The sequence below is a fragment of the Paenibacillus lignilyticus genome, assembly GCF_017942085.1.
GTDB classification, from domain to species: Bacteria; Bacillota; Bacilli; order Paenibacillales; family Paenibacillaceae; genus Paenibacillus_Z; species Paenibacillus_Z lignilyticus.
Genome location: NZ_JAGKSP010000011.1, coordinates 1 through 212695, shown reverse-complemented (window position 1 = coordinate 212695; position 212695 = coordinate 1). Strand labels below are relative to the sequence as shown.

The 212695-nt window shown below is 51.9% G+C and carries 172 protein-coding genes and 2 pseudogenes; 154 read left to right on the top strand and 20 right to left on the bottom strand.

The genetic code is table 11. The features are described from left to right. The 10 genes from I8J30_RS23230 to I8J30_RS23185 form a co-directional block, all read left to right on the top strand. The coding region (locus I8J30_RS23230; RefSeq protein ID WP_240548303.1) for a thiamine-phosphate kinase at positions 1 to 474 on the top strand (474 nt) is incomplete at its 5' end. A 13-nt stretch (positions 475 to 487) separates the two neighbouring features. Then, positions 488 to 970, top strand: coding sequence for a tRNA (adenosine(37)-N6)-threonylcarbamoyltransferase complex ATPase subunit type 1 TsaE (gene tsaE / locus I8J30_RS23225; protein WP_210662183.1), 483 nt, complete (start codon positions 488 to 490; stop codon positions 968 to 970). 13 nt (positions 971 to 983) lie between these two features. After that, the gene (tsaB, locus tag I8J30_RS23220; protein WP_210662181.1) at positions 984 to 1859 is read left to right on the top strand and encodes a tRNA (adenosine(37)-N6)-threonylcarbamoyltransferase complex dimerization subunit type 1 TsaB; all 876 of its coding nucleotides are present in this window, start codon (positions 984 to 986) and stop codon (positions 1857 to 1859) included. Then, a complete protein-coding gene (gene rimI / locus I8J30_RS23215) occupies positions 1846 to 2349 on the top strand; it encodes a ribosomal protein S18-alanine N-acetyltransferase (RefSeq protein WP_091223612.1) in 504 nt (167 codons plus the stop codon). Before tsaB ends, rimI begins: the two co-directional genes overlap by 14 nt. Beyond that, positions 2333 to 3364, top strand: coding sequence for a tRNA (adenosine(37)-N6)-threonylcarbamoyltransferase complex transferase subunit TsaD (gene tsaD / locus I8J30_RS23210; RefSeq protein ID WP_240548302.1), 1032 nt, complete (start codon positions 2333 to 2335; stop codon positions 3362 to 3364). The genes rimI and tsaD overlap by 17 nt, the downstream gene beginning before the upstream one ends. Positions 3365 to 3442: 78 nt before the next feature. Beyond that, positions 3443 to 3634, top strand: a complete 192-nt coding sequence (locus tag I8J30_RS23205; protein ID WP_210662177.1) for a hypothetical protein — start codon at positions 3443 to 3445, stop codon at positions 3632 to 3634. Positions 3635 to 4827: 1193 nt separating this feature from the next. Beyond that, complete coding sequence (locus I8J30_RS23200) at positions 4828 to 6417, top strand: 2-isopropylmalate synthase (protein ID WP_210662175.1); 1590 nt, start codon at positions 4828 to 4830, stop codon at positions 6415 to 6417. 91 nt (positions 6418 to 6508) lie between these two features. Further along, positions 6509 to 6970 (top strand): HIT family protein, encoded by a 462-nt coding sequence (locus tag I8J30_RS23195; RefSeq protein WP_210662173.1) that lies wholly within the window; start codon positions 6509 to 6511, stop codon positions 6968 to 6970. Between the two features lie 28 nt (positions 6971 to 6998). Continuing rightward, on the top strand, positions 6999 to 7847 hold the full coding sequence (locus tag I8J30_RS23190; RefSeq protein ID WP_210662171.1) for a class I SAM-dependent methyltransferase: 849 nt from the start codon (positions 6999 to 7001) through the stop codon (positions 7845 to 7847). 810 nt (positions 7848 to 8657) lie between these two features. Further along, positions 8658 to 10883, top strand: coding sequence for a YhgE/Pip domain-containing protein (locus tag I8J30_RS23185; protein WP_210662169.1), 2226 nt, complete (start codon positions 8658 to 8660; stop codon positions 10881 to 10883). A gap of 8 nt (positions 10884 to 10891) precedes the next feature. On the opposite strand, the gene abc-f is transcribed toward I8J30_RS23185, so the two are convergent. Then, complete coding sequence (gene abc-f / locus I8J30_RS23180; protein ID WP_210662167.1) at positions 10892 to 12832, bottom strand: ribosomal protection-like ABC-F family protein; 1941 nt, start codon at positions 12830 to 12832, stop codon at positions 10892 to 10894. A 210-nt stretch (positions 12833 to 13042) separates the two neighbouring features. Here abc-f and I8J30_RS23175 point away from each other — a divergent pair, with 210 nt between their 5' ends. From I8J30_RS23175 to I8J30_RS23125, 11 genes are all read left to right on the top strand, one after another. Then, positions 13043 to 13666, top strand: coding sequence for a 5-formyltetrahydrofolate cyclo-ligase (locus I8J30_RS23175; RefSeq protein WP_210662165.1), 624 nt, complete (start codon positions 13043 to 13045; stop codon positions 13664 to 13666). 4 nt (positions 13667 to 13670) lie between these two features. Beyond that, on the top strand, positions 13671 to 14138 hold the full coding sequence (moaC, locus tag I8J30_RS23170; RefSeq protein WP_091223630.1) for a cyclic pyranopterin monophosphate synthase MoaC: 468 nt from the start codon (positions 13671 to 13673) through the stop codon (positions 14136 to 14138). A gap of 100 nt (positions 14139 to 14238) precedes the next feature. Further along, positions 14239 to 14733, top strand: coding sequence for a MogA/MoaB family molybdenum cofactor biosynthesis protein (locus tag I8J30_RS23165; protein ID WP_090983463.1), 495 nt, complete (start codon positions 14239 to 14241; stop codon positions 14731 to 14733). Then, positions 14730 to 15761, top strand: coding sequence for a molybdopterin-binding protein (locus I8J30_RS23160; RefSeq protein WP_210662164.1), 1032 nt, complete (start codon positions 14730 to 14732; stop codon positions 15759 to 15761). The genes I8J30_RS23165 and I8J30_RS23160 overlap by 4 nt, the downstream gene beginning before the upstream one ends. A 116-nt stretch (positions 15762 to 15877) precedes the next feature. Further along, entirely contained in the window at positions 15878 to 16111 is a 234-nt protein-coding gene (gene tatA / locus I8J30_RS23155; RefSeq protein WP_210662162.1) for a twin-arginine translocase TatA/TatE family subunit, read from the top strand. A 135-nt stretch (positions 16112 to 16246) separates the two neighbouring features. Beyond that, on the top strand, positions 16247 to 16987 hold the full coding sequence (gene tatC, locus I8J30_RS23150; RefSeq protein WP_210662217.1) for a twin-arginine translocase subunit TatC: 741 nt from the start codon (positions 16247 to 16249) through the stop codon (positions 16985 to 16987). A 217-nt stretch (positions 16988 to 17204) separates the two neighbouring features. Beyond that, positions 17205 to 17486, top strand: coding sequence for a co-chaperone GroES (gene groES, locus I8J30_RS23145; protein WP_090983460.1), 282 nt, complete (start codon positions 17205 to 17207; stop codon positions 17484 to 17486). A gap of 72 nt (positions 17487 to 17558) precedes the next feature. Beyond that, a complete protein-coding gene (groL, locus tag I8J30_RS23140) occupies positions 17559 to 19196 on the top strand; it encodes a chaperonin GroEL (protein ID WP_210662160.1) in 1638 nt (545 codons plus the stop codon). Positions 19197 to 19469: 273 nt separating this feature from the next. Further along, positions 19470 to 20951, top strand: coding sequence for a stalk domain-containing protein (locus I8J30_RS23135; protein ID WP_210662158.1), 1482 nt, complete (start codon positions 19470 to 19472; stop codon positions 20949 to 20951). Positions 20952 to 21412: 461 nt separating this feature from the next. Beyond that, a complete protein-coding gene (locus I8J30_RS23130; RefSeq protein WP_210662156.1) occupies positions 21413 to 21904 on the top strand; it encodes a YfbM family protein in 492 nt (163 codons plus the stop codon). 118 nt (positions 21905 to 22022) lie between these two features. Next, positions 22023 to 23243 carry an MFS transporter gene (locus I8J30_RS23125; protein WP_210662154.1) on the top strand — a complete coding sequence of 407 codons (1221 nt, stop codon included), beginning with the start codon at positions 22023 to 22025 and terminating at the stop codon, positions 23241 to 23243. Positions 23244 to 23259: 16 nt separating this feature from the next. Here I8J30_RS23125 and I8J30_RS23120 read toward each other — a convergent pair whose 3' ends face one another. Then, entirely contained in the window at positions 23260 to 23664 is a 405-nt protein-coding gene (locus tag I8J30_RS23120) for a DUF6691 family protein (RefSeq protein ID WP_210662152.1), read from the bottom strand. Further along, the gene (locus tag I8J30_RS23115) at positions 23661 to 24134 is read right to left on the bottom strand and encodes a YeeE/YedE family protein (RefSeq protein WP_210662150.1); all 474 of its coding nucleotides are present in this window, start codon (positions 24132 to 24134) and stop codon (positions 23661 to 23663) included. Before I8J30_RS23115 ends, I8J30_RS23120 begins: the two co-directional genes overlap by 4 nt. 125 nt (positions 24135 to 24259) lie before the next feature. Between I8J30_RS23115 and I8J30_RS23110 the strand changes: the two genes are divergently transcribed. From I8J30_RS23110 to I8J30_RS23090, 5 genes are all read left to right on the top strand, one after another. Then, a complete protein-coding gene (locus tag I8J30_RS23110; protein ID WP_210662149.1) occupies positions 24260 to 24865 on the top strand; it encodes an MSMEG_1061 family FMN-dependent PPOX-type flavoprotein in 606 nt (201 codons plus the stop codon). A 77-nt stretch (positions 24866 to 24942) separates the two neighbouring features. After that, the gene (locus I8J30_RS23105; protein ID WP_210662147.1) at positions 24943 to 25851 is read left to right on the top strand and encodes an ATP-dependent DNA ligase; all 909 of its coding nucleotides are present in this window, start codon (positions 24943 to 24945) and stop codon (positions 25849 to 25851) included. Positions 25852 to 26368: 517 nt separating this feature from the next. After that, the gene (locus tag I8J30_RS23100; protein ID WP_210662145.1) at positions 26369 to 27646 is read left to right on the top strand and encodes an FAD-binding protein; all 1278 of its coding nucleotides are present in this window, start codon (positions 26369 to 26371) and stop codon (positions 27644 to 27646) included. 601 nt (positions 27647 to 28247) lie between these two features. Then, positions 28248 to 30269: a GxGYxYP domain-containing protein gene (locus I8J30_RS23095; protein ID WP_210662142.1), complete on the top strand. Its 2022-nt coding sequence runs from the start codon at positions 28248 to 28250 to the stop codon at positions 30267 to 30269. 80 nt (positions 30270 to 30349) lie between these two features. Then, the gene (locus I8J30_RS23090; RefSeq protein ID WP_240548301.1) at positions 30350 to 31546 is read left to right on the top strand and encodes a GntR family transcriptional regulator; all 1197 of its coding nucleotides are present in this window, start codon (positions 30350 to 30352) and stop codon (positions 31544 to 31546) included. 115 nt (positions 31547 to 31661) lie between these two features. Here the strand turns inward: I8J30_RS23090 and I8J30_RS23085 are convergent, their stop codons facing one another. Beyond that, positions 31662 to 32645, bottom strand: a complete 984-nt coding sequence (locus I8J30_RS23085) for a hypothetical protein (RefSeq protein ID WP_210662140.1) — start codon at positions 32643 to 32645, stop codon at positions 31662 to 31664. Between the two features lie 320 nt (positions 32646 to 32965). On the opposite strand from I8J30_RS23085, the gene I8J30_RS23080 reads away from it, so the two are divergent. The 8 genes from I8J30_RS23080 (at position 32966) to I8J30_RS23045 (ending at position 45858) form a co-directional block, all read left to right on the top strand. Continuing rightward, a complete protein-coding gene (locus I8J30_RS23080) occupies positions 32966 to 34144 on the top strand; it encodes a GntR family transcriptional regulator (RefSeq protein ID WP_210662138.1) in 1179 nt (392 codons plus the stop codon). 161 nt (positions 34145 to 34305) lie between these two features. Further along, entirely contained in the window at positions 34306 to 34611 is a 306-nt protein-coding gene (locus tag I8J30_RS23075; protein ID WP_210662136.1) for a hypothetical protein, read from the top strand. Positions 34612 to 34634: 23 nt separating this feature from the next. Beyond that, positions 34635 to 35621, top strand: coding sequence for a carbohydrate ABC transporter permease (locus I8J30_RS23070; RefSeq protein WP_210662135.1), 987 nt, complete (start codon positions 34635 to 34637; stop codon positions 35619 to 35621). Between the two features lie 3 nt (positions 35622 to 35624). Beyond that, a complete protein-coding gene (locus I8J30_RS23065; RefSeq protein ID WP_210662133.1) occupies positions 35625 to 36557 on the top strand; it encodes a carbohydrate ABC transporter permease in 933 nt (310 codons plus the stop codon). 89 nt (positions 36558 to 36646) lie between these two features. Continuing rightward, positions 36647 to 38113 (top strand): extracellular solute-binding protein, encoded by a 1467-nt coding sequence (locus tag I8J30_RS23060; RefSeq protein WP_210662131.1) that lies wholly within the window; start codon positions 36647 to 36649, stop codon positions 38111 to 38113. Positions 38114 to 38191: 78 nt separating this feature from the next. Beyond that, a complete protein-coding gene (locus I8J30_RS23055; RefSeq protein WP_210662130.1) occupies positions 38192 to 41206 on the top strand; it encodes an alpha-mannosidase in 3015 nt (1004 codons plus the stop codon). Between the two features lie 60 nt (positions 41207 to 41266). After that, positions 41267 to 43474, top strand: coding sequence for a hypothetical protein (locus I8J30_RS23050; protein WP_338044925.1), 2208 nt, complete (start codon positions 41267 to 41269; stop codon positions 43472 to 43474). A 296-nt stretch (positions 43475 to 43770) separates the two neighbouring features. Further along, a complete protein-coding gene (locus I8J30_RS23045) occupies positions 43771 to 45858 on the top strand; it encodes a GxGYxYP domain-containing protein (RefSeq protein ID WP_210662128.1) in 2088 nt (695 codons plus the stop codon). A 606-nt stretch (positions 45859 to 46464) separates the two neighbouring features. On the opposite strand, the gene I8J30_RS23040 is transcribed toward I8J30_RS23045, so the two are convergent. Continuing rightward, complete coding sequence (locus I8J30_RS23040; RefSeq protein ID WP_210662126.1) at positions 46465 to 46809, bottom strand: helix-turn-helix domain-containing protein; 345 nt, start codon at positions 46807 to 46809, stop codon at positions 46465 to 46467. Positions 46810 to 46983: 174 nt separating this feature from the next. On the opposite strand from I8J30_RS23040, the gene I8J30_RS23035 reads away from it, so the two are divergent. Next, the gene (locus I8J30_RS23035) at positions 46984 to 47400 is read left to right on the top strand and encodes a hypothetical protein (RefSeq protein ID WP_210662124.1); all 417 of its coding nucleotides are present in this window, start codon (positions 46984 to 46986) and stop codon (positions 47398 to 47400) included. Positions 47401 to 47491: 91 nt separating this feature from the next. Here I8J30_RS23035 and I8J30_RS23030 read toward each other — a convergent pair whose 3' ends face one another. Continuing rightward, positions 47492 to 48538, bottom strand: a complete 1047-nt coding sequence (locus I8J30_RS23030) for a LacI family DNA-binding transcriptional regulator (RefSeq protein WP_210662122.1) — start codon at positions 48536 to 48538, stop codon at positions 47492 to 47494. Positions 48539 to 48940: 402 nt separating this feature from the next. Here I8J30_RS23030 and I8J30_RS23025 point away from each other — a divergent pair, with 402 nt between their 5' ends. The 18 genes from I8J30_RS23025 to I8J30_RS22940 all read left to right on the top strand — a co-directional run bounded on the left by I8J30_RS23025 (position 48941) and on the right by I8J30_RS22940 (position 76001). Continuing rightward, positions 48941 to 51556 (top strand): cadherin-like beta sandwich domain-containing protein, encoded by a 2616-nt coding sequence (locus I8J30_RS23025; protein ID WP_210662120.1) that lies wholly within the window; start codon positions 48941 to 48943, stop codon positions 51554 to 51556. A 183-nt stretch (positions 51557 to 51739) separates the two neighbouring features. Beyond that, the gene (locus I8J30_RS23020; protein WP_210662118.1) at positions 51740 to 52846 is read left to right on the top strand and encodes a glycoside hydrolase 5 family protein; all 1107 of its coding nucleotides are present in this window, start codon (positions 51740 to 51742) and stop codon (positions 52844 to 52846) included. A gap of 191 nt (positions 52847 to 53037) precedes the next feature. Further along, positions 53038 to 54786, top strand: coding sequence for a sensor histidine kinase (locus I8J30_RS23015; protein ID WP_210662117.1), 1749 nt, complete (start codon positions 53038 to 53040; stop codon positions 54784 to 54786). Then, positions 54783 to 55556: a response regulator transcription factor gene (locus I8J30_RS23010; RefSeq protein ID WP_091223674.1), complete on the top strand. Its 774-nt coding sequence runs from the start codon at positions 54783 to 54785 to the stop codon at positions 55554 to 55556. Before I8J30_RS23015 ends, I8J30_RS23010 begins: the two co-directional genes overlap by 4 nt. Positions 55557 to 55757: 201 nt before the next feature. Continuing rightward, positions 55758 to 57488, top strand: coding sequence for a type 2 periplasmic-binding domain-containing protein (locus I8J30_RS23005; protein WP_210662115.1), 1731 nt, complete (start codon positions 55758 to 55760; stop codon positions 57486 to 57488). Positions 57489 to 57570: 82 nt separating this feature from the next. After that, positions 57571 to 58476, top strand: coding sequence for an ABC transporter permease (locus I8J30_RS23000; protein ID WP_240548300.1), 906 nt, complete (start codon positions 57571 to 57573; stop codon positions 58474 to 58476). 18 nt (positions 58477 to 58494) lie between these two features. Next, positions 58495 to 59379: a carbohydrate ABC transporter permease gene (locus tag I8J30_RS22995; protein WP_091223678.1), complete on the top strand. Its 885-nt coding sequence runs from the start codon at positions 58495 to 58497 to the stop codon at positions 59377 to 59379. A 145-nt stretch (positions 59380 to 59524) separates the two neighbouring features. Further along, positions 59525 to 60631 carry a glycoside hydrolase family 172 protein gene (locus I8J30_RS22990; RefSeq protein WP_210662113.1) on the top strand — a complete coding sequence of 369 codons (1107 nt, stop codon included), beginning with the start codon at positions 59525 to 59527 and terminating at the stop codon, positions 60629 to 60631. Positions 60632 to 60819: 188 nt separating this feature from the next. Further along, positions 60820 to 61578, top strand: a complete 759-nt coding sequence (locus tag I8J30_RS22985; protein WP_210662111.1) for a phytanoyl-CoA dioxygenase family protein — start codon at positions 60820 to 60822, stop codon at positions 61576 to 61578. A 13-nt stretch (positions 61579 to 61591) separates the two neighbouring features. Continuing rightward, on the top strand, positions 61592 to 62908 hold the full coding sequence (locus I8J30_RS22980) for an NAD(P)H-dependent oxidoreductase (RefSeq protein ID WP_210662109.1): 1317 nt from the start codon (positions 61592 to 61594) through the stop codon (positions 62906 to 62908). 288 nt (positions 62909 to 63196) lie between these two features. Beyond that, positions 63197 to 64060, top strand: a complete 864-nt coding sequence (locus tag I8J30_RS22975; protein ID WP_210662209.1) for an ABC transporter permease — start codon at positions 63197 to 63199, stop codon at positions 64058 to 64060. A 48-nt stretch (positions 64061 to 64108) separates the two neighbouring features. Beyond that, positions 64109 to 65011, top strand: a complete 903-nt coding sequence (locus I8J30_RS22970) for a carbohydrate ABC transporter permease (RefSeq protein ID WP_210662208.1) — start codon at positions 64109 to 64111, stop codon at positions 65009 to 65011. Between the two features lie 81 nt (positions 65012 to 65092). After that, positions 65093 to 66745: an extracellular solute-binding protein gene (locus I8J30_RS22965; protein ID WP_338044924.1), complete on the top strand. Its 1653-nt coding sequence runs from the start codon at positions 65093 to 65095 to the stop codon at positions 66743 to 66745. A 34-nt stretch (positions 66746 to 66779) separates the two neighbouring features. Continuing rightward, positions 66780 to 68411, top strand: a complete 1632-nt coding sequence (locus tag I8J30_RS22960; protein ID WP_210662107.1) for a response regulator — start codon at positions 66780 to 66782, stop codon at positions 68409 to 68411. A gap of 26 nt (positions 68412 to 68437) precedes the next feature. Next, the gene (locus I8J30_RS22955) at positions 68438 to 70201 is read left to right on the top strand and encodes a sensor histidine kinase (RefSeq protein WP_210662106.1); all 1764 of its coding nucleotides are present in this window, start codon (positions 68438 to 68440) and stop codon (positions 70199 to 70201) included. A 209-nt stretch (positions 70202 to 70410) separates the two neighbouring features. Further along, entirely contained in the window at positions 70411 to 72945 is a 2535-nt protein-coding gene (locus tag I8J30_RS33260; RefSeq protein WP_240548299.1) for a glycosyl hydrolase, read from the top strand. A gap of 103 nt (positions 72946 to 73048) precedes the next feature. Then, positions 73049 to 73969, top strand: coding sequence for a helix-turn-helix domain-containing protein (locus tag I8J30_RS22945; protein WP_210662104.1), 921 nt, complete (start codon positions 73049 to 73051; stop codon positions 73967 to 73969). Positions 73970 to 73988: 19 nt separating this feature from the next. Next, entirely contained in the window at positions 73989 to 76001 is a 2013-nt protein-coding gene (locus tag I8J30_RS22940; protein ID WP_210662102.1) for a hypothetical protein, read from the top strand. 15 nt (positions 76002 to 76016) lie between these two features. Here the strand turns inward: I8J30_RS22940 and I8J30_RS22935 are convergent, their stop codons facing one another. The 4 genes from I8J30_RS22935 to I8J30_RS22920 all read right to left on the bottom strand — a co-directional run bounded on the left by I8J30_RS22935 (position 76017) and on the right by I8J30_RS22920 (position 78446). Then, positions 76017 to 76229 (bottom strand): helix-turn-helix transcriptional regulator, encoded by a 213-nt coding sequence (locus I8J30_RS22935; RefSeq protein WP_338044923.1) that lies wholly within the window; start codon positions 76227 to 76229, stop codon positions 76017 to 76019. Positions 76230 to 76256: 27 nt separating this feature from the next. Further along, on the bottom strand, positions 76257 to 77156 hold the full coding sequence (locus tag I8J30_RS22930; RefSeq protein ID WP_210662100.1) for a hypothetical protein: 900 nt from the start codon (positions 77154 to 77156) through the stop codon (positions 76257 to 76259). Positions 77157 to 77248: 92 nt separating this feature from the next. Next, positions 77249 to 77707 carry a Calx-beta domain-containing protein gene (locus tag I8J30_RS22925; protein WP_091223688.1) on the bottom strand — a complete coding sequence of 153 codons (459 nt, stop codon included), beginning with the start codon at positions 77705 to 77707 and terminating at the stop codon, positions 77249 to 77251. Positions 77708 to 78287: 580 nt separating this feature from the next. Next, on the bottom strand, positions 78288 to 78446 hold the full coding sequence (locus tag I8J30_RS22920) for a hypothetical protein (RefSeq protein WP_210662098.1): 159 nt from the start codon (positions 78444 to 78446) through the stop codon (positions 78288 to 78290). A 156-nt stretch (positions 78447 to 78602) separates the two neighbouring features. On the opposite strand from I8J30_RS22920, the gene I8J30_RS22915 reads away from it, so the two are divergent. The 16 genes from I8J30_RS22915 (at position 78603) to I8J30_RS22840 (ending at position 100174) form a co-directional block, all read left to right on the top strand. Continuing rightward, complete coding sequence (locus tag I8J30_RS22915; RefSeq protein ID WP_091223690.1) at positions 78603 to 78962, top strand: VOC family protein; 360 nt, start codon at positions 78603 to 78605, stop codon at positions 78960 to 78962. Between the two features lie 11 nt (positions 78963 to 78973). Continuing rightward, the gene (locus tag I8J30_RS22910; protein ID WP_210662096.1) at positions 78974 to 79876 is read left to right on the top strand and encodes a stalk domain-containing protein; all 903 of its coding nucleotides are present in this window, start codon (positions 78974 to 78976) and stop codon (positions 79874 to 79876) included. A gap of 22 nt (positions 79877 to 79898) precedes the next feature. Next, positions 79899 to 80477, top strand: a complete 579-nt coding sequence (locus I8J30_RS22905; protein WP_210662094.1) for a GNAT family N-acetyltransferase — start codon at positions 79899 to 79901, stop codon at positions 80475 to 80477. Positions 80478 to 81135: 658 nt separating this feature from the next. Then, positions 81136 to 82023, top strand: coding sequence for an ABC transporter permease (locus I8J30_RS22900; protein WP_420831252.1), 888 nt, complete (start codon positions 81136 to 81138; stop codon positions 82021 to 82023). A 24-nt stretch (positions 82024 to 82047) separates the two neighbouring features. Further along, entirely contained in the window at positions 82048 to 82941 is an 894-nt protein-coding gene (locus I8J30_RS22895; protein WP_210662090.1) for a carbohydrate ABC transporter permease, read from the top strand. A gap of 73 nt (positions 82942 to 83014) precedes the next feature. Beyond that, positions 83015 to 84730: a type 2 periplasmic-binding domain-containing protein gene (locus I8J30_RS22890; protein WP_210662088.1), complete on the top strand. Its 1716-nt coding sequence runs from the start codon at positions 83015 to 83017 to the stop codon at positions 84728 to 84730. Positions 84731 to 84910: 180 nt separating this feature from the next. Continuing rightward, entirely contained in the window at positions 84911 to 86821 is a 1911-nt protein-coding gene (locus I8J30_RS22885; protein WP_240548298.1) for a cache domain-containing sensor histidine kinase, read from the top strand. 1 nt (position 86822) lies between these two features. Continuing rightward, the gene (locus I8J30_RS22880) at positions 86823 to 88421 is read left to right on the top strand and encodes a response regulator (protein ID WP_210662086.1); all 1599 of its coding nucleotides are present in this window, start codon (positions 86823 to 86825) and stop codon (positions 88419 to 88421) included. A 341-nt stretch (positions 88422 to 88762) separates the two neighbouring features. Next, complete coding sequence (locus I8J30_RS22875; RefSeq protein WP_210662084.1) at positions 88763 to 90256, top strand: glycoside hydrolase family 32 protein; 1494 nt, start codon at positions 88763 to 88765, stop codon at positions 90254 to 90256. A 1-nt stretch (position 90257) separates the two neighbouring features. Next, on the top strand, positions 90258 to 90530 hold the full coding sequence (locus I8J30_RS22870; protein WP_210662082.1) for a protein kinase family protein: 273 nt from the start codon (positions 90258 to 90260) through the stop codon (positions 90528 to 90530). 317 nt (positions 90531 to 90847) lie between these two features. Then, the gene (locus tag I8J30_RS22865; RefSeq protein WP_210662079.1) at positions 90848 to 92863 is read left to right on the top strand and encodes a beta-galactosidase; all 2016 of its coding nucleotides are present in this window, start codon (positions 90848 to 90850) and stop codon (positions 92861 to 92863) included. A 98-nt stretch (positions 92864 to 92961) separates the two neighbouring features. Then, entirely contained in the window at positions 92962 to 93915 is a 954-nt protein-coding gene (locus I8J30_RS22860; RefSeq protein ID WP_338044922.1) for an ABC transporter permease, read from the top strand. 34 nt (positions 93916 to 93949) lie between these two features. Beyond that, positions 93950 to 94837, top strand: a complete 888-nt coding sequence (locus tag I8J30_RS22855) for a carbohydrate ABC transporter permease (RefSeq protein WP_210662077.1) — start codon at positions 93950 to 93952, stop codon at positions 94835 to 94837. Between the two features lie 78 nt (positions 94838 to 94915). Continuing rightward, positions 94916 to 96664 (top strand): extracellular solute-binding protein, encoded by a 1749-nt coding sequence (locus I8J30_RS22850; RefSeq protein ID WP_210662075.1) that lies wholly within the window; start codon positions 94916 to 94918, stop codon positions 96662 to 96664. 140 nt (positions 96665 to 96804) lie between these two features. Then, positions 96805 to 98586 (top strand): sensor histidine kinase, encoded by a 1782-nt coding sequence (locus I8J30_RS22845; protein WP_210662073.1) that lies wholly within the window; start codon positions 96805 to 96807, stop codon positions 98584 to 98586. After that, positions 98579 to 100174, top strand: a complete 1596-nt coding sequence (locus I8J30_RS22840) for a response regulator transcription factor (RefSeq protein WP_210662071.1) — start codon at positions 98579 to 98581, stop codon at positions 100172 to 100174. The genes I8J30_RS22845 and I8J30_RS22840 overlap by 8 nt, the downstream gene beginning before the upstream one ends. Positions 100175 to 100221: 47 nt before the next feature. On the opposite strand, the gene I8J30_RS22835 is transcribed toward I8J30_RS22840, so the two are convergent. Next, positions 100222 to 101085, bottom strand: a complete 864-nt coding sequence (locus I8J30_RS22835) for a helix-turn-helix domain-containing protein (RefSeq protein WP_210662069.1) — start codon at positions 101083 to 101085, stop codon at positions 100222 to 100224. Positions 101086 to 101245: 160 nt separating this feature from the next. Here I8J30_RS22835 and uxaC point away from each other — a divergent pair, with 160 nt between their 5' ends. Next, positions 101246 to 102655 carry a glucuronate isomerase gene (gene uxaC, locus I8J30_RS22830; protein ID WP_210662067.1) on the top strand — a complete coding sequence of 470 codons (1410 nt, stop codon included), beginning with the start codon at positions 101246 to 101248 and terminating at the stop codon, positions 102653 to 102655. Positions 102656 to 102700: 45 nt separating this feature from the next. Continuing rightward, the gene (locus I8J30_RS22825; protein WP_210662065.1) at positions 102701 to 103531 is read left to right on the top strand and encodes a phytanoyl-CoA dioxygenase family protein; all 831 of its coding nucleotides are present in this window, start codon (positions 102701 to 102703) and stop codon (positions 103529 to 103531) included. A 68-nt stretch (positions 103532 to 103599) separates the two neighbouring features. On the opposite strand, the gene I8J30_RS22820 is transcribed toward I8J30_RS22825, so the two are convergent. Next, on the bottom strand, positions 103600 to 104694 hold the full coding sequence (locus I8J30_RS22820; protein ID WP_210662063.1) for a CobW family GTP-binding protein: 1095 nt from the start codon (positions 104692 to 104694) through the stop codon (positions 103600 to 103602). 249 nt (positions 104695 to 104943) lie between these two features. Here I8J30_RS22820 and I8J30_RS22815 point away from each other — a divergent pair, with 249 nt between their 5' ends. Beyond that, a complete protein-coding gene (locus tag I8J30_RS22815; protein ID WP_210662061.1) occupies positions 104944 to 105978 on the top strand; it encodes a CobW family GTP-binding protein in 1035 nt (344 codons plus the stop codon). 83 nt (positions 105979 to 106061) lie between these two features. Then, positions 106062 to 106565 (top strand): hypothetical protein, encoded by a 504-nt coding sequence (locus I8J30_RS22810; RefSeq protein WP_210662058.1) that lies wholly within the window; start codon positions 106062 to 106064, stop codon positions 106563 to 106565. Between the two features lie 416 nt (positions 106566 to 106981). Here I8J30_RS22810 and I8J30_RS22805 read toward each other — a convergent pair whose 3' ends face one another. Together I8J30_RS22805 and I8J30_RS22800 are read right to left on the bottom strand one after the other, a co-directional pair. Next, positions 106982 to 108403 carry an ADP-ribosylglycohydrolase family protein gene (locus I8J30_RS22805; RefSeq protein WP_210662056.1) on the bottom strand — a complete coding sequence of 474 codons (1422 nt, stop codon included), beginning with the start codon at positions 108401 to 108403 and terminating at the stop codon, positions 106982 to 106984. A 65-nt stretch (positions 108404 to 108468) separates the two neighbouring features. Continuing rightward, on the bottom strand, positions 108469 to 109359 hold the full coding sequence (locus I8J30_RS22800; protein WP_210662054.1) for a helix-turn-helix transcriptional regulator: 891 nt from the start codon (positions 109357 to 109359) through the stop codon (positions 108469 to 108471). Positions 109360 to 109756: 397 nt separating this feature from the next. Here I8J30_RS22800 and I8J30_RS22795 point away from each other — a divergent pair, with 397 nt between their 5' ends. Next, the gene (locus I8J30_RS22795) at positions 109757 to 111109 is read left to right on the top strand and encodes an MFS transporter (protein ID WP_210662051.1); all 1353 of its coding nucleotides are present in this window, start codon (positions 109757 to 109759) and stop codon (positions 111107 to 111109) included. Positions 111110 to 111177: 68 nt separating this feature from the next. Then, positions 111178 to 111561 (top strand): hypothetical protein, encoded by a 384-nt coding sequence (locus I8J30_RS22790; RefSeq protein WP_210662049.1) that lies wholly within the window; start codon positions 111178 to 111180, stop codon positions 111559 to 111561. A 124-nt stretch (positions 111562 to 111685) separates the two neighbouring features. Here the strand turns inward: I8J30_RS22790 and I8J30_RS22785 are convergent, their stop codons facing one another. Further along, positions 111686 to 112810, bottom strand: coding sequence for an undecaprenyldiphospho-muramoylpentapeptide beta-N-acetylglucosaminyltransferase (locus I8J30_RS22785; RefSeq protein WP_210662047.1), 1125 nt, complete (start codon positions 112808 to 112810; stop codon positions 111686 to 111688). 128 nt (positions 112811 to 112938) lie between these two features. On the opposite strand from I8J30_RS22785, the gene I8J30_RS22780 reads away from it, so the two are divergent. The 27 genes from I8J30_RS22780 to I8J30_RS22650 all read left to right on the top strand — a co-directional run bounded on the left by I8J30_RS22780 (position 112939) and on the right by I8J30_RS22650 (position 158878). Then, positions 112939 to 114099 (top strand): iron-hydroxamate ABC transporter substrate-binding protein, encoded by a 1161-nt coding sequence (locus I8J30_RS22780; protein ID WP_240548297.1) that lies wholly within the window; start codon positions 112939 to 112941, stop codon positions 114097 to 114099. A gap of 167 nt (positions 114100 to 114266) precedes the next feature. After that, positions 114267 to 116042: a sensor histidine kinase gene (locus I8J30_RS22775; RefSeq protein WP_210662045.1), complete on the top strand. Its 1776-nt coding sequence runs from the start codon at positions 114267 to 114269 to the stop codon at positions 116040 to 116042. Beyond that, the gene (locus I8J30_RS22770) at positions 116035 to 117450 is read left to right on the top strand and encodes a response regulator (RefSeq protein ID WP_210662043.1); all 1416 of its coding nucleotides are present in this window, start codon (positions 116035 to 116037) and stop codon (positions 117448 to 117450) included. Before I8J30_RS22775 ends, I8J30_RS22770 begins: the two co-directional genes overlap by 8 nt. Positions 117451 to 117689: 239 nt before the next feature. Next, on the top strand, positions 117690 to 118607 hold the full coding sequence (locus tag I8J30_RS22765) for an ABC transporter permease (RefSeq protein WP_240548296.1): 918 nt from the start codon (positions 117690 to 117692) through the stop codon (positions 118605 to 118607). Then, entirely contained in the window at positions 118608 to 119522 is a 915-nt protein-coding gene (locus I8J30_RS22760; RefSeq protein WP_210662041.1) for a carbohydrate ABC transporter permease, read from the top strand. A 71-nt stretch (positions 119523 to 119593) separates the two neighbouring features. Further along, positions 119594 to 121201, top strand: a complete 1608-nt coding sequence (locus tag I8J30_RS22755) for an extracellular solute-binding protein (protein ID WP_210662039.1) — start codon at positions 119594 to 119596, stop codon at positions 121199 to 121201. A gap of 217 nt (positions 121202 to 121418) precedes the next feature. Then, the gene (locus I8J30_RS22750; protein ID WP_210662037.1) at positions 121419 to 122426 is read left to right on the top strand and encodes a LacI family DNA-binding transcriptional regulator; all 1008 of its coding nucleotides are present in this window, start codon (positions 121419 to 121421) and stop codon (positions 122424 to 122426) included. Positions 122427 to 122618: 192 nt separating this feature from the next. Then, positions 122619 to 124046 (top strand): ABC transporter substrate-binding protein, encoded by a 1428-nt coding sequence (locus tag I8J30_RS22745; protein WP_210662035.1) that lies wholly within the window; start codon positions 122619 to 122621, stop codon positions 124044 to 124046. Between the two features lie 85 nt (positions 124047 to 124131). Beyond that, positions 124132 to 127107: an extracellular solute-binding protein gene (locus I8J30_RS22740; protein ID WP_210662033.1), complete on the top strand. Its 2976-nt coding sequence runs from the start codon at positions 124132 to 124134 to the stop codon at positions 127105 to 127107. Further along, entirely contained in the window at positions 127104 to 127991 is an 888-nt protein-coding gene (locus tag I8J30_RS22735; protein ID WP_210662031.1) for a carbohydrate ABC transporter permease, read from the top strand. Before I8J30_RS22740 ends, I8J30_RS22735 begins: the two co-directional genes overlap by 4 nt. Positions 127992 to 128006: 15 nt before the next feature. Further along, positions 128007 to 128879 carry a carbohydrate ABC transporter permease gene (locus I8J30_RS22730; protein ID WP_210662029.1) on the top strand — a complete coding sequence of 291 codons (873 nt, stop codon included), beginning with the start codon at positions 128007 to 128009 and terminating at the stop codon, positions 128877 to 128879. 13 nt (positions 128880 to 128892) lie between these two features. Further along, the gene (locus I8J30_RS22725; RefSeq protein ID WP_210662027.1) at positions 128893 to 130923 is read left to right on the top strand and encodes a YIP1 family protein; all 2031 of its coding nucleotides are present in this window, start codon (positions 128893 to 128895) and stop codon (positions 130921 to 130923) included. After that, entirely contained in the window at positions 130910 to 133177 is a 2268-nt protein-coding gene (locus I8J30_RS22720) for a DUF5696 domain-containing protein (protein ID WP_210662025.1), read from the top strand. Before I8J30_RS22725 ends, I8J30_RS22720 begins: the two co-directional genes overlap by 14 nt. Continuing rightward, complete coding sequence (locus I8J30_RS22715; protein ID WP_210662023.1) at positions 133177 to 134037, top strand: carbohydrate ABC transporter permease; 861 nt, start codon at positions 133177 to 133179, stop codon at positions 134035 to 134037. Before I8J30_RS22720 ends, I8J30_RS22715 begins: the two co-directional genes overlap by 1 nt. Positions 134038 to 134049: 12 nt before the next feature. Continuing rightward, positions 134050 to 134985: a carbohydrate ABC transporter permease gene (locus I8J30_RS22710; RefSeq protein ID WP_210662021.1), complete on the top strand. Its 936-nt coding sequence runs from the start codon at positions 134050 to 134052 to the stop codon at positions 134983 to 134985. Positions 134986 to 135054: 69 nt separating this feature from the next. Further along, positions 135055 to 135846 (top strand): glycoside hydrolase family 16 protein, encoded by a 792-nt coding sequence (locus tag I8J30_RS22705; protein ID WP_210662019.1) that lies wholly within the window; start codon positions 135055 to 135057, stop codon positions 135844 to 135846. 23 nt (positions 135847 to 135869) lie between these two features. After that, on the top strand, positions 135870 to 137870 hold the full coding sequence (locus tag I8J30_RS22700) for a glycoside hydrolase family 2 TIM barrel-domain containing protein (RefSeq protein WP_210662017.1): 2001 nt from the start codon (positions 135870 to 135872) through the stop codon (positions 137868 to 137870). A gap of 26 nt (positions 137871 to 137896) precedes the next feature. Further along, the gene (locus I8J30_RS22695; RefSeq protein ID WP_210662015.1) at positions 137897 to 139483 is read left to right on the top strand and encodes a DUF4091 domain-containing protein; all 1587 of its coding nucleotides are present in this window, start codon (positions 137897 to 137899) and stop codon (positions 139481 to 139483) included. Position 139484: 1 nt separating this feature from the next. Next, the gene (locus tag I8J30_RS22690; RefSeq protein WP_210662013.1) at positions 139485 to 141173 is read left to right on the top strand and encodes a DUF4091 domain-containing protein; all 1689 of its coding nucleotides are present in this window, start codon (positions 139485 to 139487) and stop codon (positions 141171 to 141173) included. After that, the gene (locus I8J30_RS22685; protein ID WP_210662010.1) at positions 141167 to 142927 is read left to right on the top strand and encodes a DUF5107 domain-containing protein; all 1761 of its coding nucleotides are present in this window, start codon (positions 141167 to 141169) and stop codon (positions 142925 to 142927) included. The genes I8J30_RS22690 and I8J30_RS22685 overlap by 7 nt, the downstream gene beginning before the upstream one ends. A 118-nt stretch (positions 142928 to 143045) precedes the next feature. Continuing rightward, complete coding sequence (icmF, locus tag I8J30_RS22680) at positions 143046 to 146366, top strand: fused isobutyryl-CoA mutase/GTPase IcmF (protein ID WP_210662008.1); 3321 nt, start codon at positions 143046 to 143048, stop codon at positions 146364 to 146366. Positions 146367 to 146568: 202 nt separating this feature from the next. After that, on the top strand, positions 146569 to 148338 hold the full coding sequence (locus I8J30_RS22675; protein WP_210662007.1) for a cache domain-containing sensor histidine kinase: 1770 nt from the start codon (positions 146569 to 146571) through the stop codon (positions 148336 to 148338). A gap of 2 nt (positions 148339 to 148340) precedes the next feature. Next, positions 148341 to 149909 carry a response regulator gene (locus tag I8J30_RS22670; RefSeq protein WP_210662005.1) on the top strand — a complete coding sequence of 523 codons (1569 nt, stop codon included), beginning with the start codon at positions 148341 to 148343 and terminating at the stop codon, positions 149907 to 149909. Between the two features lie 127 nt (positions 149910 to 150036). Next, positions 150037 to 151377 carry an ABC transporter substrate-binding protein gene (locus tag I8J30_RS22665; RefSeq protein WP_091223789.1) on the top strand — a complete coding sequence of 447 codons (1341 nt, stop codon included), beginning with the start codon at positions 150037 to 150039 and terminating at the stop codon, positions 151375 to 151377. Between the two features lie 76 nt (positions 151378 to 151453). Then, positions 151454 to 152341, top strand: coding sequence for a carbohydrate ABC transporter permease (locus tag I8J30_RS22660; protein ID WP_210662003.1), 888 nt, complete (start codon positions 151454 to 151456; stop codon positions 152339 to 152341). A gap of 9 nt (positions 152342 to 152350) precedes the next feature. Next, positions 152351 to 153190, top strand: a complete 840-nt coding sequence (locus I8J30_RS22655) for a carbohydrate ABC transporter permease (RefSeq protein WP_210662001.1) — start codon at positions 152351 to 152353, stop codon at positions 153188 to 153190. 42 nt (positions 153191 to 153232) lie between these two features. Further along, a complete protein-coding gene (locus I8J30_RS22650) occupies positions 153233 to 158878 on the top strand; it encodes a CIA30 family protein (RefSeq protein WP_210661998.1) in 5646 nt (1881 codons plus the stop codon). Between the two features lie 103 nt (positions 158879 to 158981). Here the strand turns inward: I8J30_RS22650 and I8J30_RS22645 are convergent, their stop codons facing one another. Then, positions 158982 to 160553 carry a methyl-accepting chemotaxis protein gene (locus I8J30_RS22645; RefSeq protein WP_210661996.1) on the bottom strand — a complete coding sequence of 524 codons (1572 nt, stop codon included), beginning with the start codon at positions 160551 to 160553 and terminating at the stop codon, positions 158982 to 158984. 405 nt (positions 160554 to 160958) lie between these two features. Between I8J30_RS22645 and I8J30_RS22640 the strand changes: the two genes are divergently transcribed. The 5 genes and pseudogenes from I8J30_RS22640 to I8J30_RS33250 all read left to right on the top strand — a co-directional run bounded on the left by I8J30_RS22640 (position 160959) and on the right by I8J30_RS33250 (position 164959). Next, the gene (locus I8J30_RS22640; RefSeq protein ID WP_210661994.1) at positions 160959 to 162230 is read left to right on the top strand and encodes an ABC transporter substrate-binding protein; all 1272 of its coding nucleotides are present in this window, start codon (positions 160959 to 160961) and stop codon (positions 162228 to 162230) included. Between the two features lie 4 nt (positions 162231 to 162234). Further along, positions 162235 to 163263, top strand: coding sequence for a FecCD family ABC transporter permease (locus tag I8J30_RS22635; protein ID WP_091223801.1), 1029 nt, complete (start codon positions 162235 to 162237; stop codon positions 163261 to 163263). Next, complete coding sequence (locus tag I8J30_RS22630; RefSeq protein ID WP_210661992.1) at positions 163260 to 164069, top strand: ABC transporter ATP-binding protein; 810 nt, start codon at positions 163260 to 163262, stop codon at positions 164067 to 164069. Before I8J30_RS22635 ends, I8J30_RS22630 begins: the two co-directional genes overlap by 4 nt. Positions 164070 to 164098: 29 nt before the next feature. Further along, positions 164099 to 164485, top strand: a pseudogene (locus I8J30_RS33255) (ankyrin repeat domain-containing protein); the annotation flags it as partial. Positions 164486 to 164515: 30 nt separating this feature from the next. Then, on the top strand, positions 164516 to 164959 hold the full coding sequence (locus I8J30_RS33250; RefSeq protein WP_240548308.1) for an antibiotic biosynthesis monooxygenase: 444 nt from the start codon (positions 164516 to 164518) through the stop codon (positions 164957 to 164959). A 935-nt stretch (positions 164960 to 165894) separates the two neighbouring features. Here the strand turns inward: I8J30_RS33250 and I8J30_RS22620 are convergent. After that, on the bottom strand, positions 165895 to 167370 hold the full coding sequence (locus tag I8J30_RS22620) for an esterase-like activity of phytase family protein (protein ID WP_240548294.1): 1476 nt from the start codon (positions 167368 to 167370) through the stop codon (positions 165895 to 165897). A gap of 229 nt (positions 167371 to 167599) precedes the next feature. Between I8J30_RS22620 and I8J30_RS22615 the strand changes: the two genes are divergently transcribed. The 37 genes and pseudogenes from I8J30_RS22615 (at position 167600) to I8J30_RS22435 (ending at position 199037) form a co-directional block, all read left to right on the top strand. After that, positions 167600 to 168004, top strand: a complete 405-nt coding sequence (locus I8J30_RS22615; protein WP_210661989.1) for a DUF4259 domain-containing protein — start codon at positions 167600 to 167602, stop codon at positions 168002 to 168004. 190 nt (positions 168005 to 168194) lie between these two features. Beyond that, positions 168195 to 169361: an outer membrane lipoprotein-sorting protein gene (locus tag I8J30_RS22610; RefSeq protein ID WP_210661987.1), complete on the top strand. Its 1167-nt coding sequence runs from the start codon at positions 168195 to 168197 to the stop codon at positions 169359 to 169361. 171 nt (positions 169362 to 169532) lie between these two features. Further along, positions 169533 to 170708, top strand: a complete 1176-nt coding sequence (gene alr, locus I8J30_RS22605) for an alanine racemase (RefSeq protein WP_210662195.1) — start codon at positions 169533 to 169535, stop codon at positions 170706 to 170708. Positions 170709 to 170944: 236 nt separating this feature from the next. Continuing rightward, the gene (locus tag I8J30_RS22600; RefSeq protein WP_090644307.1) at positions 170945 to 171226 is read left to right on the top strand and encodes a CopG family ribbon-helix-helix protein; all 282 of its coding nucleotides are present in this window, start codon (positions 170945 to 170947) and stop codon (positions 171224 to 171226) included. A gap of 3 nt (positions 171227 to 171229) precedes the next feature. Next, complete coding sequence (locus I8J30_RS22595) at positions 171230 to 171580, top strand: type II toxin-antitoxin system PemK/MazF family toxin (RefSeq protein WP_090581240.1); 351 nt, start codon at positions 171230 to 171232, stop codon at positions 171578 to 171580. A gap of 169 nt (positions 171581 to 171749) precedes the next feature. After that, positions 171750 to 172448, top strand: a complete 699-nt coding sequence (locus I8J30_RS22590) for a hypothetical protein (RefSeq protein WP_210661985.1) — start codon at positions 171750 to 171752, stop codon at positions 172446 to 172448. A 14-nt stretch (positions 172449 to 172462) separates the two neighbouring features. Further along, positions 172463 to 173140 (top strand): hypothetical protein, encoded by a 678-nt coding sequence (locus I8J30_RS22585; RefSeq protein ID WP_210661983.1) that lies wholly within the window; start codon positions 172463 to 172465, stop codon positions 173138 to 173140. 181 nt (positions 173141 to 173321) lie between these two features. Then, positions 173322 to 174044, top strand: coding sequence for a CpaB family protein (locus I8J30_RS22580; RefSeq protein ID WP_210661981.1), 723 nt, complete (start codon positions 173322 to 173324; stop codon positions 174042 to 174044). After that, positions 174041 to 174886: a CpaE/TadZ family protein gene (locus tag I8J30_RS22575; protein ID WP_210661978.1), complete on the top strand. Its 846-nt coding sequence runs from the start codon at positions 174041 to 174043 to the stop codon at positions 174884 to 174886. Before I8J30_RS22580 ends, I8J30_RS22575 begins: the two co-directional genes overlap by 4 nt. Beyond that, positions 174886 to 176301 carry an ATPase, T2SS/T4P/T4SS family gene (locus I8J30_RS22570; RefSeq protein ID WP_210661976.1) on the top strand — a complete coding sequence of 472 codons (1416 nt, stop codon included), beginning with the start codon at positions 174886 to 174888 and terminating at the stop codon, positions 176299 to 176301. Before I8J30_RS22575 ends, I8J30_RS22570 begins: the two co-directional genes overlap by 1 nt. Next, positions 176298 to 177236, top strand: a complete 939-nt coding sequence (locus tag I8J30_RS22565; protein WP_210661974.1) for a type II secretion system F family protein — start codon at positions 176298 to 176300, stop codon at positions 177234 to 177236. Before I8J30_RS22570 ends, I8J30_RS22565 begins: the two co-directional genes overlap by 4 nt. An 18-nt stretch (positions 177237 to 177254) precedes the next feature. Beyond that, the gene (locus I8J30_RS22560; protein WP_240548292.1) at positions 177255 to 178145 is read left to right on the top strand and encodes a hypothetical protein; all 891 of its coding nucleotides are present in this window, start codon (positions 177255 to 177257) and stop codon (positions 178143 to 178145) included. 29 nt (positions 178146 to 178174) lie between these two features. Beyond that, positions 178175 to 178327 (top strand): hypothetical protein, encoded by a 153-nt coding sequence (locus I8J30_RS22555; RefSeq protein WP_177246046.1) that lies wholly within the window; start codon positions 178175 to 178177, stop codon positions 178325 to 178327. 12 nt (positions 178328 to 178339) lie between these two features. Beyond that, positions 178340 to 178486 carry a hypothetical protein gene (locus tag I8J30_RS22550; RefSeq protein ID WP_177246048.1) on the top strand — a complete coding sequence of 49 codons (147 nt, stop codon included), beginning with the start codon at positions 178340 to 178342 and terminating at the stop codon, positions 178484 to 178486. Next, entirely contained in the window at positions 178483 to 178908 is a 426-nt protein-coding gene (locus I8J30_RS22545) for a hypothetical protein (RefSeq protein WP_210661970.1), read from the top strand. Before I8J30_RS22550 ends, I8J30_RS22545 begins: the two co-directional genes overlap by 4 nt. Positions 178909 to 178934: 26 nt before the next feature. Beyond that, positions 178935 to 179423 (top strand): hypothetical protein, encoded by a 489-nt coding sequence (locus tag I8J30_RS22540; RefSeq protein WP_210661968.1) that lies wholly within the window; start codon positions 178935 to 178937, stop codon positions 179421 to 179423. A gap of 162 nt (positions 179424 to 179585) precedes the next feature. Then, a complete protein-coding gene (locus tag I8J30_RS22535) occupies positions 179586 to 180557 on the top strand; it encodes an ABC transporter permease (RefSeq protein WP_210661966.1) in 972 nt (323 codons plus the stop codon). Between the two features lie 15 nt (positions 180558 to 180572). Then, on the top strand, positions 180573 to 181454 hold the full coding sequence (locus I8J30_RS33245; RefSeq protein WP_210661964.1) for a carbohydrate ABC transporter permease: 882 nt from the start codon (positions 180573 to 180575) through the stop codon (positions 181452 to 181454). Positions 181455 to 181545: 91 nt separating this feature from the next. Beyond that, a complete protein-coding gene (locus I8J30_RS22525) occupies positions 181546 to 183255 on the top strand; it encodes a type 2 periplasmic-binding domain-containing protein (protein ID WP_210661962.1) in 1710 nt (569 codons plus the stop codon). Positions 183256 to 183357: 102 nt separating this feature from the next. Beyond that, positions 183358 to 185085 carry a sensor histidine kinase gene (locus I8J30_RS22520; protein ID WP_210661960.1) on the top strand — a complete coding sequence of 576 codons (1728 nt, stop codon included), beginning with the start codon at positions 183358 to 183360 and terminating at the stop codon, positions 185083 to 185085. 82 nt (positions 185086 to 185167) lie between these two features. Further along, positions 185168 to 186718, top strand: a complete 1551-nt coding sequence (locus I8J30_RS22515; protein ID WP_210661958.1) for a response regulator — start codon at positions 185168 to 185170, stop codon at positions 186716 to 186718. Positions 186719 to 186865: 147 nt separating this feature from the next. Next, positions 186866 to 188101, top strand: coding sequence for a M24 family metallopeptidase (locus I8J30_RS22510; RefSeq protein WP_210661956.1), 1236 nt, complete (start codon positions 186866 to 186868; stop codon positions 188099 to 188101). 230 nt (positions 188102 to 188331) lie between these two features. Next, positions 188332 to 189378, top strand: a complete 1047-nt coding sequence (gene uxuA, locus I8J30_RS22505; RefSeq protein ID WP_210661954.1) for a mannonate dehydratase — start codon at positions 188332 to 188334, stop codon at positions 189376 to 189378. A gap of 14 nt (positions 189379 to 189392) precedes the next feature. Next, entirely contained in the window at positions 189393 to 190262 is an 870-nt protein-coding gene (locus I8J30_RS22500) for a sugar phosphate isomerase/epimerase family protein (protein ID WP_210662193.1), read from the top strand. After that, on the top strand, positions 190259 to 191431 hold the full coding sequence (locus I8J30_RS22495) for a Gfo/Idh/MocA family protein (protein ID WP_210661952.1): 1173 nt from the start codon (positions 190259 to 190261) through the stop codon (positions 191429 to 191431). Before I8J30_RS22500 ends, I8J30_RS22495 begins: the two co-directional genes overlap by 4 nt. A gap of 37 nt (positions 191432 to 191468) precedes the next feature. Further along, complete coding sequence (locus tag I8J30_RS22490) at positions 191469 to 192272, top strand: sugar phosphate isomerase/epimerase family protein (protein WP_210661950.1); 804 nt, start codon at positions 191469 to 191471, stop codon at positions 192270 to 192272. After that, entirely contained in the window at positions 192259 to 193344 is a 1086-nt protein-coding gene (locus I8J30_RS22485) for a Gfo/Idh/MocA family protein (RefSeq protein ID WP_210661948.1), read from the top strand. Before I8J30_RS22490 ends, I8J30_RS22485 begins: the two co-directional genes overlap by 14 nt. Before the next feature lie 89 nt (positions 193345 to 193433). Beyond that, on the top strand, positions 193434 to 194303 hold the full coding sequence (locus I8J30_RS22480; RefSeq protein WP_338044921.1) for a helix-turn-helix domain-containing protein: 870 nt from the start codon (positions 193434 to 193436) through the stop codon (positions 194301 to 194303). Between the two features lie 39 nt (positions 194304 to 194342). Further along, positions 194343 to 195119 carry an SDR family oxidoreductase gene (locus tag I8J30_RS22475; RefSeq protein ID WP_210662189.1) on the top strand — a complete coding sequence of 259 codons (777 nt, stop codon included), beginning with the start codon at positions 194343 to 194345 and terminating at the stop codon, positions 195117 to 195119. 44 nt (positions 195120 to 195163) lie between these two features. After that, positions 195164 to 195319: pseudogene (locus I8J30_RS22470) on the top strand (LLM class flavin-dependent oxidoreductase); the annotation flags it as partial. A gap of 39 nt (positions 195320 to 195358) precedes the next feature. Further along, on the top strand, positions 195359 to 196045 hold the full coding sequence (gene sigY / locus I8J30_RS22465; RefSeq protein WP_240548290.1) for an RNA polymerase sigma factor SigY: 687 nt from the start codon (positions 195359 to 195361) through the stop codon (positions 196043 to 196045). Further along, positions 196038 to 196424 (top strand): DUF5345 family protein, encoded by a 387-nt coding sequence (locus tag I8J30_RS22460; protein ID WP_210661946.1) that lies wholly within the window; start codon positions 196038 to 196040, stop codon positions 196422 to 196424. Before sigY ends, I8J30_RS22460 begins: the two co-directional genes overlap by 8 nt. Continuing rightward, the gene (locus I8J30_RS22455) at positions 196406 to 196606 is read left to right on the top strand and encodes a hypothetical protein (RefSeq protein WP_210661944.1); all 201 of its coding nucleotides are present in this window, start codon (positions 196406 to 196408) and stop codon (positions 196604 to 196606) included. Before I8J30_RS22460 ends, I8J30_RS22455 begins: the two co-directional genes overlap by 19 nt. A gap of 16 nt (positions 196607 to 196622) precedes the next feature. Continuing rightward, entirely contained in the window at positions 196623 to 196826 is a 204-nt protein-coding gene (locus I8J30_RS22450; RefSeq protein WP_210661942.1) for a PLD nuclease N-terminal domain-containing protein, read from the top strand. Then, positions 196826 to 197773, top strand: coding sequence for an ABC transporter ATP-binding protein (locus I8J30_RS22445; RefSeq protein ID WP_338044920.1), 948 nt, complete (start codon positions 196826 to 196828; stop codon positions 197771 to 197773). The genes I8J30_RS22450 and I8J30_RS22445 overlap by 1 nt, the downstream gene beginning before the upstream one ends. Further along, positions 197770 to 198558, top strand: coding sequence for an ABC transporter permease (locus tag I8J30_RS22440; protein ID WP_210661940.1), 789 nt, complete (start codon positions 197770 to 197772; stop codon positions 198556 to 198558). Before I8J30_RS22445 ends, I8J30_RS22440 begins: the two co-directional genes overlap by 4 nt. A gap of 98 nt (positions 198559 to 198656) precedes the next feature. Further along, positions 198657 to 199037: an ATPase gene (locus I8J30_RS22435; protein WP_210661938.1), complete on the top strand. Its 381-nt coding sequence runs from the start codon at positions 198657 to 198659 to the stop codon at positions 199035 to 199037. Between the two features lie 339 nt (positions 199038 to 199376). Here I8J30_RS22435 and I8J30_RS22430 read toward each other — a convergent pair whose 3' ends face one another. Then, positions 199377 to 200246, bottom strand: a complete 870-nt coding sequence (locus I8J30_RS22430; protein ID WP_210661936.1) for a hypothetical protein — start codon at positions 200244 to 200246, stop codon at positions 199377 to 199379. Positions 200247 to 200453: 207 nt separating this feature from the next. Here I8J30_RS22430 and I8J30_RS22425 point away from each other — a divergent pair, with 207 nt between their 5' ends. From I8J30_RS22425 to I8J30_RS22385, 9 genes are all read left to right on the top strand, one after another. Continuing rightward, positions 200454 to 201245 carry an ABC transporter permease gene (locus I8J30_RS22425; RefSeq protein WP_210661934.1) on the top strand — a complete coding sequence of 264 codons (792 nt, stop codon included), beginning with the start codon at positions 200454 to 200456 and terminating at the stop codon, positions 201243 to 201245. A gap of 6 nt (positions 201246 to 201251) precedes the next feature. Then, positions 201252 to 202067 (top strand): ABC transporter permease, encoded by an 816-nt coding sequence (locus I8J30_RS22420; RefSeq protein ID WP_210661931.1) that lies wholly within the window; start codon positions 201252 to 201254, stop codon positions 202065 to 202067. 33 nt (positions 202068 to 202100) lie between these two features. Beyond that, positions 202101 to 203087: an ABC transporter ATP-binding protein gene (locus I8J30_RS22415; protein ID WP_210661929.1), complete on the top strand. Its 987-nt coding sequence runs from the start codon at positions 202101 to 202103 to the stop codon at positions 203085 to 203087. A gap of 100 nt (positions 203088 to 203187) precedes the next feature. Next, positions 203188 to 203475, top strand: a complete 288-nt coding sequence (gatC, locus tag I8J30_RS22410; protein WP_091223885.1) for an Asp-tRNA(Asn)/Glu-tRNA(Gln) amidotransferase subunit GatC — start codon at positions 203188 to 203190, stop codon at positions 203473 to 203475. Positions 203476 to 203511: 36 nt separating this feature from the next. After that, positions 203512 to 204969 (top strand): Asp-tRNA(Asn)/Glu-tRNA(Gln) amidotransferase subunit GatA, encoded by a 1458-nt coding sequence (gatA, locus tag I8J30_RS22405; RefSeq protein ID WP_210661927.1) that lies wholly within the window; start codon positions 203512 to 203514, stop codon positions 204967 to 204969. Between the two features lie 34 nt (positions 204970 to 205003). Further along, positions 205004 to 206446 carry an Asp-tRNA(Asn)/Glu-tRNA(Gln) amidotransferase subunit GatB gene (gene gatB, locus I8J30_RS22400; protein WP_210661925.1) on the top strand — a complete coding sequence of 481 codons (1443 nt, stop codon included), beginning with the start codon at positions 205004 to 205006 and terminating at the stop codon, positions 206444 to 206446. A 104-nt stretch (positions 206447 to 206550) separates the two neighbouring features. Then, the gene (locus I8J30_RS22395) at positions 206551 to 208455 is read left to right on the top strand and encodes a DUF4097 family beta strand repeat-containing protein (protein ID WP_210661923.1); all 1905 of its coding nucleotides are present in this window, start codon (positions 206551 to 206553) and stop codon (positions 208453 to 208455) included. Between the two features lie 83 nt (positions 208456 to 208538). Next, positions 208539 to 208973, top strand: a complete 435-nt coding sequence (locus I8J30_RS22390; RefSeq protein WP_090983210.1) for a Fur family transcriptional regulator — start codon at positions 208539 to 208541, stop codon at positions 208971 to 208973. 124 nt (positions 208974 to 209097) lie between these two features. Further along, the gene (locus I8J30_RS22385) at positions 209098 to 210822 is read left to right on the top strand and encodes a glycosyl hydrolase family 18 protein (protein WP_210661921.1); all 1725 of its coding nucleotides are present in this window, start codon (positions 209098 to 209100) and stop codon (positions 210820 to 210822) included. Between the two features lie 63 nt (positions 210823 to 210885). On the opposite strand, the gene I8J30_RS22380 is transcribed toward I8J30_RS22385, so the two are convergent. Further along, positions 210886 to 211260, bottom strand: a complete 375-nt coding sequence (locus tag I8J30_RS22380; protein ID WP_210661920.1) for a YgzB family protein — start codon at positions 211258 to 211260, stop codon at positions 210886 to 210888. Between the two features lie 143 nt (positions 211261 to 211403). On the opposite strand from I8J30_RS22380, the gene I8J30_RS22375 reads away from it, so the two are divergent. Next, positions 211404 to 212279: a nucleotidyltransferase-like protein gene (locus I8J30_RS22375; RefSeq protein WP_210661918.1), complete on the top strand. Its 876-nt coding sequence runs from the start codon at positions 211404 to 211406 to the stop codon at positions 212277 to 212279. Positions 212280 to 212394: 115 nt separating this feature from the next. On the opposite strand, the gene I8J30_RS22370 is transcribed toward I8J30_RS22375, so the two are convergent. Then, positions 212395 to 212695: hypothetical protein (locus I8J30_RS22370; RefSeq protein WP_210661915.1), on the bottom strand; the 301-nt coding region annotated here is incomplete at its 5' end.

Below are 212695 nucleotides of genomic sequence, written 5' to 3'. Positions count from 1 at the left end.
CAAGCGCACCGCCGGCCGGCGCCTTCGGTGCGCGCGGCGCTGCTGCTTGCCGCGCGCGGAACCGTGACGTCGCTGAATGACGTCAGCGACGGGCTGGCCAGCGAAGCCTGGGAAATCGCCGAGGCTTCGGGCGTAACCCTCGCGCTCCGCGACTCGGACTTGCCGCGCAGCGGCAGCATGGCCGCTTACGCGAACAGCTGCGGCGTGAATCCATTGGAGTGGATGCTATACGGCGGCGAAGACTACGTGCTGCTCGGCACGATTGCTGCCGCGGATGCGGAGCCAGCGAAAGCCGAGCTGGCCGAAGCCGGCTTGCCGATGTTCATCATCGGCGAGGTCGAAGCCGGCGGTGCAGGCGTGGAGCTGCTCCGCGACTTGGACGGCGGCAGCGGCAGAAGCGGTGGCGGCACAGGGCGCTATGAGGTGCTGAGAGAGCAGATTGCGAAGCGCGGGTATAATCATTTTGGAAATTAGGAGCGGCCGAAGCATGAACGAAAGCTACGAAATGATATGGACGGCAGAGACCGAAGAAGACACGGTACGATTGGCGGAGAAGCTTGCAGAGCTGGCGGTTCCGGGCACGGTGCTGGCGCTCGACGGTGACCTGGGAGCAGGCAAAACGCGGTTTTCCAAAGCTTTTGCAGCCGGAATCGGTGTACCGGGCGTTGTGAACAGTCCGACGTTTACCATCATTAAAGAATATCAAGGGGCGCAATTGCCGCTTTATCATATGGATGTGTACCGGCTCTCCGAGCAGGAAGCGGACGAGCTTGGATTGGACGATTATTTCTTCGGTGAAGGCGTAACGATCGTCGAGTGGGCAAGCCTCATCGAAGCGCTGCTTCCGGCGGATCGACTTCAGCTGTACATTGCGCATCTGGGCGGAGAAGCGCGCCGGATAACGATTACTGGCATTGGGGCGCCGTATGCGGCTTGGTGTCAACAATTACAGGCAATAGATCATAGATAGGAGCACGTAACAGATGAGTGAAACTACTACGCCGGGCAGCCGGGAAGGCCAGCTGGTGCTTGCGCTGGATACATCAACCGCATCGCTTGCCGCCGCACTCGTGCGCGGCGATGAGGTGCTGCGCGACATTCAGTCGCTTGCGGAACGCAATCATTCCGTCCATACGGTGTCGGTCGTCAAGGAACTGCTAAGTGAATGCGGGATTGCGCCGGAGGAGCTAGCAGGCATTGCAATCGGTCGCGGACCGGGCTCGTACACAGGGATGAGAATCGCGGTATCCGTCGGCAAAACCTTAGCATGGGTCTGGCAAAAACCGCTCGTTGGCGTGTCCAGCCTGGAAGCCCTCGCATATGGAGCATGGCAAACGGGAACAGACAACGCCTCATCCGTAACGGCGAATCGTCCGGTTTGGATCGTGCCAATCATGGATGCGCGGCGCGGGCAAGTATATACGGGAGCGTTCGAGGCTTCAGCTGCGGACGCTTCGACATCTTCTTTCCCTGCAGCCTGGAAGCGGCTCGCCAAAGACGGCATACGACAGATGCACGACTGGGTAGACCGACTCGACGCAGATGTGAAGGAGATGGACGCCGCTTCAAGACCTGCCGCGATTTGGATTGTCGGGGAATTACAGCTCCATGAAGCGGAAGCTGAGCGGTTGCGGAATCTATGCCCCGAGGTGGAGGTCGCGGCATTCCCTTATATTTTAGAAGGCCGCTCCGTTGCTGCACTGGGACTCTCGCGTCTTGCAGCCGGAGAATCCGATGATGTGCATACTTTCATTCCGAACTACACGCAGTTGACGGAAGCGGAAGTAAAGTTGCAGGAACGGACGGCTTCGCAGCAGCAAAACGCGGTGGAAGGAGCGGGTAAACATGACGGTCATTGATGTGAACCGACTTGTTTTTCGACTGATGACGATGAGCGACGTGAAGACGATCGTCGCTATTGAGCAGGAGAGCTTCACTTCGCCGTGGACAGAGGAAGCGTTCGTTAACGAGCTGACTAACAATCATTTTGCCCGCTATATGGTCATGGATTACGAGGGTGAAGTCATTGGCTACGGCGGCATGTGGACCATTATGGATGAGGCTCATGTGACCAACGTGGCCGTGCGCGAGCAGTATCGCGGACGTGGACTTGGTGAAATGCTGATGGTGGAGCTGCAGCGTGCGGCGGTCATGTTTGGCGCCAAGAGGATGACGCTTGAAGTGCGTGTATCCAACGAAGTGGCGCAGCGGTTGTATAGAAAACTTGGCTTTGAACCGTCGGGAGTCCGGCCCGGCTATTATTCCGACAATAAAGAGGATGCGCTCATCATGTGGGCTGAACTGGATGCCTCAGGTGAAGTGGAGAACATGTATGACGACTACAAATGAACTTATTCTCGCTGTTGAAACAAGCTGTGACGAAACAGCGGTTGCGCTTATTCGCGGCGGCAAAGAGATTGTAACGAGCATTATTTCGAGCCAAATCGAGACGCACCAGCGGTTCGGCGGCGTTGTGCCGGAAATTGCCTCACGTAAGCATGTGGAATCGATCACGCTCATTATGGAGCAGGCGATGAGAGAGGCCGGCGCGGGGTTCCGCGACCTGTCCGCGATTGCGGTTACGCAAGGGCCGGGACTTGTAGGCGCGCTTCTGGTTGGCATCGTAGCTGCGAAGAGCTTAGCAATGGCGCTTGACCTCCCGCTGATCGGCACCCATCACATAGCCGGGCATATCTATGCCAACCAGCTGGTGCATGAGATTGAATATCCATGCCTGGCGCTTGTAGCGTCTGGCGGACATACGGAACTCGTCGTGCTGGAGAGCGAAGGCAAGTTCCGGATTATCGGCAGGACTCGCGATGATGCTGTCGGCGAAGCGTACGACAAAGTGGCGCGCACGCTGAATTTTCCTTACCCCGGCGGGCCTTACATCGATAGGCTGGCGCAACAGTCGGAGGAAGAGTTCCAGCTGCCTCGGGCATGGCTGGAGCCGGACTCCTACGATTTCAGCTTCAGCGGTTTGAAATCTGCCGTTCTTGCGGCCATCAATTCGGCCAAAATGAAAGGCGAAACGCCGCGCGAGGCTGCGCTTGCCCGCGGATTCCAAGCGTCCGTCATCGACGTGCTTGTGACAAAGTCGCTGCGTGCCGTTCGCGAAGTCGGTGCCAAGCAGCTGCTGCTCTGCGGCGGCGTTGCGGCTAACGGCGGGCTGCGCGCAGCCTTGACAGCGCGTTGCCAAGAGGCGGGCATCCCGCTGCTCATTCCGCCGCTTAAGCTGTGCACGGACAATGCGGCGATGATCGGCGCGGCGGCGCACTTGAAGTGGAAGCGCGGCGAGTTTACGCCGCTCGACATGAAGGCGGAGCCGGGCTTGTCGCTGGAAGAATGGTCGGTTCGGAGCTAGCTCTCCGGCCGCGCTGTTCCTTGTTGCAGTTGCTGCAAGTACGTACACGTATGTAGTCGTATGGGGGAGCTGGTTGTCGTGAATTCGAAGCCTTATTTCTACGGCACGATATTCGTATTATTTGTCTTTATCTTTATCTGTGCGATGGTTGGCGGAGGGGACGAATTCTTCGGAGGCGAGCGGCTGGTCCATGCTTTCGAGTGGGTGACCCGGTATGTCTTACCGTGGGGAATCCTCTGGCTGTTGTATAAGATCTACAAAAAGAAATGATCATACGAGGCTGCCTCAAAAACCGTAGATGATACGGTTTTGCTAGGCAGCTTTTTTGTATTGTGGCATCGAATCCCCAGCCACACCGAATCGGGGATTTTCGGCATTGTCTCACCGCATCCAAAGCGGCACCTATTACCTCACTTTGGCCAAAAAACACTATTGCCGGACCGTAAGCGGAACTCATTACCTCTCTTTCGCCTAAACCCACTATTGCCCGATAATGAGAAGTACCTAGTACTTCTCATAAGCATAGAGTACGAAAATCGAACGCCCAGCCCTCAAACTCCCCTCAATCCAATCGCATCCCCAGCCGTGAATCCCCAAATATTCATCCGGTAAATTTTCAAATCGAATTGACAGACGATTCCGACAGGCATATAATAGGCAACAACACTTCAAACATCTGACAAACGCGACGAACAGGAGCAGTAAAGCGTATAGCCGGGATTAGAGAGCTGCGGGTTGGTGCAACGCAGTCGAAGGCCGCTTGAAAACTCGCCTGGGAGCGGATTTACGGAAATGAGCTTCGCTGTCGGCCGAAGGCCAAGGCTAACGGAATGCTCACGTACGTCTTTACGGTTGACCTCCGTGATCGGGTGCATGGCTTCGACTTCTAGAATCGTCGTCATGCTTAAGCGGACGTTCATTGCTTCCTTACGGGAAGGAACGTCAACAAGGGTGGTACCGCGCCGGACCTAACAGTCTGTCGTCTCTTGAACAAGAGACGTCAGGCTTTTTTTGTTTTCCGAAATAGCGGTTTGAAGAGAAATGAAGAAACAGTCACTGGATGATCGACACACACATGAACGACCAATAGATCAAACGCGAAGAACAGGAGCAGTAGGAACAATCCGGGAAAAGCAGAGAGCTGCGGGGTGGTGCGACGCAGCCGAAGGATATCCGAAACTCGCCTGGGAGCGGAACGAGGGAATGTGACGAAGTTTGAACTGCGACTTCGCATACCCTACCTCAGTTACGGTTAACCTCCGTCATCAGGTGCAGCAGCTGCCCGGCATCCATAGCCGGTGGCGGCTAATGCTGCATAAGCGGGTCCGGCCTCGATAAGGCCGGGCAACTAGAGTGGTACCGCGGCAAGCTCACGAAGCCTGTCGTCTCTTGATTCATCAGGAGACGTCGGGCTTTTTCTGTTTTCACCAACCCAAAACCAATCCTTTAGGAGGCTAACCCTTATGACCATTAACCATCCATCACAAACCCAATCCGCTAACAAAATCATCCGTATCTTCGACACCACCCTTCGTGACGGTGAGCAATCACCTGGCGCGACGCTGCGTCCCGAGCAGAAGATCGTACTTGCCCGCCAGCTGGCGAAGCTTGGCATCGACGTCATTGAGCCGGGCTTTCCGATCTCGAGTCCGGGGGAGTTTGCGGCGGTACAGCAAATTTCACGAGAGCTGCAAGGGGTTGAAATCGTCGGTTTTGCGCGTGCGATCAAAGGCGATATCGATGCAGCGGTCCGCTCCACGATGGATGCCGCCCGCCGCCGTCTGCATCTGTTCATCTCGTCCTCGGACATCCACTTGGATTTCCAGCTGAAAAAATCCCGCGAGCAAGTGCTGGCCATTGCCCGTGAGATGGTTGCTTACGGCAAGCAGTTCGTCGATGAAATAGAGTTCTCCCCGATGGATGCCAGCCGTTCGGGGCGCGACTTCGTAATCGAGATGGTCGAAGCGGTCATTGCTGAAGGCGCGACCGTCATCAATCTGCCGGATACGCTCGGTTATGCGCTTCCGGAAGAATACGGCGAGCTGTTCCGCAGCGTGAGAGCAGGAGCGCGAGGCGGGGATAAAGTACAGTACAGCGCACATTGCCATAATGATCTTGGTCTTGCGGTAGCCAACAGCTTAGCGGCGATTAACGCAGGGGCGACGCAGGTGGAAGTGACGGTGAACGGAATCGGCGAGCGTGCCGGAAACTGTTCGCTGGAGGAGCTTGTGATGGCGATCGAGACACGCAAATCGGCGATCGGCGCGGAAACGGGCATCGTCATGAGCGAGATTTACGAAACGTCGCGGATGGTGAGCCGGGCGATGAACTTCCCGATCGCGTACAACAAGCCGATCGTGGGGCGGAACGCTTTTCAGCACGAGTCGGGTATCCACCAGGATGGACTGCTTAAGAACCGGAACACGTACGAAATTATGGATCCGGAAGCGATGGGCATTCCGCGCAGCATGATCGTGCTCGGCAAACATTCCGGCCGTCATGCGATCAAGCATCGTCTGGCTGGTTACGGCATTGAACTGAACGAGGAGCAATTGCTGGATGTGTATAACCGTTTCATTGAAAAAGCGGATGAGATGAAAATCGTGCCCGACGATGTGCTGGTTCGGTTGGCAAGCGAATCGACGGACACGCAGCATGATCCGTACACGCTGGTTGACTTGCAGGTGCTTGCGGGGACGCAGCGTTCCCGTATCGCTTCGGTAACCATTCGCGAGCGTGATTCGCAAGAGGAACGCACGCTGACAGGTACGGGCAAAGGGCCGCTTGAAGCCGTCATTCACTGCCTGCAGCAGGCGATTCCGGTAACGGCGGAGTTCGAGGATCTGGAGCTGCATTCGTTATCGACAGGCGAGGATGCACGCGGGGAAGCGATCGTCGCGATTGTGCATAACAATCGGCGCTATACGGGGACGGCTGTGCATAACGATATTATTTTGGCGGCGGCTGAGGCTTATGTGAGTGCTTGCAATCAACTGCTGATGAGCGCGCAGGAGGATGCAGCGGAAGAACTCGTTCAGAAGAAGAGCAGCTGATGCAGCGAAATTCAAGCTTTAAGATCCGAGCTTTGAGATCCAAGTTCCGAGCTTCAAGGTTCCGGGCTCGTTCGTGAGGGGGCGACAACAGGTGTCTAAGTACGTTCAAGACTGCTTTATTTGCCGCAAGCATCGTGGTGACGTCCGGTCAGTAGGGAGCACCATTTATGAGGATGGGCATGTCCATGTGGGCCATATAGGGTTTCGGGGTGAAGAGCAAACCGCGTACTTAGGCTATGTCATGGTGGAATTAAAACGCCATACACCGGGGCTTGGCGATCTGTCCGTGCAGGAAGCTGCGGCAGTGGGGGTTATTGTGAACGAGGTGAGCCGAGCGCTCAAGGATGTGCTGCGTGCGGAGCATATTTACAGCTTCGTTCAAGGGGATGGCGTACCTCATTTCCATATGCACCTCATCCCGAGGTATGCGGGTACGCCGGATCATTACCGGAATCCAACGAACCTCATCAACTGGCCGGACGCTCCAAATGGCGGTGAAGCGGAAGTGGAGAAAATTTGCTCAAAGCTGCGCGCGTATTTGCAAGCAATCTAAAGGGTTCGCACGGGAAGGTGGAATCGCGATGGAGCAACCGGCAGATCAGGGGAACAAGGAACGTGTGCTGGCGTATTATACCGGCTTCGGCGAGCGAGAGTGGAGCCGGCTTGACCGGGAACCGCTGGAGTTCACGGTTAACATGCATTATCTCAAACAGTATTTGCCGTCCGCCGGCAAAGTGCTGGATAACGGAGCCGGTCCGGGCAAATATGCGATGGCGCTGGCAGCTGAGGGCTATGAACTGACACTGACTGACCTTACGCCTGCTCTTGTCGAGCTTGCTGAGGCTAAAGCCGAGGAGCTTAAGCTGACCGAGCGTTTCACCGGCGGCTTCCATGTCCGCGATGCATGCGAGCTTGCTCCGCTGGCCGATAACAGCTATGATGCCGCGCTTCTAATGGGCCCGCTGTACCATTTGCAGCATGCAGAGGATCGGGCGAAAGCCATACGCGAGCTTCACCGAGTTGTTAAGCCGGGTGGCATCGTTTTCGTAGCTTTTCGCAGCCGAGTCAACCAAGTGATGAATGCGCTGCTTAATCCGGAGCATTGGAAGCCGCTTCATCGCTTGGATGCCATTGAGGCGTTTGCAGCGGACGGGATTTTCGATCATACAGATGAAGGGCGTTACACGGGAGCTTACTTTTATGAGCTTGAGGCTATTCGACCGTTCATGGAAGCGCATGGCTTTCAGACGTTGGAGTTGATCGGGTCCACGAACATGGGGGCAGTTCTCGGAGCGGAGCATTGGCGCTATTGGTCGGAGCAAGGTGAGGAAACGTATCAGCAGCTCGTTCAACTGCTCATTCGGATGGCGAGGGAATCGTCGGTACTGGGGATGTCCTCGCATTTACTCTACATCGGAAGACGAGTATAGGCGTGAGTTTTTTGTGACCGTATTGCTTTATAAGGGGCAATCTCAAAAGTATGCAGTGCAGCTTTTGAGGTGCCTCTTTTTGCGGTGTGGATAAACGGTGACGTTAACGAATGTTGCTCAAAATGCAAGAATTGTAACGTTTCATCGTTCTAGCCTTGTTAATGTTGCCCGAAATCCATCATTTCCGTAGAAAATGAGCTCCTTTGGCTTATATTGAGGAAAAATATTGCACAAATCGCAGCAATTTCACCTGTTCAACCGTACAGCTCCTCAAATGTTGCCTGTTATGCAACAAATCAAGACCGCGGGCCACGGAACACGGACCACGAACCGCAGAACGGGGCTTGTCGAAAACCAATTCCCAACCGCCGATAGCAAGACTGGCAGTTCCAAATATCGATATTAAGGTGTCTAAGTATAGTAACTATAGGACTTATCCCCAGGGTTACCCACAATTACAGCGAGGAATGTGTATAAACATGGGAAACCCGCATAAATCGGGCATTTACAATGTGAACAAAATCGGGATAAGTTTTTCACAGCCTAACTGTGGATAATGTTGATAATGTGGGTAAAATGCCACCGACTGTATCCACATCCGATCAATTGTTAAAGAAACGTTAAATTTATTATTGTTTTACGTCGTTAATAGTGCCAGAATTGCCGCACAATTCATCCAGTGTTGTGGATATGTCTGTGGACAAGGGGGATAGATTGCTCAGTTGTCCCCTTCGAGCCGAAATCGCGGAATGTTTCCTATCTTTGGGGAGAATGCTAGTTCTCAGAAGATGCCGAAAGGGCGGTAACAACATGAGCGAGAGTAAAAGCGGCGGACTGAGACTGGCTTGGCTTGATGTGAAGACGATGTGGATTTCCAGAGCTGTTCGCATTTCGCTGTTAGGACTGCTGGTTCTGCCGCTGTTGTATAGCTTCATCTATTTGTGGGCGTTCTGGGACCCGACCGGACGAACCGATCAGCTCCCGCTGGCTGTGGTGAATGAGGATACCGGGGCAAAACGCAGCGGTGAGCAGCGTAATCTGGGACAAGAGCTTACGGACAAACTAGTAAAGAGCGACGAAACGTATTGGATCGCGACGAATCGCAAGCAAGCTCATAACGGATTAATGGATGGCAAGTATGCGATGGTGCTGTACCTGCCGGCGGATTTCTCCAAGCTGGCTTTCAGTGTGAGCGGCGAGGATCCGAAGCCAACTACGTTGGACGTGGAGTTAAATGAAGGGGCGAATGCTTTATCTGCGAAGATTGTCCGTGCCATAGCGGGAAAGGTTCAAGAAAATTTGCGCAAGGAGCTGCAGGGTAATTATTTGAGCGTGATTTTCGAACAGGTGCTTAATGGGGCGGAAGGCTTGCAAGAGGCCGCTGACGGTGCTGCTAAATTATCGGATGCTTCGGAACGGGCCTATCAAGGTGCGACTCAATTGACAGATGGGCTGCGCCAAACGGAAGGAGGCCTCAAGAAGCTCGCGGGTGGGGTACAAGCTCTTACAGCCGGCGCAGATGAGCTGAACAAAGGAATCGGTATGATGAATACCTATGCAGAGCGCGCAGCTTCGGAATGGAAGAATTGGAGCGGTAAGCTGACGGCTGTAAATCAGTCACTGGCTGCGCTGCTCGGCGCTTCGAAGCCTGATTTCACTGCCTCATTAGAGGATTTACTGGGAGATCTGGCTGGCCTGGAGAGCGAACTTAACGCGATTAAGGAATCGTCGGGTCAATTAGGGGACTTAACTACCCAATTGCAAAATGTGAAGAAGTCGCTTGGCGCGGGGACCGGCAGCCTTGATTCGGCATCCGGGCTATTGCAGGACCTGGGGGACAAGTTCCCCGCTCTCGCTGCAGATGACAAGTTCAAGCAGCTTTCGGAAGAGCTGGTGGATGCGCAGCAGGCCGGAACCTCGGCAATGGCCAAGCTAAACCAAATCGCACAGACGATCGATGCGCTCGCAGCTTCGCTTGATGGATCGATAACCAAGTTAACGAAAAGAATCTCGCAGCTGAGCCCCGGTCTCGAACAGTTCCGTGCACAGCTTAGCGAGCTTCAGTCGGCTGTGGACAAAGCAGCCGGAGAGCTGGATCAGCAGCATCTTGCACTAAGCACTGTTGATGAGCGGGTCAAAGATATAACTGACGGCGTGGATCGATTGCAGACGGGGAGCGGTAAGCTGAAGTCCGGGTTAGCGGAACTGGGAGTCGGAGTGAGTGCTCTGCAAACAGGCAATGCCAAGCTGGTGGCCGGTGCGGAGTCCTTGACGGGAGGGCTCGCGCAAATCCACAAAGGCCAAGCCGAGCTGGCCGATAAGCTGACAGATGCAGCCGGGCTTGCCTCCGAAGACGGACAAGCCGATGCCCGCCAAGCCATCATCAATGATCCGGTGAAGTTGGAGGAGCATAACTTGCATCCCGTGCCGAACAACGGTGTCGGATTTGCGCCGTATTTTATCGCGCTGTCCCTGTGGGTGGGCGCACTGGTGCTGTTCTTCGTGATCGATATTTGGCAGGTGTTGGAGCGGCCGCACGGGCCTTTGTCCTACATCGTGAGCAAATATATCGCACTTGCTACTATTAGTGTCTGTCAGGCGCTGCTGTCTGTTTTTATCCTGCATGTAGGTCTCGGTATTCCGACTGTCGTACCGTCGATTGCGATGTACGGCTACGCGGCGCTGGTCGGGATCGTGTTCACGGCGATCTTGTACATGCTGATCGCAGTGCTTGGCAGCGACAAAGGACGCTTCGCGGCTGTGCTGATCCTCATGCTTCAGCTGACATCAAGCTCCGGTTCGTATCCGGTTAAGCTGGAACCGCCTTTCTTCCAATACATCCACCCGCTGCTGCCAATGACTTATGCGGTGGAAGGCTTGCGCCATCTGATCTCGATTGGCGGCTGGAATGCAATAATCCGGACAGCGGGTGTGCTGTCCGGATTCGGATTGGGGTCGCTTCTTCTATTTTATCTGCTGAAACGCCGTAAAATCATGAGTGAAATCAGGCTGACCGGGGAGCAGCCTTCCAGGTAGCCCTTGGGTTAGGCAAGCAGCTCTTCCCATGATTCGTAAACGGTTTGCAGCTGCGCTTTGAGTGCATCCAAGTCCGTTTGGATACTCTGCACGCGCACATAATCGTTATAGATTTCAGGGTCGACAAGCTGCTCCTCAAATGCCGTAATTTCGCCTTCAAGTCGGGCGATTTCTTTCTCCAGCTGCTCTTGTTTACGCTGGCGATTGCGTTCGTCACGCTTCGCCTGTTTGTCGGCTTCATAGGAGGAAACAGGGGCCGGATCCGGCGCTGCCGTAGGCTTTCCCTGTTTTCCTTGGGAAAATGACAGCGTTTCCAGTTGCAGTTCATCGTTTTCACGTTTTTTCTGGATCATTTCGTCATAATTTCCCAGGAAATGCTGAGTGCCCTGGGGCTCCAGTTCGACAATCCGTTCCGCCATTTTGTTAAGGAAGTACCGGTCATGGGAGATGAACAGCAGCGTGCCGTCGTAATCCATAAGCGCGGACTCCAGCACCTCTTTGCTATAGAGGTCCAAATGGTTGGTAGGCTCATCGAGAATGAGCATGTTGGCACGAGCGAGCATGAGCTTCGACAACGAGACGCGCGCACGTTCTCCGCCGCTTAGCGAGCTGATTCGTTTCTTCACATCGTCACCGCTGAAGAGGAAGTTGCCAAGCACGGTGCGGATACGCGCTTCTTCTATAGAAGGATAAGTGCCCCACAGCTCTTCAAGCACCGTATTGGCGTGGTTTAATCCGGTATGCTCCTGATCGTAATAACCGATCTTCACATTGGTCCCCCAGCGGATCGTACCGTGCTCGTAGGCCTGTTGGCCGACAAGCGATTTAAGCAATGTCGATTTGCCGATTCCGTTAGGTCCGATAAGCGCAACATTCTCGCCGCGTTCCAGACGGAATGATACATTTTGGAACAAAGGGTCGGATTTCTCTTGGAACGTAATCGACAAATCACGGACATCCAGCACGTCATTGCCGCTTTGGCGTTCAATTTCAAAGGAGAAATGCGCCTTCTTCAAGTCGCCGAGCGGCTTGTCGATGCGGTCCATTTTCTCCAGCGCTTTGCGCCTGCTCTGGGCACGCTTCGTGGTGGAGGCGCGCACGATGTTGCGCTGAACGAAGTCCTCCAGCTTGGCAATCTCATCTTGCTGCTTGTCGAATTGCTTCATTTGCGCTTCGTACTCCGCTGCTTTGATTTCGATATAACGGGAGTAATTGCCGGTGTAGCGCTTGGCCGTATGGCGTTCGATTTCGACGATCGTCTGCACGACCGCATCGAGAAAATACCGGTCATGGGATACGACCAGAATGCCGCCATCATAGCCGCGAAGGTAATCCTCCAGCCAAGTGAGCGTTTCAATGTCGAGATAGTTCGTAGGCTCATCGAGCATCAGCAGGTCTGGGGATTGCAGCAAAATGCGCGCGAGCGCAAGCCGTGTCTTCTGCCCGCCGCTTAATGTCGAGATAATCGTATCGGGAGGGAATTGACCAAAGCCCATTCCGTGCAAAATGCCGCGAATTTTCGTCTCAACCTCAAAGCCGCCCTTCTCGCGGAACCAATCGGAGAGCGTGGAATACCGATTCAGCACGGCCTCATATTGTTTGGCATCCTCGTGCAGCTTGGGATCGGCGATTTGCTGCTCCAGTGCGCGAAGCTCCTGTTCGGCTTCCGTCAAATGAGCAAATACGGCATGCATCTCCGCATCGATCGTTTGATCCGACTGCAGGCCGCTGGATTGCGCGAGATAGCCGATGGTTGTTTCTTTGGATTTATAGATGGTGCCGGAATCGGCAGACATCTCGCCGGCGATAATACGAAGCAGCGTCGATTTGCCTGCGCCGTTGACTCCGACAAGCCCAACCCGCTCGCGAGGCTGCACTTGGAAGGTAATGGACGAGAGCACACTGCTTACTCCGTAGCTTTTGGATATATCGGATACTTGAAGAAGCATGATACGTGAAACCTCCAAATAAGTTGAATTCCTATACGTTTAAGTGTACATGAAAAAGCCGCATAACGCGACAAGGTTCATGCCTTTAGACACCGATTTGGGATGCCTTCGCCTTATTGGCGAAATCTGGGCAACAGTGGTAAACTAAATAACAACTATGACTGAAACTTACGCCATTGCGGCCAATAAGAGGCAAAGCGGTGACCATGAATGAGTCAATCGGAGAAGAAAACAGCAAGGTTATCGGCGATCAAGAAACGAGACGGTTACCCTGAGCAGCTGCGTTTGGCATGGTCCGACACAGCTTGCCAGCTTGCGGTAGAGTGGCTGCAGGCCAGACCGGGCAAACCGGTCCGCAGCGTGATGATTTATGTTCCTTTTCGCTCGGAGCTTGATCCTACCTTGCTCGTTGAATGGTGCTGGCGCAAAGGAATTGAAGTTGCCGTGCCGCGGTGCATTCAAGCAAGCCGAGGGATGGAGCTGTACCGGCTGCGGGCTTGGGATGAACTTATGCCGGGCGCTTATGGCATTAAAGAACCTGACCCCGGGGCTGCAGAGCGCTGCGAACCGGATTTTATGCCGGACATCGTGTTTGTACCGGGACTTGCTTTTGATAAGCGGGGCGGTCGTTTAGGTTATGGAGGCGGTTATTACGATCGGTTCCATGAGCGAATGAGAGGGCTCGCGGCGGCGTCCGGCAGACCGATGCCCGAGTGGATCGGATTAGGTTATGAGGCGCAGTGGATGGAGAATGAAACTCTTGTTCCAATGGATAACCATGATGCCTATGTGGATGCCGTTATTACGGAGCATGGGCTAACAAGGAGGCGCTAGGCGCGTGGATTTGACGCATTTCAACGAACAAGGGCGCGCACGGATGGTGGACGTGTCCGATAAGGAGATCACCTCCCGCATTGCGGTCGCGCGAACGACGGTGACTATGGCGCCGGATACATTATCTCGCATTAAAGCGGGCACAATCGGCAAGGGGGATGTGCTGGCTGTTGCGCAGGTGGCCGGTATTATGGCGGCGAAGAATACATCAAACTGGATTCCAATGTGTCATCCGCTACCGCTGACCGGCGTTAATCTGGCTTTTGCGGATAATGGCACGGATGAACTGTACATAGAAGGAACCGTTAAGACCACCGGCAAAACCGGTGTGGAAATGGAAGCTCTAACGGCTGTTTCGGCGGCTGCGCTGACCGTATACGATATGTGCAAGGCGCTGCAGAAGGATATGGTGATCGGGCCAACCCTGCTGACAGAGAAGAGCGGCGGCAAGAACGGCGATTATAAACGATAGAGCGTGAAGCGATGGGCCAAGGAGTATAACGTTAATGGCATTTAGGTTTCATGCGGTTCATGACATATCTTTTTCGAAAATGTGAACGGGGGAGAAGCTCATGCGGTGGAAAGTGGCGTTGTTGACAGCCAGCGACAAAGGATCGCGCGGCGAGCGGGAAGATACCAGTGCACAGGTAATCCGGGAACTGGTGGAAGAGGAGCTTAGCGGCGAGATTGTCGATTACCGAATTGTACCTGACGAACAGGATGAAATAATGGCTGCTCTTATAGAAATGACGGATTATTTTCAAGCGGATCTCGTGATTACGACAGGCGGAACGGGACTTGCTCCGCGCGATCTGACGCCGGAAGCCACGATGAAGGTCATTGATCGTTTCGTACCCGGACTCGCGGAAGCGATGCGGATGGGGGCTATGCAGCGTACGCGCCGAGCCATGCTCTCGCGCGGTGTGTGCGGCATTCGCGGCCGATCCCTCATTATCAATTTGCCCGGCAGTCCCAAAGGCGTACACGAGAACCTGATGGCCATTATGGACCAGCTGCCTCATGCGCTTAACATTCTCTCGGGACGAATGGGGGAGCACAACGAATGACGAAGCCGAAGAACGGAACGATTCTCAAGGAAGTGCCGGTCCAAGAAGCGATCGGCCTGCGGCTCGCCCATGACCTCACTCAGATTATTCCCGGGCAATTTAAAGGCAGATTGTTCAAAAAGGGACATGTCATTGAAGAAACTGACATTTCGAAGCTCCTTGATATAGGCAAGGAGCATATTTATATTATGGAGCTTGGCGAAGGCGAGCTCCATGAAGACGATGCGGCGAAGCGAATGGCCGTTGCCCTTCAGAGCGAAGGGCTGAAGCTGTCTGAGCCGCATGAGGGGAAAGTCGCGGTGAAGTCTGCGCTGGATGTGCCGGCGATCGCGGAGATCGATCCGGCCATCGTTCATGCGATTAATGATTTAGGCGAAATCGCCCTGGCTACGCTGCGCACGCATGCAGTCGTTATGCCCGGCGGTCAGCTGGCTGCGACGCGGGTCATTCCGCTCGTTGTGCCCGAGTCGAAGGTCCAGGCGGTAGAGGAGCTGATCAGCAGCTACCGCGCGCAGCATGAAGGGCAGTCGCCGCTGCGGCTCAAACCGCTTCGCAAGTTTAGAATCGGGCTCTTAACGACAGGTGGCGAGGTGTTCTCCGGCCGCATTGAAGATAAGTTCGGGCCTGCTGTTCGGCGAATTGTAGAAGCGCTCGGCTCCGAAGTGATGGAGCAGCGTTTCGCGCCGGACGAGCGCCATATAATTGTCAAGGAAATACACTACTTGCTGCACCAGTCCTATGATATGATAGTGGTAACGGGCGGGATGTCAGTGGATCCCGACGACCGAACACCTGCAGCAATTGCAGAGTCCGGTGCAGAGATTGTCAGCTACGGAACACCGATGCTGCCGGGATCGATGCTGCTTATGGGTTATTTGAACGGCGTTCCCATTATGGGACTCCCAGGCTGCGTCATGCATGATCCTTATACTTCGTTTAATGTGCTATTGCCGCGCATCTTGGCGGGCGATATCATCACCAGAGAGGACATTGTCTCCATGGGTTATGGCGGCTTAAACAGCTGCTAATCCTATTAAGCGAGAGGTGTACCCGGGCGAAGCGTATGATTCCTTTCTGCTCGTAAGAGCGGATTTCCGTGTATGTACAACTCGTCAACTCGTTATTTAAAGGAGGCTACCCAACCATGTTTAGTGGAATTGGCGTGACAGGATTTTTACTTATTGCCCTTGTCGCTTTATTGTTGTTCGGACCGAATAAGCTGCCGGAGCTCGGACGCGCTTTCGGCCGTACGCTGAAGGAATTTAAAGCCGGTGCGAAGGATATCATGGATGATGATGATGATCGCAACCGCAAGCCAGTGAGTCGGGTTGAAATTAACCGCGATGAGCAAAAAGACGAAAAGCGGCTCCCAGAGTAAGTGGGGCCCGCTTTTTTTATGACCGTCAGAGGGCAGGGCGGTACAAGCTGATTTCAGGCGTGAGAAGAGGTGAGCATAGCGGTGGTTGAGAAAGATGAAGCAGCCGAGAAGGAAGCCGCTCGCGGCGATCAATTAATGACCTTGTTCGACCATATCGGCGAGCTTAGGCGCAGAATTATTTTTATACTGGTCATCCTCGTCATTGGGATGGTTATCGGGCTGATCTTGGCCAATCCGGTTTATCAGTTCTTGCTGGACCAAGAACCGGTTAAGGGCATGAAATTTTATGCGTTCTCCTTGTGGGACGGTATTGGCATGTATATGAAGTTTGCCCTTGTCATTGCCCTCATCTTCGCCTTGCCGGCAACTGCTTTTCAGCTGTGGGCTTTCGTTAGACCTGCGCTTGGCCGCAAGGAACAACGGGCGGCGCTTATGTTCGTCCCGTTCGTGCTGATTATGTTCTTGATCGGATTAGCGTTTTCGTATTACGTAGTGTTCCCGATGGCGTTTAATTTTACGACCGATGTGGCGAAGCATTTGAACCTCGAAGAGAACTACGGGATCATTCAGTACTTTACGTTTCTGTTTAACATCGTCATTCCGATTTCGCTGCTCTTCGAGCTGCCGATCGTCATTATGTTTCTGACGCAGCTGCGCATTGTGAATCCGAAACGGCTTAAGAAAATGAGACGACTGGCGTATTTCTTGCTGATTATTGTGGGGATCGTCGTGACGCCGCCGGATTTCATTTCCGATTCGTTAGTGGCTGTTCCGCTCATCCTGCTCTACGAAGTTAGCGTCATGCTTTCGAGCGTTGTCTACGGCAAACAATTAAAGGCCGCTCAAGCATGGGAAGAAGAATACGGTGACAAATAAGAAAGTCGGCGAAAGCCGGCTTTTTTGGTCTGTTGCGCAGGGATGATGGCAGCATTCCAACGGGAATGGAATGTAAAAATCATATAAATTGAGCGCGAGAGACTTGAAATCTGCATTCAAAATCGGTATGATTAGAAATGTTATTAGCACTTGATGATTGCGAGTGCTAACGGGACAAACAATTTGCAGCATTAATATCAAAAGGAGGCTATTTTTCATGATCAGACCTTTGGGTGAGCGCGTATTGATCGAACCAATCGCGAAAGAAGAAACGACTGCTAGCGGCATTCTGTTGCCGGAAACAGCTAAAGAAAAGCCGCAAGAAGGCAAAGTAATCGCTGTAGGCAGCGGAGCGGTTAAGGACGGCGTACGTATTGCGCTTGAAGTTAAGGAAGGCGACCGCGTATTGTTCTCCAAATATGCAGGTACCGAAGTGAAATACGAAGGTAAAGAGCTTTTGATTATGAAAGAAAGCGACATTCACGCGATCCTGGGTTAAGCCTACGTGCTGACTCCACATACATGCAACGCTTTTTACTTAAACTAATGATTAACTGGGAGGTTATCTACGATGGCGAAGGAAATTAAATTCGGCGAAGACGCTCGTCGCGCAATGCTGCGCGGTGTTGATGCACTTGCAAATGCCGTTAAAGTCACACTTGGTCCTAAAGGCCGCAACGTGGTGCTCGAGAAGAAATTCGGCAGCCCATTGATCACGAACGATGGTGTATCCATCGCGAAAGAAATCGAGCTTGACGATGCATTCGAGAACATGGGTGCTCAGCTCGTTAAAGAAGTTGCTACAAAAACGAACGATGTTGCCGGTGACGGTACAACTACAGCTACCGTTCTTGCACAAGCGATGATTCGCGAAGGCTTGAAAAACGTAACTGCAGGCGCTAACCCGATGGTTATCCGCAAAGGTATCGAGAAAGCAGTTCGCGCTGCAATCGAAGAACTGAAAGTCATCGCTAAACCAATCGCAGGTACAGAATCGATCGCACAAGTTGCTTCGATCTCCTCTGCTGATGAAGAAGTAGGCCAACTGATTGCTGAAGCAATGGACAAAGTCGGCAACGACGGCGTTATCACTGTTGAAGAATCCAAAGGCTTCGTTACTGAGCTTGAAGTGGTTGAAGGTATGCAGTTTGACCGCGGTTACCTCTCCCCTTACATGATCACAGATACAGATAAAATGGAAGCTGTCCTGGACAACCCATTCATTCTGATCACGGATAAAAAAATCTCCAACATTCAAGAGATCCTTCCGGTTCTTGAGAAAGTGGTACAATCCGGCAAGCAATTGCTGATCATCGCTGAAGATGTTGAAGGCGAAGCACTGGCAACATTGCTCGTTAACCGTCTGCGCGGTACATTCACTTGCGTAGCTGTTAAAGCTCCTGGCTTCGGCGACCGTCGTAAAGCAATGCTTGGCGATATCGCTGCTCTGACTGGCGGCCAAGTGATCACAGAAGAGCTGGGCCTTGAGCTTAAAGCGACTACTGTTGACCAACTGGGTACAGCTCGTCAAATCCGCGTTACCAAAGAAAACACAATCCTTGTTGACGGTGCCGGCGACAAGAAAGACATCGACGTTCGCATCGGCCAAATCCGTGCGCAGCTGGAAGAAACGACTTCCGACTTCGACCGTGAGAAACTGCAAGAGCGTCTGGCTAAACTTGCTGGCGGCGTAGCTGTCATCAAAGTTGGCGCAGCGACTGAAACCGAATTGAAAGAGCGCAAACTTCGCATCGAAGATGCCCTGAACTCGACTCGCGCAGCAGTTGAAGAAGGTATCGTATCCGGTGGCGGTACTGCACTCGTGAACGTATACGCAGCAGTTGCGGCAGTTAACGCTGTCGGCGACGAGAAAACAGGCGTTAACATCGTGCTTCGCGCTCTTGAAGAGCCTGTTCGCACAATCGCGGCTAACGCGGGTCAAGAAGGCTCCGTTATCGTTGAGCGTCTGAAAAAAGAAGAAATCGGCGTAGGCTACAACGCAGCTACAGGCGAGTGGGTTAACATGTTCCAAGCAGGTATCGTTGACCCTGCTAAAGTAACACGTTCCGCTCTTCAAAACGCAGCATCCGTTGCGGCGATGTTCCTGACAACTGAAGCTGTTGTTGCCGACAAACCGGAGAAAGACAAACCAGGCATGCCTGACATGGGCGGCATGGGTGGCATGGGCGGAATGGGCGGCATGATGTAATATGCGCCCTTAGCCCTTGATTTATAAGGGTTTTGGAGACGGGGTACCCTGAGGGTAACTAAAGGGTAACATCGGCAGAAAACTAGAGGCATCTCATGAGTTCACTGAACTTGTGGGATGCCTCTTTTTTCATGACAAAGACGGTCATCATCGTTTTCCAGGCACTGCTAAATAGCATTTCCATACGTACAAAAATACTAATTTTAGGTATTCAAAAAAGACTAAAACTTATATAATTTGGTAGATGTGAAGGAGAAAAGGAGATCATAATAAATGAAGATTAAATCGATATTGGCTGCCATTGTGCTAGTCGGTGCTATGTCCGTAGGAACGATAGTCCCGTTATCCGGAGCGCAAGCGGAACCGATGTCCGAGAAGGGCTGGAGCTCCATCGCGGTTGGAGTCAGTCACAGCTTGGGAATCAAAAAAGATGGAACAGTCTGGCAGTGGGGCGATACCACGACCTACAGAGGAACAGAAGTCGGCGAGACCAACCTGTCTTCACTCGTACCCGTGAAGGTCCCGGGTTTGACAGGAGTAATCGCAGTTACTGGAGGCCAAACTCATTCTCTGGCTCTTCGAGATGACGGTACGGTATGGGCTTGGGGTGGCAACCATGACGGCGAGCTCGGCGACGGGACCGATAAGAGCCGAGCACTGCCGGCCCAAGTGACCGGCCTTACTGACGTCGTAGCAATCGAAAGCGATTGGACGCGAAGTTTCGCCGTGAAGAAGGACGGCACCGTATGGGGATGGGGCGGAATCTACTACCAGGATTCAGATGGCACAATTCATAATGCCAGTGTTCCCATGCAATTTAACGGGCTGAGCGACGTGGTTTCGATCTCGTCTGGCTACGGTAGTTTCGTCGCGCTTAAGAAGGACGGTACCGTGTGGCAGTACCTAGATCAGCTGACGCAAATCCCAGATGTCGAAGACATTGTGCAAGTCGCCGTCGGTTCTCAGTATACTTACGGGCTCGATACAGATGGGACTGTATGGTATTGGGGATCTAGCGGAGTAGGTATGTCGAATGGAGTATCCGTGGACGACGGCTCAACCGCAAGAAAGTTGGATGGAGCAACGGGCGTCGCCGCCGTTCAGGCTTCAGCAGGCGGGCCTCTGCTTCTTAAAAAGGACGGTACGGTCTGGGCGAGCGGAACCAATTCGGGAGGGCAACTGGGGAATGGCTCTTTCCAGTCGAGCGATAAGCTCGTCCAAGTTATCGGCTTGAAGAAGATGACGAAGATCGCAGCACACGGCGTCGGCTTCCGTTCGATGGCCATTCGTGCGGACGGAACGCTTTGGTCGTGGGGAGCTCCATATCTAGGGAACGGATCGAAATGGAACGGCAAAATCCCTGCAGCAATTCCAAGCTATCCGAATGAAACGATTGAGAAGGATCCTTACTTCGTCGAAGTGAACGGGAACTATTTGCAGATGGACCAGTCTCCAGTTAATCAGGCAGGACGGATCTTGGTACCTTTACGAGCCATCTTTGAAGCGATGAACGCAAAAGTCCAATGGAATTCCGCCTCCTCGACCATTACGGCAGAGAAAGGAAACCTGTCGATCCGTTTAACCGTCGGAGAAAAGACAGCTTGGGTGAACGGACAGAAGCTGGCAATAGACGTTCCTCCGGCTATCGTAAACAATTCCGCTCTCGTTCCCGTCCGCTTCATCAGCGAGTCTCTCGGCGCTAAGGTCGCATGGGACGTGAGCAACAAGACGATTGCCATAATCAGTACTCAATAACTCGACCTACGAACAAACGGAGTCTCTGTGAACTAAAAGGCTTCTCACAAGTTCGATTTTGAACTGTGAGAAGCTTTTTTTGATTTCGGAGTGAATCATTATGGTCATTATTCTTGTGAGGTGCATAAAGCGAAATGCTCTAACGAATCGTACAGGGCTTATTTGCCCCAAAATAGCTCGAAAAAATTCTAACGAATCGTAGAAGCCTTATTTGATGGTTTATGGGCAATTCAGAGTCGATTTTCTCGAAATAAGACCTGTATGATTCGTTAGATATTCGGAGAAGTGAAATCCGGCCAAATAAGACCAGTACGATTCGTTAGCCTTTCGCGGCGACAGGCCGAAAACGAGATGTATAGTGCAGAAATTTATTATTGGATAATTATGTAATTTTCTGTAATGTTGTAATATACGGACTACTGGATTTCACGCATGTCACTACTGTGAGAGGGAGATTCACTATGAGCATGGTTGCAAATTTACAGCGAATTTCGTCCGAGCTGCTTCATGATCTGCTTCAAGGGGAAGCGGAGTTGGAGGATGTGATTTATAGCGACGATGGTAATGAGAACGAGCCATTATATCTGGATAAGTCATGGCACGCCATTCATTATTTGCTCAATGGGGCTGCTTGGGAAGGAACTGAACCGCTTGTACATACCGTTCTTGGAGGCACGCCGATCGGCGAGGAGGCGGATGAGGAAGATCAGCCCACACGTTACTTGACCGTTGAGCAAGTGAAACAGATTTACGCAGCTCTCGTGATTATCTCTGAGGAAGAACTGTTAAAGCGCTACAATCCCGAGCAAATGAGGAAGGTGGACATCTATCCTTCACTTGAGTGGGATGACGACGGAGATCGTGAATATGTAATGGATTATTATCAAGAGTTGGTTGATTATTATCGGCTGGCAGCGGCGAGCGATCAGGCTATGCTGTTGTATATTAGCTAGTAGAGCGGCGTGAAGACTACTTCCTTGTTTCAAGGAGGTAGTCTTTTTTACGAATATCGAGTACAATTCCCATGACTAGTATGGAAATAAGCAATCAAAAAAGGGCGTGAAATGCATCGTGTTGGAAACGGAAACGGAATCTACACTCCGGCAGCCTTCTTTTACGAAATTTTGGGTCTCGCGTACGTTATCCTCGACTTCCTTCCAGATGCTTTCCGTTGCGATTGGCTGGCAGATGTATGTGCTGACGCATGATGCATACAGCCTCGGACTTGTGGGACTGGCACAGTTTCTGCCGATGATGCTGCTAACGTTGGTTGTCGGCCAAGTCGCGGATCGGTTCGACAGAAGGAAAATCGTTTTCTTGTGCCAAATCATCGAAAGCGGTATCGCTGCGCTGCTGCTTGTTGGGAACTTGGCAGGATGGCTAGGGCGAAATGAAATTCTGGTGGCTGCAGCGATACTCGGTGCTTGCCGGGCATTTGAAGGGCCGTCGTCTTCGTCGTTGCTGCCGATGCTGGTGCCGAAGGAACTCATGCAGAAAGCAATTGCGTGGACAACCTCGACCGGACAAACCTCTCAGATTATAGGACCGACCTTAGGCGGTGTGCTTATTGCGGCGGGGCCGGTATTCGTCTATGTTACAGCAGCAGTGGCGCTATTCGTTGCGGGGATTCTTACTTTCCTCATCCGCATGGAGAGAATCGTTAGGAAACCCGAGCCGCTCACGGCAAGGTCCATCTTCTCCGGCTTGGTGTTTGTCAGACGCAATCCGGTCATCTTGGGGACGATATCGCTTGATTTGTTTGCCGTTCTTCTTGGTGGCGCAACAGCTCTGCTGCCTATTTTCGCGGAGGACATTTTACATACAGGTCCACTAGGATTAGGTGTGATGCGGACCGCACCTGCCGTCGGTGCATTGTTAATGTCCATTGCACTCGTCTATTTCCCGCTTAAGAAAGCGCTTGGTCCGATATTGTTCGGAGCGCTTGGCGTTTTTGGATTAGCTACCATGCTCTTTGCGGTATCGACGAATTTGATCATTTCGCTGGTCGCCTTACTGCTTATCGGAGGTTCGGATGTCATCAGCGTGGTGATTCGTTCTTCCCTTGTACAACTGCAAACGCCGGATGAGATGAGGGGCCGCGTAAATGCGGTAAACTCGCTGTTCATCGGAACCTCCAATCAGTTGGGAGAGTTTGAGTCGGGTACGCTTGCCGGGATGATTGGACCTGTTCAGGCTGCATTCGTCGGTGGCATCGGAACAGTCGTAGTAGCAGGTTTGTGGATGTTCTTGTTCCCGTCGCTTAGACGTCTGCGATCATTATCTAATGAATAAGAGGCTTCTCATGATATCACGGTTTACGATTGCTCCAAACATCCTTTAGCAATACCCCAACGAGCAGGCCGGCCATTACGCTCAGTCCCAGAAGTTTCCCTGTGCCAAGCATGGCCGCCGAAACGGTAGGGCAAGTTCCCGTAATCGCCCAACCTGCTCCAAAGAGTGCGCCGCCCCAGATGTGATGCTTGCGGATGGGGAGTTTCGGCAGTTTAAGCGGACCGCCCAGCAGAGTGCGCCATTTAAGCTTCGTTAACAGCCAGAGCAGAATCATCGATACGATGACGGATGAAGCCATGACGAGATAAATATAAGCCTGCTTCATTAACAGCCCCTGATGAATCACATTGTAATCCGTAAATTGGGCCAGAGCGATCAAGAAACCAAAACATAGTCCGAATAGAAATCCCGTACGTTTCATAGAGCACCTCCTGTTATCGCATGAAGGATGAAGGTTACGATTACAGCTACACCGAAAAAAACGATAGTCGATACGATACTGGCGGGAGATAACGTGGATGTTCCGCATAAGGCATGTCCGGAGGTGCAACCGCCGGCGAATCTGGCACCGATTCCCATAAGCAGGCCGCCAATGAACAAAATAGGAATAAGAGCTTGTATCGGGAGCAGTTCTCCCATTTTTCCGTAATAAGAGACAGGGCCTGAATCCCCGCCGATCCAGGCGGCTGCTGAACCGCCTAACATTACGCCTAACAAGTACCAAAGACGCCATGCCTCTTTCATTGGGCGACCTAGGATCATGTCCGTAAGTTGAGCATAAAATCCAGTGGCACCGAGCGGTTTATTTGAAACCGCGTACATAGCCGCCACTGTTATGCCAAATAAAGGGCCGAGGATATACCACTCTGGATGGTCTAGAAATAAGGTCATGAATAAAACCTCCGATTCAACGTATTAATTCAGTGTATGCGCTGAAAGGATAAGGCCATGCGGAGGAAGCTGTTTTCCTGTACAATGGATACAAAGATTCAATAGAGGAAGGAAAATCATTCATTATGATTTATAACCATCAAGAAGACGAAATTATTGATTCCATTGCGCGTTTGCGAGAGGTGGTCGGCGTACCGCACGAGGCCGTTGTGAAGAAAACCATCGATCATATCGATGATCATGTCCGTGCCTATTTGGCAAAGTGTCCGCTGTTCTTCCTATCTACCGCGAATGCCAAAGGCCAATGCGATGTATCGCCGCGCGGCGATCAGCCCGGGTTCGTGAAGGTATTGGATGACCACACCTTAGCGTTTCCTGAGCGAATGGGAAACAGGCGGGTCGATTCGATGATGAACCTGCTGGAAAATCCGCGGCTCGGCATGATCTGCATTTTGCCTGGGATGAACGAGGTGCTTCGCATTAACGGAACTGCGCGGATGGTCTATAACGAGACTTTGCAGCAGAGCATGACACTGAATGGCAGACCTCCGCAATTCGCGGTTAAGGTAACCGTGGAAGAGTGTTTCGTGCATTGCCCGCGTGCGCTGAATACGTCGAGCGTATGGAAAACGGATACGTGGCTTGAGCGCGAGGAGTTCCCTGATATACAGCGAATGTTCGAGGATCATATTACGAAGAACGGCTATGTGATCGAAAGTGAATCGAAATAACGGCAGGAGATAGAGTCAGCTGGTTTGCTCTCTATTTATTGCGGCCACAATAGAGTGTAGGGGGAGGGATGCCGCCTATGCTCTTTTCTGCATTAAAGCCCATGATCGTGAGTGTTGGGAAGGAAGCCTTCGATGATGAAGGGTATATTTTCGAGCCCAAATATGACGGCTGGCGTTTGCTCATTCATAAGCAAAACGAACGTATGGAAGCTTATACACGGTACGGAGCCATTGTTACACCCAAGTTTCCCGAGTTAACGGAAGCCGCAGCCGCAATCAAGGCGGACTCGGCTATTTTGGACTGCGAAGGGATATGCATGCGCGGGGGAAGACCGGTGTTCGATGACTTCTTGCATCGCGGGAGGCTGAGCCACTCCTCTAGAATTGCACAAGCGACGCGTACGCATCCGGTGACTTTCGTGGTGTTTGATCTTTTGTATACGGATCGTGAGCATTTGCACGAGCCATTGATGCAGCGGAAGGAACGCTTATCTGAACTGGTGTCCGATTCATCGGTTCTTACGAAAACGATGTTTGTCGATGGGAAGAGCAAGGCGTTGTTCGCGATGACGAAGGAGAAAGGGTTGGAAGGCATTGTCGCGAAACGGAAGGATTCCATCTATCAACTGGATAAGTTATCGGCGGATTGGTTGAAAATCAAACACTTCAAGTCCATTGACACGGTTATCCTGGGCTACCGGACAGAACCGTTCGCGCTTGTCATAGGTCTTCATTTTAGGACGATGAAGAATAAGCCGGTAGGGACCGTTGAAGTCGGCATCAAGCCAGAGGAAAAGCAAGCATTTCTCGCAATCGCACAGCAGCTCCATACCGGAGAAGATCAGAAAACGAAATGGATCGAGCCGCGCTTATGCTGCCGGATCGAATACCGGGAACGAACGGATATGCATCAGTTGAGCACTACGATATTCAAAGGGTTCCTGCCGGATAAACGCCCGAAGGATTGTGTCTGGGCTTATGAGTGAAATGGTTATTAATCAATTTTTATTGATTTAATATTGACCATCAGAGAAAATCATGGTAAATTGAATCCAAGAAGATTAATCAAAATAATTTGATTATAGAAGGTGCTTTTGATGAAAATCGAAATTCCGGTAAATGCACATCAGTCGCCTCAAAATTTGGGTAACGGATCCGGAAGGTAACCCGTGGGAAGTTTTTTACACGAAGCATGACAGTGAATTTGAAGCAGCCGAGGATCGCGCGAGCATGCCAAGTAGTTGCTGTACCACGCCGGTTGCTCCGAATCGAGAGATTAAGCCGGATTGAGCAGTTTGTGAAAGAAGGAAAATAAACAGCAGGTCGTTAAAGAGGCTTCCGTGAGTTTAACTACTCACAGAAGCCTCTTCTTTATTCTTTAGCTATTCCGAGAGAGAAGGCGCGATATATGGCGAGAAACCTTCCATGATAGGCAGGGATATCCCCAACTGAAGGCGAAGCAAGTATTAATACTACCGATACATGCAGGAAGGATGTCTTGCTATGGGAACACTTGAAAATCATCGTAACTGGGCAGGGAACTACAGATATAACGCCTTGGAGATTCATACGCCTGAAACAGTTGAGCAAGTACAAGAATTAGTCGCTCGCAGCAATCGAATAAAGGTGCTTGGTACACGTCATTCATTCAATGGTATCGCCGATACTGGCGGATCTCATCTCTCGCTCCAGAAGCTGAACCGGGTAATCGCATTAGATCGCACGCATAATCGTGTAACGGTGGAAGCGGGAATCCGGTACGGAGAGCTGTGCCACTATCTTCATAGCAACGGCTATGCGCTGCATAACTTGGCATCGCTGCCCCATATCTCGGTTGGTGGTGCGATAGCGACAGCGACGCATGGTTCCGGTGATTTGAATGGCAATTTAGCTACAGCGGTTCATTCCCTGGAGATTGTCAAAGCGGACGGGGAGACGATTATGCTCTCTCGCGATCAAGAAGATGGAGCATTTACCGGTGTTGTTGTGGGACTTGGAGCTTTAGGCGTAGTCACCAAACTTACGCTAGACGTGGTTCCGGCTTTCCAAATGAGTCAGTTTATATACGAAAACTTACCGCTAACGCAGCTTGAGGACCACTTCGACGCGATCTTCTCCAGTGCCTACAGCGTGAGTTTGTTTACGGATTGGAAGTCCACGTCGTTCAATCAAGTGTGGGTGAAGACGCGTCTATCGGATGCAGCCACAGCGACTCAAGCAGAAGCCGAGTTTTACGGCGCTACACCAGCACCTTCGCATCTGCATCCGGTGCCTGGCGTGTCTCCGGAGAATTGCAGCCAACAGATGGGAATTGCCGGACCTTGGTATGAACGACTGCCGCATTTCCGCATGGACTTCATGCCGAGTGCGGGGGAGGAGCTGCAAAGTGAGTATTTTGTGCCGCGTCGGGACGCGTATTCGGCTTTGTGTGCGATAAACCGTCTGCGTGATCAAATATCGCCGTTTCTTCATGTTTCGGAGATTCGCACCATTGCCGCAGATGATCTATGGATGAGCCCTTGTTTCAAGCAGGAGATGGTAGCCATTCATTTTACGTGGAGGGATAATTGGGAGGCTGTTCAACAACTGCTGCCCGTTATCGAGGAGCAGCTTGAGCCCTTCCATGCTCGTCCTCACTGGGGGAAGCTATTCACCATGTCGCCGGCCCGGGTACAATCGCACTATGAGAATCTGCCCGGCTTCCAGCAACTTCTTCGTCTCTATGACCCGGAAGGGAAATTCGGCAATGATTTTATAACGCAATATATAATGGGGGAATAACGCGGTTGTTCCTACCTCGAGGATGTGAAGCTGCCGGCTTAGTCGGCGGCTTTTTTTTGCGGATGCTCTAACGAATCGTACAGGTCTTATTTGCCCGAAATTAGCTCTAAAAAAATTCTAACGAATCGTACGAGCCTTATTTGATGCTTTTTAGGTGTTTTGGTGCTGATTCTCCCACAATAAGACCTCTACGATTCGTTAGAATTTCAAAGCCTCGATATTCGGCCAAATAAGGCTTCTACGATTCGTTAGATTTTTTCGGCGAGAGAAATGCGAGTACTGGCATGTGGCAGGTGGGTTGTGAGGGGGATGCGATTGCGGCGAGTGTGCGAGCGGCTAGCGGAATGCGTTGCGTGGCATACGGCATCCGGCATGAGAGATGCTAGTTTCTGGCAGTGTGGATTGTGAGGGTGAGTTGCAGCAAGCGGCATGCAAGTCCAGCTCGGTGATGGCGAGTGGTGCAGGGGAGGCTCCTGTACGACCTTTTCATCCTAGATATTATTTATTATATATATTATAGTAAATATTAAGAACTTTGACAACACGGGAACAGCCATCAACCAACCATCACCCAACCATCACCCCAATAGGAGGAGATCCATTGAAAGGCAGATTTATTCTACTCGGTTCCTTAGTTGTTGTAGCTGCTGCAGCCGTCACCGCTTATTTTGCCTGGCCTGCGAAGAGTGAGGGAGTCCATTGGCCGGAGGGGCAAGCATTGCCCACGTTCGAGGAACCGGCTTCGACGCTCGATCTGATGTACACTACAGACAACTTCTACTATCAGGCGGAGGATGCCTCGTTCGCGCATAAGACCGGCAAAGCGGATGGAGATGGCTGGCTTGCCGCTGCAGGCAGCGATGCGCCAAATGTTCCGATGCTGGACATTACGGATCAAACGAACATTCCGGCCGGCGAGAACAAGGCGATCGTGAACATGCAGGTGGACAGCTTTGCGAATGAGAATGGGGTTGTGGCGAAACTGGAAGTGCTCGATCAAGAAGCGGGTATGACTCTCGCGTCGCTTGATGTATCGAACTGGGATTTCAAGCTGCCGAATGCGTCTCAAAGCTTCGAGCTTCCTTTTACCGTCCCGGAAGGTGGGCATTCACTTGAGTTTCGGGTTCAGTGGACGGGCAAATCGACCTTGAAACTATTCGATGTCGGCATCTCCTGGGCGCTTCGCAAGGAGGAGAATCTCGTATTCACTTCGTTGAAAGGCGTGGTCAACAAAACCCAACCTCGCTTGTACGCGTTCACGGATAATGTGAATGGCAGCACGGGAACTTCATGGCTGGCTTCGCTCGGACTTGCCTATAAAGAAGAGAAGGATAACTGGAAGCTGCTGGACAAATATCGCTCGGAAGTAAAAGGCATCGTGGTCTATGATGACAGCCAGCCGGATACCGTCAATCTGGCAACGACGATTGCAGGCCTTAAGGACGGGATTGTTGCACCTCCGGCACTGGTGGAGAAGCTGACGGGAGATCCTTACAACCTGCCTATTCTGGAAGATTTGCGCGGGGATTTCACATCCAAGCTGGAAGTCTACGAATTTATGCTGTCGAATTATTGGCCTAAAGTGACGCACCGCGTGATCATCGGCCTCGATCCTTCGCTCAAGTCTTATCTCAGAGATTACGCGATGAATCTCACGGCAGCCGTCGTGTGGCTCAATCCGAAAGAGCCGAAGGAAAGCGAGCTGCTGGATAAATTTCTGACGGATATGCCTTACGGAAGCGGACTCTATATGGGGTGGTGGCCGGATGAGGGAGAAGGGGTAAAGAAGACATCCGATTTCGGATTAGCTACCGTCGCGAGCGATTATTCCTCTAATCTAAGCGTATTTAGCGGAACCTCGCGCGAAATTACCGTACCTGAACTGCCGAAGAAACCGCCGCTGGAAAATAAAATCTACGTGTCGTTCATCCTGAGCGATGGCGATAACTTGCAGTATATGGAGCATTCGTTCAAGAAATTCTGGGATACGCCTGACCGCGGTGAGGTGCCGCTGGGCTGGACGGTTTCGCCGTTAATGGTGGATACGATGCCGGGGATCCTCAATTTCTTGTACAAAACCGCAACGCCGAACGATGCGTTAATTTCCGGTCCTTCGGGAATGGGCTATACGTACCCGAACTTCTGGAAGGACGGAGAGGGGCTGGACAACTTTGTCACTCGCACCAATGATTATATGTCGCGAGCGGGACTTCGGGTCTTGACCATTTGGAACTACGTGAAAGGGGAAATTACGCCGGAGGCTGCCAATCGTTTCGCTGAGCATGCACCTTCGCTGCTTGGGTTTACCTCCCAATTTGGCACAGGCAAGATTGAGGTTTACAAGAATGAGCTTCCGGGTCAAGAGTTGAATGTCTCTTATGGCAGCACGGAAGGCGACCTGACCAATGGCATCGAGGCGGCGATTAAGAAATGGGATGGCAAATCCCCTGCTTTCGTCGCCATTCAAGCCAATCCTTGGCAGGTTTCCTATCAGAATTTCGTGAACGCAAGGGACCATTACTTGTCGAATACAGATGTTGTTTTCGTACGTCCGGACACGTATTTTCAGCTGGTTCGCGAAAGCAAAGGTCTGCCGATTGAACCTAATTCATCGACTAAATAATCCGTTGACAACATATAATATATCAAAGTATTGTATTTATTATATTAAATAAGTTATTAACTATGGGTTGGGAGCAATTGATGATGCAGAAAGAGCGACAGCCGCTTTATCTCCAAGTGCAGGAGCATTTCAAGAAGCTGATTGGTTCCGGAGCGCTGACGATCGACGAGAAAATTCCTTCCGAGAAGGAATTGATGGTCGATTTCAATGTGAGCCGGATCACAATTGCCAATGCATTAACCCAGCTTGCCAAGGAAGGCTGGATTTATCGGATCCCGGGCAGGGGCAGCTTTGTCAGCAAGGATATGCCTTTCGTTCCCGAGGTACCTCCTTCACCATCTGAGAATCTGCCGGTAGTAACGGAGCAAATACGCGAGAAGCGGGAAATCGTGCAACGTGAGCGTCCGGTCGGCAAAAGAATGATCGGATTTATCATTCCATCGCTGGATGACTATTTTGCCCTTCGTTTGATTGAGGGAATGAACAAGATAATGAAACACAGCGATTATTACCTGGCCGTCATCTTAACGAATCATTCCAAAGAATTCGAGAAAGAAGCGATAGTTCAGCTGCTCCAGAAGGATGTAGCGGGTCTGATCATCTTCCCGATCGATGCCGAGACGTACAATGAGGAGATCCTGTCGCTCAAAATGAGCCATTTCCCATTCGTGCTCATAGATCGCTATTTACCGGGGGTAGAAACGCATTTCGTCTGCTCGGACAGCAGGCTGGGAGCGCAATTGGCGGTCTCCCATCTATGGGAGCTTGGCCATCGGAATATTGCAATCTGCTCGGACTCGCCGCTTCCGACAGTTACGGTTGAGGAGCGGATTGCCGGTTATGTTGAAGCGCTCAAGCAAAGGGGCGCGATGATTGATCCGGCGCTCATTCTGACGGAGCTTGTGATCGATTATGATCAGAAGGACGATGCCCATGCACTGGCTCGCTGCCTCAAGAACGGTCAAGCAACCGCGTATATTACGTTGAACGCGAAGCTCGCTCTCTACATCTCCGGGTTTGCCCGCAGCATGAAGCTGCATGTCCCCGGACAACTATCGATTCTGTCGTTCGATGACCCGTCTTCGGAGGTCGACAGCCAGGAATGGTATACGCATATCGCACAATCGGAAGAGGAGATCGGCAGCCGCGCCGCTAGTATTTTGACGGATTTGCTGGATCGTCCGAGCGATGAGGAAGGGTATCACAAAATCGTGCTCGAACCTAAGCTGGTCGTCGGTCAGTCGACCGGTCCTGTCTTTCAGTACGTCAAGGGCTAGAAGCTGCTTGCATCTGATAACGATTAAATAATCGGACATATAAGAGAGAAACCCATGGTTAATGAAACCGTGGGTTTCTCTTTTGTTGCTTTGAGATTGTAATCCGTTCGGACTGCTATTGGTAGAAATAATAAATCAATTGACCGCCTTCGCTGCCTTGCGCGCCTTCTGAGAAAATAATCATCGAGACAACGACGGCAGCTTGCCCGTTTATTGTGACGGTAGTGAAGGACGGATTGCCGAAGGCTGTCGATCCTGCCGGCGTCGTCATAGCAAGCGGCTCCGCGTTGCCCGTTGCGTAGTCATAGATAAAAGGACGGAAAGAGCCGAAGTCGTTTTTCGTAAATTGGCCTTCCATGAGTCCGAAAGTATAGCCTTTGTAGGCCATCGAGTCACGGTCGCCGATGTTGCCGAGCACACCCCAATACAAGAGGGCATTATCCATATTCGGTTGCGTGCTGCTTGACCACGAGTTAAAGTTCGTTAGTGTGCCCCGCGCTTGGCGATCGACGTCGCCGTTCTTGAAGTAATGGAAGCCGATATCAACGCTCGTGCTGCTCGCGGAGTAAATATTCGGCGTACCTTCAGCATAACTGGACAGCTGTCTTGGGCAGTTGTAGGTTTTGGAGGCGATACCGTTCTGCAGATTGCTCCAGCTGCTGTAATAAGCAACCTTCAAATGATTGTTCGGTTCCTGTTCCCAAGCGACGACGAAACCGCCATCTGATGCGGCTTTAATTGCACCTTGCGTAGCGTTGTTGCCGGATGAGCCAGCGAGTGCGCGGATGAACGTCCAATTGAGCAGATCAGTTGATTTAGCGAGATTTAGTTTCGCTACGCCGGTCGTATAAGTATGATAAACGGCGAGAAATTGACCGGATACATAAGGGTTTGCGATGATTTTGGCCGTATCCATGTTGTTGCCCAGATTGTCTTTGGCATTGAACTTCTTAGCGACGGCGCCGGTGACGTTCGCAATTTTACCTTTGAGCTCTGCTCTGATTGGATCTGATGGAGGGGCGGCGAATACCTGTGTTGCGAATACAGCGCTAATCAATGCGACGGCTAACAGGAGACTGCCTAGTTTGCTTGTTCTCACCTTATCATCCCGCTTTCTTGGTTATGAAATGAATGAACTAATGATACACGGTTGCTGAGCTTTGCACGCCTTAATTGCGGTCTCCGTAATCCACCTCCTGCCAAGCATGTATTTAAATGATTTAACATGATCATTATATTGTTTAAAGCAACGCCTTAGAAGGTAAAATAACTAATAAAATGCATAAATGTTTGGTTGTGGGCAGGGGAGCATTTTTATTGCGTGCACCATGTTAGGTTGCTTTATAATCCAAGATGTTTATGATATATTTGATATAAAGGTACGTGCGGTGAAATAAATAGATAATGGGGGATTGGCTCATGAGTCAGGATAGAGAGCCTCTATATATTCAGATTCAAAATTATTTTAAGGACCTGATTATAACCAGGAAGCTGGTAGAGGATGATAAAATTCCGACGGAGAAGGACCTAATGGATCAGTTCGAGGTCAGTCGGATCACGGTTGTTAATGCATTGGCGGAGCTGGCGAAGGACGGCTGGATCTATCGCATACCGGGTAGAGGAAGCTTCATCAAAGGCATTCCGGAGACGCATATTGCGACTAGCGCAATTATTGAGGCCGCTGTACCGGAGCGGACAAGCTACCGGGCGAAGATTGGCCTGGTCTTTCCGTTCATCAACGATTACTTCGCGATCCGTCTTCTTCATGGGATCACGGAAATGCTGGAAGCGAGCAAGTATTCCGTGGTAGTGATGTTCACCTACAACTCCAAGGAGATGGAGAAGGAAGTCATTCGCGAACTGAAGAACAGCGTTGACGGATTGATTATTTTCCCGGTGGATGCGGAAGTGTACAACGAAGAAATTATCGCGCTGAAGATGCAGAACTACCCGTTCGTGCTGATTGATCGTCATCTGCCGGGCGTAGAAACGAATGTCGTATCCTCTGACAGTGTCCAAGCTTCGATATTGGCGGTTGATCATCTATGGAGTCTGGGTCACCGGAACATTGCGATCTGCTCGGACTCTCCGCTTATGACAGTATCGGTGGAGGAGCGGATTCAAGGCTATAACGAAGCGCTTAAGCAGAAAGGCGCACTCATTAACCCGGCACTGATTCTGACGGACTTCCATGTCAATGCTTCGCAAGAGATTGTAAATACACTATTCACGACATCAAGTGAGAACCAAACGGTATTGAACCAGGCTCACCCGCTGTACCGGTTTATTAAGAACCGGATGGCGACGGCTTACATTGCACTGAATTGTGCGCTTGGCGTCCACATCTTGTCGATTGCCAAGCAAGTCGGGCTGCGCGTGCCGGAGGATATCTCGATTATTACCTTCGATAACCCGAGTCCGCTGCTGGAGGAATTCAGCCTGCTGACGTACATCGACCAATCCGAGCAAGAAATCGGCAGAGAAGCCGCACGCTTGTTGTTGCAAGTGATAGACAATAGAGGCAAACAGCCAAGCTATAAGAAGATCAACCTGCAACCAAGCCTTGTCATTCGCAAAACAACAGGTCAGTTAAACTAAGCGGGCACAATATTCAAAATGAAGGACCGATAGCGCTGTGGATGCACCATTCACAGTACTGTCGGTTTTTTTTTGTAAAAATCAATTGACTACAATGATATAATTAATATAATTTATATTATAGTGATTAATAGGTGGAATGTTACGAATAAGACGAGGGGGTGACTGTCGCGACATCACTGGCCGGAATTGAGCATGCGATCGCTGTGGATGCCACGTTAATTGATAAAGCAAAGCAGATCGGATTGAAACAAATCCAAGATGGAAGTGATAAAAATGACAGTCGAATGTTTAATGAATATGGAACGAAGTCGTGCATGTATAACAGCGCTTCCACGGAAGACTGTTCCGCCATTATGAATGCGATATCAAGCTGGATGCACCGCGACTTGGCGCATGTCAAAGTCATTTCACTTGAAAAGTTATTCCAGCGAGTAAACCGTGATTTGAAACGAGAAGACAAATAAAGCGACATGGGAGGCGTGTGAATATGGAGAAGAGCAGTTTAACTGTGAGCGGCCAAGCTTCGCTGCAAAACAGCGTAAATGTGAGCAGTCAGTCAGCGCTGAAGAAATTCACCAAGAAACACCGAGATGCGATTATTGCCACGGTTATTTTAGGGCCAATGATATTGTGGTGGCTTGTGCTGTCGGGTTTTCCGATTCTATTCGGCTTCTTGCTTGGATTCTTTGAATGGATCGGCATTGCCGGCAGTCCGAAGTTCGTTGGCATCGATAACTACATTCGTTTCTTCCAAGATCCGCTGTATTACAATGCGCTCTGGAGATCGATATGGATGGGCGGCTTGGTGACGGTAGTGACCTTAACGGCCGGGTTCGGAGCAGCGCTGCTGATGAACATGCCCTTGTTCGGTAAAGGGGTCTATCGCTCCGTTTGGTACATTCCGGCCGTCACCTCCGCGGTTGCAACGACTCAAATTTTCAACATTCTTCTGGATACCAATAACGGCGTTATTAATAACTTTCTGAAATCGATTGGCAAGGAACCGATTATTTGGCAGTACTCCGTATTCTGGGGCGTGTTCTGGATCGTGGTGTACTCGGTATGGAAGGGCGTAGGCGGAGCTGCGCTCATCTGGCTTGCCGGTCTTCAATCCGTGGACCCGACATTGTACGAAGCGGCGGAAATCGACGGTGCCGGCCGCTGGGGCAAATTAATGAATGTCACGCTGCCCGGTTTGAAACCGATCGCAACCTACATCGTCATCACCAGCTTGATCGGAGCGATTCAAATTTACGAACAGGTCTTGTTCATGACAAACGGTGGTCCGTACGGACAGACTGAAGTGCTCGTGTTCCGGATTTACCGGGATGCCTTCTGGGATTTCAACATGGGAATGGCGGGAGCCTCATCGCTTGTCATGGCAGTTGTTGTATTCGCGGTAACGGTGCTCTATTATCGCTGGTCTACGAATTCGGACAGAAGCAATACAATCCCGTTGAAAAGGAGGAAGTAAACGATGGCAACAACAGCAGCAGAGATTCGGAAACAAGTCGCCGTTCAATTTAAGCCAACTCATCTATTCGCGCATATCGTTTTGTTCGGTGTCGGCCTTATATTGTTATATCCTTTAGTATTTATGGTATTGGCGGGTTTCTTTAGCAGAGCTGAGTTTACTTCATCCGTATTGGGACTGCTCCCGATACCGAAGGAGCCGACGCTGCGAAATTACTTAGTGCTGTTCTATGGATCGACTGAAGCGGGGGTACAGAAGTATTTCATTAACTCCTCGATTCGAACGGTTTATAACACCTTCTGGGCCTTATTGACCTCCTTCCTGGCGGGTTATGTATTCGCAAGGTTGAAATTTAAAGGGAAAGATCAGTTATTCTTGTTCTTGCTCGGTACGCAAATGATTCCGGGTACGATTGCCTTGATTCCCACTTATTTGGAGTATGCGAGATTTCCGTTTGCCGGAGGCAACCATATCTTTAATGGCGGTACAGGTATTCTGGACACATGGTGGGTATACCTCATCGGGGGGCCGAGCATTAATATCATGGGCGCTTTCCTGGTGAAGCAATCCATTGAGAAAATTCCGTTTGAATTGGATGAAGCGGCTAAAGTGGACGGTGCGAGTACGATCCGGATTATCTTTCAGCTGTTGTTACCGCTCCAGCTGCCGATTATGGCCTATATAGCAATTACGACCGCGCTTGGGACATGGAATGACTTTGCTACACCGTTCTTCTATACCTCAACAGACTCCTTGCAGACGCTTCCCGCCGCGATTACGAGGTTGTCGTCGGCTGCTGCGGGCCCGGCCGGAATACCGAACTGGCCGCTCATTATTACACTTGGACTAGGGGCAACCATTCCCGCGCTATTAATGTTCTTCTTTTTCCAAAAGTACATTGTGCAAGGCTTGGCCAACACAGGTATAAAAGGTTAAAATGTTTCTAAATAACATATTGAATATATTATATTAATATGTTATATTTCAGATGTAGCAAATAGTCGTCCACAAATGGAGGGGTTCATGTGAAATTAAAAAAGACCACAGCCTTGATGGGAACAGCGCTATTGATGGTTGCTCTGACGGCATGCGGCGCGAATAACAACAAAACCGCGGCAGAGAATGAGAAGCCAAGCAACACAGCGACAACGGAAACAAATGATGCAACGAATGAGGCGGCAAACTCAACGGAGAATACGCCTGCTGCTGCAGAACCTGTTACGCTTACTGTATTGAATGAAGGCGCTGTCGGCATTGGCGTGGGCTTAGTGGATGATTTGCTGGTTACGAAAGAGAAAGAACTGAAGGACGGCGGCACGGATATTGCCTATACGCCCGGCAGCCAATTTGAAGGCGCGGCATTCGGTCTTTATTATCAAAAATTCATCAGTACGAAATTGAAAGAAAAGAATATAAGCGTCAAAACCGAAGACTGGGGCTGGGGCGAGCCGCTGATCCAGAAAGAAACGGCAGGTTTCCTGGCTAAGAACATTCCGGATATCATCGTAGGCGAAACGCAAATGCCAGGTTTTGCTCAACAAGGTTTGCTCGAGGCGTTCCCGGACGATATGGCAGCGGAGATTCGCGAGAAGCTTGCTCCTGCGGCATGGAAACCGATGGAGATCGACGGTAAAATCTACGGATTGGCTTCCCAGCCGGGTGTAAGCAGCTTGTTCTGGAATAAGAAATTGGTGAAAGAAGCAGGCTTGGATCCCGAGAAAGCAATCACGACTTGGGCTGAGCTTGTAGATAACGCGAAGAAAGTAACGGATGCGGGCAAAGGCAAATTCTACGGCGGCGGCGTATATGGCGCTCCTAACTTCGGCGGTTACCTTCGCTATGGTGCACTGGTTGCCATCAACGGCGGAACGTTTGCCGATGCGAATGGACTACCGACATTCAATTCCGATGCTAACGTTGAAGTAATCGAGCTTCTGAGAGCGCTGAACGCTAACCATCCTGCCGGTTTGATGCTGAACAACAACGAAGGTACATACTTCGATGCTTGGAATAAAGGTCAATTGGCATACCTGATTGACGGCCCATGGCGTGCGCAAGAATGTAAGAACGTTGGCTTGGAGTGCGGTATGGCGCCGATTCCGTTGTCGCCTAACGGCAAGCCGGGTAACGTGACGATCGGAGCTGCTTTCCACTCCGTTCCTGTAGATGCTAAGAATAAAGAAGCGGCATTTGATTACATCAGAGCGATGTACAGCACGGAAGTGCAGCAGCTGATTGCAGATTCCAACACTCGCTCGCCGATTCTGAAAGAAATCGCGGAGACGGATGACTATAAAACGAAGCATCCGGAAATGTATCTGCACTATCAAGCGATGGTCGGCAACGTTCAAGGTCTTCCAACCTTTGCGAAAGACAACTCGAAGGCTTGGCAAATCTTCGGTGATGCAGCAGTGAAATCGCTTATGACGGATGGCGACATCAAAGCCATTATGGATGACGCTCAGAAGAGAGCTGAACTGGTAACCAAATAAATAGAAACAAAGACGAAGAGGACTGTTTTTGTCAGTCCTCTTTCTCCATAAACTTTCAGGAAATTGGGAGGGACCGTAATGCCCTACGAAACAAAGAAGATAATGCTGGATAAGGCAAAAGGGCTCTTGCCGAGAATTCGAAACGCCATCTATGAACCAATTGCAGCTTTGACGGTTTCAGCATGGGTGACTAAGGAGCCTGTACCTTATTCAGAGCGTACGTCCGGAGTATACATGAATGTGAAGCCGGGCGATAAATGGGGAAATTTATGGGATTGCGCTTGGTTCCGCTTCGAAGGCTGCGTACCTGAGAGTGCTGCAGGGAAAAAGGTTGTTCTGCTTATTGATGTGAACGGTGAGCTGTGCTTGGTCGATAACGAAGGATCGCCGTATCAAGGGCTTACCAACATTAACTCCGAATTTGATTTCAGCCTGGGACTGCCGGGCAAACGCGTGGTGGATGTCAGTGAATCTGCTGCCGGAGAATCGATCCATCTGTGGGCCGATGCAGGCTGCAACGACTTATTCGGCAAGTATCGCAGCGGTACGCTCAAAGAAGCGGATATTGCGATATGCAACGACGAAACACGCCGCCTCTATTATGACTTTGAGGTGCTGCTGGAGCTGGCTGAGCAAGTGCCCGATGCCAGCGCAAGGAAAGACCGGGTCATTCAGAGCTTGTACGAATCTGCGCTTGTGCTTGAAGTCATTAATGAAGAAACCGTTGCGACAGCTAGGGAGATTCTGGGCAAGCAGCTTGCCAAGCGCGGAGGAGATCCGACCGTGACGGTTAGCGCTATCGGGCATGCGCATATGGACTTGGCATGGCTATGGCCGATTCGGGAGACGATTCGCAAAGGAGCGAGGACGTTCTCGACCGTTCTTCGCAACATGGAGAAGTATCCCGATTATGTATTCGGCGCGAGCCAGCCGCAGCTGTATCAATGGATGAAAGAGTATTATCCGACACTCTACGAACAGATCAAGGAGAGAGTGAAGGAAGGGCGCTGGGAAGTGCAAGGCGCGATGTGGGTGGAGCCGGATACGAATATTTCCGGCGGTGAAGCCCTGGTTAGGCAGATTCTGTATGGAAAGAAGTTTTTCCAAGAAGAGTTCGGCCAGGAGATGAAAGTGCTGTGGCTTCCGGATGTATTCGGCTATAACGCGAGTCTTCCTCAGCTTCTGAAGAAGTCCGGCGTGGACTATATGATGACGCAGAAGCTGTCATGGAGCGTATACAATACGCATCCGCATCATAGTTTTCATTGGGAAGGTATTGACGGCAGCAAAGTGCTTGCCCATCTGCCGCCCGAAGATACCTATAACAGCCCCGGGGCACCGAGATCGCTTGCCAAGATTGAGAGCCACTATCTGGACCGCAACGTTTCCGAGCATGCGTTAATGTTATTTGGCATCGGCGATGGCGGCGGCGGCCCCGGTGAAGAGCACTTGGAACGTTTGGCGCGCGAGCATAATCTGCTCGGACTGCCGCCGGTCGTGCAGGAATCTTCGCTATCCTTCTTCGAGAAGCTGGCGCAGGAAGGGCCGCGGTTCCAAACCTACCGGGGTGAGCTGTATCTGGAGAAGCATCAAGGGACGCTGACGTCGCAAGCGAGAAACAAATGGTATAACCGCAAAATGGAAAAGTCGCTGCGTGAGCTGGAATTTGCCGCATCACTGGCACTGGCGCTCGGCGAGCAGGCGTATCCTTCGGAGGAATTGGATGAAATATGGAAAGAAGTTTTGTTATATCAATTCCATGATATCCTGCCGGGCTCTTCGATTACGCGTGTATTCGATGAATCGCTGGCCCGTTATGAAATCCTTCATACCCGAGTGGCCGAGATGATCGAGCAAACCTATGCGAATGTTGCGGGGCTGTCCGGCATAGCCGGCGGACAGGCGGTCGTTGTCAATTCGCTGCCATGGGAACGTGAGGAACGGGTGGAACGAAACGGCGTCCAATACGCCGTGAAGGTGCCGTCAATGGGCTTTATCGCGCTCTCGGAAGAGCTGCGCAGCAACGAGAACGACAACCGGGAGCTGCATGCAGATGAAGCTTCCCTCGAGAACCGTAATCTGCGCGTCGCGTTTGCTCCGGATGGAAGCATTCTATCGATCTATGACAAAGTCGCGGGCAGAGAATCCATTGAAGCCGGCAAGAAGGCTAATGTGCTGACCATCTATCATGACAAAGGCGATGCATGGGATTTCCCGCGCGATTACCGAGATACAATAGCGGGCACGATGCAGCTTGAAAGCGCCGCGGCCTCCATTCAAGGCTCGAATGCGGTGCTTGTGCAAACCTATCGGTATGGCGAATCTTCCATGGAGCAGCGCATCGTATTAGCTGAAGACGGCACGACGATTCGGTTTGAAACGAAAGTGGATTGGCAGGAGTCGGAGAAAATGCTTCGCACTTCCTTCCCGGTCAGCGTGATGTCGGAGCAAGTCAATTGCGAGATTCAGTTCGGCTATTTGAAACGGCCAACAACGCGCAATACGATGGTAGAGTTCGTTAGGGATGAAATTTGCGCACATCAATATATAGATTTATCGCAGCCTGATTATGGTGTCGCGCTGCTTAGCGACAGCAAGTACGGCTACAGTGCGGAGAGAAATGTGCTGGATATGAATTTGCTGCGCAGCCCCGGTTACCCGGATCCTGCCTGCGACCGCGCCGAGCATAAGTTCGTTTATGCGATCTATCCGCATCAGGGAGATTTCGTACAGGCGAAGGTTTACCGTAAAGGCTATGAATTGAATACGCCGCTTACCGTTGTGCAATCGGATAGTGCGGAGACAGCAACAGGTCGTTCGGATCTCCGTTCCCTGATTCAAATCGATAATCCGGACGTGATGGTCGAGGCGGTGAAGAAAGCGGAGGATAGCGAGCATCTGATCATTCGGTTGTACGAGGCTTCAGGCACACGGGCTAAGGCGAAGGTGAATTTCGGTTTGACTTGTGCAGCTATCGAGGAGACCGATCTGCTGGAGAATCCGATTGCTCTGTTGCAGGAGAAGTCTAGTTCGGCAGCGTTAACCTTCCAGCCTTTTGAGATTAAGACGCTTCGCATAAAGTGGAATGCATAACCGGAAAGGGAAGGGCGGACCTTCCCTTTTATTTTTACTTTTAAAAGGAGGCATGCAGCCGTGTCCTTGATTTCAAGAGATCGTTCGAACGAAGTAACCGGTTTTCAGGAGGGAGGACCGTACCATCCGTCGTATGATTTGCAGACTGACTTTGTTATGGTGTATGGGATTCGCGGGGACTTGAAGGAACGCATTCGCGCGTGGAAGGACAAGAGTTATGTCGTACATTTGATGACCGGTGTCTCTTGGGGCGGCTATCAGCATTATTTGAACGGCGAAGTGGACGGCAGGACGCACTGGGATGAAGCGCAGAAGAATCGCAGAAACGAGCACATCATTCACGGGACCTCCGTGGATATTCCTTATATGGTGCCGACCATTGCGTATGCGGATTTCCTAACGGAGCAGATTCGCGTAGCGGTTGATGCAGGCGTAGAAGCGATCCATCTGGAGGAGCCGGAGTTCTGGGTGGAAGGCGGTTATTCGGACGCGTTCAAACGGGAGTGGGAAATCTACTATCGGGAGCCATGGCAGCCCCCGCATGCGACGGTAGATGCGCAGTATCGGGCCTCGAAGCTGAAAGTGCATCTCTATGCCCGTACGCTGGATCGGATTTGCAATACGCTGAAGGAATATGCGAAGGTCAAATATGACCGGAATATACGTTTCTATGTGCCCACGCATAGCCTGATTAACTATACGCAGTGGCGGATTGTCAGTCCGGAGTCGAAGCTGCTCGAGCTGCCGGGCGTTGATGGTTACATTGCGCAGGTGTGGACGGGAACGGCTCAGACGCCGAATGTCTATAACGGCGTGCGCAAGGAACGTACCTTCGAGACGGCTTTTCTGGAATACGGCATTATGCAGGAGCTTGTTCGCGGCACGGACCGCCGGATGTGGTTCTTGCATGATCCGATTGCCGATGATCCGAAGCATACTTGGGAGGACTACCGCCAGAATTATATCCGGACCTTGGTGGCTTCGCTTCTCCATCCGCATGTGAGCCGCTATGAGGTGTGTCCTTGGCCGAGACGAATCTATCAAGGTACATATCCGAAGCAAGGCGAAGAGGGGCGCGTGAACATTCCGGCTGCTTATGCGACAGAACTGCAGGTGGTGCTGAATACGCTGGCGGACATGGATCAGCCGGATACGGAATGGTTGACCTCGAATTTGCAAATCGGCGTGCTGCTGGCGGATTCCGCCATGTTCCAGCGCAATCATCCGGATTGGAGCGAAGAGGCGACCGCATTCAAATATGACGGTACGGAAGTGGCTTCGGCGCTCGGAAGCGAGTTTATGGAGCTGCTCGATTGGTCGCCCTTCTATGGGTTGACCTTGCCTTTGTTGAAACACGGAGCGGCCGTGCGTCCTGTTCAGCTTGATAATGCCGGTCGGTTCGCGGGTTATCTCGATGACTACAAAGCGCTTGTGCTTAGCTATGAATATATGAAGCCGGAATCAGCGGGTCTTCATAACGTATTGGCTGAATGGGTAAAAGATGGAGGAGCCCTCGTCTATGTAGGGGACGGAAGCGACGACTTCCATCGGGTTCGTGAATGGTGGAACCAGGGAACGAAGAAATATGCCTCCCCAATGGAGCATCTATTCACGTGTCTGGGCTTGGAAGCCTCCTTGCAGCCCGGTGTTTATTCCGTTGGCCAAGGAAGTTTGGCTTATTTGAACGTTCATCCTGCGCAGTGTGCTCTTCAAGCCGACGTGGCCGACCAGCTGCGTTCGACGGTCAGGGAGGCGCTTGCGGCAGCGGGAAGCTCGCAAGGGCAGGATGCTGTTGCTTCGCAGCAATGGGATACGATGAACAGCATGGCGCTGCGCCGCGGCCCTTATGTCGTAGCTGCCGTGCTGGAAGAATCGGTCGACGCGCTGCCGTTCGTGCTGAACGGCATGTATGTGGATTTGCTGAACGCCGACCTCCCTGTGCTTCATGAGGTTGCGATAGCGCCTGGGCAGCAAGCGCTGCTCTATGATCTGAGCAGAGCCGGAAATGGCGTGCGGCTCGTTGCGGCGGCATCCAGAATCGATGCCGTCGAGGAGCGGGACAACGGGTTTGCGTTCGTGGCTCGAGGACCGGAAGGGATTCAAGCTTCTGCGCGCTTCCGCTGCCCGCGTAAGCCGGAGCAGGTTGTTCTGGGTGCTGCGGATGGTTCGAAGTCGCAAGGCGCTTACGTCTGGGATGAGGCGAGCGAGACGGTGCTGCTTCGTTATGATAACAGCCCTAACGGCGTTCAGGTGGAGATATTGTGGTAGACGCTTTATGAAATAATCTAGTGTATTCATTGTACATGGAAAAGACCGATGCCTCTTGTGGCTCGGTCTTTTTTTTGGTGTTTGTCGTTTAGGGGGACGGGGAGTCCTGAATGTAGGGCTTGCTGTTTATTTTTATGGGAAATTTTGTCGAAACGATTGTGTTATTATAAAAGATATATTAAATATATACATGAGGTTAAAGTTCTGGTTCGCTACGAGCTGCTGCTGTTAAGGAGGTGTGACTGCTAGCGTCTAGGACGGTTTTACAATCCCATTATGGAGAGGTGTAAGTAAATATGATCCGAAAGCTAACCGCAATCAGTCTGGCTTTAGTTTGCACAATGTCATTCTCATCCGGCACTTTTGCCGAGTCTCCTCAGGACAAATCTGCGGAGCCCCAGAATGCTGCAAACCAATCTGCGAGCAATTCATCCATCTCTTGGCCGAAGGATCAAATGCTCCCCAATTTCAAACAGGCGAAGCAACTGGATGTTGCTGATATTTATGACGCTCCGGGAGACATTAAGCTGTTGTTCAGTACGTTGCAGGGCATTGTGAATCGGCAGCAGCCGCGGATTTACCTGCTTGAGAACAAAGAAGAAGGTAAATTCAAATGGCTTAACGACCTGGATGTAAACTACCGTGTTTATGACAGCTACTGGGATATTCTGAAGCGCTATAAAGGCGAAGTCAAAGGCATCATTATTTACGATCCAGCCGTCCCGGATTCAATTAACGTTGCTACTACGCTGGCGGGGCTAAAAGGCGGCGTGGCTGTAAGCCCAGAGCTTGCCGAACAGTTGAAAGCTGCTCCATATAACCTAAGTGTGATTGAGGATCTGCAGGGGAAATTTAAAGACCGGTTAGATGCTTACACGTGGCAGTATGAGAACCTATGGAAAGATGCGACGCACAGGATGATCGTCGGACTTAGTCCGGATACAACCGCGCGCGTACCGGTTGAACAGCCGGATCGTTTCGAAACAGTCGCGCAGGAGCCGACGGAAGAGCGTGATGCAGCGAATCGCAAAGTATACGACCTTGATTTGAGCAAATATTTGAGCAAGCCTGATGTTTATGTGAAATTCGGGGATGCTTTCCCGGCTGACGGATGGGGTGCTGCGGTGCATGAGATCACCGTGAAAGCGGATGGCCAAGTCATCGCGCATTTCCTTCCGGGTAAGCCTGAGGAAGAGCCGTTCCTCTACGATCCGCAAAGCTCGCAAGTTTCGGATGGCAGCGGCGGTCATCGTTTTGCCGATAACGGACGTTACTTCACGTATAAATTCACGCCGCCGGCCGGAACGAAGGAGCTGGTTGTATCCGCGGACATGTGGAACCAATACAAAGTAAGTGCCAGCAATGAGAAGCCGTTCACTTCGCTGACGAAGGAGCCGTATGGATACCTGCGCGACTACGCGGTTGCTAATAAAGCAATGGTGTTCTGGCTCGATTCCAATGTTCCGGAGCAGAAGGCGCTCTTTGAGAAAATTCTCTCGGATGTGAAACCGGGCACGCCTTACCTGGGTTGGTTCAACAATGATGTGGAAGGCGAGTTCAACGGCGTTGAAATCACTTCCAACCACGGTGTTTATGTCTTAGCGGCAGACTGGTTCAGCAATTTGACCGTGTTCTCCGGTTCCAAGCCGAAGGACGTGAAGTCGAAAGAGCCGGCTCCGGTGAAGCTGGAGAACAAAATCTATGTCTCTTATACGTTCAGTGAAGGGGACAACCTTCAATATAACCAACACCGGATGCGCATTCTGTGGGACGACCCAAGCCGCGGCCAAGTGCCGATCAACTGGACATCCAGCCCGCTGTTATACGATGCTGCTCCCGTAATGCTGAACTACTTCCAGAGTACGGCGACAGCGAATGATCAAATTATCGCCGGACCTTCCGGTGCCGGATACTTCTACCCGGATGCTTGGCCGGACAGCTCTTTCGCGGATTTCCTGAAGAGCAGCAAGAAGTATCTGAAACAGACCGGAATGGACATTCCTTATATCCTTAACCGCGTAGACGGGCAGAATATTCCGCTCAGCGATGCTAAGAGCACGGCATACCGCAAGGAGTACAATCCATCAGGGGTATTCTTAAGCTGGGGAGATACTACCGAAGTGCAAATCAGCAATGGATTGCCGGTTTCGACAATCCGAGGCATTAGCGCCGTGAGCGAAGGCAAGAAGATTCTCGCCGATGCCAAAGCGAAATGGGATGGCAAATCGCCGCTCTTCATCTCGCTTGGTCTGCTGGCTTGGAGCTTGACGCCTACGGACGTTGTTGCCATTACCGATTCTCTCGGACCGGAATATGACGTCGTCCTGGCGGACCAGTACTTCTCGCTGATTCGTCAAGCGAACAAAATGCCTAGCAAGCCGTAGCGCGTGAGGACCACTGCAGAAGCAGTGGTCCTTTTTTATGCTTCATGAACAAAACTTTAACGGTTGCCAGTGTGGTTATTTTATGAATAATAGCCTTCTTGAAAGGCTAACGGTTGCGACGGACGTTATTTGCAGCAAAATCGTCGATTGCCAGTGGAAAACGTTCCAATAAGCGCTCTGGCAACCGTTAGCATATAAAAAAGGTCGGTATAGGCCAAATAACCGCTGCCACAACCGTTAGCGTTAGACTTGGAAAGCGACAAAGCATACACTCATCGCCAAATAGGATTTTCCCTATGGAGATTTCGTTTACCGATAAGCGGTTGAACTATAAAAGGCTTCCCGCCACCGTTCATCCGAACGTGAGGGAAGCCTCTTTTATTACCATGTTTTACTAGTTTATGTCAACAATAATCTACCAATTTGAATCGATATTTCAAATTTGGCAAATCGATTTATACTAATACTATAAGAACAGCTGCCAAAGGGGTAAGCCGAGGTCCATGGACGACGTTCAGCGCATGATCGAAGAATTGAAGAAGGAAATACCGGAATTACGTGAGGTGCCGACTGAGGAATTGATTGCGTTCATTCAGAATGCGATCATCATGTCGTTTCTTCAAAAACCAACTGAATGATCTTCTCCAGCTTCTCTCGGGTTCGCTCTCTGGTCAGATCAATGTTGTAGCGCTGCACGAGGTCCTTAATGATGATCTCCTCTTGGGTAGAAGCCATCGGCGTATGAGCGAATTCTTTGCCGGTCGTGAGCCAATCCACGCTAACCTCGAAGAATGCTGCTATATGGGATGTCATATCATGGCCGGGCTCACGTTTATTCGTCTCGTACATCCCTAACGTGCTTTTCCCGATCGATAATAACTTCGAAAACTCCTCTTGCGACAACCCCTTACGATGCCTCAAGTAAGACAGGCGTTCTCCGAACGTACGCATCCGTTCACCTCCATGACGTCATCCAATCATTTGCTATTATAGCTTACAACCTATTGTCGAGGAAAATCGGACTCGAAAAGAGTCTTTTGTTATTTACAATCACGTAATGTGAACATATACTAATAGCTATAAAAGTCGCATTATGTGATTGTGATAGGAGGTAGAATGCAATAGGTGGTCAACAAAAGCAACGAGAGAACGGATTCCATTTATGTCTACTGCGTCAAAATGGAACCGGTCAACAACCAGGTGATTTGCCGAAATTTGAATTTGGCCACAGAAGTACTATACATGGGGGTAACGCCGCAATTAAGGGGGAAGTCGAGCTATAAGCCCGGAATTCCGATGTTTGTCACGATGGATGGCGTCTACCTGCAATTAGTCAATGTGGAACACTATAAGCGGGTATTGACCCCGCTTGGCTATGATTTGTTCCATCCATCCTGTCTCGTTAATGTACCGCTCGTGGACCGAATTGAGGTAGGGTTGTACGGCAACGATGCCTTTTTCAAGGGAGATGCGGGAATAAGCGTGCCGATTTCGAAAGCAAAGATTAAGAAATACTCTCATCTGCTGGTTAAGGTGAACTGATGGTTTCCATGCATGACACAAAACAATACAAAGGCTTCTCACCCGCGTTCACCGGAACGTTGGAAGTGGGAAGCCTTTGTTTGCTATATCGTTATCTCGACGATGAACTCTCGCCAAGGACGACCTTGGTCGCCAGTCGCACCGTTTCGAACGCTCGGTCAGGCTTGCTCATGCGGGTGAGCAGCTGCTCGGTTGCCCGCTGCCCGAGCTGGTACTCGTCGAGTGCGACGGTGGTAAGGGTGAAGCCGAGAAACTCGGCTTCGCTAATCTGATCGAATCCCGTAACCGCGATATCGCGAGGGACCGCCTTGCCGATTTCCTTGAGGTATTTGATGACATGAAGGGCGATTTTATCATTCGCGCAAACGAAGGCGGTCGGCAGCTTCGGCAAATCCTTCATAGAACGTGCTATTCCTTCGTAGTTCTGATAGCTCTCCGCGTTCGGCACCGTAATGCAGAAGGATGGCTGGATAGGCAAATTGCCATCGAAATGTGCACGCTGGAATCCAAACCATCGCTCCATGAAGCTGCGGCAGGAGTGAATTTCGCCGATAAATCCAATCTCCGTATGGCCGAGATTCATCAGATGCCTTGTAATCTGGTAGATGCTGTCTTCATTCTCCATAAAGACGACATCGGCCCGTAAATCGGACAGCCGTGTATCAGGATGGATGTTAATGAACGCCTTCGGATGCGGAAGAGCCATCAGTTTCTCTGTATAAGGCTTGTCGAAGCTGCCTGCTACGATAAATCCGGCAATGTCACTTGCGAGCAGGGCCGGCAGCTCAAGCGCTTCAATATCTTCATTTTTAATAAAACTAAGCTTCATCTCATAGCCGCTATGGCTGATCATCTGCTCGACGCCGCTTAAGACATTCAACCAGAAGCCTGTCCCATGATTAATCTGGCTCTTGGTGATATACGCGATGCTCCGGGCCTTGCCTGCGGATTCGGCAGCAGCAGTACCACCGCCGACGGACAGCTTGACCTTCTTATAACCCATGGCGATGGCGTGGTCCACCACCCGCTTTCGCGTTTCGACGGTAATGCTGGGATGACCGTTAAGCGCCTTGGAAACCGTGTTCCGGGAAAGGCCGAGTGCTAGGGAAATATCGCTGGTCGTAATTTTTCTACTCACGGCAATCCATCCTTCGAAGTTGAGATCTCTCTTTTTATTGTAAGTTAGCCATGTTTTTTGTCAATAAACAAAACATCATTTTTGTAACTAAACAAATATTTGGACAAACATAGGCTTAACAATTGGTAAATTCGAAAATTGCATATTTACAGCCATATTTTATATCGCCTATAATCGGAATCACGAAAGAGTCGATTGATGAAAATAGAAATTGTAACGTTATGTGTTACAAAATTAAATGAAATGTAACCTACTAAGTTACAAAGTGGATTCCTTGACGGAGTCTCTATTTCCCACAATAATGTAAGCGCTTCACGTTAGCGAGAGGGGGAGTTCTAGCGAGAATGTCAATGCTGGGCTTAAGGAATTTACTAAAACTACATTAGTTGGGGTGAATGAAGAATGATCAAGCTTCGTAAACAAATCGCCTTATTCCTCATCATGTCTATGCTGGCAGCCTTGCTTATCGTACCTGTTAGCGCAGACGCGGCGGCAGATACGGCACAATTCAATTTCGAGACCAATACACAAGGTTTTGTAGGAACAACAGGGGCGACGCTGGCCGTCAGCACGGAGAAAGCCTACCAAGGCAATCAATCCATGAAAATGACACTGAACGTTACAGGCTCCCAAGGACCCTTCGCGAAACTGAGCTCACCTACCGGACTAACTGCAGGAAGCACGTATGAATTTCATATTTGGGTACCGAGCGGTGCAAGCATCGCAGGCGTTCAGCCTTATATGATGGACAGCACCTGGTCATGGACAGGCAACTTCGTACCGTACAACAATTTGACGAAGGATGCATGGAACACGCTGACACTGACCATTCCTGCAGGTGCCAAGACGCCTTTCAATGAGTTTGGCGTGCAAGTGCAATCCAGCGGCGACTTTGCGGGCAGCGTATATATCGACAGCATCGGTATTCTCGGCGGAACGCCTATTGAAGTTCCGAATCCCGCGGGCTTAAGCGATCTTCGCATCAATGGCACTACTGTAGCCGGCTTCACCAGCAAAGACCTCTCTTATATCGCACACGTTCCGAACGGTACAACTTCAGCTGCTGTAACGGCAACAACTATCGCCGCTGATGCAACTGTAACAATTACCGGAGGCAGCAATCTTGCCGTTGGCGAGAATGCGGTTACGGTAGAGGTAACGGCGAAGGATCTAACCAAGCAGACGTATACGGTTAAACTGATCCGCGATCTTCCTTCAAGCCAAGGCAACCGGATTACGGTACAAGGCACGGAGTTCTATGCCGGCCATGAGCGCATTTGGTTTAACGGAGCCAATACGCCTTGGGATAACTGGAATGATTTTGGCGGCGATTTCGACTACGACTTCTGGGATACCCACTTTGCGCTGCTGCATGCTAACGGCGTGAATGCCTCCCGCGTTTGGATTACTTCCAATGGAGAAGTCGGCATCAACATCGATGCTGAAGGGCATGTGTCAGGCGCGACTGCGGCACATTGGAATGACCTGGACAGCTTGTTCTACCTGGCTCAGAAGCATGGCGTCTACATCATGGCGACACTGCTTTCTTTCGACCATATGAAGAACTCCCATCCGAGCTACGACAGCTGGAGAAAGATGCTGATGAGCGAGGCTAATATCGACTCCTACGTCAGCAACTACGTTATTCCGTTCACGAACCGGTACAAAGACAACCCTTATCTGTGGTCGATCGACTTTATGAACGAGCCGGATTGGGTGTTCGAGGAAAGCAAGCTCCCTTGGGAGAATCTGCAGTCCCTCTTCGCCAAAATGAGCGTAGGCGTTCACGCTAACAGCAATGTGCTTACAACAGTAGGCGTCGCGATGATCAAATACAACAGCGACACCTGTACCGAAGGATGCCAAGGCAATAAAGTCGGCGACAACGCGTTGATGGCCAGAGTCGGCGGCAACCCGCAGGCTAAGCTTGATTTCTGGTCGCCGCATTACTACGACTGGATGGGTCAATATTGGGGAAACCCGATGTACATGACGCCGGAGCAGTTCGGATTGTCAGCGGATCGTCCCGCAGTTATTGGCGAGACCGCTGCACTTGGCACGGCAGGACATACGCTCACGCAAGATTATGCCAGTGCCTATGCGAATGGCTGGCAAGGCATGATGCCATGGACCTCCAACGGCGTGGACGGACTTGGTGATATTACAAGAGTTGGTCCGGCAGCAAGCAGCTTCTACAATCAACATCCTGACTTGGTGTTCCCGTCCGGCATTTCCAAGAACGCTAACCTCAGTGACCTGAAAGTCGATGGTGTCACGGTTGCAGATTTCTCGGCGGATACGCTGTCTTATTCCGTGCAGGTGCCGAACGAAACGATTTCCGTAGAAGTGACGGCTGCTGCAGCAGATGCTTATGCAACCGTTGCTGTTAGCGGCGGATCGGCGCTCGCGATTGGCGACAACACAGTTACCGTAACGGTTACAGCGGAGAACGGCAGTACGAAGGTGTATTCACTGACCGTGAACCGTCCTAAATCCAGCAACGCAAAGCTAAGCGACCTGCGCTTGAACGGCAATACGATAGCAGGCTTCACGCCTGGGCAGCAGACCTATTCGATCACGGTGCCGTTTGACACGCTAGCGGTATATGCAACGGCAAAAGCGTCCGATTCGAAGGCGAAGGTTGTAATCGACAAGCCGCTCACGCTGGTCATTGGCACGAACCTAGTCATGGTTCATGTAACGGCCGAAGACGGCACAAAGCAAACCTACACGATTACGGTTACGCGCGCTAAATCAAGCAACGCAAACCTAAGCTTGCTATTCATTGACGGGAAACCGGTTCCCGGCTTCTCGCCCGACAAGCTCACTTACAAGGTAAACGTTTCTAAGGGCACGAAGTCGGTTAAAGTTACCGCGCTGCCGACATTCCCTACGGCCAAAGTAGCTATTACCGGCGGCAGCGGCTTGGTGAAAGGCAACAATACGGTGACGGTGAAAGTAACGGCACCGGACGGGACAACGCAGCAAACCTACACGTTAACCGTCGTCCGCGGTTAATCCGAATCCATCAAAGTTTTATTTTCCGGGAGGTATCGAACAGTCAGCATAGAGCCGGTTTAAAGACGGAGGCCTTTCTTTGAGAGGGGGGATGTCTGATGAAACTGCCAGCATTGCCATACTAGCCGTTTAGCTAACGCAAGAGATGACTACCCAATTCTAATGAACATGGGAGTGATTGGAATGCAGTTAACGACTCGTCGGACTTTATCCTTGCTTATGGTTATGTGTATGCTCGCAACGTTGCTGACGCTCGTACCGAAGAGGGCCAACGCTGCATTCGGGGACCGGATTACGGTTTCCGGAACGCAGTTTATGGCCGGCGGCAAGCGCATCTGGATGAATGCCGCGAATACGCCATGGAATTCCTGGAATGATTTTGGCGGCAGCTTCAATGCCACCTGGTGGGGCAATCATTTCAAGGCGCTGCACGATAACGGCGTCAACGCAACGCGGGTTTGGATTACATGCGACGGTGAAGTCGGCATTAACATCGCGGCGGACGGCACCGTATCCGGCGCTACGGCGGCGCATTGGAGCAACCTCGATACGCTGTTCCAGCTGGCGCAGCAGAACGGCATCTATATTATGGCAACGCTCATCTCGTTCGACCATTTCAAGAACACCCACTCGGGCCATACGAAATGGCGGAACATGATTAACAGCAGCAGCAAGACGGACACTTTTGTCAATAACTACATCATTCCGTTCGTGAACCGCTACAAAAACAATCCGTACCTCTGGTCGATCGATCTTACCAATGAGCCGGACTGGATCTATGAGGATGCCGCGGCAGGACAGCTGCCTTGGAATGTGCTTCAGCGTTACTTTGCCAAAGCTGCGGTGGCGATTCACAACAACAGCCAAATTCTCGTGACGGTCGGCATGGCGATGATCAAGTATAACAGCGATACCGTATCCGGCGCACAAGGCAACAAAATCAGCAATGCGGCGCTGCAGGCCCAAGTGAACAACACAAAGGCGAAGGTCGACTTCTACTCGGTGCACTATTACGACTGGATGGGTCAGTATTGGGGCAATCCGTTCTACATGTCGCCTGCATCCTACGGCCTCGAAACTAGCAAGCCGGCGATGCTTGGCGAAACGCCGGGAGTAGGAACATCCGGGCATACGCTGACGCAGGATTACGAGAACGGCTACTTGAACGGCTGGCAGGGAGCGCAGGCTTGGACCTCGAACGGGGTTGATTCGGCCGGCAACTTCAGCACGCTAACGCCTGCGACGAATGCGTTCCGCAACAACCATACCGCATTGGTATTCCCGTCATAAGCGCATTACAGCAGCATCAATCAAAGGCTGGCCCTTGGTCCGAATGGACCAAGGCCAGCCTTGCTTCTTAGGAGGGAACGCGAAAGCTGTAAAATTATGTATGATCGTGGCGGATTGACGGTTCCCTTTTACATTCCTTACAATAATAACAATCAATGGAAACTAATCATCAGGAGCGGGGGAACCACAAATTGCTGCCGAAATCATCGTACTCTTTAAAGAACAGGGCGTATTTTTTCCTAATCCTCAGCTCAATCATTCCGTTATCGCTAATCGGCTATATCTCCTATGTATCTATGATTTCCTTGCTGAACACGAATATCGATGATGGCATTCACAGCAATATGAAGCAGTTTCAAATTAGCGTTGACCATGTGTTCTCGAATTTAGAAGATTCGGCGCTCCAGCTTGCGATGTATAACGGACGAGTGGCGGATGATATTGAGACTTTTATCGATACCAAAGATATCTTGACCAAATACGAGAAGAAGAAAGCGGTCATTGAAAGCATCTCGCTCATTAATGCCGCGAAGCCGGACCTTGGGCTCATTTTCTTCTATTATGCCAACAAGAATCAGGTCATGTTCGAGAATCAGAGCGTGACGGAGGGATTTAGCCTAGAGCTGCTGCCCAAGCTTGCGGATGGCATTAACGCCAACTTCTATGGTCCCCATATGACGGTAAAATCGGCGAAGGATATGCAGGTTTTCTCCATCGCACGCAAGGTGAACCTCATTGAGGGAGCCGATTTATACGTTTATGTCGAGACCGGCATTAAGCTGTTTGAAGATCTCTTGAAATCGCAGCAGTACAAGCTGGATGTATCCTCCATTCTGCTGAACGATAAGGGACAGGTCATGTACAGCCAGCGTCCGGAGGATTTCGCGATCGGCGAGCGAATCGATGTCAAGCAGCTCAGCAGTACGAGCAAATCCGATACGATCAAGCAAGGCTATTATGTCTTCTCGCAGAAGGGCGAGCAGGGATGGTATATTCTCTCCGCCGTGAAGACGAAAGCCTACAGCGCGGACGTCAAGAAGTGGATCGGCAAATTCGCGCTGTTCGCCGCACTGTCGATTGTCATCAGCTTGTTTCTGGGGCTCTCCATATGGAGAATTGTCTCGCGGCCGCTGCGGACCATTAACAGAGAGATTATTTTGCTGGCGCACAACAAATTTAATTCCAAGGTGAAGATGACCGGAATCGTAGAGTTCGATCGTTTGCTGGAGCAGTTTAACGATATGAAAATCAAAATTTCGGACTTGTTCAAGGAGCTGGAGGAGAAGGAGCGCAAGAAGCGAGTCATTGAGGTGGAGAAGATCCTGCATCAAATTAATCCTCACTTCTTGCATAATACGCTGAACACCGTCCAGTGGCTGGCCAGAATGAACGGGCAGGACGAGATTGACCGTCTGGTCGCCTTATTCACGAGGGTGCTTCACTATAATCTGGGCAAGGAAGGCGGCATCGTCTCCTTGAACGAGGAAGTGGAGGCGCTTCAGAACTATGTGGATTTGCAGCGAATTCGGTATGCCTATCATTTTGACGTGCAAATTGTCGTAGATCCTGCGCTCGGTGACGTCAGTATCCCGCGGTTTATCATGCAGCCGATTGTCGAGAATGCCATCTACCATGGACTCAAAGATGAAAGCGGATCCATTAAGATCGCCGTATATGAGCAGGACAAGCAGTTGATTATTACCGTTGAGGACAGCGGGGAAGGTATGACCGACGCGGACATTGCCAGAATGCTGGAGCCGCAATCCGAGGAGCACAAGAAGGTTGGTATGGGAATCGGACTAAGTTATGTCAAATACATGCTGGAAGTGAATTACGGTCAAGAGGCCGAAATGGACATCAAGGGCGAGAAGGGCAAAGGCACCGTATTCAAGCTCCGCCTACCCATCAACCGCAGAGAGCATAAGGAGGAATTACAATGATCAGAACTTTAATCGTAGATGATGAAATCTATGTGAGAAAAGGGCTTATTTCCGTACTTCCGTGGGAGAAATTCAGCTTCAAGATCGTCGGCGACGTCAGCAGCGGCGACAAAGCGCTTGAGTTTCTGAAAGGCAACGGTGTCGATGTCATGTTTATGGATCTGACGATGCCGGGCATGTCGGGGTTCGAGCTCATGAAGGAAACGCAAAACAGCTTCCCCGATCTGAAGGTGGTCGTGCTGACCTGCCATCAAGACTTTGAGTTCATTCAAGAGACGATGCGCCTTGGCGCGATTGATTATATTGTGAAAACACAGCTGGAAAAGGAGAAGCTCGAGGATGTGCTGGCGCGAATCGAGAGCCGCATCCGCCGCGAGAACAAAGACCGGAGCGGGAGCGAGTATGCGCCGATCTTTAAGAACGAACAAGGGAAACGCTACTCCGAGGAAGTGGTCTCTTGTATTAATAATGCGGTCAAATTCATGAACGAGCATTTATTCCATGGCATCAACCAAGAAGAGGTCGCCAAAGCCGTCAACATGAGCAGAGGGTATTTCAGCCTGTGCTTCAAGGATATCGTGGGAACCCCGTTCAGCGACTATTTGAAAAACCTGAAGATCCAATCCGCCGAATCGCTGCTGCGCAAAACGAGCAAGCCCGTCTACTTGATCGCGGACCAGCTCGGCTTCCAAGATGAGAAGTATTTCAGCAAGCTGTTCCGCGAGCATTGCGGCATGACGCCCACGGAGTTCCGGGAACGGAATCGATAATGATTGAATTGGAAAATTAAGCGCTTTCAACAACAAGGGAAGATTATGCTGAAATAGTACGAAATTTGTATTGGAAACGCGTATAGTTGATAACCGGATTCCCAGTTGCTGATGATGATTGTCTATCTCGTCCTTCCGCAATTCAGGCTTACTATAGAGATACGCAATACAACAAATTCACAGAGGTCAAGGGGGATTCAAGTGAACAACAAAGTAAAGGCAGCAGCATCGATTTCACTGATCGCGGCGTTAATGTTGACAAGCGCGGCATGCGGCAATTCGAACAATACAAGCGAGAACGGCAACACTGCAGCAGCTAACAATGCGGCAGCAACGAATGAGTCCGGTACGAATAACGCGGCAGCAGAAAACACTGCGCCTGCTGAGAAGCCTGATCCGTTTGCCAAGATGGACGAGTTGGTTGAATTCACTACAGGGATTTCGATTTCCGCGGAAGCGAAACCGCCTGCAGGAGAGAGCTTTGAGAATAACGATGTACAGAAATGGTTTGAAGAGAATTTGAATGTGAAGCCGAAGATGGCTTGGTCGACAAGCGACCAGAACTTTGCTTTCGAGCAAAAGGTCAGCTTGCTGATTGCGGCAAACAACATTCCGGACGTGCTTTCGATCAGCGTGGATCCGAACGGTCTGAGCATCTTGAAGAAACTGATTAAAGCAGACATGATCGAGGATCTGTCTAAGGTATACGAAGATTATGCATCGCCATTCCTCAAAGAAAGCATTGCATTAGGTGGACCTGATGCGCTGAACGCGGTTTCCTCCGACGGCAAGCTCTATGCGATTCCATCGATCGCAGACGTTGAAACGGCAATCCCGGTTATATGGACACGGAAGGATTGGCTGGATCAAGTAGGTCTTCCTGAACCGAAAACGCTTGATGATGTCGAGACTGCGCTTAAAGCGTTCAAAGACAAATTCGGTGCAGGCGTGCTTCCTGCCCAACAAAATATTTACGGCGCAGACACAAACTCCTTTGACTTCGTATTCGGAGCGTACAATTCCTATCCGGGCCAATGGGTGAAAACAGCAGACGGAAGCGTAGGTTACGGTTCCGTTCAGCCTGAAATGAAAGGCGCGCTGGAAAGATTGGCGAAATGGTACAAAGAAGGCATGATCGCGCCGGATTTCATCATGAATGACAGCAACAAATCGGTTGAAATGATTGCCAAAGGCAAAGCAGGTGTCTTCCAAGGCGCTTGGTGGTCTACTTGGTATCCGCTTCCCGACTCCATCAAGAACGATCACAACGCGAACTGGCAGGCGACTGTACTGCAAGGCGTAGACGGCGTTGCTCATGCTAAAGGTTACGGCGCCGTTAGATCGTTTGTTGTCGTGAAGAAAGGCTTCAGTCACCCGGAAGCCATCATGAAAATGCTGAACTATGCGCAAGAAGCAAACACGAAACATCTGGATTGGTACAATAAGCTGACTATCGACGAAGGCGCTAAATATTTGAATGCGAAAATGCCTTTGCTGCCGGTTGGCGTAAGTGCGAAGGACCCGCATGAAATTACGGTTCGTTACAAAGCGATTCAAGATGTCCTAAACGGCACAACGCCTATGGACAAAGCAGATCCGGAGTCGAAAGCGCAGGCAACGGCGATTCAGAACTACGAGAAAGCTACGGATAAGTTTGCGGATATGGGGCTGTGGAGCCTTGCTAACCAATTCGCGGTCGGCGCAGCGGGTCTTGTTAAAAACCCGGTTCAACAAACACTTCCGGCATTTATCGGTTCGACCGATTTGATGCAGAAGAAGAAAGCTTCCATGGATGACCTGGAGAAGAAGACGTTCCTTGAAATCATTACAGGCAAGAAATCGATTGACGAATTCGATAGCTTCGTTAAGCTCTGGAACGACATGGGCGGTAAAGATATCACGGCCGAAGTGAATGATATCGTAGGTAAATAATTCAGATTTCTTACTCTTTAACAAGTGCTGAGCTGCCCCCCAGCCTCGGCACTTGTTTCATCCGAATTGAGGTGGAATGATGTTGAAGACGAACAGAGTGCGTAGCAAGGAAGCCATCCACTATCACTTCATGTTGTTTCCGAGTATTGTCCTATTGGCTATTTTCAGCATTTATCCAACGCTTGGATCTATCATGGCTTTCAAATATTTTGATCCGATCGCCGGCATATGGGGATCGCCCTGGGCGGGGCTGGACCATTTCAAAATGCTGTTTCAAATACCGGAGTTTAAACAAATTACCATGAATACGATTACGATCTCCATTATCAAAATCATCCTCAATATTTCCTGCGCGCTTGCTTTCGCTTTGCTGCTGCACGAAATTAAGAAAAAGTGGTTCAAGAGATCGGTACAGACGATCGTGTATCTGCCGTTCTTTCTATCGTGGGTTATTATGGCCGGTATTTTCAAAGACTTCTTCTCGATTGACGGTTTGATCAACGGCTTGGTTCACAAAATCTCCGGCGGCGAGCCGACCATGTTCTTCAATAATAACACCTGGTTTATGATCATCATTTATTTAACGGATGTGTGGAAGGGCTTCGGATTTAATGCCATCGTCTTCTTGGCGGCGCTAACGGCTATTAATCCGAATCTGTATGAAGCAGCTGATGTGGATGGCGCTTCAAGATGGGCGAAGTTGGTGAATATTACGCTGCCGAGTATCAAGGGTACGGTTATCTTGATTCTGATCCTGAGCCTTCAAGGTATTCTAAGCGGAGGCTTTGACCAAATCTTCAACTTGTACAATCCGCTGGTCTATCAAGTGGCGGATATCTATGACACGTATATTTACCGGATGGGTTTCCAGAGCAATCAATATGAATTCGCTACTGCAGTAGGGCTGTTCCGATCGGCAGTTGCCTTTATATTTATTCTAATCTCGCAATGGCTGGCAGAAAAATACGGCGAATATAAAGTGTTCTAGACGATTGGGGTGAAACGGATGGGAATTCGGTTAACGAAAAGCGATATTATCACCAACACGATCATATACGGTATTCTGACCTTGTTGGCCGTCATTACACTTGTTCCGCTGCTCAACATCCTGGCTATTTCATTGAGCGACAGCGCCAAAGCGACGGCAGGTCTCGTAACGATTTATCCGCTCGGCCTGAGCTGGAAGACATACACGACGATTTTCCAAGATCACGCCATTCTGACTGCCGCCGGCGTATCGATCAAACGGGTAATCCTTGCATTGATCATTAATATGGTACTGGTTGTCCTGGCTGCTTATCCGCTGTCCAGAAGTAAGAAGGCATTTCGTTCCAGAGGCGTGTACATGTGGATTATTATCGCCACGATGCTGTTTGGACCGAGCGTTGTCCCGATGTTCTTTACAGTGAAGGATATGCACATGCTTGGGACGATCTGGGCGCTTGTCATTCCCGGTGCCGTCGGTCAATTCAATATTATCCTCATGCTTAACTATTTCAGGAATATTCCTTCTGAGCTTGAAGAATCCGCGAGCATTGACGGCGCAGGGCCGTGGCGCAGATTGCTGCAGATCTATATTCCGCTGTCCATGCCGATTATGGCGACTATTGCGCTCTTCGTCGTTGTCGGTAACTGGAACGCTTATTATGATGGCTTAATTTATTCCATGACAACGGACGATTTTCCGCTGCAAACTTACATCCAGCAGCTTGTCGTCAAATTCGATACGACGGTTCGCGATGTAGAGCAGATCAAGAGCATGGCTTCGGTATCCAACCGCAGCTTGACCGCCGCGAAGCTCGTCATCACCATGATTCCGATTCTGGTTGTGTATCCGTTCATGCAGAAGTACTTCATTAGCGGCATCATGCTGGGTTCGGTGAAAGAGTAGTAGTCGCAAGGAAGGAGAGTCCTCGAAGCGTGTTCGCAGAACCGGTTCGGGGTCTTTTTTATTTTACTAGACAACGGGGTATAGGTAGTGGCATTAATAGGTAGAGGACCAATTATATCCCTATATAGACGGAGGTAGCTGCAGCATGCTGTATGAGTTGAAGAACATAGAGAGCCGTGCGTTTACGTCGGAAAATAAAACAGGAGCAATCGGCGCCGGCGGTCAATCGCAGAATGGCCGGAAGGGTTCACCGTGCATCGAAGGGTTCCGGAAAGGTCAGACGATCGAGCTGGTCAATTGCGACGGACCGGGCATGATTCGTCATATATGGATCACGCTTCCGCCTGGCAACATCGATCATATGCGTAACGTCATCATTCGGATGTATTGGGATGGTCAGACACACCCGAGCGTGGAAGCGCCTATCGGTGACTTCTTCGGCGTGGCGCATGGCAGGCAGAAAGTGATGTTATCCGACTGCGTCACGATGCAGAGCGGGAAAGGGCTGAACTGCTGGATTCCGATGCCCTTCAAGGAGAAGGCGATCGTAACCATCGAGAATGACTCCGGCTCTGATGTATCTCATTTGTTCTATCAATTCGACGTGACGCGCGGCGATGAGTTGGACGAGTCGACCGGTTATTTTCATGCGCAATTTAGACGCAGTAATCCTTGCCCGATGCACGAGGATTTCGTCATCGCAGACAACATTAAAGGGCGGGGCGTTTATCTCGGAACGACGCTTGGCGTACGCAGCATCTACCGGGACTGCTGGTGGGGAGAGGGAGAAGTGAAGTTCTATATCGATGGCGATTCGGATTATCCGACCATCTGCGGAACAGGCGCCGAGGACTATATGGGCTCCGCTTGGGGACTCGATGAGGTGCTGACACCGTATCAAGGGGCACCGCTCGTTGATCATGACAACGGCCTTTATTCCATCTATCGTTTCCATGTCCGCGATCCAATCTATTTCCAAGACAGCTTGAAGGTGACGGTACAGCAAATCGGCTACGGCTCCGGCGCCAAAGCACAGGCCTATTGGGGAGATGACTTTACGAGGTATCGGGCAGCGGGTAATGGGCCAGATGCGGATGATTGTTATTTTGAGCTGAGCGATGATTATTGTGCGGTTGCCTACTGGTATCAGTCGCTGCCTTCGCAGCCGTTTGCCGGCTTTCCGTCCAGGGAGGATCGGATAAAGGATTTGCTGGGTGGCGAAACGGACGGCCCGAAACGCAGCGACGTGTAAGGGAAAGGCATTTAGCGAGGCGTTATCCGACAAGTACCATCGAATGCGATGGCTTGTCGGATAGCGCTTTTTTAATGGATCAAAACAGCAAAATGTCACGGAAACGGAGCAAACGATCCTCTATAATCCTGCCTCTATCCGACTTAACATAAGGTCATGGATAAACATTTCGGTAGGAGGTCGAATCGATGCATTTGCATGAGTTGACGATGGAGCAGTATCTTTCCTGGGAGCGAGACGGCTACTTAGCCATTGAAGATTTTCTAAGCGAAGGGGAGCTGCATACCTACAACACGGCGATGGATGCAACACTTGCCGCCTGGAAGGCTAAAGGGAGTATCATGCCGCCTAACATCGATAAGGTGAGCAGCGTCATTGAGCATGGAGAGATTTATCTTGCGCTGATGGAGCATCCGCGGATGATGGGCATTATGCGGGACGTGATTGGCGATGCGTTCACGATGATCGACAATGAGCTGTTTATTAAGCATCCGGGACAAGCAACGCATGCGAATTGGCATAGAGATACCGCAACGACGATGCTGATCGGCGGGAAACGGGTACCGTTTATGGTGAAGGTGTTTTACTTTACGGCCGACGTGCCTTACGACGGAGGCTGCCTTTCCTTCTTGCCGGGCAGCCGGCACATGCGCGATGAAGTGCTGCCTGCTGCGGAAGCGGGAGGACAGATGCCCGGCCATGTGCGGATGAATGTGAGGGCCGGAACGGCAGTCTTGTTCGATGGGGCTACCTATCACGCCGCAATGGATAACACCTCTTCCGAGCAGCGGAGGTCGCTGATTTACAATTACGGTCCGCTGTTTCTCAAGCAATGGCCGGGCTATGAACCGAGCGCTACGCTGCTCGGCAATAAGGAGAACACGCCGCTGCGAAATATGCTGCTCGGCGCCTGCCCGTGGCCGCGCGATCCGCATGTATTCCAGTAGAGAAGGTGATGGAATGGATAATCTTTTGCTCCGGCTGCTGACAAGCCGAGTAAGACCGATTCGTGTAGGCGTTGCCGGCGCCGGCAGATTCAGCACCGGACTCGTCATTCAGGCTGCGCGAATGAAGGGGATGCGGATTTCGGTCGTCTATGACGTTAATCCGTCCTACGCAGCTGACATGTATATGGCAGCCGGATTCGACAGAAACGAGATCAAGACAGCGGATTCTAGGCCAGATATTCAAGCGGGCATTGAGGCAGGCAAGCCCGTCATCGCGATGAATCCATACGATATGCTGTCCTGTGATCTTGATGTTATTGTGGATGCAACGGGCTTGCCCGTATTCGGTGCGCAGTTCGCCTATGAGGCTCTTCGGCACAAGAAGCATGTGGTGATGGTCAATATCGAGGCAGACGTTGGCATTGGCGCTGCACTTCGCAGCGTTGCCGAACAGGAAGGCGTCGTTTACACACTTGCCGACGGAGATCAACCAAGTCTGGCCAAGGGGTTGTACGACTGGGCGCGGACCTTAGGGTTTGACGTGCCCGTGCTAGGCAAATGGATGACTGTTCATTCACAGGAGGAAATCGAACGCAGATTAAATGATCGAGATGCGATGCGCGACACCGATATTGCGTATTGGGACGGCTCCAAATACCAGATCGAGATGGCGTGTATCGCTAACATGACGGGATACGTGCCGGACATTCCCGGTATGCACAAGCCGCAGGTGCAACTCTCGCAAATCCCGGAGGTGTTCCGCTTGCGGAAAGAAGGGGGCGTTCTTCACCGCCATGGGGTCGTCGATGTTGTTGATTTTCGCGAGAACGGCGATGTCAGCCATGATCATCTGAACGGCGGCGTCTTTGTCGTCACCGGCAGTTCTGATCCTTTCGTACAACGCCAGCTGCGAGATAAGGGGATACCGATGTCATCGGATGGTTCCCAAGGGATCATATATCGCGCTCATCATTTTGTAGGTATGGAGACGCCGATATCGATTGCGAAAGCCGTTCTGCTCGGTGAAGCAACGGGAAGCCCGCAGCTTAAGGCGACGAGCGACGTCGTGGCTGTGGCCAAGCGACATATCAAGGCAGGGGAAGCGCTGGATGGAATGGGCGGCGATAGGGTCCGCGCTCATCTGGTTGCGGCAGTAGGCTCTACTCCGGAGGACGGTCTGCCTTATGCGCTCGCTCAGAACGTGATCGCCGGGGTAGACATCCCTAAGGGGGCGATCATAACGTATGGCATGCTGCGTGAACGCGGCTCTGATTTTATTTGGCGGCTAAGGGACATGCAAGATGGTCGGCAGCAAACTGCGGGGCCATAAGAAATCGTATTGGTTAGATCATCAACAATCCTTACGCCTGGAGGCGGAGTGGATTGTTTTTTTGTTTGCACAATTGCCGCAAGACTGTTCATTGATATGTGCAAGTTTTCATTGCTTACTCTCATAGGAAAGGTTTCTCGTTACTTTTATACTAAATGTAACAAATCAGGAGGGGGTAACAAGTTGGAAGCGCAGCAATCCATCAGTGCGACGACGGCACCTTCAAAACAGCGGAAAGCAAAGCCGAAGCTGATCGAGACGTTAAGAAACCAATGGGACTTGCAGCTTATGATCATCCCTTCCATCGCGTTCATCTTTGTATTTAGTTACATACCGATGTACGGCGTTCTGATGGCGTTTCAGGACTACAACATGTTTGAAGGCTTCTGGGCAAGTCCTTGGGTAGGGTTTAAGCACTTTAAGATGTTTGTTGAGGCGCCTGAATTTTGGCAAATCATGCGCAACACGATTATGATCAGCCTGCTTAAGCTGTTCTTCGGATTTCCGGCTCCGATCATTCTGGCACTGCTTCTCAATGAGGTCAGAAGCATGGTGTTTAAGCGAATTGTACAAACCGTAAGTTACTTGCCTCACTTCCTCTCTTGGGTTATCGTGGCCGGATTTGCGATGTCCATGCTTTCCACGGATAACGGGAGCATCAACATTCTGCTGCAGAAGCTTCATCTGATAGAGGAGCCGATCAATTTCTTGTCCATGCCGGAATACTTCTGGACAATTGTGGTCACGACGGGAATCTGGAAGGATATCGGATTCGCGACGATTGTTTACCTTGCGGCGATTGCAGGGGTTGACCCGCATCTGTACGAATCGGCCTCCATTGACGGGGCCAGCCGCTTTAGGATGATGATTCTCATTACGCTTCCTTGCATTATGCCGGTCGTAATCATCTTTCTGATCCTGGCGGTAGGCGGGATATTGAATGCGGGCTTCGATGATCTGCTGCTGCTCGGCAACAATCCCATTCTAAGAGATGTTTCCGATGTCATTGATACCTATGTGTATCGCATCGGGATCTTGAGCAATCGGTACTCTTATGCGACGGCAGCCGGGTTATTCAAAGCGGTTATTAGCGTCGGGATGCTCGTACTGGCAAACCGTGTTGCACGCCGCCTCGGTTCCAGTTTGTGGTAAACCGCGGGAGATCGGCAGCATGGAATAAGAAGGAAAGGGGTGCCAGTTATGCATTTAAGCGGTGGAGACCGCGTCATGCATCTGTTGATTTATAGCTTTCTCGTCATTCTTGCATTCGTTACCTTGTATCCGTTCTGGAACAGTCTGGTCATCTCCCTGAATTCCGGGACCGATACTACGCTGGGCGGCATCACCTTTTGGCCGCGTGATTTTACGCTGGTTAACTATCAAATCGTATTCAAGGATGAGCGTCTGCTGCAAGCTTTCTCGGTATCTGTTCTGCGCACAGTCATCGGCACAATAATGGCGATTTTCTGCACGGCGATCTTTGCCTATGCGATGTCTCGAAGGGGAGTAGCGGGTAAGAAATTTTACATGGTCTTCTGTATTATCACGATGTATTTCAGCGGCGGATTAATCCCATTCTTTCTGCTTTGCCGCGCCTTGGGCATGATGAACTCCTTCTGGGTCATGATTATTCCGGGTCTAATCAGCGTTTGGAATATGATTATTTTCCGGACCTTCTTCATGGAGCTGCCGGACGGGCTGGAGGAGTCGGCCAAAATCGACGGAGCGAATCACTTTAGCATCTTTTTCCGCATCTTTCTTCCCTTGTCCGGTCCTGTCGTTGCCACATTGTCGCTGTTTACGGCCGTAGGCCATTGGAATGACTGGTTCACGGCGACGATCTTCATTAATAATCCGGATCTGGTTCCGATACAAACGCTGCTCAATCAAATTCTGAATTCCAACATCGTATCGGAACAGCTGGCTCAAGCTGCAGGCGGAAACGCTTCTGCGCTGGACGCTATGGACCGGTTAAAAACGGTCACGACAAAATCGCTCTCGTCGGCAACGATGATGGTAGCTACGCTGCCGATTATTATGGTGTATCCGTTCGTACAGAAATATTTTGTCAAAGGCGTGCTGGTCGGCTCGCTGAAGGGCTAATCGAATCGCAGGATTGGTGATAAGCTTGAGAAGAGCTTGCACATACATGATTTACATTAATCGTTATCAGGGGGAATCCACTTGAAGGCCAGAAGAATGCTCTCGGTAATTCTTGTAAGCATGCTCAGCTCGGCACTGTTGCTTTCTGCATGCAGCAGCGGCAACAACAGCTCGAATAATGTGAAGTCGACAACCGGCAATACGACAAGCAAGGCGGAAGGCAACGGCGATGATGTGAAACCTGCCAAGGAGGAGCCGCTGACCTTTACTTACTTCGGAAATTATGACTGGTGGGGACTTGATGCATGGGGTGACAATGCCATCTCGAAATGGATCATGGACAACAAAGGCGTAACGGTTAAGGAAGTAGCTACAGGAGGCGCGTCGCAGGCTAAGCTTAATACGATGATCGCGTCCAACGAGCTGCCGGATCTCATCTTGATGGATCGCGGACCTGGCGTGGAACGGCTTCGTGCCGCGGGAGCTCTCGTGCCGCTCGATGAGTATTTAGACAAATATCCGAACTTTAAGCAATATGTCGGGGATGCGACGCTCAATCTGCTCCGGTCATCGGACGGCAAGCTCTATCAGCTTCCTAACTACTATACGTCTACGCCGAACGGGAACTCCGGCTGGCTGATCGAGAAGAAGATTTACAAGGAACTCGGTTCGCCCGCACTGGAAACCTTCGATGATTTACATGCTTACCTGAAGCTTGTCAAAGAGAAATACCCGAATGTCATCCCGCTGGAAATTGATACATCAGGCTGGGGACATCGCATGATATATACCGGCTTTAAAGAGAATAACCCGCCGATGCTGGTCGACCATTCCGTATATACCGACGGCGATGCGCTTAAACCGATTTGGGGCGATCCGGCTTATGCCGAAGCGCTGAAATACACGAGCATGCTTTTCAGAGAGAAGCTTATCTCGCAAGATGCGCTTACACAAACAGGAGATCAGCTTTCAGAGAAGTTGGTCAACGGACGCGTTGCCGTCATCGCGGCAGGCGACGCAGCGAACCTCGGGCGCTCACCGGACGAAGAATTGAAGAAGAAAGATCCGGAAGACGGCTATATGGCCATCTGGCCGATTCATAAAGCCGGTCTGGATAAAAACAAAATCACGCCGAATAACTGGAATTCTCTGGGCTGGAACGTAAACGTCATTACGAAGAATGCGAAAGATCCGGAGGCGATCTTCCGATTCCTGGATTGGATGACAGGGCCGGAAGGACAGCAGGTCGTGTGGTTCGGGCCGCAAGGCGTGCTGTGGGATTCGGTTGACGGAGACGGCATTCCGATTCCGAACGACAAGTGGACATCGATGCCTCCGGAGGAGAAAGATAAGATCGGTTTGCAATCGTATAACTTCGTCGGCAACACCACCTTCATCGATGGCGCCAAAGTGAAGATCGAGATGACGCTGCCTGAAGATAAACGGAACTGGTCGACGGTTCAGCAAACCAATGTGTTCTGGAAAACATCGATGAACGCGACCCAATTCGTCAATCTGGATCCTTTGCCGGATACTGCGGAGGGGATTGCGGCGCAAAGCGTAGGCGAAATTGCCAAGGAAGCGCTGGCTAAAGCGATCTTTGCAAAGAACGACGCGGAGGTCGATGAAGTGTTGGCGCAGGCGGAGAAAGACGCACTCAAAGTCGGATTCGACAGCGTGCTGAAATTTAAAGAAAATGCTTGGCACAACAATCAGACCATCGTGGGTCAATAATTGTATCTTGCCGGGTGTAAGAAGGAGAGTATACTTGAAATTAGGTATACTCTCTTTTTTTGCCAAATTTGAGATGGAAGGGAGAATTGCTGTGTACACCGTATTGCTGGCCGATGATGAACGACTCGATCTGGAAGGACTAAGGCGGCTTGTCCCCTGGGAAAGAATGAACATGCAGGTCATTGCAGCTGTAAACAGCGGCTTCGCAGCCCTTGATTTTCTTAACCGGCAGAAGGTCGATATATTGGTCACGGATGTGCGCATGCCGCGGATGACGGGGCTGGAACTCGCACGCGCCGCGCTTGATTTGCATCCCGCGCTAAAGATCGTTTTTGTAAGCGGCTTTGAAGATTTTCACTATGCCAAAACAGCGCTTGAAATGGGTGCCAGCAATTATGTGCTGAAACCGGTGGATGACGAGGAATTCAATCAGGTAATGAGCGCGGTAGGGCGCCAGCTGGACGAGGAACGGGAGAAGGAGTCGTGGATTGAATCCTACACCCAGTCGATCCCGTATTTGCGCAACGAGTTCATTCGTCAATGGCTGGAAGGGACGGGAGCAGGTGATCGAGAAGGGCTCTTCATGAAATTGGAACGGCTTGGCATGAGCAGCCTAGATACCTCGTACGCAGCAGCATTACTTGAAGTCGACGACGTGTCCTGGAAGCTGGTTACAAGCCAAAGCGAGCCGCACCATGGTTTGGTAGGAGAGCTTCAAGCCTTTATTACCAAAGCATGCGCGGATGATGCCATTGGTTATCCGTGTAAGGTGGAGGCCCATCGAATGGGTATAGTAGTAAGCGGCGATGATTGTGCAATGAAATTGAGCAGGTTGATTCAGCAGGTGAAGCAGCAGTTTCAGGCTTCTATTACGATCGGTATTGGAAGCGTTGTCATGCTTCCGGAAGAGATTCCGATCTCCTACCTGCAAGCGCGCAAGGCTCTGCATGCCAAGCTGTTCAGCGGAAAAGGAAAGGTCATTACCTATGAAGAACTTGAGGATCAACCCATTGCGGACAGCCGTAATTTGGATCATATCTTATCGGAGCTATTCAAGGCGGCAACCGACTATGACCTTGTAAAGGTCGACGATTGTTTGCTGGATTTGTTTGCGTTCGCCTCTAAGCTGGAGCAGAAGAGCACCGTGTACAACTTCCTGCTTCATTTAATATCGAAGCTGGAGCATTATTTGCTGGGCATGAATGAAGACCTCTATCAAATGATCGGACTGGATTATCAAAGTTTGGACATTCTGCACCGGTACGAGACGATCGACGATATTGTGTCATGGTTCCGGCGTAAATTGTTCGAAGTGTCAGAGAAGCTTCATCTGAAGGGGCAGAAGAAGAACCGAAAATTGATCGAAGAGGTACGGATGTACATCGAGCAGCGTTTGGGTACGGATGTGACGCTGAGGGAGGTAGCGGACCGCTTCTCCTTCTCACCGAATCATCTGGGCTTATTATTCAAGGAAGAGACGGGAGAAACCTTCAGCAACTATTTAATTGGAGCTAGAATGAGCGCTGCTAGGAACCATCTGCAGGATCCGAAGCTGAAAATATACGAGGTCGCGCATATGGCGGGCTATCAGAACATTGCATACTTCAGTCGGCAGTTTAAAGAATGGTCGGGCATGACGCCCGGGGATTTCCGCAAGCAATGCTGATGTCGTTTCAATAGAGGGAGGGTCATATGGGGAATAAGCTGTCGTTCCGGTTCAAGCTAATGGTATCCTACATTATTCTGATCATGACGCCTGTTATGATCATTGGCGCATTCTCCTATCATTCCTCGGTTGAATCGGCCAAGAGGCAATCCCGTCAGAATATTCAAGGAACGCTGCTTCAAATGAAAGATAACGTCATGTATCGAATCAAGGATGTTGGACGCGTGTCTGACCAGCTTTATATGGATCAGCAGCTGCAGGGCAACTTGAGCATCGAAGAGGACGCTTGGAGCAGCTATGAGACGTTGACTAAGCATCTGAAGCCTACCTTTCAGAACGCGATTGACTTATCGACGCTGCATATTAACATGCAGGTGTATATCAAGAACAGGGCGATACCGGAGTATTATTTTACGGCGGAAGATGAGGATCCGCTTGCGCTGGGTAAGCGGTACAACCTTTATCGGCTTGATCGGCTTGATAGCGAAGCATGGTATGAACCTTGGAAAGTTCCGACGATTTACGGGGCCAATCAAGAGGTGAAATGGCTGCAAGTCGCGGAGGATCAACAGTACGGGAATATCTCGCTGCTTCGGAATTTAAACGATTATGCCAAAATCAATCAGATTGGCTTTATTCGCATTACCGCGAAGCTGAGTGAAATATTCGATGCCATCGATTATATGAAAATCGGCGATTATGCGACATTGGTAGTTTACGATGGGCAGAATCGACCGCTCTTTTCCTCTGGGGACAAGAATACAGCACTGCTTGAGCAGGGGGCAGACAGCGGGAAATCGGATTATCTCCGGATAGATGAACCGCTGGATAGCGGACTAAACTGGCGAATCGTCGCCTATATCCCGACGCAGCTGCTTGCTGCAACCGCGGATTCCGTTCGCCAAATAACGGTGCTCGTCTGCTTGGCAAGCTTCCTCGTTTTAACGGCAGTGAGCGTCATGGTATCGCGCATTTTCACGATCCGCATCACCAAAATCATTGCTTCCTTAAATGCCTTTCGAGGCGGGGATTTCCGCAAGCGTATCTCGTATAAAGGAAACGACGAATTTGCCCAAATTGCCGAAGCCTTCAATGACATGGGCAAGAACATCGACGAGCTGATCCGAGAGGTATACTTATCGAATTTGAAGAAGAAGGAAGCGGAGCTTACACTGCTGCAGGAGCAAATTAATCCGCACTTCCTGTACAATACGTTGTCCTCGATCAGCAGGCTTGCCCGGTTCGGGGAAATCGAGCGTCTGCATCAAATGGTCATGGGACTTGCCAAGTTCTATCGGTTGTCTCTTAACGAAGGGAAAACGATTATTTCCGTCGATCGGGAAATCCAGCAGATTCAAACGTATATCGATATTCAGAAAATCAAATTCGCGGATGGTCTCGATGTGACCACCGAAATCGATCCTGACGTCCTGCCATACAGCACCGTAAAGATGATTCTGCAGCCTTTCGTGGAAAATGCGCTGCAGCACGCTTGGAACGGCGATCACATCCATATCCATATTCACGCTTATAAGGACAATGATCGAATTGTATTCACGATTTCCGATGATGGCGTCGGAATGTCCAAGGAAACGATCGATCACGTGCTCAATCGGGAATTGTCAGGCGGATACGGTATTCGCAACGTGGACGATCGAATCAAGCTGCAATGCGGCAGCGCGTACGGGGTGCAAATTCAAAGCGTGTTCGGCGAGGGAACGTCGATACAGATTGAAATTCCATGTTTTTATGATCAAGAAGGAGAGACTTCCGTCGTGAGGGCGGGCTGATCGGTCGGAATCGGTTCAAAGTGCTAGAATTCGTTGAGCAGTCACATTGTTTGCGAGGTGTTCTGAACCTATCATTGGGATTAACGGAAGACCTTGGGGGTGAATCATGATCCATGGATGAACGTATGCGATGATTGGCAGCTTGAGTGTACACGATACGATGGGATGATTGGCAACGCTGGTTGGCAAAAACATTCATTGGGGGGAAAATGATGATTCCTAGTGTTTCACGATGGTTGAAGAAGACGCTGCACGTATTCATGATTACCGCACTTGCGCTTCCTGTTATGTATGCGGCCGGTACCGATAAGGCTTCTGCCGCCTCCGCGCCTATCAATGCGAATGCATCGCAAGCGGCGAGAGACCTGCTCGCCTACTTATACAGTATTGAAGATACAAATATATTATCCGGTCAGCATAATTTTCTCGAGAGTCCGGATTATTGGACGAATCAGGTTTATGCCATAACGGGCAAATATCCTGCCGTTCACGGCTATGAGATGGGGGCCATTTCGGGCCAGACGGAAGCCCAATTGGACGATCAGCGACAAGCCGTCGTCGACAGTGCGATAGACTGGTACGAGAACGGCGGAATCGTAACGATGATGTATCACGCGAATAAGCCGGGAACGGGCTACTGCTGGGCGGAATGCGTGCAGGCAGGTACCAGTGAAACCGAGTTTAATCAAATCGTTACACCGGGAACCACGGCGTACAATCAGTTGATCGCCAACATCGATCTTGTCGCAAGCTACCTGGAACAGCTAAGGGATGCGGGCGTGCCGGTTCTGTGGAGGCCATTCCATGAAATGAACGGCGGCTGGTTCTGGTGGGGGCAGCAGCCCAATTATTATAAGCTGTGGGACATTATGTATGATCGTTTCACGAACTATCACGGCCTTAATAATTTGATCTGGGTGTGGAATGCCAATACGCCGAACACTCCTTGGGGTGCTCCGTATTCGACCTACTTCCCTGGCATCGATAAAGTCGATGTGCTCGCCGTTGACGTGTATAACAACGATTATCAGCAGAGCTATCATGACGATCTGCAGACGCTATCGCAAGGAAAAATCATTTCGATCGGTGAGTGCGGCGAACATCCAAGTCCTTCTACGCTTGCCACGTCGCAGACGAAATACCGCTGGTTCATGACCTGGGGCGAATTCTTAACGAACGGCAATACAACTGCGCAAACCCAAGCGCTCTATAGCAATTCCCGCGTGCTGACACTCGATGAGGTAAACATTGTACCCGGTTCCGGCGGTGTTGGCGGAGGTGGACCGGGTACGGTTGACGACTCTGTCACAGGTACGGGCTTGAACCAATTCGAATATGTCGGAACGTGGACGGCAACCTCCGGCAGCAGCGTGAAATACAACGGCGGCGACCATTATTCGCTGACGACAAACAGCTACTATCAGGTGGATTTCAATGGCACAGGCATTAAGCTCTACGGAACGAAAGACGCTCATCATGGCATTGCGGCGGTTTCCATCGATGGAGGAACGGAGGTCGACTCCGATTTCTATGCGGGGACCCGCGCTGACAACACGTTGATCTGGACCAGTCCGACATTAGCGGCAGGCGCTCATACGTTGAAGGTAAGGGTGAAGGGCACGAAGAACGCAAGCTCCGCCGGTTACGTCGTGACCGCAGATCGTGTCGTCATCGATACGGATACCCAAGCACCGACGGCGCCGGCTAGCTTAACGTCTCCATCGCAGACGCAAACGTCCATTAATCTGGCCTGGAGTGCCTCAACCGACAACGTCGGCGTCACCGGCTATGATGTCTATCGAGGTTCGACCTTGGCGGGATCGACGACAAATACATCCTTCAGCGTAACAGGTTTAACGGCCGGCACGGCATACGCCTTCACCGTGAAGGCGAAGGATGGTGCAGGCAATGTCTCTGCAGCCAGCAGCACATTGAATGTGAGCACGGCATCCGCGGGCAGCGAAGTTATCGTCAACGATGCCACAACAGGTACCGGGTTGAATCAATTCGAGTATGTCGGCACATGGAATACGTCGACAGGAGCGGGCACTTATAATGGCGACGATCATTATTCGCAGACGACAAACAGCTACTATCAAGTCGATTTCAATGGCAAGCAAATTAAACTCTATGGCAGCAGAGATGCCCATCACGGTATCGCAGCCGTATCCATCGACGGAGGAGCCGAAGTTGATGTCGACTTCTACGCAGCTTCAAGGACCGATAACACGCTGCTCTGGACCAGCTCGGTGCTGACTAGCGGAACGCATACGTTGAAAGTGCGCGTGAAAGGAACGAAGAATGCCGGTTCATCCGGCTATGTCGTGACAGCGGATAGAGTCGCTGTTATTTCCGAGACGGTCGTGACGACGGATGATCGCGATTCCGCTATTACGTACAGCGGCAGCTGGACGCTCGATAACTGGACCGGGGATTACGCGGATACCGAGAAATACTCGAAAACGACCAATGATTATGCGCAGTTTACATTCACGGGAAACAAAATCCAAGTGATTGGCTACAAGCAGCACAACTTGGGCAAGGTCGGGATCTACATTGATGGCGCGCTCGATTCGACGGTGGATCTCTATACCTCGGGAACAGGTCCGCAGCAGACGGTGCTGTACGAGAAATCAGGCTTAAGCAGCGGGGCGCATACGATTAAGCTGGTCGTAACCGGTACGAAAAACGCGGCATCCTCCGATTACTATGTCGTACTTGATGCGTTCAAAGTCTTTAATTGATAGAACAGCGTTACACGCAGTGATGATAGGAGGGACGCCACTAAATGATGTGGCGTCCCTTTGCGCTGGTAATCTTCTACCTTTATGAGCCGGAGGGATGACTGTGAATAAGTCAGGTATGGCCGCATCGTTTGTTGAAGAAACACCTCTTGAAAGCAGCGGGCTGCACGCGGTCCATCCCAATGTGGAATGGATCGCTTCGCCCGGCGAATTCACAAGATCCCGTTTATTATATGCCATGCTCTCCGGCGTTTACGGTGCCAAGAGCAATTATAAACTCGTTCGCGACTTCTATCCGGCATGCGAAGTTATCCATGTGGTTTCGGGCAAAGGCTGGTACTTGAAAGGCAAGGATTGGATCGAGATTCATGAAGGAGACAGCGTTATTCAGGATTTGCGATATCCGCACGGCTATAAGGCGCATCCGGATGATCCATTCGTAATCAAATATGTTGTATTTGACGGCATGCCGCTCGTCGAGCTGTGGCATTTGTATTTCACGGATCGGACCATTATCTTGACCTCTCCCTGCCCGAAGCATTCGTTGCTGCCGAGTATGGATGCCATTATCGCGTTTATGCAGGAGCCGGAACCGGCCTTGGAACAAGATTATGAAATATCGAAGCTGCTTTATGGGTTGCTGCTTCAGGCTCTTGCCTATAGAAGAGGGAGAGATGGAGACGTATCGGGAGACGAATATCCTGCTGCGCTTCAGCATGCAAAGCGATATATGGACGAAGCGCTTGACAGCATCCGGGACATCAAGGAGGTTTCGGACCGGAGCGGGCTCAGTTATTTTCACTTTAATCGTTCATTTAAGCGATATTTCCAATGCACACCAAGGGAATATCTGCTCTTAAATAGAATTCATCATGCGAAGCGATTGCTGCTGCTGTCTCGACATTCGGTTACGGAGATTGCTTATCGCTCGGGATTCGATAGTTACAGCACGTTTCTGCAAAGCTTTCAGAAGGTTGAACGGTGTTCTCCTACGGCCTATCGAAAAAATGGGCGGCAGGACTAATGACGAGGGGGCGACTTGGATGGTGCACGGTTGGATCGGAAATCATCTCCGTTATAAATGGTATGGGATTGATGGCTGGAGCGAGTATGAGCTTGTCCAAGAACAGGCGACGATCGGTGTTTGGAGAGGTGAATCCGACGATGGCGGTCAAGTCAGTGTAACCGTTCTTGATGAACAGAGCTTAACGTCGGAATACCGCTGCAGTCGTGTGGAAGTGCTCCTAATCCCGAGTAGTGATGGCCTGCTTGGCGGATTTCAATTCGTGATGCCGGTCGATCCGGCGCTTGAGCTTAGCTGGAAGACTCATCTTACGCCGCTTGAGGGGATGACGATTGGAGATACCGTTTTTCGGTCACCGGCTATTATTCTGGAGAACGAGTCGAGAATGTGCGCGTTAATTCCGGATATCACACATATATCGGCAGCGAATCGGGTGATTCCTCACATCATGGATTATGAGCTGTCCACTCACTCGCTTTATTATGGTGTCTCGGATTATCGTGAAACCGGACATGTGTACTACCAACTGGAGCCGAAGCCGCGCGCAGTTCAGGGGCCGATTGCGCTTCGCTTCTATCTGGTGGAGTGGGCCAAGTCGGAAACGAGCGTGCCGCGGGATTATAGACCGGTCGAGCAATTCCTGTGGGAACGGTTTGCTTCGGCCGTTATGACTGCCGTAGAACCTGATAGCGGCCTCCGGGAACTGGAGCGCTATACCAAATACGCCTATGAATGGGCATTCGAACGGTGGGAATCGGTTACCTGGCAGCAATTCGAGCTGGACGGCCGGGAAGTCGGCGGTGTTGTTTTCATTGTCACGACTCGGCAGCAGCCGGGTTATGGACAGGAAGAGGCTTGGCGCGAGAAGAAGAGCATCTGGAATCAAGCTTGGTTCTGCAGTCTTCGCAGCGCATATGGCTACTGGATGTGGGGGAAGGCATGGGGGAAACAGGACTGGATGCAGAAGGCGGAGAAGTCGCTGGCCTTCGCGCTTGCAGCGCCGCAGACGAACGGGTTGTTCCCGGCTTGTTATATGGCAGGACCGGATAATCGTTGGGAGGATGGACGCTGGATCATGTCCCATTCCCGTGTACCTAAGGGGCAGAATGATTTTGCGCATTTGCTCGATTGTTCATGGACAAGCATCTGGCTCCTGAAGTGGTACGGGGATATCGACAAGGATGAACGGATCATGAACTATGTGGATCGTTATGTAAAGACACTGCTGGAGCTGCAAGAAGAGGACGGCAGCTTCCCGGCATGGGTTCACCCGCAGACTTTGGAACGTTCCGAGTATCTCAGGGTCAGCTCGGAAACGGCAGCACATATTATGCTGCTATGCAGCTTGTACCGGCTGCGGCCGGAGCCGGAGTATCTTGAAGCAGCCGAACGCGCAGCGGCTTTCCTTGAGAAGCATATCATCGCGGAAGGACGCTGGGAGGATTTCGAGACGTATTGGTCATGCGCCGGAATGTGGGAGCAGAAGCAGCCGGGTGTTCGCGATGCAAGGAGCGGCTTGTACAGCCAATGTAATTTCGGCATGTACTGGACTGCTGAAGCGATGCGCGATCTGTATCTGCTGACGGGCAGAGCGCATTATCTGGAGCAAGGCCGGATCGTGCTGGCTGAAGCATCGCTGTACCAGCAAATTTGGCAGCCGCCTTTCCACAGTGTGCCTACGGTTGGCGGCTTCGGTGTGATGAACTGCGACTCGGAATGGAACGACGCCAGACAAAGCTTATTTGCCGGCATCTACATGGGCTACTTTGAAACGACAGGCGATGAAGCCTATCGATACCGCGCCTATTGGGCGATGAAGGCATCGTTCTATATGATGTACTGCCCGGAGAACATGGATGTGAAGGCAAAGTACGAGCAAGTCCACCCCCATATGAAGGAATGCGATTATGGCTTTCATATGGAGAATGTCAATCATTCCGATGGTAAGGCGGTCGGTGAATTTACGATCTTCGATTGGGGCTGCGGAGCGGCGTCCACGGCACTGTATGAGCTGAGCAAGAAGCAGCTGTAAGTGCGGAACGTCGATCTATGCCTCCTGTTTCGGAGCGTTGATAATTTGCTCTACCGGAATATTAAACGTTGCCGCCAATAGAACGATAATGTCGAGTGGGGGTTTCCTTCTGTTCTTCTCGTAATGCGAGAGCGTAGATCTGGAAATCCCCAGTGTTCGGGCTAAGTCTTCTTGCTTCATTGCCCGGGATTCCCTTAACTCCGCAATGGTATTACCAAGGTGTAACACCAATTTAATCCCTCCATTAGTCTAGCATCACATATTCGTTACTTTAATGGTTCCATACACACTGCTTGAAGCATTGCCGACGATTTGAATGGATAAATTCTCTTCCTCCGTAAGATCGGAAATCGGAGTGAAGGAGAGAATTCCCGTTTCGCTGTAGGTTACATTTTGTAACGCGATAAGTTTATTATTGCGTGTTGCCGTAATGATGAAATCACGCAGCGACAGCTCCCGATCCGCTTCCATTTGAAGGGTAAGCTGAATAGTACCGGCAGTCAGATCCGGCTTGGCGCCGGTAAGCTGGACCGAAATGGGACGCCAGCTGTAGACGGTATTTGAAATAACGATCGGTTTAGCAAACGTGATCGCGTAATTTACGGAAGGTTTTGCATTCGGAATGGCAATGATCCAGTGAAATCCATCATTCTCCGCAGCGGGCTCTACATTGACGGGGCCGTTGTTTGCTTTAATGTACTTCTCGAGCTGTTCCGGACTTGTTTTCTGGGTAGATGTTAATTCGAACATACCGATATCCAGGAAGAAACCCAGTTCTCCATCAATATAATCGCTGCGCCACAGCAGACTGAGATCAACCGTTTTGGCTCGATCAAGCTCTTTGCCAAGCTTTACGGGGTAGCCATGCCCTTTGACGGCTTTGTCGATAACCCCGTAGTAGGACTTGTTGGACCCGCCGTACTGCTCGGTAAACCACTTGATTTTCTTGTTCGGGATCGCGAAATTCGCTTCAAGCTGCTTTAGCGTGATCGGTTTGGACAAGGTGACTGTAAATTGTCCGGGCTGGAGCTGCTCTTCCAACGTCAGAATAGTAGATTTAGCGGATGCGTTATTCGTTTGAGCATGGACCGCTGTTCCGGCAGATAGCGCAATTAACAGCGAAATCAGGAGAGCAATACTTCGTTTGATGAGCATGAACGATGCCCCTTTCGATCCGGATAGTTTAAGATGAGGCGGCTTGCAGCCTCTGCCGTAAGCTAATGCATACAGCCGCCTCATTTCGAAGCTTATTTGTCGTTATCCCAAATAGTAACGAAGGAGATGAAGAGCCCTAACGTTGCACCGCCGGTTGGTTCTTTCAAATAGACGTTGAAGGCTTCCAGAAACTCTTTCTTGGAATCGTCAACAATTGGCACCGTGAATGTTTTCCTTGTTTCGCCGTCTCCGAATACGAGAGTGCCTGAAACATGATTGAAGTCTTCACCGGCTTTGGCTGTAAAGCTGCAATTGCAGTAGTTCACTGTCACTACACCGTCTTTACCGCCAATTCGATCCACGGTAATCGTAACGGACCCTTTGTTTTCGGAAACATCGTAACTCAGCTCAGTCAGAGTTAGTTTCCCGGGCTTTTTCGGTTCATCGCGCGGCTTTGCCGATGCTTGAAGCGGTGCTGCGAGCAGGAAGATCATGCAGAATGCGAGAAACAGGAAAGATAGCTTTTTGAAGCTTGGTGTCGAACGAAGCATGAAAAAACCTCCATATCCAGTTATTTTGATACAAATTGTAGCCAAATATATTGTATGATACTGATTGTAACGTGTCAATCGTATTTTAGTAGATTCCGTGCTGCGTGCAGCCATCCGAAAAAAGCCCGGCGCTTGTTGCAAAATGTACTCATATACCCGGCCGCCTACTCCCAGCCCACTGCTTAGGAAGCTGAGCGTTCCGAAACGGAACTCTCAGTGGTCAAACCGCGTGAAAAAGTAGCTGAGCGTTCAGAAATGGAACTCTCCAATATAAACCAGCTAGCTCAACCTCAACAACCACCTCAAGCCAACCGCCTAATCGAACCGCCAAACTGACGCCTCGACCAATCAGCCTAATGATCCCCCCGAACCACCTAAGCCACTCCAACCTTGCGAGAAAAGGCGATTACTTGGGTTTGGGCGATTGAGCTACTTCGTAAGCGGAACAATCGCTTATGTGCAGCAATTCGACCACGTTTCGCTGCTGTAAGCGGCATATCCGCTAACGCTGTATCAACTCCAATAAAAAAGCTGAGCGTGCAATAATCGCACGCTCAGCTTCGCCTCTGCTATAACCTTGCTACTTCTTCAGCTCACGGCGCTTTTTGATGGCCGTGTAGTTCATGTAGATACCGATAAGCAGCAGCACAACGCCAAGCACCCAATTGACGAACAAAATATCAATAATGCCGTAACCGATAAAGAAAATGCTCACAACCTGCAGTAATCGCGGACTCATTTTCATAGGTGCACCCCATCCATCATCGCTAGATTTCTTTTGCCCAAGTATAGCGTACAAGATGTTGAAATACTAGACGCAGAAGGAGATTGCGGGGTTATCGCGAATAGGGTTGTAATGCTAATTAGCACAAACGACAGGGAGGCAAGCAATGACATGAAAGCGACGAAATTAAGACCTTTTGTTCCATCCGGCGCGGACTATGAGCTGGCACAGCGATTTTTCAAGGAACTTGGCTTCGAATGCATCCTTTCCGTACAAGACATCAGCATCTTCCGACTATCCGAACAGGAGTTTATTCTTCAAAATTACAGCAACCAGTCGTTCCAGGACAATTATATGATGGACCTGATTGTAGACGATCTGGATGCCTGGTGGACCCATATCCAAGCCATTATGGAGAGCGGTCAATTCCCGACGATCCGCGCCAAAGAGCCAACCGTATTCCCCTGGGGCCGTCGCGAGCTCCATCTGATTGATCCGGCAGGCGTATGCTGGCATCTCGCAGAGGGATGAGGATCAGTTAGATGAAGACGCTGGAAAAACTGATTTTCGCGTGCATTGCACTTCTGCTGCTCGGAGCAGGTATGAGCCACACTACCGTATCCGCAGCGGCAGGAACTACCGTAAAAGAATTTCCGTACACACTCTCGATTAATGGGAAAAAAGTCGATTTTGCTGCGAGCAGCCAGCCTTTGATCATGAACGGGACAGCGCTTGTACCGTTCCGGCCGATTTTTGAACAGTTAGGGTTAACGATCACCTGGAAATCCGCCGAGAAGCGGATTATCGGAGAGAGCAACCAGCTGGATCTGGCTATGACGCTTGGTTCGAAGAAAGCAACGGTCAACGGCAAAATCATGGATATGCCGGCTGCACCCAGCAGCATCAACGGTACGACTTATGTACCGCTCCGTTTTATCGGTGAGGCAAGCGGCGGGGAGTTACAACTATACGGTGCGGAAGGAGGCCACAACGCGTGGTTTCTTTCTAAGAAGCAGCTTGATTTATTCCACGCTGTAGCAGGCGAGGATATGAGCGCGGTCGAGAAACTTTTGCAGCAAGGAGCCGACCCAACAATAGGAGTTGGCCCGCTCGGGCCAACCGTCGCCGCGTTTGCTCCTTTCAATAGCGATAATGTAGAGATGCTAGCGCTTTTCTTGAAATACGGGATGGACATTAATTATGCCGAACCCTTCATCGGTACAACTATTCTGCATAATGCTGTCTCGGATGGCCGATACAATATGGTGAAATTTTTACTGGAAAATGGCGCTGATCCGACACTCCAATCTCGTTTAGGCACTCCGCTTGAAATTGCTCAAAGAGGGAGCATGGCGCTATCAGACGATTTTACGATTACATACAACGTCGATGATGCAATGATCACACTACTAACTTCTTACATTGAGAACTATGAAACAAAATGATTACAGCAAGGGGAGAGTCACCATGGACATACAACCACTTACATTATCCGGCACTAAAGTAGAGCTGGTTCCGCTGTCAGTCGAGCATATCGACGGTATCTATGAAGCGGGCCGATATCCCGAGATTTGGACGCTTACCGCAGGAGCCATAGCTACACTGGACGATGCCAAAGCGGATGTGCGCAAGGCGCTGTCGCAACCGGCGGCGCTGCCGTTTGTCATCATCGATAAGACCACGGGGCGTATCGTTGGCAGCACGAAGCTTTTCGATATCTCCATCGCGAACAAAGGGCTGGAGATTGGTTCGACGTGGCTGACCCCATCGGTTTGGCGCACTTCAATTAATACGGAGTGCAAGTATTTGCTGCTGAAGCATTGCTTCGAAACGCTGGGTACGATCCGAGTCCAGCTCAAGACGGATTCGCGGAACACGCGCTCCCAGCAGGCGATTGAACGCCTCGGTGCCGTAAAGGAAGGCGTGCTTCGCAACCACATGATCTATCCGAACGGCTATGTAAGAGACTCCGTCTATTACAGCATTCTCGATAGGGAGTGGCCGGTCATCAAGGAGCGGCTGCACAGCCTGCTGAATCCTCAGTAACCAGCGCAATGACCCATAGCGCGCGCAGATTCCATAAAACAGTCCGGCGAGCATGATTTCATCATGCGCCTGGGCTGTTTTTTTGCTGCTGGAAGCGGATCAACACGCTAAAAGCGGGATCCGCGAAATTCTAACGAATCGTACAGCGCTTAATTGCCCGAAAATAGCTCCAAAAATAGTCTAACGAATCGTAGAAGCGCTATTTGACGGTTTATGCTTGTTTTGGAGTCCAAATTCCCCAAATAAGACCTCTACGATTCGTTAGATTCTCTAAGCCCCGAAATCCGGCCAAATAAGACCTCCAAGGTTCGTTAGAATTTCGCACATGTGGAAAAAGGGGTGCTGGCGCGGAATCGGCGGAAGAGTAGCTCAAGGAGCAACACAACGTCGGAAAAGTGGCGGAATGGGTGGAAGAGTAGCACTGGGAGCGACACGCGGGGAGGTTACCTGAAATTTTGCGACCGAATGCAAAATTTGAGACCTTATATTGCCACTGCCCGGCGGCTTACAATAAGTCCAGAAGAATGAAAGCACTTACATTCAATCACAAATCGATCCCTGGAGGTCTGCCAGCATGAGCGCCAATCTGAGCTATGAGCTGTCTACGAGGCAGCAGCCGGCAAGCCGGAAGGATAAGGCCGTCAAAGTGATCCGCAAGATGATCGGCCAGAGGTATTTACAGGTGATGGCGCTGCTGGGCGTAGCCTGGATGATTATTTTCAACTACATTCCCATGTACAGCGTCATAATCGCCTTTAAGGAATACAACATCATCCATTCCGTTCACGATGCGCCTTGGGTTGGATTGCAGCATTTCCGCGAATTTCTCGAGGATGATGAGCTGCCCAATGTCATCTGGAACACCGTCGGCATGAGTTTGATCAAGCTGATTATCGCATTCCCGCTGCCCATCATCTTCGCCCTCTTCCTCAACGAGCTGCGCTCGCTGAAGCTGAAGAAGTTCGTCCAGACGATCTCCTACCTGCCTCACTTTCTCTCGTGGGTCATTCTCGGAGGCATTCTGACCACATGGCTCGCCGATGTCGGCATCATCAACAATATGCTTATCGCACTGGGCTTCATCGAGGAACCGATCAGCTACTTGGCGGAGCCGAGCTACTTCTGGTCAATCGTCATCACATCCGACATCTGGAAGGAACTTGGTTGGTCGGCCATCATCTACTTAGCTGCAATCGCAGGCGTTTCGCCGGAGTTGTACGAGGCCGCAACGATTGACGGAGCAGGACGTTTTCAGAAAATGTGGTTTGTGACGCTCCCGAGCATCAACGGTACGATCGCGATCCTGTTCATCCTTGCGGTCAGCGGCATTCTGAATTCGAACTTCGATCAAATCCTCGTCCTGCGCAATTCGCTCAACGAGAGCGCGAGCAACGTGATCGACGTGTATGTCTATCAGACCGGTCTCTTAAGCGGGCGTTATTCCTACTCGGCCGCAGTCGGATTGTTTAAATCGATTATCGCGCTGATTCTGCTGATCATGGCAAACCAAGTGTCGAAGAAACTCAACGATACGTCACTATTTTAAAAGATAAGGTGGTTGCGCCGACCGATGTATACATCCCTACTCCGAAGAAAAACTGCCGGCGAGGCACTATTCGATGCCGTGAATACGATCGGCATGCTGCTTGTCTGCTTCGTGACGATCTATCCGATCTGGTACGTGCTCGTCAATGCCTTCAATGAAGGGCAGGACGCCATGCGCGGCGGCATCTACTGGTGGCCTCGAGTGGTCAGTCTCGATAACTTCCAAGCGGTGTTCAACAACCCCGGCATTATGCTGGCCATGGGCGTAACGGTGGCGAAGACGGTTATCGGAACACCCGCACATGTATTTTTTACGGCAATGGTTGCGTACGCTTTCTCCAGAAGAGAGCTGGTTGGACGCAAAATCTACATGCTGCTCGGTACGATTACGATGTTTTTCAACGGCGGTCTCATTCCGTTCTACTTGCTTATTCGCGACTTGCATATGCTCGATAACTTCTTAGTCTACATCATTCCGGCCATGTTCAACTTCTTTGATCTCATCATCTTCTTGGCCTTCTTCCGCGAAATTCCCGCGGGGCTCGAGGAAGCCGCGAGGATCGACGGAGCCAATGACTTCTCCATCTTCGTCCGCGTCGTCATTCCGGTATCCATGCCCGTTATCGCCACGATCGCCTTGTTCCACGGGGTGTATCAATGGAACGATTATTTTACCGGGATGATCTATATCAACAATATGGATTTGCAGCCGATTCAGACCTACCTGTACCGGGTTATCGCACTGTCGAGCTCGAACATTATGATGGCGGCGATGCCGGGCGGCATTACGAAGAGCGTCACCTCGCAGTCGATTAAGCTCGCCACGATGGTGGTCACTACATTGCCAATTGTGCTGGTGTATCCGTTCCTGCAGAAATATTTTGTCAAAGGCATGATGATCGGTTCGATCAAGGGTTAGGTTATTCGTCCTAGCGGGCTGGATTCCAAGTCGGCAAAGACATTATAATAAGCGAAGCAAAGGGGTAGAACACATGAGAAAAGGTAAGGTTCAGCGCTTAATTGCTTTAACGACAGTGTTTGCGCTTGTCTTCACGCTGGCGGCTTGCTCCGGCGGCAACAACAACAAGAACAATGAAGCGGCAGCGGGCAATAACAAAGCTGCGAATGCTGCGGACAACACAGCGGCAGCAGACAACACTGCAGCAGAGAACAAACCCGCCGTATCTGCGGATGAGCCGGGCTGGAAAGCCGACACGTCGCCCATCACGTTCGACTGGTATCTTAACTTCTCTTGGTTCCCGAATAAGTGGGGCGTAGACGCAACTTCCCAATACATCACGAAGAAAACCGGCGTAAACGTCAACTTCATCGTGCCGGCAGGCAACGAGAACGAGAAGCTCAATACGATGATCGCTTCCGGCTCGCTACCGGATTTCATCACGCTTGGCTGGTATGAGGACGGCGTGAAGAAGATGATCGAAGGCGGATTGGTTGAACCGCTGAACAAGCTGGCAGATCAGTATGATCCGTACTTCTTCAAGGTTGCCGACCCTGCGAAGACATCTTGGTACACCCAAGAAGACGGCAATGTGTACGGGTATCCGAACGCATCGTCCTCGCCGAAGGATTTCGAGAAATATGCACGCGATTACACGTCGAACCAAACATTCGTCGTACGCAAAGATATGTATGAAGCGCTTGGCAAACCAGACATGCGTACCAAGGAAGGTTTCCTGAACGCGCTCAAAGCTGCGAAGGAGAAATTCCCGGAAGTAAACGGACAGCCGCTTATTCCGCTTGGCCTGCATGAGTTTGGCGAAACCGGCAACAGCTCGCTCGAAGGTTACTTGCAGAACTTCCTTGCTGTTCCGTATGAGAAAGACGGCAAGCTGTACGACCGTGTAACCGATCCGGAGTATGTAAGCTGGCTCAAAACCTTCCGCAAAGCCAATGAAATGGATTTGCTGGCGAAGGATATTTTCATCGACAAACGTCCGCAAATGGAAGAGAAAATCGCGCAAGGCCGTTACTTCGCGATGCTGTACCAGCGCAGTGATTTTGCCGCACAACAGAACGCCCTTTATGCCAAAGATCCGAATTCCGTCTACATCGCCATCGATGGCCCTGGTAATGATGCCGGCGATCAACCGACATTAAGCGGCCCCGGCATCTCCGGCTGGACGGTAACGCTTATCTCGAAGAACGTGAAAGACAAAGCTAGAGCGATTCGTTTCCTCAGCTACCTTGTAAGTGAAGAAGGCAACAAAGACTTGTTCATGGGCGAGCCGGGCGTTACGTATGACACGGCTGACGGCAAAGACGTATTCAAACCGGAAGTACTCGAGCTGTTGAACAAAGACCGCTCTTCCTTCGATAAGAAATATGGCGCGTCGTACACCTTCTGGATGCTGATGGATACCAATATGAACCTGAAGTGGGCACCGCCGAGCGTGGAGCCGTCCAAACAAATGGAAGATTGGACGAAAGGCAAAACGCACAGCTTCTCGCAATACGACCAAATCAATCCGACGGGCAACTCCGAGGAAGGAATTGCAAATACGAAGATCGCCCAAACATGGGGCAAAACGCTTCCGAAGCTGCTGCTGAGCAAGTCCGATGAGGACTTCGACAAAACGTTCGCAGAGTTCTTAGAGAAACGTAAAGACGCAGGCTTCGATAAAGTGCAGGCGTTCCAACAGAAGAAATACGAAGAGAACGTAGCGAAGCTGAAAGAATTTCTGAAATAGAAGACGAAATCCATTTCGAAATCGGGTAATCGAACAGCCGGCGGTGCAAGCCTCGGCCAAGAAGCGCGGTGAAGTCTGCCGCCCTTCTTGGCTGCGGGCTTCCGCCCGGCTGTTCATGCTCGTTTTCTGCGTTATACTGGAGACCAGGCATTCATCCCACTCTATGGACGTGATCCCCAATTGTTAAACAGACCGCGCATGATCAGCCGTGAAACGATCATTTATAAGCTGGAACAGCTGTCCTTGCAGAAGCGACTGTTTATTTCGTACATTCTCATCCTGCTGCTGCCGAGTGTCTTGATTTCGCTGTATATTTTCCAAGAGCTGAACGACAATTATATGAAAGACATTATTAAGAAGTACGAGAACACGCTGGAGATCGAGCGGGTCAATATGAACAACAACATCGAGACGATGGAGCGTGCCGCGCAGCTGTCGATTTCGGATAAAGAGGTCCTCTATTATTTGGAGCGGACCAGTGAACCCAACGCCACGGAGCTGATTGAGTTCGATACGACCGTGGTCTCGAATATATTGCGCCTTCAGTTCAACAATCCCAATATCGAGCATATCCGGCTGTTCTCGAATAATAAGCGCATTAACGAGCTGTGGCCCGTCATTATGCTCGAGCGGCGTATTCAAGGCGACCCTTGGTATGCGAAGGTGAACAGCTTGGACGGTCAGGAATTGTGGTACTTTGACCGAATGGATCGCGAGCCGATCCGCTCGCTTGTTCCCGATGCGAAGGAATCCAGGCCGAAGCTCTCGCTGCTGCGCGAGATCGAATATCCGGCAGGCCGCCATGTCGGCATCATGCAGGTCGATATGCTGCTGACGAATTTTTTTCAAGGCGTATTTCACGGCACCGATACGAGCCAGTCGGAGATGTTCGTAATTGATGGGGAAGGCAAAATGTTCCGCAATGACGCCAGCCCGTTTCTGGCAAACACGGGCCTTACGGAGCCGGACATCCGCAGCGCGCTGAATCAGCAGGTCACGCAAGGAAATGGCCACTTCCTGTTTAACCACGATAAAACGCCGTTTCTGGGCAACTACATGTATATCGAGAAGCTGGACGCCTACGTCGTTAATGTCGTGTCGCTGAAGAACGTATTCGCGGATATCAATAAGACGCGCAACAAACTCATCATGGTCAACGTTATTTTGCTGGCGATTTTGTCGGTTTCGACCTACTTTCTGAATGCGCTTATTCTGAAGAAATTACATACGCTCGCTCATTTCATGAAGCGGGTGCGCCAGGGTGATTTCAACTTTGATTTCACGATCCGCGGCGGAGGCGAGGTCGGAGAGCTGGCCCATCATTTTCGCAAAATGTTAAAGAAAATCAATTCGCTCATCGCCGAAGCCGTCACGAAACAGGCCGCTTCCAAGGAAGCGGAGCTGCGAACGCTGAAGAACCAGATCGATGCCCATTTCCTCTACAACACCCTTGAGAATATCAAGATGCTGGCAGAAATCGAGAACCAGCCCGTCATCTCGGATGCGCTGACTTCGCTTGGCGGCATGATGCGCTACAACTTGAAGTGGACCAGTGAGTACGTGCGGCTAAAGGATGAGCTTGGACATATTACGAACTACATTGCCATTATGAACGTTCGGTTTGATCATACGGTCAGCTTGCAGATCAACATTCCGCCGGATTACTTGGATCAGGAGCTGCTCAAGATGTCCCTGCAGCCGATTGTAGAGAACTCCGTCAAGCACGGCATGAAGTTTAAGCCATCGGAAGCGCGTGACGTGATCATCTCGATTAAAGCTGAGGTCATCGACTCCACGATCGTCATCGAAATTGAAGATAACGGGATTGGCATGACAGCGGAGATGGCGGAGGAGCTGAACCGTAAGATCAGCCAAGAAGATGCAGGCAGCTCCATTGTCGGTAAGCGGGATGTTTATGCGCAGCAGGAGAAGCAAACGGAAGGCAGCGGGATCGGTCTTCGCAATGTGCATCAGCGCATTCAATTGTTTTATGGCACGGAATACGGCTTGTTCGTCGAGAGCAGGGAAGGTGCTTATACGCGCGTTATTATGCGCGTACCTTATTTCATATTAAGCGGAGGGGTGACCTGACATGCGTACGCTGCTGATTGTGGACGATGAACGTAATATCAGGCTCGGGCTGAAGGCGATCATTGAACGAGGCTATCCCGAACGTTATGAGATGTTATTTGCGGCTGACGGGGAAGAAGCGCTTGGGCTGATTCAAAGCGGCCAAGTGGAGATCGTCATCACGGATATTCGGATGCCGGGAATGGATGGCCTGACGCTTATTCGCGAATTGGCTCTGCTGGAGCAGAAGCCGGTCGTCATGATACTCAGCGGCCATGATGATTTCCACTATGCGAAAGAAGCGATGCTCTACGATGTGAGGGAATATCTGCTCAAGCCGATTGTAAGGGATGAGCTGTTCGCGTCGCTTGAGCGGGTGGAGCGGGAGCTGGAGCGGCAAGCGGCGTTATCCGAGCGGCTGGGAGAGGTGCATCACTATCGCGATGAGCTGCTTGCGACCCAGCTGAACTACATCTTCCTGCATCCGGATTTGAGCGAAAATGAAATCGCTGAACGGTGCGCGAAGGCAGGCTGGGATGCGCTTGTTGAAGCTCTGGATTCATCGGAAGCGGGGGCCGAATCTGGTGAGACGCGTGGTTACGTGATCGCTCTGCTTCAGCTTCGGGGCGGATTGTCCTCCGGGAAAGCGGGCCAGCTGGAGGCGCTGCTGGCGTCTCGGCCTGGCGGAGTTCGGTTTTATTTTAAAGATAAGGATGATCGGCTGGTCGTTATTTGCGAGGAGATTAAGGGACCCAGCAGCCTGCTGGCGTTCATGAAAGAGCATCAGGTTTCGGGGCAAATCGGAGTGAGTCAGCGGTTGAATGGTGCCAGCGGGGTCAAACTTGCCTATGCCGAGGCACTTGAAGCGCTGAGGTACGGCTTCTTGCAGGCGATCACTGCAGAGCCGGTGCTGCTGCATTACGACCGGAAGAGAGCTCGCCATCAGGAGAACCATCTGCCGATGGAAGACATCCGGCGTCTGGCGAATATGCTCGGAACCGAGCGGGATAAGGAAATGAAGCAGATTCTCGCGGAGCTTCTTGATCCGAAGAAGCTGACCAGCTTCGATATCGCGTCGATCGAGGAGATCAGCAAGCAGCTGAACGAGCTTGTGTTTGACCGGGTCTTTAACCAGTACGGCGAGGAATCCGTGGAGATTCTGCGCATCTATAAGAAGGTCGGCTGCATGTATAACTTCGAGACGATTCATGATTATTTTCGCAGCGTCGAGGATTTGCTGCTGCGGCTGAACGATTATGTGAAAGGCCTGCGCCTTGTGCATGCCGAGCATAAGGAGATGAAGAAGGCGGTCAGCTACATTCACGACAATTATCATCGGGACCTGAATATGGCGACGGTATCGAACCATGTTTCGCTGAACTACTCGTATTTCAGCCAGGCATTCAAGGAGTTTACCGGCGAGAGCTTTGTCGTCTACTTAAAGCGCGTGCGCATCCAGAAAGCCAAGTCGCTGCTGGAGGAAACGGAGCACAAAATCTACGAGATCAGCGAGCAAGTCGGCTTCGAGAATTCGAAGCAGTTCAATCGCGTTTTCCGCGAGATGGAAGGCATCTCGGCGATGGAATATCGGACGAAACATGCGGTGCAGCATCGCGTGTGAGAGGAAGGGCAGCCGCTGGCGGGCTGCCCTTTTTATATGGCTCCGGTGATGCGGCAGCTATCCACTGAGCCGCGGTGGGATGTACGGAAGCTGCTGCTGAATTTCACAGTCGGAGCGGCAGGCACTGGCCGAAATGTTCCGCGATAGGCAACATTTCCATAGATGGTTAACCCCGATGAGCCCAATCGAGGGCTAACTAATACTCCTTTGGCGCCATGATTTATTTCCATTTTGCATGTGCAAAAATAGGAAAATGATAGGTTAATAGTATGCTATAATCCGGTTAAAAGTTGCTGTTGTACATGCACGGAGTCCAATTCGAGCAGGAGGCTGTCAGGGTCATGGAAACCAATCAAGCTAAGAGCCATGAAGAGCACATTGAAAAGGCCAATCAAGCAACGGAGGAAGGAAGCTCGCGGATCTCCGAGGAGCGCTTTCGACTTCGGTATCATCTAATGCCGAGAACCGGCTGGATGAACGATCCGAATGGACTTGTCTACTTCAAGGGCAGCTATCATGCCTTCTATCAGTACTATCCGTACGAGCCGAGTTGGGGACCGATGCACTGGGGGCATGCCAAGAGCGAGGATCTCGTCAATTGGACCCATCTTCCGGTCGCACTGGCCCCTTCAGAACCTTATGATCAAGGGGAAAGCGGCGGTTACGGCTGTTTCTCCGGAAGCGCTGTCGCGGATGGCGATTCGCTTGTTCTGCTGTACACCGGGCATGTTTCCGGCAAATCGCCGGTAGAGGTGCAGTGTTTGGCTGTCAGTTCAGACGAGGGCATCACCTTCCGGAAGAGCGAAGCCAATCCGGTCATCCCGGGGCCACCGGAAGAGGGCTTGCTCGGCTTCCGCGATCCGAAGGTATGGAAGCATGAAGATACTTGGTACATGGTGATCGGTAGCGGAAAAGAAGGCCGAGGCAATGTGCGGCTGTATGCTTCTTCGGATTTGCGCGAATGGCGCAATAGGGGGATTGCCGCTGACAGCGATGGCTCGAAGGGCGATATGTGGGAATGTCCGGATCTGTTCCCGCTTGGCGGAGGAGAACATCATGTGCTGATCGTCTCCCCAATGAACATGGGGGCAACGAAGACGATGTATCTGTCCGGCACGTTCGATTACGAAGCCGGCAGGCTTACGACTGCGCATGCGGAACGACTCGATTACGGTTTCGACTTCTATGCGCCGCAGACGCTGGAGGATGATCAAGGGAGACGCATCCTGTTCGGATGGATGAATATGTGGGGGGCGAAGATGCCGGAGCAGCAAGATGGATGGGCCGGCGCAATGACCATTCCGCGCGAGCTGAGCTTGCAGCCGGACGGCAGCATCCGTATGGTTCCCGTGCCGGAGCTGGAGAAGCTTCGCGAAGAGCGATACGAGGTGGAAGCGCAGGTAATCGAAGCAGATACGGAAGTCGCTCTGCCGGGCACCGCATCGGATGCGGCAGAAATTATCGCTGTGTTCGACGCGAGTCATTCCGATGCTGCCGAATTCGGCTTGCGGCTGCGCTGCTCGGCAGACGGGGGCGAATACACCGAAGTCGGGTACCGCGCCGCGGACCGCACGGTTTATGTGAACCGCGATCATGCCGGTCTGGGCGATGGCGGAATCAGTGAGGTGCAGCTTGCAACTCAGGATGGCGGGCTGCTGAAGCTCCATCTGTTCCTCGACCGTTCGTCGCTGGAGCTGTTCGCGAATGATGGGGAGAAAACGATGACGAACCGAATCTATCCCCAGCCGGATAGTTTGGGGGCATCTCTGTTCAGTCGTGGGGGAAATGCGGTTCTTCGCTCATTTGAAGCCTATGAATTGAAGTCGATTCACTAGTTTGATTGCGCAGCATGATCCGGATTATGCGGTCACGGCATTTATCGAAGGCCGCATGCTTGAGAAAGATGATCTCAAGAACGAATCGATCCGAAATATGATCATGGAGCGCCTCAAACGGATCCATCGGATGGAAGGTCAAGGCAGAATCTGCTCGCCGTACACCTGTTCCGCTTGGCGTTGGAGTCTGCCCCGGCCGGATCGCGGCTTGACGGAGTCGGCGACGAAAGCGTGCCCTTCCACGATATCGCAAGCGTTATCGGTAAGCATTTGAATCTGCCGGCGGTTAGCCTTTCACGAAAAGAAGCGAATGCCCACTTCGGCTTTCTTGGCACCCTCGCGGCGCTTGACATTCCGAGGACGAGCGCGCAGACGCAAGCATTATTGGGATGGCGTCCGGTACACTCCGCATTAATAGAGGACCTCGAACAAGGACACTATTTCGCCCTTTAAAAGGCTTCTGGCACAAAAACAGACCAATCCAACCCCGGATTGGTCTATTTTCTATGGTCAAAAGGTTGAATCTATCAGGTTTTGACCTTGCCGCGCTTCCTCCATAATGAGGTAGACAACCGAGGGGGAGGAAAGCCGATGAAATTTGGCGCTTGTTATTATCCGGAGCATTGGCCGGAGGAACGCTGGGAGCTGGACGTGAAGCTCATGAAGGAAGCGGGGCTGAACGTGCTGCGCATCGGCGAATTTGCTTGGTCGAAGCTTGAGCGCTATGAGGGCAGCTACGATTTCTCATGGATGGATCGCATGATTGAGCTGCTGGCGGCACACGGAATCGAGGTCATCTTAGGAACGCCAACCGCTGCGCCGCCTAAGTGGCTCATGGACAAACACCCCGACATCTATATGCGGGACAACAAAGGCATAGCGCGAGGCTTCGGCAACCGAAGGCATTACTGCTACAACAATCCCAACTACATGGCAGCCTCGGATCGCATTGTAACCGCAGTCGCGAAGCAATATGGCGAGCATCCGAACGTGATTGCCTGGCAGACTGACAATGAATTTGGCTGCAACGATACGGTGTATTGCTATTGCGATTATTGCAGAGCCGCCTTTCAGGCTTGGCTTCGCCAAACTTATACAAGCATCGATCAGCTCAATGAAAGCTGGGGAACGGTGTTCTGGAGCCAAACCTACAACGAGTGGGAGCAAATTGTGCTTCCGGCTTATACCGTCTTCCATCTGCATAACCCGGGGCTCGAGCTCGATTACCGCCGGTTTGCTTCCGATTCCGTCATCGCGTATCAGAAACGGCAGATCGACCTGCTGAAGCAGCTTGCCCCAGGTCAGCCCGTTACCCATAACATGTGGTCGGAGATGAACGAGATAAACAGCTTCGAGCTGTCCAAGGACCTGGATTTTGCTTCGTGGGACATCTATCCCAATCTCTGTTTTACGGATCAGCCGGACCCTCGCGCAAGCGCGATTCAGCTGGATATGGCCCGCGGCGTGAAGCAAGCTCCCTTCTGGGTGCTGGAGCATCAAAGCGGCGCGCCGGGCGGCAACATCATGTTTCCGACGCCGCGGCCGGGGGAGCTTCGCAGATGGACATATCATTCGGTCGCACATGGCGCCGATGCAATCGTCTATTTCCGCTGGCGGACATGTCTTTTCGGCGCGGAGCAGTTCTGGCATGGCATTCTGCCCCATGACGGCATTCCGGGCAGGCGGTATGACGAAGTCAAACATGTTGGTGAGGAGCTGAACCGATTGATGCCGCTAATCGAAGGCAGCAGCGCAGGAGCAGAAGTCGCCATCATTCGTTCCTACGAGAATGAATGGGTCATGGACATACAGCCTCAGGTGATGGGCCACCGGTATATCCGTCATTTCAAAAGCTATTACCGTTATTTCTATGATCATCATATTCCGGTGGATCTCCTTTCCGACGAAGCGGATTTCAGCCGATATCGCCTCGTCGTCCTGCCGCACTATATGCTGTCCAAGCCGGAGGCCAAGCAGCGTATCTACGATTATGCGGCGCAAGGCGGCACGGTGCTGCTCGATTTCCGTTCCGGCTCGCGGCTGTGGGACAACCGGATGTCGGATCAAACGCTGCCCGGCATCTACCGGGAGCTTCTTGGCATCTCGATTACCGACTACGGCATCCTTCGTGAAGGTCAAACGCGCAGCGTCCAGCTATCCCAAGACACACACAGCTACAACGCTCAGACCTGGTATGACGTCATTCATCCCGAGACGGCGGAGCCGATCGCCTGGTTCGGCGAAGATTACTACACCGGATCGCCTGCCGCAACATGCAACCGGTATGGCCAAGGCGCCGCCTACTACTTGGGCATGGAGCCGCAGCCTGCCCTAATGAATGCACTTATGGATCGCATCTGCGCGGACGCAGGAGCAGCGCCGATTCAAGGTATACAGGTGCCGGACAGCATCGAACTCACGCGAAGGGTCAGCGGCGAAGGCCGGGAATATATTTTCGCCATCAATCACGGTACGGACCTTCAATCCATTACGCTCGCAGAGCCGCTGTACGAACTGACAACGGAGCAAACGATAGCAGCGGGCACGATCGAATTACCGGGCAACGGCGTGTTTCTCTTCCGCAAGGATCACCCGCTACTGGGGTGATAAGTTGCAGTTTATCAGGTTGTTGGCGTTCCCAGCCCCCTGCATAATAAAACTAGAACAACACGGATGAGAGATAGGGTAGAAAGGAGTACGGCAGTGTGAAATCAATCGTTTCAACCAAGCAAGACAACGCGCCAAATAAACGAAGCTTCGGCAGAAAAGTCATCATGCAAAGACAGCTGATCTACATGTCTGTTCCGTTCGTCCTCCTGATCGTCCTGTTCTCCTACGTCCCGCTCTGGGGATGGATTATGGCGTTTCAGCGGTACACGCTCGGCAAAGGGATTAAACACAGTCCCTTCGTCGGCTTCGATAATTTCGTCGCGCTCTTCCAAGATGAACAGTTCTACCACGTGCTTCGCAACACGCTCGCCATGGGGCTGCTGCAGCTGATCGCCGGTTTCGTTTGCGCCATCGCGCTGGCACTGCTGCTGAATGAAGTCAGGTTCGTCTGGTTCAAGCGGGTGATCCAAACGATCACCTACATTCCTCATTTTGTCTCATGGGTCGTCATTGCGAACATCACGCTCACGATGCTGTCTCCGGACGACGGTATGCTGAACCGCATTCTGATGAAGCTCGGCATCATCCAAGAACCGCTCTACTTTATGGGCGAGGAAAAATGGTTCTGGTTCATCCATACGACGGTCAGCTTGTGGAAGGAGCTGGGCTGGAGCACCATTATCTACTTGGCGGTATTGGTGGGACTGAATCCCGAGCAATATGAAGCGGCCGAAGTCGACGGCGCAAGCCGCTTTCAGAAAATGTGGTACATCTCCATTCCCGGCATCATGCCGACCGCTATTCTGCTGCTCATCTTGAATGTGGGCTGGATCATACAAGGCGGCTTCGAGTCGCAGTATTTGCTCGGCAATCCAATCGTCGTTGATTATTCCGAGGTCCTTGATCTCTATGCGCTGCGCTACTCGACACAGCTCGGAGATTTCTCGTTCGGGGTCGCGATCAGCATGTTTAAATCGGTGGTCAGTGTAGTGATGGTGCTGGCCGTTAATTATTTGGCCAAGAAAACGAATCAAAGCCGATTAATCTAGTACAGCGCCGACAAGAAAAGGAGGGTGGTCAAGAATGGACCGCAATCAGGCGTGGGGCGCGCTCGCGTTCAACACCTTTAACTATACGCTGCTGCTTCTCATCGGCATGGCAACCTTGTTTCCCTTCTTGAACCTCATTGCGGTGTCGCTGAACGATCCGCTCGATTCCTTGAAGGGAGGCATTACGCTCCTGCCAAGAGAATGGACATTAATGAATTACCGTGCGATATTGAGTGATGATGCGCTCGCGTGGTCGGCTGTCCGTTCCGTTATTCGGACCTTGCTAGGCACGGTGCTCGGCGTAACGGGTACCGTCATGATTGCCTATACGCTCAGCCGCAAGCAATTTATCTTCCGCAAAGCGTTTAATGTCATCTTGGTCATTACCCTCTACGTGAACGGCGGCCTCATTCCAACGTACCTGCTGATCAAGAACCTAGGGTTAATGAATCATTTTGCCGTCTATATCATTCCCGGTCTAATCGGGGTGTTTAATGTTATCATTATTCGCAGCTACTTCGATCAGCTTCCGGAAGGACTGGTAGAATCGGCGCATATCGACGGAGCGACCGACTTTCAGACGCTGTTTCGGATTGTGGTGCCAATCAGCCTGCCGGTTATTTCGACCATCACGTTATTCATCGCGGTTGGCCACTGGAATTCCTGGTTCGACAACAATCTCTATGCCAGCCGCAATCCCGATTTGAGCCTGCTGCAGTTTGAATTACAGAAGATTCTGCTGCAAAGCGTCAGCCAAGTGGCCAATGCCAATGAGCATGTGGACGGCAAAGCCATACAGTCCAATCCCGATACGATTCGGGCGGCACTGACCATTGTGGTTACGATGCCGATCCTGCTTGTTTATCCGTTTCTGCAAAGGTATTTCGTCAAAGGCGTTACACTCGCTGCGATTAAGGAGTAACGAAGGGTTCGCACGATATCAAACGGAGCGATCGATCCGTTGATATATACAAAACGAGGATTGAAAGGGAGTCTAACGATGAAAGGTAAAAGGCTAAAGCGCAGTTTTACATTCGGACTCATCATTACCGTACTGGCAGTGCTTATCACAGGCTGCGGTTCCTCCAATAACAACAATAACGAAGGGGCAACGAACGTAAACGAACCGGCCAAGAACACGGCTGCAAATGAAGCCAATACAGGCAATAATGCCGCTGCGGAGGCAGAGCCGGCACCGGATTTAAGTCCGATCGAGTTTACGATCAACACGGCAGACGACAAGCTGAAATGGGATACGCCAATTACGAAAGCGATTACAGAGAAAACAGGCGTATCGCTCAAATACGACCTCTCCGTCGGCGATCAATTTCAGAAATGGGATCTGTGGCTGGCAGCCGGCGACTATCCGGATGTCGTTGTCCTCGATGCCAACTACACCCAGAAATTCAAAGATGCAGGCGCCATTATTCCGCTAAACGATCTGATCGATAAATACGGTCCGAACATTAAAGAGAAGTACGGCAAATACTTCAACCTGCTCAAAGGCAAAGACGGCAATATCTACTCGTTGTCCGGCGTCAACAAGAGCGAAGAAGCGGCAGCTAACTCGACTGCCAACTTTATCGTGCAATATGACGTGCTGAAGGAAGCCGGGTATCCGGAAATCAAAACGTTCGATCAGCTCTACGATGTTATCAAAGCGTATGCCGATAAACACCCGCAAATCGACGGGAAAGATACGATTGGCTTCGCCGCTTCCATGGCCAGCTGGACGATGAAGATCGAGTTCAACAATCCGGTCATCAATGCATTGGGATTGCCTGACCATGACCGTTCCCGAATCGATGCCAACGGCAACGTCACGTACAACCCGGTTTCCGAGGAATCCAAGGCTTACCTGAAGTTCCTGAACAAGCTGTACAACAACGGGCTGTTTGACAAAGAAGCCTTCTCGCTCGACAACATTGCCACGAAAGCCGCGCAAGGCCGCGTCCTTGCCGCTTATTCGCCGGGCTGGTTCTTAGGCGACGCTGAAGCTTCCCTGCGTAACTCCGGCCATCCGGAACGCGCCTATGCCCATATTCCGATTTATTTTTCGGAAGGCACGGAGGATCATTCCAACACGCTGACGCCGACGCAAGCGGGAAGCTACCAATGGACGATCAGCAAGAACGCGAAGAATCCGGAGCGGATGATTCAGATGATTGATTTCCTCTTCTCCGATGAAGGTCAAATTCTGACGCAATGGGGCATTGAAGGCACTCACTTCGATGTGAAGGACGGCCGCCGCGTACTGAAGCCGGAGCTGATTCAGCAGCGTCTAGCGGATCCGGATACGGATTACAAGGAAGGCTTCCACGGCATCGGAACAGGAAACTTCTCGTGGTTCGGTATCGGCAACGGCGCGAAGCTGGCGGATGGCGACTACTCCACACCGCTTACCAAAGACATGGTTATCGCCAACTACGATGACATGACCAAGGAAGTACTGGCGAAGTACGGCAAGCAGGTATGGGCAGATTTCTTGCCGCCGGTCGAATATGTTCCGGGCTACATCTGGCAGCTTACGCCTCCGGAGTCGACCAAGGTAGAAGAGCAGAAGATCGATGATACATGGCGCAAGTACTTGCCGAAAATCATCATGTCGAAGGATGATGCCGCGTTCGATTCCAATTGGAAGGATATGCAGGATGCCATCAACAAGAATGGCCTGGAGAAAGTAGAAGCGGCTTATACGCAGCTATGGGCGGACTTTAATGACAAGTACAACAGCATCTTAGGCCAATAATCGGTTGTAGGTAAGGTACTCCTTGTTCGCGGCACTTGCGGGCAAGGAGTATGTTTCGTGCCGCAGGGGAAGGAAATGCATGCAGATAAAGCGAATGAGTGAGAAACGTACAGCCACGAAAGGTGCGAGGTCGCCGCGACATGAAAATACGGACAAAGCTGATCGTAGCCAACTTATTCGTTGTTTTGCTTCTGCTGGGCTCCCTTACGTATGTGCTCATGAAACGCAGCAGCGATTTGGTCTACGAGCATATCATCGAGAATGCCGAACTCTCGCTGTCACAAGTAAGCGCGAACTTCGATAATAAGCTGAGCTCCTACGAGGAGAATGCGAACACGCTATTTTTGAACTCTTCCTTGAATGAGAAGCTCCAGAAGAAATATAAGGACCAGCAAGAAGCGTATGATACGTATTTCGACTATTACCAGCCTTTTATTTCGGCGGTTCAGGCGACCAAGGCGATCTCTCATCTCAACTTATATACCGACAATCCGACCTTTCTATTCGCGAATGTGTTTCTGATTGATGAAGAGACGCGGCAAAGCGATTGGTATCGCAAGGTCTTCAATAATCGCATCGGCGGCTACTGGACCGGTCCCTATACGCCGCTGCTTGAGCATAAACCGGTGTTCAGCTTCCGCAAACGGATGAACAATTTCGATCCGGCCTCCCCAAACGTCGTCTCGATCGAAATCCAGCTTCGCGTATTGTCGGAGCTTATTAATGTAGAGAGTAAAAGTAAGCGTTTTATTTTCTCGCTGGCAGACGGTACGGTGCTGATTGACAGTGCGCAGACAGGCGGGATTACGCAGTTAAAGGAACTGCCTTTTTATTCGGAAATCATGAAGGAAACAGAGGGAAGCTTCAGCTACGAGGATGAGCATAACAGCTATCAAATTATGTTCCAGACGCTCGAATCTCACAACTCGGTGCGAGGGATGAAGGTGCTGACCTTTATTCCGATAAACGAGCTGATGCCGAAGATCGAACAGCTTCGATCGCTCTCGATTGTCTTGTTCCTGCTGGCCATCGTCGTTTCCGCGCTCTTCATCTCGACGATCTCCGTCGGGCTGACGCGCCGATTAACGGAGCTGTCGTTTCGGATGAAGCGGGTGCACAAGGATAATTTTCAAAGCTTCGTCGAGGTCAAAGGCAAGGATGAGGTTGCGCAGCTTGGCCAGATGTTCAATCTGATGGTGCAGCGGGTGGGGCAGCTCATTCAAGAGGTGTACCAATCGGAAATCGATCAGAAGGAGCAGGCACTGCGGACGAAGGAAGTGGAGCTGTACGCGCTGCAGACCCAAATCAATCCGCATTTTCTGTTCAATGTGCTGAATATGATCCGAGGCAAGCTGCTGATTGCAGGCGAACGGGATACGGCCAAAGTCGTCGGGCTGCTGGCGAAGTCGTTCCGGATGATGCTGCGAAATGGCGGTCCAACGATCACGCTGAGCGAAGAAATGGAGTTTATCTCGATTTATTTGCAAATCCAGCAGCATCGGTTCGGCGATAAATTCACCTTTACCATTGCGATTCCCCCGGAAGCCCTTGCTGTGAATTTGCCGAAATTGTGCATTCAGCCGCTGGTCGAAAATGCGATCACCCATGGGGTGGAACTGAGCCCTACGCAATCCCGCATTCAGATTAGAGGCAAGCTGGCGGAGGACACGCTGCAAATTACGGTGGAGGACGATGGTCTCGGCATGACGCCGGAGCGCCTAACCGAAATCCAAGCCGGCTTGCAGCAGGATTCACTTGAGGTCACCTCCAATATCGGACTTCGTAACGTGAATCGGCGATTGAAGGTCCGATATGGGGACAGCTATGGGCTGGACGTGCAGAGTGAGCAAGGCGAAGGAACAAAAGTGACGATATTCATTCCCATGCAGCAGGCGGATAATGGAGGCGAAACAGATGTATAGCGTACTGATCGTGGAAGACGAGCCGCTCGCGAGAGAATCGCTTAAATATGTGATTGATTGGGAGAGCTGCGGGTTCCAAATCCGAGCGGAGGCGGAAGACGGCAAACGGGCGCTTGAGCTTATGCAGCGAAACCATTATTCGCTTGTGCTTACGGATATTCGCATGCCGACGATGAACGGGCTCGAACTGATTGCCACGCTGCGGGAATTTACGGATGTCCCCGTCATTATTCTCAGCGGGTACGAGGACTTTGAATATGCACGGCAAGCACTCAAGATGGGTGTTCATGATTACTTGCTAAAGCCTGTCGAGGAAGAAGACTTAATCGCGATCTTGGAGCGAATCGGCCGGAGCATAGCGGAGAAGAGATCGTTTCAGAGGCAGCATCATTTGGGTTTATCTGCCCTTCGCGATCAGGTGCTGCGGAAGCTTGCGCATGGTCCCGTCAGCCGAAACGAGTACGAGGAGGCCATTCGCACGATTGGCCGCGGAATCGGGGAAGGACCGCTGCGTACGCTGCTCGTGGAGATGGACTCCCTCTCGTCGCCGAGTCCGGCGCTGACCGAGCATGATGCCGAGCTGAAGCGTTATGCGGTACGCAATATTTTGGAGGAGCTGTGCGGCGGGGTGGGTCTCGTGTTCGAGCTGACCGAGGAACGGTACGGTATCGTATTGACGGGGCAGCCTGACGGGGCGGATGATGAAGAATTGTATCTATTCGCTGGGCGACTGAGAGATGCGGTAGCCGAGAATGCCAAAGAAACAATCAGTATCGGCTTCGGCAGTTTGGCCGCTGGCGGAAGAGAGCTGGCGGGGTCCTTTGCTGCCGCGGAGGAAGCGCTCGACGGGAAATTTCTGGTGGGCAGCGGGTCGATTCTGGTTGGCAGAGACGCGCTTAAGCATTCGGGCGGAAGTGGAAGCGTAGGCTTAGGTGGTTATCCAAGTACCGCGAAACTGCAGGCCGGCGTGCTTGAGGCGATTTCTAATTTGCAGGATGAACAGCAGGTTGAAGCTGCCATTGACCGGTTATGGGAAGGCTTCAAGGCGGAACAAGCGCCGGGAAGCGTCGTTCGCAAGAGCGTGCTGGAGCTGCTCGTCCAATTGCAGCAGCTTGTCAGAGAGCTCGGCGCAAGCGCAGACGGCCTCTTCGAATATGAGCTTGGCGATTACGAGCGGGTCATGAAATGCAAGACGATGGAAGAGCTGCAGCATCTCGCAAGCCGGAAGGCGAAGGACGTGCGAGCGCGGGTATGCGGGATGAAACAGCTGCAGCCGAGCACGCTGGTTACAACGGTGAAGAAACTCGTTCAGGAGCAGTATCACACGAACATCAGCTTACGGAGTATCGCACAGCAGGTATTTTTGAATCCGAACTACTTGGGGAAGGTGTTCAAGGCCGGAACAGACGAATCGTTCAACGATTATTTGCTTAAGGTGCGGATGGAGAAGGCGAAGGAGCTGCTCAGGCAGTCGGATAAGAAGGTGTACGAGATTGCCGAAGCTGTCGGGTACGGCGAGCTGGACTGGTTCTATAAGCGGTTTAAGAGCTATGCCGGCATGAGCGCCGGGGAGTATCGGATGAAATGACAGCTTTAGCGGAGCGATGGAGAAAGTTCTTCCATCGCTTTTTTGGCTTACAGCAGGTTCATTTTGCGATAGGCAAGCGGCGTCATGCTCGTCATTTTCTTGAAGATGCGGTCAAAATGCCCCGTGTTCTCGAACCCGGTCCGTTCCGCGACGACGATGACTTTAAGATCCGTGTTCTTGAGCAGACGCTGCGCCTCGCGAATTCGCGTCAGATGAACGTATTCAGTAAGCGTGAAACCGGTGACCGCCTTGAAGCTTCGGCTGAGATAATAAGGGCTCATGAAGAATTGTTTGGCTAACTCTGTAAGCGCAAGCTTAGTGTCATAGTGCTCGTTGATGTGCAAGGCGACCTCGGATATTTTCTGATGGAGAGCGGTTGGCTGTTCGGGTACGGCAGATTCAGAGTGCGCCGGAGCGGGATGCCTTGCCGCAAACAGCAGCAGCTCGGTCAGCAGCAGCCGGAGGTAGGACTCGAAGCCGGGCCGCTGCTCGGACGCTTCGGCGATCATTTTGCCAAGCAGCTGGCGGACGAATAGCTGCTCTTGCGGCGTAAGATGCAGCAGAAGCGCATTATGCCCGAAGGGTTGCAGCAGCAGCGGATCGTGGAAGGGATGCTCCGTTCCCACGAAGGCATCGCTGAAATTGATGACGATCCGTTCATGCTCCGGAGGACCAAGCTCAGAGGAGTTGTGGACGACCTGTTTGTTCACCAGCACCAAGTCGCCTGATGTAATCGAGTAGGAACGGTCCTCGATGAAATGCACGCGCTGGCCCGACACCAAATAATAGATTTCATAGGTAGGGTGAAAGTGATTGTTGCGTCCAAACGGCTTTGTCCGATGCACATGCTGAATATAGAAATCGCCTTCCTCATCGCCATAGGAGAGCGGTTCGTCGACGGTGAGCCTCATCTGGTATCCTCCTTACGATCTTAGAAAACAGATAACTCTACTTTAGCGCAAGATAGGTGAATAAACTATCACTTTGAGCAAAATATGTCACGATAATCGGCAAATATTGCGTTATGCTGAGAAGAGATATGGACTTTAGAGGAAGGCGGTACATCCGACCATGCGTAATTTTATGGATGATGATTTTCTCCTACATAACGAGACAGCAAAACGGCTTTATCATGAATATGCGAAAGCAATGCCGATCTTGGATTATCATTGCCACTTGAGTCAGCAGGACATCTATGAGAATAAAAGCTATAACAACCTGACGGAAGTTTGGCTGTATGGCGATCATTATAAGTGGCGGGCGATGCGTGCGAACGGCATCGAAGAGAAGTACATCACCGGCGGCGAAGGGGTCAGCGATTACGACCGTTTCCTCGCCTGGGCACGCACCGTGCCGATGACGCTAGGCAATCCGCTCTATCATTGGTCGCATCTGGAGCTGCGCCGATTGTTCGGCATCGACGAGCTGATCAATGAGAAGAATGCGCCGGTCATCTGGGAGAAGGCCAATGCCAAGCTGCGCGGCGGCGGTTATGCCGTACGGGATTTCATTCGCGACGCAGGCGTGGAAGTGGTCTGTACGACGGATGATCCGATCGATTCGCTGGAGCATCATGCGCTGCTGGCACAGGAGCCGGATTTGGGCTTCCGCGTACTGCCTTCGTTCCGTCCGGATAAGGTGCTGGAGATTAACCGCGCACCGTTCGTTGGCTATATTGCGAAGCTGGCTGAAGCTTCGGGGCGAAGCCGTATCGAGAGCTACGATGAGCTGCTGCTTGCGCTGAAGGAACGGGTTCAGTTCTTCCATTCCGTTGGCGGACGAGTGTCCGATCATGCGCTTGATTACGTGCCTTGGGCGGAGACGACACGCGAGGAGGCGGCGGGTATTTTCTCCAGAGCGCTTCAAGGCGGCGGCGTAACGCTCGAGGAGGAGAAGAAATACAAATCCTACACGCTGGTTTACTTAGGCGAGCTCTATGCGGAGCTTGGCTGGTCGATGCAGCTGCATATGAACGCGCATCGCAACAACAATGCGCGTACCCTTCGCGAGCTGGGCGTGGACACGGGGTTTGATTCCATGAACGACAGTCCGGTCGCGGTGCCGCTTGTCCGGCTGTTAAGTAAGCTGGATGAGCAGGATAAGCTGCCGCGGACGATTGTGTATTCGCTTAATCCGGCGGATAACAACGTGTTGGCGTCGCTGATCGGCAGCTTCCAGGGCGGCGGCATTCCGGGCAAAATCCAGCTGGGCGCTGCTTGGTGGTTCAACGATACGAAGGACGGCATGCTGGAGCAGCTAAAGTCGCTTGCGAATATCGGGCTGCTCAGCCGGTTTGTCGGCATGCTGACAGACTCGCGCAGCTTCCTCTCGTATACGCGGCATGAATATTTCCGCCGTATATTCTGCAACTTAATCGGCGAATGGGCGGAGAACGGGGAAGTGCCTGCGGATGCGGAGCTGCTTGGCGGGCTTGTGCAGGCGGTATGCTACGAGAATGCGAAGGGGTATTTCCGTTTCTAGCTTTCCGTAAAACGACAAGGTAGAAGACCATTCAGGAGGGATACCATGAGCGGCAAACTGACATCACCCGATGAGATCAACAAGCAGTTGTATCCGCACGGCGAGGTTCATCAGGCTGTTCACCGCGTTGCCGATGTTGGGGAGGAGCAGGTTCAGTCCTATCGGCAGCAAGGGTACGCGACGGTATTGGATTTGTTGTCGGAAGCGGAAATTGGCGCTGCGATCGAAGCTGTCATGGCGCATATTGCCGATGATCAGACGGCTGTGAAGGTGCAGTTCGTGAAGCCTCGGAGCGAGCTTCGCAGCGATGAAGAGCGCGAGCTCGCCGTCCGCAAATTGTATGAATTTGTGGAGGTCGACGATCGGCTGAAGGCCGTTGCCTATCATCCGAACGTATTGGCCGTCGTGGAGAAGCTGCTCGGCGCGAAGCCGAAGCTGGTGCAGGATATTGCGCTGCTCAAGCCGCCGAAAGGCGGGGGCGAGAAGCCCTGGCATCAAGACATGGCCTACGGCAATCTCGCGTATGATCGTCCCGTCATCGGCGTTTGGATTGCCCTCGATGAAGCGGGGCTCGATAACGGCTGCATGCAAATTATCCCTCGTTCGCATATGAACGGCGGCATTCCGCATTATGCGGAGCGGGATTGGCAGCTATGCGATACGGTTGTGCCTGTCGAGCGCAATGTCGCTGTGCCGCTCGCACCGGGCAGCGCGCTGTTCTTCCATGGGCTGCTCATGCACGGCACCGCGTTCAATTTCTCGCAGAAGCGCCGCCGCGCGCTGCAGTTTCATTATGCGCCGGATACCGCGGAGAAGATCAGCCCGAGAGAGTATAAGCGGATGTTTACGAGCGAGATGACGGGGGCGGACTGCTAGACCGGTATGAAAAAAAGGGATATCTCATCCTGGCCGTTTGTGGAGACGGCCGGTGAGAGATCCCTTCTTTATTTGCGGGCCGTGAACCGCGCCCATTCTTGCTTGACCTTGCTCTCATCGAGTTCGATGCCGATCATGACAAAATACGGCTCGCCCTTATAGCTGCTCGGCGACCATTCCAGCCGTTTGCCCGCCAGCTGGAACAGCAGGAGGCTGCCATCCTTGCCGAAAGGCAAATAACCCTTGGCGCGCATGCAGTTATTGCCCCGCCCGCCAATGAAGGCTTCGAACTGGCGCCGCGTGAGCCCGGCCGCATCTGCGCCGGGGTAAATCGCTGCCGTTCGAATGCGCGAATACGAGCTCGGCGCTTTGGTGGCGGTGTGAGCAGCGCCCGGCTGCATGGCCGCGGCTGGCTTGCCGGCCGCCGCCGGCGGCTTGCCTCCGCCGCTGCCCGGCAGCTTCTCCGGAAGCACGCGACCGCCGGTTGCGACGGCCGTCCGCGTGCCGGAGATGACAGGCTGCCGCCTCGCCCCCGAAGGCGAGATTCCCGCGAACACGAGCGCGGAATCGATCTCGCAGCGCGTGGCCGTGATGAAGTCGGCGGCCGGGTTGCGGTCTCGAATCAGCTGCTTCACTTTATCCGCGGTTCGATTGGAAATGAGGTCGTATTTATTGGCGATGATAAAGTCCGCCGCCTCGATCTGCTTGCGCAGCGTACGAATCAGCTCGCGGTCCGAGGAGAAGATGCTGTTATAGTCGAGCGCATGCTCGGCATCCAGCACGGTAACGATCCGGTGCAGCCGCACCTTGCCGATAATGGTCGGCTCTGTAATCGCTTCTGCAATTTCCTCCGGGTTCGCCACACCGGTTAATTCCATCACGATCACATCCGGCTGCATCAGCGCCAGCCGCTCCAAGCAGGAGGCCAGCTCGCTCTTCTTGCTGCAGCACAAGCAGCCCTCCGTAATTCGCTCCAGCATCTGCGCTGCAGATGCACTGCTCACCATCGTTCCATCCACGTCAACGGCTCCGATTTCATTCATCAGCACGGATGCGCGTAAACCGTTAGCCTTGGCATGCTGCAGCAGCCTCAGAAGCAGTGTTGTTTTTCCGCTGCCCAGAAAACCGCTTAATACGATTACCGGAATTGCTGATTGTTCCATGTTCGAGCGCTCACACTCCCTCCAAGGTCCACATTCAAAGAAGGATATGCGGCATTCGGCCAAAATAAAACCTCTTCGACATAATCTCCAACGCGCGCAGCAGTGAACGTAAATAGGGATACGGTTAGACGCACATGCTGTTAAAATCGTAAAAATAACGGTATAATTTAGCCAACTTCATTCAAAGAACAAATCAGCAATGGAAGTGATTTGTTCTCTGAACAATTAACGAGAGGACGTACATGAACCATGCATGCTATTCCAATTCATCTGCTGTCAGGCTTCCTGGGCAGCGGCAAAACAACGCTCCTAAACCAAGTCGTAGATTACTATAAAGCACAGGATGTGAAGGTCGCGATCATCATGAATGAGCTCGGCGACGTCAACTTAGACGGTCAATTCGTCGATCAGGACGTGCCGATGGCAGAAATGTTGAGCGGCTGCATCTGCTGCACCATTCGCGGCGATCTCAGCATGGAGCTGAAAGAGCTGATCGAGGAACATCAGCCTGACGTCGTGCTGATCGAATCCACGGGCGCTGCCAATCCGATGGAAATCATCGATGCGATTACGGAGGCGGCTTTGTTCATGCGCATCGATCTGCGCACGATCGCAACGGTCGTGGACGGACCGGAGCTGCTCGCTCGCAGCCGCCGGGGCGGCAAAACCTTCAAGCTCATGCAGGATCAAATTCGCTGTGCGACGGATTTGATCGTGAACAAAGCCGACAAGCTTGCGCCGGAGGAGCTCGTAGAGGTTCAGCAGCTGGTGCGCGAGCTGAATGCCTATGCCCCGCTGACGGTAACGGTTCGCTGCGTCGTCGACCTGGGGATGTTTGATCAAGCTGCCGCGGACAAAACGAAGCCGGTGATCAGCGCAGCTCAGCCGTCGCAGACCGGCAATCATGTCTGCGGGGCCAACTGCCAGCATGACCATGAACACGAGCATGGTCATGACCACGATCACGACCATGACGGCGGGCCGAACCATTCGCATGCGCATGTCATGGCGCTAACGCATTATTTGACCGGTCCCGTTGACAGCCATGCTTTCGAAGCCCTCATTAAGCGGCTGCCGAAGGAAGTCTATCGGGCCAAAGGAATCGTCACCTTCAGCGATACGAACAGCCGGTTTCTCTTCCAATACGCGTATGGCGAGGTAGAGTTTATTCGGATAACCCCGCAGGGGACCGTGAATGATGTTGCGGTGTTCATCGGGGAGCATTTTGCCAAGGATGTCTTGGAGAGAGAATTGGCAGAGCTGACAGGCGCCAATCAAGGATAGAAAATTTGGAATAATTTAGGGGATGCCGGGGATACTATCGCAGAATGGGCAGATTCACAGCCCGCGAAAGGGAGCTGATGTACATGACAACGAATCGTTTGCGTACGCGGCTGGCCATCCTCGGCACAGCTGCCGCGCTGATTCTGACGACAGGAACGGTATGCGCGAATAGCGCTGAAAGTGCGATACCTTCCTCCGACCAGCTGCAGGCGCAGCATGAACAGAAGCAAGAGCACTGGAAGCACGGCGACCATGGCAAAGGCCGTGAGCACCGCGAAGCCCGCAAGCTGGAGCATCTGCAGAAAGCAGCCGTTTACTTTGGGATCTCAACCGAAGGAAAAACAGCGGAGCAGTTACAAGAAGAGCTGAAAGCTGCCATTAAGAAAAATCCTACGAAGTGGGAGAAATTCAAAGCAGAGAAGAAAGCGGAGCGATTGGCGCGACTGCAGGAGAAAGCGACGCGTCTGGGTATCCAGACACAAGGCAAAACGGCCAAGCAGCTTCGCGAGGAAATCCACGCGGCCTGCAAGGAACATGGCATGAAGAAGGACCAGAAGGAGAAGTCTAAGTCCTATTCTGCTTCCTAGTAAGCCACCGAGAACAAGGGCCGTCTCAACAGTCGCAATTCGACCGTGAGACTGCCCTTTTTTATAGTAGTCGCATGGCTCGTCCCGCACCCACAATACCCCCACACCGACACCACCAACTTGCACCTGCACCCTCACCTCACATCCCGCACACACACACCTCTCACCAATATTCTAACGAACCGAACAGGCTTTAATCGGCCGAATTTGAGACGCTCAGGTGGCGGAAGTAGCGGTGGGAGGGGCTTTCCTCGGTTGAGCGTTCAATTTTCGAACTTTCAGCTTGGTATTTTCGCGATTTCCCCTCTGAGCGTCTCGCTTTGAGACGCTCAAGTAGCGGAGTCGCCGGATAGAACCGCCCTAGGGTAGCAACAAAAAGAGCTAAGCGGATGTCAGCCGCGCTTAGCTCTTTTCCATTACACCTCTACCGCCGCCGCCGACGATTGTGCTTGAAGCTTCCGGAACACCTCATAGCTTCTCCGAGCGCATTCCGAAATCGCAATCGGATGGAAGCCGGTCACTTCCGCGTACAGCTTATCGTTCAGCGGTGCCGTCCAAGAGGCAGGCAGGGCGCCGGCTCCCAGCATCGCGCCAAGGATGGAGCCGACAGTCGCGCCGTTGCAGTCCGTATCCCAGCCGCCGAGAACGGCCGTCGTAATGCCCTTCTCGAAATCGCCGCCGGAGTAGATAAGTGCAGCCGCGCAGAGCGCCGCATTATTGTTCGTATGCACGGCGTCGTAATGCTTGAATGCTTCCCAGATGCGGCTGACCAGCTCGACTTGATCTGTCGTCGAATCCGCAATCTCCACGGCGAGCCGCACATCATGGGCGAGCCGGCTTCCCGCAGGGATAACGCTGAGCCCGATCTCTACGATGCGGCGAACGTCAGTTTCTACGAAAGCAGCGGCTATCATCGCCGAGCAGAACATCGCACCGTAAATGCCGTTCTTCACATGGGAGAACGAGGCATCCTTCCAGGCGAGCTCCGCCGCCAGCTCGGGATTGCCGGCAGCACCGTACGCGTAGCCGTCGACGCGGATTTGCGCGCCAATCCATTCCCGGTAAGGATTCAGGTAGGTGCGCACCCAATCCTTGGAGGCAAGGCGCTCCTCGGGACTGTGGCTGCCGATATGAGAGGTTACTTGGGCGAAGTTCAGATAGGCCTGCGTTTCCGCCGTACAGACCTGTGCGTAGCTGAGCTTGCTGTGCCACATTTTGCCGACATCCCACGAGTCGAAGTCAGTTCCGCGCTCTTCCAGCATATGAAGGCCGAGCACGGTGTAGCGGATATCGTCATCCGTTTCCATATAAGCGATATGCTCGCGCGTGCTCGCTTTGCACCACAGCGAAATGTGCAGATCCGGGTAGTCCGCGATACTGGCGGACTCAACAGGCGTATACCCTTGGATCGGCCACGCATCGGCGCCTTCGAACCACAGCTTCACGTTCGCCCAGCCGGGTCTGCCGCCGGAACCGTTCATGTACGGACCTGCTTCGAGGGGCTTGCCGAGCGCGCAGCCGACGGAACGGCCGAGCCATGCGCCGTTAAACTTGTCGAGCCATTCGCCATCGCTTAACGAGGGCGTCGCAATTGCCGGCCCTGCCGGGCTTTCGGCACGGATCGTCTCCAGATCGGAGGGCTCCGAGTAAGGGAAATCCGCTCGAATCGGCAGTGCCATCAATTCGCTGTAGATGCCCATCAATGAGGATTCGTTATGGCCATCCGCTTTAGCCGCCGCCTCCAGTTTTTCTGCGAAACCGGTCACGTCGCAGCCTTCTTCGCCGCGCTGTTTCATCTCTTCTTGGATCAATGAAAATAAGGGAGCCCAACCTGCCATATAGCATTCACCAGTCCTCTCTAACGTATATATTTATTGTAACGGACAATGATAGAGGCATCTTCTCATGGTGCAGGCGGGAAACTCTCATTTTTTGCGGGAACGGCATCCGTGTCGAGGCCGAGCGTTTGTCGGTAATGAACCGGTGAAATGCCCGTCGACTCCTTGAATACACGGTAAAAGGTAGCCAGACTCTGGAAGCCGCATTCGAAACCGATGTGAGCTACCTGCTCGTCGGTGCCGGCAAGCAGCCGTTTCGCTTCTTGCACCCGGAGCATAGCCACATAGTCGGCGAAGCGGCGACCCGTTGTTTCATGAAACACGCGGCTGGCGCGCGAGACGCTGATGCCAAGCTCCTGCGCAATATCCCGGAGACTGATCGATTCGCGGTACCGCTGCTCCACCAGCGAAGCCAGCGCCTTGGTCTGATTGACCGATTGCACCATCATTCGCTGCCGCGAGGCGCTAAGTCCGCTATGGTAATGCCGCAGGAGCAAGCCGCACAGCTGGATGAGCGCACTCTTGGCCAGCGCGATATAGCCGGGCTTTCTTTCGCGCAGCTCCCGTTCAATCGTGATCATCCATGGCGCGATGGCCGCAGCAAGCGCGGTATCTGCTGCAATAAGGTTGCTGAAATGCTCCGAGTGGTACGAGAAAGGAAGCAGCAGGCTCGGATCTTCCCTCATGAGCAAGTCGCTGTCGAAATTCAGAAACAGGTAATGACTGGGATGAAGAGGATCGGACTGCGCGATATGCAGCTCCTCATTGTTTACGAGAAAGAAGTCGCCTTCCCGAACATGATACTGCTTATTTCCAAAATAAAACGTACCCGTACCCGACAAACATAGCCCCATTTCCAAACTTGTATGCGCATGCAAAGGCTGTCGATAGGCTTTAGGTGTCCAATAGAAGGCGTTAATCGGAATTTCATGCTCATAAGTGATCGTAAGCTTCATTGCCGGCGGGATCCTCCTTCTTACAAAGCGATGATAGCTGGATCCCCTGAAAGGCTCTCCTTTTAGGGGCAAACCAATTGTGCAGAATCGGTTTTGACGATACTATTGGGATAGATAAGAGGTGAAACATGCATCATATGCGCTTCAAATGGAGTTATCTTGCAGCAATAGCCGTTTCACTCGCGCTTTGGGCGGCCATCATCCTGGGCGTGAGGCAGCTGCTGCGCTAGAAAGATGTCAATCGCACGGGGGTTCCCGGGGCGAATGGCATCTTTTTATTTTCCGTAGAATTAAAGCATACCATCTTGCAACAATCGGTCAACCAAATTACACTGATAGGCGAGTAGTACTAGGACCTATAGCAGCAAGGATAGAATGAACCGGAGGAGACAGTGGGATGAAGGCATTAAGCGCAACGGAAAAATGGTCTTACGGATTAGGCGCACTTGGGCAAAACCTGATTTATGGGCTCGTAACTACATTCCTCATGGTTTTCTACACGGATGAGTTTGGCATCAATGCCGCGATTGTCGGTACGTTGTTTCTGATTGCAAGGATTTGGGACGCCGTGCTTGACCCGGTTGTTGCTGTATTTATCGACCGCGTCAATACGAGATGGGGCAAATTCAAACCGTTCGTCCTGCTCGGAGGCATGATCGTCGCATTGCTAACCGTAATGTGCTTCTATGCCCCCGACTTCAGCATGCCAATGAAAATTGTCTACATCTATGTCACGTACATGCTCTGGAACACCGCGTATTCGCTATTCGACGTACCGTACTGGTCCATTGCGCCAACGCTGACGAACGACCCGGCGGAACGCACCAAAATTATTGCCTTTCCCAAAATTCTCGGTGCGGTCGGCATCATCATTGCCAGCGGTGCGGTCAGTCCGCTCGTGAAGGCGCTTGGCGGCGACAATGATGCAAACGGTTACTTGTGGACGGCCATTATATTTGCATTAATCTGCGTGCTGCTTATTATGCTGATGTTCCGCAACACGCACGAGCGATTGGTCGGAACAAGAGCGGAGCATGAGACGCTGAGAGCCAGCGTCAACGTGGTCATTCGCAACAAACCGCTGCTTATTGTGACGCTTGCGAGTTTCTTCGCCACAACGCCGCTCGTGCTGAAGAATACGATGGCGATTTATTTTATGAAATATAATGCAGGTGACGAGGACAAGCTTCCGCTGTTTCTGTTAAGCGCGATGCTTCTGATGCTCGTGGCAATGGGCATTACGCCGAAGATAGCGGCGAAGAGAGGGAAGAAAACGACCTTTATCATCGGCGGTATCATTGGCATTGCGGCGAATACAGCGCTCTTCTTTATCCAACCGGAGAATACGGCCGTCCTGTTCGCGGTGAATGCGATCAGTATGTTCGGTCTCGGTTTTATTCTTGTCCTGATCACATCCATGCAGGCGGATACGATTGAGTATGCCGAGTGGAAGACAGGGAAGCGTTCGGAGAGCATTGTAACCTCAGTCGGAACGTTCAATGCGAAGCTTTGCTCTGCGATCGCGGGGGCGATAGCGGGATACGGACTATCGCTATCCGGTTATGTGGCTGATCGAGACCAAACCGATTCCGTGCTGACAGGTATTCATCTGATGATGTCCATCTTACCGGCGATCGGCTTGCTGCTTTGTGTCCTCTGTATCTCGTTCTATCAGCTGTCTGAACGTCGTTACGCGGAAATGATGATAAGCTTGAACGCGAGGAAGAAAGGTTCAAAGATAATTACATAAAACCCCAGTCAATGTAGACGGCTTGTCATATAATACAGCATGTCTACTTGAAAGGAGTTGATGTGAGTATGGCTTATTCAACAGGCGTAGTTACTAATACGAGAGCGTTCGGAACCGCAGCTTCCAATATTGTCGTGAACACGAGAAATCTGGACAGCGAGGAATCGGTATGGATTATCGTACAAATATTCGCTTCTGTCGATTCCAGTGATTTCTATACGGCGTACTACTCCATGTATGAAGTACTCGCTGATTCATACGATGTACGGGAATTCTACATTGCAGGCAATGTCACGTATGAAGTGCAATTGTCGTTGACTGTAGAAGCAGGGGTTCCGAATGCGCTGATGTCTGTAACCGGACTCGACGAATTTGGAAACTTGGTCGAAGACCAACGCTTCACACAAGCGGATCTGACGTTCATTTCCAACCTTAGCCCGGTAATGCTCTAACCACACATTAAGATGGCTCGTTTGCAGAAAGCTGCGAACGAGCCATTTTTCAATTTCTAAGCATGTATAAGGTTCGCATCTATAAATGAGCTTAGAAATCTCCGGAATGAAACGCGCTACACCGTCAAAGGACGGCGTCAGCCGATTCACCTTGTTCCATAATAAGCGCGATTAATCGGCTGACGGCATCTTCCTGCCCATGCTGCCGCATGCGATCTTTGATCGCATCCCGATTGCCGTACAGCCTGGCAAGCCGCGATAAGAATACTTCATCGGTCAGCTCTTCCTCCTGCAGCACCTCGCAGTAGCCGGATTGCCGGAACGACTCGGCATTCAGAATCTGATCGCCGCGGCTGGCCTCCTTCGAAAGCGGAATGAGCAGCATCGGCTTGCAGAGCGCGAGAAACTCGAAGATCGAATTCGAACCGGCCCGCGAAATGACCAGATCCGTACAAGCGAGCGCATCAGCGAGCTCATCATGGATATATTCATATTGCCGGTAGCCCGGAATGCCTTCGCAGCTTGCATCGAGCTCCCCTTTGCCGCAAATATGAATGATTTGATACGCCCGCGTAAGCTCGGCAACATTGCGCCGAATGGTTTCGTTGATGCGCTGGGACCCGAGACTTCCGCCCATTATGAGAAGGACGGGCTTGCCCGGCGTGAACTTGCACCACTTGATGCCTTTCCACGCGCTTCCATTGCGCAGCTCATTGCGAATGATCGGCCCGACATGAACGGCTTTATCGCCTTTAATATGCTTGGCCGTCTCCGCGAAGGTGATGCAGATCCGTTTGGCGAACGGTCCTGCTATCCGGTTGGCAAGGCCGGGGGTCAAATCCGATTCATGGATGATGACCGGCACTCGGTTCAGCCAAGCGCCAATGACGACCGGGACGGAGACGAAGCCGCCTTTGGAGAAGAGCACGTCCGGCTTCAATCCTCGGATTAGGCGGTAAGCCTGGAAGACCCCTTTGACGACACGGAAGGGATCTTTCACATTCTCCAAATCGATGTAGCGGCGCAGCTTGCCTGTCGAGATGCCGTAATAATCGACGCCTGTGAGTCGGCTCACAAGCTGCTTCTCAATCCCGTTCTTAGAGCCGATATACGAGACCTTCCAGCCTCGTTCGAGCAGTGTGGGGATTAGTGCCGTATTTACGGTCACATGTCCTGCTGAGCCGCCGCCGGTAAACAGAATATGGCGCGGCTTCGTTTCCCGCGGCGGGGAAAGGGTTTGATTTGGCATGAAGGGCACTCCTTGATAAAATCATTATGATAAGCGTACCACAAGTTTCTATAAGTAGGGAGAAGGAAAAGAACGTGACATGACCGTTTCCAATATCTTAAAACACTATGCGCGTAAGCAGGGAGAACATGACAATATATTGTCGCCGGATGAAGCAGCCGTTCATTTTGGACAACGGTTTGCTTGACAATGATAATGAGATTCATTATCATGCATGTAGTGGAGAAATCTTTTATCATCAGGGGGCAGTTACATTGTTTAAGACAGGTACGGTTAGAAAGTTTAGTTTGATCATGACCGGATTGCTGGCATTGATGCTGGTTTTATCCGCATGCGGTAACAAATCCGAGAACAACAGCGGCAACGCAGCTACTGAGAACGCTGGCAACGCTACTGAGAACGCTGGCAACGCTACTGAGAACGCCGGCAACAATACGGCAGCTGAGCCTCCAACCGAGAAAGTGGTTAAGGATGCAATGGGCCACGATGTTACAATTCCTGCTGAACCGAAGCGTATCCTCGCTTCTTACTTAGAAGATCCGGTAGTAACGCTTGGCAAGACACCTGTTGCTCAGTGGTCTGTAGCAAACGGCATTCAGGATTACCTGGCACCGCAATTGAAAGATGTGCCTACGATCGGCTGGGATTTGCCGGTTGAGAATGTACTGAGCTTAGCGCCTGATCTGATCATTGTTGGTTCCGAGTCCGCAGTACAGAAAGGGCTTTACGAGCAATATGCGAAGATCGCTCCTACTTACGTGCTTGGCGACAAAGTAAACAACGACTGGCGCGAAACGCTCAAAACAATCGGCGGTCTGCTCAATGAGAGCGAAGATGCAGACAAAGCAATTGCCGAATACGATCAGAAGGCAGCTGACACGAAAGCGAAGCTCGCCGGTGCGATCGATAAGCAATCCGTAGCTGTACTATGGCTCGTAGCCAAGAACTTCTACATTGTAGACGAAACGAAATCAAGCGGCGCGGTTCTGTACAAGGATCTGGGTCTAACGCCTCCGAACCTGGTTAACGAAATTCCGGAGAAATCCAAAGCTTCTTGGAATCCGGTAGCGATGGAGAAACTTGCCGGGTTGACAGCCGATCACATCATCCTGGTGAACAGCGACAAAACAGATGCGGCCGAAACCTTGAAAAACCCGGTATGGAAGAACATTCCTGCCGTGAAAAACAACCATGTCTACGAAGTTCCGGCTTCGAGCGCATGGCTGTACTCCGGCAAAATCGCCGGTGAGCAAATGATGGACGATGCAGTTAAGCTGCTCGTGAAATAAGAAGCTTGAATAGAAGCGTGCAATTCCTTTCATTCCCAATGAATAGGAACTGCACGCTTTTTTTTGTGCCTCGGCATTAAGGACACTGACAGCGGTTTCATCATATGTGCTATAATCGGAATTGGAGTTGAAACGTTTCAATATCGATCGAGGCAGGATGACAGACTATGAATGTGTTGCGCAAGCTGCCCATCAGAGGGCAGATGTTTCTCATTGCTACCTTAACAATGGGCTTAATTATCGCCATTCTGCTGTTTAACTACAGCCGGAGCGCTGCCTTTCTGACCAAGAACAATGAAGTCTATACCAACGACATGTTCAGCCAGATCGAACAAACGATTCTATCGAATTATGATGTCGTGAAATGGTTGACCTACAATGTCGCCTATAATAAGTCGATCCAGGATTATTTGCTGGACGAGGATCCCTTGTCCAAGCTGCAGCGTTATCCGACGCTGAAGAATTTGTTTATCAACTTATCTACGGTTAAGCCGGGGATCTTGGATTTCCTGATTATCGGCAAGAATGGCGAAACCTTCTCGCTGCAGGGCAGTACGCTGAATCAGATTAACGTCACAATGCCGAAGAAGGCGGATTCGTATTTCTCAGCCATCCAAACCTGCAAGAACATAGGGATCGAGCGATATTGCTTCGCTGTCGGTACGAATATTTTCTCGAGCGACATTCATAACCGTTATACCAACGAAATCGGACAGATCGTTCTGCTTATCGACGCGACGACGCTTACCGGCGGCTATGACATCAAATCCCTCCAGCCCGGAACGAGCGTGTACCTGCTGGATCGGAATAACACGATATTCATGAGCAATGTTCGCCATAAGATCGGACAACCATTCAGCTTTCCAAGCAATGGACTTGAGAGCGGCCTAGTGGAGCTGGATGGTGAGCTGCAGCATATTCAAGTGAAGGAGCTGCCCCAGATCGGCGGGAAATTCGTCCGCTTGATTCCCGATGATGTCTTCTTCAAGGATATCCGCAAGCTGCGGAAGCAGACTATTATCGCGTTAACCGTCGGGATCTTGCTGCTCCTCATTCCGTTTTTCCTTATATTGAACAATATGATTTTGCCGCTGCGCAAACTTTATCACTATATGAGAATCCATCATAAAGAAGATTTGAACAAACGGGTAGACCTGCAAGGCTCGGCTGAAGCCGAGGTTATCGGCATCCGGTACAATCAAATGCTCTCGGACGTGCAGGATCTTACCGGGCAGCTCGTCGATTCCAATGATCGGCTGTTAAAGTCGGAGATCGAGAAGAAGCGGGCCGAATTTGATTTTCTGAAGAGCCAGGTCAATCCGCATTTTCTCTATAACACGCTGGATACGATTCGCGGGCTGGCTTCCGAGCGCGGCGTGCCGGAAATTCGGGAGATGACCGGAGCGTTATCGCGGATATTCCGCTATAGCATCAAAGGACAGGACACCGTATCGCTATCGGATGAAATTCGCATTGCGGAAGCTTATATGAACATTCAGATGATTCGATTCTCCCATCGTTTCGCCTTTAAGTACGAGATCCCGGAGTCATTGAAGGGAACGATTGTACCGAAAATGATTCTGCAGCCGCTCGTCGAGAACGCTGTCTTTCACGGTCTGGAGCCGAGATACGAACAAGGAACGCTGACCATTACCGCTCATTACGATCTGAACAGCGGACATGATCTTATCCTGACGGTCAGCGATGACGGCATCGGTATGTCCAAGGATAAGCTGGCCGGCCTGAAGAGTCAGCTTCATGCAAGGAATCGTGGGACGGATTCCGGCAAGGAAGCCGGTGTAGGACTGCTGAATGTCCATCATCGACTGCAATTCCAATATGAACATGACTACGGACTGGATATTTGGAGCCAAGAAAATCAAGGAACTGTCGTTACGATCCGAATCCCCATTCAGATGGAAGGAAGGGCTGACCATGTATAGAGCTATGATCGTTGATGATGAGCAGTGGGTCGTGAAGAATCTGCTGGATGGCATCGAATGGTCTCGCTATGGGTTTGACATTATCGCCACCGAAACGCAGAGTCCAAGAGCGCTTCAGCTCATGCAGGAGCTCATTCCCGATTTGGCGTTCATCGATATTCGGATGCCGCAGATCAGCGGATTGGAGCTCATTAAGAAATGCAACGAGCTGCAGCTGGACACGCTCTTCATTGTCGTCAGCGGCTTCGCGGAGTTCTCTTACGTGCAGAAATGCATGAACTTAGGGGCGATCGGGTATTGTCTGAAGCCAATCGAGGAAGAGGAGATCATTCCGCTGCTTAAGAAAGCCAAGGAGAGGCTGGATGAACGTTCGGCCAAGGATGTGCCTTCCGTGCTGGAGTGGATTGTGGAGGATAAGCAAGAGGGCAGTGAACGGGTACTGAAGCTGCTGAGCAATGCCGGCTTTGATGCTGCAAGCGGCTTGCGCGTCGTCGTCGGCTTGGATGTTGCGGACGCGAATCTGCTTCGTCCGTATCGTCACTTGAAGCTGAGCGCTGGCGGCGGTAAAAGCATGTATATTGCGACGGAAGAGGATCAGCCTGTATCGCTTTACGAGCATTTGGCGAACAGCAGCTCCACCTTCCGGGGCATCGGAATCAGCGGACTATTCCATCATGTTGCAGAGCTGAAGGGAGCTATTGAGGATGCTGAAATGGCAGCCTTTCAATACTTTATAACCGGCGAGCCAACCGTACTCCAAGTTGGCGAGTCGAAGGGCTTCTCGGACTTCAAGCAGCTTCCCGCTGCACTTCAGAATCGCAACTTGTCTGAATTGATGGCCTTATATGATCAATATGAGCAGTTGTTTCGTACCGGCTGTTATCAGATCAAGCACGCCTTCTTCCTCCATAACACCGTATTAACGACCATTATTCACTCGCAGAATCACGAATCGGAGAAGCTTGCCAGATACCTGCTGGTCGACTATGAACGATTGATCGAGCGTTATCAGGATATCGGGGAATTGATCCAGGATTTGAAACGGATGTCCGGGGCGTACTTGGGCGGCATGTACCATCAAGGGCATTTCCGCAGCGAATCATTCGTTGCCGTCATTGAGTACGTGAACAATCATTACCACGAGAATCTCTCGCTTCAGATGCTGGCGGATGAATTTTATATGAACCGGAATTATATCAGTCAGCTGTTTATCAAGCATGTCAGCCAATCGTTTACGGATTACCTGGCTGAGCTTCGCGTCCGCCATGCCTGTGAGCTGCTGAGGAACAGCAACCTGCCGATCCACCGTGTCGGTGAGCGTGCCGGCTATCCCGATGCTTATTATTTCAGCAAAATATTCAAGAAAATTGTCGGCAAGACGCCGCGGGAATATCGGGCGAGCATGTGAAGACGGCATCCAGCCGTCTTTTTTCATTTCAGCAAGGTTCTTCTTGTGAAAATAGACAATGGTTATTTATTTTTGTCTATTTGTTAGATCTAAGGACAAAGAGCTCCTGAAAACTCCGAGTATAAGGACAAAAGCAGCTATGTTTTGTACATGGGAAGCGCTTTCATTTGCGGCTAATATATGTCTATACCAAACAGTACAGCAGGTAAGACGACATATGCATATTGGAGATGGTTCATTTGAACGGTACAGCGCTTTGGAAACGGATCATGCAGTATAAAATGTTTTATTTGTTCTTAGTGCCCGTTGTCGTCTATTATGCGATCTTCGCGTACATCCCCATGTACGGCGTCACGCTCTCCTTCAAGAAATTTATGTACAACAAGGGTATACTGGGCAGTCCGTGGGTGGGACTGGACAACTTCCGGTACATTTTCAAGTATTCCGACTTCTGGACCGCGTTCCAAAATACGATCGTCATCAGCATCGGCAGGCTGATCATCGAGTTTCCGATGGCCATTATCGTAGCGCTGCTGCTTAACGAGGTTGCAGGCTCCAAGCTGAAGAAGCTGTACCAAACCGTATTCACGTTTCCTCATTTCCTGTCTTGGGTCGTGCTTGGCGGTATTCTCGTTAATATCCTCGGTAACACGGGTGCGGTACATCTGGTGATTTCGCATCTTGGGCTTGAGAATGTCAGCTTGCTATCGGATCCGGATACGTTTAGAGGCTTGCTCTATACAACGAATATATGGAAAGAAGCGGGCTGGGGCGCGATTATCTATCTTGCCGCTATAGCGGGGATCAGTCCGGAGCTCTACGAAGCCGCTTATATGGATGGCGCGAATAGATGGAAGCAGATGCTTCACATTACATGGCCTTCCATTAACGGCGTTGCTGCGATGATGCTTATCCTGGCCGTCAGCGGGATTATGAACGGCGGCTTCGATCAAATTTTCAACCTGTACAGCCCCGGCGTTTACGATGTCGCGGACATTCTCGATACGTTTATGTACCGGCTCTCGTTCTCCGGCAGAGTCAATCTTGGTTTCGGCATTATTACGGCAGTCGGCCTGTTCAAGTCGGTTATCAGTTTGGCCCTCTTACTGCTTGCTAACTATTTCGTGAAACGTATGGGTCAGGAGGGGCTGATGTAAATGGCAGAAACTACGATTGTAAATCAGAACGCAGGAGCACAAGACGAGCATCGTTTGGCAAACAGGGGAAAGAGCAGTGCGGACGTCGTCCTGCATGCTATATTCATTCTCGCGGCGCTGGCAGCCATATTTCCTTTCTACACGGTATTGATCAGCTCTTTCGGAACGCCGACCGGCTTGATCTGGCCGACGGCCTTTACGCTTGAAGGCTATGAGCAAATTATTAAATACGGCGTCGGCAGAGCCTTTACGGTCTCGATATCCGTTACACTCATTGGAACGTTCCTCAGCTTGTTCCTAACGACGGTAGCCGCTTACGCATTAAGCAAGAGAGGCATGCCGGGCTGGAAATATATTATGGGCTTTATTATCTTCACCATGTTCTTCGGTGGCGGACTCATCCCGTATTACTTGACGATTAAGGGTGTTGGCTTGCAGAACAGCTACTGGGTGATGATTCTCCCATCGGCGCTCAATACGTTCTACATTTGGATTATGCTCTCCTTCTTCCGGGATTTCCCCTCAAGTCTGGAGGAGTCGGCTAAGATCGATGGGGCGGGCGATTTCGCGATTCTGATGCGCATCGTCATTCCGACCTCGATGCCTGTCATTGCGTCCATCTCGCTCTTCTACGCGGTGGATCGCTGGAACGACTGGTATACGCCGATGCTGTTCTTGACCGATGCGGACAAATATCCGATGCAGCTTATGCTGCGCAACATGTTGACCAGTATTTCTCAAATATTAAGCATGAATAACGGCGTATCGGTTATCGACCAATCGAAAGTGAAAATTCCGCAGGATTCGCTCAAAATGGCAGCCATTATGGTAACAAGCCTGCCGATCATGGCCGTTTATCCCTTCCTGCAAAAGTATTTCGCCAAGGGGGTGATGATCGGTTCGATCAAAGGATAACTCCTTTGAAGCTGATTACCAGTAACGGGGCCTTGAAAGAAGATACATTACTTGAGGGGGATATAAGAGATATGAAGAACAGAAAAGCTCTTACCGTAGGTCTTAGCACGGCGCTGCTTGCAACCGGTTTGCTGACAGGCTGTGGATCGAACAATGATACAGCGAATAACAACACAGGCAATACAGCGGCTACGAATAATGCTGCTTCGAACACAGGCAACGGCAATGCTGCGGAAGCTGATCTTTTCAAGGATCATCTGGAGGTGTCCATTGCGTACTTTGATATCGCATCTGCGATTAAAGAGGGCCAAGAGGACGACCTGCTGAAGATGATTCAAGAGAAATTCAATATTACCATTAAACCGGTTAACGAATCGTGGAGCGATTACTCCGACAGAACTAAGCTGTGGGCCGCTTCCGGTCAACTGCCCGATGCCTTCTTCTCGGATGCAACAAGCGGCGACTTGTTCAATCAATGGGTAGATCAAGGCATCATTAAAGCGCTGCCTGACGATATGAGCAAATTCCCGAATCTGAAGAAATATATCGATCTTCCGGATGTTCAAGGCGCGAATGCAGCCGACGGCAAGAGTTACTTCGTGCCAAGGATGCTCGCTAACCGCAATGAGCTGCCGAATGACCGCGGTATTCTGATCCGTAAGGATTGGATGGAAGAGCTGGGTCTCAAAGATCCAACGACATACGATGAACTGAAAAACGTATTGAAAACGATAGCCGACAAAAAAGGCGTTATCGGTCTTACCACAAACAATATCGGTTGGACGCACGACAGCGTCTTCCACAACGTCGCTCCGGGCGGCGGCTGGTGGCAGAAGGTAGATGGCAAATGGATTCCGGGCTGGATGACGGACGGATATGCCGAAGTGGTTGAACGTGAGCGCGATCTGTTCAAATCCGGTCTGATGGATAAGGACTTTGCTGTTCCTAATATGGACGCCGACGGCAAGTTTAACCAAGGTAAGGCAGCTGCAATCGTAACAACGGTGAAAACGATGACAGGCATGATTCCGGGCTGGACGGCAGCTAATCCGGGTTCGAAAATCATCGACCATGTCAAAATCTTGCCGAACATCCCGGCAGCCGATGGCAAGAACTACCTGTACGGTTATTTCGACTACTGGTCCGGCACGCTCTTTAACGGAGAAGTCAGCGACGAGAAGCAAGAGCGCATTCTTGCCCTGCTTGATTGGCTCGCTTCGCCGGAAGGCCAGAAGACGGTATTCTACGGTCTTGAAGGCGTGGATTGGGAGCCGAACGGCGATAAAATCATTAACAAGCATGCAGGCGAGAAGGATTTCGATCTAGCTAAGAAGTACCCGTCCACAACGGTGTTCAACGGTCTGTCCATCTGGACGGATGGCGTGCGCTACATCGATGGTTACGGTTCGACGGAGACGGAGCAGGTTCAACAATATCTGGACGGCGTTGAGGCGGAAGCGCTCAAAACCGGAGAGAAAGCGCCAGTAAACTGGGTTGTCAATTCGTATGCAAGCTCGCTTAGCACGGGCGGCGGAGACATCGATGGCTTGGTAACGAAGCTGGTCATGGGCAACGATGACATTAAAGCAGCGCTCAAGCAATTTGCCGATGAGCAAATGGGACTTGGCTTGCAGGATGCCATCGATAAAGTGAACGAGAAGTTCAAGGATGAGAACTAAATAGACATTAATTTGGAGTGGAAGCCTGATTTCAGGTTTCCACTCTATCCTTTTAGGTTCGTGGTAAGGCGCAACGAAAATGGCTTTGAAACAAAATATTGAAATCGTTTTCAAAGGATGGTATCTTAAAACTAAGGCACCAAAAAAAGCGTATTCATGACTGTATCTACCAGTCACTGATTGGGTGTCATAAACTTAGAGAAAAGGCGAATGCATAATGGACATTAAGATTGTAGATGTCGCAAAAATCGCTAACGTTTCTCAAGCGACGGTTTCCCGGGTGCTTAACAACAATCCGATCGTGAAACCGAAAACGAGAGACGCGGTTCTCAAAGTCATTGAGGACCTGAAGTATGTCCCGCATGCTGCAGCCAAGAATTTAAGGCAGCAGAAAACGATGACCATTGGCGTTATCGTGTCGGACATTAAGGTTTCCTACAATGCGGACATCGTGAAGGGCATTCAGAATAAGGCTTACTCGCAGAAGTATAAAGTCGTTATCTGTGATACCCAGAACGATATGGAGATCGAGCGGGAATATCTGCGTCTGCTCACGGATCGGAGTGTCGATTGCCTGATACTGGTCGCCTCGCTGCTGCCGGAGAAGGAAGTGCTGAACGTTGCCGAGAGAGGCTATATGGTTGGCCTTGTCGGTCGCAGCATTGATCATGAGAACGTGTTTAGCGTACATACGGACAATGTGAAAGCAGCCAAAGAAGCGGTTGAGCATTTGATTGCGCAAGGGCATCGGGATATCGTTTTCCTTAGCGGCTATGCCAATGCAAAGGACAGCTATGATCGCCTGGAAGGGTACATTAAAGCTTTAGGCGCACATGGAATACCTTTTCGGCCGGAGCTTGTCGAGAATGGCAACTTCAACGAAACCGGCGGTTATGCGGCGATGAAGCGGCTGAAGGGGAAGGGTGCAGTGTTCACGGCCATTTTCTCGGCCAATGACGAAATGGCGCTCGGTGTATACGAATACTGCAATGAAGCGGGGATCAGCATTCCGAGCGAATTGGCGATTATCGGCGTCGATAACGACAGGGTATCCAAGTATTTGACCCCTTCGTTAAGTACGATTAATCAACCGAAGAATGACATGGGCTCATTAATCGCGGATAAACTGATCCGCAGCATGAACGGCGTGTTTGATTTGCCTCGCGTATCAATCGTGGAGTCTCAATTGATCGTGCGTCAGTCATCGGAGTTTAATAGAGCGTGACAATGCGTTTCTATTGAGTGAAATTGAAATCGATTTCACTAAAATATCGGCCATAAGTCCTATTGAATCGTTTCTAATGGATTAATTAATGAAATCGATTCCATAAATTCTGAAGGCAAACGGCCTTCCGTTGCTATCGGATACATTACACTTTATGTGTGTATCAACATAAATCGAAGTGGGGGATTCTCAATGAAATCCGGCAAGTTTATCACTGTGTTTATGATTCTCGCTGTTGTATTGACGATGTTAGCAGGATGCTCAGGGAAGAACAATTCGACCGAGAATGCCGCTGATAATACAGCGAGCACGGAGCCGGCTAATGAACCGGCAACCGAAGCAACGAACGCACCGGAAGAGAAGCCGGCATGGATGACGGAGAAGTTTACGTTGAAATACGCTGACGGCGGCGACAGCAAGATCGAAGATGACATGATGAAGGCTTTTATGGAGAAATATCCGAACATCACCGTCGAGCATGACAAGAGCATCACGTTCCCGCCTGAGCCTACGCTGACGGCAGCAGCAGCTGCAGGCACGATGCCGGACGTTTTCGGGATGAAAGATATCCCGCTGGCGATTACAAGCGATTGGCTGCTCGATCTGAGCCCTTACTGGGATAAAGACGAGGAGTCCAAGCAGGTGTATAAGAACCTTGCCGAAATGGCCGTATTTAACGGAAAACGTTATGCGATGGCAAACTTCCAATTCGCGGAAGGCGTATTCGTGAATAAAACGTTGTTTGAGAAAAACAATGTGCCATTGCCAAGTTACAACTGGACGTTCGACGAAATGATCGATTTGGCGAAGAAGTTCTCGAAGCCGGATCAACATTACTATGGTATCGGCGGACCTTGGGGCGATCTGGCTTTCCAAGAGTGGGTACCTATGAACAACGACAACGAAATCGGTTGGAACACGTATGACGGAGAGAAGTTCCACTTCACGAACCAGCAGTGGATCGACGCATACAACTTGAAACTAGAGCTTCGCCGCACGAAGGTCGATGATGTGATGACAGGCGAAGAGAAGAAGAAGCTATGGGGCGACGAAGGCTCGTGGACATTCCAAAAAGGACATGTTGCGATGGCAGTCGATTTCTCTTGGAACATGGGCTGGATTCCGGGCGAGATGAAGAAAGGCGGCGCAGGGGATGTTGATTTCTATCCGATGCCTGCCGGCAAAGCAGGTCAACGCATTCCGACTATCGTAGACTTCGTAGGTGTTTCCTCTACGACTAAATATCCTGAAGCGGCTTACGAGCTTGCTAAATTCATGACTTGGGGCCAAGAAGGTTTCTTGAAGCGCATCGACATCGAGAAAGCAGCCGGACAGCCAGTTACGAAGTATCCGGTAGCCGATCAACCTGAAGTATGGGCGAAGCTGGAAGCCAACCTGACTTTGCCGGGCGAGAAAGAAGTCATGAAGCTGATGTCTAACGCGGTTCCATATCCGATTGTTCCGGGCTGGAATGATTTCGCGGCATGGGATACCGAGAACAAGTTCACGGAGAAGCTGATGTCCGGTGAATATAAAGTCGCTGACAAAGCCAAAGAATTCGAGGATAAAGTAAACGAGTTTGTTGCGAGCGCAAGAGCGAAGATGCTCGAGAATCAATAAATTTCATAGCAAATGTCGCCCATAAGTGTGAAAGATAACCTCTTTCACACTTATGGCATTAATAAGCATAGGTAGGGAAGAGACTATGAAAAAACCGTTTCGCACTTTATTTTCAACATCGCTCATCGCATCTCTTATTATCGGGGCTTGTCATCCGCTGACGGCTGCAGCTGAAGGCGAAGCTGCCGCCAATGAACAATCTGCGCCGGCCAAGGCTGGGACCGCCGAAATGAACCAGCTTGAGAAAACCTATTCTCAAATGCTGAAGGAATGGTCAAAAGTTCCTGTCATTCCGCATGTTGACCAGCTCGTGGAACCCAGTGCGGATCCCCTAAACAAAGACCTTGTTGTCGCAAAGTCGGGCAGCCAAGGTTATCCATCCGAAACCGTGCGACTGTCGCAAGGCTCGCAAGTGACCGTTCAGGTCGAAGTCGATCAAGAAGGCCTCTACCAAATTGGATTTGATTATCTTGTAACCGATGACGGCATTATGCCGACGGAAGGTTATATTCAGGTCAATCACAGCTATCCGTTCTATGAAAGCCGTAGAATTCTGTTCCCTAATTTGTGGGAGAACCAGCTGCTCAAAGAAAAGTACGACCGTTACGGTAATGAATTGCTGCCCCGTCCGGAGAAGGTGAAAGTATGGCAGCATACATACGCGATAGACGCGAGCTACCTGTTTATGAAACCGCTTAAGTACAAATTGAACAAAGGCTTAAATACCATAACCATTGCTAGTACAAGAGGAGATTTGCTGCTGGGCGACATCACAGTAGACTCCCCTTCTGAGATAGATAGCTATGAGACGTATTCGAATCAGCAAAGGGACGCGTCAGACGACAACAAGGACATGCATACACCGATTGTCATCGAAGCAGAGAGCCCGAAGTATAAGAACAGCTCCTCGATGCGGGCAGTTCCCGTCACTGAGCCGGGCATGACCCCGTACGATACGAAGAGACAGCTGCTTAATGCGTTTGGCGGCTCATGGATGGACGGAGGACAAGCCGCTTCATGGGAAATCGATGCCCCGCAGGATGGCTACTACAAGATCGCTATGAAATATAAGCAGGACGCTTTGAAAGGCATGCCTGTTTTTCGTGAAATTAAAGTAGACGGTATAGTCCCTTTCCAAGAGGCAGCGCATAGTGCGTTTCTCTACAGTAAGAAATGGCAGAACGAGACACTGGGAGCGGACGGCGAGCCTTATGAGTTCTACTTGACCAAGGGCAAGCATCTATTCACGATGACTGTTGATTTAGATCCGATTAGGCCGCTGATCGAAGATATTGAGAGCCAGATGAAAAAAATCAGCCGGCTGTCGCTGGAGATCAAGAAGCTGACCGGCAATCGCATGGATGCTTATCGGGATTGGAATTTGACCGAGTATATTCCGAACCTGGATCAAACGCTGAGCGCATGGGCAGATCAGCTTGATCAGGCGTACATCACAATTCAGAAGCTTAATCCTGATATGGATGAAATCGTCGAATTGATCAACCTCAGGACGGCGGCGAAGCAGCTTCGTTCGCTTGCAGAAGCACCGGATAAGCTGCCTAATCGAATGCCTCTATTCTCGGAAGGCGGGTCCTCCGTATCCCAATTGCTCGGCGACCTGCTGCAGCGTGTTTCGCAATCTCCGATGCTGATCGACAAACTCTATGTTTACCAGCAAGGGAACCTCCCGAAGGCAAACGCAGGTTTATTCACTCGCTTGAAAGAGTCGGTTAAACGGTTCTTCCTTTCGTTTACGAAACAGTCGTATTCCGCCTCGGCCAAGTCGAGCTCCGAGCTGAACGTGTGGATCAACCGCTCAAGACCTGAAGTCGAGCTGATGCAGAAGCTCATCGATGAGGAATTTACGCCGGAGACGGGGGTTGCGGTCAAGCTCTCGATCATGCCGGATCAGAATAAGCTTGTTCTGGCTAACGCCACGGGGAGTCAGCCGGATGCAGCGCTTGGCGTAGAGAGCTGGATTCCTTATGATCTTGCCGTCCGTAATGCGGCAGTCGACCTGCGCAAATTCGATGATTTCGATCAAGTCGTGAAGCCTTTCTCCAAAGGCATGATGATTCCGCTTGCCTATGGGAACGGCATCTATGCGCTTCCGGAGACGCAGAACTTCTGGGTGATGTTTTACCGCAAGGATATTCTGGATAATTTGAAGCTTGCCGTGCCGGACACTTGGGATGATGTCGTCAATATGCTGCCCGAATTGCAGCGCTTAGGCATGAACTTCTTTGATCCGCTTGCCCAGTACAAAGGCTTTAAACCGCTCAATGCTACGACCCCGTTCATCTATCAGGCGAACGGCGAGTTGTTTAACAGCGAAGGAACGAAGACGGCGATAAACAGCGAGCAGGCGCTGAAGGGCATTAAATTCATGACCGACCTGTTTACCATCTATAACCTGCCGCAGGATGTACCGAGCTTCTACCAGCACTTCCGGAATGGAACGCTGCCGATCGGCATTTCTGATTTAACGAGCTACCTGCAGCTTAGAGCGGCTGCTCCGGAAATTGCGAACAGCTGGAAGGTCGCGCTTCACCCCGGCATGCTCCAAGACGGTGTCGTGCAGCGGTGGTCTCCGGCCGGCGGCGCGACAGGCATGATCTTTAAAGGATCCAAGCATGAGGATGAGGCATGGACATTCCTGAAATGGTGGGTTTCCACGAGCGTTCAGGTGGAATATGCGAACCTGCAGCAGACGACGTTTGGCCCGCTGTTCATGTGGAACAGCGCGAATATGGATGCTTTTGCCCAGTCCGCATGGCCGGAGGAAGATAAGCAGGTCATTCTCGAGCAGAGCAAGTGGGTACGCGAAGCTTCGCGTGTACCGGGCGCTTATATGGTTGAACGGGAACTCAGCAATGTGTATAACAGCGTCGTGTTCAGCGGAGATAATCCGCGTACCGCTATCGATGATTCCGTCATTCGGGCGAATCGCGAGATCGATAAGAAGATGGAGGAATTCGGGTTCTACAAGGACGGCAAACTCGTGAAACCAAACCCGGTCCCGACAATCAATACGATAGATAAGTGGGTTGAAAAGAAATGAAGAAACCAAAAAAATACGAAGCTTATTGGTATTTATCGCCTTATCTTCTGATGTTCTTCATGTTTATCGTCGTTCCCGTCTTAGTCGCGATCTACCTGTCGTTTACGAGCTTCAATACGATCGAGCTGCCCAAGTGGATCGGCTTCAAGAATTTCACGGCAATCTTTACGCAGGACGACGTGTTTATGCAGAACGTCCTTCCCAATACGATTAAGTTTGCGCTTATCGTAGGGCCGGGCGGCTATGTCATCTCGTTTCTGCTCGCTTGGATGCTTGCGCAAATTTCGCCCAAACCGCGGACAATACTGGCGCTGATCATTTATTCCCCGTCGATGACAATCGGCGTCGCGATGACGGTCGTTTGGTCGATCTTCTTCAGTGGGGATCAGACCGGCTATCTGAACGCCTTCTTGATGCGCATCGGACTCATTAATATGCCGATTCAGTGGCTGCAGTCGCCGGAGTACTTGATGTCGATCATGATTATCGTTTCGTTATGGGGCAGCATGGGCGTAGGTTTCCTTGCGATGCTTGCCGGCGTGCTGAACATCGATCAATCGATCTACGAGGCCGGCTATATCGACGGCATCAAGAATCGATTCCAAGAAATCATTCATATTACGATTCCGTCCATGAAACCGCAAATGCTGTTCGGCGCCGTTATGGCGGTCGTGACGACCTTTCAATCCGGCGATCTCGGGGTGCAGCTCTCAGGCGGCAACCCGACACCGCAGAATTCCGGGCAGGTAATGGTCAATCATATTGCCGATTATGGATTAATTCGCTATGAGATGGGCTACGCCTCAGCATTGTCGGTTATTTTGCTGGTTGGCATCTATGGATTGTCCAAGCTGTCCTGGAGGCTGTTTGGCGAGAAAGATTAAGAGGAGGTGCGCTGCATGTCTTATCAAGGCACAAAAATAAATCCGTCAAAATTCCACCCTAGCCAATTGAAATTCTACGTCATCTTAATTCCGCTTGCGATGGTGATGATGCTTCCGATCGTGTTTATCGTGTTTCATGCATTCAAGCCGGTCAATGAGCTGTTCGCGTTTCCGCCTCAATTTCTCGTTCATCATCCAACGCTTGCGAACTTTCAGCAGCTTGCGGGATTTACGGGCGATTCGGGGATTCCGTTCAGCCGGTATGTATTCAATAGCTTGTTCGTGACCCTAAGCGTCATGTTTCTATCGGTATTCATCAGCTCCTTGGCGGCATACACCTTGTCCAAAATGAAATTCAAGCTGCGTGCGACATTGTTTGAGATTAATACGGTGGCACTCATGTTTGTTCCCATTGCCGTGCAGATCCCGCGGTTTCTGGTCGTGGACGAGAGCGGCATCATGGACACCTATTTGGCGCATATTTTGCCGCTGCTGGCAATGCCGATCGGTCTGTTCCTGCTCAAGCAGTTCATCGATCAGGTGCCGGATGAATTGAAGGAAGCGGCGGTAATGGACGGAGCAGGCGAGTTTCTCGTATTCCGCAAAGTAATCATTCCGGTCATTAAGCCGGCTTTGGCAACTGTAGCGATTCTGGCGTTTCAGGCAGTCTGGAATAACCTAGATACATCGTCGTACTACGTGAACGATGAGAGCATGAAAACGGTGGGCTTCTATATGAGCACGCTGGTCAGCACGAATGGGAACACGGTTGCCGGCCAAGGGATGTCTGCTGCCGCATCGCTGCTGATGTTCCTGCCGAATTTAATTATCTTTATCTTCTTGCAAAGCAAGGTCATGAACACCATGGCACATTCCGGATTGAAGTAGGCAGGAGGCACTCATGAGAACGCGTTTATTATCCCTATCCATGCTTATGGCTGCATTTGCAATCTGCCTATCGTTATTCCCGGGCTTTGCACATGCGGAAGCAACCTATAAAACCTATTCGCAAGATGCGTTCCGGACACCCGATGCCTACGAGCCGGTAGGTGCGATCGAGAAAGCCGGGGACACCGATTTCTTGGGGCCATCGGATATATATATAGATGAGAAGGACGTCCTCTATGTCGCGGATACGGGGAACAAACGAATTGTCGAGCTTACGCGAGACGGCAAGCTGCTTCGCACGATCGGCGCGGACGTGCTCCAATCGCCAACAGGCGTATTCGTGGATGCGAAAGGCGCGATCTTCGTAGCGGACAACGGGTTGGAACAAGTCTTAAAGTTCAACGGCGAAGGTGCCGTGGTGCAGAAATTTGGAAGGCCCGACTCGCCCTTGTACGGTAAAAGCACGCCGTTTAAGCCGATGAAGGTTACCGTAGATAAACGGGGAAACGTCTATATCATTAGCGAGGGCACGACCAACGGAGTCATTCAAATGAGTCCGGCCGGCGACTTCGTAGGCTTCTTCGGAACCAACCAAACCCAGCCGACGTTGAAGCTGAGGCTGCAGCGGTTCTTCTTCACCGAGAAGCAGATGGAGAAGCTGTTCAAGAGCGTACCGAACACGCCAACGAACATCGCCATCGATGCAAAAGGATTAGTGTACACCGTTACGCAGGGAGATGCGAGCGAGTCGATCAAACGGCTGAACATTTCCGGGTATAACCTGCTTCCCTCGGGGATATTCTGGGATCCCACCTATACGGACATGTTCGTTTCCGCCAGCGGCAATATATTCTTAGTCAGTCAGAAGGGTTATTTCTATGAGATCAGCTCCGAAGGCGACTTGCTGTTCCAATCCGGCTCGCCGGACGACGGCAAATCACGCAGAGGGTTGCTGTTGAACGGGTCGGGCATCGCGCTTGACTCCGGAGATCATATCTACATTACGGATAAAGAACGAAATATCATCCAAGTGTACGAACCGACCGAATTCGCGGATCTGGTTCATCGTGCACTGGACCTGTACAAGGAAGGTTTCTATGTGAAGAGCCAGCAGCCGTGGCACGAAGTGGATCAACGAAACAGCCTATTCTTCCTGGCGCACAGAGGGCTCGGAGATGCCTATATCAAACAGCAGCGGTACGCGGATGCGATGGACGAATATAAGAAAGCAAACGATGTCGGCGGCTATTCCGACGCCTTCTGGGAGATTCGCAATCGCTGGCTGCAGCAGCACCTGCTGAATGTCATTTTAATTATCATCGGCCTCATGCTGCTGCGCTCGATTTTGCGATGGATCCATCGCAAAACGGGGGTATTCGGAGCGGTAATTCGCGCAAACAGACGCATGCTTAATATCCGAATTATCCAAGAGCTGCTCTTCCTATTCCGCTTCATCAAGAAACCGATGGACGGCATTTATGGCATGAAAGAAGAGAGCAGAACATCCAATCTATCAGCAACGCTGCTTTATGCGCTGCTTCTGATCGAATATGTATTCACGCTGTATAATACCGGCTTTATCTTCAATCAAGCGGATTCGACCTCCATTAACCTGACCAAAGAGCTGGCGATGTTGATCGTGCCGCTTGCGGTCTGGGTAATTTCGAACTACTTGGTCAGCACGATCAGCGAAGGTGAAGGGAAATTCTCTGAGGTTTATCAAGGGACGATCTACTCCCTGGCCCCTTATCTGATCTTTCATCCGTTTGTCGTGATCGCATCCAACTGGCTGACGCTGAATGATTCGTTTCTGTTTAGTTTCGCGAATACGATCATCACGGCATGGTGCGCCATTCTTCTCTTTATCATGGTAAAGGAAGTGCACGACTACACGATTCGGGAAACGTTCCGCAATTTATTCATTACGTTGTTCACGATGCTCATCGTCAGTTTGGTCGTCTTTATCGTGTACGTCATTTTACATCAGGTTTACGACTTCGGTTACTCTGTCATTCAGGAGATGATTACGCGTGCGGAACTATAAATGGATAAAACGTCTGCTATCACTCGGATTGATAGCCGCATGCGTGGCATTCTTTGCACATCTTTATATGGGCGGGTCTTCGAAGGAACAAGAGGATACGGCTTCCCCCGAAGTGCTGGCAGCCGCTTTCCCGGACAAGCCTGCTGCGCAAAGTCCGCTTTCTTCCGACTATATGCAGGTAGCCGAGAACGAGCAGCTGATCTTGAAGCTGAAGGAAGACACGCTGGGCATTCAAGTGGTCAATAAACGGTCCGGCTATGTCTGGGCTTCCGATATCGCCAAGCCGGATGCGAACGAGTTGTGGCTGAATTTTATCCATTCGGCGATTTCCATTGATTATTTCAATAAGGCCGACAACAACCCGATACGCACGGATCTGACCAGTCAAACGAACAAGAGCGTGCGAGTGAAGCCGATCGATCAAGGCTTTCAGGCGACGATTCGCTTCAACGATCTGAAGATCGGCATGGACCTGGTCGTGAAGCTTGAAGGCAGTCAAGTTGTCGTTAATGTTCCGCAGAAGAGCATTATCGAAGGGGCAGACAGCAAGCTTGCTTCGTTGTTTCTGTATCCGTTTCTCGGCGCAACGAAAGGCGGCGATATCGACGGCTACATGTTCATCCCGGACGGGTCAGGCGCGTTAATCAAGTATGCAGACAATAAAGGCAAATACAAAACCCAATATGAGACGAAAATCTACGGTGCGAATAACGGGGTAGAAATTGCGCGGGTAGCGGACAATCTCAAGGACGGCGCGAAGGAACCTTATACGGCACAGTTTCCCGTCTTCGGCATGGTCCATGGGGAAGGACAGCATGCAATGCTTGGGATTGTAGAGAATGGCCGCTATAATGCCAAGATTCTCGGCTACGCCAATGGCGTCAATACGCCTTATAACTGGGCGACTGCGCAGTTTCTCATCCGTGAATCCTATTTGCAGCCGACAAGCCGCACGATGGGCGGAATCGTCGTCTATGAGAAGAACCGCAATCCGGAAGATATGCGGCTTCGCTACTCCTTCCTAGAGGGAGAAGACGCCGGCTATATCGGCATGGCGAACGACTACCGCAATTATTTGATCAAGCAGGGAGCTTTCCCGGCTGAGCCGCAGCCTGCGGCGGAGAATGATATTCCGATTCATTTGGACGTCCTTGGTGCGGAAACGGAGAAAGGATTATTCGTAAATGGCATTATTCCCATGACAACGGCGGCGCAGCTTGAATCCATGGTGGATGAGCTCCATACCGAAGGCGTTAAACGGCCATCGGTTGTGTATAAAGGCTGGAACAAAGGCGGGGTATCGGGCACGAATCCTGCTCCGGTCAGCTTCGAATCGGCACTCGGATCGGCAGCGGATTTTGCCGGACTGAACGATCGCATTGCAGAGTTAGGCGGCAAGCTTTATTACTACGCGGATTTCACGACCGCTTATAAAGAATCGAAGCACTTCTCTGCGCGCGCAGGGGCTGCGAGAAAACTGGATAAGTCGCTGCTGACGCTTCCGACTTATCAGGAAGTATACCCTTCTATGTATTACATGTCGGCTGACTATGCGCAGCAGGTCGTGCGCGATAATCTCGGCAAGTACAGCAAGAAGGGAATCGGCTCGGTTGCAGTGGATATTACGCCATTTGAGCTCTTCTCCGAGCGGGTAGACAGCACGGTTTCAAGCCGCAGCCAAACCGCTGCAGCCTATGACAAGCTTATGGGCATGCTCAAACCGGCCATGACATCGATGGCGATGTATCAGCCAAACGATTATATGCTCCGCTATGCAGATGAGCTGCTCAATATACCGATGCACTCCTCGCAGTATACGTATACGAGTGAAGAAGTGCCGTTTGAGCAAATCGTGCTGAAGGGGTACAGGAACTATTTTGCCGAGCCGATCAACTTCTTCGCCAACCCGCGTAAAGAAGTGCTCAAAATGATCGAAACCGGCTCGTATCCTTCCTATTATTTAACGAGCGAGCCGTCTTTCCGATTGATGCACACCAATTCCAGCGATGTGTACGCGTCGTCGTTTGCGGATTGGAAAGAAAATATTGTGAGCACGTACAAGATGGTCAACGATGCGCTGAAACCTGTACAATACGCCACCATGAAGAAACGCGAATGGCTTACAGACGGCGTTGTCCAGGTTACGTATTCAAACGGAAAAGCATTGATCGTGAATTATAACGGCCAATCCTATGACAGCAAGAACGGCTCCGTGCCGGCACTGGGGTTTAAAGTAATGGAGGTGAATCCGTAATGGCCGCCATTCGAATGACGAATAAACGGAGAAAAGCACTTGTCGGTACGGCATTCGTCGCGCCTTGGATCCTCGGATTCTTCTTATTCGCCCTGCGGCCGATGATTTACTCGTTGTACTTAAGCTTTCAGAAGGTGAAGGTAACGCCGCTTGGCATCAAGACCGATTATGTGGGCTGGGACAACTACAAATACGCGTTTGTGTCGGATGCTACTTTCGTCGAGAAAGTGCTCCACTATTTACGAGATATGGCGCTTAATGTGCCGATTATCGTGACCTTCTCCCTGATCATTGCCATGCTGATCAATCAGAAGATTAACTTCCGCGGCGTGTTCCGGACGATCTTCTTCTTGCCGGTTATCATTACGAGCGGCCCGGTTATCAATGAACTGCTCAGCCAAGGCGTGACCACAATACCGAACATCGAATCCTACGGCATGTTCGCGCTGGTGAAGGAAAGCTTGTCGCCTGCCGTTGCCGGTCCCGTGATGTATTTGTTCAAACAGATCATTATGGTGCTCTGGTTCTCAGGCGTGCAAATTTTGATTTTCTTGGCCGGGCTGCAAAAGGTCGACCATGCGCTCTATGAAGCCGCGAGAATCGACGGCGCTTCGCGCTGGGAGATGTTCTGGAAGCTGACGCTTCCGATGCTGATGCCGCTTGTGGTCGTCAATTTCATTTATACGATCGTCTATATCTCGACCTTCGCGCTGAATGAAATTATCGCCATGATTCGAGACAACATGTTCAATACATCGACCGGATTCGGCTATGCAACGGCGATCGCATGGATTTATTTCTTGATTATCGCCATCGTATTAGGCATCTGGACGGCACTTCTGCGCACGAGAAAGAGTTAGAGAGGGGACAGTATGGTGAATCCAAGCATAAGGGCCGTGCTGAGCCGTATCCGCAAGATCGTGTTCGGCGTAGGAGAGAATGACGGACTGGTCTTTAAAGCGGTCGTCTATCTGCTTCTCATTGGAATCGGGTTTATTTACTTATATCCGCTGCTTTATATGTTCGTAAACAGTTTTATGAGCCTCGACGACTTGGTAAACTCGATGGTGAAATGGATACCGACCGAGCTGTATACCGAGAACTACACGAAAGCGCTGCAAGTTCTGGATTTCAATAAAACGCTGCTACAGACGATTCTGGTGGCGAGCGTTCCTGCGGTTGCGCAAACCGTTATGTCTGCCGTTATCGGGTACGGCTTCGCGCGCTTCGACTTTCCGCTCAAGCGGCTGTGGTTCGTGCTTATGATCGCCACCTTTGTCATCCCGCCGCAGGTGACGATGATTCCTACTTACTTGATGTTTAAGGACTATCATTTGCTAGGCACGCTGCAGACGTTTATTTATCCGGCGCTTCTGGGCCAGGGGCTGAAAGGCGCGCTATTCATCATGATTTTCTACCAATTTTTCAAAAAGCTGCCCGCCGTATTGGAAGAAGCGGCTCAGATCGACGGCGCGGGTTATTTTAAAATGTTTTATCGGATCGCTGTTCCGACGGCCGGTCCGGCCTTCATTATCGTCTTCTTGTTCTCGTTCGTCTGGTACTGGAACGAATCGTATTTGGCGGCGCTGTATTTCGGCAATTCGCTAACGATTCTGCCTCTGGAGCTGCAGCGATTCAGCGACAGCTACTCGAAGATGTTCCCGCCGGGCACGCCGGGCAGCCAGCTGAACGAGGCGATCAAGATGGCAGGAACGATGCTGACGATCGCGCCGCTGCTGGTTGTGTACTTCTTGCTGCAGCGTTGGTTTGTGGAGGGAGTGGACCGTACGGGGATTACGGGAGAATGACGCTCTTGGGGGCTGGATCGCTGTGCAGTGTACGCTGCGCGTACTAAATAAAACATTGGAGGTACAACAATGACAACGAACAATTTTGAGGTGTCCGATAACGGATGGAAGCTGGTATGGAACGAAGAGTTCGATAGGCCGGAGATTGATTTGTCACGTTGGGATTATGATATCGATGGCCATGGCTGGGGCAATAATGAGCTGCAGTATTATACGAGAGAAGCTAGAAACGCTTATATCGAGGACTCGAAGCTGATTATTAAAGCGATCAAAGAGGAATACGAGGGAAGCCCGTATACGTCAGCGAAGCTGGTTACGCGGAATAAGGCGGATTGGACGTATGGACGTTTTGAGATTCGCGCCAGGCTGCCGTATGGACAAGGTATTTGGCCGGCCTTCTGGATGATGTCTACCGATCTGCAGGTTCATGGCGACTGGCCGAGTGCGGGCGAGATCGACATTATGGAAATGTGCGGGCATGAACCGAACAAAGTGCATGGCACGCTTCATATGGGCAATCCGCATTACTATAAAGGCGACTGCTATACGTTGGAAGAAGGCATTTTCGCCGATGATTTCCATACGTTCACCGTGGATTGGACGCCGACTCAGATGCGCTGGTACATCGATGGCCGGTTGTTCTATAAGAGCAGCGAGTGGTATACGCGGGAGACGGAAACTTCCGCAGTCGAGCCATATCCGGCTCCGTTCAACAAGCCGTTCTATCTGATGCTGAATCTGGCGGTCGGCGGCAATTGGCCGGGGTATCCGGATGAAACGACCGTATTTCCGCAGACGCTGGAAGTAGACTATATTCGAATCTATCAACCGGAAGACGGAAACTATGGTCCGGCAATCTAAACGAGCTTAGGGGGATTCATGCGATGACAGATCCGATTTGCGCCTATACCGGCATTCAAACAACATTGTCGCTGCAGCCGATAGACGGGGTTCATGTTCCATTTCAGAACGGGATTCCCGTTCCTTCCTTCGATCCGCAGGATAGGTTAAAGCTGGATTTGGCCGGCGCATGGAAGAAGCAGCGTTTCGAGGCCGACCATGATTTCTCGATGTCCGCGCGCGATGAGCGCTGGTTTGTGCAAGCAAGGGAGGAAGCGGGAGGCCGTACGGAAATCAGCTACAACGATTCCGCATGGGAAACGATCATGCTGCCTATTCCCGAGAATAAGCTTCAAGGCATTGAGGCAGCAAACTCAAGCGAAACCTATGAAAACGGTGTCTGGTACCGCCGTTCGTTCAAGCTGGGAACGGAATGGACCGGCAAAGCGGTTACGCTCCATGCACTATCCATAAGCTACGTTGCTGATGTGTGGGTGAACGGCAAATGGATCGGCTATCATGAAGGCGGTTATACGCCATTTGCCCTCGATCTTTCGCTGCATGTCCGTTATGGCGGCGAGAACATCATCGTCATTCGCGTGGATAATCCGCCTTGGGGCAGCAGAAACGATATTATTCCGGCTACGGCGGGCACGGACTTTTTCAACTATACCGGTATCATCCATGATCTCTATGTGAGCGGCAGCGCTCCTTGCCATCTGGCTAGAGTAGATGTCGTTTCGCTTGATGTAGAAGGGAATTTACGGGTGACGGCAATCGTGGAGAACCGCTCAGACCTGCCTGCTGCTTGTAAGCTGCAAGGCTCGTTGTTTGAGGCGGATCAAAAGGCGGATGCATTTCTCGGCTCCCCGTACGCCTCGCAGATCAAGGGCGCTCAGGCAGCATGGAACGGCGAACTATCCGCCCGGCTAACGCTGCGAGCGAGAGAGACGAGAGCGGTTGTTTTGAGCGCAAGGGTGGAGGATGCGAAGCTGTGGGCGTTCCGGCAGCCGAATTTATACATTGCGGAATTCAAGCTTTCGAATACGGAGGGGCAGACAACGGATTGCTTCCATACGCAATTCGGCATTCGGACCATCACGACACAAGGAACCGATATGCTGCTTAACAAGCGTGCGATCTTTCTAGCCGGTATCGCCCGCCATGAGGAGTGGCCGGACTACGGCCGTACAGCCGCATGGGATCGCATTCGCGATGACTTGGTCCAAATGAAAGAAGAACTGCATGTCAACTACGTGCGTACGGCCCATTATCCAAACCATGTCTTTACGGGCATGCTGCTCGATCGGCTCGGACTCGCCACGGCAAGCGAAATTCCGCTGTGGCAATTTACGCGGGAGCATTTCGAGGTGCAGGAAGAGAAGCGGCTGAGCGACCAAATGTGGCGGGAAATGGTATTCTCGCAATACAATCGTCCTTCCGTGCTTATGTGGAGCACCCAGAATGAATCGGTCGAGGTGGAGCTGCGGACCGTCTATAATAAAAGGCTTGTCCATGATCTGAAGACAAGCTACCCGGATGGTCGTTTGACGACGCAAAGCGCTGCGGCCGATCAGCCCGGCGCGCATGACCCATCGATGGAGCCGCTGGATGTGGCGAGCTGGACGATGTACTTTGGCATTTTTCACGGGGGCACTTATTACGAAGGAACCCGTCAATTCTTAGAAGATGCCCATCGGCAGTGGCCGAATAAGCCAATCGTAAACACCGAATATGGACACTGGTCCGGTGAAAACAACATCGTGGGCGATACCCAAATCGAGACCTATAAGGAAACGCTGAAGGCTTTAATGGAGCGAGCGGTCATTTTGCCGGATGGCACGAGAAATAAAGACGGATTCGTGGCTGGCATTGATTACTGGATTATGTATGATTGGTATGTGAACCACAATAATTGGATTGATACCTTCGGCATCTATCACATGGATCGAACGACAATCAAACCTGTAGGGGAGCTCGTCAGGCAGGATTATCGATCGTTCACCGAGCATGAAGGCGGATTCGTTAACGAAGCACTCGAATAGCGATTAGACCGGGAGGAACAGCACGCATGAATTATCAAGTATTCAGCATGAATGAATGGATCTACCCTGACAGCATCGTTTCGGAGGGCGGCAACACGGCGATCAAGCTGGCAACGGCAAGAGGCAGCTATGCCGCATGCCAGATTCTATTGAACGGCGCAGCGCCAAATGCCGAGATTCATTGCGAGTTTGTACGTTCGACCGGCAGTGTATTTTTGCGTCAGCCGGAGGTCTATCAATTAATTGATATTTTCGTGGAAAAGAATACCGGGCCGATCAGCCATTGCGTGAACGAAGGCGAATCGGCTGAAGGATACACGACGCGTCAGGCGCCTTTCCGGGTGTATGAAGCGATGAATCCGCTGACGGAGGGCGTCGTCACTCGTGCCGCTACAGAAGCGCTGTATCTGTGCTGGGAGATACCGGTTGATGCCGAAGCCGGCAATTATTCGGGTGAACTGTCCGTTACGATCGGAGAAGAAACTTGCCTTATCCCGGTCGAAATCGAGGTCTATCAGGCTGTGGTGCCTGCCGAGGAGACGCTTGCGGTCACCAACTGGTTCAGTCTGCCGAACATGGCTAAGCGCTATAACGCGGAGCTGTGGTCGGAAAGGCATTGGGCGATGATCGAGAAGTACGGCAGATTGATGCGCCGCGCTCGGCAAACGCATTTCTGGGTTCCGATGGATGCGGTTCAGGTGAACCTGGTTGGCGAGGATCGGTATCAGTTCAATTTCGATCGGGCAGAACGGCTCATTCGGCTGTACTTCAGTCTTGGATTTACTCATATCGAAGGCGGCCTGGTTGCAGGGCGCAAAGACTTCTGGGGCTCCGAATTTTTCATATGGAATACATGGAACGGCGGAGAGGCGCTGAAGGCGGTATCGACAGAAGGGTATGCCTATTTGTCGCAGTTTCTGCCTGCATGGCGGACGTTCCTCGAACAGAATGGCTGGCTGAGCAAGCTGGTGCAGCATGTAGCGGACGAGCCGATCGGGACCAGCGTGGAGGAGTATCGCATCCTATCGGGTATCGTTCGGAAGTTCATGCCGGGCATTCCGCTCCTTGAAGCGGTTGAGACTTATGATCTGGCCGGTTCTGTCGACATTCTGGTGCCGAAAAACATTTACTACCTCGAGCATCGCGAGCAGTTCGAGAAGCTGAGATCGCTTGGCGATAAGCTGTGGTTCTATACTTGCTGCTTCCCCGGCGGCTCTTCGATGAATCGCTTGTGGGACATGCCTTTGCTGCGGACGCGTTACTTGCATTGGGGCAATTATAAATATGATTTGGAAGGGTTCCTGCACTGGGGACTTAATCATTGCGACGATGACAAAGATCCCTACGAACAGACGGATCTCTGCTTCCCGCCGGGGGATACGCATATCACGTTTCCGGGAACGAACGGTCCGATTGGCAGCGTGCGCTTAGAGGCAATGCGCGCAGGCATCGAAGATTATGAACTCCTGAAGCAGCTCGCGAAGAAGGATAAGGCGTTTGCGGATGGGCTGACGCATAGCTGTTTGATCAGCTTTAACGAAGCCAATGAGGATCCGGCGCACTTCGAGCATGTGCACCGCAAACTGCTGCAGGCACTGTCGGAGGAGGGATAACATGACTCAGACTTTTGAGACGAGATGCATGCATTCGCTGGTGAAGGTATTCGCCGACGAGGAGCTGAATGAGTCCGCATGTGTTGAAGGCTCGGCGCTGCTTGGCGAATATTATTCCTTCCAGGTTGCGTACCGCGCCGCTTACTTGATGAAGAACATTCGGGTAGTCGCCGAATCACCGGACTTGGCGGATGCCGTCTCGATTAGAAGCGTCGGCCTGGCGCCTTCCGAGCTGACAAACTATAACGATCCCGACGATTATCTGCTGCGGGCTACGCCGGGGCTTTATCCGGATCCCCTTTATCCGCTTGAGAATGGTACTGTTCATGCGCTCCCGAAGCAGTGGCGGTCTGTATGGGTTACCGTTAAGCTCGGAGGCGCCGGCGATGTCGCTCCCGGCGATCATGCCATCGTAATCCGATTTGCGGATGAATCCGGCGTGGAGCTAGGATCGGAGTCTTTCCGGCTTCGGGTTATGGATGCGGAACTGCCGGAGCAGCGTCTGCTCCATACGGAATGGTTCTATTTCGACTGCCTTGCCACGCAGTACAAGGTTGAGATCTTCTCGGAAGCGCACTGGCGCATCATTGAGACCTATGTCGCTCATTACGCCGAATACGGCATGAACTTAATTTTGACGCCGCTGTTCTCGCCGCCGCTTGAACTGGATTACGGGAAATATCGTCCGACTGTCCAGTTAATTGGCGTGAAGTGCGTCGGCAACGGGCCTGAACGAGAGTATCGATTTGATTATTCGCTGCTGGAGAGATGGGTTGAACTTTGCCGCCGCAACGGTATTCAGCGCTTCGAGTTTTCCCACTTGTTCACGCAGTGGGGGGCGAAGCATGCGCCGAAGATCATGGCGGAGGTCGAGGGTGAGTATGTGCAAATTTTCGGCTGGGAGACCGATGCTGCCGGAGAGGAATACAAGCGATTCCTCGTGCGGTTCATTCCGGAATTGGTGCAGTTCATTCGCTTGAATGGCCTCGAGCGAAGCTGTTATTTTCATCTGTCCGATGAGCCGACGCTTCATGACTTGGCATCGTACACGAGCGCAAGCACGCTTGTCCGCTCGTTGTTTGACGGCGATTTTCCGATTATCGATGCCTTATCCGAGTATGCGTTCTATGAGAAAGGGCTGCTGACGCATCCCGTTGTATCCACCGAACATATTCACACCTACATTGCCGGCGAGGCGGATCCGCTCTGGGCGTATTATTGCTGCTGCGAGTACAAGCATAATGAGTCGAACCGCTTCTTCAACATGCCATCGGCCCGCAACCGAATAATCGGCGTTCAGCTGTACAAGCACAATATTCAAGGGTTCCTGCACTGGGGCTACAATCACTGGTACTCGCAGCGTTCGCGCCGAGCGATCGATCCCTTCACGGTAACCGATGCTGATCATGCTTTCCCTTCAGGGGATGCATTCTTGGTTTATCCGGGTAAGGATGGACCGATCGGGTCCATTCGTCTGGAAGTGCTGCGCGAGGCTTTCCAAGATGTTCGGGCGCTGCAGTTGCTGGAGAGCTGTATTGGCAAAGAAGCAACGGTGGCGCTGCTGGAAGAGGATATGGCGGGACCGCTCACGTTTAGGGACTATGAGAAAGGCAGCGCTTGGCTGCTGCGCATGCGGGAGCGCGTGAATCAGTTGATTTATGCCTGCAAGCAAGGCGATTTGTCATGCTGAAACGAGTCGAGTGGCGGGAACCGATACTCGTTCACGAGTCGCAGCCATGCGGCCCTGTCCCAACCATCTGCGATGAAGAAGGCATCTATCCGTATGTGAGCTTTAGCGAGACAGCCGAGCGGCCGGTGCTTCGCAAGCTGCGCATGATTGCCATCGAGAATGACTGGCTGAAGGTAACGGTATGTCCGGATTTAGGCGGTAAAATCCATTCCATCATCGATAAAGCCAGCGGCAAAGAGATTTTATTCCATGCAGGCTCGGTACGGCCGGTGCGCATCTTGCCCCGCATGGCATTCATCAGCGGCGGCATTGAAGTAAGCTTTCCGATTGCACATACACCTGTGCAGATCGAAGCGGTGCATGCCGCTGCCGAGCAAATCGGCGATCGGCTGTATGTCTGGTGCGGGGAGCGGGAAGTGCGCTATGGGATGCACTGGACGGTGGAGTATTCGCTCGGAGAGCGGGACCGTTTCTTGACGCAGCGGACAACGTTCACGAATCCCACTTCGCAGGCGCATGCATGGATGTCTTGGTCGAATGCGGCACTTCCGGCGCGTGCGGATTCTCAGTTTCATTTTCCGACCGGCCGCGTGCTGCGGCATGCCGATGTGCTCGAGGAGCTGGAGTGGAGCGCGGATCGACAATATCGCTTGGCGGATTTCGATCGGATGCAGGGATTCTTCTGGAAGACATCCGACTGCACGGCATTCGGGATGTACACGCCGAGTCTGGGAAGCGGCCTTTACCATATTGCGGATCCCGCTGTAACACCGGGGATGAAGCTATGGTTGTATGGTACGGGGCGACATGAAGCTTGGGCGCATCAGACAGCGCAGCGTAAAGAGAGCTATGTCGAGATTCAAGCAGGGCCGCTGCTGGAGCAGGCGGACAATAACAAGCTGCAGCCGGGTGCGCGGCATTCGCATGTGGAGTTTTGGCTGCCAAGCACGGAGCCGCTGGACATCCGGGCGATTTCGCTGCCGGCTCCACAGCTCGTGGAGCTTAGCCGAGTACCGATGTTCGACTGGGTAAAGCGGGATACAACGCTGCCTTGGCTTGCGCTTTTGTCCGCTTACGATGGCAGCGGCAGCGGTGTAAGTGGGGCGTGTTCAGCTCCGCCTGAACCGGAGAGCGGCTGCTGGCCTCCATCCGGGATGGAGCGGCTCGGCGAGGCGCTGCACTGGGCAGGGGCGGCAGATGCGGACGAAACGAACCGCTCGCTCTGGACCTACTACCGAGCGGTTTGGCTGGCGGCGCAGGATCAGATGGATGTTGCGATTCAGCTGCTGCAAACATTGGAATTGGACTGCGCATATGCATTGCTCGGAAGGCTGCTTCGCGTTCTGAAGCAGAATTACGAAGCGTCTAGAGTCGCGTACGATAGCATCGAATCCGCAGCATGGCGGCTGCATCCGCAGCTGTTCATCGAGCGGGATCTGACGCTGGAAGCGATCGGGCATTCCACGCTGGAGGAGCGGGAGCGCTGGTTCAAGCAGGTGGATGCGCTGCAGGACGACGGGCTGGTGGAGCGCAAGGCAGCGATGCTGGTTTCTAGGGGCTCGTTTGTCGAAGCGAAGGCGCTCCTGGAGAGCTACCCGTTCGGCAGCATCCATCAGCGTTATGAACGAACGCTGCTGTGGATGCGAATCCATGAAGCGCTGGATACACCCAATGTCGAGATCCCCGAGCATCTGGGCGAGGACGATTTGGCCATATACGGCGCATACCGCGTGTCGGAAGCGAATAAGGAATGACAGCCGGATCAGCGATGAGCCGCCCCTTCACATGGTGAAGGAGGCGGCTTTTTGGATATAAGGGCACTCGGAGCCGCATAAAGATAACAGACAACGCTAGCATTCGGAGGCGATCGGTATGAACGAAGAGGTCGGTCGGTATGTGCCGGTACATCAGATTCGTTTCGTTACGGCATCCGCATTGTTCGATGGGCATGACGCATCGATTACGATCATGCGACGGATATTGCAGGCGAGCGGGGCAGAGGTCATCCATCTGGGGCATAATCGCTCCGTTCGGGAAATTATAAAAGCAGCCATCCAAGAGGATGTGCAGGGAATCGCGGTATCCTCGTATCAGGGCGGGCATGTGGCATTTTTTAAATACATGGTGGATTTGCTCCGGGAGTCCGGCGCAGGCCATATTCGAATATTCGGGGGAGGCGGGGGCGTCATTCTGCCTGCCGAAGCGGATGAGCTTCATCGTTACGGCGTAGCGCGCATTTTCTCTCCCGAGGATGGAAGGCGTCTTGGGCTGCAAGGCATGATTAACGTCATGCTGGAGGCTTGCGATTATTCGACAGTAGCTGATTTCGGGGATAATCCGGCGGCGCTTGCCGCTCGAATTGACCGTACGACCGCGAGCTTCATGACCCTGGCCGAGCATCGAGTGACAGCTGCCTCTGCGGATGAGGCCGCGCGGCTCGCAGAGCTGTTCGCGGAGGTTGCTCTGGCAGCCGGGGATACGCCTGTTCTGGGCATTACAGGCACAGGCGGCGCGGGAAAAAGCTCCCTGACCGACGAGTTCGTGCACCGCTATCTGCAGCATGACCCTGATAAGACGATTGCCGTATTGTCGGTCGATCCGACCAAACAGAAGACCGGCGGCGCGCTGCTTGGCGACCGCATTCGGATGAACGCGGTGTATTCGGACCGCGTGTTCATGCGGAGCTTCGCGACCCGCGGGTCAAGATCGGAGCTGTCCGCGGCTATCGCGGACGCCATCCTAACGGCGAAAGCCGCAGGCTATGATCTGATCGTCGTGGAGACGAGCGGTATTGGCCAAGCGGATAACCAAATAACGGCGGTGGCGGATCTCTCGGTCTATGTCATGACGAGTGAATTCGGCGCGCCCAGCCAGCTGGAGAAGATTGAGATGATCGATTACGGCGATCTGATCGTCATTAATAAGTTCGATCGCCGCGGCTCGGAGGACGCGCTGCGCGAGGTGAAGAAGCAGGTCCAGCGCAGCCGGCAGCAGTTTGACCGGAATTGGCAGGACATGCCGGTGTACGGCACGAACGCGAGCCAATTCAACGATGCGGGCATGAGCCGGCTGTTCGCGGCCGTTATGCAGAAGCTTGGCGATCGAAGCGAAGACGCGGGAGCAGGCGCGGCGAACGCGACCATGGCGACAGGTGCGGGCAGTCCGGCCAGCGAGGCGGGTGCGTCCCCCACCATCGCCGCATCCAAACCATCGCAGAAGCAAACGATCATCCCGGATGAACGCAGCGGCTATCTGAGTGAAATCGTGCAAACGGTGCGGCGCTACAACCGGCTGACCGCGGAGCAAGCCGCGGCCGCGCGCATGTGCTACCGCATCGATGGCGCGATTGAAGCGGCACGATCGGTTGGCGACGAGTCCGTGCTCCCTTCGCTTGAGCGGCTGCGCGACGCGCATTACGGCAAGCTCAATGAAGCGTCCCGATCGATGCTGGAGCAGTGGCCCGCGATAGCTGAAGCGTACCGAGCCCAAACGCTCACCACTGCGATTCGGGGCCAAACGATCACGAACGAGCTGTACACCAAAAGCCTGTCCGGCCTCGACATACCGCGGGTCACACTCCCGTCCTACGAGGATTGGGGCCAGCTCATCCACTGGACGTACAGCGAGAACCGCCCCGGCGAGTTTCCGTACACGGCAGGCGTATTCCCGTTCAAGCGCGAGGGGGAAGACCCGAAGCGTCAATTCGCCGGCGAAGGTACTCCGGAACGGACAAATCGCAGATTCCACTACCTCTCCAAGGGCGAGCAGGCCAAACGGCTCAGCACCGCCTTCGACTCGGTAACCTTGTACGGTGAAGATCCCGCATACAGACCCGACATCTATGGCAAAATCGGCGAGAGCGGCGTCAGCGTATGCACGCTCGACGACATGCGCAAGCTGTACGCCGGTTTTCAGCTCTGCCATCCGGCAACGTCGGTTTCGATGACGATCAACGGACCGGCGCCGATGCTGCTGGCGATGTTTCTGAATATCGCCATCGAACAGCAGCTGGAGGCGGCAGCAAGCAAGCTCGGCCGCGGGCTCACCCCGGAGGAAACTGCGGCTGTCCGCAAGCAAACCCTCCACGCCGTTCGCGGCACCGTGCAAGCGGACATTCTCAAGGAAGATCAAGGGCAGAATACATGCCTCTTCTCCATGCCGTTCGCGCTTCGGATGATGGGCGATATCCAGCAGTATTTTATCGATCATGAGGTCCGCAATTACTACTCCGTGTCGATCTCCGGTTACCATATCGCGGAGGCGGGCGCGAATCCCATTACGCAGCTTGCGTTCACACTGGCAAACGGATTTACGTATGTCGAGTATTATCTAAGCAGGGGGATGCCGATCAATGCGTTTGCGCCGAACCTATCGTTCTTCTTCAGCAACGGGCTGGACGCCGAGTATTCGGTAATCGGCAGAGTAGCACGGCGAATTTGGTCGGTCGTGATGCGGGATCGGTATGGTGCCGATGAGCGAAGCCAGAAGCTGAAGTACCATATACAGACCTCGGGCCGCTCGCTCCACGCGCAGGAGGTGGACTTCAACGACATTCGCACCTCGCTCCAAGCGCTGATGGCGATTATGGACAATTGCAATTCCCTGCACACGAACTCGTATGATGAAGCCGTCACGACGCCGTCCGAGGAAGCAGTCCGAAGAGCGATGGCGATCCAGCTCATTATTAACAAGGAGCTCGGTCTGATGCGCTGCGAGAATCTGCTGCAGGGCTCGTATCTCATCGAGCAGCTGACGGATTTGGTAGAGGAAGCGGTGCTGCTGGAATTCGAACGGCTGCATGTGCGAGGCGGCGTGCTCGGGGCGATGGAGTCGCAATATCAGCGGGGCAAAATCCAAGACGAATCGTACGTCTACGAAATGAAGAAGCACAGCGGCGAGCTGCCCATCATCGGCGTGAATACGTTTCTGAATCCGCTGCCCGAGGAGCATGTCGCGGGGCTGCAGGTAGCGCGGGCAACGGAAGAGGAGAAGGAGCAGCAGATCGCCGGCTTGCGCAGCTTCCATGAACAACACAAACAGGCCGCGCCTGAAGCATTGCAGCGGCTGAAGCAGATCGCAATTAGCGGCGGCAATTTGTTCGAGGAGCTGATGGAAACGGTCAAAACAGCGAGCCTCGGGCAAATCACCCATGCGCTCTATGAGGTCGGAGGCCAATATCGACGCAACATTTAGCAGCATATCCTGCGCTTGCAATGCCGAGCCTTCCTTGCGAAGGCGCGGTTTTTTTTCGCCCGGCGACGAATCTATTTCTATTATTTACATTGCTAGGACAAGAGAGGTGATGTACGATGTACTGAAAATAGGATGATGGCGAGGATGGCTCATGCGCGGTTCGATTAGGCGGTTATGGTCTTTTTTTATGGTGCAAAACAGTATGCAGAAGAAGCTGACGGCAGTGTTCCTCTTTCTCATTATCAGTCCCATCATAGCCATCAGTTATATCTCTTACCAAAACTATATCAGTTCGATCAATGACAATACGACGAAATACATGAACGAAGCGATTTACAACTTCCAGAGCAAGCTCGAAGAGAACATTTCCAACATGATGATGATTACGAAGATCCCCTTGTTCTCCTCCGAGCTGCAGCAGTTTCTCGTCTCGCCGAGCCTCGATTTGTCGAAGCAGAAGAAGATCGATTTCTATATCGGCCTCATGAACAACATGAACAAAGATATGAGCTCCACGTATATTTTGGATCTCTACGGCAACGTCTTTTACAGAATGAAAACGGATTCAGTCCGCTCCGACCTCAAGGAACAATTCCCCGAATGGAAGAAGCTGGCCGCGCAAAGCAAAGGGAATCCGGTCATTCTGAGCACGCAGGAGATCTCGATTCCGGGCCATACCCCCTACTACGTATTCTCCGTTATTCGGGATATCCGCGACGTCAGCTCCTATAAGTCGATCGGCACCATCGTTGTCGATACGAAGCTGAGCATCATCGAGGATACGGTGAAGCAGATGGATTCCATCACCAAAGGAAGGACGCTCATCATCGACAATGCGCATCAGGTCATCTACGACAGTCTCAAGAAGTCGATCGGCACGCCGCTCTCCGACCCGCAGCTGCTCGCGGACATTAAGGGAACGCAAGGCAGCGTGGAAACTACGATTGACGGCGAAAGCTATATTGCGACCTACAACGAGTCCAAAATAACCGGCTGGCGAACAATTGTCTATATCCCGGTCAAGCATCTGCATAAGGACGCGAAGATTACACGCAACCTTACAACGGGTTTAACGATTATTATCATGATCGTCGCACTCATCGTTTCGATCGTGATTTCGTTCCGGCTCACGCATCCGCTCCGCAAGCTGTCGAGTCTGATGGGCGCTGTCCAGCAAGGCAACCTCGATATCAGCTTCCGGGTCAAGAATAAGGATGAAATCGGCGTGCTGGGCACCCAGTTCAACCGAATGCTGAGGCGGATCAAAGACCTGATCGACGAGATTTACGTCATCCAGAACCGCAAGAACGAAGCCGAGCTCGAAGCGCTGCAAAGCCAAATCAATCCGCATTTTATCTATAACACGCTGGAGACCATTCGGATGAAGGCCATCTTAAACGACGATAACGATGTGGCCGATATGACCTTCATTCTCGGCAAGCTCATGCAGTACAGCATTAACCGCGGCAAAGAAATGGTAACGGTGCAGGAGGAGCTCCAGCATCTGGGCAATTATCTCGATCTGCTCAAATACCGCTTCAAGAACCAATTCCAGTGGGAAGCGGATTTGCCTCCTGAGGTACTGAGCTATCACATGCTGAAGCTGACGTTCCAGCCGATCGTGGAGAATGCGATCCTGCACGGCGTGGAAGGCAAGAAAGCGAAGGTGCATATCCGCGTCTACGCGACACTGGAGAGCGAGCTGCTGCATATTCACATCCAGGACGAGGGCAACGGGATCAATCCGCATACGCTCCGGCATCTGCAGCACTATTTGAACGGGCAAACGGAGCAAACAGAGATGAAATCCGGTATTGGCCTGAAGAACGTGAACGAGCGCATTAAGCTGCGGTACGGGAACTCATACGGCGTTGCGATCGACAGCCGTGTCGGCGAGGGCACGATCGTGACGCTCTCATTGCCTTATCCGTCGGCCGCGCACAGCATAGAACAGAATACTGGGGGAGTATAACAATGCTCAACATCGCCATCGTGGATGATGAAGAAATTATAAGGCTCGGTCTGGAGAAAATGATTACGAGATTCTCGAGCGACTACCGGATTGTCGGCAGCTATGAGGACGGAGCCGAAGCGCTGGCAGCAATCGGCGCACCGGATCTGCAGGTGGATCTCATCATTACGGATATCAAGATGCCTTACATGGACGGGCTGCGGTTCATCGAGCTTGTGAAGGAGAAGCTGCCCGGTATCCGATGTTTGATTCTGAGCGGCTATAACGACTTTGAATATGCGCGCAAAGCCATTCAGTTTGGCGTCGATGATTATATGATTAAGCCGGTCGATCTGCAGGAACTGTCGAAGCTGCTGCAGACCGTGGACAGGCAGCTGTCGGAGCGGCGAGAGAACGAGGAACAGCTGGCCTTGGCGGCTAGGCAGCAGAGAGGCCATGAGCTGGAGGAGCAGCTGAGAAAGCTGCTCCAAAGCGGCGGTGCCGGCGAGCATGCAGCACCGAGCTTGCTGCCTGAGCTGCAATCCGGCCGAGGCGCCGTAATCGTATTCCGCACCTCGAATATGCTCGCTCATGAGAGCTTGCTGCATTACCTTGATGAGATCAAAGCGATGTTTCATCATGTCGTCGTCATGGACAATAACCTCATCGCGGTACTGCTTTCCGTTCAGGAGGACGGCAAGCAGCCCGAGAAGAGCGTACGCGCCATCAGTCTTCGGCTGATGGACTATATGCACAACCGCAGCGGCGGCTTTATCGCCATCGGGGAAAGCGTGCTGCCGCATGTCGGCGGCTCTTGGCATGGCGCCTACGTAGAAGGGCTTGCCGCGAGCAGGCATCAATTTTATAAGGAACGCGAGACGTTCGCGATGAATTTGAAGGATCTGCCCGCGAAGGCAGAGCAGTGGAAATTCAATATGCCTGCGCTCGACGAGCAGTTTAAGACGGCATGCGAGATGCTCGACTCTCAGACGATCAAGACTGTTATTCCGCTGTTCTTCGCGGAAGCGGAGCGGGGGAAAGCCGGCTATGACGAGATCATGCATATGGCCGGACATTTGTTCTACACGCTCACGACCAAGATCGACGGCTTCTTGGATGCGCTCTATGAGCTGCAGGGGGCGACGTTTGATTTTCATCGGACAGTTGCCTCTCATTTTGCGATGCGAGATTTGAAGGAATGGCTGATCGCGATCGTCGATCAAGTGGTGAAGGCGCTGGAGCCGACCCGCAATGCAAGCAGCAAACGCGTCATCGAGACGGTCAAGCTGTGGATTCAGGAGCATTACCGGGAGGAAATCGAGCTGACCGCGCTCTCGGAGACCGTCTTCTTAAACGCGAGCTACCTCAGCTTCCTATTCAAGCGGGAGACGAATCAAACCATTACGGAGTATATCACTTCGGTTCGCATGGCCAAAGCGAAGGAATACCTGAAGGACAGGCTCGACCTCAAGGCTTACCAGATCGGCGAGCTCGTAGGTTATGCGGACGGCATCTACTTCAACAAGCTGTTTAAGAAAACAGTCGGCGTCACGCCGCAGAAATACAGGAATCAGACGAGCGGCAGCCAGTAGCGGACGGTACCCAAAAAGAAGACAATAAATACAAAACGGCTGCATGGAAAGCGTTCTCAAATTCCTCCATAATTCAAAATGTAAACGATAACAAAACGCTCCAGTACGAATGAGGGGGAAGAAGGAAATGAAGAAGTGGGCATCATTGGTGTTGTCGACGGTTGTATTCGGGGCCGCGCTTGCAGGCTGTTCATCAGGCGGCAACAACGAGAGTAACGAGGGGAATAAAGAAGCGGCAGCGACAGAGAGCACGACCAATACAACGACGAACGAGGCTGCGACGAACGAAGCTGAACCGGCTGCGGAGAGCGCGATTAAAGGGAAGATCGTATTCGCGACGAACCGTACGGATTTAGTCGAAACCGAGCTGAAGGAATACGCCAAGCGGTTCAAAGAGAAGTACCCGGAGGCAACGGTGGAATTCGAAGCGATCAAGGACTACGAGGAATCGATGAAGGTGCGTCTGGCATCCAATGAGCTGCCTGATGTCATTCTCGTTCCGAAGACGGTAACGAAAGCGAATTTGCCGGAGTTCTTCGCTCCGCTGGATGACTTGGGCCTGAACGACCGCATTTATTTTAAAGAAAATTACACGCAGGACGGCTCTACTTACGGTATCGTGTCCGGAAGCTCCGCGATGGGAATTACCTACAACAAGAAAGCCTTCGAGAAAGCAGGCATTACCGCTGTTCCGAAAACATTGGATGAGTTCTATGCCGCTTGCGAGAAGCTCAAAGCAGCCGGTATCGTTGCACTCTCCACGAACTTCAAGGACAAATGGCCGCTCATGGGCTGGGATCAAGAAGCGTTCCTGTTCGCGAATGACCCGGGTCTGCACAACACGATGGCCGGTCAAGACGAGCCGTTCCCTGTAGACGGCCCGCACTGGAAAGCGATGAATATCATTAAGACGATCGTGGATAAAGGCTACGTGGAGAAAGATCTCATGTCCACGAACTGGGAAGGTTCGAAGAAGGACGTTGCTTCCGGCACGACTGCGATGTACCTCCTTGGCAACTGGGTCATCAATCAAGTCATCGATAACGGCGCGAAGTCCGAGGATGTCGGTTTCTTCCCACTTCCAATTGACAACAGCGGCGAGGCAAAAGCACTCCTAAGCCCTGATTACGCTTATGCAGTCAGCAAGAACAGCGCAAATGTGGAAACAGCTAAAGCCTTCTTGAAATGGCTCGTTGAGGAATCCGGTTATGACGATTTCGGCGGCTTCATTCCGGTGCTGAAGGATAAAGAATCCAAGCTGCCGCAGCTGGCGGAATTCATGTCCTTCAAGCCGCAAGTGGTTGAAATGGTAGCGGAGAGCGACGAGTATGTAAGCATCGGCAACAAAATGCAATTCGATACAAGCGGCTTTGCACAGGATGTCATTATGGCGGACGATGTAGCCAAAGTATTCGCCGATTACAACAAACGCTGGAAAGAAGCACGCGCCGCAGTAGCAGCGAAATAACGTTTTGAGAGAGAGGGGCATGACGTGAACGGTTCATGTCATGCCCCGTTTCTATTGAACCAGGAAGGGGCTTTGCATGTATTCCTCCATTTACAAGAAGCAGAAGATCATCGTGTTATTCACCTTTCTGCTGCTGCCGGTCACCCTATTGGTCCTCTTCTCCTTGTATCCGGGCGCGATGCTGCTCTATTTAAGCTTAACCTCTTGGGATGGCTATAGCGCGGCGAAGGGTTGGGTTGGCTTAGACAACTACCGGGAGATCTTCCGCAACAGCGAAATTTTCAGCGTGTTCTCCCACAACCTGTATTACTTCTTCGGCGGCATTATTCAAAATATCATCGCCCTCTATTTCGCCGTCGTGCTCAACAAGAAGCTGCGGGGCCGCAACATCTATCGCGTGCTGATCTTCCTTCCCTACATCATGAACAGCGTAGCGATTGCTTATATGTTCTCGTACGTGTACGACTCGCAGGACGGCTCGCTTAACGGGCTGCTTACGTTGCTTGGTCTCGATAGTCTCATTACGAGCTGGCTCGGCAACAAGCATACGGTCAATATCTCGCTGGCTTTCATCTCCATGTGGAAGTATCTCGGCTTCAATATGGTCATTTATATAGGCGCCTTGCAGTCGATTCCGGATGATCTGTATGAAGCGGCATTGATCGATGGGGCGAATGAACGGCAGTCGTTCTTCTACATCACGTGGCCGAGTATTCTCAAGATCGTCGAGCTCTCCATGCTGCTCACCGTAACGGGCGCGCTTGAAGTGTTTGATTTGCCGTTTATTATGACCAAGGGCGGACCGGCGGGAGCCAGCGATACCTTTGTGACGAAGACGGTGGATACGGCTTTCCATTACAGCAACTACGGTCTTGCTTCGGCGATGGGCGTCGTGCTTCTGCTCATTGTCATTGTTGTCATTACGATTCAGCGTAAATTTATTCTTCGGGAAGAGAAGGGATGATGGAACTCCATGTCGTCGATATTTAAACGCAACAATCCCTTTCTTGCCATGCATTACTTGCTGCTGACACTGGCTGCCTTTCTCGTTCTCTTCCCGCCTTACGTCGTGATTCTGAACGCCTTCAAGGGAACGGAGGAGTACAACGCCTCATCCGTATTCGAGCTGCCGCGCAGCTTCTTCAACCTAGAGAACTTCGAGACGGTGATGCGAATCGGACACATGGGGCGCGCCTTCTGGAATACGAGCATTATCCTCGTGCTGGCGCTGATCGGGAATATCATCATAGGTACGATGGCAGCCTACGCGCTCGGCCGATTCCAATTTAAGCTCAAGAAATATTTGCTTGGCGCTTACGTGCTCGCAACGCTGATTCCTTCCGTGACCACGCAGGTTGCAACGTTCTCGATCGTGAAGGAGCTTGGACTGTTCAATTCGCATATGGCGCCGGTGCTGCTTTATTTGGGCACAGATGTGGTGCAGATTTATATCTTCCTGCAATTCATTCGCAGCATTCCGTTTGATCTTGACGAGAGTGCGATGATGGAAGGCGCGAGCTTGGTGCGGATCTTCCGTTCCGTGATCTTCCCGCTGCTCATTCCCGCGACGGCAACGGTCACGATCATTAAGACGATTTCCATCTATAACGATATGTATATTCCGTATCTGTACATGCCGGCGCAGAAGCTGGGCGTCGTCTCGACATCGCTTATGAAATTCGCCGGGGTGAACAGTGCCCAGTGGAATTTGATCAGCGCGGCCGTTGTGATTATCTTAATTCCTACTGTAATTATGTATCTGTTTCTGCAGCGTTATATCTTCTCGGGCATTGTAAGCGGTTCGGTAAAATAAGCTTTGCTTCTCCACACATTCCATGTTCGGGAGGTAACGATCTTGTTCAAACGTTATATACCTATCCTGATGACCCTGGCTCTCACGGTGTCATCTTTTTTATCGGTTTTTTCCGTCCCTCAGCGGGCTGAGGCAGAGGATTTGCCTGCAGCCGCATCGGCTTTTGAGCATTTCATTACGCGTGACGGCGATACATTGAAGGACGGCGGGGCGGCGTTCCGGTTTATTTCGGCCAACGTGCCAACGCTTAGCATGATCGAGGATATTTATTGGCGGGTTCCGACGGCATGGGAGCAGGAGGATGCCTTCAAAGCACTCGTTCAATTGGGCGGAACGGTAACGCGGCCGTATGTGCTGTCCGTGAAGAAAGCGGACGACACGACGGAGGAGCGGGCTGTTATGGGGCCGGCAACCCCGGATGGCCCGCTGCAGTTTAACGAAGAGGTGTTCAAAGCGCTGGATAAAATGCTGCAGCTGGCCAATCAGTACGGCGTGCGCATTATTCTGCCGTTCGTCGATCAGTATCAGTGGCAAGGCGGCATTAAGGAGTATGCGGCTTTTCGCGGCAAGAGCGAAGCGGCCTTCTGGAGCGATCCGCAGCTGATTGCGGACTTTAAGTCGGTCATTGCTCACGTGCTGAACAGGGTGAACAGCTATACTGGCGTGGCGTATAAGGATGACCCTGCAATCCTCGGCTGGGAGACTGGCAACGAGCTGGTGCCGGCGTCACAAGCATGGACCAGCGATATTGCGGCTTACATTAAAAGCCTGGATACGAATCACTTGGTCATCGACGGCAAATACGGCATTGACGATGCTTCGCTGAACGATCCAAACATTGACATCGTCTCCAACCACTATTATCCGGACCATTACTCCGATTATGGCGCGCAGGCTAATCTGGATATGGGCAAAGCACGCGGCAAGAAAGCCTTCATCATTGGCGAGTTCGGCTTTAAACCGACGGCGCAGGTGGACGATTTCTTAAGCATCGTGGAGGAAAGCGGTGCAAGCGGCGCTATGATCTGGAGCTTGCGCATGCATAACCGCGACGGCGGCTTCTACCCGCATACGGAGAGTGTGAAGGATGGCGTCTTCTACGGCGCTTACCGCTGGCCGGGCTTCCCTTCCGGCGACGGCTTCGATGAGACGAATCTGCTGCGGACATTAAGCAAACATGCTTATCACATCCGCGGCATTGACGAAGTTCCGCCGTTGCCGGTTCCAGATATGCCGCAACTGCTGCCTATCGACGAGGTCTCCACGATATCTTGGCTTGGCTCCGCGGGAGCAAGCTCGTATACCGTTGAACGCGGTGATGCGGCGGATGGACCTTGGCATGTCGTTGGCGACCGGGTTTCCGATGCGGTCGAGGGGGAGACGCAGCTGTTCCATGACACATCTGCCGTAACGGGCGCGTCTTATTACTACCGATTGAAGGCGAACAATGCATCCGGTTCATCCGATTATTCGGCTGTGGCCGGTCCGGTTGTCGCCAAACATGTTATCAAGGATGTCATGCGCAACTTCTCGCAGCTGTATGACTATTCGACCGACTTGGAATTCGAAGCGAAGAATCCGTCTCGATTCGGCGGCGATCCTTCGCGGCTCAAGCAGCTCGAAACCTCTCAGGAGCAGTACATTACGTACGCGCTGCCGACATCTGATACGGGCGTGACGGGGCTGAAGATGAAGCTAACAGCCTATATTGACCCTGCGAAGCTGGCTTCTTCCGCTTATAGCATGTTCACATCCGCAGACGGAGAGTCCTATGAGGCACTTGAAGTTACGCCGGTCGATAACGGCGGGCCGTGGCATCAGGTTGAGTATTCCGGCAGTCTGCCGGCAATGGCGAAGTTTGTGAGAATCGTGTTCCCAAGCGACTACAGCGCTTCTGAGCTTGGAGAAGTGGATATCGAGTACGGCACGGATGGCAGCGCGCTGACCTTCCCGGATTCGATCCAGCGTCCGGAGCTGGCAAACGGCGTGTTGATCGATGATATGAACAATTTTGTCAAAATGAACGACCGCAGCATCAACCTCAGCTTCAGCACCGACAACCCGGATGCGTTTTTTGGCGGCGATAACAAACGGCTTGTCCGCAGCACCGATACGGAAGAGTACTTCCAGTACAAGACGAGCGGCGACATGAATTACTTCAAGCTGCTTACGTATGCAAGGCAGGAACCGAGCGCGTATTTGGTGGGGGATTTCAAGTTCTTCACGTCTGCGGACGGGGTTAGTTTTACGGAATACGGCACGGCCGTGAAAGCGAGCAAAGGCGGGGACGGCTGGTGGACGCGCACCGAGTATACGGCTTATAAGCTGCCTGCCGGAACGCGGTACTTGAAGGTGCAGTTCCCGTTGAGTAAAGCGGATCAGACCTGGAACCCGCAGGTCAGCAGAATTGCGATCGGCGTAGGCGACGAGAAGCTGGATGCACCGTCCGAGCTGTCGAAGAGCCAGCTCATTGATGGATTTGACGGCTATAGCGGCTCGAGTGCGGCACTTCGCAGTGCCTATGCCGTGAATAATTCCGGTTCGCCGATTACGCTCACCTTGGATGCTTCGCATAAGAACGAAGGCGATTATGGCTTGAAGCTGGAGACCTCTATGAGCCAAGGCTGGGGCGGACTGGAGATGGCGCTGGACAATGCCGACTGGTCAGGGAACAGCGGCATCCAGTTCTGGGTTCAGCCAACGGGCGCCGATATGGGCGTTACGCTGCAGCTAACGGAGGGCATGGATACGGCAGGCGAGGTGTGGAAGACGGATCTGCGGATTTCCGGTACAGACCCGGTTCTCGTGCAAGTTCCATTCAGCCGATTCTACATTCCGCAGTGGTGGAAGGATAGTCACGCATCGCAAGGCAACGGCATGATCGATGCCGGTAAGGTAGCTTCCTTTGGACTTTACGTGGACGGCGTGCCGGCGGAGAATTATGCGGTTTATTTTGACAGCATCAAGCTATACCGGCTTCCGACGATCGATACCTTTGAATCGTATGAAGGCGACGATTCACGTTTGCAGGCGGCCTATACGCCGAATTCCGGCGGGGATGCGGTGAGCTTGTCTCTCTCCTCTTATGTGAAGGCCGGCGGAGAATACGGGCTGCAGCTGGATTATGCCCTTACGGATGCGAAGGGCTATGCAGGCGTTTCGAAGAATATGGAAGGCATCGATTGGAGCGGCAACAATGGCATCGAGCTGTGGTATAAGCCAGATGGCCGGAACCGCGGGATCACCGTGCAGTTTAAAGAAACAAGCGGCGAGTACTGGGAAGCGAAGCTTCGTGTCTCGGGGGATGAAGCAAGGCTTGTGCGAATTCCGTTCCATGTCTTTGCCAGACCGGGTTGGAACGCGCCTGTCAATGGCGTGATCGACCTGGGTTCCATTGCAGAATTCTCTCTCTATGTGGAGAAGGGCGGCAGCGGAGCGGGTGCAGGGACGCTGTATTTCGATTCCATTCAAGTAGCGAAAGTCGGTGCTATCGATGGCTTTGAATACTACCAGGGCTCAAACAATCTCGCATCTATAGCTTATGTGAGTAAAAGCGACGGCGATGAAATGGTTATAAGTTTGGACGCGGCGCATAAGTCCGAAGGGGATCACGGCCTTAAGCTGGCCTATACGCTGACGGATGAGAAGGGCTATGCCGGCGTGACCAAAGCGCTTGGCGGAATGAATTTAGCCTCCGGCGGCAACGCCCTTTCGCTGTGGCTCCAATCGGATGGTTCGCAGAACGGCGTCACGCTGCAGCTGAAGGACGCGGACGGCGATTATTGGGAAGCGCAGCTGATTCCTGGCGGAACGGAAGGCGCTGTTTATGAAGTGCCGTTCAGCGGGTTTGCGCGTAACCAATGGTCAAGCGGAGACGGCTTGCTCTCCCTGTCGGCGCTGGCCGAATACTCGATCTTCGTCAATAAAGGCGCGGGCTCGGCAGGCAGTCATGTGCTTTATGTCGATGATCTGAAGCTCGGGAATGTCCCGATTATCGACAACTTCGACTATTATGGCGGTGGCGAGCTGCTTGCGCAGAAAGCTTACACGAGCAATACGTGGGGCGGACCGGTTACATTGACGCCTGACAGCGAGCATAAGGAAGCCGGCAAGTTTGGTCTTCGTTATTCGTACACGCTGACTGCGGCTACGAACTTTGCCGGGATGACGAAGAACCTGAACGGCATGTCTTGGGCGGGCTATGACGGTGTCTCTTTCTGGCTGACACCGGACGGATCGGGCCGCAAGCTGACCATTCAATTTATTGAACCGGATGGCGAAGCATGGGAGGCTTACCGCGTGCTGTCGGGTACGGAAGCCGGCATCTTGAAGCTTCCATTCTCCGAATTCCGGCATGCGCCTTGGAATACGAAAGGCAATGGCATCATTGATCTTGGCTCCGTCGCAGAGTTCTCGTTATACATTAATCAAGGAGATGGACCGGTCGGCGACGGTACGCTCTATGTGGATTCGATAGGGGTATACAAAGCAGCTGTTGATCCGGAAGATCCGGATGATGGCGATGGTGGACCGGGCTATGTCTATGTGCCGGATCAACTGCTGCAGAACCAAGAGAAACTGAGCGAGGCTGCAGTGAAAAGCGGCAGTAAGGATGGCAAAGTCTCTGTTACGCTGCAAGGCGGTAAGAATGAATTGCTGATTCCCGCGGCTCTGGCGAGTACGTTTGGGAGCAATACCCTTGTGGTGGATGCTCAAGGAGCGAAGGCTTCAATCGCTCCTGAGGTGCTGCAAGCTTTACTTGCGCAAGTGGAGCCGAATGCACGCGGGGAAGCGATGATTTCTCTCCAAATTGCAACGAAAGAGCAGAATGCCGACGGAGCTCCTTTGCAAGAGGGTTATCGTTTGGAAGGTAAAGTCTATCAACTGGAGCTCACTATCGTAACGAAGGACGGGAAGCAGCATAAGCTTGCGAAGTTCGAGAGGCCTGTCATTCTTACCATTCCGGTAGACATTGGATCGGCCGGACAGCCGGAGCTCCTGGGCATCTACTATTTCAACCCGACTTCCGGTGCTTGGGAGTATGTCGGCGGTCAAGTCGATAAGCAGGCAGGCAGCATCTCTGCACCGCTCTCTCATTTCAGCACCTATGCGGCTATGACGTATAAGAAGACATTTAAAGATATGCCGGCTACACATTGGGCTTATGCAGCTGTTACGGAAGCGGCGGCGCATCATCTGGTGAAAGGTGTCGGCGACGATAGCTTCGCGCCGACGCAAGCGATCAGCCGTGCGGCATTTGTTCAGCTGATGGTGAATGTTTTGCAGCTATCGGCAGATAAAGGTGCGAAACAGGTCTTCGCCGATGTCGCTGCAGATAGCTGGTACGCGGATGCTGTAAATGCCGCGTATAAACATGGATTGATCCAGGGCAGAAGCGCTGATCGATTTGCCCCGCAAGCGACAATCAGCCGCCAGGAGATGGCGGCGCTGATCAACAGAATGCTCGCTTTCAGCGGCAAGAAACAAGCTGCCGGCACCGCTTCGGCAGCAGAGGCACAGCCGTTCGCGGACGCGGAGCAGATTGCTTCGTGGGCGAAAGAAGACGTGAAGCAAGCGGTTGCTTCGGGATTAATGCAGGGAACCGGAGAGAATCAATTCTCACCTCTCGGCACTGCGACTCGCGCAGAAGCCGTGCAGGCGATTATCAATTTCGTGCATCGCCAATAGCTATGACGAAAGGCCGGCTGCGGATGCAGCCGGCCTCTTCATTTTGTTAATTTCAGCGGTACGGCCACGGGCTTGAGTAAGACCGGAACCGTACCGATTCTGTTTATACTTTGAAGAAATTGATGTTCTTGTTGAGCTCTTCCGACAGGTGCGCAAGCGTTTGCGAGGAGCTTGCCGTTTCTTCGGCTGCAGCCGCGGATTCTTCGCTTGCTGCCGCGATCGTTTCAACGGCGCGCATGACTTCTTCGGATTGCGCGGCTTGCTCTTCGCTCGCTGCCGCAATTTCAGTCACCTGGTCGGCAGTCTCGCTGACCATGCGTACGATGCTTTCGAAGGTTTGACCGGTCTTGGACGTTTGCAGCGTCGCATGCTCCATCGCTCTTAAGCTTTGATCGGTATTATGCTGCATGCCTTTAATGATCTCGGCGATTTGCTGCGTAGCTTCGCTGCTGCGTTCGGCCAGCTTGCGAACTTCGTCGGCAACAACGGCAAACCCGCGTCCTTGGTCGCCGGCACGCGCCGCTTCAATTGCAGCATTAAGGGCAAGCAAATTCGTTTGTTCGGAAATTTCGTCGATAACCTCAATGATTTGACCGATCTTCTGCGAGTCTTTCTCCAGCAATTGCATTTGGGCGGAAAGGTTCTCCATGCTTTGCACCGATGCGCTGACCGTATCGCTGCCGTCCTCGGCACCGCGCTTTGTTTTGTCGGACAGTTCGGCCACGACAGATGCTTTGTTCGCAACATCGTTAACGGCGATTGACATTTCGCGTACAAGCTCGCTGATCACTTGGGCCGACTCTGCTTGCTCCGTGCTTCCTTTAGCAATCTCTTCCGTCGTAGCGGAGATTTCTTCGGAAGCCGCGGCCACGCTCTGTGCGGATGTGACAGTATGGCTGATCAGCTGCCGCAAATTATCCATCATATCATTGAACGCGGCGGCAAGCGTGCCAAGCTCGTCCTTGCTCTTGGTGACGGCTTGTTCGCGCAAATCGCCTTTTGCCGCTTTCGTTGCTACGTTGAGAATGGAACGAATCGCTCTTACCATGGATTCGGAGATTAATAAAGCAAGGCTAACACCTACTGCTATGGCGAAGATGCCAAAGCCGATGATAAGCGATTTGCCGACTTTATTCGTTTGCGCGGCGCTGTCCACTTCCGCTTTAACGCCATCATTATTGAACACGATCCAGCGTTCGAAGTCTGCGGTTACCTTCTTGCGCTGCGGGGTTAGCTCATTGACAAGTGCATATCCCTTTTCAGGTTCATTGTCTATTCTCGCTTGAATAATTGGCGGCAGCATATCGGAGTAAGCTTGCATGTTGGCGCGGAGTGAGTTAAAAATTTCAGTTTCCTCCGGTGAGATAAGGAGGTGCTCATAATCCGATAGCCCCTTCATTGCTTTATCCATATTTTCGTTAATGGTTTGTTCAATATTTGCGATTCCGGCAGGATCGCTTTCCAAGTTAATTTTATTGATATTAACGCGCGCTTCCATGAAGTTATCCTTAATGACCCCGATATTATTAAGACTCGGCAACCAGTTGGTTTGAAGAATGGAGCTGGATTTCTGAAGCGACCCCATTTGCACAATGGCTAGTACCCCGATCCCGGTCAGCAGTGCAAGAATTGCAAGAAAGCTGGACATTAGTTTTACGCGTATGGACAATTTCACATGGTTCACTCCTGTTTGATAGGATTAGGTATTTCTTTGTTACTAAAGATACATGGAAAGTGTTAAAACAAATGGGTAAAAACTATTTGATTTCTGTATGGAATTGGGTAAGAGCAGGTTCATTTCACGATCAATTGCTAGGAAAGTGCGAGGTAAGGTCAGACTGAGCAATAGAGCTTGCTCGCCGTATAAACATAGGGATGAGAGGTTCGTAGTTTAGCGGTGAATCCGGTGCAGTTTCTATGAAAATGAGGCATATAATAGAAGGGAAAATTCGAGCTGCAAGCATCGTCTTACTTGTTAAAGTTTCATTACAAATTATCATTGACAATGAGAATCATTATCGATTATCATTGTTTGTATTAATTGAGATTGATTATCATTATTATTAGGGAGAGTGGTCATGTGTTTTCCAAAGTTTTAACTCGTTCATTACTAGCTGCATCGGTGCTTGCGGCTCCATTAGCAGCAGGGTCAAGTCAACCAGCGCAAGCAGCAAGTTCATCTATCAGCGTTACTCTTGATGGGAAATCCGTTTCGCTCGATGCCGCTCCTAAAGTGATTAACGGCAGAACGCTTGTACCATACAGCAGCCTTGTTCAAGCACTTGGCGGTCGTGCGACATGGGATGCTAAGAATAAAGCAGTTTCCGCTGTTCAAGGCAGCGTTACGGTTAAACTGACAGTCGGCTCTACTTCCGCATACATAAACGGCGAATTGAAATCGCTGGATTCCGCGCCATTGATCGCAGACGGCAAAACATACGTTCCGCTTCGTCTGATCTCTGAAGCTTTTGGCAAATGGGTTACATACAATAAGAACTTCAATTCCGTTGCCATTAACAGCACAATGACAGTGACGACAAGCACCGGCGCATTCACGCTGAAGAAGAAACCAAGCCGTATCGTAACGCTGTCTTCCTCCGATACCGAAATCATTTATGCACTGGGCAGCAAAGTTGTCGGCCGTTCCACTGCAATCGGCAAAGTGTTCCCTTCTGAAGCTGCGTCTGTTCCGGAAGTGGGAAGCTCGCACGGCATTAATTTCGAGAAACTGGCTACATTGAAACCGGATCTGGTTATCGCAAGCCCTGCACTTAAAACGCAACAGGCGACGATTGAGAAGCTTGGCGCGCAAGTGATGTTTAACTCCCACAATACCTTTACGGAAATTCAAGCTTCCGTTAAACTTTACGGCCGCATTCTTGGTCAGGAAACGAAAGCCGCACAGCTGATTGCTAAGATGAACAGCGACGTAGCAGGTTTGAAAAAACCGGCTAAAGCACCGAAAACGTTGATCGTTTACGGCGCGCCGGGCAGTTTTGTTATTGCGCTTCCTACAAGCTACCCGGGCAACTTCTTGGAGCTGGCAGGCGGTAAGAACGTAGCTTCTTCGTTCAAAGGCATGGATGGCATGCCGCAATACGCGGAGCTGAGCCTTGAGCGGATCGTAGCTGCTAATCCGGACATTATTCTATTCATTACGCATGGCGATGCAGCAGATGTAAAAGCAAGCTTTAAGAAAGAGTTCGAAACCAATGCGGCTTGGAAGAGCTTGCCTGCCGTGAAGAATGACAAGTTCGAAGTGCTGCCTTCTGATCTGTTCGCTGCAAACCCGGGCATCAGAGCGCCGCAAGCGATCGAAACAATCAATAAACTGCTTCTGACGGTGGATTAATCCCATGGCTACAATCGTAACCGGACAAAGAGCGCAAGAGGTGCGGACCTCGAGAAGTATTCGCAGAGGCAGTGTTCTAATTATTAGTCTTGTCCTGCTGCTGCTTGCAGGGTTGTATGGCTTGATGTCAGGCTCAATTCCGATTCCGGCGCGCGAGGTGTGGAGCTCTTTGCTTCACGCCTCCGACTCGGAATCGAGGCAAATTGTTTGGAATCTCAGACTCCCGCGTGTATTGACCGGCATGCTGGCAGGCATCTGCCTGGCGATCTCAGGCACCTTCTTGCAAGGTGTCTTCCGTAATCCGCTTGCTGATCCCGGTATTATCGGCGTTTCCTCGGGCGGCGGGCTTGCGGCAGTTGTCATTATGATTTTGTTCCCCGAGAAAATCGCTTATTTGCCCATCGCGGCTTTCCTTGGCGCACTTGCAGCAGCAGCAGTCGTCTATGCTCTATCGTGGAAAGGCGGCGCTTCACCGATCCGGTTGATTTTGGCGGGAGTTGCGGTCAATTCACTGCTCGGCGCGGCGATGACGGCGCTTATGATTTTGAACAGCGAGAAGGTTCAATCCGTTCTGCCTTGGATGTCGGGCAGCTTGAACGGACGGAGCTGGCCTCATTTTCAAACGCTGCTGCCGTATGCCGTTATTGGCATCATCGCTTCGATCTTCTTGATTAAGACAGCCAACCTGCTCGTCCTCGGTGACGACGCGGCTAAGCTGCTCGGAAGCCGAGTGGAAATCGGAAGATTGCTTATTATTTTGCTGTCTACGTTTCTGGCGGGTGCTTCGATCAGCATCGTTGGGATGGTCGGCTTCGTCGGTCTTGTCGTCCCGCATATCGTTCGGCTGTTAGTCGGCAATGATTATCGGATTCTGCTGCCTATTTCAGCCATTGGCGGAGGAACGTTAGTCATGGCCGCGGATACGGCCGCGCGCAGCTGGTTTGATCCGATTGAGTTCCCGGTGGGTATTTTACTTGCACTTCTCGGTGCGCCTTTCTTCCTCTATTTGCTTAGGAAAGGGGTCAGACGATGAATCCTGCAATAGCTGCTGATCAATTAAAGTATGGCTATGAGCGTTCTGCTCCGATTGTGAACGGCTTCAATCTTAAGGTTGCTGCCGGAGAATGGCTCGGTATCGTCGGTCCTAACGGCTCGGGGAAATCGACCGTTCTGCGCATGCTGGCAAGACTTGCTACCCCTCAATCAGGTAAGATTGAGCTGGAGGGCCGGGATCTTGCAAGCATGGACAACAAATCCGTTGCGAGAACGATGACGATGCTTGCTCAAACACAGGAAGGCGCCTTAGATATTACGGTGCGCGACCTTGTTCGCAGAGGGCGTAATCCTCATTTGAAATGGTACGAAGAATGCAGAGGCCCGCACGAGGAAGTGGTGGATTGGGCGCTGCAGGTTACCAGCATGACGAGGCTGCAGCATCGTTCCCTGTTGGAATTATCGGGCGGAGAGCGTCAGCGTTCGTGGCTTGCCATGTGTATGGCACAGACGCCGCGGGTTCTGCTGCTGGATGAACCGACGACGTATTTGGATATCGCGCATCAATTGGAATTGATGGAGCTGATCCGCAGCTTGAATCAGGATCAAGGCATCACGGTTGTGATGGTCCTGCATGATTTGAATCAAGCGGCTCGTTTCTGCGACCGGATTGTGGCCATGAAGAGCGGGGCGATCGTAAGGCAGGGGACGCCGGGCGAAGTTTTCCGCGTGGAGTTCTTCCGCGAGGTGTTCGGCATCGAAGCTAAAGTTTACTACGATGATGGTGTTCCGGTTTATTTGCCAAGCGGTATTGTAAACAAACAGCCTCATGAAGCGACAGCATAAATTTGAGTTATAATGAGGAGGAGATTCGATTGGCTAAACCAGCTTTAAGCACCGAATTGGTACGGGAATTCGTAGGCGCAGCACACGCGGATTTGAATAAGGTCCAAACTTTGCTTGCGCAAGAGCCTGCTCTATTGCACGCCTCCATGAACTGGGGCGGCGATGATTGGGAGACAGCTCTGGGAGCGGCTTCTCATGTTGGACGCCGTGACATTGCAGAGTGGCTGTTGTCCAAAGGTGCACGGATCGACTTATTTGCTGCCGCTATGCTGGGTGACCTGGAAGTGATCAAATCGACACTTACCAAATATCCGGAATCGATTCATGCGCGTGGACCGCACGGCATTACGCTGCTGCAGCATGCGATGATTGGCGGCGAGCAAGCGAAAGAGGTTGTCTCGTTTTTGAAGTCGCTCTTGAATATCGAGGAGAAAGGGAGTAGAACGATGATCGTAGTTGAGAATCGCATTGAAGTTCGTGTCGGCTTTGCAGAGGCGGTATTGGAACGCTTCAAGACGCCTAAGAGCGTACATACATTCCCTGGATTTGTCCGGATGGATGTTCTTCATGCCGTCGTTTCGGAAGAAACCGAAGAGATTCGCGTATGCACAACTTGGGAGAAGGAAGAAGATTTCCAAGCTTGGGCCAACAGCGATTCTTTCCGCCATGCCCATACACGCCGTGAGGCAGCTCAAGGTTCCCCTCATGGTCAAGGGCAAGGTCATGGACACGGTCAAGCACATGGCCAAGGCCAAGCGCATGGCCAAGGCCACGGCCAGCCGGCTGCGGAAGCAGCAGCAGGTCCGATCGTCGGCAACAAAGTGACCATCTATCAAGTTGTGGTCTCCCATTTACCGGAGTCCGCGCCGGTTGAATCAGGCGCTAACTAATGTGAAGATCCAGAGAAGAAGCCTCCGTTATGGGGGCTTCTTCTTTGTCGAGAAACCTAGCGAAAACCCATCGAGCCTGCTCCGAGAAACCCATCGAGCCTGCTCCGAGAAACCCATCGAGCCTGCTCCGAGAAACCCACCGAGCACCCTACCAGCCTTCTGCTCAATTGCCCGCCTCCCGTCCCTGCAGGCGGTTCGAAAGATAAAATCCCCTGCCGGGTTGGGAGGTGCTGAATTCTAACGGTTGAAATAACGCTTATTTGGTCTTTTTTTGCTTTGTATTTTCTCTAACGGTTACCAGAGGCCGTATTTGTCCTTTTTCAGGTAGAATCCATACCTAAATCGCGAAATAGCCTCTCTGGCAGCCGTTAAAATTGTTGGACGCCGAAAAAGGGGAGATTAGGCGCTCTGGCAACCGTTAGACTTCGATGAGCGACTTTCGAAGACACAGAAGCCTCTATTATGGAGGCTTCTTTTTTGGTAGCTCCGTATTTTTACGTGAGAGTAGGAAAAACCGTCTCTCGGTGTCCAAAACGCGGCGAAAAGAAGCTGAAAGTCGTGAAAACCGACTCCCAACCATCGAACTAACTACATTTCCACAGATTATGATGGTGAAAGTAGGAAAAACCGTCTCTGGGAGTCCAAACCGCGGCGAAAAGAAGCTGAAAGTCGTGAAAACCGACTCTCAGCCATTAAACTAACCACATTGCCCAGATTATGATGTTGAGAGTAGGAAAAACCGTCTCTCGGAGTCCAAACCGCGGCGAAAAGAAGCTGAAAGTCGTGAAAACCGACTCTCAGCCATTGAACTATCCACATTGCCCCAGATTATGATGTTGAGAGTAGGAAAAAGTCGTCGCACGGCAATTCCATAGCTAACTAAAAGAAGGGCTGCCCTAGTCATCTAAGACGACCGGGACAGCCCTTCATGCGTATTACCACATCTCTTTTACTTTGATTACCCACACTTGCGTTTGTTTGTCAGTGATTTTGAGGACGCCGTTAGCATCGTATTCGCCAACGCCGAAGTCGTTATCATTGGCGATAACAAGCGTGTTCTTGTTCAGCACGGTCAAACCTTCGAATTTCTCGAACGGATAATCGAGCGTCGTCAGATCCACAACCAGCTCTTTCGGCGCCGTTGTAACGTTCAGCGCTTTCCAATCCGATATACCTTCAACGTTTCCGCTTGCCGCTGCGTTGTTAAGGATGTTCGTTGCTTTCGCAAGGTCGATCCGGTAAACGCGTTTGATTTGCGCTGCCGCTCCTTCGTTCTTATCACGCTCATCAACGAGCAGCACATCATCCGACAGTGCTTGCAGATCGGAGATGACAACGTCCTTCTGCGAAACGTTCACGAATGATTTTGCATCCTCAGCTACATAAACATATTCGCCAACAAGCTTCTTCGTAGCCAGATCCATTTTCAAAATGCGCAGATTGCGAGAAGCCTCACCTGTCGCTTTATCCGGCACAGCCATCGGGCTTTGGATGGAAGCGTAGAGGAATTTGCCGTCAGGACTGATCGTAACGCCTTCAAAGCCGCGGTTGATGATCCGTTTGGAATAGACAGCCGGGATCGATTCAATGACCGGAATTTGTGCGTTTGCGAGCTTCGCTTTATCGCCTACAGGGACATAACGGCTGATAATCGTACCATCACGTTTCAATTGAATGAGCGAAGGGCGGTACTCATCGGACATCCAGAACGTGTCATCTGTTGGGCTGTACGCGATGCCTTCGAGATCGAGTCCGTCAGGATCAAGCGGCAGCAAGGTCTTGCCTGTATTGTCGTAGGATTTCTCATCGGAGGCGATGTTGCTTAGACCGGTCGTGAATCGGCTTCCCGATACGACGCCTTTTGTGCCTTCCGGAAGAAGCAGCTTGGTCGTCTCGAGAATGTTCACGGAGCTGCCCTCAAGCTTGATTTTATAGAAACGAGGTACATAATCCTGCACCGGGAATGTGCGGTTAACCGTCTTGTCGATTGTAATTTGTCCGTTTGGTCCGCGGTCAGCCAGTGTATAGAAGACATTGTCCGGATCGCCCGGCATATGGTACAGACCGGAAAAGCCGCCTTCCTTCAAGCCGAGTCCAAGGCTCGGAGGGTTCGTCCACGTGTATTTGCCAGCAACGTAAGGATACGCGCGTAAGGTCACTTTCTTATTCTTGCTGTCCCAAGCCACTTCTTGCCCAAGTGCCTCGCCCATCGCTCTCACCGGCACGTATAAGCTGCCATTGATCGTGACCGCATCTTTATCCAGCTTCACTTCGGTATCGCCTGTAAACAGCTTGATTTGGACTGCAAGTGCTTTGAGCGCGGTGTCGGCAGCTTGTGCAATTTGCGCGCTCCCCATAACGATGCAAGCAGCGCCTGCAACGGCAACCCATTTCTTTGTTACGGCTTTCATTCCCATCTCTCCTCTATTATACGTACTGGCAGAGCCATATCTCTGATCAATATAGAGGAGAATAATTAAGCTAATATGATAGCGAATTGAAGAAATTGTAAAAGGAACGCTTTTCGAAAGCGCCAGTCTCATGGCAATCTTGTTGAGTTTCGGGCAGCAGGATTGTTTTTATCCCTCACGAATACTTCATAGATCGATACCTAAATTCACAAATTGGAGTGTGCCAGTCATGGGAGCATGGGGAACCGGAATATTCGAGAATGATGATGTATTGGATTGGAAAGCGGAGCTCCTTGATTCCGAAGGTCTCGAGATGATCGCGGAGACCCTTGAAACGGTGATGGACGAAGAGTATATAGAAGTGGATTTAGCATCTAATACGCTGGGCGCAATTGAAATTCTTGCAGCCCTGCAGGGTAAGCCGGGCGAGGAACTGAAGCGTGACTCAGGTGAAGTCGAAGAGCTTAAGGAATGGATCGAGCAGCATCAAGGCCAGGGGAAAAGCTTATTACCACTTGCAAAGAAAGCGATTAAGAAGATAAAAAAGGATTCTGAGCTTAAAGAACTTTGGGAAGAATCAGAAGATCACGAAGCCTGGCTGCACGTAATAAAGGACTTGGAAAGTCGCTTGTAAGTTAAAAGCACGCAGTGGAGAGCCTTTCGGGGCTCTTCTTTTTTATATCGATATCGATCCGCAAGCTTGTCATGCTAGTCTGCATAATTGTCCAAGTCCTCTCATAGACATAGTACAAGTCAAGCGTAAACGGCTTTCGTCAATGTGCAATTCCGGATACGTTTAAAATTTGTGATGAGGGGTGGATCTCATGCGTCGTCGATTCAGTTTAATCGCAGCTATTTTGCTTTGCCTTACGGCGGTGCTCGCAGGCTGCGGGACTAAGGACGCGGAATCGGTTGTCAAGGAATTGGACAAAACACTAACTAACTTGGGCAGCTACCATGGCAAAGGCACGATGACGCTGTTTACGGGCCAGCAGCCGCTGGAGTATCAGGTGGATGTTTCTTATCAGAAGCCGCAATACTATCGCATCGCTTTGACGAACGCGAAGAAGGACATCACGCAAATCGTGTTGCGCAACGATGAGGGCGTTTTTGTCTTGACGCCGCGCCTGAATAAAGTGTTCCGCTTCCAGAGCGATTGGCCGGCCAACCAAGGCCAAGTGTATCTGTATCAAACGCTGGTCCAAAGCATCCTGCTCGACAACTCGCGCCAATTCGCAGTGGACAACGATGCTTATGTATTTGATGTCATGGCTAATTATCAGAACGGATCGCTGGCAAGGCAGAAGATTTGGCTGAACAAATCCGACTATGCCCCGAGCAAAGTGGAAGTCAGCGATGCCAATGCAGCCGTGATGGTATCCGTCAAATTCGATTCCTTCGAATTCGGCTCCAAGCTCGAGAAGAGCGTGTTTGATACGCAGACGAATATGGGCGCGGCAGCCGACAAACCGACAACAGCCGAGCCGGATTCCGATCAAAGCAATACGAATGTAAATGCAGAGACCGATACGAATACAGATGCGAATACGAACAATTCAGTCGATTCCGATGCAACCGCGAATCCGGACAATAACGGAACGAGCAGTGAAGAAACCGATGATGGCTCACAGGGTACGCTTGGACCGATCAATAAGGCTTTCACAGCCATGGAACCGTCCTATCTCCCTGATGGCGTATCCGAGAAAGACCAGCAGGATATCGTGTTCGGCGGCAACGCGGGTATCATCATTCGTTATGCAGGCAGCTTCGACTACTCCTTGATTCAAACGCAGCCTAAGGATGTCGCGGTGTCCGCAATGAAAGGTGACTTGATCGATCTGGGCTTTACGTACGGCTCCCTCAGCGGCGACGAACAACGTACGCTGACATGGACATACGACGGCACGGAATTCAGGCTCACAACCGGCAACCTGCCGCAAAATGAAATGATCAAAGTCGCCCAATCCGTACAAGGCGAGATGAGTAAATAGTGTGTACAAAAAACATTTTCCAGCACGAATCGAGCCTGTTCGACCCTCCAATTCATTGACATCAGGAAGCCAAAACGTTTAACATATAGGCTACGGGTTAATAAGATAAACGCCTGCCCTCACCAAGGCGGGCGTTTACTTTTTTGGAAATGAAGGTGGAGCAGGTTGGATGTGAACGCTTATTATCGCCCCACTCGGGCAGAGATATCTTTAGATGCGCTATCTCATAATTTGCAGTCCTTTCGCAAGGCAATGCCTGAAGGCATGCTGCTTATGGCATCGGTGAAAGCGAATGCTTACGGCCATGGTGCCGTCGAAACGGCTCGGGAAGCGGAACGCAGCGGCGTGGACTTTCTCGGTGTCGCTTTTCTGGATGAAGCTCTTCAACTCCGGCAGGCCGGTATTAAGACGAACATTCTGGTGCTTGGCTATGTACCGCCGCAAGGTTTAGCAGCCGCGCGGGATGCGGACATTGCAATTGCGCTTTTTAGTGATGAAATCTTGGAAGCTGCGGCAGCATTGCCGGCAAACGGCAAGAAACTCGCTGTTCATGTGAAAATCGATACGGGCATGGGCCGATTAGGCCTGTTTGCAGGTGATGATGCATTGAGGTTTATTTCGCGCGCGATGGAGCAGCCTGGGATCGATGTCGAAGGGTTGTTCACTCATTATGCGCGTGCGGATGAAACGGACAAAGGCTATACACAGCTGCAATATGAGCGTTTCTCTACGTTCGTCAAACAGCTTAAGGCAGCAGATCTTCATATTCCAATCATTCATGCTGCTAACAGTGCAGCCGGAATTGATACACCGGAGATGGGCGGCGGCATGCTGCGCCTTGGTATTAGCATGTACGGCATCTATCCATCGGAATATGTGAATAAGCAGCGGATCACGCTTCAACCTATACTAACGCTGAAAACCGCAGTGGTTATGGTGAAGGAAGCTCCGAAGGGCTGGGGAATCAGCTATGGTTCACGTTATGTGACGACCGGAGAAGAGAAGATCGGCACACTGCCGGTTGGATATGCGGATGGCTATAGCCGCATGCTGACAGGTAAGGCGGAAGTGCTGCTGCGCGGTCAGCGCGCACCGATACTCGGTACGATTTGTATGGATCAATGTATGATAGCGCTTGATGGTGCTGATCCCTCCGAAGGTCCGGTTCAAGTCGGTGAAGAAGTAGTGCTCATCGGTGGGCAGGGCGACGAAGTAATCTCCGTTGAGGAAGTTGCTGAGAAGCTTGGCACCATCCCTTATGAAGTCACATGCATGGTCGCAGCGCGTGTACCGCGCGTATATTTGCGAGGGCAGCAGGTTGTTGCCGTGTCGAATCCGCTGCTGTAAGCGGCATGAATGAGGCACGAATTACCATCTAAGGATTTTCAATGGATTTAAAGGATTTTATCGTCTTATCTCGAATAATGTTGTTAAGATGTTCTTTGTTGTCGGTCTTAAGCGTTTATCTTCGATGCAGCATACTTGATATACGGTCTGCATACATATGAAGGTGTATAATACGGACCAAACAATGACATACTGTTACTGTTTTTTGCTGGAAATGTTTTGGGGGTGCGAGTTCGGTGGCCAATTTGCAAAATACCAAAAGGATTATGATCAGTTTACCGGATCATTTGCTGGAGGAAGTCGACGGAATCGTCGCCAAAGAAAACTCGAACCGAAGCGAATTCATTCGTCAGGCTATGAAATTGTATTTAATCGAGCGGAAGAAACGACAGATTCGCGATTCGATGCAGCGAGGCTATCTGGAAATGGCAAAAATCAACCTAGTGATGGCGTCGGAAGCTTTTCAAGCGGAGGAAGATGCCGGCGATACGCTCGGCCGACTCGTAAGCGGGGTGTAAAGCTTGATCGTTAAACGCGGCGATGTGTTTTTTGCGGACTTGTCACCTGTTGTCGGTTCTGAACAGGGGGGCGTTCGTCCTGTTCTGGTTATTCAAAATGATATTGGCAATCGCTTCAGCCCAACCGTCATTGTAGCAGCCATTACAGCCCAGATCCAGAAGGCTAAGCTGCCGACGCATGTGGAGATTGATGCGGCATTGCATGGATTTGACCGTGATTCCGTTCTGCTTTTGGAACAAATCCGCACGATTGATAAGCAGCGTCTGACCGACAAAATCACTCACCTGGATGATGAGACGATGCGTAAGGTAGACGAGGCGCTTCAAATCAGTGTCGGTCTAATCGATTTTTGAACGAAAGAGCAATACACGACAGCAGGGCCAGATGGCTCTGTTTTTTTTGTCTTTTTTGATATCCGCAATATCCGCCTTCGGATGTAGCTCATGTTCCATCCTGCGCCGCTGTTTGCAAGCGTCGTTTCACTTCATAATGAAAGTAACATATGGAATGGATGGAGGGGTCATGAGAATGACGACAATGAATCGACCTGATTTTGCAATTGCAGGAGTGGGAACTACGGGCGGAGGAGATTTTCACCGCGTCGAGCTTGAAGGCGTCAGCAAAGTAGACGGAAGCTTGGACTGCTACTCCTTTAAGATGAACGGCCTGGCTAAGGTGAAAGGAAGCATATGTGCAGTAGAGCGCTTCGAAGCGTCCGGCAAGTTGACCGTGGATGGTCCGGTGAAGGCGGCAATGGCTAAAATCGAGGGTCAGGCTACGGTGCGCGGCAATTTGGATTGCGAAGTCCTTCAAGCGAATGGTTTTATCAAAATCGTCGGCGATTGCAGGACGCGCGGATGCGATGTAAGAGGTGCGATGACCGTGGACGGGGTGCTGGATGCGGACCGTCTGACTATTTACATGGATGGCCCGGTACGAGCGGAAGTGATTCGGGCCAAGCAAATCAGCGTCAGTATTACGAAAAGCGGGACAATTAAACGTCTGATGCAATCGATATTACCGGCACCATGGCAAACTCAACTGCGTGCAGATCGCATTGAGGGCGATGATGTCCATTTGGTTGAAACGACGGCAGCGCTTGTGCGCGGCCGACAAGTTAAGATCGGTGCTGGCTGTGTTATTGACCGAGTCGAGTTCGGGTCGGAGCTCATTGTACATCCGGATGCGGTTGTTCGCTCGCGAGAGCGGATTTTCGGCTAGGAGGCGAGGTGAAGATGCAGATGATGACGGGTACAAGAAGAAAAGTGCGGATTACGGGAACAGGCTCGACCTCCGGAGGTTACTACGAGAGCATCCGTGTGTTAGGTGAAGGGCAAGTGCTCGGTTCTATAGAAAGTGAATCTCTCCATAGCATGGGGAACTTGTCCGTTTCAGGCGATTTGAAGGTCGGGCTTTATCGCCAGGTTGGGGAAACGAACGTCCGCGGCGATATTTATGGCGCTCAGATGCATGTGCTTGGCGAGTTGGATGCGGCAGGAAGCATTCGCAGCAAGTCGATGAAGGTCCGGGGACAGCTGGCTGTTCGCGGAGAATGCGAGGCTGAATATTTTGATGTTCGGGGCGGATTCCACATCCATGGTTTAGTAAGCGCAAACGTAGTCGAGATCCGTCCATGGGGACCTTGCCATGCCAAAGAAATTGGCGGCGGACGGATCAATGTTCGGCGGAGCAAGTGGGGCGGAATGAAGCAGTGGTTTTCAAAGCCGCGTTCGATGGAACTGAACAGCGAGTTGATCGAAGGCGAGAACATTTACTTGGAGCATACGACTGCCGATGTTGTCAGAGGAACGAACGTGACCATCGGACCGGGGTGCAGGATCGGGTTAATCGAGTATCGCAAGTCGCTGAAGGTTAGCAAGGGATCGGTTGTGAATGAAGAAATAAAAAGATAACATTTTTTGAGAAAATGACAATTTATGCTAGACAGCGATTATTGGGTCTGTTATTATGAGTTCAATATTATAGTAGCAGAAATTTAGCGACCGCTATGCGAAGAACGCAAGCTTGGGCTCCATGCCCCTGCTTGCGTTCTTTTTTTATTTATCGCTATCTAAGCTGCGGAAAGGAATCGCCATGAATCGAAAGCGTCATATATGGGTTACCGCATCGGCCGCCGTTCTATCCGGCTTGCTTGTCTATGGAGTGTATGTACTGCAGCTGCGTCAGGTGAAATTTCAAGAGACGGTGAACGTTGTCGTTCCGGTACGGTTTATAGATGCCGGTGAACGGCTGACAACGGACATGCTGGGCGTGAAGCAGATTTCGAAAGCTTCCTATGTTCCGGAAATGTTTCTGCATGCGGAAGAGATGGACGGCATGGAGGTGATTGTGCCTCTGGGGGTAAACGAGCCTTTGCTAAGCTGGAAGGTGGACAAGTTCCGGTTGCTGCCAAGCCGAGAGCAAGCGACCTTTCAAATCCCGCGCGATTATGTCCTCTCCGTCTCGAATGGAATTCGCGCCGGGGACAAAGTGATGCTTTATCTATCGGGAGAAGCTGTAGCTTCTGCCAGGTTATTTGCCGAATCGGTAACGGTTGCTTCGGTGAAAACATCGGGTAATCTCGAAATTGACGATACGAGCAATTCTAACTTGATGTCGCTTGCCAACTCGGATAAGGAAGGCATGTATGCCGCCAGACGTAATGCGAACGGCATGATTGATTCCGTCAATTTGAATTTGACGGAGGCGCAGTGGCTGAAGCTCGATTCGATCTGTAAAGGCGGTAATAGCAAAGTGGTTATTGCTTACTCGTCTGAATCGCTTGATATCGCGGAAGCCAAAGGCGGTGCGAGATGAGTTATTTTGTCGGTCCGATCATCACCTTTCTCGGTACGACACCCAATATCGGTACTACTGCTGCGGCTTTCGCTTCGGCCTGCCGGATTGCAGAGGAGAGCGGGCGGTCAGTCGGGTATCTGTGTCTGAATCTCAAGAGTGCCAAGGTACATCGTTTTCTTGGCGTCGATAAGCCGGGTGCAACACTGGATTCGTTACGCCCTGAGCTGTTAACGGGATCATTGCAGCCGGATAAACTGCTGCGTTCCATGCACCGCTGCCGAGGCGTACCTGATCTGCATGTGCTGTTCGGCAACATTATGCGAGATCAAGCTGAGTTTTTCACTATTGAAGAGATGGAGCATTTGCTCACAATCGCAGAACAGACTTTCAGCATCGTGATCGCGGATGTCGGTGCGTATTGGGATAACGCTGCCACTCTATGTGCGCTCCGTAAGGCACACAAACGAATTATCGTAACGACAAGCGCGTTGTCTCACTTTCAAGAGGATGGACAGCGCTGGATGAAGCAGCTTTCCGCTATGTATGGGATTGCCGCTCATGATTATGAAGCGATTATTATACACCAGCCTTGGGGCAAAGGAGGATTTCACGTGAAGGATATTTGCAAAGAGCTCGGAGTGTCGTTTCTGGGGGAATTGGCATTGTCGGAACCGCTGCTATCCCAGCTTGATAGGGGAACACTCGATGAGTGGCTGCTTAATGACGAGAGAGGGAGGGCGGTTATGAAGGAGCCTTCGAGGAAGCTTATTGAGCACTATGGCTTGAAGCGGCAAATGAGGATGACGGTGCAGCCTTGGTATAAGAAGCTGCTAACCCATCGCGGCGGAGTAAGCTCCTAATGAGAGGCGACGGGCGCTTCTCGCCATCGGCCTTCTCGGCGAAGCTGCTGGCGGTTGAATCGGTGGCTGATACGGCTGCTCCGGTAACAGAGCAGGATGCGCAGCGGGACTTCAATCGGTTATCGGAAGATGTGCGCGCCTACTTGGCGCTGCCGCGCGGTGAGACAGAGGAAGAGCGGCGTGAATACAACGAGAGCTTGAATCGAGCGGTACTTGGCTATACGTACGATCGGGAGCGGATTCTCGCGGTTATTGCGGATCGACTGCTGCGGCAGCGGATTCATGAGCTGCCCGGCTATCAGCATCCGTATTCGACGCTTGCAGAGGCATTGTTCGCCGAAGTGATCGGGATGAGCGTGCTGGAGCTGGTGCTGCAGAAACGGGAAGGACTCGAGGAAATACAGGTCGTTGGCACGAGAATATTCGAAGTGCGTGTCGGAAGGAGCGTGCCGTCTCAGTATGCTTTTGAATCGCTTCGCGAGGTGGAGCGGATTCAGCAGAATCTGGTGCTCTACAATAATGATCGCATCAATCCGCGTAAGCGATGGGCAGAAGTGATGCTGCGAGACGGTACCCGCGTCACGATGACCGGCCATGGGTTCACGGCTCAGCCTACGCTGACATTGCGATTCTATACGGTTCGGCGATTTCAATTGGAACAGCTTGGGCGAGCGGAATTAGGAACGATTAATGAGCGGATTCGGCGGATGCTGCTGGCCATTCTGGAAGCCAGATTCAACGTTGTTGTCATTGGGCCGACCAACTCGGGCAAGACCAATCTTATCAAGGCGCTGATCGGTGAATTGCCGGATGAGGAGCGCATCGTAACGATTGAGGGCAGGCATGAGCTGATGCTGAAGCGGGATTTCCCGACGAAGAATGTGATCGAATATGAAGCGGATGAGGAAGATGTGATGCACCGCTCTTCGCAGGCGTTCAAGCTGGCGCTGCGACAGTCGCCGCAGCGGATTATCCATGCCGAGATTCGAGATGAGGATGCCAACATCTATGTGCGAGCGTGTACGAGAGGACATGCAGGCAGCATGACGACGCTTCATGCCAATATGCTGGAGGATGTGCCCGAAGCGATTGCAGATATGTGTATGCTTGATGGCCGTGGGATGGACCCGGAGCGGCTGACGAAACGGATCGCGGAGTATGTGACTCAGATCGGAATTGAAATGCGTATTGCCTCGGGACGCCGCCGTCTGGTGCGATTGGCGGAAATGGGGTGGGCCGGCGGTGAAGTGTTTGTCAGAGATTGGGCTGTATTCGATGAGGAGCTGGGCGATTGGCGGTATCCGCAGGCACCATCCGCATCGGCGCGGGCAAGATTGATGGAGGCGTCTGCGGAGCATTGGAGTTCTGTATGGCAGCCGGAACCCGAGCGCATGCGGGGAGCTGAGCCGAAATGATCGTCAAGCTGGGACTTCTTACATTCATCATGGCGCTCTTCGGTACGGTATTTGTTGTAGTTCGAGGAATGATGGGAATATGGCTGCATCGGCAGCAATTCATCAGTCGGCTGCATTATCGGCGCAATCGCGGCGTTCATGAACGTTTTACGCGTTTTCTGCAGCGCTTCGATCGTTCGCATCGCCATCTGTCTGAGCTGCTTGAATCCCTGCAGCTGAACTGGCGTCCGGTCTCATTTGCCGTAACAAGCTTGCTTCTTCTGCTGATTGGCATATCGTTCGGAGCCCTGTTTTTTCAAAGCGCAAAAGGAGCATTTCTGCTGGGCGTTGTGATGGTCACCGCACCATATATGCTGCTTCGGACGATGCTGGTGCACCGCCAAATGAAGACGCGAATCGATTTCCTGCCGGCAGTGGAGCTGTTCTATCAGTGCTGCCTTGTCAGCGGGGGAAGGCAGATTAAAGCGGCACTTCAGCGAACCGTCGAAGAGAAACGGCTGCTCGGGCCTATGCAGGCCGTGTTCGAGCAGCTGTACCGAAATGTATCCGTTCGCGGCGATGATGAAGCTAGTTTGCGGATTTTTGCGGCTTCGCTGGGACATGTGTGGGCGGATTATTTTGTGAATATCGTTCGGGCCGGTTTGGCGGAGGGGCATCCAATCGCTGCGAACTTAAAGGATCTGATTACGGATATGCGTAAGGCGCGCAGAGCTAATCAGCAAGAGCGCAATAAGCTGCTCGAAATCCGTATCGCGAACTTCTCACCGATCTTATTTCTGCTTCTCTTTATTGGGATCAACTTTCATTACAATCCCGAGAATGCCTACCAATATTATATTGTCGATCCGGCCGGGCGGGATTTATTGCTGAATGCGGGGATGATGATATTTGGCTCATTCGTCATGGGATTATGGTTATCCCGCAAGAAAATGTAAAGGGGGTCCATGCCGACTATGAGCGACTCTATTGCGAAACTGGTCATGTGGGCAGCGCTAGCCGGCCAATATGCAGCATTATTCATGCTTTTTGCATCACTTATGAAGCTGCTGACGTTTAAGAAGCCGCGTTATGTGCATGTCTTCATGCAGCATTGGCGGAAGAAGACGGTCAGCGATCAGTGGCTTGCATTTGCGAGGATCAGCCGCGAAAGCAGCTCATTCAAGGAACGGGAACGCTTACTTGCCGGATGCGGATATACAGGAGATGCGGCGTTGTATGTGCTGCTGCGCAGACTCTTCTTTCTGCTTATCCCGATCTGGTCGGCAGCAGCGTACGGTTTCACTTATGTGGAATGGAATGCTTTGCCACGTGTGAGTGCGCCGCTGCTTCTTTCGTTCGTGATCCTGTTCTTGCTCTGGGATCTTCCTTGGCTGGAAGCGATTCGGAAGACGAGGGCAGAGCGGATGACGAAGGAAATTTATATCGTCAGCAATCAACTGCTCTATCTGGCAGGTTCATCGCTTCATATTCATACGAAGCTGATGCGATGCTTGCCTTACACGCGGACGATGCGAAGCGAGCTGCAGATGCTGCTTGGCGAGTGGTATCACGACGCGGAAGGGGCATTAAGACGGCTTAAGCTGCGGCTTGGAACCGAGGAGGGGCTGAGCTTCGTTGAGACGATCGATTCCTTGCGGCTCCATGAGAGCGAACAGTATTACGAGCTGCTGCGAGAACGAATCCAGGATTACAAGGAGAAGCTGGAATTGGCTAAGGACAGTCGCAAGGAATCGACATCCTACTTGTTGTTTGCCATTGCGGGGCTTCCGATCATGTATACCTTTCAGATTTTTATATACCCCTGGGTTCGAGAAGGCCAGAGGCTATTTAGCTCTTTAAATTAACAAGTGGAGGATATGAAGGAGGTGAGGGCATGCGGAATATTTTGATAACGGTCATGATGCTGGTTGTCGTTGTCCTGTTGTTTAATGCGATTGTCGCCAAGGATACGACAGGGACGAAGGATCAAATCGAAACACAAGGAAATGCTGCGAATACGAAAATCAACACCATTACGATTCCATAAGGAGGCAGTAGCATGCGCTCGCTATTGATGACGCTGCTGCTTATCATCGTTACGGTCATTCTATACAAGGGTGTAACCGGCGGCGAGCAGGGGACGAACGCTCAACTGGAGCAATCCGGCCGGCATATGAGCGATGGGATTCGGAGGATGAGCCCTTGAAGAGTTTGCTTGTCTTTATCCTCCTGTCTGCCATGATGTGCTGGTTTATGTTTTCTCCGATTTATAAGCATGTTCTGATTGTCCGGCAGGCCGTTCTTCAGCAGGAAGTCGATTACTTGCTGGAGATTGGCGCTAATGGCGACCATGGTTATATTGATGCCGCAATGATGCAGGAATCAAGGCTTCGATTAGCCAAGTACGGGCTACTCCCGAGCTCGGTTGAGTTCGTAGTCAGTTCGGGGAGCGGCAGCCCAGCAACCGATGCCAATCAGCCGCTGCTTCGCGGAACTTCCTTGTCGCTGACGGCGAACTATCCGATGGAGGGCTTGCTCGCCATCGACCGGTTAATCGGGCTGGCACCGCCACCGGCGAATACGAGGCTTCGAGCCTCCGGGATGAAGATGAGCGAATATGTCCCGTAACCATCTCGGGGAGAGGAACCTACCTAATGTATAAGCTGGTGCTTGTCATGCTGATGATGGTCGTATGGATGCTGCTGCACGCGCTTCAAACCGATGAGGAGCTGGCGATAACGGCGCTGTTTCAGGGGAAACATGCGGTGAATCGCGCTGCTCATGCAGCAGCCCAGCAGGTGAATGGAGCCGCACTGGCAGAAGGCCGACTACACATTGATGAGCTTGCGGCGAGCCGGGCGGCCGGGCTTTACTTGCAGCGCAATCTGCAGCTGGATGAGAGCGGGCAGCCCTTGCCCGGCTCTTATTTACAGGAACGAGTGGAGGTCGTAGATTTTCAGGTAGTCAACGGGGACTCGGCGGCTTTTCCCTATACCTATCGCAATGCTGCCTATGATTACGAAGTAACGCTGCATCGACCCGGCGTCATTCTGATCGCCAAGATCGTGTACCCCCGCGTGTTTACTGTTATTGAACCAATCGAATGGACGATTAAAGGAGCAGCGGAGCTGACGTCAGGTTGACGGAGCCGCTGCTTTTTTTTGTTCGGGGGGCAAAGCCTCTAGAAAACTCAGTGTATTTGTGCACCTTTTCAGTTTCACAGTGTACCTTTCCGATGAAAGCGTTTGCTATACTGTGTTTATTAAACCGGCAGCGCTTCGGAAAGGAAGAAGGAGGAAGCAATAGTGGCAAAATCAGGCCTGAAGTCGATCGCAGCGCTGCATTCCGGCAGAGCTGCGGTTCCGTCGAAACGCGGCCTATGGCAGCGGATCGTGGATCATCGTGTGCTGTATCTGATGTTTCTGCCCGTCATCGCGTATTACGTTATTTTCCGGTATTGGCCGATCGTGCTGGCATGGATCGTTGCCTTTAAGGATTTGCAGCTGGGTACCGGGGTGTTCAACAGCGAGTGGGTGGGCTTCGGTAATTTTAGGATCATGTTCGAGGACCCCGAAATCGTCAACGTGCTGCGCAATACGGTCGAGATCAGCCTTCTTCGTATTGTAGTCGGCTTCTTCCCGCCTATTATTCTGGCTATCATGTTCCATGATCTGGCGTCGAGCAGATTGAAGAAATGGCTGCAAAGCGCCGTTTATATTCCGCATTTCTTCTCGTGGGTCATCGTTTACGGCATTGTGTTTGCGTTCTTCTCCACAGGATCAGGTTTCGTCAACAACGTGCTGGCGTGGCTGGGTTACAATCGGTTCGAGTTTTTCCTATCGGAAACGTGGTTTCGTCCGCTGCTGCTCGGTTCCGCACTGTGGAAGGAAATCGGCTGGAGCACGATCATTTATTTAGCGGCGCTGACGACCGTCGATCCGCAGCTGTATGAAGCCGCCACAATCGATGGCGCAGGGCCGATGAAGAGAATTACGGCGATTACACTGCCAAGCATTTTGCCCGTTATCACCTTTGTGCTGTGTATCAGTCTCGGCAATATTCTGTTCGCCGGCGGTGAGCAGATTCTGCTCTTCTATAATAAGGCCGTGCTGGATTCCGCGGACGTCATTGAGACTTGGGTATATCGTGAAGGACTTAATCGGCTTCAATTCAGTATCGGTACGGCAGTCGGCGTCTTCCAGTCCATTATCGGAATGGTTTTCATAATATCCAGCAACTTCATCGCCAAAAAATACACCGGTCGTGGTATCTGGTAGAATGGGGGACCACCTGTGATCTATAAATCGCGAAGCGATAAGATTTACCAGACGATTATACATATCATCGTTATTCTCGTGGCAATCACCGCCATCTTCCCGCTAATCTACGTCCTTGGGATGTCGTTTACGACCAAAGCGGAGATGATTCAACGCAATTATTTCGTCATCATTCCGAAGGAACCAACGCTCGAAGCGTACAAACGGATCATGGCTTCCTCCGTTGTGTGGCATTCGTTCATGATTTCCGTCTTCCGCAGTACGGTCGGACCGCTGCTTTCATTGGCTCTGACGACGATCGGGGCATACGTCTTGGCGCAGCGGACGCTGCCGGGCAGGAAGCTGTTTCTATTCTTTATTTTGGCAACAATCCTGCTTAATGGCGGCATGATTCCAACCTATCTCGTCATCAAGCAGCTGGGGCTCATCAACTCGGTTTGGTCCATGGTGCTGCCGCTCATGGTAGATAGTTTCGGGCTGCTCGTCATCAAGATTTTCATCGAGAACCTGCCGGATGGCCTCATCGAATCCGCCAAAATGGATGGAGCGGGAGAATGGAACACCTTGACGCGTATCGTGCTTCCGCTGGCCGCGCCGGCGCTTGCTGCCATCGGGTTATTTAACCTCGTAGCACATTGGAACAGCTGGTTTGACGCATTGCTCTATTTGAATGACAAATCGCTCTATCCGCTGCAGATGGTGCTCAAGAACATGCTGACCGTCGATTCCATCAGCGGTGACAATATGAATGGTATGTTGAAATCTACTCAAGCGGTGAGTACGGAAACGATCAAGATGGCGACGGTCGTCATCGGCCTCGTCCCGATTCTATGCGTCTACCCGTTCCTGCAAAAGCATTTTGTCAAAGGCATGTACATGGGTGCCGTCAAAGGGTAACGATCAAGCAACGTGTAACAGTGGTGTCGAGAAGCCATCCGGAGGTGCTTCTTCACATATATCATTGGTTTCAGAGAGGGGATCAAGAGCCATGAGAAAGAAAATGACCTATACCGTATTGGCCGTTCTATTGGCTTCCGTTACGATGCTGAACGCCTGCTCCGACAACACGACGAATAACGGCGCTGCTGCCAATAATGCGACGAATAACGGAGGGGGCAATAACGAAGCGACGAATACCGGCAACGGAAATGCTGACAGCGGCAAGGCTGAGCCGCCGCTCCAAGAGCTTAATTTTCCGGATGCGTTCCCGCCGGTTCCCAAAGCAGTGGATCAATCCAGCTATGCCTATGATGATATGAGTAAATCCTACGACCTGGATATTATGGTATCCGGCTCCTTCAACCAGTCGGTGCCTGAAGATAAGGTGAAGGAATTCTTGGAGAAGCAATTCAACGTGAAGCTGAAGTTCACGAGCATGAATGCGGATGATCTGAAGAACTCCGTCAGCGTGCGCTTTGCTTCCGGGGACGAACCGGACATGGTCATGATGCCGGTTAAGGATGTCGCCTTATCGCTTTATAATGCGGGTCAACTGCTGGATGGCAAAGAAGTGCTGCCATACATGCCGCAGGCTATGCAATATGTCACGAAGGAATACAAGAACTGGGCTACCACGAAGGATGATCAATTGATCGGGGTGCCGCGTTACAGCGTGTTCCCGGACAACTGGGCTTATTTTATCCGCCAGGACTGGTTGAAGGAATTCGGCATGAGCATGCCGACGAATGAAGACGAGCTGTTCGCTTACGCGAAAGCAGTCGTCGAGAAGGATCCCAACAAGAACGGCAAAGCCGATACTTGGTTAATGGGCGCCGCGGGTGCCGGCAACGGTTGGTCCATGATGGATGCGCTGAAGACGATGTATGGCCATCCGAGCTGGAATGAACAGGACGGCAAGATCAATCATCCGATGCTGGATGGTACGACCAAACAGTTCCTGCAGTTTGTGAAGAAGCTATACGATAACAAGCTGCTCGCGCCGGACTGGTATACGATCGGTTGGGAGCCGTTCAAGGCCTACAGCTTGAACGATCAGATCGGCCTCGTCTGGTACCCGGGCTGGAATATCGTGCAGGAGCAGTACGATGCGAAGAAGAAGGATGCAGTGGCAGCTACGCTGTGGGAACCGCTCAATCCGCTTAAATCAAGCGAAGGTAAAGGCGGCATGTACGGACCGGGCGGCAATCCGGGCGGACTGTTCATTTTCTCCAAGAAGCTGCAGGATGATCAAGGCAAAATGATGCGTCTTGCCCATATGCTCGATACGATGATATATCCGAATCAGAATTACTGGGCCGTTTCACAAGGCGGCGGGCCGGAAATCTTCCCGGATGACTCTACCGTGAAGCTGAATGATGACGGTACGAACGTTTTCTTCATCAAAGAATCGCACCTCTCGAAGGCGAAACCGGAATATCAATCGCTCCAGGACTGGCAGTTCTTCGGCTATACCCTGATCTGGCAAGTCTATGACGATGAGCCGGTCGGCGTCACCGGAAGCAAATGGAATCAGCAGGTCATCGCGATGCCGCGCTATAAGAACTTTGATATGAACCTGACGCTAGACGGTCCGACAAGCCAGAAGCTGACTGACTTCCAGAACAAGAATGAAATTTCCTTCGTGCTTGGCAAACGTTCCTTTGACGATTGGGACGCTTATGTGGAAGAATGGAAGAAAGCAGGCGGTCAGAAGCTCATCGACGATGCTGCTTCGCAGCTGGGCGTTGAGAAACAATAAGGCAGTAAATGAATTCGGTATACTCATGAATGCGCATCCGTGCATTCGTGAGTATACTTGTCTATTTACGGGATAACGCCGCCTAGGAAGGGTGCATCCGGATTGAATCCTCGCTTCGCGCTTGGTTCGCGCGCCAAATTGATTCTACTTTTGTTCATACCAAGCACGTTGTTCGTATTTTTCGTCGTGCAGATCGCCAAGGACTATACGCTCGGTTTCCTCAGGGAAACGCAGAACGAAGCACTTGCCGGCATGTCCAGTCAGGTCACGCACTTGATCTCCATTTATAATAGTGAAATCACCTACAACATGCTGGAAATGGAGCAGACGATCAAGCAGGAAGGCGGCGCCGGCGATAATCTTAGCAGCTCCATGCATACAGCCGCCCAAATCCGCTCGGACTTTGTTCGAGGCATCGTTTATATTCGCAAGGATGGCGTTATTACAGGGTATCCGCAAAATTTCTGGGGCAATTTCTCGGAGAAGGAAGAGCAGCTTGTGCGGAAGCAGGCGGAAGAGAGCCGGGGCGTGTTCGAGTGGTCGGATACGATCCGCTCCGATATCGGCCGAACGGGGGCATACGGCCCGACCAGCCTGGTAACAAAAACGGTTTTCGACGAAGAGGGGCATACGTCCGGCTATCTGGCGTTTCTGGTAGATTTGTCTGCATTTCTGGATCGAAGCGCGGCCTTCGCCGGCAGCTACGATACGCAGACGCTGCTCTATGGCAGCGACAATCAATTGATCGACTATATCTGGGCAAGCCCGTCAACGCAGTTCAGAAGAAAGCTCGTTGAGGAGAAGAATGTAGAGACGCTGCCGCAGGCGCTGCAGTATTTCAAGAAAGCCGGCGTCTATCATTCCGTCTCGTACATGAATACGAACCTGAAGTGGAAGGTCATCGTCGTTGGCGACGTCAACAAGCTGGAGAGTCGGTTTAAGCCGCTCGGGCAGATCGCTTGGTCGCTGCTGTTGTTCGGTTTGATCGGGTTTCTGGGTATATATATTACGGTCTCTTGGTGGTTTACGAGGCCGATTCTCGCATTGACCAAAGGGATACGCAAGGTTGCCAGAGGCGATCTGGAAGCCAAGGTGCAGGTGAAGCAGCGCGATGAGTTAGGGGAGCTGGCAAATCAGTTCAACCAGATGACGGGCAAAATCTCCGATCTTGTCATCGGCCTTCAGCGAACGGAGGAGGCGAAGCGTCAATCCGACATGCAGGTGCTGCTGTCGCAAATCAATCCGCATTTTCTGTACAATACGCTGAATACGATCGACATCATGATTGACGTCAGCCCCAAGCCGGAGCTGCACGAAATGATGGAGGTGCTGTGTCGGCTGCTCCAATACAGCCTGGACGACAACAAACAGCCGCCGCTTGCAGACGAACTGCGGTATGCAAGCGATTATTTACATATCCTATCCGTTCGTTACGGCAACCGCTTCCATTTTCGGATTGGGTCTGCGCCGCCTGAGATTGCACAGATGCCGGTAATGAAGCTGGTCCTGCAGCCGATCGTAGAGAATGCGGTGTTCCACGGCCTGCATGCACTGGAAGGACGGCAAGGAGAGCTCGACGTCTCGGTTCATATCGAGGAACGAGCGGTAGCGATTTACGTGAGAGACAATGGTGTCGGCATTCCGTCGGAGAGGCTGGAATGGCTGCGGCAGGCACTGCTAGAAGACGTAGATCCGGGCAGCGAGCGCGGCATTGGAGTGCTGAACGTTCATCGGCGGATCCGGCTTCATTTTGGAGAACGTTACGGTTTATCCATCCGCAGCGATTTTGGTGAGGGAACGACCGTCGTCATTCTACTGCCACGGCTGTGAGAGAACTTCCGAATCTGTGAGAGAACTCCCAAATCCGTGAGAGTTTGACTCCGTCAAACTCCCTATTACAGGAGGTTAGCGCATGCATCAACCTACTTTTCGCCTGCTAATCGTCGATGATGAGCCGTTAGCCAGGATGCGAATTCGTTCATTTGATTTGGCGGCCCGCGGTTACGAAATCGCCGGGGAAGCGGAGAACGGCGAGCAGGCTTGGCGGATGTTAGAGAAGCTGCAGCCGGATATTGTGATAGCCGATATTGGCATGCCGATACTGGATGGCCTGGGCTTATTAAAGCGAATCCGCGGCATGACATCGCCGCCGGCAGTCATCCTGTTAACCTGCTTCGAGGATTTCGAGAAAGTGCAAAGCGCTATGCGAAACGGTGCGGTAGATTATTTGACCAAGCTGCTGCTAAGCGAGACGGAGTTTATCTCCTGCCTGGATCGGGCGGTCGAGGAAATCCGCAAGGCGCGCATGCAGAAGCATTGGACGCTGCGGCAGCTGCTGCAGGATTGGCTGCTCTCGGGAGGCACATCGGCATCGGCGGATGCGTTGGAGTACGAATTGTCGGCCTTCAAGCAATTTAGGCTCGCGCTGCTGCGGTTTCCCGGCGATGTCAAGCATGATGCGGCGAGGATGATCGATGCTTATGAGAAGGAATTCGCTCCGTATGCCTCATTCGTCATTCGGCTGACAGGGCCGCTCTGGGCTGTGCTGATCGCTTCGAGCGAGACGAACGGCAGCGCGGATTTCAATGCCTGGACGATGCAAACCTTGAAGCAAGGATATGACGAATGTTTGAATCGTGATTTAGAGCCGCTTCAATCGCTATCGGGCTTCAAGTATAAATTGGCTCAGCTGCCGGATGCGCTCGTAACCTGCCGCAAGCTGCTCGAGCAAGCTTTCTATGAGCCTAAAGGGTGCGTCATCGTCGGTGAAAACGGTGCGGAAGGCGAGACTTCATCATCGTCGAATGCCAGACTGAAGGCGCTCTATACCGATATTAAGAAGACAGCCGAAGAGGACGATGCCGCAGCACTCGCAACGCTGCTGATTTCGTGGCGCGATGAGATTGCCATGTATTCGAAGCCGGGCACCGAACAGCTGAAGCATGCCGGCTTCGAGCTCAGCAGCTGCTTCCGGGAGGACTTTGATTTGGAGACGGAGGAGAGGGCGGTTGCCGCTCGCGAATGGATTCTGTCCGCGATCGAACACTGCGAGCATGTCAGCAGCCTCTTCTTGATCATCACACAGTTGATCGAAAGCTTAAATCGCCGGACAATGCCGACGCATCGCTGCCGGCAAGAAATCCGCGAGGCAATCAAGTATATCCGAAGCAACTATCAGGAGGATATCGATCTGGTCACCGTTGCCAGGCAGGTTAACTTGAGCCCGAGTTGGTTCGGAACGCTGTTCCGCAATGAAACGGGACACAGCTTCCTGGATTACCTCCAAGACTTCCGACTGGAGCAGGCGAAGGCCATGATGGCACAGTCGGATCTCAAAATCTATGAAATCTCCACCTTAGTCGGGATTGCGAATCCGAGATATTTCTCGCGTCTGTTCAGCGATAAATACCGGATCAGCCCGCAGGATTACCGCAGCAAGGCGAGAAGCAAGCTGCTGGGATGACCCGGCGGATAGTCAATCATCAATCAAACAGACGATCGAAAGAACAGCGGAGCTTTCCGGCAAGTTGACGGAGCCGCTGTTCTTTTGTTGTAATGGAGGAAATAAGCTTGGAGCAAGGAGCGGTTGAGAGTGCAGGTGAACAGTGGAATGGCAGAAACGGTACAGGTACAGCATGACGAAATCGCGGAGCGCATTAAGCGGCTGCAGCAGTTAATGACACAAGCGGGCGTCCATGCTTCTCTGATCACGCAGCATGTGGACCTTTATTATTTTACAGGCTCGATGCAGGCCGGATACGCCTTTATCCCGGCTGAAGGGACGGCAGTGTTCTATGTGAGACGCAGCATGGAGCGGGCTGTACAGGAGTCGGCCGTTCAAGTGCGGGCGTTGAACTCGCTGCGCCAATTCCGCGCTCAGCTGGAGCACGACCATCCTGCCGTATTCGGCGGCGGCACCAGCAGTGCCCAAGGGGTGATCATTGCAACGGAGATGGATGTGCTGCCGGCATCCACCTACGCCAAGCTAGCGGAAGTACTGGCCGGCAGCCGCCGGGATTGCTCGTTAGTAGACGGTTCTACGCTAGTTCGCCGAGTACGGATGGTGAAGTCGTCCTGGGAAATAGGCCGGATAGAGGCAGCTGCGCAGGTTGTCGCGGAAGCATTGGAAGCGGCTGTCGGCATTATTAAGGAAGGCCTTACGGAGCTAGAACTGATGGCTCGAATCGAATACGAAATTCGCATTCGCGGTCATATTGGACTGATGCGTACGCGCAGCTACAACATGGAGATTACGACCGGCATGCTCGGATCAGGGGCGGCGGCTGCCGTCCCGAGTGCGTTCGATGGACCGGCAGGGGGTCTCGGCCTCGGGCCGGCTTTCCCGCAAAGCACCAGCCGCAAAGCCATCGGCAGAGGGGAGCCGATTCTCATTGATATCGGCTGCTGCATCGATGGCTATATAATCGATCAGACGCGTACCGCTGTCATCGGCAGTTTGCCCGATGATTTGGCGGAAGCCTATGCGCAGGCGGAGCACATCATTCGCCAATCGGAAGTCCTGATGCGTCCGGGCACTTCCAGCGAATCGATCTATGCAGCGGCGTTGAAGCAGGCTGCCGATGCCGGACTGGCCGATCATTTTATGGGCTATGGCACCAATCAGGTCAAATTTCTCGGTCATGGCATCGGGCTTGAAGTCGATGAGTGGCCGGTGCTAGCGAAAGGGTTCGGCGATCCGCTCGAAGCAGGCATTACACTTGCGGTAGAGCCGAAATTCACATTCCCGGGACGCGGTGTCGTCGGCATCGAGAACAGCTATCTCATCACCGATACCGGCTGCCGGCCGCTCACAAGATCGCCCGAAGGGCTGATCGTGATCCCTTAAAGGAAGAAGCTGTTTGCGAGTCAACGATAAGTTGCTCGCAGGCAGCTTCTTTGCGTTTCCGGTCCCGGCCAGCTTGACTCAGATGCGGTACTTCTCCTTTAGATTTAACTGTGGTTAAGGTAATCGGTAAAGCCGATTTCTATTGGACCGCGCTGTGCTACAATAATGCTGAATCTATATGCCAACAAGCGGAAATCGACCAATCTACCGAATTCAAGAGGTGCTGTACGATGAAAATGACGTTTAGATGGTTTGGCAATGACGACCCGGTCACGTTGCAAAATATCCGCCAAATTCCTGGGATTCACGGGATTGTTACCGCACTTTACGATGTGCCGGTGGGTGAAGCTTGGCCGATGGAATCGATCAACCGACTGAAAGAAACGATCGAAGCCGCAGGGCTGCGGTTGGCCGTGATTGAGAGCGTTCCCGTACATGAAGACATCAAGCTGGGACGACCTTCGCGCGACCGGCTTATTGAAAATTACAGTCAAACGATTCGCCGCCTTGGCGAAGCCGGCGTTCCGGTCATCTGCTACAACTTTATGCCCGTGTTCGACTGGACGCGCTCACAATTAGCGTATGCGCTGCCGGATGGGTCCACGACATTGACGTTCGAGGACGAAACGATTTCCCGCATGGATCCGGTGAACGGCGACTTGTCGCTGCCGGGCTGGGATCAAAGCTATACCAAGGAAGAGATGGGGCAGCTCATCGACGCTTACGCCGAAGTAACGGAGGACGTGCTTTGGAGCAATCTCGCTTATTTCTTGGAGCGCATCATTCCCGTTGCCGAAGAGGCCGGCGTTGTGATGGCCATTCACCCCGACGATCCGCCTTGGCCAATCTTCGGTCTGCCGCGTATCGTAAGCAATTTCAGTCAATTGAAGCGTCTGACCGAACATGTGAACAGCCCATCGAACGGCATTACGTTCTGTTCCGGCTCGCTCGGCGCCAATGAAGATAACGATTTAACCGCGATCATTCGCCATTTTGGCTCACAAGGAAAGCTGCATTTTGCCCATACCAGAAACATCCTGCGTACCGGTCCGCGCTCCTTCCAGGAATCGTCGCACCGCTCGTCAGACGGCTCCATCGATATGGTGCGGATATTGGAGGCATTGCACGAAACCGGCTTTACCGGTCCGCTTCGTCCGGATCACGGCCGAATGATTTGGGGCGAGCAGGGCCGTCCCGGCTATGGACTCTATGATCGGGCGCTGGGTGCCACGTATTTGAACGGGATTTGGGAAGCGATTTCAAAAACAAGGAGCTGACCGCAAGCCATATGCTGAAATTATCCGTATTCACGGTAGCGACGCCGGATCTCACGCCGGAGGAGCTATGCGAAGCCGCATCGGCTGCCGGTATCGGCGGCATCGAATGGCGCTGCAAAGACACGCCGGCAGAGCTCCGCAAGGAGGCGCCTTCCTTCTGGGGAAACAATATCTGCACACTCTCGCAGCATGCAGAGGAGGAAGAGATCAGCCGTTTCGAGCAAGCGGCGAATCGCTCCGGCATGAAGACCATTTCCATTACGCCTTATATCCAATGCGGCGATATCGAAAGCACCGAACAGGTCATGCGGCTTGCGAAACGTTTTGGCGCATCCATGATTCGCGTCGGCGTTCCCGGCTACAACCGCACCCGAAATTACAACGAGCTCTATGAGGAAGCGATCGCGTACCTCAAGGTAGTAGAGCAGCTGTCTCGCCATTATGGCGTCAAAGCGCTGGTTGAAGCTCACCACGTGACAATCGCGCCAAGCGCATCCCTCGCGCACCGGCTCGTGTCGCCTTTTGACCCGGATTGCATCGGCGTGCTCTACGATCCCGGCAATATGGTTTATGAAGGCTTCGAGAATTATAGAATGGGCATGGAGCTGCTCGGTCCGTATTTGGCGCATGTTCATGTCAAGAATGCGGGCTGGCAGCCGCCTCGCACCGAATCGTCCGATCCCCTGCAGTCGCAAGAATGGTCTTGCAGCTGGAGCCCGATTGCCAATGGTCAAGTGCCATGGAAACAAGTGCTCCGCGACCTGAAGGCGGTCGGCTATGACGGCTGGTTCGGCGTTGAGGATTTCAGCGCTACCTTTGATACAAGAACGATGCTTCAAACGTATGCCAATCAAATGAAAACGTGGATGGAGGAGATCGAATGAAACAGCTGCGCTACGGGATTATCGGAATCGGAAACATGGGCTCAGGTCACGCGAACATCTTGACTTCAGGTGCAATCAAGGGGGCTGTGCTCACTGCGGTTTGCGATGGCTTCGAGAGCAAACGGGACTGGGCCAGAGAGAAATTCGGCGATAAAATCGCGGTGTTTGAGAACGCGGAGTCGATGATCGACTCCGGCCTTATCGATGCCGTTGTCGTGGCTACACCGCATTACGATCATCCTACGGAAGCGATCGAAGCTTTTGCCAAAGGGATGCATGTCTTGATCGAGAAGCCTGCCGGCGTCTACGCCAAACAGGTGCGGGAGATGAATGAAGCGGCTGCGGCAAGCGGCAAAACCTTCGGCATCGTCTACAACCAACGGATGAACCCGCTCTATCAGAAGCTGCGCGAAATGATTCAATCCGGCGAGATCGGCGAAGTCCGCCGCATCAATTGGATCATCACGAACTGGTACCGGACGCAGGCCTACTACGACTCCGGCACTTGGCGTGCAACGTGGGGCGGCGAAGGCGGCGGCGTTCTGATCAACCAATGCCCGCATAATCTCGACTTGTGGCAATGGACAACAGGGATGATGCCGATTCGGATGCGCGCGTTCTGCCAATTCGGCAAGAACCGGAATATTGAAGTCGAGAACGACGTGACGGCGTACGCCGAATATGAGAACGGGGCTACGGCGGTGTTCATCACATCCACCTCGGATGCGCCGGGCACGAATCGCCTTGAAGTTTCGGGAAGCCGCGGCAAAATCGTCATCGAGAACGATAAAATGACGTTCTGGCGTCTGCGCGAAGAGGAAGCTGCCTTCAACGCACGCAATACGGAACCATTCGCTTCGCCGGAATGCTGGAAAATCGATATCCCTAGCTCAGGCCCGAGTCCGGAGCATGCAGGCATTTTGCAAAACTTCACGGACGCCGTTCTGCTCGGAACGCCGCTCGTTGCGCCGGGCGAAGAAGGAATCAAAGGCTTAACGCTCTCCAATGCGATGCATTTGTCCACTTGGCTGGACGGCTGGGTCGATCTGCCGCTGGACGAAGCGCTGCATGAAGCGGAGCTGAATAAACGCATCGCAAGCTCCACGTATCAGAAGCCATCGACGGCTGCGGCAGAGACCAAACCGGCTGATCTGACAGGGACGTTCTAAATAGATCCATTTCATCCAATGAGGGAGAGTGAACCATTTGTATAAGAAGCAACTCGCTGCACAGCTATACACGCTCCGTGACTATTGCAAGACTGCCGAGGAGCTGGACGCCGCGCTGAAGCGGGTCAAAGCCATCGGCTACGATGCTGTGCAAGTTTCCGGCATCGGACCTATCGCGCCGGATGATGTGAAACGCATTTGCGACAGCCACGGCTTGACCATCTGCGCCACTCACGTGCCGACCGGCCGTCTGCTGAACGATCTTGATGCGCTTATCGCGGAGCATCAAGCATGGGGCTGCAAGTATGTCGGCATCGGCTCCATTCCGCCGGAATACCGGAATGACAAAGCGGGCTATACGGCCTTTGCGGATATCATGAACGAGATCGGCGATAAGCTGGCGGAAGCCGGACTGGAACTCATTTATCACAATCATAAATTCGAATTCGAGAAGTTCGAAGGCAAGACGGGCATGGATTGGCTGCTTGATGCCAAGGACAGCCCGAGCGGCGCATTCAGCTTCGAGCTGGATACGTACTGGGTGCAAGCCGGCGGAGCCGACCCTGTCAGCTGGATCATGAAGGTGGCGGACATGAAGGTCGTCCATCTCAAGGATATGGCGATCGTGGGCGACCAGCAGGTATTCGCCGAAATCGGCGAAGGCAACCTGAACTGGCCGGCGATCATCGAAGCTTGCCGCGAAACGGGCGTTGAATGGTATGTCGTCGAGCAGGATGTATGCCCCGGCGATCCGTTCGAGAGCTTAGAGGTCAGCTACCGCGCGCTGCAGCAGTTAGCCTACCAAACGGGAGAGGAGCTGAAGGGCGATGTCAGGGTTTAATCGCAGCGACGGCATGAACTATGCGCCGGTAGCGATCAAGAAACCGGAACCGGTTGTCGGCATCGGCGAGTTCGTATTCGCCGCCATGGGCCTCGATCACGGCCATATCTACGGTCAGACGAACGGCCTCCTCGAAGCGGGCGCAACGCTCAAATGGGTATACGACCGCGATCCGGCTAAGGTCGAGCAGTTTCTGAAGGTCTACCCGCAGGCGACAGCTGCCGCCTCGCCGGAGGTGATCCTCGAAGACCCGCAGGTCAAGTTGGTCGCGTCGGCCGCCGTTCCATCTGATCGTGGTCCGCTTGGCGTCGCGGTCATGAAGCACGGCAAAGATTATTTTACCGACAAAACCCCGTTCACCACGCTGGAGCAGCTCGCCGAAGCGCGAGAAGTCGCGGCGGCGACGGGACGCAAGTACATGGTCTACTACAGCGAACGGCTGCACAACGAAAGTGCGATCTATGCCGGCAAGTTGCTGGAGGAAGGCGCCATCGGTCGTGTCGTTCAGGTCATCGGAACCGGCCCGCACAGGCTGAACAAGCCATCGCGTCCGGACTGGTTTTTCCGCAAGGAACAGTACGGCGGCATTCTATGCGATATCGGCAGCCATCAGATCGAGCAGTTTCTGCACTTCGCAGGCTGCAAGGATGCGACGGTTGCGAGCAGCAAAGTAGCCAACTACAACAACCCGGACTACCCGGAGCTGGAGGATTTTGGCGATGCAACGCTCATCGGCGACAACGGGGCGACGAATTATTTTCGCGTGGACTGGTTAACGCCGAACGGGCTTGGCACTTGGGGCGACGGGCGGACGATTATTCTCGGTACGGACGGCTATATCGAGCTGCGCAAATATATCGACGTGGCCCGCGATAAGAGCGGCGATCACGTCTTTCTGGTCAATCACGAAGGGGAGCATCACCTCTCCGTTGGCGGCCAGGTTGGATTCCCGTATTTCGGCGAGCTGATTCTGGACTGCCTCAACCGGACGGAGAATGCGATGACGCAGGCACATGCCTTTAAGGCGGCGGAGCTTTGCATGCTCGCGCAAAATAAAGCCGTCCGTTTGTAAAGGAATCTATACAACGGTGATGTGCGACATGGTAAAATCATTTCATTAGGATGCGCCCTGACGAGGCGCCTCAAATGGAGGGGAACTGTGTGCCGCTCACGATGCAATGGCAGCAGCCGATTGAGCTGATGTACCGGAACGACGAACCGTATCCGGGCGCTCAATTTCATTCACATGCCTTTTATGAAATGTATTATTTTCAGGAGGGTGAATGCAATTATTTGATCGGTGATAAGCTGATAACGCTCCAGCCCGGTGATTTGATTCTCATGCACGGCATGACGCTTCATTGTCCGAACCCGGCACCGCATAAGCCTTATATTCGCACGATCATACATATGGATCCGGCTTACATCCATAAAGTGCTTCAAGCGGATACGGCGGCGATGCTGCTGAAGCCGTTCGACGAGCTGCGCAATATCCGCATTTCCCTAAGCCCGCAGGATCAAGCAGAGCTTGAAACGCTGCTCGCGGAGATGGATCAGCTTTATAAGCGGACGAACGAGGCGGGCGTGCGAACGGCCTACAATCGGTTTGTCATGCGTGTTATCGAGCTGCTGCATCTCATACGGGATTGGTGCAGCGAGCCGGTATATGAGCGGGAGCATCGTTCCCAGAAAGAGCAGCATGTGCAGCGTGTCATTTCTTACTTGGAGGATCATTACCTCGAGGAAGTGACGCTGGATCATATTGCCAGCGCGCTCCATTTGACGAAACCTTACCTGTCCAACCTCTTCAAAGACGTTACCGGCACAACGGTATTCAAATACTTATATAATCGGCGGATCAATCAGGCCAAAATGATGTTTCGGCTCGAGCCCAGGCAATCGGTTTCGGAGGTGTGCCGCGCTGTAGGGTTCCACCATCTGCCGCATTTCAGCAGATTGTTCAAAACCACGGTCGGGGCAAGTCCGGAGACGTACCGGAAGCGAATGCTCCAGCTCGTTGCCGAAAGCTAAAGCCCTGCGTGCGCCGCCGCACATACGGAGGCGTTCCCTATCGGAAGCTCATTGTTTGATTTAACGGGCCGTACGGCGGTCATTATCGGCGGAACAAGTACGCTTGGCAGTGTCATGGCCGAAGCGATGCTCGACCATGGTGCGCATGTGGCGCTTGTCGTCCGCAGCAAGGAAATAGCGGAAGAGAAGCTGGCGCATCTGATAGAAACCGGCAGCGCGACGCTGTTTGAGGCGGATGCGGCGGTGAAATCGGATCTCGAGCGCGTGCTCGGCGAGATCAAGGATTGGTCGCCTGCCGGCCGAGCGGATATCTTGCTGCATGCGGCCGGCACGAACAGTGCGACGCCATTCTTTGATATTACGGAAGAAGAATGGGACCGCATCATGGACGTTAACGCGAAGAGCGTGATGTTAGCCTGCCAGGTGTTCGGCCGATCGATGATCGATGCCGGCCATGGCGGCAGCATCATAACGATCAGCTCCGTCTCTTCGGGGCCGCCGCTCTCCCGCGTGTTTACGTATTCGGCTTCGAAGCATGCCGTGAACAGCATGACGCAATTTCTGGCGCGCGAATTCGCGCCGCATGGCGTACGTGTCAACGGCATCGTACCGGGGTTCTTCCCGGCGGAGCAGAACCGCGCCATTCTGTCGCCGGAGCGGGTGGAAAGCATTATGAGCCATACGCCGATGAAGCGCTTTGGCGATCCGAAGGAGCTGCAAGGGGCAGTCGTTTGGCTGGCTTCCGAGGCAGCTTCCGGCTACGTCACGGGCTCGCTGATTCGCGTAGACGGCGGCTTTGGGGCAATGACGATTTAACGGCAAATACGGCTTGTTCCGCATCGCATGTGGAACGGCCGCCGCCGGACGCCCTGCGCGATTTCGTAAAGTCGGTCGTACCGATGCTCCAAGAACGCGGTATCTATAAGACGGAATATGAATCGGATACGTTACGCGGAAATCTGGGTTTGCCGGTGCCGGAGGAGAATCGGTATTCGGCCGCGGCTAAAGTGAATTAATAAGCAAAGGCCATCCAAGCGGATGGCCTTTGCTGCGTCTTGGCACTGCATTCGCTTTATAATTTGAAGGAAACGAGAAACTTTTTTGAGAAGCAAGTGAACAAAAGGGCAACCTTCACCGTCATATTGGCGAGACTGAAGGAAAGAGGCTGGAATTCAGCAGCAAGTGAGGAGAACACGATGATCGGGATGGAACAGCTGGGAGATGAAGCGCAGCTGGTGAAACGGGCAGTTCGCGGCGACGATCATGCGCTGTCGACCCTGCTGCGCAGCCATTACACCTTGTTATACCGGTACATGCTGAAAGTAACCATGAACAAGGCGATGGCCGAAGACTTGGTGCAGGATACGATGCTGAAGGCCATTGAGAAGATCGGCATGTTCCGGCAGCAAAGCAAATTTTCAACATGGCTGATATCGATCGCAACCCGGCGCTATATCGACGAGATGCGTAAGCAGCAGCGAGAGCAGAAGTGGCAGACGCAAGAGCAGGCGCTGCAATCCATACGGTTTCATGCTGCGATGCAGCAGCAGGAATGGCCGCATACTCTCGATGCGCTTGGTGAGTTATCGTATGAGATCCGTGTGCCTATTTTGCTCAAATATTATTACGGCTATGCTTACGAGGAAATTGCCTCATGGCTCGGCATTCCTGTCGGTACGGTGAAGTCGAGGCTGCATAACGGCCTGAAACAGCTGAGGAAGGAGCTTGACGAGGATGATTAGGGACGGAGACGGTAAGCGCGGCAAGAAAATAAGTGATATCGACGATCATCAAGAGGAGCAGCAGATTAAGCAGATGCTCGGCGTTCATCTGGAAGAATGGGATCGCTCCATGCAGCCGGATGTTCCATCTGTCGAATCCATTACGAATTTGGTTCGTGAACATAAGAAGGAGCTTAACAGCCGCTATCGGCGGGAGCTGTTGTTGTTCTGGCTGGTCAGCGCGTTCGTGCTTAGCGGCTTGCTGCTGCTGTGGGTGAGCAGCGTCGTGGTATTCGTGGTTATCCAAATCATAGCTTTTGCGGCTGCGGCGGTATTTGTCTTCCTCTTCATGATCAAAGGCAAAGAAGGGCGGCGTCCAAGATGGTCGGATGGGAAATAGCATTAGTAGTCGCTGTCGTAGGTATATTGCTGTGCCAATCCTCCTGGCTGTTTAAGGATGCGAAGAAACGGAGCCGATATCCATGGTTTTGGGGGATTTGGGGACTGATTCAGTTCCCGATGCCCTTGCTATGTTACTTGCTGATCGTTCGAGTGAACTGGTCGAAGAGAAGGAACAATTAAGAGGGGGATTGCAGACATGGATCAATTATCGACATCGCAGCTTATGGCCATTATAGTGCCGATCGCACTCGTTCAGCTCGTTCTGATGGTAACGGCACTCGTCGCTTGCGCGCGTGCATCCCAAACGAGAGGGCCGAAGTGGATGTGGGTGCTCCTTATAATTTTCGTTAATATAATAGGCGCTGTATTGTTCTTTCTCATCGGAAGGAAACAGTCGTGATGATGGGACTCGTTGCTGTTGAGGGACTTAGCAAGACATTCAGCGGAGCAACGTCCGCGCTGCAGGACATTCGCTTCACGCTTGGGGAAGGCCGCTGCACTGCATTGCTCGGTCCTAACGGAGCGGGCAAAACAACGACGATTCGTATTCTCAGCGGCCTGCTGGCACCATCGTCAGGGAGCATCCGCTTCCGAGATCTAAAGCCCGGCGATGACCATCGCGCGCTTATCGGTTACTTGCCGCAAACGCCGGCGTTTCACGGCTGGATGACCGGCGCCGAATTTCTTCGTTATGCGGCGGGATTGTGCGGCTTGCCGAAACGAGAAGCAGCTTCCCGCAGCGCGGAATTGCTGGAGAGGGTCGGCATTGCCGATGCAGGCAGGCGGCGAATCGCCGGGTATTCCGGCGGGATGAAGCAGCGTCTCGGCCTGGCGCAAGCGCTCATTCACCGGCCGAAGCTGCTCATTCTGGACGAGCCCGTTTCTGCGCTCGACCCGATTGGACGCCGCGAAGTGATGCAGCTGCTTGGGGAGCTGAAGCACGAAACAACGATATTATTTTCCACGCATGTGCTGCATGACGCCGAGGAGCTGTGCGACGACGTGCTCATTATGAAGAACGGCCGTATTGTCATTAGCGGGGCGATCGATGATATACGTGCGGCCAATCGCGAGCCGGTGATGGTGGTTGAGGTCGAGAACACCGGTGAAGCGCGATCCGCATTGTCACAGTGGGTTTCGCTCGTGTCGACGACGCAGCTGTTTCATTCTGCGGAGCTTCAGCCCGGAGGGAACGCAGCCAAGCTTCGTGTCGAGAACAACCAAATCCGCGAAGCCAGAAGGATCGTTCTTCAGCAGCTTCTGGATCGCGGAATACCCGTGACCAAGCTGGAATTCGGCTCGACGACACTGGAGGACTTATTTATGAAGGCGGTGCAGCACGTATGAACCGGTGGCTTGTGCTTTTCGGCAAAGAATGGACAGAGCTGATCCGCAGCTACAAGCTGGTTTGGGTGCCGCTTGTCTATATTTTATTTGGTGCCATGCAGCCCGTTTCCACCTATTTTCTTCCGGATATTCTTGCGCACGCCGGTAACCTGCCGGAAGGAGCGCTCATTTCAATTCCGCAGCCTTCGGCTTCCGAAGTAATGGCGCAAACGTTGCAGCAGTTCAACACGATTGGGCTTCTGGTGCTTGCCCTATCGGTTATGGGCAGTATTTCCGCGGAACGCACGAATGGCGTGACCGCGATGATTCTAGTAAAGCCGATCTCGTATCTCTCGTTCGTCTCGGCCAAATGGGCAGCCATGCTGGTCCTTGTCACACTCGCATTCGCAGGCGGCTTCGGCGCCGCATGGTATTATACGGCGGCGCTGTTTGAAACCGTAGACTGGCAGCGCAGTCTCTATGCCTATCTGCTATTCTTGCTCTGGCTGAGCTTTGCGGGTTCGCTCACGCTGCTGTTTAGCGCCTTGCTGCGCAGCGGGGCAGCGGCGGCGGCATGCGCGCTCGGCACAGCGGCCGTGCTCGCGCTGACGGCCTCCGCGTTTCCGCACGCGCTCGCGGCCAGCCCGGGCATGCTGCCGAAGTTTGCCTACGTGCAGTTCGCACCTACGCCAAGCGGGCAAGACAGCCCGTGGCCGGCAGTCTGCGTCGCGATCGGAATCATGGTTGCCATTATGACTATCGCCGCTTGGTCACTGCGTCGTCGTCCGTCACTGGATACGCTATAAATAATAACCATTCTCATCTATTGGACTTCCTTACTGAATTTTAGTAGGATAGAGTAGAGTCATAGAGTATGGTTATTGGTGACAGGAGTGAGACGCTAATGTATAAGCTTGGCCAACGTATCATTATTATGTCGGACTTATTTGAACAGACCCTCCCGGTTGGGGAGTATGGTTATATAATTGCCTATGATCGCAATGCGGATAACGCGTTCGATTATGTGATCCGGGTTCCGAAGGCGAACCGGAATTTCTACGTGCCCGCAGCTGATATCGAGCTGGAGGAAGTGCTGATTAAGCAAGAGGTCGACCGTTTGGAGCGCGAAGCGCTAATCGACTTTGCGCTCGCGACGCACAATGCGGAATTGTTTCACCGCATCATGAACGGCGGGGAAGAACCATTGCAAGAAGAAGATGTCGAGGGCGAACCCCAGACGCGCGAAGAGTTTATTCGCCAAGTCCATCTTAAAGCGTGGATCTAACGCTAGCGTGAACCATGCCTGTCTAAACAGAGAAAGCCCCTATCCGAGTTATCGGATGGGGGCTTTTCATGTTCTAAAGTTACCTGCTTAGCAGCTGGTAGAGGGCCTATCCGCTTATATCGTCCCCGAACATTTTAGTTTCGGCGCTGAGAGTTCGATTTCGGAACTCTCAGCCCCATCTCTTCCGCACCTCGCGGCCCCGCACCCAGCGCTCCACACCCGCACCTGGCCCCGCATCCCGCATCACGCATCCCGCACCTCGCGCCCCGCACTCGGGTCCCGCGCCATCCCAAACAAATAAATGGCACAGGGATAACCCCTGTGCCATTCGTTAAATCCCTAAGCGTCCGTGTCAGGCGAAGCTGCCGCCGATGTACCCGTATCTGCCTTGGTGCCGGCATTTTGCTTCGCAGCTTTACGGTCGATTTTGATCGTATGTGCTTTCTTGTCCATTTTCCCGTTCACGATCCGTGTGGCGATATCCGCTGCTTTGGCGATTTCTTTATCAGCCTCGGCCTGAGTCAGCTTGCCGGCTTTCACCGCGGCGTTCAAATTGTCCACAATGACCTGCTTCTGCGCATCAATTAGCTTCTGAACGTCGATGCCCTTCTCTTTTGCCAAGTCAGCAAGGGACTTGCCTCCGCTCAGCGCAGTCTTCAATTCTTCATTACTAAGACCGAGCACCTTGGCAGATGCACTGAAGTCAGCTGCCCCGGCGTGAATGCCTCGCTTGAACTCCATCTTGAAGTTGCCGCCTCGCTCGCCGCCTTTTCCGAATCCGATGTTATCTTTCAGCGTGGAATCCAGCGATTTATCGAGATTCTCATCGAACGCTTTTTTCTCCTCGGCCTGCTGCTTTTCGAATGCCGCTGTCATCGTCATCTTCAACTGATCCCGCGTGACGCCTTGTTCTTCCGCAATTTGAGCCAATGTTTTACCGGCATCAATCTTCTCCTTCAACGCCTTCATATCCAGCTTGAGCAAATCCAAAACCTCTTGGCTGAAGAATCCGCCGGCACGCACTTTCATCACTTCGCCTTTTCCGCCAAGACCAAACGGTCCTTGCCCGATTACTGCCGTAGATGTAGCCGTGGTAGTGGACTTCGCGCTGTCTGCAGTTGTCGATGTGTTTGTTGCTGCATAGGCGCTAAGTGGAATCATAACCGCGATTGCGGCCGTTAATCCGAGAGCTTTCATCGTTTTGTTCATTACTTGTTCCTCCTTGAATTTAGATGTGCTTGGTTACATTCCCCAGTATGGGCAGGCAACCTTAAAGAAAGCTGAAAGTATCGTAAAAGCTCCATTAGCCCTAGATGAAGTTTTCCTTCACATTTAGTTATTGCCCAAATCTCAATGGTGACGTTATCCTATAACAAAAACATCCAATTCTTGGACAAGCTTGGAAGGGGGGCTTGCATGTCTGCTTACTACTATTTTTTTAAAATGAGAATTTTAACGACGATTGCGTACCGGTTCGAAGTGTTCACCGGTATGGCCTCGAATGCGGTCATGCTGCTTGCGTCTGTATTTCTCTGGAAGGCGGCTTATCGGGGAATCGGTTCCGTGCAAGATGTAAGCCAGGATCAAATGATCGTCTATGCCATTTTAGCCGTTGTGATGGGAGCGGTACTAGCAGTCAATGTTCAAAATGATATGTACTACCGGGTCCGGGAGGGACAAATCGCGACCGATTTCATTAAACCCATCCATCTGCTGGGCATGTTCCTGGCAGAGGACCTTGGCACCACGGTCAGCGCGCTCGTCAATCAAGCTATCCCGCTAATTCTGCTGGCTTCCATTCTGTTTACCCCGCCGACGCCTGTCAGCTTAGTTGCATTTCTACTCTTTATACCAAGCCTGATGCTGAGCTTTCTGCTGCTTTGGCTCATGGGAGCTATTATCGGCATGATCTCGTTCTGGGTCATGGAGCTCGGTAACCTCGGCATCGTCAAGGATGCGATCGTGCGAATCCTGTCCGGCAGTCTGATTCCGATTTGGTTCTTCCCCGGCTGGATGGCGACCACCTCGAGCTATCTTCCTTTCCAGTACATGTACCAAACTCCGCTTTCGATTTATATTGGCAAAATTTCATACGCGCAGGCAGGAACGGCGCTTGTTATTCAAGCGGTTTGGATCGCGGTGCTCGCCTTTATCGCTTACGTAGTGTGGCAGCGTGCCCAGCGTGTCACGCTCATTCAAGGAGGTTAATCCGTCATGGTTACCGCGATTCGTTATCATGCATCTGTCGCTTATTTTTTTGCAAAATTAGCCGTTCAGCGTCAATTGGAATATCCGCTGTTCTTGGTCAGCTGGTTTCTTATGATCCCCCTGCAATATATCAGCGGAGTATGGGTGCTGAAGCTGATGGTGGAGCAGTTTCAAGCGCTGGCCGGTTGGACCTTCCCGCAGCTTGCTTTTCTATACGGATTAGGTCTGCTGAGCCACGGCTTGTCCGTTATATTCTTCATTCAGACCTGGCATATCGATAACATGGTTATTCGCGGTGATTTCGACCGTATGCTGCTTCGCCCCATGAACGTCTTTTTTCAATTTGTCGTCAACTACGTGAACTTTATCGGCTTCATCGATCTCATTCCCGGCTTCCTCATTTTCTTCTATGGCTGTGCTCAGATAGGTTTTGATTGGAATGTAATCAATGTGCTGAAGCTGCTTGGGGTCGTCATCGGCGGGATGTTCATCCGCGCTTCGATCTGTACGATAATGGGCTCGGCAGCATTCTGGACCAAACGCAGCGGCTCGCTAGTTTCACTGACCTTGGCTACGATGGAACGGACGACCATGTACCCGCTCTCTTTATATCCAAGACTGATTCAGCTGGCACTGACCTTCATTCTGCCGATCGGGTTTATCAGCTTCTATCCGGCCTCTGATTTTATCGGTCAAGAGGACGGATTCACATTCCCTGTCGGCCTGGCGATTTGGACTCCGGTTGTCGGACTTCTTATTTTTGCGCTGTGCCATTTTATTTTCCAAAGTGGATTGAAGAGATATGAAAGCGCAGGCTCATAGCGGGTCGCGGACAGAGAGAGAGGATGCGTGCATATGATCGAACTGACGAATGTCGTCAAAGAATACACGGTTATTAAGAAGAAGAGCGGTCTTAGCGGCTCCATTCAGAGCTTGTTCCGGCCGGAGAAAACGATTGTGCGCGGCGTGGATGGGATCAGCTTTCGGATCGAGCCGGGTGAGATGGTTGGTTACTTAGGACCGAACGGAGCGGGCAAGTCGACGACCATTAAGATGCTGACCGGCATCCTTCACCCGACCTCTGGCTCGGTGAGAATCGGCGGTATTTCGCCGCAGGAAAATCGGAAGTCCGTCGTCAAACAGCTTGGCGTCGTCTTCGGACAACGCACGCAGCTTTATTGGGATTTGCGGCTTGGCGAAACGTTCGAGCTGCTGAAACGCATCTACCGAATCGATGACGATACCTTTAAGACGAATTTGGCGATGATGCATGACGTGCTCGGCATCGATCAACTGATCAATACACCCGTACGGCAGTTGTCGCTCGGACAGCGAATGAAAGGCGACTTGGCGGCGGCGATGCTGCATTCGCCATCCGTGTTGTTTCTCGATGAGCCCACCATTGGGCTGGACGTCGAAGCCAAGCAGAATATCAGAACGTTTATCAAAGAAATGAATATGAAGCGCGGCACGACGATTATTTTGACGACGCATGATCTGGATGATGTGGAACAGCTGTGCAAACGTCTGATTGTCATTAATCACGGCAAGGTGGTCGAGGATGGGCCGTTGTCGGAGCTGATTCTGCGCATGGCGCCTTATCGGTTACTTGTGCTCGATCTTAGCCAGCTTCCCGAGCCTTCGGACCTCCGGCATCCGGGTGCGGAGTCAATCAAACAAGAGGGGCTAAAGCTGACCTATCGATTCCACAAAAGCGATATTTCCGCATCCGAGCTGATCAGCGGTTTATCGGCCAAGCTTTCGGTTATCGATCTCAGCGTGAAGGAGCCTGACATCGAGGATATGATTCGGGAAATGTACCGCAGCTCCTCACCCGCTTAAGCGCATTTGCATTCAGCATTCTCATTGAGTTTAAATGCAGGCTTACGTTATAATAGGTAGAATGTGTGCAAAATGGATGGAAAGGACGGGACCATAGACAATGAGCATAACCATCAAAGACGTCGAGCATGTGGCCAATTTGGCCCGACTGGAGCTTTCTGAGCAAGAGAAGGAGCAGTTTACAGGTCAGCTGAATGCGATTCTTAAATATGCCGAGAAGCTGGACGAGCTGCAAACAGACGGCGTGGAACCAACCAGCCATGTGCTGCCGGTTCACAATGTCATGCGTGACGACGTGATTCGCGAGTCGGTTACGAACGAGACTGCACTGCGAAATGCGCCGGATGATGAAGACGGCCAGTTCAAAGTGCCGGCTGTTCTTGAATAATAGTGTGAGGGTTTATACCGAAGGGAGGAACGGCTGTTGGCACTCTTTGACTTACGCCTACAGGAAGTACATAACCAATTAAAGAAGAAAGAGCTGTCGGTAGGCGATTTGGTGGATGCTTCGTATTCGCGCATTGCCGCTACCGATGCTTCCATACAAGCGTTCTTGACGCTGAATGAAGAAGGCGCACGCGCTGCGGCAGCTGAGCTGGACAGCGCTTTGGCAGCTGGCGGAGAGCAAGGGCTGCTGTTCGGATTGCCGGCCGGCATCAAGGATAACATCGTGACGGAAGGCTTGCTCACGACTTGTGCGAGCCAATTTCTGCGCAACTACGATCCGATCTATAGCGCAACCGTAATGAAGAAACTTAAAGCAGCTCAATCGGTTACGATCGGTAAGCTAAATATGGACGAGTTCGCAATGGGCGGCTCCAACGAAAATTCGAGCTTTCATCCAACGCGCAATCCGTGGAATACGGATTATGTACCGGGCGGCTCGAGCGGCGGCTCTGCAGCATCCGTTGCGGCAGGACAAGTCTACTTCGCTCTTGGCTCCGACACCGGCGGTTCGATCCGTCAGCCGGCGGCATACTGCGGTATCGTGGGTTTGAAGCCCACTTACGGCCTGGTTTCGCGTTTTGGTCTGGTAGCGTTCGCTTCTTCGCTCGATCAAATCGGTCCACTGACGAAGAACGTTGAAGACTCTGCTTATGTACTGCAAGCCATTGCAGGCTACGATGCAGGGGATTCCACTTCGGCTGACGTTGAGATTCCGGACTATGTCGGCGCATTAAACGGCGATGTCAAAGGACTTCGCATCGGTGTGCCGAAGGAATACCTTGGACAAGGTATCGATCCGAAAGTCAAAGAAGCGGTGCTTGCCGCACTGAAACAATTCGAGAGCCTCGGCGCAACATGGGAAGAAGTATCCCTGCCGCATACGGAATACGCGGTGGCGACTTACTATCTGCTCGCTTCATCCGAAGCATCGTCCAACCTTGCTCGTTTTGACGGCGTCCGTTATGGCGTTCGTGCCGAGAATCCGGATAATTTGCTTGAGCTTTACCGCAAATCCCGCAGCCAAGGCTTCGGACCGGAAGTGAAGCGCCGTATTATGCTCGGGACTTATGCGCTGAGCTCCGGCTATTATGATGCGTATTATTTGAAGGCTCAGAAAGTGCGCACGCTGATCAAACAAGATTTCGACAACGTGTTCCAGAACTTTGACCTCATCATCGGGCCGACTGCGCCTACTCCTGCTTTCCGTATCGGCGAGCAAGTTGGCGACCCGCTCACCATGTACTTGAACGATATTTGCACCATTCCGGTCAGCCTTGCCGGTATCCCGGCAATCAGCGTACCTTGCGGTTTCGCGGACGGTCTGCCTATTGGCTTGCAAATTATCGGCAAAGCGTTCGATGAGCGCACGGTGCTTCGCGCCGCGCATGCATTCGAGCAGCATACTGAGCATCATAAACAGCGTCCGCAGCTATAATTCTCGGATGCCAATCAAGCAGGAGGGCTAAACGATGTTTGAACCGAACACTTACGAAACGGTTGTCGGGCTGGAAGTGCATGTTGAGCTCCATACGAAGAGTAAAATCTTCTGCGGTTGCTCCACCTCCTTCGGCGCCCCGCCGAATACCCATACATGTCCGATCTGTCTCGGACACCCAGGCGTGCTGCCGGTATTGAACCGTCAGGCGCTTGAATTCGCGATGAAAGCCGCAATGGCGCTCAACTGCCAAATTGCCGACATCAGCAAATTTGACCGCAAAAACTATTTCTACCCGGACTCTCCGAAAGCGTACCAGATCTCGCAATATGACAAACCGGTCGGCGAGCATGGCTGGATCGACATCGAAGTGAACGGCAAGACCAAGCGCATCGGCATTACGCGCCTCCACTTGGAGGAAGATGCGGGCAAGCTGACTCATGTTGAAGGCGGCTTTGCATCGCTGGTCGACTTTAACCGTGTCGGTACGCCGCTTGTCGAGATCGTTTCCGAGCCGGATATTCGGACGCCGGAAGAAGCGAAGGCTTACCTGGAGAAGCTCAAAGCCATCATGCTCTACTGTGAAGTATCCGATGTGAAGATGGAGGAAGGCTCGCTGCGCTGCGATGCCAACGTCAGTCTGCGTCCTTACGATCAAGAGCAGTTCGGCACACGTGCCGAGCTGAAGAACATGAACTCCTTCCGCGGTGTTCAGCGTGGTCTCGAGTATGAGCAAATGCGCCAAGCTGATATTCTCGACAGCGGCGGCAAGGTCGTTCAGGAAACGCGCCGCTGGGACGAAGCGCAAGGCAAAACGTTCTCGATGCGGAGCAAGGAAGAAGCGCATGACTATCGCTACTTCCCGGATCCTGACCTTGTGCAGATCCACATCGATGAAGAGTGGAAGGCACGTGTCCAGGCATCCATTCCGGAGCTGCCGGATGCGCGCCAAGCTCGTTATACTGCTGAATTCGGTCTCCCATCCTACGATGCGGGTGTTATCACTTCGTCTAAGAAGCTGGCTGATTTCTTCGAGGAAAGCCTCCAATATACGAAGGATGCGAAGGCCGTATCCAACTGGATCATGGGCGATCTGCTAGGCTACTTGAATGCCGGCGGCTTAGAACTGGAAGACATCAAGCTGACAGGTCAAGGACTCGGCGAGATGATCGGTCTGATGGAGAAGGGCACGATCAGCAGCAAGATCGCCAAAACCGTCTTTAAAGAAATGCTCGAAACAGGCAAACGTCCGCAGCAAATCGTGGAAGAGCAAGGCCTTGTTCAAATTAGCGACGAAGGTGCAATCGCAGAAGTGGTTGACCGCATCGTAAGCGGCAATCCGCAATCCGTCGAAGATTTTAAAGCCGGCAAAGAGAAAGCCATCGGGTTCTTGGTTGGCCAGGTTATGAAAGAAACGAAGGGCAAAGCGAATCCCGCGCTTGTTAACAAGCTGTTGCTTGATCGTTTGAATCAATAACAAGAAGAGGCATGTCCGGCATACCGCGGACATGCCTCTTTTGCTGCGGGAAATTATGATACAATATTTGTAATCCAGAACAGCCGGGAGGTGCCATCCATCTCATGCGTGAATCATCTCGAAGTACATTATTAGCGTCGCTGCTCGCGTTTCTTGTGCCAGGCGGCGGACATCTTGCGCTGGGACGGCATTTAACAGGCATGCTGCTGCTGCTAGGCACACTGACCGACATCGCGGCAATGATTCGCTTTGCCGATGAAGGCGGAGGGAAATACGCGCTGCTCATCATCTTTTTAGGCTTGGCGCTGCCGTTCTTTTGGTTCTACAGTGTTTTCGATACGCTCCAACTGGCGGCCAAACAGCGAGAAGCTGCAACGAGTTCAGCTGTGGAAGAATCGCCGCGTTTAGGAATCGGTACGATTGTGCAAGCCATTGCTGTCATTGGACTTGCCTTTCTGTTGCTTGTGTTTGTCCAAGCACCTGTCGTCTTTCAATCGATCGTAGATACGATAGGTACCTACGCACCGGGAATTGGTTTTATCATACTGGCGATCGTATTTGCGTCAAGGAGGAATAGTGCGATGTTTAAATTGGGGAGATTCACTGCGGCGGCAGTGATGATCACGGTAGGAGCATTATTGCTCTGGGACCAAGTTCGCGATCGCAATGATATGGAGCTGATCGGGCGATGGTGGCCCGCTGCTTTTGTCCTACTGGGCATTGAAGTCGTTATTATGAGTCTTGTGTATCGCACAGCTTCCAAACGACCGTCCTTTGATCTCGGAGGCACGTTTCTTGCTGCACTTATAGCGGTTACCGCTTTTGGTGTGACGCAGTTCGCTTCGATGCCATTTCGCTGGCTGGACGAATTTAAGGTTAATTTGACCGGAACCAGTGCCTATGGGGAAGAGAAGGGATTCCGTTACGCTAAGGAAATCATACACGCTCCAATTACGTATGATACAAGAGTTATCGAGATTGTGAATCCCAATGGCAAAGTTACCGTCAAGAAGGGGAACGTGAGCGAGCTGACGGTCGAATCTGTGATGTGGGTAGATGCAGCCGAACAAACAGAAGCGGATGATACAGCCAGCAAGTCTGAAATTACGGTCAGCGGCGAGGATGAGCTGAAAATCGAGGCAAAAGGCCATCCGTATGGTGCTAATGGTGATCGTGTGCCGCGTATGAATATAGTAGTAACCGTACCTGCTGAGTCTGCGTTTGGGAAGCTCATCCCAGTAGAGACAACAAATCCTGCTGAGTCGACAGGCACCGACGAATCGGCAGATGATTCACATGCGAACACTTCCGAATTGACTGACCAAACTCCTGCAGTAGACGAATCTACAGGTGCAGGACAGTCCGAAAATGATTCGACCAGTCCGCAGATCGCGTACCTCCAATCCGAGATTGCGATTCAAATTGTGAACGGATCTGTTGATGTAACAGGATTATCCTTACCTGGAGGACTAAGCATCAAGGCGACAACCGGTTCTATCGCACTGCATGGGCTGACAGGCTCGGTGAAGGCGGAAACGAAGAATGGCGGCATCGATGTATCAACACTGACAGGCGATGCGAAGCTGAGCACCTACAACGGAGATGTCAAAGCAGGTTATGTGACTGGCGCAATAGAAGCTTCCACACTTAGCGGCAGTATCAACTTGCAGCAAGTTACAGGCGATATCGATACGGATACGAAGAACGGGGAGATCGTCATTAAAGAAGGGACCGGTGCGATCAAAGCGGATACCCTCAATGGTGATATCCGAATCGCGAGCTCCCAAGTCGGCGGCGACTGGGACATCGACAGCTCCATCGGCGAGATCACGGTATCGCTTCCCCTATATGGCAATTACTCTGTCAACGGTTCGGCTACGTTTGGCGAAGTATCCAGCGATTTACCGCTGACGATCAGTAAGAAAACGATCCGTGGCAGCATCGGAACAGCGAATTACAGGATCAATATAGATGCGAACAGCAGCATTCAGGTAAATCGTTACAAATGATAAAATGATTCCCGCTTTCATTGACAAAACGAAAACGATCCACGTACAATGGTTCTAACAAAAGCAGAAAGGACGTGTTGGGCATGGGTGCGACCGTTGAGCAGGCGCTTGAACAATTAAAAAGTACCGGCGTACGAATGACCCCGCAGCGTCATGCAATCTTAAGCTTTCTCATGCATTCCATGACTCATCCCACTGCTGACGAAATTTATAAATCACTTTCGCCATCTTTTCCCAGTATGAGTGTGGCGACCATTTATAATAATCTCAGGCTGTTTGTCGATGCGGGCTTGCTTCGCGAATTGACCTACGGCGATGATTCAAGCAGATTTGATGCCGACCTGACCGATCACTATCATGCCATTTGCCGTTCATGCGGCACGATCGTTGATTTTGACTATCCGCCTCTAACGGATGTGGAAGCAGCGGCTTCCAAAGAAACAGGCTTTAAAGTAGAGGGGCATCGGATGGAAATTTATGGATATTGCGCAGATTGCTCCGCGCGGCACACTAATTAACAAACGATGATTGAAAGACAAATAAACGCGCAGGGGTAGAGGAAGCTCGCCATCATGCGCGTTTTTTATTTGAAGAGAGCCCACATCAGTGGATTAGCTTAATTTGGAGAGGAGCGCTTCACAAGTGGAAACCGTACGAATGCGGCCAAGACGACAAAGCGGCGGCTGGTTGAAATGGGTAGTACTAACCAGCGGAATCGTAGCTGCAGCAGCAGGCATGTGGTTGGGATGGCAGCGTCTTGCCCCTAATAATACAGAAGTTAAACCGGAATACGGTGCAGCGCACCCGATACTGTTTCATGGCCAAGTGGCCGAAGGCAACGCACTTGTCAACCAAGATATCATTAGTCTGCCCTTGAGCTTCATACATGATCAGCTGGGACTTAAGGAAGAAGTGTATTATGAAGCCAAGACCGGCTCGATCGTTCTAACGAACGCGAATAAAGTGCTGCGGATGAAAACAAACGCCTTAACGGCTACCATCAATAAGAAACCTTATCCGCTGCGCATCGCGGCACAGGTGAAGGACGACGCCGTCTACTTGCCGATCACGCCGCTCGAAGAGCTTTATGGACTTCATGCCGAATATAATGCGCAGGACGATATTATCACCATTTTGCGTGCGGGAGATGCGGTTCAACGCGGAGTCGTACATGACGATGCGGACATCAGACGCGGACCAACCATTAAGGAGCCGATCGTAGATCGCCTCGCGAATACCGATATCGTGCGCATTTGGGGAGAGAAGCAAGGCTGGTACACGGTTCAGAGTACAGATGGTGTTTTGGGCTATGTCCGGAAACAGGATATTGAACTAACGGAAACCGAACAAATTAAACAGCGGATGGAGTCGGCACCATTCACAGCATGGAAAGTCGTCGGCAGCAAAATCAATCTAACATGGGAAGCCGTCTACGAGAAAGCACCGGACACTGATAAAATCAGCGAGATGCCCGGTGTGAACGTCGTTTCGCCGACATGGTTCGAGCTTCTGGACGGCGAAGGTAATATTAGAAGCAAAGCGGATATGCACTATGTAAAATGGGCTCAGAACAGAGGCATGCAAGTGTGGGCGGTATTCAGCAACGGTTTCGAACCGGAGCGGACGACCGCTGCATTAGCGAAGGCCGACACTCGCTTGCAGATGATTCATCAGCTTGCAGCTTTTGCGCAGATGTACAAGCTGAAAGGGATCAATCTTGATTTTGAAAATGTGAATACGTCAGACAAAGCGAACCTGGTTCAATTTGTTCGTGAACTGACGCCGATCATGCATGAGCAGAATGTCGTCGTATCGATTGACGTAACGCCTAAGTCGAACAGTGAAATGTGGTCGTTGTTCCTTGATCGCGGGGCACTGGGTAAAGTGGTCGATTATATGATGATCATGGCCTACGATGAGCATTGGGCTTCCAGCCCTACATCAGGCTCGGTAGCGTCATTACCATGGACCGAGCAGTCGCTTTCGAGGATTATCGAAGAGGATGGGGTGCCGGCAAACAAAATCGTATTAGGCATGCCGCTGTATGCCCGGCTATGGACAGAGAAGAAAGACGATTCCGGCAAGGTCAAAGTAAGCTCGAAGGCGCTCGGAATGGAAACCGTAAAGTCGATTATTAACGAACGCCAGCTTAAGCCGACCTTTGACGCTGATTCCGGACAGAATTACGTGGAATACGAGGATGACGGCGCGCTGCAGCGAATTTGGATCGAAGACGGACTTTCTATAAAGGCAAGAACCGCATTAGCGAAGAAGTACGGTATTGCCGGCGTTGCAACATGGCAGCGTCAATTCCAATCCGATGATATTTGGGCAATCATTCATCAATCCCTAACTAAGCTTCCCTAATCATAATGCAAAAACGCCCTTCGCCGGCTGAAACCGGTCGAAGGGCGTTTCTATTATGGCATTCTAGGCTTGGGGCTGAGTGATTTCTTCTTTATCTTCCGAATCATCCAGGTCAGTTGCCTGATTAGGATCCAGCGTCAGCTTTGTTTTGCAATACATACAGCGGTCTGTTTTGCCGAGCATCTTCGTGTGTCTGCCGCATTCCGGGCAATTCAAGATAACAGCGCTTGTGGACAGCATGCCGGCCCAGAAGTAAATGCCTACGCTTGCCAGCATGGCGATCATACCAATGACCATAAAGATGCCTGCGAATACTTTACCGGCTTGTCCCCAGAAAACAATCCCGGCCGTACCCAGTATCATTAGACCCATTCCAAACAGTGTGAACATAAGGCCCCAGAGCCGAAATTCATTGATTTTACTCGATTTTCCGAACATATCACAAATCCTTTCTGACATTTACGTACGGTTTTCTAAGACCATAGGCAGGAAAACCTGCGTACATTGTCGAACAAGAGTATAAACAACTGCGAAATCATTATAGCTTAAACAACAGCATGAAGCTATATGGGGGATAGACCGTGGAACATATAAAGGCACATTTTAAAACATTTTTTGAACATAATGAGGCGTTGATCAGTTTAGCAGCCATCGAGAATCCGGTTCCGTATAATCCGATGATCGACGGATTGGATCTGTTGATTCTGGTTGTTTCTACGCAGAACGATCCGAACCGAGGTATCGAACTTGTACGCATCGGCGAAGATCGGGTGCAAATCCGAACCGTAACACCTGCAATGCTGGAGCAATGGACAGCAGGCGGCGAGAACCGCAGTATCATACAATGGCTTGTTCGGGGGGAGATCCTGGTGGATCGAGACAATTACTTGTTCAACCTCAGGGAAAGCTTGCTTTCTTTCCCGGCATCCTTGCGCGGACAGAAGGAATTGGTGGAGTTCTCGCATTTCATTCGTTCTTATCTGCAGGCTAAGCAGGATTTGCAGGACAACAATTTGCTTGATGCTTACTCCAATGTACTAACGGCTCTTCATCATTGGGCGCATATTGCGTTTATTGAAGAAGGCGTACATCCGGAGCTGACGGTTTGGCGCCAGATGAGGCGGTTCAATCCCGGCATCTATAAACTATATGAAGAGCTTACCATTTCGCCGGAATCGCTCGAGAAGCGGGTACAGCTGGTATTGCTGGCTTGCGAGTTCTCGGTTATGAGCAAAATGAAATCGTCCTGCGGACTGCTGTTCTCCATTCTTGGCAGTCGTGAAGAGCCGTGGAGCGTGATGGAGCTGCAAACTCATCCGTACCTGATGGACTTGCATATGGATTTGTCTCTGCTTCTTCAGAAGCTGGTCATGCGCGGCTATATTCGAGAGGTTGCTTATATGCCGCTGCTGGGGGATACAGAAGCATTGGAGCTGCGATATCACAGCGTTTCTTAGATGGATCGATCGCGGGCAATAGGCCCGCGATTTTTTTTGTGAATTAAGCTTGACGTACTGTGCTGGCATATGATAAATTCTTTATTACCGCCTCCGAGGCAAACATGAAACAGCTTCATGCTGGCAAGCGAGTAAGAAAAAAGAAATAAAAAAATGCTTGCAATTGAATGACCGGATGTGATATATTAATCAAGTCGCCGCTGAGACATAGGCGCACAAAACACGAAGTATTTGTTCTTTGAAAACTGAACAATGAGCGACCAGTCAAATGGTCATAAATCGCGAAACGAACGTTTCGCAAAGCTAGTTTTTTGAATGAGCTACCAAGCGAATTCTTAAAAATGGCCAAGCCCTCGGGCTTACCACTTTTATGGAGAGTTTGATCCTGGCTCAGGACGAACGCTGGCGGCGTGCCT

Coding starts and splice junctions, on each gene's coding strand:
- tsaE (WP_210662183.1), top strand. CDS start 488: ATGAACGAAAGCTACGAAATGATATGGACGGCAGAGACCGAAGAAGAC.
- tsaB (WP_210662181.1), top strand. CDS start 984: ATGAGTGAAACTACTACGCCGGGCAGCCGGGAAGGCCAGCTGGTGCTT.
- rimI (WP_091223612.1), top strand. CDS start 1,846: ATGACGGTCATTGATGTGAACCGACTTGTTTTTCGACTGATGACGATG.
- tsaD (WP_240548302.1), top strand. CDS start 2,333: ATGACGACTACAAATGAACTTATTCTCGCTGTTGAAACAAGCTGTGAC.
- I8J30_RS23200 (WP_210662175.1), top strand. CDS start 4,828: ATGACCATTAACCATCCATCACAAACCCAATCCGCTAACAAAATCATC.
- I8J30_RS23190 (WP_210662171.1), top strand. CDS start 6,999: ATGGAGCAACCGGCAGATCAGGGGAACAAGGAACGTGTGCTGGCGTAT.
- I8J30_RS23185 (WP_210662169.1), top strand. CDS start 8,658: ATGAGCGAGAGTAAAAGCGGCGGACTGAGACTGGCTTGGCTTGATGTG.
- abc-f (WP_210662167.1), bottom strand. CDS start 12,832: ATGCTTCTTCAAGTATCCGATATATCCAAAAGCTACGGAGTAAGCAGT.
- I8J30_RS23175 (WP_210662165.1), top strand. CDS start 13,043: ATGAGTCAATCGGAGAAGAAAACAGCAAGGTTATCGGCGATCAAGAAA.
- I8J30_RS23165 (WP_090983463.1), top strand. CDS start 14,239: ATGCGGTGGAAAGTGGCGTTGTTGACAGCCAGCGACAAAGGATCGCGC.
- I8J30_RS23160 (WP_210662164.1), top strand. CDS start 14,730: ATGACGAAGCCGAAGAACGGAACGATTCTCAAGGAAGTGCCGGTCCAA.
- tatA (WP_210662162.1), top strand. CDS start 15,878: ATGTTTAGTGGAATTGGCGTGACAGGATTTTTACTTATTGCCCTTGTC.
- tatC (WP_210662217.1), top strand. CDS start 16,247: ATGACCTTGTTCGACCATATCGGCGAGCTTAGGCGCAGAATTATTTTT.
- groES (WP_090983460.1), top strand. CDS start 17,205: ATGATCAGACCTTTGGGTGAGCGCGTATTGATCGAACCAATCGCGAAA.
- groL (WP_210662160.1), top strand. CDS start 17,559: ATGGCGAAGGAAATTAAATTCGGCGAAGACGCTCGTCGCGCAATGCTG.
- I8J30_RS23135 (WP_210662158.1), top strand. CDS start 19,470: ATGAAGATTAAATCGATATTGGCTGCCATTGTGCTAGTCGGTGCTATG.
- I8J30_RS23130 (WP_210662156.1), top strand. CDS start 21,413: ATGAGCATGGTTGCAAATTTACAGCGAATTTCGTCCGAGCTGCTTCAT.
- I8J30_RS23120 (WP_210662152.1), bottom strand. CDS start 23,664: ATGAAACGTACGGGATTTCTATTCGGACTATGTTTTGGTTTCTTGATC.
- I8J30_RS23115 (WP_210662150.1), bottom strand. CDS start 24,134: ATGACCTTATTTCTAGACCATCCAGAGTGGTATATCCTCGGCCCTTTA.
- I8J30_RS23110 (WP_210662149.1), top strand. CDS start 24,260: ATGATTTATAACCATCAAGAAGACGAAATTATTGATTCCATTGCGCGT.
- I8J30_RS23105 (WP_210662147.1), top strand. CDS start 24,943: ATGCTCTTTTCTGCATTAAAGCCCATGATCGTGAGTGTTGGGAAGGAA.
- I8J30_RS23100 (WP_210662145.1), top strand. CDS start 26,369: ATGGGAACACTTGAAAATCATCGTAACTGGGCAGGGAACTACAGATAT.
- I8J30_RS23090 (WP_240548301.1), top strand. CDS start 30,350: ATGATGCAGAAAGAGCGACAGCCGCTTTATCTCCAAGTGCAGGAGCAT.
- I8J30_RS23080 (WP_210662138.1), top strand. CDS start 32,966: ATGAGTCAGGATAGAGAGCCTCTATATATTCAGATTCAAAATTATTTT.
- I8J30_RS23070 (WP_210662135.1), top strand. CDS start 34,635: ATGGAGAAGAGCAGTTTAACTGTGAGCGGCCAAGCTTCGCTGCAAAAC.
- I8J30_RS23065 (WP_210662133.1), top strand. CDS start 35,625: ATGGCAACAACAGCAGCAGAGATTCGGAAACAAGTCGCCGTTCAATTT.
- I8J30_RS23055 (WP_210662130.1), top strand. CDS start 38,192: ATGCCCTACGAAACAAAGAAGATAATGCTGGATAAGGCAAAAGGGCTC.
- I8J30_RS23045 (WP_210662128.1), top strand. CDS start 43,771: ATGATCCGAAAGCTAACCGCAATCAGTCTGGCTTTAGTTTGCACAATG.
- I8J30_RS23040 (WP_210662126.1), bottom strand. CDS start 46,809: ATGCGTACGTTCGGAGAACGCCTGTCTTACTTGAGGCATCGTAAGGGG.
- I8J30_RS23025 (WP_210662120.1), top strand. CDS start 48,941: ATGATCAAGCTTCGTAAACAAATCGCCTTATTCCTCATCATGTCTATG.
- I8J30_RS23020 (WP_210662118.1), top strand. CDS start 51,740: ATGCAGTTAACGACTCGTCGGACTTTATCCTTGCTTATGGTTATGTGT.
- I8J30_RS23010 (WP_091223674.1), top strand. CDS start 54,783: ATGATCAGAACTTTAATCGTAGATGATGAAATCTATGTGAGAAAAGGG.
- I8J30_RS22995 (WP_091223678.1), top strand. CDS start 58,495: ATGGGAATTCGGTTAACGAAAAGCGATATTATCACCAACACGATCATA.
- I8J30_RS22990 (WP_210662113.1), top strand. CDS start 59,525: ATGCTGTATGAGTTGAAGAACATAGAGAGCCGTGCGTTTACGTCGGAA.
- I8J30_RS22985 (WP_210662111.1), top strand. CDS start 60,820: ATGCATTTGCATGAGTTGACGATGGAGCAGTATCTTTCCTGGGAGCGA.
- I8J30_RS22980 (WP_210662109.1), top strand. CDS start 61,592: ATGGATAATCTTTTGCTCCGGCTGCTGACAAGCCGAGTAAGACCGATT.
- I8J30_RS22975 (WP_210662209.1), top strand. CDS start 63,197: ATGATCATCCCTTCCATCGCGTTCATCTTTGTATTTAGTTACATACCG.
- I8J30_RS22970 (WP_210662208.1), top strand. CDS start 64,109: ATGCATTTAAGCGGTGGAGACCGCGTCATGCATCTGTTGATTTATAGC.
- I8J30_RS22955 (WP_210662106.1), top strand. CDS start 68,438: ATGGGGAATAAGCTGTCGTTCCGGTTCAAGCTAATGGTATCCTACATT.
- I8J30_RS33260 (WP_240548299.1), top strand. CDS start 70,411: ATGATGATTCCTAGTGTTTCACGATGGTTGAAGAAGACGCTGCACGTA.
- I8J30_RS22940 (WP_210662102.1), top strand. CDS start 73,989: ATGGTGCACGGTTGGATCGGAAATCATCTCCGTTATAAATGGTATGGG.
- I8J30_RS22930 (WP_210662100.1), bottom strand. CDS start 77,156: ATGCTCATCAAACGAAGTATTGCTCTCCTGATTTCGCTGTTAATTGCG.
- I8J30_RS22925 (WP_091223688.1), bottom strand. CDS start 77,707: ATGCTTCGTTCGACACCAAGCTTCAAAAAGCTATCTTTCCTGTTTCTC.
- I8J30_RS22920 (WP_210662098.1), bottom strand. CDS start 78,446: ATGAGTCCGCGATTACTGCAGGTTGTGAGCATTTTCTTTATCGGTTAC.
- I8J30_RS22915 (WP_091223690.1), top strand. CDS start 78,603: ATGAAAGCGACGAAATTAAGACCTTTTGTTCCATCCGGCGCGGACTAT.
- I8J30_RS22910 (WP_210662096.1), top strand. CDS start 78,974: ATGAAGACGCTGGAAAAACTGATTTTCGCGTGCATTGCACTTCTGCTG.
- I8J30_RS22905 (WP_210662094.1), top strand. CDS start 79,899: ATGGACATACAACCACTTACATTATCCGGCACTAAAGTAGAGCTGGTT.
- I8J30_RS22900 (WP_420831252.1), top strand. CDS start 81,136: ATGATCGGCCAGAGGTATTTACAGGTGATGGCGCTGCTGGGCGTAGCC.
- I8J30_RS22895 (WP_210662090.1), top strand. CDS start 82,048: ATGTATACATCCCTACTCCGAAGAAAAACTGCCGGCGAGGCACTATTC.
- I8J30_RS22890 (WP_210662088.1), top strand. CDS start 83,015: ATGAGAAAAGGTAAGGTTCAGCGCTTAATTGCTTTAACGACAGTGTTT.
- I8J30_RS22880 (WP_210662086.1), top strand. CDS start 86,823: ATGCGTACGCTGCTGATTGTGGACGATGAACGTAATATCAGGCTCGGG.
- I8J30_RS22875 (WP_210662084.1), top strand. CDS start 88,763: ATGGAAACCAATCAAGCTAAGAGCCATGAAGAGCACATTGAAAAGGCC.
- I8J30_RS22865 (WP_210662079.1), top strand. CDS start 90,848: ATGAAATTTGGCGCTTGTTATTATCCGGAGCATTGGCCGGAGGAACGC.
- I8J30_RS22855 (WP_210662077.1), top strand. CDS start 93,950: ATGGACCGCAATCAGGCGTGGGGCGCGCTCGCGTTCAACACCTTTAAC.
- I8J30_RS22850 (WP_210662075.1), top strand. CDS start 94,916: ATGAAAGGTAAAAGGCTAAAGCGCAGTTTTACATTCGGACTCATCATT.
- I8J30_RS22845 (WP_210662073.1), top strand. CDS start 96,805: ATGAAAATACGGACAAAGCTGATCGTAGCCAACTTATTCGTTGTTTTG.
- I8J30_RS22840 (WP_210662071.1), top strand. CDS start 98,579: ATGTATAGCGTACTGATCGTGGAAGACGAGCCGCTCGCGAGAGAATCG.
- I8J30_RS22835 (WP_210662069.1), bottom strand. CDS start 101,085: ATGAGGCTCACCGTCGACGAACCGCTCTCCTATGGCGATGAGGAAGGC.
- uxaC (WP_210662067.1), top strand. CDS start 101,246: ATGCGTAATTTTATGGATGATGATTTTCTCCTACATAACGAGACAGCA.
- I8J30_RS22825 (WP_210662065.1), top strand. CDS start 102,701: ATGAGCGGCAAACTGACATCACCCGATGAGATCAACAAGCAGTTGTAT.
- I8J30_RS22820 (WP_210662063.1), bottom strand. CDS start 104,694: ATGGAACAATCAGCAATTCCGGTAATCGTATTAAGCGGTTTTCTGGGC.
- I8J30_RS22815 (WP_210662061.1), top strand. CDS start 104,944: ATGCATGCTATTCCAATTCATCTGCTGTCAGGCTTCCTGGGCAGCGGC.
- I8J30_RS22810 (WP_210662058.1), top strand. CDS start 106,062: ATGACAACGAATCGTTTGCGTACGCGGCTGGCCATCCTCGGCACAGCT.
- I8J30_RS22805 (WP_210662056.1), bottom strand. CDS start 108,403: ATGGCAGGTTGGGCTCCCTTATTTTCATTGATCCAAGAAGAGATGAAA.
- I8J30_RS22800 (WP_210662054.1), bottom strand. CDS start 109,359: ATGAAGCTTACGATCACTTATGAGCATGAAATTCCGATTAACGCCTTC.
- I8J30_RS22795 (WP_210662051.1), top strand. CDS start 109,757: ATGAAGGCATTAAGCGCAACGGAAAAATGGTCTTACGGATTAGGCGCA.
- I8J30_RS22790 (WP_210662049.1), top strand. CDS start 111,178: ATGGCTTATTCAACAGGCGTAGTTACTAATACGAGAGCGTTCGGAACC.
- I8J30_RS22785 (WP_210662047.1), bottom strand. CDS start 112,810: ATGCCAAATCAAACCCTTTCCCCGCCGCGGGAAACGAAGCCGCGCCAT.
- I8J30_RS22780 (WP_240548297.1), top strand. CDS start 112,939: ATGACAATATATTGTCGCCGGATGAAGCAGCCGTTCATTTTGGACAAC.
- I8J30_RS22775 (WP_210662045.1), top strand. CDS start 114,267: ATGAATGTGTTGCGCAAGCTGCCCATCAGAGGGCAGATGTTTCTCATT.
- I8J30_RS22770 (WP_210662043.1), top strand. CDS start 116,035: ATGTATAGAGCTATGATCGTTGATGATGAGCAGTGGGTCGTGAAGAAT.
- I8J30_RS22760 (WP_210662041.1), top strand. CDS start 118,608: ATGGCAGAAACTACGATTGTAAATCAGAACGCAGGAGCACAAGACGAG.
- I8J30_RS22755 (WP_210662039.1), top strand. CDS start 119,594: ATGAAGAACAGAAAAGCTCTTACCGTAGGTCTTAGCACGGCGCTGCTT.
- I8J30_RS22750 (WP_210662037.1), top strand. CDS start 121,419: ATGGACATTAAGATTGTAGATGTCGCAAAAATCGCTAACGTTTCTCAA.
- I8J30_RS22745 (WP_210662035.1), top strand. CDS start 122,619: ATGAAATCCGGCAAGTTTATCACTGTGTTTATGATTCTCGCTGTTGTA.
- I8J30_RS22740 (WP_210662033.1), top strand. CDS start 124,132: ATGAAAAAACCGTTTCGCACTTTATTTTCAACATCGCTCATCGCATCT.
- I8J30_RS22735 (WP_210662031.1), top strand. CDS start 127,104: ATGAAGAAACCAAAAAAATACGAAGCTTATTGGTATTTATCGCCTTAT.
- I8J30_RS22730 (WP_210662029.1), top strand. CDS start 128,007: ATGTCTTATCAAGGCACAAAAATAAATCCGTCAAAATTCCACCCTAGC.
- I8J30_RS22725 (WP_210662027.1), top strand. CDS start 128,893: ATGAGAACGCGTTTATTATCCCTATCCATGCTTATGGCTGCATTTGCA.
- I8J30_RS22715 (WP_210662023.1), top strand. CDS start 133,177: ATGGCCGCCATTCGAATGACGAATAAACGGAGAAAAGCACTTGTCGGT.
- I8J30_RS22710 (WP_210662021.1), top strand. CDS start 134,050: ATGGTGAATCCAAGCATAAGGGCCGTGCTGAGCCGTATCCGCAAGATC.
- I8J30_RS22705 (WP_210662019.1), top strand. CDS start 135,055: ATGACAACGAACAATTTTGAGGTGTCCGATAACGGATGGAAGCTGGTA.
- I8J30_RS22700 (WP_210662017.1), top strand. CDS start 135,870: ATGACAGATCCGATTTGCGCCTATACCGGCATTCAAACAACATTGTCG.
- I8J30_RS22695 (WP_210662015.1), top strand. CDS start 137,897: ATGAATTATCAAGTATTCAGCATGAATGAATGGATCTACCCTGACAGC.
- I8J30_RS22690 (WP_210662013.1), top strand. CDS start 139,485: ATGACTCAGACTTTTGAGACGAGATGCATGCATTCGCTGGTGAAGGTA.
- I8J30_RS22685 (WP_210662010.1), top strand. CDS start 141,167: ATGCTGAAACGAGTCGAGTGGCGGGAACCGATACTCGTTCACGAGTCG.
- icmF (WP_210662008.1), top strand. CDS start 143,046: ATGAACGAAGAGGTCGGTCGGTATGTGCCGGTACATCAGATTCGTTTC.
- I8J30_RS22675 (WP_210662007.1), top strand. CDS start 146,569: ATGCAGAAGAAGCTGACGGCAGTGTTCCTCTTTCTCATTATCAGTCCC.
- I8J30_RS22670 (WP_210662005.1), top strand. CDS start 148,341: ATGCTCAACATCGCCATCGTGGATGATGAAGAAATTATAAGGCTCGGT.
- I8J30_RS22665 (WP_091223789.1), top strand. CDS start 150,037: ATGAAGAAGTGGGCATCATTGGTGTTGTCGACGGTTGTATTCGGGGCC.
- I8J30_RS22660 (WP_210662003.1), top strand. CDS start 151,454: ATGTATTCCTCCATTTACAAGAAGCAGAAGATCATCGTGTTATTCACC.
- I8J30_RS22655 (WP_210662001.1), top strand. CDS start 152,351: ATGTCGTCGATATTTAAACGCAACAATCCCTTTCTTGCCATGCATTAC.
- I8J30_RS22635 (WP_091223801.1), top strand. CDS start 162,235: ATGGCTACAATCGTAACCGGACAAAGAGCGCAAGAGGTGCGGACCTCG.
- I8J30_RS22630 (WP_210661992.1), top strand. CDS start 163,260: ATGAATCCTGCAATAGCTGCTGATCAATTAAAGTATGGCTATGAGCGT.
- I8J30_RS33250 (WP_240548308.1), top strand. CDS start 164,516: ATGATCGTAGTTGAGAATCGCATTGAAGTTCGTGTCGGCTTTGCAGAG.
- I8J30_RS22620 (WP_240548294.1), bottom strand. CDS start 167,370: ATGAAAGCCGTAACAAAGAAATGGGTTGCCGTTGCAGGCGCTGCTTGC.
- I8J30_RS22615 (WP_210661989.1), top strand. CDS start 167,600: ATGGGAGCATGGGGAACCGGAATATTCGAGAATGATGATGTATTGGAT.
- I8J30_RS22610 (WP_210661987.1), top strand. CDS start 168,195: ATGCGTCGTCGATTCAGTTTAATCGCAGCTATTTTGCTTTGCCTTACG.
- I8J30_RS22590 (WP_210661985.1), top strand. CDS start 171,750: ATGAGAATGACGACAATGAATCGACCTGATTTTGCAATTGCAGGAGTG.
- I8J30_RS22585 (WP_210661983.1), top strand. CDS start 172,463: ATGCAGATGATGACGGGTACAAGAAGAAAAGTGCGGATTACGGGAACA.
- I8J30_RS22580 (WP_210661981.1), top strand. CDS start 173,322: ATGAATCGAAAGCGTCATATATGGGTTACCGCATCGGCCGCCGTTCTA.
- I8J30_RS22575 (WP_210661978.1), top strand. CDS start 174,041: ATGAGTTATTTTGTCGGTCCGATCATCACCTTTCTCGGTACGACACCC.
- I8J30_RS22570 (WP_210661976.1), top strand. CDS start 174,886: ATGAGAGGCGACGGGCGCTTCTCGCCATCGGCCTTCTCGGCGAAGCTG.
- I8J30_RS22565 (WP_210661974.1), top strand. CDS start 176,298: ATGATCGTCAAGCTGGGACTTCTTACATTCATCATGGCGCTCTTCGGT.
- I8J30_RS22560 (WP_240548292.1), top strand. CDS start 177,255: ATGAGCGACTCTATTGCGAAACTGGTCATGTGGGCAGCGCTAGCCGGC.
- I8J30_RS22555 (WP_177246046.1), top strand. CDS start 178,175: ATGCGGAATATTTTGATAACGGTCATGATGCTGGTTGTCGTTGTCCTG.
- I8J30_RS22550 (WP_177246048.1), top strand. CDS start 178,340: ATGCGCTCGCTATTGATGACGCTGCTGCTTATCATCGTTACGGTCATT.
- I8J30_RS22540 (WP_210661968.1), top strand. CDS start 178,935: ATGTATAAGCTGGTGCTTGTCATGCTGATGATGGTCGTATGGATGCTG.
- I8J30_RS22525 (WP_210661962.1), top strand. CDS start 181,546: ATGAGAAAGAAAATGACCTATACCGTATTGGCCGTTCTATTGGCTTCC.
- I8J30_RS22515 (WP_210661958.1), top strand. CDS start 185,168: ATGCATCAACCTACTTTTCGCCTGCTAATCGTCGATGATGAGCCGTTA.
- I8J30_RS22510 (WP_210661956.1), top strand. CDS start 186,866: ATGGCAGAAACGGTACAGGTACAGCATGACGAAATCGCGGAGCGCATT.
- uxuA (WP_210661954.1), top strand. CDS start 188,332: ATGAAAATGACGTTTAGATGGTTTGGCAATGACGACCCGGTCACGTTG.
- I8J30_RS22495 (WP_210661952.1), top strand. CDS start 190,259: ATGAAACAGCTGCGCTACGGGATTATCGGAATCGGAAACATGGGCTCA.
- I8J30_RS22485 (WP_210661948.1), top strand. CDS start 192,259: ATGTCAGGGTTTAATCGCAGCGACGGCATGAACTATGCGCCGGTAGCG.
- I8J30_RS22460 (WP_210661946.1), top strand. CDS start 196,038: ATGATTAGGGACGGAGACGGTAAGCGCGGCAAGAAAATAAGTGATATC.
- I8J30_RS22455 (WP_210661944.1), top strand. CDS start 196,406: ATGGTCGGATGGGAAATAGCATTAGTAGTCGCTGTCGTAGGTATATTG.
- I8J30_RS22450 (WP_210661942.1), top strand. CDS start 196,623: ATGGATCAATTATCGACATCGCAGCTTATGGCCATTATAGTGCCGATC.
- I8J30_RS22445 (WP_338044920.1), top strand. CDS start 196,826: ATGATGGGACTCGTTGCTGTTGAGGGACTTAGCAAGACATTCAGCGGA.
- I8J30_RS22440 (WP_210661940.1), top strand. CDS start 197,770: ATGAACCGGTGGCTTGTGCTTTTCGGCAAAGAATGGACAGAGCTGATC.
- I8J30_RS22435 (WP_210661938.1), top strand. CDS start 198,657: ATGTATAAGCTTGGCCAACGTATCATTATTATGTCGGACTTATTTGAA.
- I8J30_RS22430 (WP_210661936.1), bottom strand. CDS start 200,246: ATGAACAAAACGATGAAAGCTCTCGGATTAACGGCCGCAATCGCGGTT.
- I8J30_RS22425 (WP_210661934.1), top strand. CDS start 200,454: ATGTCTGCTTACTACTATTTTTTTAAAATGAGAATTTTAACGACGATT.
- I8J30_RS22420 (WP_210661931.1), top strand. CDS start 201,252: ATGGTTACCGCGATTCGTTATCATGCATCTGTCGCTTATTTTTTTGCA.
- I8J30_RS22415 (WP_210661929.1), top strand. CDS start 202,101: ATGATCGAACTGACGAATGTCGTCAAAGAATACACGGTTATTAAGAAG.
- gatC (WP_091223885.1), top strand. CDS start 203,188: ATGAGCATAACCATCAAAGACGTCGAGCATGTGGCCAATTTGGCCCGA.
- gatB (WP_210661925.1), top strand. CDS start 205,004: ATGTTTGAACCGAACACTTACGAAACGGTTGTCGGGCTGGAAGTGCAT.
- I8J30_RS22395 (WP_210661923.1), top strand. CDS start 206,551: ATGCGTGAATCATCTCGAAGTACATTATTAGCGTCGCTGCTCGCGTTT.
- I8J30_RS22390 (WP_090983210.1), top strand. CDS start 208,539: ATGGGTGCGACCGTTGAGCAGGCGCTTGAACAATTAAAAAGTACCGGC.
- I8J30_RS22380 (WP_210661920.1), bottom strand. CDS start 211,260: ATGTTCGGAAAATCGAGTAAAATCAATGAATTTCGGCTCTGGGGCCTT.